Genomic DNA, 229,934 nt, shown 5'->3' on the forward strand with positions numbered 1-229,934 from the left:
GCGGACCAGCCACTGAACCCCGGCCTGGGCGTGCAGGGGCCCGAGGAGGAGCTCTACTCGGCCGTACAGGACGAGGTGGCCGCCATCGCCCGCCGGTCCCGACGCGTGCACCGCGACCAGGCGCGCGCCCTGCACCCAGACCTCGACCCCACGGCGCTGCCGGTCCTTCTGGTACTGGCCCGCCAAGAGCCGCTGCGCATGTCCGAGCTGGCCGAGGCGCTGTGGCTGGACAAGTCGACCGCCACCCGGCAGATCGACGCGGTAGCGCGGCTCGGCCTGGTCGAACGACTGCCCGACCCAGCCGACGCCCGCGCCCGGCTGGTACGCCTCACCGGCGAGGGCAGGAGCCGGGTGACGGCGGTCCTCGCCGAGCAGCGACAGATGTGGACGACCGCGCTGAGCGGGTGGAGCGCCTCCGACCTGCGCGAACTGACGCGGCTACTACGGCAGCTGCGCGAGAGCAACATCGTCTGACAGCACCGAACCCGACTCGACATCTCCGCGGCGTGCCTACCTCAGCGTGAAGGCCCGGGTGGTCAATCGCCACAACGGTTGCCGGTACAACGTCGGCCGCGCGATCATTAGGCGTCGGCACGGCCAGCTCGCCCGAGGTGGAGCATGGCGCGATACAAGGCGGTCGGCGTGGGTGCGGCCGGCAGGCCCGCGGGTTCGTGGACGGCGAAGGCTTGGAGCATGTACCCGACCAGGCGCCGCCAGGCGTCCGGGGCGGCCTGACCGGTGGCGGAGACGACGCCCGCATTGGCCATGAGCAGGATCACCACGTCCTGGGACGTGAAATCGGGACGCAGGCGTCCAGCCGCCTTGGCCCGGTCGACCAGCTGCATCAAGGCGTCATAGGCGCGGGCGCGCTTGGCCTCCAGGGCCTTGGCGGTGGGAAAGGTCATGGTGAGCAGGTCGGCGACACCGCGGTCGGCGGCCTGCATCGCGCAGATGGCTTCGATGTAGCCGGTGAAGCCATCCCAGGGGTCGGGATCGGCCAGGGCCGTGGTGACGGCAGCCAGATAGGCGTCCATACGGTCGGCGAAGACGGCGTCGATGAGGTCCTCGCGGGTGGGAAAACGGCGAAACAGGGTGGCGATGCCGACCCCGGCACGGCGGGCGACCTCGGCCATGGAGACCTCCAGACCGGCCTCGGCGTAGGCCTGGCGGGCCGCGGCGAGGATGCGCTCGCGGTTGCGCTCGGCGTCCTTGCGCAGCGGCGGGACAGTCTCGCCGCTCCGTCCAGAGGCGGTGCCGTTCGGGTGGAGGTGATCGGCGGAGGTCATCTCCTCATCGTAACCCTTAAGTGGAACGCCCTATCCGATTGTGGTGTTAGAGTCGGTGACGAAAACGGATAAACCTTTCCACTTCCATGAAGGAGAACGCCATGCGTGCTGTGACCTTGTCGTCCGTCCCGGCGACCCCGCAGCTGACCGAACTGGACACCCCGGCCCCGCAGGCCGGGGAGGTACTGGTGAAGGTATCCGCGTCCTCGATCAACGGATTCGACGCCGCCACCGCGGCCGGCTACCTGCAGGGCATGATGGAGCACCGCTACCCGCTGGTGATCGGCAAGGACTTCGCCGGCACCGTCGCCGCCCTCGGCGAGGGCGTCACCGGCTACGCCGTCGGCGACCAGGTATTCGGGGTGGTGACGAAGCCGTTCCTGGGCACCGGTTCGCTCGGCGAGTACGTGAGCGTCCCCACCGCCGTCGGTCTCGCCCCCATCCCTGAAGGGCTGCCGGTCGCCGAGGCGGGCGCCCTGGGCCTGGCGGGCACCGCCGCGCTCACCGCGATCGAGGCCGTGAACCCCGGCGAGGGCGAGACCGTACTGGTGGCGGGGGCGAGCGGCGGGGTCGGCGCGATCGCGATCCAGTACGCCACCGCCCGCGGCGCCCGCGTCATCGCCACCGCGCGTCCCGGCGCCGAGGCCGACCTGATCACCGAACTGACCGGCGGCAAAGCCGAGATCGTCGACTACAGCGGCGACCTGGCCGCCCAGGTCCGCGCCCTGGCCCCGAACGGCGTGGCCGCGGCCCTGCACCTGGCCGGCGACGGACAGCAAATCGCCGGCTTGGTCGCCGACGGCGGGCGCCTGGCCTCCACGCTCGGTCTGACCTCCGAGGCACTGCCCGGCCGTGACCTGACCGTGGTGGCGGTGATGGCCAACCCCGACGAGGCAACCCTGACACGGCTGGCCGCCGACGCCGTCTCCGGCGCAGTCCGCGTCCCGATCACCACCACCTACCCGATCGAGCAGACGCCTCAGGCCTTCGCCGACTTCGGCGCGGGAGCCCTCGGCAAGCTCGCCATCACCATCACCATCGGCTGAGGAGATTCACCGATCATGCCTGTGATCACCATCGTCGGCGCAGGACCAGGCCTGGGGCTGTCCATCGCCAAGGAGTTCGGTGGCCGCGGCTTCGAGGTCGCACTCGTCGCCCGTGACGCCGCCAAGCTCGCCACGCTCGTCACCCACCTAAAGGAACACGGGGTGAGCGCTGCGGCGTTCACCGCCGACGTCACCGACCAGCCCTCGCTGGCAGCCGCGTTCGACCAGGTCAAGCAACGCTTCGGCCACGTGGACGTACTGGAGTACTCCTCCGCCACCCGCGAGGTGGAGATGGCCGGGCCGCTGGAGACCACCCCGCCAATCTCCAGCCGCAGATCGAGTACTACCTGTACGGGGCGATCACCGCCGCCGCCCAGGTTCTACCCGCGATGCGTGAAGCGGGCGCCGGCACGCTGCTGTTCGCCACCGGCGGCGGCTCGATCACTCCACACCCGGCCATGGGCAACATCAACGCCGCCGCCGCGCTGCGCAACTGGGTGCTCAACCTCCACCAGGTCCTCGACGGCACCGGCGTCTACGCAGCACACGTGGCCATCAGCGCCTGGATCGGCTCCGGCCCGCCCGAGGCCGAGCCCGACGCCATCGCCACCACCTACTGGGACCTATACCGCAACCGCGACCGCGCCGAGATCAACTACGTCGCCTGACCCAGGCGACCACATCCCCCAACCCGTAAACAAAAAGAAAGACCCCAGACAATCAACGTGTTCCTATGGATCCTGCAGGCGGTCTTGGCCGCCATGTTCGCCATGGCCGGGATAATGAAGTCCACCCAGTCCAAGGACAAGCTCGAACCCAAGCTGCCGTGGACGGCCGACTTCTCGGCAGGAACCGTCCGCTTCATCGGGATCGTTGAGCTGGCGGGCGCGCTCGGGCTCATCCTGCCCGCCGCCACCGAAATCGGCCCGATCCTCACCCCCCTGGCCGCAACCGGCCTGGCCCTGGTCATGGTGGGGGCCGCGCTCACCCACGTCCGCCGCAAGGAGCCGTCAGCGATCGCGTTCAACACCGCGCTGTTCGTCGCGGCCGCCATCGTCGCCTGGGGCCGTTTCGGCCCGTACGCCCTGTAGCCCGCCGGGTTCGGCGCGACCAGGCGCCGAGCTGCGGACAAGAGCGCGGGCTCACCGTCGGCGGATGATCGCGGCCTCCCGCGTCCACCGGACCCGCTACGTGCGCACCATGCCCGCCATCAGCAACTGACCCAAGGAGAACCTCCGTGGAACTGGGCATCCTGTCGCTCAGCGACCTGCAGACCGACCCGGACACCGGCCGGCCGCACGATGCGGCCCGCCGTATCAGGCAGATCGTCTCCTACGGCATCGCCGCCGACCAAGCCGGTCTGGACGTCTTCGCCCTGGGCGAGCACCACAGCCTCGACTTCGCCGTCTCCTCCCCGGCTGTCGTACTGGCCGCCGTCGCCCAGGCAACCGAGCGCATCAGGCTGACCAGCGCCGTATCGGTGCTGTCAGTGCTCGATCCGGTCCGCCTGCACCAGGATTTCGCCACCCTCGACCTGATCAGCGACGGCCGCGCCGAGATCATCGCCGGCCGCAGCGCCTTCACCGAAGCCTTTGACCTGTTCGGCGTCGACCTGGCCGACTACGACGCCGTCTTCACCGACAAGCTCGACCTCCTGCTGGCCCTGCGCGAAAGCGAGCGCGTCACCTGGAACGGGCGCTTCCGTCCCGCCCTCAACGACGCACAGGTCCCCCCGAGGCCGGTGCAGCAACGACTGCCGCTGTGGCTGGGTGTGGGCGGCACCCCTGCCAGCGCCGAACGCGCCGGACGCCTCGGCCTGCCCATGGTGCTCGGCCTGATCGGCGGTGACATCCGTCGTGCCGCCGCCCTGGTCGAGCACTACCGCGCCACCGGACTTGCCGCAGGCCACCCCCGCGATACCCTCCAGCTCGGTGTGACCAGCCACTTCTTCGCCGCCGTAACCTCCCAGGGCGCCCGCGACACCCTCTATCCGTACTACCACGAGTACCTGCGCCCCAAAACCCCAGGTGGGCGCGGCTGGCTGGTCGGCCCCACCGAGCTCGAAGCCGCGGCAGGCCCGTTCGGCGCGCTGATGACCGGCAGCCCACAGCAGATCATCGACAAACTCCTCACCGAACGCGAACTGCTGGGCGCCGACCGCTTCATCGGCCAGATCGACCTAGGCGGCCTACCCCCGCATCTGGTCGAACGCTCCATCGAACTGCTGGCCACCGAGATCGCCCCGGTCATCCGCAAAGAGACCGCCGCAGCCTAAGACGACCAGCACCACGCCTGGCGCGCTCGGCGCACCTTCCGTCGCTTTGGGATCCTTCTCACCGAGGAATGGCGGGGAACGCCATTCCTCAAGACCCTCACCCCGAACGATTCCACCGGGCTGCCTGTTTGTGGTCGGTGAGTCTTTAGTCCATTGTGTAAATGATCTTGAAATCAATCGGATGCCTTTACAATGTAGATCAATAAATTGACCTTGTTCGGCCGCATCCAGATGGGCCCCATGACGCCCTTCCGCTCCGCAGCAAGAGCGCGGGGATCGTAGGCGATGCCGGCTCGGCCACGTGGATCCTCGCCGAAGGCTCCACCATCGCCAGACCAGCTCCACTCCTCTACCCCGGTCGTTGGCTGTACCTGCGGGAGGACAAGCATGGTGGCGGTCTGGCATCCTCCTTCAGTGCCCGCAAAAACAGCACCGTGAATGCGCTCCCCCAGCCGACCGGCATCTCACCGCCACCAACGGCTCTATCTTCGTCCTCTCGGGCCGACCCGCCTCTTGTCCTCGGCCACCACAACACCCCATCTCACCGGCCTTCAGGCGTTCGGCGTGGCGGTCGCGCCTCAGGTGATCAGGTCGAATCGGTTGTCAGGCATGGGGCTCCTTTTCGGCCTAGCCCCCAGCGGTGGGGCCAGACCGAAAAGGGTCAGCGGGGGATGAGGTCGAACATGACGGGCAGGATTCGCCGGCCGTCGGGGCTGGACCAGTTGTCGGCGAGCTCGGCCAGCACCTGGTTGGTGAAGGTGATGTCGGCTCCGGCGCGTTCCATGCGGCGCAGGGCGATGACGTCGGCGTCCTTGGTGATGGACGCGCCGGCGTCGGCGCGTCGACGAACTCGGTGACGGCGTCCGCGGTGTGAGCGTGGGCGATGCGGTGCTGGGCTTCGCCGACACCGGCTCCTACGCCGAGTACGCCCTGACCAGCACGTTCGCCGCCAAGCCCGATGCCCTGTCCTGGGAGCAGGCGGTCACCCTGCCCGTGGCCGTCGACACCGCCGACCGGGTGCTGCGCATGCTCGCGCTCACTGACGGCGAGACCCTGCTCGTGCATGGCGCTGCGGGCGGGGTCGGCACCCTCGCCGTGTAACTGGCCGCTTCCCTGGGTGCGCACGTCGTGGCCACGGCCGGCCCCGGCAATCAGGAGTATCTGGCCTCGCACGGCGCGATCCCGACCGTCTACGGCCCAGGCCTGGTCGAGCGGGTGCGGACCCTCACGCCCGATGGTGTGGACGCGGTCTTCGACGTCGCGGGCAAGAGCGCGCTTGCTGACTCGATCGAATTGCGCGGCGACACCGAGCGCATTGTCACGATCGCCGACTTCACCGCCCAGCAGTACGGCGTCGTCTTCGCGGCCGGCCCGCAGGAGTGTTCCGCCGGAAGGCTGTCGGAAGTGGCCGAACTGGCCGTCCAGGGCAAGCTCATCACCACGGTCGCCGCCACATACCCGCTGGCCGACGCCGCCACAGCCCAGCAGATCAGCGACGGCGGACATGTGCGCGGCAAGCTCGTCCTGACCGTTGCCTGAGCGATCGCGAAGGGGGCATCCTTGCACCCCGGCGAAGCCCCGACCACCTGCACGGCCGTCGCAGACCACCGCGCGGAACCAGCGTGATCAGGAAATGACCTGGCCTGGCCGCAGGAGCATGCGGGAGCGGCGGCCGTAGATGAACGGAGAATCGAATGACCTCCGTGTTCGTCCATGGAGTGCCGGAGACCGCGAAGGTGTGGGACCGCCTGCGCAGCCATCTGCCGGGTGAGTCGATCGCCTTGAAGTTGCCCGGTTTCGGCGCGCCGCGGCCCGATGGATTCGACTGCAGTACCGAGGAGTACGCCCAGTAGCTCGCCGAGGAGTTGCGCGCCCTTGCCGAGCCCGTCCACCTCGTCGGGCACGACTGGGGCGCGGCCCTGGTGCTGCGGGTGGTGACCGGATACGACGTGCCGGTGCTCAGCTGGGCCGCAGACACCGTGAACGGCTTCCACCCCCGCTATGCCTTCCACGACCTGGCCAGGCTCTGGCAGACGCCGGGCGCAGGGGAGGAGTGGATGGATGCCATGCTCGCCGCGCCCCTCGCTGCTCCAGACGGCCTGGCCGCCACCCTCACCTCACTGCGGGTCCCCATCGAGGACGCGCGGGCGATGGAAGCCCATTTCGAATATGAGATGAGCCGCGCGATCCTGGCCACCTACCGATCTGCGATGCCGAACCACCGCGCGCTGTGGCAGGCCGTAGACGCCGTTGGACGTGGACGCGGCGTGCACCTGCCGGATCACATCGGCCGACCAGGCGTGCCGGAGCACCCGGACCGAGGGTGGCCGGTTGCACCAGGCGTAGAAGCCCGACTCCAAGACGCCCAGGATGCGGCAGCAGACTCCGGGGGAGCCCTTCAGGCCATCACCGCGATGGCCTGAAGGCGCCTTTTGGGGGCACCGCCTCTCTCAACAGCTCGGCGGCGCGTTTGGTCACGGCCAGCCAGCATGACGAGCATGGCAGTCGCGGTCCGCGCCCGATCGTGGCCGGCACCGTGGTTCGGCTCACCGTCACCGCGCTACCCGTTCGTAGCCGCAGGCCCGCCACTTTGTGGTTGTGGTGGCGTTCCGAAGACGCGACCAGGCGGTCACCCCATAAACCATGACAGGAGAAACCCATGAATCACTCCCGTGGACGCAACGCCCGAGAAGTCGTCAGCATGGGACACTTCGGGGAGCATTTCTTCGTCAGGTCTGTGGGATCCAGACGCGCATGGCCCCTACTTCACGGTTCGCCCAAGCGTAATACGGCACTGCGGTCAGACGAATCCGACTGTCATCACTGCGTCGGCAGCCATCTGCGGTAACCAGCGTAACGCCACCGAAGAGATCGGCTTGATGAGCTTCCGCCAGATTGCCCGATGGCAGCACGACATCGTCCAGGCGCAGGCCCGGCATTTGATCGACGGTCTCCACACAATAGACGATCGGGCCTCGTTCGATCGCCACGCAGCCGCGTACCGCATCCATTTTGGGATCAGGACGAGTAAGGCGGACAGGCAGCTCGAGATCCAGGGTGAGCGTGTCCCCGGGCGCCCAACGGCGGGCGATCCGCACCCAGCCTGCCTCCGACCGGGCGTCGGCACCGGTCAGGGTGAAGGCGGTACACCAAGATGGGATGCGCAGCGACAAGGTCCAGTTCGGGTCGACGGAGGCCTCTTCGATGGTGATGGTGACGCGGCCGTCCCATGGATAGTCGGTGGTCACTCGAGCGGTTCCGCCCGCAGCGGCGTACACGCCGCTCGCATACTGGTGGAGTTGCAGACCGTGCGCGTCACTGCTGGCCAGATAGTGCGGAAGGGACGCCAGCAGTCGCATGACGTTGGGCGGGCAGCATGCGCAGCGGAACCATTGGGTACGGCGAGCCGTCTGGTCGCCGGGCCGGGGATCGTAGTCCTCGCGCACTTGTAGCGGGTTGACATAGAGCCAGCGGTCACCGTCGAGGCTGACTCCGGAGAGAAAACCGTTGTACAGGGTGCGCTCTACGAGATCGGAATACTTGGCCTCCCCTGTCAGCAGGGCCATCCGCCACGACCACTGCACCAAGGCGATCGCCGCACACGTCTCCGCATACGCCCGGTCCGGCGGAAGCTCGTAGGGGTCACCGAATGCCTCTCCCTCGTAGCGAGATCCCAGCCCGCCGGTGATGTAGGTCTTGCTCTCCACCATGGCGTCCCACATCCGCTCCAGCGCCGCCCGAAGCTCGAGATCGCCGGTCTCCATCGCCAGGTCCGTCGCTCCGGCCAGCAGGTACAGCTGCCGTACCGCGTGTCCGGCCACCGTGGTCGCCTCTCGTACCGGCACATGATCCTGCCAGTATGCCGCCCCGGGATCGCGGTCATGGCCGCGGTCGATTCCGGCGTGCAGGCTGCCGTGGCCGCGCCGGTCCACGAAGTAGCGGGCGAGTTCCAGCCACCGCCGCTCCCCTGTTTCGCGGTACAGCTCCACCAGCGCCGTCTCGATCTCCGGATGTCCGCAGACGCCGTCGACCTGCTTGCCTGGGCCGAAGGTCGACTCGATATGGGTTGCGAAGCGCACCGCCACGTCCAGCAGCGTGCGCCGACCCGTTGCGCGGTGATGTGCCACGGCCGCCTGGATGAGATGACCGGCACAGTACAGCTCGTGCCCCCAGCCCAGTTGGCGCCAGCGCAGCTCCGGATGGGCGACCTGGTAGTAGGTCTGCAAGTATCCGTCGTCGGCCTGAGCGGCGGCAAGCAACTCGATCAGCTTTTCGGCCGCGGCGTTCAGCTCAGACTCGCCGGGATGCTCGGCGAGCTGCCAGGACGCCGCCTCAAGCCATTTGTACACATCCGAGTCCTGGAACTGGAAGTCGCCGGCGAAGTCGCCTTTCCCGTCGGCCGCGGCTCGCAGGTTCGCGAGGTTTCCCGCGGCTTCGAGAAGTGCGGGGCCCTGCGGAATGCTCACCTGCGCGTTCGTGCGCCGGCGGACTGCCCAGAACCCACCGGTGATACGTGCGGAGGAAACCGGTCGCAGCGCGCTGTACGCGGAGCCGGTGAGGCGGATCGGTCCTGGAGGTATCGACATCTGGGCATCAACCTTTCGCTCTGGTCGAGTTAGTCGCTTCGAGGCCGAGATCGCACGATGAGCAGTGCACAGCACCGCCGGAGGTGATGGGCCGTGCGGGTGATCCGGAAGCTAGGCCGCCGTCACCGCCGAGGCTCCGGCCAGGCAGGAGCGGTTGCCGGCGGATTGTTCCGGTGCCGGACGACCAAGGACTCGCTCCATAGGCGGTGAAGTCGCCGAGCTTGCATCTCGCCCGAAACGGTCATTCTTCAGAGATAATAGACAACGTTTACTGCTCCGATCATACAGGTCAAAGGTATCCTATGCTATCTAATCTAGTCATTCCTTAGAAATCGGTTTCTATTCCTTGTTTCTGTGGTGAAAGACAAAACGACCTGCGAGGTCAACTCAGGAATGTCGCCGATTATCAGGTCCTGATAAGCAGATCACCGCCGACGGCCGGCCACTCCGGCGTCTGCGTCGCCGGCTGCACCCGAAGACCCGTGCGGGCGTGTACTCGGCCGGGTGGCAGCCGGTCACGGCGAGCGATGCGCAGCTGCCGCAGTTTTCAGCCCTCCACGAACGACGACTCCCGATACACCGTGGGGACCATACGTGGCGGCGCCCCGGTGTCCTGGTCGGGTTGGCCGCCGCCATGAGCGGCGCGAGCCTGATCAAGGTGTTCTTCGGACCGCCGATTTGTACCGGCGCAAACCAGATCTTCATCGGGGCTCGACCCGCGACGGGGCGGAGAAGCGCTTGAGATGCCAGCTCGCCTCGTGCGTGCCGAGGTGAGGCAGCGCCTCGTCGATGAAATTCCGCTCGCCTTTGACCTGTGCGGGGCTGATCGCGGGAGCATCACCGAGGACGTAGTGATGCGGACCGTACACGTTGTACGAGCTGGGGACGAGGTCGAGGCGGAGGGCGTACGAGCCGGGGGTCAGTTCGGCCGGGACCGCAAGGTTCTGGCCCCGGACGGCCGGCCAGTGCCATCCATGGTCGGCGCCGGCGATTCGCACGTGAACGGCGTCGGCGTGGAAAGGGCTCAGAGCGAGAATCTTGGTGTGCCCGGTCACCTGGATCTCGGTGTGGAGGGTGATGGGCTCGCGGGTGAACGGGTAGCCGCCCGCGACGAGATCGACTTCTTGCCACGTGGACCCGGCTTCTGCGGAAACGGGCGGGACGTCTGTGATGATGAACGGGCCGTCGGTGAGGACTTCGGTCGCGTCCGGCGCGCCCCTGTAGCCAGTATCGCTGCGCACCAGCATGCTACCGCGCACCCAGGCGAAGGGGCGTTCGATCCGCGTCTCAGGCACGAACCTCACCACCGCCTCCCGCCCTCCCGCACCGAGCCTGAGCCGCGCGACCGCTCCTTCTGCCCCGCGCAGGATCGGCGCGTCCGCCTCCTTTGCCCCGCATGTGATCGGCGTCCGCGCCGTCCAGCGGGTGACGGTGCCGCCGATCGACAGCGCCCGTAGCGGGTCGGCGAAGACGAGCAAAAGGTCGGCGGGCGCGGCAAGATCGGACCGTATGACCGCGCGGAAGGCACCTCCGCCCACCGGTTCGGGTTCGAGCACGAGGTCGTTCGCACGGGGCGGGCTGATCCTCCATGGCACAAGAGGGCCGGCCGCGTCCGGCTCGGGATGAATGGCCTTCTCCCCCAGTGATCCCGCGATGTTATGCGCGCCTCCCGACTCGGCGAAGGACTGAGCGGAGGCGAGGAACGGGGTGATGGCCTCGCGGGTGGCCGGGGCGATGGCCGCGGACGGGGAAAGCACGACCGATGCGTAGTGCGCCTGCGCCACCCGGAGTGTGCCGTCCTCGACGCGTCCGAACTCCTCCAGCGTGCGCTCGTCGACCGCGTCGTAGGTGACGCCCGCCGCGTGCAGCCGTTCGATCAGGGACAGGAAGGCGCGGTTGATCCGGCCGGCCGGGGTGTCGGGATAGGTGGTGGCGTTGTGCACGTTCGTCCGGGGCAGCTCCCACGGCCGGTAAGCGGCCATGATGGCCCGGTGAGGCGAAACCACGAGCGTGTCCGCGACCGGACGCCCCGATAGCGCTTTGCGTACTCGGTCGAGCACGGTCCCGTAGGAGTCCGCCCATGTCATGTGCAGTGGGTGCGACGGCGGCCAATCGTGCAGGGCCGCGCTGTCGAGCCGGAGTTGGCTCAGGTGCAGCACGAAGTCCGTCACTCCATGACCGCCCAGCCACAGCAGATATCGCTCCAGGTCGGCCGGCGAGGCGCCCCATCCTGCCCCGCCGAACGCCTCCGCCATCGTCCGGCCCGTGGAGAACTGCCGCGCCGCCGAGGACGCCTGCCGCGGGTAGTAGTCGTTGCCCGTGTCCCGCTCCAGCGCGTCGATGCCCGGCATCGTCATGGCCTGGAACGCCCGTTCGGACGACCCCGTGGTCGGCACCTGGAAGTAGGGGTGCTCCTCCCCCTTGAGATGGGCAGTGAAGATCTTGCCGCGTGCGGCGCACCACTCATCGAGCGGTCGAATGAAACGCTCGGCGAACAGGTCGGAGAGCAGTTCCCAGAAGTGCCACCGGGCGCGACCGGCTTCCGGTAGGTCGAAGAAGATCGGCGCCGGGTCGAAGGGCACGCCATGGCGGGCGAGGTGATCGGCCGGCAGCGACGGCGTCCACGGGATGGCCCCGCCCTCGGGCAGCAGGTCATAAGCATGCGCGATCCCGAACTCGGGCTCGTCGTCGAAGAACGCCTCCACATACGCAAACGCCTCCGGCGCCAGCCCTTCCTCGTAGCAGCGGTACGCCAGGTCGAGGAACCTTGCCCCCAGCGTGGGGCTCAGGTAGTCCACGCCGGGCCCGGCGCGCTCCTCCAGGTGCCACAACCTTCCGCTTTCGTCCCGGATCGCCCACGCGCCGGGGTCGGACGTCTCGGGGACGAGGGCGAGCCAGCGCTGGATCTCCTCGGGATGGTCGGCGAGCATCCGGCCACCGGCCGTGCCGCTCGGCCAGCCGTCCTCGTCGTAGATCCAGAACGCCAGCCCCAGCTCCTTGGCCCGCAGGATCACGCGTGAGACGACGTCGAAGTACGGGCCGCTCAGATAGGCGGGTGGTCCAGGGTAGTGGCGCGGGTGGAAGACGACGCCGTCGAGCCCATGCGCTGCGAAGGCCTGGAGCTGCGCGAACAGCTCCTCCTCGGCGAGCGGGGCGTTGATGGACCACAACGTGAGGAAGCGGGCCGGATGTTGTGCGTTCATGATCCTCACTTAGCATCGGCATCGATAGTCAACGGTTTCCATGGGCATCGGGAGGGATCGATGGCGGTCACGGAGCTGCCGGGCGTCGAGCTGCACTACACGGACGAAGGCCCGCGGGATGCCCCCGCGCTCCTGCTGGTCCACGGCTGGGGCGGCGAGGCGCGGGCATGGGCCCCGGTGACCGCCGTGCTGCCCCCGCGTTTTCGCGTCATCGGCCCTGACCTGCGCGGCCACGGCCGCTCCTCGGCCCCTCCGTCGGGATACCGGCCCGCCGAACTCGCCGGCGACCTGGTGGCACTCATGGACCGGCTCGGCGTCGACAAGGCCGTGCCGGTCGGCCACTCGATGGGCGCGCAGGTCGCCACCGCCCTTGCCGTGCAGCACCCCGCCCGGGTACGGGCGCTGGCGGTGATCGATCCCGCCTACGGCGCGGACCCCGACGAGGAGCGACTCTTCGCCGACCGGCTGGCGGCGCTGCGGGCCGGGGGCGCGGCGGCGGCCGTGCGCCAACTCGGCGCCCTGCCCTCCGCCGTGCGCGCCCAACTGCTCGCCACTCCCGGCCACGTGCTGGCCAAGTGCTACGAAGGCATGTACGTCACCGCCGACGCGTTCGGCACCCGCCGGACTGCCGAGAAGTTCCTGGCGAGGCGGGTCTGCCCGGCATTGTCCCTGCATTCGCTGCCCGAGCCCGCCGCCTGGGAGTCGGCCGTCCCCGCGCCACCCGGCACCAGGGTCGTCACCTGGCCCGGCACCGGCCACTTCCTGCACCTTGAGCGCCCGGCGGCCTTCGCCGCGCTCCTCACACAATGGCTCATGGAATCTCTTTCATGACGGCGCCGGGACGTTGCCTTCCGCTGAAGGTCATAGAAATCGGTCCCACAAAGGCTAGATGCAGTTAGTTCGGACGGACAACAGTCCTGCGGCTCCCGGGTCTACGAAAACTTTCGCGCTCCGCGTCGGCGCCATGCGACCATCGCCTTCCGATGGCCCAAATATCCGTCTGAGCAGGGATTACGTTCTGCTGGACCGGATCGCGCGCATGCATGCGATGACGTTTCATCGGCTCTTGTCGATCACGGTGCGACGCCGTACGGTCCTGGTACCGATTTCTAGCGCGAAAGGAACGATCATGTCTGTGATCCCGAGCCGTCGCGACTTGCTGAAATCCGCTCTCATCGTCGGAGCCGGAACGGTCGTTCTCGGCGGCCAGGTACCTGCCGCAGCCACCCGCCTCGCCTTCGCCCACCCGGGCATGCTGCACACCCAGGCCGACTTCACCCGCATGGCCGCCCGGGTAGCGGCCGGCGTCCAGCCGTACAAGGCCGGGTGGGACCGGCTGATCGCCAACTCCTACGCGCAGAGCGGCTGGACACCGCGTCCGGTGGCCACCGTGGTGCGGGGCGGCACCGGAGAGAACTACCCCCAGCTCTACCGCGACGTCGCGGCCGCCTACCAGAACGCGCTGCGCTGGAAGATCAGCGGCAGCACCGCCCACGGCGACACCGCCCGCGACATCCTGAACGCCTGGTCGGGAACGCTCACCACGATCACCGGCACGTCCGACAAGTATCTGGCCGCCGGCCTGTACGGCTACCAGCTCGCCAACGTCGCCGAGATCATGCGCGGCTACTCCGGATTGGACTTCAACCGGCTGCGCAACATGATGCTCGGCGTGTTCTACCCGATGAACAACGACTTCCTGATCAGGCACAACGGCGCCTGCATCACCCACTACTGGGCCAACTGGGACCTGTGCAACATGGCCTCCGTGCTGGCCATCGGGATCCTCTGCGACGACCAGGCCAAGTTCGACCAGGCGGTCACGTACTTCAAGAACGGCGCGGGCAACGGCGCCATCACCAAGGCGGTGCCGTTCCTGCACCCGGGCGACCTCGCGCAGTTCCAGGAGAGCGGCCGCGACCAGGGGCACGCGATGCTCGGCATCGGCCTGATGGGCACCTTCTGCGAGATGGCCTGGAACCAGGGGCAGGACCTGTACGGATACAGCGGCAACCGCTTCATGCGCGCCGCCGAATACGTCGCCCGCTACAACCTCGGACAGGACGTGCCCTTCACCACCTACAACTGGGGCAGCGGCACCACCTGCGCACCCAACTCCCACACCGCGATCTCCGCGACCGGACGCGGTGGTGACCGGCCGATCTGGGAGGCCCTGCACAACCACTACGCCGTCCGGCGCGGCCTGCCGGTGCCGAACATCACCGCCTACGCCACCAGGGTGCGCCCCGAGGGCGGCGGCGGCCACTACGGCCCGAACAGCGGCGGCTTCGACCACCTCGGCTTCGGCACCCTCACCTGCACCCGCAGCTGATCCTCACTCTTTTCGCATCCCACCCGGGAAAGCGCTTCCCCACGAGAAAGGCGAAAGACCCCTGATGAAGCACATCGGGCTCGGCTCACACCGGCCCAGACGATCGCGGCTGCGCCGGCCAGGCGCGGCCCTCCTGGTCGCCGCACTGGCCGGAGCGCTGTTGGCGGTCCCGGCCCAAGTACCGGCGGCCTCGGCCAGCCAAGCCCGGGCGCAGGTGGCCCGGGCCGCAGACCGGCTGGACGAGATCACGTTCGGGGACACGACCTCGGAGCAGACGCACGCCTTCAGCGGCGAGTCGACCGCGGCGGTGGACGGCTCGAACGGCCAGAAGGCCAGGGTCTCCCGCCCGCTCACCCCGCCCGGATACAACCTGGGCGACCTCACCTTCACCGTGCAGGTCGACCCGAAGCTGCAGAACTACCTGTCGGTCAAGTTCTGGGGCGGCGACGACTCGACGTATAAGTCCGTGGTCATGATCAACGGCGAGTACGTGAGCTACCGCGCCAACGGCGACCATGAGCCGATCAATGTCGGCACCCGGGGCAACGCCCTGCCGGGCCGGTTCTTCTTCAGCACGGCGATGCTGCCCCTGGCCTCGACCAAGGGCAGGACCGAGGCGCGGATCACGCTGCGCACCTATCACCCCACCCTGACCACCAAGTCCACCGAGGAGTCCCGCCGCTTCTACCAGGCGTTCACGCACACCACTGCGAAGGTGACGTCGGTGGACGACACCGGCTACCGGCCCTCCACGCAGGCCGCCGCGAAACTCACCGCGGCGGAGGAGCAGGCGAAGGTGGCGGCGTACCGGGCCAGGCAGATCGCCGACGTCCTGGCGCTGGAGGCACGCGTGGACGCCAACCCGGCTGCCACCATGTCGATCGTCCGCTACCAGGACGAACTGCGCTTCTACGCCGAGTCCCTGCTCATGGACTGGTCGCCGACCACGGACAAGCGCAAGGGCCTGGAGCGGATCTTCGCCTCGATCGACAATTTCACCAGGCAGTACTACGGCGATGTGAAGAGCCTGGGCAACGGCGGCCACCAGTCCGACTGGGGCGGCTACTACGGTGCGCTCGGTGAGGCGCTCTACATCGTCGAGAACCTCATCACCCCGATCTACGGGCGCACGGACTTCGAGCGGTTCCTGCACGAACCGTTTCAGACCGGCACTCAGGACGGCCCGAACAGCATCGCGGGCGCCGACTGGAGCGGCGGCGAGCTGACCCGCGGTGAGGCGTGGGAGCGCGTGCTCAAGGCCAACTTCGACTTCGCCAGGAGCCGCCTGTCCTACATCTACAACCAGATGATGTACACCTACGAGGGTGCGTGGAAGGCGCATGAGGGCCTGCGGGTGATCGGCTCGAAGTTCTACGAGGGCAAGGACCGCAGCAACAAGATCGTCGGTGAGTCGCTCGGCTGGGAGCCCTTCCTGGGCGAGGAAGTGCTGGTCGGCCCCGGCGGCAAGGACCTCGACCTGTACCACTCGCTGTTCCACCACGACCAGACGGCCCAGTACACCGACGACTATCTGCAGATCGTCATGAAGGGTCTGGCCCGGAGCAAGCTCGACCGCAAGGGCAAGGTCGTCAGGCGCACCCCGTACGGGGAGCACTACACCGGCATCACCAAGGACGGTCTGACGCGCGAGAACGGCTACGTCGGCAACTACGGCGAGTCCACCAACTATCTGCCGACCTGGTTCTACCGCACTCTCGGCCACAAGGGCGACGAGAGGCTCAACGACGAGATCCTCAAGCTGTCGTTGCACAACGTCTATGCCCGGGGCCAGACCCGCTACCAGGGCACCGACACGGGCGGAAACCGGATCATGACCATGCAGCAGGTGGTCGACTGGCGCAACAGCGCCTTTCCCGGCAAGACGGCCTACTCAACCGAGGTCGGCACCCCGCAGGCGTTCGCCTACACGGGGCTGGAGAAGTACATGGCCGACAACCCCGACCGCTACCGGGGCAAGCAGTGGGAGCCGTACTGGGAGTACGCGCGCGCGGCCGTCGGCTTCATGCAGCAGCAACTCGCCGACAACCAGTTCTTCCCGTACTTCGACACGGTGGTCTCCAAGCACAAGTACGACCTGCGCCTGACCGAGGAGTACGCCTACGTGACGGCGGCCCGCGCCGGCTACGAGCGCTTCGGCAAGGCGGCGGCCGGCGTGCTGCTGCCGCACACCGACCTGGCCCGATACACCGATGCCGAGTTGGCCGCGCTGGGCGTGGACCGGGCGGCGTTCGACACCGAGTCGGCGTGGACGGACATCGACAACCTGCTGGTCACCGTCAGGGACGGCGACACGCACCTGTACGCGGCGCTCAACGAGCGCAACATCGGCTACACCGGCGCGGGCCGGGTGCACGTGCAGGCTCCGGGCTACGAGCACCTGGCCGAGGTGCAGACGCAGGGCCGGCTGGACAGCCGGGGCTACTACCTGCGCGGCTCGAACTCGGCGCAGCAGATCCTGGCCCATGATTGGACGGCCCCGGCGGGCACGCCGCCGCTGGCCTGGACCGGCGACCTCATGCCGGTCGCGTACCAGCCGGGTGTGGGCACGGTGGTCAGGGACAATTACGCCGAGGACACCCCCTACAGCGGCTACCCGAACCTGATCACCTCCCGTTACGGCCGGTACTTCATGGCGGTCAACACCACCCGCGGCGAGTTCGGCAACAAGCAGTCATTCACCGTGCCGCTTCCCGCCGGGAACTGGGGTGGTGAGGTGGTCGACCTGGTGTCGGGCAAGCCGGTGAAGATCAAGAAGAACGCGGTGTCGGTCGGCCCGGAGAGCGCGGTGGTGCTCAGGCTGGGCGGCGACGCAACCGGCCAGGAGGTTCCCGCCGCCGTGGACGTGGCGGTGGCCACGCCGGGCACCCGCGAGGTCGGCCTGAGCTGGCGGCCCGCGGCGGGCGCGGAGTCGTACACGATCAGCCGCTCCACGCGGGAGGACGGCCCTTACGTCAAGGTCGCCGAGGTGACGGCCACCTCGCACGTGGACGAGGCGCCAGGCGAGGGCACCTACTACTACAAGGTCGCGGCCGGGGCGGGACAACCGTCCAACCCGGTCAGGGCCCGCGTCACCGCGCCGCACACGCGCGAGTTGGCGCGGACCGGCTGGCGCGACGACCTTGTCGGTGCCTCCGCCGGCAAGGCCGCGGTGCACGGCACCGAGATCACACTTTCCGGCGTGAACGGCAAGGGCTTCGGCACCGGTGACGACTCCGTCATCTACCGGCGCTTCGCCGCCGACTCCTACGCCATGGTGAGCAAGCTGGTAGCGGGCAGCGCCGAGGTGCGCGCCGAGGTGCGCGCCGGCGTGGGCGGCGTCATCCTGCGCGACAGCGCCGACCCGGTCGGCCGGTACGTGTGGCTCGGCCTCGACGCCGACGGCAAGCTCGCCATGCGCACCCGCACACTGGACACCCGGGCTGATGCGGGCATGGGTCTGGCGGGCAACAGCAACTCGGGCGGTGTGACCCGCAGCCCCTTCACGGTCGCGCGGTCGGAGCCGCTCAGGCACCTCAAGCTGGTCCGCGCGGCCGGTTCGCAGCAGGTCACCGGCTACGCCTCCGCCGACGGCCGGACGTGGGCGAGCGTCGGCACGCTGGTCGTGCCGATGACGGAGGTGATCCACGCCGGGGTGTCCGCCGCCACGGACGCCACGTTCGCGGGCGTGGCCGTCGAGCGGCGCGACCGCGACGTGGTCACGGCCACGGCGGCGCGCGGCGAGCGCGGGAGCGTGCGCGTGGAGTGGAGCAAGCCGGACGACGCGGTGGCGTTCGACGTCTACCGGACCGCCGACGCCGCGGTGGCCGCGACCGACCCGCTGACGGCGCCGGGCTGGACGAAGGTGGTGCAGGGCTCCCCCGCCTTGGTCTACGACGACCAGATCCTGGCCGGTGAGCTGTTCTACAAGGTCGCGGCCCTCGGATCCGCGTCGGATGCCGTGCGGGTGACGGCGGAGGGCATCACGGCGGCGCTGGAGCGGGCACGGGCGGTCAAGGCCGAGGATTACAGCCAGGCCAGTTTCGCGGCGTTCGACGCCGAGCTCGACGCGGTCGAGGCCGACCCGGACGGCGACGAGGCCGCCCGGATCAAGCGGGTGTACGACGCGTACTCGTTGCTGGTGCCGGTGTTCAAGCACGGGTTCGAGGCGGATGAGCCCGACATCTGGGCGACCGGCGGCTCGGCGCCCGGCGGTTACCAGCGGGTGATCAGCCAGGAGGGAGCGCACAACGGCGCGCGGGGCCTGTTCTTCGCCAGCACGGACACCACCGGCAACGGCGCCTACAACCTCTGGTTCAACAGCCGGAAGGCGGGCGGGATCTCCCCGATCGCGGCCAGGCCGAACACCCGTTACAAGGTGTCGTTCGACTACCGGTTGACGGACTACGTGCCGGGCACGACGGTGGGGGCCTACGCCTTCGTCCGTTCCTTCAAAGGCGGGACCGGCGTGGGCACCGATCAGCGCAACTGGCTACCGGCCGGCGACACACCCGTCGGCACGTGGGCGCGGTTCGAGCGCGAATACACCTCGGTCGACGGTGACATCGACAACCTGGAGCTGACCTTCGGCCTGCGTGGTTCATCGGGCTCGTTCCAGGTGGACGACGTCCGGGTGGAACCGGTCGGATGATACGGATCAGGCCCGGGGGTTTTGCCCTCGGGCCTGATCGGGCTGGCAGATGAGCTAGTGCTGCGTTCCTCAAAGGGTGTTGTGTTGCCCCTGGTCCGGACAGCTGACTAGGGGCATCGTGGATGACAGGAGGTGGTGCTGTCATGCCGAAACTGCTGCACGCCCGCCCGCCCGCCGCGAGATGGCGAGGAGGAACACCAGATCCGCAAACTCTCCGGTGCCCGACACGCTCCTGGCGACTGGATCCAACGCGCTCAGATCGTCGTGCTGAGCTGGGAAGGGATGCGCGGCCCGGTGATCGCCGCCCGGCTGGGCTGCCATCCGGAGACGGTGCGCCGCCGGCTGCGCCGTTTCAACGCCGAGAGCCTCGATGGGCTGGGCGATCGTCGCGGCTCCGGCCGCAGGCCGCGGATCACCCAGGCCGAGCGATCGCAGATCATCGCGCTAGTCAAGACGATGCCTCCAGGGCGGCTGTGCTGGCGGCCCTGGGGAGAGCTGGAGACCGATGACGAGGCCGGGCCCGCGGTGTGGACCCTCGATGCCCTGACCGCCGCCGCCCGTGAGCAGGGGATCGACGTTGCTCGCTCCCAAATCCGCCGGATCCTGCGAGCGGAGGGGGTGAGATGGCGACGCACTCGATCCTGGACCATGAGCACCGACCCCGACTTCGCCGCAAAAGAACGCAGGTCGTCGGCCTGTACACCGACCCGCCGCCCGGCGCGATCGTCGTCTGCGCCGACGAGCTGGGGCTGGTAACCCCACGCACCTTCCCGCCCGCGCCCGCCTGGTCACCCGGTGGCCACCGAATCAAAGCACCGCTGAAATACTTCCGCGGTCCCGACAAACCTGGGTGTACGGCGCGCTGCGCGTCGCCGACGGCACTGCGCTCACCATGACGGCCCGCAACCGCAACAGCGACTGCTACCAGCAGTTCCTGCAACAACTCCAGGACGCCAACCCCGGCAACGGTGACATCTGGGTGATCGCCGACAACCTGTCCAGTCACAACAGCGCCACCACTCGTGCCTGGCTGGCCGAGCATCTGCGGATCCGGCACGCGTTCATCCCCATCGGCGCGTGCTGGATCAACCTGCAAGAGGCGTGGTGGCGCATCTTCCGCCATCACGCCCTGGCCGGGGTGTCCTTCGCCTGCCGCGCTGACATCGACCATGCCACTCGCCTCGCCACCGCCCAACTCAACGCCCGCGCCCGGCCCTGGATCTGGGGACGTTCGCCCCCGGTTCCCAGACGGCTACGTCGACAGTTTTCCTACAGCTTTTGAGGAACGCAGCACTAGAACTCCGGTCCCAGGCAGGGCACCAGAGCGGGGTTTCGGACGGGCGCCCGCTCGACGAGGGAGGCGACGGCGGCCGTACACAGCTCGCCCAGCGGCCGGCGGGAAACATCGATGGTCACCACCGGCAGGTGGTGGTCGGCCAGCCAGGCCTCCTGCATCGGCGTGAGCCGGGCGCCCGCCAGCAGCACACCCGCGCTTCCCCGCCCGGCCACCCGGCCGAGCCAGGCCGGTCCCGGCGTGCACACCACCAGGTCGGCGCGGGCGGCCCGTTCTGCGGCGGCGATGACCTGCCCGGCGTACGGCGCGGTCAGGTCGTCGATGAGCAGGTCGAGCAGCCAATGATTGGGCGGGGTGCGCCGTTGGTAGCCGCGGCGGCGCAGCACGTCCATGACGCGGGCCCTGGTGGGCGTCGAGACGTCCATCCTGCCGTTGATTACCTTGGACACGGTGGACAGCGACACGCCGGCTTCACGGGCGATGACCGTCAACTTCGGCGGGTTCACGGCGCTCCCCCTAAGATCATTTGATGCTGCCCAAGGTGACCCCCGACTGCCAGTAGCGGCGCATCGCGATCATGAAGACCGCGAGTGGGACGGCGGCGAGCAGGGAGCCGGTGAGAACGAGGGCGGTCAGGTCGGTCTCGGCTTCGGTGCGCTGCAGGTTCCAGGCGTACAGGCCGAGGCTGAGGGGCCATTTGTCCTCGCCGCGAAGCATGGTCAGCGGCAGGTAGAAGCTGTTCCAGTTGCTGACGAAGGCGAGCAGGAACACGGTGGCCGCGCCGGTGGTCATCAGCCGGATGACGATCTGGAAGAAGATCCGCAGCTCGCCGGCGCCGTCCATGCGGGCCGCCTCCAGCAGTGCGGGCGGCACGGCGCCGTCGACGTACACCTTCGACAGGTAGACCGAGAAGGGGCTGATGAAGGCGGGCAGCAGCACGGCCCAGACGGTGTCGACCAGGCCGAGCTTGGCGAACAGCAGGTAGAGCGGCAAGGTGAGCATGGCGCCCGGGATGAGGAACGAGCCGATCACCAGGGCCAGGCCGGTGCCTCGGCCGCGGAAGGTGAAGCGGGATAGCGAATAGCCGGCGGCCAGCGAGATCAGTGTGCACACGGCTGCGCCGACACCCGCGTACAGGAAGGAGTTGAGGACCCAGCGCAGGAAGATGCCGTCGTCGTAGGTGAAGACCTGTTCCAGGTTGCGGCCTAGGTTGAACTCGCCGAACCACAGGCCGTTGGTGTAGAGCATGTCGGTCTGGGACTTGGTGGCGGAGACGACCAGCCACCAGATCGGGGCGACGGAGTAGAGCGCGAACAGTCCCAGGCCGAACAGGATGAGCACCTGTGAGGTGCGTGACTGCGTAGCGTCGACGGGCAGCCCGTCGGCCGCCCGCTCCGTTTTTCTCACCGTTACGAGTGCGGTCATGGTTGCTGGGCCCTGTTCGTGACGCGGTAGAAGAGCATGGAGATGACGCCGACGAAGACGGCCAGGATGATCGACAGCGCGGCGGCGTAGTTGTAGTCGTTGCTGTCGAACGCCTCGTAGTAGATCATCATGATCGGGGTGAAGTCCTTGGTGACGACCTCGGGCACCACGTTGCGAAACAGCAGCGGCTCGTTGAAGATCTGCAACATGTGGATGATCGACAACATGCCGGTCAGCACGAGCGCCCCGCGCACGTATGGGATCTTGATGGACAGCGCGACGCGCAGTTCGGAGGCGCCGTCCACCCGGGCTGCGTCGAAGATCTCGCGCGGCACCGACTGCAGCGCGCCGTAGACGATGAGCATGTTGAACCCAGCGCCCACCCAGGTGAGCAGGTTACCCAGGGAGACCCAGATCAGCTCGGAGGCGAAGAAGTTGATCCCGGTCAGGTCGAGGAGCGGGCCCAGGCGGGGGCTGTAGATGTACATCCACATGAGCGCCGCCACGATGCCGGGGATCATGTACGGCACCAGGAACGCCAGCCGGTAGCGATGCGCCACCCGCTTGGTCACCGCGTCCAGGAGCAGCGCCATTGTCAGCGAGAGCGCCAGCATGACCGGGATCTGCACCGCGGCGAACAGAGTCACCCGCAGGACCGCGGCCCAGAACGTCGTGTCGCCCAGGCCGCGGGCGAAGTTGCCGAAACCGGTGAACACCTCCTGGCGTGGGCCGATGCCGAGCCCGGAGGTACGCACGGTGAACAGGCTCTGATAGGCGGCATACAGCAGCGGGATGACGAACAGGCAGGCGAAGCCGATGAAGAACGGTGCGGAAAAGGCCGCACCTTTACGCTGAGTAACAGACATGAATAATTCCCTTGAGGACATGTGGGGAGCCGGGCCCGGCTCCCCACACGGCGATCATCCGACGACCTTGACGCCCTTCTGCTTCAGGTCGTCGACCGTCCACTGCTGCATGTGGGTCAGTACGTCCGCGACCTTCATCTCGCCGTTCATGGCCTTGCCCCACTTGTCGGCCAGTTCCTCGTACATGGCGGTGGAGTTGGGCCCGTACACCCAGTCGGAGGCGAAGTTGTCGGAATCGGCGATGACCTGCTTGCCGGCCTCGGCGTGCTCGCCCCAGAGCTGCTTCGGCAGTACCGCGTCCAAGTAGGGGGCGGGGTCGGTGACGGCCGGGTACCATCCGGAGCCGCCCACCGGGTCGGCCATCGCCGCGACCGGCTTGCTCTCGGTGGCCAGCCAGAGCGCCGCCTCGGCCGCCTTGGCGGTGTCCTTGCACAGTGACGGCACCACCAGCGCGCCCGTGTCGGCGGCCGATACCGGCTCACTCTGGCCCTTGACCAGCAGGTTCGGCCCGGCTTCCCACTTGCCCAGGGAGTCCTTCATGTTGCGCTGGTGGCCGGCCAGCTGCCAGGTCGATACCTGCCTCATCGCGATCTTGCCCTGGTCGTACTCCTGCATCATGGCCGCGTACTCGGCGTAGGAGATCTTCTCGACCAGGTCGTTGTCGAGGAGTTGCTGCATGATGTCCGCCGACCACTTGGACGCCTCGTCGGTGAAGTTGATCTTCCAGGCGTCGCCCTGAATCGTGTACCAGCGGGCGCCCGCCTGCCAGGCCAGCCCCATCATGGTCGAGGGGTCCTCCCCCGCCAGGTTGAAGACGGCGACGCCGTCCTTCTTCAGATGTTTCTTGCCGATGTCGATGAGCTCCTCCCAGGTCGTGGGGTACTTCAGCCCGCGCTCCTCGAAGATCGGCTTGTAGTACATGCTGAACAGCGGGTCGCGCTTGTTCGGCACGCCGTACGCGATCTTGGCCAGGGTCACCGCCTCGACGCCACCGGGGGAGAACTTGGCCGCGTTGCGGCCCACCTCCTGGGTGATGTCCTTGATGACGCCTTCGGACAGCAGCTGGCCGCCGTTGCGGTTGTCGGTCTGGGCGATGCACGGCATCGTCGCCTTGTCGCCGGCCTTGTGGGCATTGCGCAGGTTCTTGACCAGGTCGGCGGCGGGCACCTTGACGTACTTGAGCTGTACGTCCTTGTGCGCGGCGTTGAAGGCGGCGACCGCGGCCTCCGAGCCCTGCTTGTCGGTCCAGTAGTCCAGCGTCACCGTGCCGCCTGCGCCGCCTTGGCCGACCGGCTGGGACGACGTCCCGGTGTCGCTCCCGCATGCGGCCGCGCTGAGACAGGTGGTCAGGGCCGCGGCCACGGCGAGCCATCGTGTGCTTGTCATGAGATCTCCTCGGGGGGTTGTGAGCGTGAACATCACGGGGCCTGGTAAGTCGTGTCGTGGAAGGTGGCCTGGCAGCCCTCGCCCGCGAGGTCCTGCACCCACAGGCCGACGAATGCGCCGGTGAAGCCGAAGGAGCGCACCTGGCCGTCGATGATCTCGTCGGCGTTCTCGTCGGACAGGATCGTGGCGTCCAGCTCCACGGGGACGGCCCGGCCGTCATAGGTGAAGCGCAGGACGGGGCCGTCGAACTCGACGCCGAGCCGGCTCGCCGGCTCCGCGGTGAAGTGCACGGTGCGCACGCCCCGGTCGCTGCCGGTCAGCACCAGCCCGCCGGAGGTGAGCGCGAGGTGGTACCAGTTGCGCGAGTTGTAGTAGGCGCCGATCCCGGCGGACTGGTGCACGCTGTCCGGCTCGAACGTGACGCTCGCCTCGAACCTGCACTTCCTGCTGGTCACGGGGCGGCCGACCAGGCTGGGCGCGCGCAGCCCGTACGGCGACTGCCCGCCCTGGATCGTCAGCCGGCCGCCCTCCTCCGTCAGCCAGTCGGGCGAGGCCGGGCGGCGCAGGGTGCTCCAGTCGCTATCCACGGGTTGCCACCGGTGCGGCGACAGGGCGGGCATGGGCACCTCGACGGCGGGTACGCCCCCGGCCACCCGCGGCCACTCGTCCACCCACTCGACGCTCTGGATCGCGGTCTCCCTGCCCAGCACGCACCGTCCCCTCGTGGTGTAAGGGCGGGCGGCCAGGTGCGCGAGGTACCAGTTGCCGTCCCGGGTTTGGACCAGGCAGCCGTGCCCGGCCTTCTGCAGTTCGAGGTTCGGGTCGTGGCGGGCGGTGAGCATCGGCCCGGCCGGATCGGCCTCGTACGGTCCCTCCAGCGACCGGGACCGCAGCACCGTGACACCGTGGTCGTAGCCGGTGCCGCCCTCGGCCACCATCAGGTAGTACCAGCCGCCGATCCGGTACAGATGCGGGCCCTCGGTGACGTGCCGGTTCTCCAGGATGAGTCGTGGCTTCCCGCCGGCGAGCGGCTGGATCTCGATTCCGGCGAACCCGTGTCCGGGGCGGGAGTCGAAGACCATGTTGAGCAGGTACGTGCTGCCGTCCTCATCGTGAAAGAGCGCGGCGTCGAACCCGCGTCCCGGCAGCCTGACCGGATCGGACCAGGGTCCGTCGATGGAGGGCGCGGTGATCAGGTAGTTCGTGATGTCCTTGAAACCGTGGGCGTAGTTGTCCATCACCCCGTACACCAGGTGGAACAGCCCGTTCGCGTGGGTGAGGTCAGGCGCCCAGACCCCGCCGGAATCGGGCACACCCGTCAGGTCGAGCAGCCGGCGGTCGGTCAGGATGCCGCCCAAGGACCGCCAGTTGACCAGATCACGCGAGTGGTGCACGCGCACGCCTGGATACCACTCGAACGTCGAGGTGGCCAGGTAGTAGTCGTCGCCGGCCCGCAGGATCGACGGATCGGGGTGGAAGCCGGGAAGGATGGGATTGCGGATCATGACCTCGGTCCTGTGAGAAAACGGCCGTCAGCGGAGGGAGCCCATGAGGATCCCGCTGCGCCAGTACTTCTGCAGCGAGAACATGAACAGCGCCAGCGGGATGATTGACAGCAACGACCCGGTGATGACCAGCGAGGTCATGTCGCGGGCCGACAGCACCTGCGCGTTCCAGGCGTACAGGCCCAGCGTCACCGGGAAGGTGTCCTCACCGGTGAGCATGAACAGCGGCAGGAAGAAGTTGTTCCAGATGCCGATGAAGTCCAGCATGAAGATCGTGACCGCGCCTGTGGTCATCAGCCGCAGACCGATCCGGGTGAAGATGCGCAGCTCGCCGGCCCCGTCGATGCGGGCGGCCTCCAGCAGCGCTGTTGGCACGGCGCTGTCGGCGTAGACGCGGCCGAGGTAGACCCCGAACGGGTTGACGAAGTAGGGGATCAGTACCGACCACACCGACCCCACCAGGCCGATCTTGGAGAACAGCAGGTAGAGCGGGAGCGCCAGCAGCGCGCCCGGCAGCAGCGAGGCCCCGATGGTGGCGGCGAAGAGCGCGCCCCTGCCCCGGAAGTCGAACTTGGCCAGTCCGTACCCGGCCGCGACCGAGATGATCGTCGCGCCCGCCGCGCCGACGCCCGAGTAGACGATCGAGTTCCAGGTCCAGCGCAGGAACAGCCCGTCCTTATAGGTGAGCACCTCGCGCAGGTTGTCCCATAGATGGAAGTCGGCGAACCACAACCCGAACGTGCCGTACATGTCGCCGGTGCTCTTGGTGGCTGACACCAGCAGGAACCAGGCGGGCGCGATGGAGTACAGCAGGAACAGCACCAACAGCAGGGTGGTCAGCGTGACCGATCGCCTGGTCATGCGAACCTCCTGTTCGTGATGCGGTAGAAGACGAAGGCCAGCAGCCCGGTGACGACGGCCAGGATGATCGACAGGGCGGCGGCGTAGCCGTAATCGTTCTGGCTGAACGCGGTCCGGAAGATCATCAGCATCGGGGCGAAGTCGGTGGAGATGGCCTGCGGCCCGACCTGGCGCAAAATCAGCGGCTCGCCGAACAGCTGCAGCCGGCCGATGAGCGAGAACATGCCGGTCAGCACGAGGATGCCGCGCAGGTTGGGCACCTTGATCGACCAGGCGATGCGCCACTCGGAGGCGCCGTCGATGCGCGCGGCCTCGTACTGCTCCGGCGGGATCGCCTGGAGCGCCGCGTAGATGAGGATCATGTTGAGGCCGAGGCCCTGCCAAGTGAGCAGGTTTCCGATCGTCCAGAACGCGTCGATCGGCCGGTCGAAGGTGAAGTCCCACACGACGTTGAGCGGGCTGGTGGTCGGGCTGTAGAGGTAGAGCCAGATCAGCGTTCCGACCACGCCCGGGATCACGTACGGGATCAGGAACCCGACCCGGAACAGTCGCGTCGCCCGCGCCGCCACGCTGTCCAGCAGCAGCGCCATGCCCAGCGAAAGCGCCAGCATGACGGGGATCTGCACGGCGCCGAAGACGATCACCCGGCCCAGGCCGGCCCAGAACGCCGCGTCCGCCAGCCCCTTGATCAGGTTGGCCGCCCCGGCGAAGACGTTCTGAGCCCCGCCGAAGCCCAGCCCGGACCGTTTGATCTGGAACATGCTCTGGAAGATCGCGTATCCCACCGGCACGACGTAGACGGCCAGGAATCCGGCCACGAACGGCGCCGTGAACAGAAATCCCTTGTAGGCTCCGCGCGGCCGGTGGGCAGCCACGGTAGTCGGCGAGCGCCTCAGCATCGGGCTCAGGCACCTGCCGTCGCGTTGATGCCCTTGGCCTTGAGGTCGTCGAGGGTGAACTGCTGCAGCCGGTTCACCATCTCGGTAACCTTCATCTTCTTGCCGAGCACCTCGGGCCAGAGCTTCTGCATTTCGGCGTACATGGTGGCGTAGTTGGGACCGTGCTGCCAGGTCGGGTTGACCGTCTGTGCAGCCTGCGCGATCACTCGGGTGCTGTCCACGTCGCCGAACATCTTCTTCGGCGCCAGGTCGGCCAGGTACGGATTGACGTCCTTGAGCGCGGGGAAGAACCCAGCGCCCGAGTTCGGGTCCGACAGCGCCTTGACCGGCGCGGGATCGGTGGCCAGCCAAGCGGCGAACCGCACGGCCTGCTCGGGGTGCTCGCAGCCCTTGAGCACGACCGCGTTGGTGAACCCGCCGTCGGTGGACGGGCTCGCCCCGGTGTACTGCGGGAGCTGCGCGAGCGCCCACTTGCCCGCTGTCTTCGGGAAGTTCTGCGCGTAGATCGGGAGCTGCCAGGTCGAGGTGCCCATCGAGATGGTGGTGCCGTCGTCCCAGGTCTTCCACACGCCGGGGTCGGCGTAGGAGGCCGAGGAGAACAGATCGTGGTCGATCAGCCGTTGCAGCACGTCGGCGGCCTTGAGCGTCGCCGGCGAGGTGAAGTTGATCTCCCAGTGGTCGCCCGCCGCCTTGTACCAGGTGGCGCCGGCCTGCCAGGACAGGCCCACGAACGTGCTGGGGTCCTCGCCGGCCATGTTCCAGATCTTGGTGCCCTTTCTGGCGGCGGCCGCCTTCTCCCCCGTCGCGATCAACTCGTCCCAGGTTTTGGGTACCTGCAGGCCGTACTCATCGAACAGGTCGGTCCGGTAGGCGTAGAAGTTCGGGGCCGAGGCCTGTGGCAGGCCCACGGTGATGCCGCCGGGGCTGACCTGGTTCCAGGCGGCCTGGGTGAAGGTGTCCTTGAGCGGGGCCGTGTAGGCGCCGACGTCCTCCAGCAGCCCGTCGGCGGCGAACGTGACGGTGTTCATTGCGTCCATCCGGGCCAGGCAGGGCGCGTTGCCCGCCTTGGTCGCCGCGCGCATCTTGTCGTAGGCCAGGTCGCCCGCCACGTTCGTGTACGTCACGTGCACGTCGGGGTGGGCCGCGTTCCATGCGGCGACCTGCTTGTCGACGCCCGCGGTCCAGCTCCAATAGTCGATCTGCACTGGACCCGTCGGCTTCTGCGCCGTGGCCGGGCTCTGGTCCTGGCCGGAGCAGCCGGTCAGAGCGGCCGCCAGGATCGCGGCCACTGTCGCAGCCGTCCGTTTCATTTCCCGCCTCCCATATAGAAACCGATCGCTGCGAACGCTACGACTGTGCGGCGTCTACCACAAGAACGCGTTACATATACGTTACAGAGGAGGCGCAGACACGCCTGCTCACTGCCGATATGCGTTTCGCTAGTTCGCCGTTGACCAGAGTCCTGTGTACTCCTACGGTAGACACCGGTTTCTAAAAATCCCTCGAATGGAGGCCCCAGCCCGTGCTTCACCGCCCGAAGGCGTTGTTCGCCATGCGCGCGGAACACCTCGCGATGCTCTTTCCCGCACCCGCCCTGGAGCGGCTGCGGGCTATCGCCGACATCGACGTGTCGCTGGTCGCCGAGCACTTCGACGACCCGCGCCTGGCCGAGGTGCTCCCCCGCGTGGACGTCCTGATCACCAGTTGGGGCTGCCCACCGCTCGACGAGGGATTGCTCACCGCCGCGCCCCGGCTGCGCGCCGCGCTCCACGCCGCCGGTTCGGTCAAGAGCCTGGTCACCCCCGCCTGCTGGGAGCGTGAGCTGCTCATCTCCTCCGCCGCCGACGCCAACGCCGTCCCCGTGGCCGAGTACACCGTCGCGGCCGTACTGCTGGCGGGCAAGGACGTGTTCACGCTGCGCGAGGGCTACCGGCGACGGCGGTCCTTCACGCTCGGCGAGATCCAGCCATCGGCCGGCAACTACGGCCGGCGGGTCGGCATCGTCGGGGCCTCCCGCATCGGCCGTCGGGTAATCGAGCTCCTCGCTCCGCACGACCTGAAGCTCTGCCTGTACGACCCCTACACCCAGGTCGACGGCATACAGCAGGTCGAACTGGAGGAACTGCTGAGCTCCTGCGACATCGTCAGCCTGCACGCCCCCGCCAATGACGAGACCTTCCACATGATTGACAGGGACCGCCTCGCGCGGATGCCGGACGGCGCGGTTCTGATCAACACGGCCCGGGGATCCCTCGTGGACACCGGCGCACTCATCGCGGAGCTGTCGGCGGGACGGCTGTCGGCGGTGCTGGACGTGACCGAACCGGAGCCGCTGCCGCCCGACTCACCGCTGTTCGACCTGCCCAACGCCTTCCTCACCCCGCACATCGCCGGCTCTCACGGCAACGAACTCGCCCGCATGGGAACCACCGTTCTCGACGAGTTGGAGCGGCTGGTCTCCGGCTTTCCTCTCGCCCACCAGGTGACACACGACGATCTCGACAAGGTGGCCTGAATGACACCGCACACCGTTCTCGTGGAGCAGCCGTGAGCACCATGAACTGGCACGGACTGCGCTTCGACCTTGCCGAGGACGGACCGCCACGGCTGCTGGCGATCGGCGGCCTCGCCGGCGCCGGCCGGGCGGCACTGCCCGTGGTCGAAATCGAGATCACCGGCACCGGCAGGAGCGGCACCGCGGGCAAACGGCACGTGGACGGTGTCGCATCCCTCCTCCTGTGCTATACCTCCCATGAGGTGGACAACGACCGGCTCGTGATCAGATCACAGGGCGGTGGCCTGCGCGTCGCCACGTGGTACGAGGCCTACGGCGCGGTCGTGCGCTGCTGGACGGAGGTGACCGCCGAGCGGGACATCCTTGTCGAGCATGTCTCCTCCTTCGCCTTCGCGGGCCTGTCCCACCACTGCGAGACCTGGACCGCGAGCAACCCGTGGAGCGGCGAGTTCCGCTGGTCCGGCGGCACACTCCAAAACCATGGCCTGCCGGACGTCGGCATGACGAGATACGGCCAGACAGGCACCAAGAATCGCATCGCGCTCACCAGCACAGGTTCCTGGCCGTCGTCGGAGCACCTGCCGATGGGCTGGATCAACGGCCCGCACGGCACACTGGCCTGGCAGATTGAACACAACGGCCCCTGGCACGCCGAGCTCGCCGACCGCTTCGGCGAGATCTACCTCCTGCTGTCGGGCCCCTCCCAGCGCGAGCACAACTGGTCAGCGCGGCTGGCGCCAGGCGAATCCTTCACCACCGTCCCCGCGGCCTTCACCCTCGCAGGCGACTACGAGATGGCCATCGCGGCGCTGACCGGCTATCGCCGCGCTCTGCGCCAGCCCCACCAGGACAACACGGACCTGCCGATCGTCTTCAACGACTTCATGAACTGCCTGATGGGCGATCCGACCACGGAACGCCTCCTACCCTTGATCGCCGCGGCATCCCGAGCGGGCGCCGAATACTTCTGCATCGACGCCGGCTGGTACGACGACGAGCTCGCCGGGCCAGGCGCCGGCGGCGTACCCGGCTGGTGGGACACCGTCGGCCACTGGGAACCCTCCACCGAGCGCTTCCCCAACGGCCTGGCCGAGGTCACCGACGCCATCAAAGCCGCAGGCATGATCCCGGGCCTGTGGCTGGAGCCCGAGATCATCGGTGTCCGCGCAGAGGTAGGCCTCCCCGATGAGGCATACCTGCGGCGGGATGGGCTGCGCCTCACCGAATGGGGACGTCACCAGCTCGATCTCAGCCATCCCGCCGCCGCCGGGCACTTGGACGCGGTCGTGGATCGGCTGGTCGCGGAGTTCGGCGTCGGATACTTCAAGTTCGACTACAACATCGACATCGGACCTGCCGACCGCCTGCTCGAGCACAATCGCGCCTACCTGGCATGGGCCGGGCGCGCCATGGACCGCCACCGCGGTCTGGTGATCGAGGCATGCGCGGCCGGCGGGATGCGGCTCGACGGCGCCACCTTGCGGACCTTCCCCGTGCAGTCGCTCACCGACCAGCAGGACGACCTGCTGCTTGCGGCCATCGCCGCCGCCGCGCCCACGGCCGTGCCGCCGGAGCAAGGCGCGGTCTGGGCCTACCCGCACGGCGATCCAGCGATGATCACGTTCGGGCTGGTCAACGCCATGCTCGGCCGGATTCACCTCAGCGGCCGGCTCGATCTCCTGGACCCCGCACGACTGGCCCTCGTGGCCGAGGCCATCGCCGTCTACAAGGGCTACAGGAAGGACCTGGCGAAGGGCGCCCCCCGCTGGCCGCTGGGTCTCCCCCGCTGGGATGCCGATCAGATCGCGCTGGCCATAGACTGCGGTGAGGTGGCATACCTCGCAGTGTGGCGCAGACACTCCCCCTCAGACGTGATCGACGTGCCCTGGCCGGCGGGTTATGATCTCACCCCGCTGCTGCCTGGGACGGCGGAGGTCCGCTGGGAGGCCGATGCCTTGCGCGTCACCCTACGCGAGCCCTGCTCAGCCGCACTGCTCCGCCTGTCGAAAACCGTGGAAGGCAAGCCTTGTCGCGAAAACTAACCTCCAAAGGTGTGAGCGGCGACGAAGATCGTGTCACCGTCCGCGACGTGGCTGCCCGGGCAGGCGTTTCGGCCACCACCGTCTCCCGGGTGATCCAGGGCGACTACCCGGTCGCCCAGTCCACCAGGACGCGGGTGTTGCGGGCGATGCGCGAGCTCGACTACGTGCTCAACGTGCACGCCCGTGCCCTGTCAGGGGCCAGCACGAAAATGGTGGCGTTCGTTCTCGACGACGTCACCGGCCCGTCCTTCGCCTATGTCGCCAAGGGCGTCGAGCAGCAGGCTACCGCCGAGGGGCGGCTGTGCATGGTGTGCACCACCCATGGGGACCCGGCGCGCGAACTGGCCGTCGTGGAGGCCATGCGCGAGCAGCGGGCCGACGCCGTCATCTTGGTCGGAGGCGGCTCCCTCGACGACTCCTACATCGAACGCATGACGCACTTCGCTCACGCCCTGGACAAGGCGGGCTCCAGATTGGTGCTGTGCGGCCGCCCCCCGCTGGGCCGTGACGTGCCCACCACGGTGGTCGAGTACGACAACGAGGGCGGCGCGTACGCCATGACCAGCCACCTGCTGTCGCAAGGGCACCGGCACATCGTCCTGCTCGGCGCCGACCACCCCGACAACACCAGCACGACCAAGCGCGATCGGGTCCGGGGATTCGTCCGAGCCCACGAGTCCTTCGGCGTGCCGCACGATCCCGATCTGATCATCCCCGCCGGCTTCGGCCGGGCCGACGGCTACGAGCAGGCGCGGCGACTGATCGCACTGGGGGCGACGTTCACCGCCGTGTTCGCGGCCACCGACATGGTCGCCATCGGCGTTCTCGCCGCCCTGCGCGAGGCCGGCCTCCGGGTGCCGGAGGACGTCTCGCTCGCAGGCTACGACGACATCCCGTTCGCCGCCGACCTGGAGCCCGGCCTCACCACCGTGCACATCCCGACAGAAGAGCTCGGGCGGACAGCGGTCCGGCTCGCACTGAACCGCGAGGAACGCCAGCACGTGGTCCTCGGCACCCACATCGTCGTCCGCGACTCCGTCCGCCCGCCCAGCCGCAACCCGGTCGGCTGACACAGTGGCAGGCGTGGGCTCTGGTGAGCGACGAACGGGGCCGATCTCGGATCTACGGCGGCAGTTCAGATGTGAGGCCAGGCCGACGGGACGAGATCGTCACGCACGGCGGGGCAGACCGGGGCGGCGTCGGTGACGACCTCGGCGGGTGTCACCTTCAGCGTCCGCAGGATCCGGTTGAAGAACCGACGAGCCGCGGCGGCGTCCCGGCGGGCGGAGACGAGTACGTCGATGACCTGTCCGTGCTGATCAATCGCCCGGTAGACGCAGCGCCCCACACCGTTGACTTTCACGTAGGTTTCGTCCACGAATCACCGGTTGCCCGGTGAGTGCCGGGTGAATCGGGTGGCGTCGGCCAGCAGGGGGGTGAACCGCTATACTCACCCGCCGCTGGGTCGTGGAACAGACCATCGTCCTGCTGCACTGGTTCCGGCGCCTGCACATCCGCTGGGAGATCCGCGACGACATCCGCGAAGCGTTCCTTACTCTGGCCTGCGCCATCAGAGTCCGTACCTCATTGAGGTAGGATTTCTTAGAACCCCACAGGATGATATGTCAGTGACGTGTCACCCCCTTCGGTTAGGCTTGATGCCATGGCTGATCCCGAGTGGCTGACGGAGCGCGAGCAACGAGCATGGCAAGGCTTCCTCACCATGCGAGAGGAAGTAACGCGCCGGCTGAACCGCCGACTACTCCTCGACTCCGGTCTCTCGGAACCGGACTACGCCATCCTGGCCACGCTTTCCGAGGCTTCGGAGGGCCACCTCCGCATCCTCGAACTGCGGGAGCGCCTCATGTGGGAGAAGACCCGTCTCACCCACCAGCTCTCACGCATGATCAAGCGTGGGCTGGTCGAACGCCGACCCCCCGATCCCCGCGGGACGTACGTCGCCCTCACGGCCAAAGGCCGCGAAACCATCCTGGCGGCCGCCCCGCTTCATATCGCCTATGTGCGCCGCTCGTTCATCGAGGCGCTCAGCCCGGTTCAGCTCGACGCCTTGGCCGCCATCTCCGAAACGGTACTGAAGCACCAGCGAGGCAACCCCGAGGAATGAGCGAGGCGTGAGCGCGGCGCGAGCGCGGCGCTGCCGACCTCTCGGACATCCGGGGACGTAGCGCCGCTGATACCGCCCACCTCATCCTGGTCGAGCGGCAGCAGTTTAGGGTGATTCGTCACTCTTGCGCACTCCATGAATAGGCCATGAGCCGCCCCCGGCAGGGGCAGTGGTCGAGCCCTCGGTATGCCGCCCCAATACACCGATACCGCGAAGCGAACGCAGGTAGGCGCAATAGGCGCAGGTGGCAGCCCATCGGGATATGGACACGACGGCGGAGGGATCGCCGGACCCAGCACATCCCGACGCCACCCCGGTGACTCCTGGCCACCCGCGGCGTCGGTTGTGTTCCACGCCACACGTTCTCAATGGGTGATACATCACCCAACAATAGGTTGATGTATCACCCTCTGGGGGGTTAGCTTTAGAACAGACGCCCGCACCTTGCGGGGAACACAACCCCACCGCTGCGCGCTGTCCGCACGCAACAGCGGTCACTAAACGAAGGACCCCTGATGCACGATCCCGTCAAGCTCGCCATCGTCTACTACTCGTCGACCGGAACCGGCACCGAAATCGCGAAGGCGGTCGCTGCCGGCGCCGAAAAAGCGGGCGCCGAGGTGCGCATCCTCAAGGCCGCCGAACTGGCCCCGCAGACAGCCATCGACAGCAACCCGGCCTGGGCTGCCCACCATGTCGACACCGCCCACCTGCCGGCCCCCACGCTCGACGACATGGAGTGGGCGGACGCGGTGATCTTCGGATCTCCGACCCGGTTCGGCAACGTCGCGGCACAGCTGAAGCAATTCATCGACACCCTCTCCCCCTTGTGGGGTGCGGGCAAGCTGTCCAACAAGGTCTACAGCGGCTTCACCTCCACCGCCACCCTGCACGGCGGACAGGAGTCCACGCTGCTGGCTCTCTACAACACCATCCACCACTTCGGCGGCGTCATCGTCCCGCCCGGATACACCGATGCGGTCAAGTTCGCCGACGGCAACCCCTACGGCACCTCGCACTTCGACGCTCAGGGCACCATCCCGGTCGGCGAAGAGACCCGCGCCTCCGCCCGCTACCAGGGCGAGCGTGTGGTTCGGTTCGCGAAGGCGCTCAAGCTGGGCCTCGACGCCTGACCTCCCCCGAGCGCCGCCGGTCCCGGACAGCCGGCGGCGCGAAGGACCAACCGGCGCACCGCCGGACGGTCCGGAGTCCCCGCGGAGATCCGGCGGGTCGTCTGCACGACGAACGCCATCGATTCCTCATGAGCCTCGCCCCACCGGCCAGGACGCAGACGCTGGACCATGCAATGGAAACCCCCACTCCAGGCCTTCGACATCGCCTTCGACGGCCGGCTCTCCATCGGCCGCCGCTAACTCACACCACACGAGATACACGGTCACATGCCCGACTATTTGCACTCCCTCAGCTTCGGCACCTCCATCACCCCGGCGAACGGCAAGCCCGGCGGTGCCCCGGCACTCGCCCGGCTCAGCGAGCAACTCGGCTACAACTTGGTGACGTTCCAGGACCACCCGTACCAGCCGGCCTTCCACGACACCTGGACGCTGCTCACCTGGGTTGCGGCCGTGACCGAGCGGATCCATGTCGCGCCCAACGTCCTCAGCATCCCCATGCGGCCGCCGGCCGTGACCGCCCGCGCGGCCGCGAGCCTGGATCTGCTGTCCGGCGGGCGCTTCGACCTCGCCCTCGGCGCAGGGGCCTTCTGGGACGCCATCGAGGCGATGGGCGCCCGGCGCCTGACCCCTGGTCAGGCCGTCGACGCGCTCGGCGAGGCGATCGACGTAATGCGTGGTATCTGGGCGGCCGGGGAGCGGGCCCCCCTGCGGGTGCCAGGCACGTACCACCACGTCGACGGCGCCAAGCGCGGCCCCGCGCCGGCCCACGACATCCCCGTCTGGATCGGTGCCTACAAGCCGAAGATGCAACGGCTCATCGGCCGCAAGGGGGACGGCTGGCTGCCGTCCACCTTCTACCTGAAGCCCGGCGAACTCCGCACCGGCATGCGGATCATCGACGAGGCCGCTGCGGAGGTGGGCCGGGACCCGCGGGAGATCCGGCGACTGCTGAACGTCTCGGGCACCTTCACACGCGACGGGCGCGGCTTTCTCGACGGTCCCGGCACGCAGTGGGTCGAGGACCTGCTGCCCTATGCCCTCGAAGACGGCGTGAGCACGTTCATCCTCGCCTCCGACGATCCCGCCTCCCTCCAGCGGTTCGCCGAGGAGGTCGCGCCCGCCCTGCGCGAGGCCGTGGCCCGCGAGCGCGGCGGCGACGGCGACGGCGGAGGCGGAGGCGGAGGCCCTACGCTGCGCAGCACGGCCATCCGAGCCGCGCGGCGCCCCGGCATCGCGTACGACAACGTGCCCGCCACGCTCGCCTCGGCGGCGGTCGAGCCGGGTGACGCCCAGTACAACCGGGTGAGATCCACGTACATACGCGGCGGCTCACCCGGCCTCGTGCTGCGGGTACGGGACGCGGCCGAGGTCGCGGACGCGCTGGCGTTCGCGCGCGAGCACCCAGACCTACCCCTCGGCGTACGCAGCGGCGGACACGGCATCAGCGGCCGGTCCACCAACGACGGCGGCATCGTCATCGACGTCTCCGCGCTGAACACGATCGAGGTGATGGACGAGCGGACCCGGAGGGTCCGCATCGGCCCCGGTGCCCGGTGGGCTGACGTCGCTCAGGCCCTGGCCCCGCACGGCTGGGCGCTGAGCTCGGGCGACTACGGCGGGGTCGGCGTGGGCGGGCTCGCCACTGCGGGCGGTGTCGGATGGCTGGCGCGCGAACACGGTCTGACCATCGACCACCTCAGGGCGGCGGACATCGTGCTCGCCGACGGACGCACGGTCCACGCGAGCGCCGAAGAGAATCCGGACCTGTTCTGGGCGGTGCGCGGCGCCGGCGCGAACTTCGGCATCGTGGTGTCCTTCGAGTTCGAGGTCGACGTCGTCGGCGACGTCGCCTGGGCGCAGCTGGTGTTCGACGCGAGCGACACCGCCCAGTTCCTTGAGTCTTGGAGCGCGGCGGTCGAAGCGGCCCCCCGCGACCTCACCAGCAACCTGGTCATCGGCGGCCGGCGCCGCGGGCGGCCGGTGTACGCGCAGGTCCTCGCGGTGGTCGATTCCGACGACCCGGACACCGTGCTGGACCGACTGAAGCCCCTTGCCGGGATCGCCCCGCTGCTGGACCAGTCGATCCAGATCGTGCCGTACGCGGCAGTCATGGCGAACGTCAGGGACGGGGATCACCACGGTCAGGGCGAACCACATGCGCACTCGGGGCTCGTTGAGCACATTACCCCGGAGTTCGCGGCGGAGGCGGCCGAGCTCATAGACACCGGCGCGGCGTACTTCTTCCAGATCCGCTCTGTCGGCGGCGCGGTGTCCGACGTGCCGCCGGACGCCACTGCGTACGCGAACCGGTCGGCCAACTTCTCCGTGGTGGCCTTCGGTACGAACGCCTCCGGGCTCGACCAGCGGTGGGAGCGGCTGCGCCGCCACTTCACCGGGATGTATCTCAGCTTCGAGACGGGCCTCGACCCGGAGCGCATCGACATCGCCTTCCCGGGCGACACCCTGACGCGGCTGCGCGCGCTGAAGGAGCGGTACGACCCCGAGAACGTCTTCCGCGACAACTTCAACGTGCTCGGCGCGACTCCGTGACCGACCGCCGCGGGCCGACACGCGCCGCCGGGGCTCAATCGAATCCATCGCTGATGCTGAGACCGTGCGGGTCGAGCACATCCCGTACGAACTGTGTGTGCTGATCGCCCTGCGGGAGGCGCTGCGTCGGAGGGAGATTTACGTCGAGGGCGCTGGCCAGTGGCGGAATCCGGACGAGGACCTGCCCGGTGACTTTGAGGACAACCGCGACGTTCACTACGCCGCCCTGGCCAAGCCGGTCGATGCCGCGGCATTTATCGCCGACCTGAAGAAGCGGACGGCGGCAGGGCTGGACCGGCTGGACGACGCCCTGATCGCTGGCGCTACCGGCGGGGTGCGGATCGTCACCCTGCAAGGGACACCTGCAGTAATCCGATCAAGTCGACCTTCGCCACCGTCCGGCACCGGACCAAGGCCACCAAGGGGCCCGGCTCACGCGGCCGGGCTGGCGATGGCCTTCAAATTGATTGAAGCGGCTCAGGCCCGCTGGCGGGCGGTCAACGCACCTCACCTCGTCGCCCTGGTCCGTGCTGGCGCCACCTTTATCGATTGCTCCATCCGAAGCTGGCGCGCCAGAAGTGCCCTCGACTTCTCACACAGCGTCACAGCTCGTTGCTGTCAACGGCTCGCTGATGAAAAATCGCCCAACGCTGCGATACCGTGCCGCCGCAAGAACTGTGCCGCCGACGCGTCCGCGAAGAGGTTCCGGTGACGATCGTTGGCAGCCGCTAACGTTTCACTGATTGCGGGTACTGATCACGTCTGGCGTGGCGGTTGTTTGTCTCTCCTTTCATCCAGTCCTGTTACTACCTCGGCTCCGTCGCATCGTCAGAAAGCACCTCATGAGCCTCCATGACGTCCACTCTCGCCCCGCCGGCGACGAATCCGCCGCGCAGCCGCCCCGGCCGACGGTGTCGAGCGCGCTCGCGCCGCTGGCGATCTCCGGCGTCATCGTGCTGGACCGGCCCCGCGACCTCGACGCCGACGCCGAAGAAGCCGCCGAAGCGCAGCTGTACGCGCTGCTGGGACAGCACACCTCACCCCTCGCGCTGCCGGCCAAGGGCAGCCCACCGCCCGCCGGTAACGCCTACGAGTTGGCCGCGCTGCTGCGCACCGTGCAAGCACCCGAGCAGGCCCTGGCGGCCACCGCGGGCTGGCTGTCCTCGGAACGGCGCTCCTCGCCGGCCACCCAGCGCAACTACATCCGCGACGTCTCCTGGTGGCTGTGGTGGGTCCAAGCCCGCGGCCTGCACATCAGCGACGTGCCCTCCATGGAGACCGACCTGTACGCCGCGGCGATGCGCGCCGCCGGACTGTCGGCCAACACCCGCCGGGCCCGCATCTCGGCTGCGAAATCCTGGTACACCTACCTGCGCCGCGCCGACCTGGCGACCGCCAACCCGTTCGACGGGATGGAACCTCCCCGACGGGGCGCCTCCACCACCCGGTTCATCAGCGGCGAGCAACTGGACGACATGCTCGTGCACGCCGTACTCCACGAAAGCGCCCGCGTCCAAGCGATCTTGGCCGTGCTGATCGGCACCGCCTGCCGCATCAGCTCCCTGCTCAACGTCGAGGTCGGCCACCTCACCTACCAGGGCCGCCTCAGGGTCGTGAACCTGCCGGTCAAGGGCAGCCGCACCCACTCGGTCGACGTGCGCCCCTTCATCGGCGAAATCCTCGACGGTTATCTGGCCGAGCGCGGAAGCTCACCCGGCCCGCTCTTCCAATCACGTAACGGGCGGCCACTGCAGCGCACCTACATTCGCGACCTCATCCAGCGCATCGCCAAGGCCATCGGAGTCGCCGACCACAGCAAACTCTCCATCCACGGCATCCGCCACAGCGTGGCCACCGCCCTGCTGGAGGCAGGCGAAGAGCTGTCGGCGGTACAAGCCCTGCTCGGCCACGCCTCCCCCGACACCACACAGATCTACGCCCACCCCAAGTCGCTCAACCTCTCCCCTACCCAGCGCATCGATCAACGCCTGGCCGCAGCCGTCGAACGCCACACCCGGCACCATCCCGAGGGGCCGTTTGCCGGGGCACGATGAGCGCCGCGGTCCGCTGCAGCGTTTCGCGACTTTCGTGACGCCCCCACGCGCAGGCACGCGAGGCCGAAACGATCTCGCCGCTGTCGCCGCCGCCCTTAACAGCCGTCCCCGCAAGACGCTCGGCTGGCGTACTCCCGCCGAGGCGTTCAACGAGCATCTATGCTCGTTGACAGGCAGTGTTGCAATGACTCTTTGAACCCGAGCAGTTCACCTTTGGCTTCAGCATTGGCTTGTCGGCTGCCGAACTCACCGAGATGAGCGCTACCTATGTTGAGCACCACCGCGACGTGCGGACGCACCAGCGAGATCAGGTAAGCGAGGTCACCGATGTGCCGGGCCTCGAATATCGTCAACTGGGGCCATCAAACTCGTTCGCAGCCACCTGAACTCAGTTGCTCGGGTCTCGGCCGGAGAGCACCTTGAGCGAGATGCCAGGAGAAAGGTCCGCCCATAGGTGCGGGGTGGCGCTCAGAATGGGCCACTCCCCGGCGAGCGCCAGGATCAGGGTGTGCGCCTGTCCGAGATCGGCGTCCTTGGCATCACGCATCACATCGGCGAGGTAGAAGGCGAGCTGCGAGGTGAGATCGCCAGCCGGCGACGGGACCGTTATGCCCGTCTCCGTCAGGTGCCCGATGGTCTCCACCTCATGCAAGGTCTCGGTCGCGGCCAGCGCGTGCGTCAGCTCGCCGGTGGCGATCAGCAACGGACGAGAAGCGTCTTCGGCGCGCATCATCCAGGCCACCATGTACTGGTCCAGGCGCGCCCAGGAGGCGATCGCGCTGCGATCCAGCACCGCGCCGATCACGCGGCGCCCTGCGCGGTGCCGTCTTGTTCGGCGAGCTGGGCGTACAGGCCATCAGCCCACGCCTGTGCCTGCTGCCAGCCTTCGCCGTCGCGTTCGCGGGTCTGCTCCACTGCCCGGTGCAGGAACAGCGACGCGCGATGCTGACGCTCCATCCGATCTTGGACGGCTTGAGTGACATAGGCCGACACCGACTCGATACTGCCTTCTTCCGACAAGGACCGAAGGCGGACTGTCAGGTTCTTCGGCAGGCTAACGGTGATCTTCCCCACATTCGCCATACCAAAATCATGCCGCCAGAGGTAGCCTCTGCCTCTGCGACACGACAGCCTTCCCCCGATCCGCGAACCGCCGTCCGATACGTACCGCAGCACAGCTTGTGCCGCCTGTTTCCGATCTGTTGTAGTCCTATGGTGGCGAATGGGCGTCTAGGTAACCGTTGAGATTTGATATTCAGCGGCTGCAGCAGGTCTGGCGGATCGCGAGCACATGGACCGGGCTTGCTCGTCTCGACAGGTCGACTGTATGCACCTGTAGCGGGGCATGGTCATTGGAGGGGATCTACCGCGACTACGGCCGAGACATCTCCGTGGAGGAGACGATGGTCATCAGGCGCCGCCTCCGCAGGGGACGGCGCCCGATGGCGTCACCGGAGGGGACGGGTCACGGCACGGTGTGGCCTGCGGCGCGAAACAGCTCGTACCACTCGGGGCGGGTGAGCGGAATGTCCGACCCGAGGGCGGCGGCGGCCACGCGCCCGGGTGTGGTGGTGCCGAGGACGACCTGCATCTGCGCAGGGTGACGCGTGATCCAAGCAACGGCGATCGCCTCGCCCGGCACACCGTACTTCTCCGACAGGCGGTCGATCACGGCGTTCAGCTCGGGGTAGCGCTCGGAGCCGAGGAACGGACCGTCGAAGAATCCGGCCTGGAACGGCGACCACGCCTGCACCGTGATGTCATTCAGGCGGCAGTAGTCGACGATCCCTCCATCGCGGACGATCGACTGGTCCAGACCCTGCATGTTCGCCGCGACGCCCTGGGCGATGATCGTCGAGTGCGTGATCGACAGCTGCAGCTGGTTCGCGACGATCGGCTGCGTCACGTACCGGCGCAGCAGCTCGATCTGGTGCGGCGTCTGGTTCGAGACCCCGAACGCGCGGACCTTGCCCGCGGCCGACAACTCGTCGAACGCGCGGGCGACCTCCTCGGGCTCGACGAGCGCGTCGGGGCGGTGCAGCAGCAGGATGTCGAGGTAGTCGGTGCCGAGCGCTTCGAGCGAGCCGTTCACCGACTCGACGATGTGCTCATAGGAGAAGTCGAAGTACGGCCCGTCCTTGACGATGCCGGCCTTCGACTGGATGACGAACTGCTCACGCTCGGACGAGGTCAGCCTGAGCGCTTGGGCGAAACGGCGCTCGCAGCCGTGCACGCCGGTGCCGTAGATGTCGGCGTGGTCGAGGAAGGTGATTCCGGCGTCGCGCGCCGTGCCGACGAGCGTGCGCACCTCCTCGTCGGTCTTGTCCTGGATCCGCATCAGGCCGAGGACGACGTTCGGCACCACCATGTCGGTGCCGGGCAGGGTGAAGGTCTTCATGGATATCTCTTTCGATCGGATCAGGCGAACAGCAACGCGGAGCCGGCCGACGCACAGGCACGCACTGGGCACCGGCACGAGGTGGAGGGGGCGGCCGCAGCGAGGGGACTCACTGTGGAATCGACCAAATCGGTCACACTTCGCGCGATATGCTACATCGGCCGACATATCCCATTCCGATCCCGTCCCCTCAACGGTGACGTCGCGCTTGAGCCCGGCTGGCCGATGGGGTCGCGGGCAAGGATGCGGCCGATCTGCTGCAGGTGGCTTTCCTGCCGCCGCTGCTTTGGTACAGCTGCCCGGCATCCCGAGAGATTCGGATCGTCTCTGACCCACGACCGTTGATACTGCTGTGACCGCGAATTCACCTTCGCTGTCACAGCAAGACGCGTGCCGTCGGGCCATCATCGTGGCGATTTCTATCAGGCAGCGGGGCAGGTGGGCCGGTACGGCGCCTCGGGGATGTACTGCTGCCACTGCTGATCGGCGAAACCCTGGCCCGCGATGCCACAGACCGCTCGCAGGAGATTGTGCGGCAACGCCACATCCCAGACCCGCACCGTCCTGTCCCCTCCGGCGGAGGCCAGCCGGGTACCGTCCGGACTGAACACCACCGAGTACACCGGCTCAGTGTGACCAGTCAGCGGAGCACCGACTTGCTTACCGGTGGCCACATCCCAGACCCGTACCGTTGCGTCGTATCCGGCGGAGGCTAGCCGGGTACTGTCCGGGCTGAACACCACCGAGGACAGCGGACCGGTGTCGCCTGGCGCGACGTTCCCGCCGAGACCGTGGGCTGCTCCGGGGTGACGGCGTGGCGCCGACTGCGGGACTGGACCGAGGCCGACGTCTGGCCTCGCCTGCACGCCGCCCTGCTGACCGAACTACGCCGAGCGAACCTTCTGGACCTGGACGACTGTGCCGTGGACGGGTCCCACGTTCGGGCCCTCAGAGGGGGGACCACGTGGGCCCCTCACCCGTGGACCGTGCCCGTCCCGGCTCCAAGCACCATCTGATCGTCGACCGTTACGGAACCCCGCTCGCTGTCATGCTCACCGGCGGCAACCGTCACGACATCACCCAACTCCTGCCGCTACTGGACGCAATCCCACCAATCCGGGGCCTGCGGGGACGACCCCGCAGCAAGCCCCGACGCCTGTATGCCGACCGAGGCTACGACTTCGACAAGTACCGCCGGCTGCTGTGGAAGCGCGGCGTCAAGCCGGTGATCGCCCGACGCGGCGTCCCCCACGGCTCCGGACTAGGCAAAGTACGCTGGGTTATCGAGCGCGCCTTCGCCTGGCTGCACCAGTTCAAGCGGCTCCGCATCCGCTACGAGCGGCGCGCCGACCTCCATCAGGGCCTGCTCGACCTGGCCTGCAGCCTCATCTGCCTCCGGCGTCTGAGAACACACGCTGGATGATCAATAGATCACGTTCTGGGCGGTAGCGTCGCGGCTGGGAGATCCGGGAGCGTCAGACGCAGGCGGTGTGGCAGGTCGAAAACTGTGTCCAGCCGATGATGGAGCGGGACAGATGTCTTGCCCTGGGGATCGATCAGAAGCGCCTCCATGCCCATGCGGCGCGGGCCGACGTAGTCGGCTTCGTAGGAGTCGCCGATGAACCATACGTCCTGGGCTGAGACCGCGAGCTGGTGGAGTGCCGCCTGATAGATGTCCGCGTGGGGCTTGCGCCTGCTTACGTCCACGGAGAGCACGACTGCGTCCATGGAGTCGAATACCCCCATCGCCGCGAGCTGCTCAGGCACCATGGTCGGGCTGTGGGTGTTGGACACCACCGCCAGGCGAAACTCCGAGCTCAACCCTTTGAGCAGGACGTCGATACCAGCAGGGTGGCGCACTGCGGCACTCCACTCGGCGAGATAGGTCTTCACGAAAGCGCCCACCTGACCAGGCGTCGGCTCCAAAGGAAGCACCGCGCGCAGGAAGGCGGTCGTGACATCGGCCATGGAGAATTCACGGTCATCGAGCGCGCTGTCCTGGTCGAACCGAGCGGAGGTCGCGGACCAGACTTCCAGGAATCGCTCGTAACCCAGCTGTCCGCCGAACTCGTGCAGCAAGGCGTGGGAGCGCTGATAGCCCTGCTCGGCTCGGCGAGTAGTCGACGAGCGTGCCGAAGAAGTCGAATAGAAGATGCGTGGGACGACGCTGGATCATCTAAGGATCTTGCCAGGCCCGCGTGGCAGCTTAATAAGTAGCCCACAATTGGGGCCAACCTGCAGTCCGCCGTCCCAGGAACTCATTCTGAAACGATCAGTTAGTGGCCTGGTCGATACCACGCAGGCGTCGGTCCCGCCCGCATCACCGGCAACGACCCCGTCCTCTCCCCCGCTAGCCTGGCCCGATACTCCCGAAGCGATGCGCTCGTCACTGGCCGTCCCGTTGTTGCTCAAGCCCCACTGCCGCGCGCAGCAGTGGGCTACCGCAGGAGTTCGCCGACCGCTGCACGATGGACAGCAGGCAGAATGTCGTCGCGCAGCGCCTCGACGACAATCGGCTCGTGGGCCATGACGTGGTGCAGCGCCGCAGCCAGAGCCTTCGCCCCTTGCTCATCTACTAGGGCGGCCATGATGGTATACAGATCTTTCTCATCCGGACGCGTACCGTGTTGACTGATCCAACGGATCGCGGTGACAGCACTCATCACCGTGCCGAGCGCGTTCTCGGACAAGGGTTGGGTCGCTATTTCGTCGTCGAAGTCCACCCAGCCGTCAGACGGCGCAGGTGGCGTGCTGTCGCCTGGCCGTTTGAGAACCCCGGCCAGCCACCGGGTATCCGGTCGCGAACGGATCTCCTTGGCCACGGAGTGCACCATTTCTTGAAGGTTCTCCGCAGTACTTCGTGCGGTCTGCGATCCGCCGAGCGCGTCCCGTATCCCTTCTGCGACCGTCTGACGTTGCTGGTCGCCGCTATCAGCGAAGCGCAGCAGTATGCGGGCAATTGCGAGGAGATCGGGGGGTGTCGGTTCCTGTAGTGCTCGCAATCCGCGGGCGATGAGCCGGTCTCGCCACTTGGGCAAAGAGCGTGCCATCCCATCGTCGATGAGATCGAGTGCCAGCCTCGGCCCGATGGGAACGATGTTGCCCAGTCGAGTGTAGGCGTCGTCATCGATCGATTCCACGAGCTCGACCAGAGCCTTGTGCTCGTGGTCTTGGGGGGTGGAGAACAGCCGGCCGGCGGCGAAGATCCACGTGTTACGCCAGTGAGGGCTGGGAGCAGCTGTCCGCAGGCGCTCGATCACGACGTGCAGTGGTCCCGTGGTGAGGTGCATCGCGGCCATGAGTTCTTGCAGGGACCGCACGTCGAATCCGTAGCCTTCGTCTCCGCGGGGTGCGATAAGCACCAGGCGCCGGGTGGCAGCTGCGACGATCTTGGAATGCAGGTCCGCGTCGACGCCTGCGGGCTTGAAGCCGGCTTCGTGCAGTACCTTCCAGGTGAAGTCCTCCAGCTCCTGGTGGGTGAGGGTAGCGTTGGAGCGGTCGCCGGCTTCGCTGCGGGCCTGGAGCTCGAACCCGATGCGCTCGTGCAGCTGCTGAATCTGCTGCCCATGCTCTTGAAGAATCCGGGTGAAGCCGGTCTGCTTGTCCCGCTCTCGCTTGAAGACGATGTCGTAATAGCCCCAGAACAGGCTGAACCGGTCAGGCGCGAGGAGACCGGCCGCACCGGCGATGATCGTCATGATGAGCACCTGCAGCGGCGTACGCAGCAAGTTCCGTAGCGCCTCATCGTCGGCGGCTTTGTCCAACTGCCGGACAACCTTATCGATCCGGTCGAGATCGTTGCGGTACCGCACCCTGGTCACCAAGGTGCCGTAGCGCACAGCTTGGTGGGGTTCGAGGTAGTCCAGGTCGATACGCTCGAACTGCGTAGGAGCGATGTTCTCGGTGTAGCCGATCGGCCGGGTGGTGAGCACGACGAACAGGTCGCAATCGTCGGCTTCGGCGTTGGTGACCAGCTCGGTGACCCGCGCGATGAGCCGCTTGCGCACGGTGGGCTCGGTGACTTCGTCAAGTCCGTCCAGCATCAAAAACCAGGGCCAGTGTTTCATCCACGAGACAAGCGCACTGGGCATGACGTCGCCGAGATCTGAGCGCCTGGAGACGCGTTCGGCGATATAGCGGATCAGCGTGGAGTCTTCCTCGACCCCATGATCGTGGGCGTATTCGGCAAGATCGATGCGCATGGCCCAGCGCCGATGCTGGGGCAGTGCTCTGCCGAACCGCTGGAGCGCGTCCTTCATACCGGAGATCACTTGCCGGTGTTCCCCATTCAGGTCACTCGCACCGTCGAGCATGGCGGCCCGGTAGGCCTGGATGAGGAACTTGGAGATGGTGGTCTTCCCGTTACCAGGGGCGCCGGCAACGATGAGATGACGTGGGCCGCGGTGCGTGGTCAGTTTCGGCCGCAGCATGCGCTCACCGCGGTCGAGCACGTACTGGGTCACGCTCCCGCGCTCGACTCCGTTATTGAGTGTGACCGGTAGGTCGATGACGACGTCGTGAACGGGGAGACCTCTCCCGTCGCCGCTCCCGGCCTCGTCGAAGTAGATGGTGCCTTCGCCGATCAACGTGGTGCGGGCGTGAGCGCGCAGTCCTGTTTTGAGTTCCCTGACGGGAAGGGAACCGGTGAACTCGGCAAGGTCGGCGAACACGTCGGCTGCGGTGAGGAAGCCGGGGAAAGCCTGCCGCACGCCCGGATACAGATTCAGCAGGGTCTGGATCTGGTTGCCGTCCCACACACGCCACTTGCGCAATCGCGAGATACGGGCGAGCTTGGCCTTCCGCTCGGCACCCGTGCCGACATCGCGCCTGTCATCTGCCAGGCTGTTGATGTAGCGCTGGATGTTCTCGTTCAGGGAATCATGGCCGCCAGAGCCTGGTACCGGAGTCAGCGAGACGTTGGTGACGATCACGAGATGGTTAGGGACGGGGTTCCTGCCCGAGGAGGGATCAGCCCAGGTCTCGAGCTCTTTCCGGACCTGCCCCCACAGCCAGCTCGCATCATCGTCCGGTCGCGCGGCCAGTTGCTTCTTGTGCTTGACCTGGAAAACCGTGTATCCATCCCAGGCATCACCGGCCCGTTCATCGGTCTTCTGCCAGACGAGCAGACCCTTGTAGTACAGGTCTCGCCCCCCGTCGCGGCCCGCCCCCATCACCTGAACGCCCGCACCGAAGGTCTGCACGGCGAGCGCCGCCGCGAGATCTTGAAACCCAATAGGGCCCAGCTGCTCCAGGTTGTACGCCATTACGCGCCTTTCTCCCACCTGCGGGAGCCCGTATCGAGGGGAAATCCAGAACGACCAACCTACTGTCTTGGAGTTGCCCCGGTTTGGTAGACACATCAGGGCTTTCGGCTACGCGGCCGCATAGTCGTCTTCGTGAATGAGCTTAAGGGCTTGGCGTCGCTCGTATTCGACGGGACTGAGCTGTCCGTTGGCAAAATGGCGGCGGCGTGGGTTGTAGAACCCCTCGATGTAGGCGAAGATCGCGCGCTCGGCCTCTGACCTGGTACGGAAGATGCGCCGGTCGATCAGCTCGCACTCCAGCGAGGCGAAGAAGCTCTCGGTGATGGCATTGTCGAAGCAGGTGCCGGTGTGGCCGGTCGAGGGACGCACACCGGCCTGCTCACAGCGTCGGCCGAACGCCATCGAGGTATATTGACCGCCCTTATCGCTGTGATGGATCACCCCGACCTCAGGGCGGCGCTGATGGATCGCCATCGCCAACGCGTCGGTGACCAGTTCGGTGCGCATGTGATCGGCCATCGCCCAGCCGACGATCCGCCGCGAGAACACATCGAGAACCACCGCCAGGTAGAGGAAACCCTGCCAGGTCGGCACGTACGTGATATCGGCGGTCCAGATCCGGTTCGGCTCGGCCGCGCGAAACTCTCGCCGCACCAGATCCGTCGCGGCGGCCCTGCCGTCACGGTTCGTCGTCGGCGTGCCCTTGCGGCGGCTCACCCTGGCCAGCCCGGCCGCCCGCATCAGCTGGGCCACCTGCTTGCGGCCGACTCCGATACCGTCGATCTCACGCAGGTCAGCGTGGATACGCGGCGCCCCGTAAATCTCATCGGAGGCCGCATGATGCGTGCGGATTTTCTCGGTCAGCACCTGGTCCTGGCGGGCATGCGTCGACGGACCGCGCTTGGTCCAGGCGTAGTAGCCCTGGCGCGACACACCGAGCACCCGGGCCAGCAGGGAGACATCATGGTGGTCTTTCTCCGCATGGATCAGCCGGAACTTCATCTCGGCAGATCCGTCTCCCGCGCGAAGAAAGCCGCGGCCTTACGCAAGACGTCCTTCTCCTCGCGGAGAATCTTGTTCTCGCGGCGCAGCCTGGCCAGCTCATCCCTCTCGGCGCTGGTCAGGCCATCGGCACGGCGGCCGTCATCGAGGTCGGCTTGGCGGACCCAGACACGGATCGATTGGGCGGAGGGCTGGAACTCCTTGGCGAGTTCCTCCGGCGATCGTCCCGCGCGCACCAGCTCGACCATCTGCCGGCGAAACTCCGGCGGATAGTTGGTCGGCACAGTGAACTCCTTCTTTGGGGAACCAGGGTTCCCCAGAAATCAGGTGTCCACCAAACCGGGTCAACTCCATCCCGATATATGGGAGTTTGCCGGAAGCGGTCGAACGTCATGAAGTCGCTGGTGCGGTACGGGAGCGAGTCGCCGGTGGCGAGAAGGTGCCCGATGTACGGGTCGTCAGCGTGCAGGGCCATCCACCGGTTGATCTCGCCCGCGGATAGGGCGTTGGGTTCTCCGGCCATTGTCACCAATGGCGTCTGTGTCCGCCAAGCAGGGCATATGTCGATACACACACAGTCTGCCCCAACGACATGGAGTAGCCCTTCGGCTAGGTCGGACACAAACGGCTCGTTGTTGACGATGGCGCGGGCGGCGTGCAGCGCGTGCCGTAATAGATTTGCCTCGTTCACGGTGGATTCCCCCGATCGCCTTCCTGCGGCAAGTATGAGCGGAGGGTAATTTCGTGTAAAGCACGTTTGGGCGGTAGTCAAGGTGGCGAAACAGGCACTGTTGTCCGCGGTGCCGCTTCCTTCACCATGGGATAAATGCTAATACCTTCGGCTGGCACATCGCTGGGAAACTGCGTTTAATTCGATCTTCCTTCCCCGTCTCCTAGTTCAGTTTTGCCGATCATTAGAGCGCTACTGATTAACGGCCTCGAAATGTTTAAGGAGCATGCATGCCAACGACCTCTCTGTATCTGTACCCGAATCGCTAAGGAGACATCATGTCGAGGCGACGAGCCTTAAATCTCGGGCTGTTATCCATCTTTGCGCTGTTGCTGACGGTGGCGATGCCCCAGTCGGCCAACGCGTACACCGCAAACACCTGGGGCAGCGTGGCTGCGAACTCGAGCTACTGCATCAGGGGTACCGCGGGCATCGACCATGTCGTCCCCGGCGTCTGGTCCAGCAATCAGGCGTGGGTCTATTCGTACGTGTACATGGGGGATTGCCAGACCCCGCTAATGAGCAACCAGATCAGGGTGAAGCTGCAGGTGCAGAAAACGGTCGGCAGCAGTTGGGTGACCTTGTCCAGTACTAACTGGATGTATGGGTATATGAACAAAAACGGTGACCTCGGCTTTAACGGACCCTCGGCGTACGCGGAATATGGCGGGGCTCAATGGGGGGCAGGCTGGTACCGAACACTAGGGTCCATCGAGGTCTATCGGATGGACGTCGTGTGTCTCCCGGGAACCTCTTGCAAGTGGTGGGGGGGCACGATCTCGTCAGGCAATGAGTGGGTGGAGTAGCCGCATCCGAACGGCCCGCGGCGACGGAATACAGCTTCCGCAGCAGGACAGGAAGTCGCCGGCGTGCTCACCGCCTCTGGGTTCGGCGCCGGACACCTCCTAGCCGCCCACCTGAATGCCCTGAAGCAAACCAGCGATCCCGGAGAGTACAAGCTCAACGGGCGATACCCGCAGACAAGGAATGGATCATGAAACGTGTCGGATTGCTGATCCTCATGCTCGCGTTAGCGGCCTTGGGACAGAACCTCTGGGGCCCTGCCGCCGCAGCCACCACCGGTACGGCCCTGACGTCCAGCCAGTCTTATGGTCCCTACACGTGCATGCGAGGATACGTCTGGCGAGAGGCTTTCCCCAACGATTTCGTGTGCGTCCTGCCGGATTGGCGGATGGTAACAGCCGCTGAGAACAAGGCTCGCGTCGCGAACAGATTCCCCACATACCCGCATCCCGATAAATGCAGGCCAGGATTTGTGTGGCGCCAGGCCGGACTGGCCGACTACGTCTGCGTCAGCCCCGCTAGCCGCAACTTCAACCAAGCGTATAACCGTTCGGCGGTGAACAAATATAACTACCCGCCGGGTCTTCCTGCTAGAGGGGCGTATAACTACGATGACTACGGAATCTCCGAGAAAATAGTTGGGGGTTCCAATTTTACCCCTAATGGAAAGGTCTCTCTTTCCGTCTACTACGAAGGAGTATACGCAGGTGATGGTAGGTACTTACCTCGCTACGGTGAGACTCTCTGGCATTCATGGAATGCCAACTCTCAGGGCAAACTTGGCGAAGCGTGGTCGCCGACGAAAGCGTGCTTAAACCCCCTCAAAGTGCACCTCATTTTGCTCGATGAGCGTACAGGTAAGGTCAGCAATGCCGGACCGACGAAACTCTGCTCGTCCTTGTAATGGTGAGGCACTTCTTCAACGGAGATCGCCAACGCCACTTATGGGCTTAGATTGACCACGGGTGCGACGGCCAGCAGGAAGGCAGCTGGAAGTCTTAAGACCAGGCCCGCATCGCCCCGCGCAGCACGAGCCCTGCGCGGGGCCTCCGGTCAGCCGACCACCAACTCGACCACCGAGTCGGCCTAACCCAGTTCAGCCAGCAGCTCCGGAGGTCTCACCCCGCAGAGGTCAGGCGAAGCGGTCGGCCACGGTTGGGGCCAGCTCCAGGTAAGCCAGCCGGGTCGGGGCGGCCAAGTCCGCCAGCTGCACTGCTCGGTGTGGCCATGCTTGCCAATCCAGCTCACGGGGACAGCGCATATTGCCACGAACCGTCCCACCTCGCCATGACCGCATCTTGAAGGCTCCGACCGGAGCAGTTGTGACCAACCCGCATCCGCCGGGGGCATAGACGAATACGACACAGCCGAATACGTCACTCCACCAGTCTCTGCCTCGGGTCGGGAGATTTGGCGGCCGCATCAGTCGCTGGTCCAGGCTTTGAACTCTGGAGCGGCAACCACCACCACCTTGGGGTCGCTCGCCTTTTCCACGTCACGGCTCGGCACACCGGGAACGAGCACGACGCTAAAGCCGGCGGCGTACAGGACGTCCGCCATCGCCCGGTCCATGGCGAGACTGGTGGCACGCTCAACGCGCACCAGCGGGTGATCGGGGTGATCCACGCCGCGATCGCCGGACTGGTGATCAAAGCTCGCCTCTGCTCACCACATCACTCGGACCTGGGTGCCGTTCTCCATCAACTGATACCCGCCGGCGCTCGTGTCGCCCTTCTTCGGGATCCCGACACGGGCGAACAACTGGCGGATGTCGTGGGCGATCGACGGGGCAGTGCGTGAGGAGTCGGCCATGTGCGCACGGTACAACCGCTCAGCCTTGTTGACCCGCGTTTCCCCACGGGCGAAGGCTCCGTGCTCGACGGGGACCTCCGAGGCGATGGGGTCGGCTTTCCTCTTCCCTCGCCGGTCCCCGGCTCGCCCCCGAAGGCCTCTCCAGCCGGCGCGCGGCCGACTGTCCAGTCCGCCGACCGAGCGCCAGCGAAGGAGCGGATTTGACCGGCGGCAAGCGTCGGCCACACTCCAGGCCGGGGGCGAGGCTGGTTACTTCTGATCAGGAATCCGCAGGACTCTCCCCGTTCTTGTGCGCCTCCCGGCGCTGCTTGCGAGCTTCACGCATCGCTGCCTTCTTCGCCGGTTCGATGTAGAGCGTCTGTGTCATCTCCACGATCAGCTCGGCGACGTTGGCGACTTCCTCCGGGGAGTAGGTCAGCCCGTCGTGCACGCTGTCGTTGCCCAGCATGCGCGTCTCGTGAAGATCAAAGATCAGGTCGCCATCAAGCTGCCCCCGCAGCTCCTCGATCTTGTCGTACAGCTTGTAATTGGTGGCGCCGCGTTCCTTGCACAGTTCCTCCACTGCCGCCCGATACATCGCGGCCGCGCCTCGATACGCGGCCGCTCCCTCACACCGCGAGCCTTCCTGGAACCGGTCGCGGATCGGCTCGGGTACCTCCGACGGGAGCTCCCTGATGGTGCGCGCGGGCCAGATCTGCACGATCTCCTTGACCCGTCTGGGGGACCCGGGGCCGGAAGCCGAGGGTCTGTCAATTAAACGGCTCTGTCTCTCTTTCGGTGGTGACGGAGCGTCAGCCCAAGAGGATGCGATGACGGAGCAGCGCGAAACCGGCCCGGCCGTGCATCTGACGCATGATCCGCTTGGTCTTCGTGTTCACGCCTTCGGTGCCGCCGTTGTGGTAGGGCAAGGTGACGACCGCGCGGATGGCATCGCGGTCCTGGTCGAGACCGCGAGTGAAAGCGTGCAGGTGCGGGAGGTCGGCGGCACGCGCGGTGGTGATCCACCCGTCGAGGCGGTCGGCGTTGCCGTCATGTGGCCGAAGTAGATCGGTAAAACCGCGGACGAGCCCGGTCAGGCCGATCATCTCGGGGCAGGCGGTGGTGAGGTCGTCCAACAGGCGCCGGTGCTCATCTGTGAGGCTGTCGGGCCGCGTCAGCAGGAGCCGGGCGAGACGGCGTGGGGCAATGGGCAGGCGGTCGGCTTCAACTCGTCCTTGGGTGATGTAGCGGTAGAGCAGGTTGAAGCTGCCCGGGTAGCCGAGGGCTTTGATCTCGTTGAACAGGTGCAGAACGGGGACGGCGGGGTCGTCGGCGCGGCGGCGTTTGAGGTGGTCGCGGTAGGGGTCGACGAGGATGGGCCGGTATTGCGGGGCGCGATGCAGGCGCTGCGGTTCGGGCACACGTGCGTAGCGCTTGACGGTGCCCAGGGACAAGTTCAGCCGACGGGCGCACTCCAGCAGGCCGACGCCCTTGCCGAGCAGGTCATGGACCTGCTGCCAACGCTCGCAGGTGCTCTGCGCGCGCTTGCCGTCCTGCGGGGGCACTCCTGCTTTGGCCCAGCAAGCGCTGTGCGCGGCGACCTCTTTCAAGACGGCCTCACCGAAGTTGTGCCACAGGTGCCAGCGGTCACCAACCTGAATGGCGTCCGGCAGCGCGCGGCGGATCGCCTCGGCGTAGGCGCCTGAGCCGTCCCGGCATACCACCTGCACCCCGGGATGAGCACGAAGCCAGGCCTGCAGGACATCGGCGGTGCGGCCGGGCAGAACGTCGATACGCTCGCGGGTCTCGGCGTCAATCGGCACGGTGGCGCCGGCGCAGAGCGAAGTCATCCACCCCCAGCACCCGGGGTACGCGCGGTGGCAAGGGCAGGCGCAGCAGGAGGCGCAGGGCGGTATGCCGCGACAGGCGAACGGTCAGCGCGGATAAGACCCGCTCGCCGGCGCGTCCGGCCAGTTCACGGACCACCGCGCCGATCTGGCAGGCCAGGCGGGGTGTGCGGCGTTGGTAGCGCTCCAGTACGCCGGGTAGTTGTTCGCGGAAGGTCTGGCGGCAGCCGCGTGTCGGGCAGACCAGGCGACGAATCCGCACCACCAGCAGCACGCGACGTGCATCAACCGGGACATCGGCAACGGTCCGATCGTGATAGCCGTGTACTCGTGCTGTCTCGGTGCCGCACTCCGAGCAGGCGATAGGTCCGTCCGGGGTACGTGCCCGTACTTGGATCCGCTCGCCCTCATCCGCCACGTCCTCCACGATCAGCGGTGATAACCCCGAAAACACCACATTCACGAGTTCCTCGACACTATGCATGACCCAGCGTGATGCAATGAGACGTTCCGTCACCACCGAATCTGCGACAGAGCCGTTTTTTATACAGTCCCGAAGCCGACGCGCAGGTGAGCAGCTCGATGGTCACCCGGTCGCAGTAGTCGCAGCTTCACGCCTTCTCGAAGATGCCCCCAGAGGCGTCGTTCAGGCTGTCGTCGTATTTCGGCGCGATTCTATGGACGTTGCGGCTCGTCTGGGAGGTGGGTTGGGTGGCGGAGGCGATCGCCTTGTTCGAGGCGACGCTGGCCGAGCGGGAGCGGGTGCTGGGCGCCGACCATCCAACCACACAAACCGTGCATCGAAATCTTGACGGAGCTCGTGCTGCCACGCGGTCGAAGCGTTCGTGGTGGCGGTGCCTAATCAACCGGGTGCGGGGGCATCAGTCCTTTTGATCCCCGATGTCGAGTCGGCGGGTGCTGTGGCCGGTGCGTAGCTCGCGGAGGTCGGGGATGTGGTTGTACAGCGTGCCCCCGCTCACTCCGAGCAGCTTGGCGATCGAGGTGACGGAGTACTCGGGGTTGGGCAGCAAATCCCGGGCCGCGCGCAGGATCTCAGGGGTGGATTCAATCGGTGCTCGCAACACTTTGTCGTTGGAGGTGTTGGTGAATGGGCCTGGGCAAAAAGCAGCAGGCTGTCCGGTTGTATCGCGGCCAGATCCCCTCGCCGGGACGGCCGACCGTCGCCTGGCATGAAGATCGCGTGCGATTCTGGCAAGCGATCGCTCGGGGAGCGACCTCAGAAGACGCCGCGGCACAGATCGGCGTGTCGCCGGTGGTGGGAACGCACTGGTTTCGCCAGGCTGGCGGGGTGAGACCATGCCTTGCTTCGACGGTGTCGGGCCGTTATCTATCGTTCGCAGAGCGGGAAGAAATCGCGCTGCGCCGCGCCCAGGAGGTCGGCGTGCGCGAGATCGCGCGGCGTCTGGGGCGGTCGCCCTCGACGATCTCCCGCGAGATCCGGCGCAACGCCTCAACGCGGACCTATGACGTGGAATATCGCGCGACGGTCGCGCAATGGCACGCCGAACGTCGAGCCCGGCGGCCGAAGACCGCCAAACTGGCGGCCGACCAGCGGCTGCGCGCATATGTGCAGGAGCGGCTGGCCGGACAGGTCCGCCACCCGGACGGCACGCCGGTGGCGGGGCCGCAGACGGCGCTGTGGAAGGGGTGCAACAAACCCCGGCGTCAGGACCGCCGCTGGGCAAGGTCGTGGAGCCCAGAACAGATCGCTCGTCGGCTGAAGGTCGATTTCCCCGAGGATGACACCATGCGGATCTCGCACGAGGCGATCTACCAGGCCCTGTTCATCCAGGGGCGAGGAGCGCTCAAGCGGGAGCTGGTCGCCGTCTGCACACCGGGCGTGCACTGCGGGTGCCGCGCGCACGCGCACGGCAGAAGGCCGGCGGGCACGTGACCCCCGAGGTGCTGATCAGCGCCCGCCCGCCGAGGCCGAAGACCGTGCGGTCCCGGGCCACTGGGAAGGTGATCTCATCATCGGCACCGGCCGGTCGGCGATCGGCACTCTCGTGGAGAGTACGACACGGTTCACTCTGCTGTTGCACCTGCCCCGGATGGATGGCTACGGCACTTTGGAGCGCGTGAAGAACGGCCCGGCGTTGGCCGGCCGCGGCGCCCAAGCCGTGCGGGACGCGATCACCAAAGAGATCACCGGGCTGCCGGAGCAACTACGCCGCTCGCTGACCTGGGACCGTGGAACGGAGCTGGCCCAGCACACTCAACTGCGCATCGACACCGGGCTGCCGGTCTATTTCGCCGATCCCCATAACCTCTGGCAGCGTGGCACCAATGAGAACACCAACGGCCTGCTGCGCCAGTACTTTCCTAAGGGCACCGATCTGTCACGATGGGGTGCTGACGAGTTAGCGGCCGCAGCATTCGCAATACCAGGCCCCGAAAGACCCTCGAATGGAAGACGCTGGCAGAAGCCTTCAGCGATCATCTAAACTTGCTGCTGAGCAGCAGTGTTGCGACGACAGTTTGAACCCGAGCAATATACCTCGATTGCCTTCGGCCGGTGGTGTGAGCAGGCCGGCGTGCGCCCCTCGACGGGCAGAACCGGCACCTGCTTCGACAATGCCATCACCGAGAGCTTTTTCGCCTCGCTGGAATGCGAGCTGATCGACCGGCGGACCTTCCGCACCAGGTCCGAGGCCGAGCGTGCGGTCTTCGCCTACATCGAGGGGTTCTACAACCCACGACGCCGCCATTCCGCGAACGGCCAACTCAGCCCCGCCGCATACGAGCGGCGCCAAGCCCTTAAGCCCATTCACGAAGACGACTATGCTGCCGCGTAGCCGAGAGCCCTGATGTGTCTACCAAACCGGGGCAACTCCAATCCGAACCGAAACGTGCGCCTGCACTCTCCGTCACTTATGTCACAGAGAGTGCTACCGCTAAAATCCGGTCCGATCCTCCCCGGAGGCCAGACGCCGGCTGGCGTGGCCGGTGGGTGCTTGAGTTCTTCCAGGGGGTTGACGGATCCACCAGGCGACAGCGGCAGCGCGGCTGTGGACGTTGGCTTTGCCGAAGACGCCTTCGAGGTGTTTGCGGATGGTTCGCGAGCTGATACCGAGTTGGCGGGCGGCTTGGTCATTGGTGTGGCCGGTGGCGATGAGTGCGAGCACCTGGTTTTCGCGTTCGGTGAGGGTTAATCGGCGTAGTGAGGCGGCGGGCAGGCTGGCGCTGATCTTGGCTTGAATTGCGCTGATCTGGGCCTGGTAGTCCAGTGCCGTGGCGATGAGGTCACGAATGGGATGAAGAGCTCGAGTCTCACGGTCGGAGAAGTCGTGGAGTCTGCGGGTCAAGCCAATGATCACCATGTCCTCGTCGGTGATGCGTGGTGTCATCATCAGCAGATGGCGCATGCCGTACTGGGCGAACACTTCCCGATAGATGGGAGTCTGTCGGAAGCGGTCGAACGTCATGAAGTCGCTGGTGCGGTACGGGAGCGGGTCGCCGGTGGCGAGAAGGTGCCCGATGTACGGGTCGTCAGCGTGCAGGGCCATCCACTGGTCAATCTCGCCCGCGGATAGGGCGTTGGGTTCTCCGGCCATTGTCACCAATGGCGTCTGTGTCCGCCAAGCAGGGCATATGTCGATACACACACAGTCTGCCCCAACGACATGGAGTAGCCCTTCGGCTAGGTCGGACACGAACGGCTCGTTGTTGACGATGGCGCGGGCGGCGTGCAGCGCGTGCCGTAATAGATTTGCCTCGTTCACGGTGGATTCCCCCGATCGCCTTCCTGCGGCAAGTATGAGCGGAGGGCAATTTCGTGTAAAGCACGTTGGGCGGCAGTCAAGGTGGCTAAACAGGCACTGTTGTCCGCGGTGCCGCTTCCTTCACCATGGGATAAATGCTAATACCTGCGGCTGGCACATCGCTGGGGAACTGCGTTTAATTCGATCTTCCTTCCCCGTCTCCTAGTTTAACTATACCGATCATTAGAGCGCCGCTGATTAACGGCCTTGAAAGGTTCAAGGAGCATGCATGCCAACGACCTCTCTACCGATGCCTGTCACGCCGCACCGCCAGCATCGCGGCCGCCGCCGCCATCGTGCTGGCGCCGACCGGGGCCGGGGCCACGCCCGCTCAGGCGGCTGGCACCGTGTGTCCACCATGGACCGTGCTCCAGTACGCAGTTTTCAGGGCATGGCCTGCGTCAGCAGCACCGACGCCGAAGCCCCCAAAATCTGGGGCAACATGTACAACGGCAGCGCCAATGCGGCGATCGCCGATATGTTCGGTTACATCAAAATGACGGCATCGTGCGGTTTAGCTGCGGACAGATAGCGCGACCGGGTTTCTGCCTGGCCAATACATGAACTGCCCGTCGCCGGGCTCATTCTGGACCACGTCCCCTCGGTACGGCCGCGTCGATTTCTATCTCAAATGCGGCCATACTGGGACGTTTTACACCCCGTGGCTGAGCTGACATTGCCCTTTTTCTCGTAACGGCCCTGCGCGGGAGCGCTTGTGGATGAACCGGGCGACCGAATCGCGATGCCGAGTCAACAGCGACTGCTCCTAATTCTCCGGCAGATGTCAAGGCCCGATTCCTCATTGGAACGAGGCAAACAGCCCTCCGTCGACGGACGTAGAACTGAGATACCGGCACGACATTGATCCAGACGCACCTGGACAACAGAGAGCGAACCACCGAACCCGGTGAGCACGGGCTTAACGAGGGACACCCACACCAAGGAGTAGCTCATGAAACGCGTCGCGTTATTGATCGCCGCGCTCGCGCTCGCGGCCCCTGGACTCATCTTCTGGGGCCCGGCCACCGCCACCGCCGCCACTGGGTCCGTTCTGTGGGCCGGCGAGCCTTACGGCCCCTACACGTGCATACGTGGGAGAGTCTGGCGCGAGGCCTTCCTTGGCGACTACGTTTGCGTCGACCATCGGGCCGGAATGGATTGGCGGACGGTAACATTAGCCGAAAACAGGGCTGCCAAGGCAAATAGAAGCCCCAACGGAGGCCCATTCGGTCCCCTGACATGCAAGAAAGGGTTTGTATGGCGAGAGGCCAGACCGTCAGATAGTGTCTGCGTCAGCCCCGCTAGCCGCACCCAAAACCAAATCTATAACCGCAAGGCGGCGTTCGGATATAACTATCCGCCGGGTCTTCTCGGGTGGGGCGCGCGCAACGGAACTTCTGACCTCCTTCCGGAAAAATGGGTCGCAGGCAGCGGCTTCACCCCTGGTGGGCAGGTTTCTCTCTACTTCTACTCCGAGGGTAGATATTTGACGTCCATGCCTGAGTCCTCATGGAAAGCCGACTCTCAGGGCTACCTTCATGCAGTATGGAATAGGGGATATTGTCCACGTAGCACCTACATAGACGTGCGCCTCATCTTAGTCGACGAGAAAACAGGTAAAGTCAAGAATGCTGGCCGAGCAAAGAATAGGGTCGGCGGGTGCATATAAATGCACTTAAATGGCGGGTCAACCCTTTAGTTTGCCTTTTTGTATCAAGGTATCCAGATTTCCTGGTCCCGGCCGATTCTCCTTCGGTGGCCGACCGGGACCGGGGTTGAGGAACAGCGGGACAGCCATTGGCGGTAAACCGCTGCGTCGCAGGTCGCGGAAGACTGTGCAGGTCTTCGGGGCGGTGTCTTCCGGGGCCGCGCCCTCATTTCAGCGGGCTCTGACCGCCTGGCCCTTTCTCATTCGGCGAGTGCGCGGCCCGGCGGGGCGGAGGCCTCACGCACAAAGTGGTGGAATACAAGTTCGGAGTGGATCTGGGCGAGGCCGCTGTCCTCTGCACGGCAGGAATCGACCCGCAGATCAAACCGTTGGTTCGGCCCGAGACCGTGGGCTCTACTTTCCTCGCCAGCCGACCGGGAATCCTGATGGAATACCCGTCTCCGGCGGAGGTCTGGGCATTGCCTGGGGTCGAGCACGTGCGGCTCGAGCTTCCCTACGGAGCCCGCATGGCGGATGCGGCGGACACGATCGCGGGTGTGGGACAGGTCGTCGTGAGCGGAAGCACGCGCGAGGAGTTCCACAGCCGGTGCGACTTCCTCACCCAGTGGTTCGACGAGCGTCTGGTGGTCGCGCCGGCCGAAGCGACGAATCAGGACTTGCGGGCGTGGCAGAAGACGCACTGGCCGGAATCTGCTTCATTCTTTCCCACCTACTCGAATGATTGAAAGGTCAGATCCTCAGCACGGAATGGGGGGTGCCGCGCATGATCCTTACCGGCCCTGAAATCATCGCATCCACAAGAAACGGAAAGATTTCCATATCGCCGTTCAATTCCGATCAGATGAACCCGAATAGTTACAATGTATGCCTTGGGGAAACGCTGATCACCTACGCGGGCGATATGATCGATGCCTACCACCCAAATCCCACGGACGTTACCAAGATAGACTCTCGTGGTTTCGTTCTGCAGCCTAATGAGCTCTATCTCGGGCACACGGTCGAGGAAGTCGGCTCCGATTTCTACGTGCCCTTGCTCTTCGGGCGCTCCTCGGTGGGGCGGCTCGGGCTCTTCGTCGAGATCACCGCCCCGATTGGGGACATCGGATTTCACGGCCAGTGGACGCTAATGCTCTCTCCCATCAGGCCTCTGCGTGTTTATCCCGGCATGAAGATCGGACAGATTATGTTCTTCGACACACTGGGTAAGATCGACCTCTACTCCGGAAAGTATCAGGGGGCCGTCGGCCCTCAGGAGTCACGCTACTGGCGAGACAAGCTGGGACAGCTGTGATTCTCACGGGGCCGGAGATCGCCAGAGCAATCGAGGCCGGCGACATCACCATCGACCCTTTCGACGCTTCTCAGCTCTCGCCTAACGCCTACGACTGGCAGCTCGGCAACACCATCCGCGTCTGTGAGACCGATCTCGATGCCGCATACCCCTCGGAATTCATCGAGCAACCCATCCCGGTGGAGGGCATGGTCCTGCGGCCGGACAGGCTCTATCTCAGCGTCACTCACGAGCGCACCCATTCCGAGCGCTACGCGCAAATGATTAACGGGGACCGCACGGTAGGGGCGCTTGGGGTGTGGGTGCATGTTTCGGCACCCCTGGGGCACGTGGGCCACGCCATTAGATGGACTCTCGAGATGCAGGTTGTCCGCCCCGTGCGGATCTACCCGAGAATGACATTTGGGAAGATCATATTTCTGCAAACCCGCGGAGAGGTGGCCAGCTACCAGCGCATGGGCCGGAAATACACCCGCAGCAACGGCATCGATATCTCGCGCCTACACGAGGAGCTCGGGTGAACCTCCTCACCGGAATCGATCTCACATACCCCAGTCCAGGGGGCAGTGTAGAACTCCTGCAGGATCTTTATCTCGCGCCTGACTCCCGTATCCCGGCCGACGTTTTCATGTTGGCTCCAGCGGACGGAACAGCCTCCGGGCCGGGCCGTGGTCCTGCCCTGCTCTCGGTTGACGGCAAAGCGCTGTCAGGTGTCAGTTTCTGGTCCTATGTTGAGAGGCTCGTCGCCGCTGTCAAGAAAAGGTTCGGCACTACCGACTATGAAGTCCTTCATCTTCAACATCTAACCTTCGGTGCGACACCTGCCCTGCAGCGAGCATTCCCGGAACAGGCGAAGATCGCGCTCGTACACGGCACCGATCTCTTGTTTGCCATGGAAAATCCAACTCAGGCGGAAGTGCTGCGGGAAACCACGGGCTCAGTCGACGCGATCGTCGTGCCTACCAAGGCGATGGCGGACCGATTGCGGCAGATCACTCCTGTCTCGCCGAATCGGATCGTCCATATTCCCTGGGGTGTACCCGATCAGCTTCTCGCGCGACCACCGATCCGATCTGTGCGCCCACAGGGTGTTCTTCGAATCCTCTACGCGGGTCGACTGACGGCCCAGAAGGCCACGCCCTACATCATCGCAGCAGCGGCCGAGTTCGACGGAATCGAACTCGGGGTCGCGGCACCGGCAGCGGAGTACGCAATGTTCGCTGAGCAGGCCGATCTCTCACGGGTGCGCTATCTCGGATGGCTGTCCCGTGAACAGCTCTGGCGCGAGTTCGCCCGGCACGATGTGCTGATGGTCCCTTCGCCCAAGCTGGAAGCATTCGGACTCGTCGCCGTCGAAGCGCAGGCGTGCGGCCTGCCGGTCATCTACCAGCCCATGTCCGCCTTGGTCGAGGTGCTGGGCGACTCCGCGCTCGCGGTCGATTTCGGAGATATCGGAAAGCTTGCGACTACCTTCAAAAATCTGAACGGTTCGCAGGCGCTCCTTGACGAAACGGGCTCTGCCGGATTGGTCAACAGCGCACGATTCCCCTTATCGAGAACCGCCCGGGAGCTCAGTGAGCTATCCCTGGAGGTCCTGCGATGACGAACCGGGGCTGTGTCTTCTGTGCCATCGTTCAGGGACGACAACCCGCCGCCATCGTGTTCGAAGACGACCTGACCTTAGCATTTCTCGACATCACGGCGGTCATGGACGGGCACACTCTAGTAATTCCGAAGCGTCATGCGACAGACCTCTGGCAAATCACTCCGGAGGATGCCGCTGCCGTGATAAACACCGTCCACGGTATGGCGCGGCGCATTCGCGAAGTGCTGAAGCCCGAAGGCCTGACGCTCTTTCAGGCCAACGGGGAAGCAGGCTGGCAGGACGTGTTTCACCTCCACGTTCACCTCGTGCCCCGCCTGGCTGGGGACCACCTCTGTCGGCCATGGAAAGCCGAACCGGTCGCCTTGAGTGAGCTCGCGGCGACTCGCGCTCGTCTTTCCTGAAACACCGAAGACCTACGGCTTTCCCGAGTATGAGGACGACGATCCGATCCTCCCCAGCCCGTTCATCGACCTTAACGTGCTCTCGGTGAGTCCTAAAACCGTTGTGGTCAATGAGGCGTGTCCCAAGCTTAGGGCCCCGGCATATTGAGGATTTGATCTATTGAGGGTCGGTTGTTCATAGGGAGAACAGGGTCAGTAGACGGCGTGGGGCGTAGCCATAGTGGCGGCGGGCGTGGGCGATGTTGGTGTGCCTTGTTGCCGGAACGCGCCGATCGCGAGGTTGCGGATCGCGGCCATGACGTGCGGGAGCTGCCCGGTGCGGACCTGTCTGGCGTCCTCACCAAAGGTGACATAGTGGACGTAATGCTCACAATTTTCCACTACCCAGTGCGAGCGGGCGTAATGGTTGAGATGGGCGGGTCCGGCCAGGTCCACGGGCAGGCTGGCGATCCCGAACACGACCTCCTTGCTGGTGCGGACCCCGTCCAGGCCGCCGCGATAACGTAGGATCCGGAAGAATTGGGCGGCGCTGGGGAAGTCGACGCCCGCGGCGGGCGCGGTCCGGATCGCACGCATCTCGGTCCGGCCGTGGCCGCGGTCGGTCATCGTGTGACCGCGGGTGGCGAACTCCTGCCCGGTCCCGGTCAGCGCCTTGATCGCGGCGGCCAGCAGGGTGGGCTGGTTGTCTTTGAGAATGAGAACATAGTGGGCGCGGCGATCCTCGGTTAGATGCCGGGCGCTGGCGCGGACCATGTGCAGCGCGTCGCCGGTCAAGACCATCCTCGCGACGTCAAGTCCGGCCAGCAGCGGCGCCAGTTTGGGCACTTCGGTGTTCTTCATCCCAATCTGCCGCTGCGCCGAAACGGTGCCGGAGGCGGTGTCGAACAGCGACAGCAAACGGACCTGCCCGTCGCCGGATAGCCAAGCGCCGTGCAAGGCCTTGCCCTCGAACGCGGCTGACGGCAACATCCCCTCGGGCGTGGGCCGTTGCTGTTGCCGCCGGCAGGCGCGGCGGGCCTCGCGCTCGCGCGGCGCCGGCCCATCGGGCTCCTTGCCGTCGGATTCTTCTGGCCGGTGGTGTGGTTCGGCTAGGTAAGCAGCGGTTTGCCGGTCCACGTCGTTGCCGTCGACGTCGGCTAGTGCTCTGTTCCTCAAAGCAGGTAGATAAACCGACGCCGACGGCGGCGAGGATCGCTTAGCCAGGGATTCCTGACGCAATGTGGGCGCATCTCCTCGCCACGGCAGCCAGAGCGTGCGCCGCCCTCACCTGATCATCGTGATCTCCCAGCTCATAGGTGAGGTGGCGATGGAGGCAGTGTTCGAGGTGATCGACGACTGCGGACTGCACCCGCGCGAGGAACTGGGTGCACTAAGTTCTGTGCATGTCGCCGTTCCTGCTCTCCTTGGATGAGATGATCGAGCTGCGGGCCGGGTAGGCCCATGAGCTTCCTGACGATCTCCGCTCCTACCAGGAACACCTCACTCACGACACACCGATTGCCCTGGCCCCCAGCTCAGGCTCTATCGCCCGAGACGGCCTGAGGCCCGACGCGTACCGCATCACGACCACCGACTGGGGTGGCGAGGTTCGGACCCCGGTCTACACCCGCCAGCAGGCTCACCACCGGCGCCGCCCGCACTGGACAGAGACCGACATGCTGGCCACCGAGACCGCGAATCGCCTACGCGAAGAACTCCGCGATGACGCCTCCATCGCGTTCCTGGCCGGCCGGACCGCTGAATGCTGCGGCCGGATCAGTGAACTCGCCATCTTCGACAGCGCCGGTGAGCCGATCTTCGATCAAGCCTTGGCGCCACACAACGGCGAACGCTACGACGCCCGCGGGGTGGAGGAGTTCTGGCCGTGCGCACGCGAGCACCAGCCCCCGGAAAACTCCTCGCCGCCATCCTCACCCAGGGTCGTGGTCACGACCTTGACGATTGGATCAACGCCGTACGCGCCGATGACCTGCCCGCCCTGCACCGCTTCGCCCTCGGCATGGAGAAGGACAAACAAGTCGTCATCGCCGGGCTGACTCTGCCCTACAGCAATGGCCCCATGGAAGACACCAACGCTAAGGTCAAGCTGCTGAAACCCCAGATGTACGGCCGAGCCGGCTTTGCCCTGTTACGGCAGCGGATCCTCCTTTTTTAACCACGCACTGTCACCACCGCATTCGTGCCAGAGCCGAAAACCGTACAGTCCCCCTCGCCAAATCGAGACGACAGAAACCGGCCGTGGCAGTGACCGCCGTATGACTCCAGCTGGACCGGTTTCTCCCGTACCGATCATGTCCATTCGGTGACGGCGCACGTCGGATCAACACGGTTATGTGAGCAGGAAACTCCTGTTGCCGCCGTGGTCCTGTCAGGCTTGTGTTCGACGCCGATCCCCGTGAAAGCACCCCATGCCCCCTCGCTACAACCCCCCACCCACTTGGCCGGCTCCCCCCGCGGGCTGGAGCCCGCCACCCGGCTGGCACCCCAACTCCTCCTGGCCTCTCCCTCCCCCCGGCTGGCAGCTATGGGTAGACGAGCGCCCGCAACCGGGCTGGTTGCGGGTGACCAGACGGATCTATCTCGGCCCGGCGCACACCCCGCCGGGGCGCAAGATCATCCGGGCCGGACTGCTGGGCCTGCTGACGCTCGGCGTGCTGAGCGCACCGCTCCAGCGCCTCGACCCTGCCCCGATGGCCACCGAACGCGTCACCCTGCACCGCTCCCCCACACCCAGCGGTGCGACCGGCACCGCGCAGACGCCACTCCCACCCGCACCGCCGACAACACCTCCGCCCTCCCCACCCACCATGCCCTCTCCGGCCGTCACGGTGACGGTCACTGTGTTCCACATGCTGAATCTCAGCGATCAGGACGCGGCCAGCGCCCAACGGCGGCTACATGAGCTGGGCGTGCGCATCGTCGCCATGAGATCGACAGACGGCAAGACGGTGACAGCCCTCTCAGGGTGGACCGTGATCGGTCAATCCCATCTGCCCGGCGAAGAGATCACCGAAGACACCACGGTGACCCTGACTCTGGACCGGAATCCACCGCGCCTGAGAACCGTGCCAACAAAACCACCCGAGCCACCGGCGAGAGAAACAACCAAGCCCAACCCCCTGGCCACCTCGCAGCCGCCTGAACGGGCGACGTCCTCATCCGTTCCGGCCCCGGGGGCCGACCCTCGTTTCAGCACCTGCCGGGAGGCGAACGCACACGGTTATGAGGACTACCGCCAGGGCGTGGACGTCGAATACGACTGGTATGAGGACCGCGATGGCGACGGCCAGGTCTGCGAACGCAGGTAGAAAGACCGCTGCGGGGCCGCGTCCTAGGACGTCATCGCGGAGAGCGATCCGCTCTCTTCGGTGACGCACACGCCACCATTCCCCGGGTCGGTAGTTGCCCACGTAACGCTGGTAGCTACCGGTCGTGGCGTCTACCTCAGGGACAGAAAAGCGGTCAAGACAGGCACGAACGGCGCGCATGCTCTGCAGCGCGCTCTTCTCCGCCTCGCTGCGGGAACGGTCCTCAAGCTTGAAAAAGCCCAATGGAACGGCGTTTACTGACATCCGATGACGAACCACTGCGATAAAGGACCGTCTCATAGGTCTTGACCTGCAGGTTCGCCACTTGATGTCAGCAGAAATCGTCACCATATGTCAGGCAGAGGTCAACGAAGCCTTTGATCATTCCTCGAAACGATCTTCTTTGGAAGATAAATCGGCCTCTGACCTGGGCATTGACATGTAGTGACGATTTTGTACTGACAGTTTTGTGACGACTCCCAGAGGTGTCAGTGCGCAGGTCAGAGGCACTTTTCGGCCGCAGGTGATCACCTGAGATGACCTGCGCTGAGGCCGTGCCACATCGGAGAGGGCGTCTACGGCTACAGGTAAGCGCGGCTCAGGGCGTTGTCGCGCAGGTGGTCGACGGCGCGGACACAGCGCAGGACACCACTGTGCCCAGGCGGTCTGTGCTTGGCGATGACGAAAACGCCTGTGGCGTAGGCAACGCTGGTGGAATCCGTCGCTACGCCGACGCAGAGATCCTTCGCATTGACAGCGTGAAAGCCGCTCACCCCCGCGTCCCTTTCACGGCGGTATCGACCCTTGCCCTGCCGGCGGCGTCTCCACGCAGCACTGGGTCTTATGCGTCCCAGCCAGCAGGCCGGTGCAGGATGGCCGGCTCCACTGACATCACGTGACGCTTCGGGAAGATCCAGCGACTAGAAAAACCCCTCCGACCTGCTAATCCGTCACTTGCTGTCAGTGAAAATCGGCATCAGGATGTCAGTGGCGTCCCCTGTCGATGCCAGGTGGCCCCCGGCTCGGGCGCTGATCTCTTTCCCTGGTCAGGCTCGATACCCGCACTTCTGAGCCGGGGCAGGGGATGGCGTCAGGAGAGGCGTTTTCCGGCGCCGATGGCCGCTGTGGCGCACGGGCGCGGGCGTCTCAGGGGCGCAGGGTCTCGCGGTTCATCCCGAGCTCCCGCGCCACATCGGCACAGGTCCGGCCCGTTGTACGGACCAGCCTCACCGCATCTCGCTTGAACTCATCGCCGAACTTCGACGGTCGTGCCACCCGAAGGCTCCCCTCTATGGAACAAGATCCATTGTCAAGGGTGTCCTCACCTCGGGGGAAGCTCCGCTCGCTGCAGATTTGCATGAGTCAACAGTGTCCTTGGATTCCACGCCCAACAGTTGCGAGAGGACCGCATCTTCGACGAGATCCGCGCGAGCGCTGGCGACATCCGCCGAGTCTGTGACATGTTCGGCCTGACCGTGAACGGTGCGCTTCGTTACGCCAACGCTGTCGAACGCCCCGACTTGCGCGAAGAGGCATCGGCCTGGCCGTGAACGGATGTTCCAAACTGCAGGCGAATAGGCGAGCTGTGAGAGCGCCATCGTTGGGTAGGTGATGACAGTGGTACTGCCACACGTTCACAACGCCGCTAGGCTCTCGCCCGGGTACGGCGAGCCGCCACCAGCGACGCTGCAACGAGCACGATGAGCACCCCCCAGTAGGCGAATCCGCGCCTGCTCTGGTCGGCCAGGTTCTCTCCGAGATAGACCAAGCCGGGTACAAGGTAGACGGCGGCAGCAAGCGCCCACCGGCTATCCCTGGCCGCCACTGTGGCGCAGAGCACAAGCGCCAGGATCGGTATCTCCAGGATCGCCCGGAACAGCACCCAGTTGGAAAGATCACGGAAGCTGAACTCCATCAACCGCAGGGACCAGCAGAACACGGGCACGAGCAGCCACAAAAATGACCGTGCGGGCAGCGTAGGGCCCCACCACCGAACGCCGGTGTCCTTTTCGGACCTCGCGCGCATCGTCGTTCCCGGCCGCACGGCGAGTACGGCCAATCCCACCACGACCAGCCAATAGGGTACGACCGGCGAGATATCGCCGTAAGCTGGCCCGAAGAACGGGATCCAATCCGCGCCGGCGGATCCAAGAATCATGGGTCGGCTGACCTGCATCGCAGCGACCAAGGCCAGGAGCAGCGCCACGCGTGTCCAGCCACGAATGATCGCCAGCATCAGCACGATCGCCAGCGCAGCCCACACTGGGTGGATGAAGTGCAGCACGACAGGAATTCTCGTAGCGAAGGTGGTTGTCACCACAGCGACCACGCCCAGATGCAGCCCATCTGCCCACCAGGGCACACCTCCCGGCCTGGCATTGCGTACGCGAACAGCGAAACCACCGACGAGGAGGGAGAACATCTCCCGAAACGCCGGTCGGCGCGCCTGCGGATCGGCCGCCTCCATCAGCGTGCTGATCAGTTCTTCACCGTGCTGCTCACGGTAGGCCCTGGGGTAGGCACGCAGGAGACGGCGGTAGCGCTGTTCGAGAGAAGCGGAATGGTTCATGCGCCCATCACCGCGATCTGCCGGATGACGAGGAAGGCAGCCCGCTGGAGTCGTACCGCCTCTGCGCGGACTGCGGTCACGCCCTCATCGGTGATCCGATAGTAGCGTCGTGGACGTCCGTTGACGATCTCTTCGCGTTCCACCTTCACCCATCCTGTCTCCGAAAGTCGGTCGAGGGCGCTGTACAGCGTGCCGACGGGCAACCGCACCTCACCGGAGGACTGCTCATGCGCACGTTTGATGATCCCGTAGCCATGCAGCGGCTCTTGTAGCAACGCGACGAGGATGAAGTAGGTCGCCTCTGTCATCTTGACCATGAGCCGCACTATATATCGACCGTCGAAGTATGGGGAACTTGCTACGTTGCGTTGCAACGCGCTCAGCAACGGCCGGTGTACATCACCTGGGCGGAGTTCGAGATGCTCCACAACCAGCATGATTCCCTCAACGGCGCTGACCTGAAGATCGATTCCACCCGGCTATCGGTCGAGACCTCAGCAGAACGAGTGCTGAACGCCTGGACCACGGCACGGAGTGTCAAAAGGCAACGACGGTGACCCGCAATCACCACAGGACCCGTTCACTGGGCCGTTTGACCCGTGATAAACGCTACTTATCACGGGTCAGAACGTCGGATCCGAAGGGCCCCTGGCCAGGCTCAAAACCGCTTACCGCTATGGGCTACTCCATTGTTTCCCAGGGCCGGATTCGAGCCATAGAAAGCGATCTCAAGACTGGCCGAGGTCATGTCCAACGTCGTGCGTGCGGTCAGCGAGACGTGCCTGCAGATCATTGTCAGCCGAGGTCTGGCATTGCCGCCCGTTCGATGATCACGATCGGGATCTGCCTTGACATCTTTCGCTGGTAGCCGAGGTAGCGCGGCCAGATCCCGGTCATCGTCTCCCACAGGCGGAGCCGCTCGTCCTCGGCCGCCGGGCGGGCCACCGCGCCGAACACCTCGGCCCCGACCTGCACCTTGACCTGTGGCTGAGCGAGCAGGTTGTGGAACCAGAGCGGATGGGCGGCGGCGCCGCCGTTGGAGGCGGCCACGAGGTAGCGGTCATCGTCGCGGCCGTAGATGAGGGCGGTGCGCCGGGGAAGTCCTGAGCGGCGGCCGATTGTCGTGATCAGCAGCGTGGGGGCGCCATGGAAGAGGTGACCGCGAGTGCCGCCGGACTCGGCGTAGCTCTTGACGTGCCTGGCCACCCATCCGGTCGGGTTGTCGATCGGCTCTTGGCTCATCGAGCCGTTCCGCCCACGCGGCGGTCGGCCCACTCGCGTGCCTGCGCGAACCAGCGGGGCGCGGTGCGGTGGCCATTGAGCACGTGCCCGGTGCCGGGGACCAGGATGGTCTCCAGCTTGGCGCGGGAGCTGTAGAAGGGACCCTCCTGGGCGTGCAGCGCTGCTGAGGAAGAGCGGGCTCCGGCCAGCAGCTTGTCGTGCTCACCGTTGACGATCAATACCGGGGCCTGGATGTGCTTGTTGATCGAGGGCGGGGTGTAGGAGTCGCCGGGAGGGAAGACGTCCGTCGTCTTGGCGGCCTCGTCTGCGGCGATGACCCTGAAGTCGGCATTGGGCCGATGGTAGAACCAGGTGGCCCGCAGGCCGGGCCGGGTGGTGAGGTAGCCGTCGTCGAGCCCGCGCCCGGCGAAGCGGGGGTCGTCGGCGGCGCGGTAGATTCCCGTGCCCATCTGCTCAAAAGCGGCCTCGTTCGGCACGCTCGACTCGCCGGTCAGGATGACACCGTCCACCTCCGCTGGATGTGCGGCGGCCACAGTGCGGGCAAGGGTCGAGCCCAGCGAGTGGCCGACCAGAACGACCTTGGCGAACCGGCCGCCGCCTAGACGGCCCTCGCGCAACTGCCGGATGAGCTGGCGGATGACGATCTGATGGGTGTCCTGCCCGAAGCGGGCGCTCGGCGGGTAGGAACTCGCCCCGGTACCGAGACGGTCAATGGCCAGCGTGGCGTACCCGGCGGTGGTCATCGTCTCCACGTAGGAGGGGCGCTGCCGGTCGCCGCGCATCCGCCAGTAGGCCTGGCCATAGAAGCCGCCGGGAATGAGCAGCTGAGCGGTGGCGGCATGGCCGCGCGGCAGGCACAGGGTGCCTGCGACGCGCTGGTCGGCGGGGCCGCTGGCGGTCATCGCCACCTTGGCGCTGACTGTCCGGCAGGCGGAGGCGGCGTTTGCCGCTACCGGGATCGAGGCTGCGGGGATCGGGGCGAGCGCCAGAAGTACCGCTGTCGTGATGCGCATAGAACTCCTTAGGGGTACCCAAATTTGGTTAACCAAATTTGGGTACCGAACTATGGCTGATCAACCCTCTCGCCGTCAAACCGGTCTGGGGCCGATCAGGCCGGCTCCTCGCCCCGTTCCAGCCGCCCGATCAAGTCACGGACCCACGCCGCCTCACCTGTCGCCTGCACCGCGCGCAGGGCGAACAGCTCTGCCACGTTCCTTGGACGCCTTCCCTCCTTGGCCGTGACCGTGATCTGCGCCCGCTCGCCCTCCAGCGCGCGCACTCGCTCCCTGAGCAGCGCGATCACCTCCTCCTCCGGCAGCGCGGGTAGCAGCACAAGGGCTGCGTTGAGCAGTTCCGGACGCCGGTCGGGAACCCTCAGGGCGCTTCTAAGCAGCCCGAGGAACTCGGCCTCGCCCTTCTCGTTGATGGCGTAATCGACGCGGCCCGGCCATTCGTGCACCTCGCTGGTGTCCAGAAGACCTTCCTTGGCCAGCTGACGCAGCGCGTGATAAATCGAGCCCGATCTGAGCCCTGCCCATTGCCCAGCCTCCCACGACTCCAGTTCGGAGCTCACCAGATAGCCGTGTGCCTGACCGTGCAATTGCACCACGCCAAGGACCAGCAGTCGCGTCGCCGACATCGTCTCCCTCACTCACCGGGGCCCGGCATCCGCCAAGCAACCGCTCTGCCGAACAGGCTAGCTGTCGTGCCGGTGGAGGCTGGAAGGCGACGGGCGAGGCAGCCCATGCCGCTCCCAGGGTGACCATGACTACGCCAAACCCAGCGCGGAGGCCATCGCGGCCGTCACCACCCACCTCGCCCCGCCGTACCCACTGACCGGCTCTTTTCCGTGGGGAGAAGCGGCGACGGCCCCTTTCAGGCGTAGTTGGTCTCCCCCTGGAGCAGCCAATAGCGATTATCGATATGGCAGATTGATACGTATCGACATTTGACGTCCCTGATCGTTTCTGACCTTCTCCTCGGCAGGGCACGACATCTCCGACTGCGACTAGCGGTCGTGACATTGACGGCTTCTGCGTTGCTGGGCGGCCTTGCCTGTGAGGCGGGTGCCGTCACCGGCGAGACGCGTACCTCCGGCAGCGCCGCCCGAACGGGGAGCAACGCCTCCTCCGGCTCCGATCTGAACAAGACGCTGCAGGAACTCGAGAGGTCCTACGACGAGCGTATCGGCGCGGTGGGCATCGATCTGGGGACCGGTAAAACGGTCGGCTATCGGGCCGACGAGCGCTTCCCGTTCAACTCCATATCAAGTACGGCCTTGGTACTGGTGGGCTCGTCTATTCAACTGTCGCGAGTTGTCATTCCCGTGAGGGGCGATGGTGACGTTCCGTGATCTCCTGCGGCGTAGCGGCTCCAGGCTCCGCCGCCTTCCCGGAGGAGACGGGCGGTGGTTTTGTCGTGGTAGCCAAGAGCGTCGGCGACGACGGGGCGGGCATCTCCAGGAGTTGCTGCCAGACGGCGGCGCTGCGGCCGGCCGCTGCTGGGATGCCGATCTCTCTGAGGAGCGCGGACAAATGCTCGGGGCGGCAGGGCGGGCCCGCTCGGTGGCCGGGAAACAGCCAGCGAGCGGCGCGGTTGGTAGTGGTGTTCATGTTGTCGCGAATCACGATGTAGTCCAGGAGCAGTGATGCGACCGGCTCGGGGACGGGCGAGGACGGATTTCCGAGTCGCAGGAACACTGCTCTCCGTTGCGGATCAGGTCGTCGACGGTGAGCTGGACGACCCGGGTGAGGGGTTGCGCGTAGAGAAGCACGATGATGCCGGAACGACCAGCCCAGCAGGTAAACCACTCCACGCGGCGTATAGCGGATATGGAACCGCTCGACGATCAGCGCGGCGGTGCGCGAGACCACCCACCGCGATCTCGACCCGTACCTGATGGCCACCGCCGCGCGCACCTGTCTACCGGTTGGGAAGTCCCCCCGTCCTGCGGCTCGGACAGAGACGGGAAAGCAGCAGGTCAGCTTGGGACACCGCTTGGCGCAGGCAAAGCTCCTGGGAGTTCCGGAAAAAACCTCGCCGCGCGGTGCAACACTTCGGCCCCTTAAGCCGTCTGGGTCATGGAGATCGAGAAGGGACCCCCATTGGACGACGAACCCGGCTTCGACAGATTCGTGGCCGAGCACGCGGACGCGCTGCTCCGCTACGGATACGTCCTGACCGGCAACCCTCACGACGCCGCCGACCTTGTCCAGGAGACCCTCCTACGGATGCGCGGTGCCTGGTCGAAAGTGCGGCGTAAGGACAATCCGAACAGCTACGCGCGGATCACGATGGCGCGGCTGCACATCAGCATCTGGCGGCGGCACAGGCGGGAACACCTCACCGAAGACCCGCCGGATCGGGCCGTCCACGAGGTTTTCCCCTTCGAGAAGCAGCAGGGGCTCTGGGAGGAGCTGTCCGCGCTGCCTCGCAGGCAGCGCGCCGTGCTGGTGTTGCGCTACTACGAGCAGCTCACCGACGCAGAGATCGCCAAGGTGCTCGGCATCTCTGCGGGAACCGTACGCAGCCAGGCCTCGCGGGGCCTGGACAAGCTGCGGTCCTCCCTCTCCCCCTCGCCCGCGACCCACGGGAGCCCGCGATGAACGATCTCGAAAACGAGTTGAGCCGCCTTCTCGCCGATGCGGCGGACCGGGCACCACGCGCGTCGGCCGGGCTGTCAGCGATGGTCAAGGCACGTCATCGCCGGCGGCGGGCGCGGTCCGCCGCCCTGCTCGCGGCCGTGGCCGTGGTCGTGGTGATCGGCGGAGCCGGCGCGGCGGTGAAGGCCGTCCACACGTCGGTTGCGCCGCAACCCGCGGTGAACCCGACGGGCAAACCGACGGGCAGGGCGACGCCACCGGTGGATGTGATCCCTCCGTCCATCGAGAAGGTGTGGCCGCAGGCCGTACGCAAGATCCCCGCCACGCTGCCCGACGGGCGCGACTACCACCCGCAGCTGCTCCTGGACGATCGCACGCTGCTGGTCATGACGGGGACCAAGGGCGGGAAGCGTCGGTTCCTGTGGAGCTATGACCTGAACAGCGGCAGGCCCACGCGGATCGCCGAGATTCCTCCGACGAAGGGCTCGCAGAGCTTCGCCGACGGCGTCGCGGCGGGAGACGGGAACATCGTCTGGTGGGCGTTCAAGGAGGCGGGCAAGAACCAGGTCGCCCAGATCTGGACGGTGCCGGTCCGCGGCGGTACGCCACGGCCGGTGAGCGACGTTCCCCTGGGAAACGCCACGAAGCAGCTGGGCCAGATCACCGACCTGACCGTCGTGGGCAAAAACGTGATCTTCGCCTACGAGAAGGGGGGCGTCTACCGGGTGCCGCTGAGCGGGGGCCAGATGCAATCAGTGAAGGGCACCGAGCAGCAGCGCATCCTGCAATGGCCATGGGTGGGCACCCGTCGAGGACCGAACACCTTCCCCACGCTGTTCAACGCCGAGACCGGCGAACGGCGCGACGCCGTAGTCGCAGCCGACGAGCAGGTCAGATGCGGTGTCATCCGGTGCACGGGCATGAAGATGCGCTACGAGAAGGCCCAAGCCACATGCACCGTCAAGCCGTGCACGGACAAGGCGAGGCAAAAGCAGGTCGCCCTGCGCAGCTTCGTCCGCAAGCGCGACGGTTCCGGGGAAAGACCACTGCCGGCCGCCGCCCTGTATGACCTCGCCCATGAGCGGTTCATCAAGCAGATTCTCCACGGACCGCGAGGGGAAAGTGTCCTGGCCCTCTACGACATAGAAACCGGAAAGGTGGCCACCCTTGGCATAATAACGGGTGCGAAAGAGCACATGTCCATTCCCCAAAACCGGCCCGATGCGCTGATGACCTATTCGATCGGGAACAAGATGTACGTCCTGGACCTATCCACGATCGAGTAAACCGGAAGCGTCTGCCGGGTGACGGGCTCCATCCCTCCTCAGCCCGCAGCGCTCGCCGTCGTCCGGCGATGCGGGCCGGTGGGAGAAGCTCCTCCGCGATCTTCATCGAAGCCTCAGTTGGCGGGGAACGGCAGAGGTGAAATCACCGACGAGGCGGCCGATGTCCTCGTGTAGTGCCGGGCGATCCACGGCGCGGCCCGCGACGGTACTCAATCCCTCACCGGTTCTCCGCTTGGGAGGCTCCCTCTCACCACCCGCCGGACACGCCTTCGGGCAGAAGTGTCGGGACATGCCTTCTCGCGTTCTCTGCGAGAGCAGCAGAGCAGGCTCGAGCCACCTTCACGCCGGACACCATCTGGCCAATAAGCGAGCACCCGCCAAACTCATCCCGAGGTCGAACCAGACCCAGGTTTCGATGCCATTTATTCCATTACGACGCTTCAACGGCAAACCCCGAAGGGCTTTTCAGTGCCACGCCTTCCCGACCCCCACCCAACGCCTCGTTGGACGCCTTTCCCTCATCACCCAGAACGGCAGTCTTTAGCTAACACGCTAAAGGACGGTTTAGCGCCTCAATCTAGGCTCATGTCAGAACGGAGTGAAGATCAATCAGGGATTGCATCCAAGATCATGCGGCTCGTCGCCATTGGGGCGGCGGTGGGTGTGCTGGTCGCGGGGGTCGCGTTGCCGGTCGTGGGAGGCGCGGGCCTGGGAATCATGTCGGCGACCAACGAGGTGAACCTCAAACCGGAAGACCTCACCGAGCCGCCGCCGGCCGAGGTCACGGTCGTGCAGGACGCCAAAGGCAACGAGATCGGGCGGTTCTACGAGGAATACCGCGAGGTCGTCAAGCTCGATGAGATGGCCGAGGTCATGAAGACCGCGATCATCTCGATCGAGGACTACCGGTTCTATGAGCACGGCGCGATCGACATCGAGGGCACGATCCGCGCGCTGGCCAAGAACCTGCAGGCCGGCGGGGTGAGCCAGGGCGGCTCCAGCATCACCCAGCAGTACGTCAAGCAGGTGCTGCTCAACTCCGCCGACACCGAAAAAGAGAAGAACGCCGCGCTGGAGTCCAGCTACGCGCGCAAGCTGAATGAGCTGCGGTATGCGATGGCGGTGGAGAAGAAGTACTCCAAGGATGAGATCTTGGAGAAGTATCTGAACATCGCCTACTTCGGGGCGGGGGCCTACGGGGTGGAGGCGGCGGCCAAGCGGTTCTTCGGGGTGACCGCGGCCGATCTGAGCCTGCCGCAGGCCGCGACGCTGGCCGGCGCGGTGCAAGATCCCAACTCCACCGACCCCAATCTGGGTAAGAAGAGCCGTGCGCTGTTGTTGAACCGGCGCAACGTGGTGCTGAACCGGATGGCGGAGCTGAAAAAGATCACTCCGGCCGAGCTGGCGGAGGCCAAGGCCACCAAGCTCGGCTACAAGGGCACGAAGCTGCCCGGTGGGTGTGAGTCCAGCAAGTATCCGTACTTCTGCATCTACGTCCGTAACGAGATCTTGAAGAACCCCGAGTTCGGCAAGACGGCCAAGGCACGTCTGGAGTTCCTCAACCGCGGTGGTCTGACGATCAAGACCACGATCGATCCGGCCATGCAGGCGGCGGCGGACAAGGCGATCAAGAAGTGGGTCCATCCCTCGGACAACCCGGCGGCGGCCGAGGCCTTGGTCCAGCCGGGCACCGGGGCGATCAAGGCCATGGCGACCAGCCGGACCTACGGCCGGAGCAAGGCCAAGAACGAGATCTCCTACAACCTCGTCGCCGACGCCGCGCACGGCGGCGGCCTCGGTTTCCAGGCGGGCTCCACCTTCAAGGCCTTCACGTTGATCACCGCGTTGAAGGAAGGCATGAAGATCGACGACGGCTTCACCGCCGGTGCCGGATATCTCGCTCCGGGGTATTCGGCGTTCAAGAACTGCAAGGGTGAGAACATCGGTGACCCGACGCACACCATCACCAACGATGAGGGCAGTCCGGGCTGGAAGACCTTGCAGACCGGCACCTGGGACTCAGTGAACACGTTCTTTTTGATGCTGGAGCAGAGGGTCGGCCTCTGCGACACGATCAATACAGCCAAGTCGCTGGGCATCCACCGCTCCGACGGAGACAGGCTCCGGGAGTTCGAGACGTTCACGCTCGGCACCAACGAGATGGACCCGGTGACGGTGGCCGGCGCCTACGCCGCGATCGGCGCCCGGGGCAGGTACTGCGCGCCGATGGCGATCAGCCGGATCACCGACCGCGACGGCGAGACCACCGCCTACAAGCCCAAGTGCCGTCAGGCGCTCGACCCCGGGGTCGCCGACGCGGCGGCCGACGTGCTGTCGGGTGTGTTCGACAAGGGCACGATGAAGGCCGTCGGCGGCATCGGCCGCGACGCGGCGGGCAAGACCGGCACCACCGACCTGAGCGCCGCCGCGTGGTTCGCCGGGTTCACCCCGGACCTGGCCGGCGCGGTCAGCATCGGCGACCCGCGCGGCTCGCAGGACCACAAGCTGAACGGCGTCACGATCGGCGGCCAGTACTACCCCTCGGTGTTCGGCGCCAGCATCCCGGGTCCGATCTGGAAGGACACGATGCTGGCGGCGCTGAAGAACGTCCCGGCGACGTCGTTCACCCCGATCGACGCGGAGCGGTTCGGCGGCTGCGGCGAGAGCTGCCGGCCCGCGCCGCCCCCCTCGGACAGCGGCGACGCCACCGGCGACGAAGGGCCCGGCGGCCTCACCGGCGCCAACGGCCCTGGCAACGCGGGCACCAACGACAACAACGGCCCGGCAGGCAACAACCGCGGCAATGGCCGTGGCGGCCCGAGACCCCCCGTCGGCTAGTACTCCAGTGACATGGGATCAGGGCGGGGTTCTGCGCTGGTAGTGGCATCGCTAGGCAATGGCTTGATGGCGGCGTCGGGCAAGAAGGGGACACCCCTGGTGGTACGGGAGTTCGACATCGGCTCGCTCAGGACCGACTTGCTCTCCGGCGACGTCCGGCAGAGCGACCGATACAGCATCACCGATCATCGGCACGATGATTACGCGGGAGGGAAGTGACCGCCATGAGAACCAGGATCGTCGCGGCCCTCACGGCGCCGACCGGACCATCGCCGTTCGGGGTCCCGGTAGCAATCGCGAAAAATCCAACGAACCCGCCTCTGACTTGCACTGCTGTGTCAAAAACAATGTCCATGACACGGTCCGGCACATCTACGCGATCGCTCATCAGCAAGGGCCGATCGTTGTCGAACCGCGTCCTTGTCTGGCGGGTCTATACGGTTACCTGGACATACTCCGAGGCGTCGCCCAGGGCGCGGTGGCCGCCACCGAACCGGGCCTCCGTCAGACAGTCCCACCGGCCAGCGGCGGGAGCCGGGCGGGGTCCAGGCCCGCGTGCCGGTACGTCACCCGGACGCCCGAAACGACAACAACGGCGAAGAGGAGTAGAGGCGGCCTTGGGCCATGAGTCCAGCGTTGGACTCTCCCACCGTGGGAGAGTCCACCATGATGGTGTGCACGACGAACTTCTCACCATCGGGCGCTTCGCCCGCCTGTGCCGGCTCAGCGTCAAGCAGCTACGGCACTACGACGAGATGGGGCTATTGGCTCCGATCCGCGTGGACGCCAGCTCCGGCTACCGCTATTACGCACCTGAACAGGCACGCGATGCCCTGACCATCGCCCTGCTGCGCGAGATGGATCTTCCTCTGGCGGTGATCGCCCAAGCCATGGCTGCCGAGCCTGAGTCCAGGGCACAGATCCTGCGCGCTGAGAGGCACCGGCTGGCCGAGCGGATCAGCAGGGACCAGGCCCGGCTGGCGATGCTCGAGCGGCTGGTGGATGGCGGCCTGCCCGGCTATGAGGTGACGATGGGCAAAGAGCCGGAGCGACGGCTGGCAGTGGTGCGAGCGGTCTGCACTCCTGCGGAGATCAGGGAGAAGGTCGAGGAGTGTGTAGGTCGGCTGCTGCCCGTGCTCGGCAAGGCGGGAATCGCATGGGAGCCGCCGCTGTGGGCGCTGTACCCGCTGGATCTGCAAGAGCGGATGAAGATCGCCATCGGAACGCAGACGCCGCAGGGGGAAGGGATGTCCGGCCTGGAGTTTGAGGTGCTGCCCGGCGGACCCGTGGCCGAGACCGTGCACATCGGGCCATACGCCCAGCTGCCCTTGGCCTACAACGCGCTCTTCGCCGCCATCCACGAGCGCGGCCTGCGCCCGCAAGCGCCCGTACGTGAGGCCTATCTCGTCGGGCCGGCAGAGGCACCGCAAGAAGAACCGATGACCCGATTGATCATCCCCATCCAGGAGAGCATGGCATGACCACGGCAATAGACATCGACGCCCGCGGTACGCAGCATTGTGAGACGACAGCTCTGGGGGTTCTGCTGCGGCACCAAGGACTCGATCTGTCCGAGCCCATGCTCTTCGGCCTAGGCTCCGGCCTGTCCTTCATCTACTGGGACAGCAAGAACATGGACTTTCCCTTCCTCGGGGGACGGATCAGGCCTTTCGAGCTCACCAGAAATCTGGCCACCAGACTCGGGCTGGAGCTCCTGGTCCAGGAGACCACCTCCCCTCGCAGGGCGTGGGAGAACGTGGCGGTCCCCATCGACGCCGGCCGCCCCGTTGGACTGCAGCTCGACAGCTACTACCTGGACTACTTCGGGTCGAAAGTGCACTTCGGCGGCCATGTCGTCGCCATGTACGGCTACGACGACCACGACGCCTACCTGGTGGACACCGACCAGCAGGGCGGAGCGGTCTCCACCAGCCTGACCAACCTCGCCCAGGCCAGGGCCGCGCGCGGCCCGATGACCGCCAAGCACCGGTCCTTCACCCTCACCGCTCCGAGGAACCTACCCTCCCCATGGGACCAGATCATTCCTGCCATCACCGCCTGCGCCGACGCCTTCCTCAACCCGCCCATCGCCAACGTGGGGCACCGAGGCATCGAAAAGGCCGGCAAGCTGGTAGGCACCTGGCTCCAGCGGATCGACGACCCGCAGCAGGACCTACGGCAGGCCGCCCTCTTGATGGAGAAGGCCGGCACCGGCGGCGCCCTATTTCGTAACCTCTACCGCGATTTTCTCGCCGAATGCACCCACCTGCTCGACAGCAAGCACCTGCGCACCGGCCACGGGCTGTACATCGAGGCGGCCACCCTGTGGACGGAAGCCGCAGCACTGATCACAAAAGCCGGTGAATCAGGCGATGCGCAGTGCCTCGTACAGGCAGGCGCCGTCCTCTGCGATCTTTCACGCATAGAGCGCGAGGCCATGCAGGCTCTGAGCTGCCTGGGGAGTGAGACCCTAAGCGCGATCCAGCCCTGACAGTCTTCAAAACCTTCGTTATCTCGCCGGGGCAGCTCTGTCATGCCCCTGTTTGAGCCTACAGCGGGCTCTCTTAAGGTAAAGGACGCCGGACCATGGACGCATCTCACGGCGGTGACGCCGAGTGCAAAGGCCACGACAGTCCCATCCTGGAACTGGATCTTGATAAAGTCCGGACGGCTATCTTAGATCTTCAGCGGACATTTCGGCTGAGACGTCTTTCCTACGCGGTGAAGGCGAACCCGCATCCGGGAGTACTACTGACGGTACGTGACTGCGGCGGATGGTTCGACATCGCCTCGGTCGGCGAACTCCGCCAGATGCTGTCCCTCAACATCCCCGCCGAACGGCTGGTTGTCGGTATGCCCGTACAGTCCATGGCCGACATCACGACGGCTCTGTCAGCTGGCGTGAAGTCATTTGTGGCGGACTCGGCCGAACAGCTCGAACGGCTCGCCACAGCTGGTGCGTCCAAGGTTGCGTTGCGCCTGTCGGTCCCGTCCCAGGGCAGCCGGTGGCCGCTGTCGGAGAAGTTCGGAGCTACTCCCGAAGTGATCAGCGAGCTGGCCCGACAGGCTCGTGATCTCAATCTGACAGTGGAGGCGATAACTTTCCACGTCGGTTCCCAAGCCGAATCTATACAGGTCTGGCGATCCGCCCTGCGATCGGTCGGACATGTGTTGCAAGAGCTTGACCAGGATGGGATCCGGGTTCCGCTCATTAACTTGGGAGGAGGCTTCCCCGTTCCCTACGAGGGATCATCTCCCCCGACCATTGAGGAGATCGGTGCCGAGGTCGATGCCGCCGTTGCAGAGGAACTGCCCTATCCAGTGGCTCTGGCCGCTGAACCCGGCCGATTCATCGTGGCGGCAGCTGGCACGATACATGCGCGGATTATCGGTACTGCCGTACGCAGTGACCGGCGCTGGCTGTACCTCAATGTCGGTTGCTACAACGGCCTTTTTGAGGCGGGCAGAACCGGAGGTGCCGTCAAGTTGCCAGTTCGAGCAGTCGATCATGGCACCGATTCCTGCGAATCGATGGTGCTGGCTGGGCCGAGTTGTGACGGCGACGATGTTATGGAAGAGCGAATGCTGCCAGCCGCAGTAACCACCGGCGATCGCATCCGGTTCGAATATGCTGGCGCCTACAGCCTGAGCTACGCCACCCCGCTGTGCGGCCTTAGCTCGCCCATCGTCCAGACGCGCACGACCCGCCACCGCGCCTCATGGCGGCAGCAGGTCAGCGTGGTCCGGCTGGCTTACGGTCAGACGGGCTATGAGGCGGCGTGCGAACTCGAGTTCAGTGTGTTCCGCCAAGCCGGGTTTCTGGATGACGACGGAACTCTAGACGACTTCAGGGATTATGGTCATCAGTCGGTGTTCACAGTTGTCGAAGAGAACGGCGAGCTCGTCGGCGCCCTGAGAGAAATCCTCTCAGGTAGCCGCCCCTTCAAGACACTCATTGACCTTCCCCTCGCCCCAGCCGGTGCGGCGCTCGTTGGTTCGATCACCCCAATACACCTGAGCGAGATCGGCACGCTAGCCGTCCGCCGGGATGTGCGAGGCAGGTCTGTCGCGGAGATTCTCTACGCCGCGTCGTGGGCCGCGACCATAGCCAGAGGTGGCACCCACTGGCTGGCAAGTATCGACGCCGGACTGCTTGAAGCGATCCGCACCGCATATGGAGTGTCTTTCGTCGAGCTCGGATCCGCGCAGGACTATTATGGCTCCCCCACTGTGCCGGTGCTTCTCGATTTGCGTGAACTGGTGATGCGGCTGTCCCCCATGCACCAGACGATGCTCGAAGCCTTCGCTACCACGCCCGTACTCGGCACACCTAGCCCCGATGATTCACACGGCTGGGTGGCTTCGCCCAGCCGTGACGGCTGCGTGATTTGTTGATCTTTGATTTGGTCTCTGGGCACGGCAGGGTGTTGAGCTGGCAGTCACGCCGGTGGTGCCGAGCAGTAGGCCCGGCACAGCGAAGATAGTCACGGTGCGCTACTGACAGTCTTGCCGCGAAGCAATGCCCAGCGATCTGTCGCTCAACATTAGTGGCGTGGCTGCAGCCGGTCGATGCCTCCGGGGTAGGCGTTGCCGAGCGCGACGATGACGTCCAGGAGCGCGCCGTACAACCGGCCGTGCTGCCAGTGCTGATGGGCGAACTGCCCGCCGGGCTCCAGTTCGCGGATGAGCTGGGCGAGCTGCTTCTTCCACTCGTCCACGGTCGACGGCAGACGCGGGGCGGCGACCGCCGCGGCCTGTTGTTGTGCAACCGGCGCGGGCCGGTAGCGGCTGGTCAACCGGAGCGCGCGTTGTCCCCGGGCCAATGGGCTGGGAGAGGATGTGGGCGCGCTCCAGTGGCCGTCGGCGCAGCCCTCCTCGCTCGCCGCGGCGGTCTCACCAGCGGTTAGAGGGCATGACGAGCATCGGAACGAAAGTCCCGTTGGCGGATGCCCTGGCTAACTATTTGCAAATCTCACCAATTGAGATCAGCTTTTGCCAGGCTCGCTGGCCAGCTGTTCAGGCCTTCAAGATGCGGCGCATCCAAGACGTACGGGCCGCCTTGGCCGCCTGGGACACGGCCGCCTGCGGTACGAATAGGTCGAAGCCATGAAACCCCCCGGACCAGACGTGCAACTCCGCCTGCCCACCGGCCCGCCAGATGGCCGATGCGTAGGCCACGTCCTCGTCGCGGAACGTCTCGACGGAACCAACGTAGATGAACGCCGGCGGCAGGCCAGACAGGTCCGTCGCCCTGGCGGGTGCGGCGTACGGCGAGACGTCCGGCCCTCCGCGCGCGTCGCCGAGGAAGGCCGTCCAACCGGTCTCACTGAACGTGTGGATCCACATGCCCTGGCTGGCCGTCTGCAGGGCCGACGAGGTGTTGTTGCGGTCGTCGAGCATCGGAGCCAGCAGCATCTGGCCCGCCAGCGCCGGGCCGCCGCGGTCCCGTGCGAGGAGTGCCACCGCCGCCGCGAGGCCGCCACCGCTACTCGCGCCGGCGACGACGATACGATCCAGGTCGATGTTCAATTCCGTCGCGTTCGCCGCGACCCACAGCAGACCGGCGTAGCAGTCCTCGACCGGCGCGGGGTGCGGATGCTCCGGCGCGAGACGATACTCGACAGAGATGACCGCGGCGCCCACCGAGGCGGCGAGATCGAGCATGTCAGGCAAGTTGGTGCGCCGATCACCCGTGATCATCCCACCGCCGTGCATACTGTAGATCGCCGGGGTCGGCGTCAGCGCACCCGTCGGGCGGGATACCAGCAGGGTGATGTCAGGGTCGCCGGCCGCTCCGGGCACCGTCCGTTCGAAGATCTGGAACTCGCCGCCCCGGCTGAGCTCATCGTCTGATATTGGCGCCATACCCGCGGGGCTTGAACGGAATACCGAGATCAGGTCGGGTGTGGTCGGCGACGGCATCATCTCAGCGAACATGGCAGCCGTCTCGGCGAGTTCTGAGTCGTCCGGAGGCGGAGGGCCGACGTGGTTGGTGGACGCGGTGGTGATGCTCACGGATGTTCTCCTATTCCGTGGCCGCAGCAGGCGCTGCGGTGCGGGTGGGTTGCGGGTGTCGTGCCGAGTCGGCTGATTTCGAGGACGAGACGCGGCTAGATCCTCGTCGGCTTCCGGACGCTCCGTGCGGTGCTCGCCGCGTGGACGCAGTCCGAGCCGGATGGAGACCACGCTGATGAGCCTCACGGCCCTCGTTCGGGCTGAGCGCGTGGTCGATACCCGCTCGGACCCTTCCGAGGCGTTGCGATCAGCGTGTCGTGCTCGAACAGTCTTCGTTCATCGGAAGGTTCTCTCACTGGCGCCATCCGATGCAACTACAGAGTTGCATGTCTTGCCCTCGAAGCGCAACTCTAGGGTTGCATGTTCGGTCGGCCCGACGCCGTCACAGCCTCGATCACCCAGCAGTTGGGCGCCCAGATCTCCACTGGTGTCCGTCATCTTGAATTCGCGGGTCACGGCGCTGGTGTGCCTGGGTTGGCAGGTGCTCGCGCTGGTCGAGAAGGAGGACGAAGCTCGATGTACAGGCACCGGGAACATACCGGCCTGGTCAATAGGGGATCGGCCCTGGGGTTCGCAGATGGCAGAAGCGGTCGTCGCCCGCCGGAGGCCGTAAGCCGGCGTCACCGAACGCGAAGCGGCCAGCCCCCCGATAGGCGTCGACATTGCCGACGGCGCGGCTACGGCGGTGTGCCCCCAGTCAAAGTGGCACCGCAGGGATGCAACTCTAGGGTTGCGCATTAAGGCCAGACGTGCAACTCTGTAGTTGCATAATGGTCCCGGACGGTGAAGGAGTCTTTCCGATGAACGAAGACCATATCGAACGCGACACGCTGATCGCGGCATCGCTGGAGCGGGTCTGGTCGCTGGTGGCCGAACCCGGGTTCTGGGTGTCGGAGGAGGCGAGCATCTGGGGAGGTGATGAGGCGGGCCTGGCCGGCGTGGTGGCCGGGGAGGGCGCGTCGATGGTGGCGAAGAACGCCAATCTCGGTGAGGTCGCGGTGCGGGTGGAGAAGGTCGAGCCGCCGACGTATGTGGCCTACCGCTGGTCCAGCGCGTTTCCTGGAGCAGAGTTGCGTGAGGACAACAGCACTCTCGTGGAGTTCACATTGAGCGAGGAAGGCGACAAGACGCGGTTGCGCGTCGTCGAGAGCGGCTTCGCGTCACTGAGCACTTCCGCAGAACTGCGCGACAAGGCGATCCGGTTCAATACCGAAGGCTGGCCTCAGGTGTTCGAGGCGGTCAGGAACCGCGCCGAACAGGCCAGGTGAGCACTCAGGAACGTCTCGGCGCCATCGAGGCGGTCGACAGCGTCCTGGTCGCCCTGGCCGACCCGACGCGACGTAACCTGCTCGACCTCCTCGCCGCGCAGGGCGAAGCCACCGCGACGACGCTCGCCGAAGGGCTGCCTGTTTCGCGGCAGGCGATCGTCAAGCACCTCGCTGTCCTGGACGCTGCCGGGCTGGTGTCCGGTAGCCGGGCAGGGCGGGAGGTTCGGTACGTGGTGCGGCCCACCGCGCTGGATGCGACAGCGCGGTGGATGTCCGCGGTCGCGGCCGGGTGGGACCGGCGGCTGGCGATGATCAAGCGGATCGCCGAGTCCACCGAACCGGATCAGGACAAGCCCTAGCTGTACCCACCACCAGTACATGTTCGACCCCGGCCGGGACACGGGACGATCGCCGTCACGCGTGGACCCGGCCGGTCCGGAATAAAACTCACGGCACCCCGTACCGGTGGGGTGGGCCCTAGCCTGCCACGAAACCGAGCGAAGCGGGACGCGGTGCGGGCTGCCCGGCCCGCCGACCGCACTGTGGATGGACCACTGCGGCCCTTGCGGCCCTTGTGGCACAACGCTGGCACGCTTCGTCCGTCGCGCCGCAAAGGTTCAGCAGCCAATCCGGCGGTCGGCAGGGCAACGCCCCAGGGACGCGTCTTCGACTGGCCAGATGTGACCGACGACCCGCCCGGGGACTAGTTCCATTTTGTTCACACCAGGTTCTTGAGAATGAGAAAGGGAACCGTCTCTTGACTACCGACACGGCTTCACCGGCCGGTTTCACCGGCCGGCAGCGGCTGATCCTGCTGATCCTGCTCGGCGCCGGATTCATGCTGTCCGTCGACTTCTCTATCCTGAACGTCGCGCTGCCGGAGGTGGGCCAGGGCATCGGGCTGGATCTGACGATGCTGCCCTGGATCGCCTCCGCCTTCGCCCTGCCCGCGGCGGGCTTCACCCTTCTCTTCGGCCGGTTGGCCGACCTGTTCGGCCGCCGCCGGCTGTTCCTCGCTGGCATGGCCCTGCTGGTAGCCGCCTCGCTGCTCGGCGGTTTCGCCACCAACCCCGAGATGCTGCTGGCCGCCCGCGCGTTCCAGGGCCTGTCCACCGCCATGTCCATCCCGGCCTCGCTGTCCCTGCTCACCACCACGTTCGAGGAGGGCGCGACTCGTGACCGCGTCCTGGGCCTCAACGGCGCGCTGCTGTCCGGCGGCTTCACCATCGGCGCGCTCGTCGGGGGCGCCTTGGTCAGTCTGCTGAGCTGGCGCTCGGCCTTCTTCATCAATGCACCCGTAAGTGTGATCATCCTCGCGCTCACACCGTTCCTGATCACCGAGAGCAAGGTGCCCGACCGGATCAAGCTCGACATGGCCGGCGCGATCACCGTGACCGGCGGTCTGCTGGCCGCCGTCTACGCGATCATCGAGCAGAGCGTCCTCGCGGGTGTCATCGGCATCGTGCTGTTGGCCGCGTTCTGGGTGATCGAGGTACGCGCGGCCGCGCCGCTCGCCCCGGTCCGCATCCTCAAACGCCCGACCGTCAAGTGGGGCAACTACGCCGGTCTCGTGGTGTTCAGCATGGAGACGGCGATGATCTTCATGATGACGCTGTACCTCCAGAACGTCCTCAGGTTCAACCCGCTCGTCACCGGCCTGATCTTCGGTGTACCAGGTCTGGCGGCGGTGCTCGCGGGTCCGGTCGCCGGTCGCCTCATCGGCCGCTACGGCTACCGCAAGGTGCTGCCGACGGGCCTGGCCATACAGAGCCTCGCCACGGTCCCGCTGATCTTCATCGGCTCCGACCGCCTGGGGCTGGCCGTCCTGATACCGGCGCTGCTCATCAGCTTTTTCGGGCACGTCACATCCATCGTGGCGTACACGGTCACCGGCACGTCCGGCCTGCCGAACGCGGAGCAGGGCCTGGCCACCGGCCTGACGTCGATGACCCAGAACGTCGCCATCACGATCGGCATCCCGATCCTGAGCACGATAGCCGCCACCCAGGCGTCGGAACTGAACGGTATCCACCTAGCGCTGACCGTGGACGTGATCGTCACACTCGTCAGCGTCGCACTTATCTGGATCGGCCTCCGGCCGCGCACCGAGCAGAGCGCAGGCGCCTCGGCCCTGGCCGCAGCGAGCAAGGTCTAGGGCGCAAAGACCGACCGCGTTTCGTTGAACCGCAGCGCTCCGGCTCGATACCGGAAAGGTGCCCCCGACCGACCGGCCGACCAGGCCCAGCCGTGCCCGCGGGCCGACCAGCACGCACGATTTCGGAGACGTCGTAATGAGCCCGTCTTCCTCGGGGCGGAACCTAACGAGATCGACGCGGGGTCGGTCGCCTTCACCGAACGCATCCGGCTCGCCCGCGAGCTGATGGGAGAGCTCACCGACGAGCAGCGCAGGGTCGCGACCACCTATGAGAGCCTGGTCGACCCGGCGATGCCTGAAGGGCGGGTGCACCCTGGCGACGAGCGGTACCTGGCCGGGGCCTTTCAGGACAACAGAGTCATTCCCTATGAGGGCGTCCGGGTGGCCGGGCTCTCGCAGCGGGCCCAAGAGCTGATCTGGCAACTCATCGCCCAGTACCAGTATGTGGGTATCCTGCCCGAGGGGCCGGCCAGAGCACGGATGCGTGAGATCCGGGCGCACCTGGCCGACACCTGGTTCTCCTGGATCGGCGGCCACGGGCCGGAGGATCCCTTCTGCTTCCGCGTCCAGAGCCCAGTGATCATCGCCGAGCTCGACCACCACTGCGGCGTCTTCCTCACCAACGACACTCCTCAGCCGTTCCACATCCACACCGTCATGCGCACGCCCAACGGTAACGACTACGGCCGGGCGCTGGTGCACCAGTGGCAATGCACGAAGGGAAAGACGCCACGCTCGCGTCCCTGACCGCCGCGCGCGGCGGCCGCCATCGCCAATGAGCTCGCCGTGCCGCAGAAGGAGCCGGTCGTGTTCGGAGCCGCACGCAGCGGCCCCGGGCGGCACCGTGCCGGCCCCCCGTCGAGCTGCATCCCGCCCTCGGCGTGCGGAGCCTGCCGGTCCTGAAACCGGCAGGTGCACCCGGAGAACGCGTCGTCGGATTGCTGATGGGCATCGGCGCCATCGCGCCCATCGCGGGAGCCCTGCGATGACAACAGCGGCACAGGACACACGCTGGTTTCGGCGATTATGGCCGACCGGTTGCGAGGTGAGCCGCAGCGCAGACCGAGAGCTCGTGTACTCGTGCCACCCGGACAGCAGAGGCCGCGCCGGTCAGGGTCAGCCGGAAATTTCCTCGAGGGTGCGCAGGCGGGTCTCCGGGCCCCATTTGGCCATGGTCAGGAGGCCGAGGAAGGCGACGACGGCGAGGATGGCGAAGACCGCGCCCGCTCCGCCATGGCCGCCCAGCAGGAAGCCGAACACCAGCGGGGAGACGATGCTCGCGATCCGGCTGAAGCTGCTGGTGGTCGCACTGGCGAAGCCGCGCATCCGGGTCGGGTAGAGCTCCGTGGTGTAGAGGTAGAGGCTCACGGTGGGCAGCATGATCCCGATGGTGAGGATGACGCCGGTGGCGAAGAGCACAGGCCAGGAGGTGTGGTGGAACACCAGCAGGTTCACGGCGCCGAACCCGGCTCCCAGGATCGCGACCACGAATCCGATGAGGAAGGTCCGCCGTCGGCCGATCTTGTCGACGAAGCTCGCCACGACGTATGACATCGCCAGCTGGATGGCGCCGAGCAGGACGGTCAGCAGCAGGGAGCGCGACGGAGGCAGACCGCCGACCGATATATACATGCTCGGCAGCCAGACGGTGAACCCGTACGTCACGAAGAAGGTGCAGAACCAGATGCAGGAGAGCATCGCGGTACGGCCGCCGTACCTGCCTTGGAAGAGTTCGCTCAGGCGCGTCTTCTGCGGCGACAGCGATCCAGGAGAGACGACAGGAGGCTCCAGCGTGTGCCCGGCGTCGGCCGCCTCCTGCTCCATGCGCCGGACGTAGACCTCCGCCTCCGCGAAGCGGCCCTTCTCGGCGAGCCAACGCGCCGACTCGGGGAGTGCGAACCAGGCCACGACCGCCACGACCAAGGGGAGGGCGCCGATACCGAGGAGGATACGCCAGGTGTTTTCCGGGCTTGTCGTCGAGGTGAGGATCAACGCGATGAGCGGGGCGAAGAACAGGCCCCACGTGAACAGCGCCTGGTACAGGACCGAGACCCTGCCACGGCTGTGGCGGCCGAGATATTCATTGACCAGCGTGGCGGCGATCGGCACTTCGGCTCCGAGTCCTATCCCCTGCAGGAGCCGGAAGACCATGAGGCTGTCCGCGCTCCAGGCGAGCGCGCACAGTACTGCCAACACGCCGAACACGGCGATGCTGACGATGAATGCCTTGCTCCGTCCGATGCGGTCGCTGAGAACGCCGATCAGGAGTGCGCCTACGAACTGCCCTGCGTAGCCGGCGCTGATGATCAGCCCCGCTTCGCTGAAGCCGATGCCGAAGGTGGTGACGACCAGGGGAAGAACGACGGCCAGGCTGATGGCGTCGAACCCGTCGAAGAAGGTGCCGGCGCCCACGATCGACGCGAGCTTGACGTGGAACCTGCCGGCGGGGATCCGATCGATGCGCGCGGCGATGGCGGATGGGTCGGCGCCGGCGGAGGGCTGGGCGGAGGAGGACCCGGTGGGAGGTGCGGGTTGGGATGTTGCCATGGGGATCTCCTGAGTCTGCGGAGCAGCAGTCCGGCTTCGGAGGGGACCTGGAGAGGTGCCGGAGCTGTGGGGCGGCCCGCCACGCAAAGTGAGGGCCGAGCGGAGGTGATCGGATGATCATCGGTTGCAGACGTGTTCACCCAGGTCTACCTCGGCCTGTGAAGACAATGAACGGCAGAATAGTATCTGTCAAGTATTTTAGAAACTTTTGAAGTCGAGTTCTGTATCAAGCTCGAAGCGCGGCTGAGACCATCGCGCCCGTGGCTCCGCCGGTGCCTGTGATCAAGCCGTCGCACGCCTGTAATGCGGCCGGCGCGAGGTGTCGAAGGTCAGGCCGAGGGCCCGATCCCGTCGCCGGACAGAGCGGTGTCGAGGGGAAGTTTCCCGGCGGCGGCCAGTCTGAGCAGGCGGTCCGCCGGTGCGGCGATGTGCGCGGCCAGCTGTTCGACCGCCGAAGCGCCGTCTCGGGCGATGGCCGCATCGGCCAGTTGCTTGTGTTCGCCCGCGGGGTCTCGCTCGGAATCGTCGCCCAAGGAGTCCGACAAGTGGCGATAGAGCTTGAACTCCTGGCGCAGCCGTGTCGCCAGGTCCAGCAGCCGCTTGTTCGTGCAGCCGAGCAGCAGGGCCCGGTGGAAGGCCGAGTGGGCCTCGTCCCAGGCTTCGTTGGTCCGTGCGGGATCGTCCGGATCTTTTTCGGGGGTTCTGGCGAGCATGTGGTGGGTGGCGACGATATTGGTCTCCCATCGCAGGTCGCCGTGCTCGATCGCGCGCCGGAACACCTCTGTCTCGACGTGCACGCGCACCTCGACGAGCTCGCGCAGGTCCACCGCCGACAACGGTGTGACCTGGAAACCTTGGTGCGGCTGCATCCGGACCAGCCCTTGGTCCGCCAGGCGGTTCAGCGCCTCCCGGATCACGCTGGGGCTGAGGCCGAATCGTTTGGACAGCGGTGGGAACTTCAGCCGCTCTCCAGGGCGGAGGCGGCCTGCGAGGATGTCGGACTGCAGACTCAACCACACCGCGTCCACCCGGGTTCCACCGGCTTCAGTCTTGGCCACGGGGACAGTGTAGGGATTCCCGGCCAACTTTAGAAAGTTGGCTCCGCTCATTTTCTTCGCCTGCGCAGGTCGCGGGCATGAAGCTGCCCGTCTCGACCGCAAACGCACTGCACGAGCGGCTTCGCATTGGCGGCACGCGAGGCCAGCCAGTCAATTTCAAGGTGAACTTTAGAATACTTATTGACAATCCGAAAGCTTGGGATCCACGATGGCTACCGCGAGACACCAGGCCCCGGTCCCGCCCATGCGATCAGTGACGATCCCGACACCGGTCCCGACATCGAGGAGAACCATGCGAGCCGCCCACGACGTCGTGGAAACCTGCGACGTGGTCTACCGGCAGGCAGGCGACGCCGACCTGCGGCTGGACCTGTACGTGCCGGAGGGGGGGACGTCGCGCCCCTCCGTGGTGTACGTGCACGGCGGAGCCTGGCTCATGGGGGGCCGCCGGGAGTTCTCGGAACGATTCGTCGCCCTGGCCCGGGCGGGCGTGGCCGTGGCCAGCATCGATTACCGGACAATCGACCGCGGTCCCTATCCGCGGCAGCGTGACGACATCCTCGGCGCGATCGACTGGGTGACGGAGCACGGCGCCGCCTACGGGCTCTCTACGGACCGGGCGGTCTTGATGGGCGCCTCGGCGGGCGCGCACCTGTCCGCGCTGGCCGCATTCGCCGCCCCGGATCGCGTCGCCGGCTTCGTTGGGCTGTTCGGGCGCTACGACCTGACATCGGCTGGTTCGGCCGTCGTGCCCGCGAGTCACTTGCAGGTCCCGGAGGTGATCCGCAAGAGCGTCCCACCGCCGGGCTTCGAGGGCTTGGACCACCGGGCGAGACTCGCTCTGCTCGCGGGGGTGGAGCCGGGGGATCTGTCCGAGGCCGTCCTGGGTGGGCTCAGCCCTCTCGCGCAGGTCCATGCCGGGGCGCCGGCGGTACTGCTCGCCCACGGCACGGGCGACGCGGTCGTGCACCACTCCCACAGCGTGCGACTGGCAGAGGCACTGGTCTCCGCGGGAACGCGCGAAGAGGTGAGCGTGATGCTGCTTCCGGGGGCCAACCACGAGGACCCGGTGTTCGCCGGCGCACGCTTCCTTGACGGCGTAGCCGAGTTCGTCCACCGCTGCACCGCCCAGGCCGGCGCGCGACTCCACTCCTGAGAGGCACCCCGTTGTTTGAAGATCAAAAAGACGCGGACGTCATCGTCGTCGGCGGAGGACCGTCGGGTTTGACCGTCGCCGGTGAGCTTGCGCGGGCCGGGGTACGCGTCTGCGTGCTGGAGCGCCGCCTCACAGGAGTCCAGTCACGGGCCGGCACGATCCTGCCACGGGTGCTCGAACTGCTCGACGCGCGCGGCCTCGCTGAACGGTTCATCGAGCGCGCCCGGCTCATCCGTGAAAATCCCTTCGTGCCCGTGCACATCTGGGGCGGAATGCAGCCCGTGCACTGGCGCCACCTCGACACCAGATTCCCGCACCGGCTGATCCTGCCGCAGAGCACGACCGAGGAACTGCTCACCGAGAACTGTCTCGAACTGGGCGTGCGGTTTGTCCGCGGGGCGACCGTGAACGGCGTCGAACAGGACTCTGAGGGCGCGCGCGTGACCGCGGAGATGGACGACGGCACCCTGAGCACGATGACCGCCCGCTACGTGGTGGGGGCCGACGGCGGACGCAGCGCCGTCCGCAAGCTGATGGGCATCGACTTCGTCGGCCACGACGCCACGTTCACCGGCATCGTCGCGGACGTGGCGATGGCCGCGCCCTGGCCCGAGGTCCGCAAGATGACCGACAACGCGCGAGGCTGGGTCAACGCGTTCCCCTTCGGCGGCGCTGAGGACCCTGTCCTGCGTTTCAACATCGTGCACGCCGACTCCCGGCGCGCCGACAAGTCCGAGCCGGTCCCCGACGACGAGGTGCGGCGGGTCCTGCGCGAGATCCTCGAGATGGACCTGGAGTTCGGCGAGGTCCGCTGGGCGTCACGCTACACCGACGCCATGCGGCTGGCCTCCCGGTTCTCGCAGGGGCGCGTGTTCCTGGTCGGCGAGAGCACCCGCATCCACTACCCGGCCAGCGGCGTGGGCATGAACTTCTGCATCCAGGACGCGTTCAACCTCGGCTGGAAGCTCGCAGCGGTGGTCAACGGGCACGCCTCCCCCGCGCTGCTGGACACCTACGAGAGCGAGCGCCGCCCGGTCACGGAGGCACTGCTGCGCAGCGTGGAGGCCCAGTGCGCCATCCAGTTCGACTTCAGTCCGGGTGGCATCACCTACCGGCGGATGTTCGAGCGCGACCTGATGCCGATACCCGAGGTCAACCGCCGGCTCGGCCTGGAGCTCAACGGACTCACCACCACCTACGCCACACCCGGAGCCGGCCACCCGCTGGCGGGTGCCCCGGTCCCCGACGCGGAGCTGCACACCCGAGAAGGACTCGTACGCATCGGTGAACTGCTGCGCGGCATGGAGTTCCTCCTCATCGACTGCACCGGTGACGACCGTTTCGCCGGCATCAAGTACCCCGCGGCGCCGATACGCGCGATCAGCGGCGTGCCGACACTCTGCCCGCCGGCACTCAAGGACGTCGGCGCTCTGCTTGTGCGCCCCGACGGTTATGTCGCGTGGGCCCAGAACGGATCAGGAGATACCATGCAGGCCCATCGGGCGATCGAGCACTACCTGGACCTGGCCCGATGAGCGCCCGCACGCTGATCCGCGACGCACGGGTGATTTCCATGGACCCGGCGATCGGGGACCTCGACCGCGGCGCCATCCTCATCGAAGGCACCCGCATCGTCGAGGTGGCCCCCTCGCTCAGCGCCGACGACGCCGAACAGATCGACGGCTCGGGCTGGATCGTCACGCCCGGGTTCGTCGACACCCATCGCCACACCTGGCAGAGCGCGATGCGGCACACCTACGCCGACCTCGACCCGATGCAGTACTTCGCCGAGGTGCTCGGCCGGATCGGGCCCTCCTACGAGGCCGACGACGTCCGCATCGGCAACCTGCTCGGCGCGGTGTGCGCCCTGAGCGCCGGCACGACCACGATGGTGGACTGGTCACATATCCAGAACACTCCCGAGCACTCTGATGCGGCCATCGAGGGGTTGCGCGCGGCGGGGATCCGGGGCGTGTTCGCTCACGGCTGGCCACTGGTGGTCGACGACAGCTGGCGCGTCGAGAGCCGGCTCGGCCACCCCCAGGACATCCGCCGGGTGCGCGACCAGTATTTCTCCTCCGACGATCAGCTGCTGACCCTTGCGATGGCGGCCCGCGGCCCCGAGGAAGCCGCGCCCGATGTCGCCTTCGATGACCTCAGGCTGGCGCGCGAGCTCGGCATCCGCACGACGGTGCACGTCGGCGCCTATGCCCGCAACGCCGACCACCACGCGGTGGCCCAGTATCACGCGGCCGGCCTTCTCGGCGACGACATGACGTTCGTCCACTGCAACCGTCTCCACCTGGAAGAGCTGCAGATGATCGCCGACGCCGGAGCCACCGTGTCGCTCGGCGCGCACTGCGAGATGAACTCGGCCGGGATCGGCGACATCCCGCTGGACAAGGTGCTGTCCCTCGGCATCCGGCCGAGCCTGAGCGGCGACACCGAGACCAAGTGCACCGGCGACATGTTCACCCAGATGAAGATGATCTTCGCCCACTACCGCTCCTGGATAGGCGGCGGACATTCCCAGGTGGCGGACCCCGTACCGCTGAAGATGCGCGACGTCCTCGAATTCGCCACCGTCCAGGGCGCCCGGGCGGTGGGGATGGAGTCCCACATCGGCTCGCTCACCCCTGGCAAGCAGGCTGACCTGGTCTGTATCCGCGCCACCGACCCGAACCTCGGGCCGGTCCTGAACCCGGTCGCCGCCGTGGTCCTCGCGGCCCACGAAGGCAACGTCGACTCCGTCATGGTCGCCGGCGAGTTCGTCAAGCGAGACGGCCGCATGACCCGGATCGACACCCGCAAGGTCGTTGACGAGGCACATGGCTCTCAGGAGCGCATCTCGGCCAGGGCGAGAGCCCGCGCGTGACACAGCCGTGCCGGCGCACGCCAGAGGAACCCGGATACGCCGAAGACCACCACGGATGACATCGTCGACGAAATTCGTCGTCACAGGCATGATCAGCGACTACCACCACGCTGCTTGACCGCAGCTCAGGCTACGTACTCACAGTCGAGCGAAACAGCGCCGGGATGCCGCGACGAATGGAGGATCGTGGACGTCTCGGCGATTTCACCATCGGCTCCCGGGCGCTGGTCGATGAACTGGCCGCCCGGCTCCACCCAACGGACGAAAGGCAATCCGCGTGACCCCCGTGCACATCCAGTCCGACAAGGACGAGTTCCTGCTCAGCCACCTGGGAGGTGTCGCATGACCCCCTTGCTGCGTCAGGTGCTCGGTCAGGTCAACAGCCCGGACCCGCGTCTGAACGAGATCGTTTCCGCTCTGGTCACGCACTTGCACGCCTTCGTGGAAGAGGTGCGCCCGACCGAGCGGGAGTGGATCGCCGGGCTCGACTTCCTCATCGAGACCGGCAGGATGTGCACGCCCGAGCGCAACGAGTTCATCCTGCTCTCCGACATGCTCGGCTTGACCAGCGCCGTCGACGACGTCAACCACGCCGGCCCCAAGAACATGACGCCGTCCTCGGTCGAGGGCCCCTTCCACTCCCCGGCGCCCGAGCGCGACCTCGGCGCCTGGATCAGCTTCGGACCGGAACGCGAACGCGGCATGCCGACCGTCGTCCACGGCCGGGTCCTCGACTGCGACGGCACCCCGTTGGCCGACGCACAGGTCGACCTGTGGCAGGCCAACGACACCGGCCTGTACGACACCCAGGACGAGACTCAGGACAAGGGCAACCTGCGCGGCCTGTTCACCACCGACGCCGACGGCCGCTACTGGTTCCGCACGATCCGGCCCAGCAGCTACCCGGTGCCCACCGACGGCACCGGCGGCAAACTGCTGCACGCCATCGGCCGCCATCCGATGCGCCCGGCCCACCTGCACTACCGGGTCACCGCCGCCGGTCACCGAACCCTCACCACACACGTGTTCCTGGCCGGCGACCCCTACCTCGACTCCGACGCCGCCTTCGCGGTCAAGGACGAACTGATCTGCCATCCCGTCGCTCATGACGACGGCGGCGAACAGTGGGACATCGATGCCCCCTACGAGGAGATCGGCTTCGACCTGAAGCTGGTCCCCGACGACTGGACAGAGGAGAAGGCGTGAAGCTCGCCGGAGTACAGCTCACCAGGGACGACACGGTCCACGTCGCACGGCTGGACGGCGACATCGTCCACATCGTGACCGACGTCGCCCGCTTCTGGACCGATGCCCGCGGCTGGACGGCCAAGGCCGCCCGGCTCAGCGGCGAAGGGCTGCCCGCCGAGTCGGTACGGTTCACGCCGCCGGTACCCCCGTCGGCGCGGGTGATATGCGTCGGGCTCAACTACCGTGCCCATGCCGCCGAGGGATCATTCGAAGTCCCCGAGTACCCGACCCTGTTCGGTCGCTGGACGGCCTCGCTCAGCGTCGGCGACGTGCCCGTGCCGGTCCCCACCGGAGAGGCAGGCCTGGACTGGGAGGGCGAGGTCGCCGCGTACATCGCCGAACCCCTGATCGACGCCGACTCCGCCACCGCGCAAGCGGCCGTGCTCGGCTACTCCACGTTCAACGACCTGACCGCCCGCCGAGCCCAGAAGCTCACCACGCAGTGGACGCTCGGCAAGAACGCTGACCACAGCGGCCCCATGGGCCCGATCGTGACCGCCGACGAGGTCGGCGACCTGCGCGACGGGCTGCGCCTCCAGACACGCGTCAACGGCACCGTCGTCCAAGACGGCAACACCCGCGACATGATCTTCAGCGTCGGCGATGTGCTCTCCCTGATCAGCCGCACCTTCCAGCTGAACCCCGGCGACGTCATCGCCACCGGCACACCTGACGGCGTCGGCTACGTCCGCACGCCGCCGTGGCTCCTGCAGCCCGGCGATGTCGTGGAGATCGAGATCGACCGGCTCGGTACGCTGCGCACGCCCATCGCCAGCCGCAACCGGCAGGGAAAACCTCGATGACCATCCCGTACTGGATCGACTTCCCGGAGAACACGTGAGCCGCGGACCGCTCACCGGGATTGTGGTGGCCGACCTCACACGCGCCCTGGCGGGACCGCACGCCACCATGATGCTCGGTGACCTCGGCGCCACCGTCATCAAGGTGGAGACTCCTGGCACCGGAGACGACACCCGCGGATGGGGGCCACCCTTCCTGGGCGGCGAATCCACATACTTCCTATCCGCCAACCGCAACAAGCGCTCCATCGAGTTGGACCTCAAGTCCGATGACGGCAAGCAGACCCTCGAAGCGCTCATCGGCAAGGCCGACGTGCTCGTGGAGAACTTCCGCACCGGCGTACTGGAACGACTCGGCTTCGGACCCGATCGGCTGGCCGAGCTGAACCCGCGGCTCGTGGTGCTCAGCATCAGCGGCTTCGGCCACGACGGCCCCGACGGAGGCCGGCCTGGTTACGACCAGATCGCCCAGGGCGAGGCGGGGCTGATGTCGCTGACCGGCTCACGACCGGACGATCCGCAGCGCGTGGGAGTGCCGATCGCGGACTTGCTGGCCGGCATGTACGGCGCCTACGGCGTGCTCGCCGCCCTCCTCGAACGCCGGCACACCGGGGTCGGCCAGGTCGTGCGCACCTCCCTGCTGGCCGCCGTCGTGGGCGTACACGCCTTCCAAGGCACGAAATGGACCGTGGCCGGCGAGGTCGGTCACGCCCAAGGCAATCATCATCCGTCCATCTGCCCGTACGGGTTGTTCCGCACCCGGGACGGCGCCGTGCAGATCGCCATCGGCAGCGAGGGACTGTGGCGGCGGTTCTGCACCACATTCGGGCTCGACGCGGACCGGCCCGGCATGGCCACCAACCCCGAGCGCGTCGCCAACCGCCCCGTAGTCATCGAACTGGTCGAGGAGCTGTTCGCGGCGCACGACACCGCCTCGCTCCTGGACCTGCTCGCCGAGGCGGGCGTGCCCGCCGGACAGGTACGCGACGTGCGCGAGGTCTACGCCTGGGACCAGACCCGCAGCCAAGGGCTTGTCCTCGACGTCCGGCACCCCACCCTGGGGCCGATCACGCTGCCGGGACCGCCGCTGCGTTTCTTCACCCCCGACGGTGCCGAGCAAACCTTCACGGACCACCTCGCGCCGCCCCTGCTCGGCGATGACTCCGTGGCGATCCAAGCCTGGCTCGCCGGCGAAGCCCCGCTCGCGGAGGGCGCATGAAGGCCCGCGAATTCCTCGCGACCCTGCTCGACGCCGGAACCTACTGTTCCTGGGACGCCCCGCCAGTGAACGTGCGCCCCGACCGCACCTACGCCGCCGAACTGGCCGCCGCACGTGAGAAGACAGGCCTCGACGAATCGGTGATCACCGGCTCCGGCTTGCTGCGCGGGCGCCGCGTCGCAGTCGTCGCAGGGGAGTTCGACTTCCTAGGCGGGTCCATCGGAGTGTCCGCGGCCGAACGCTTGGCGTCGGCCGTGGAACGTGCCACGGAAGAACGGCTTCCGCTCATCGTGGCCCCGGCGTCGGGCGGGACACGCATGCAGGAAGGCACCGTGGCCTTCCTGCAAATGATCAAGATCGCCACGGCGGTGGCCGCGCACAAGGACGCCGCCCTGCCCTACCTCGTCTACCTGCGTCATCCCACCACCGGCGGCGTGCTCGCCTCCTGGGGCTCGCTCGGCCACCTCACCCTGGCCGAGCCCGGCGCGCTGATCGGCTTCCTCGGGCCGCGGGTGTATGAGGCCCTGTACGGCGCCCCGTTCCCCGAGGGGGTTCAGACGGCCGAGAACCTGCATGCTCACGGGCTCGTGGACCTGGTGGTCGATCCCACGGCGCTGGCCGATATCCTCGACCGCGCCCTCGGCGTCATCACTGCTCGCGGCGGCGTCCCCGCAGGCGTGTGGCGGAATACGAATGAGGTGGCCTGCGGGCCCGACACCTCCGCCTGGGACTCCGTGCTCGCCACCCGCAAGCCGGACCGCCCCGACGCGCAGCGTTTTCTGCAGAGCGCGGCACCGGGCGCGCTCCAGTTCGGCCTCCCCGGCTGTGGGATCATCCTCGCCCTGGCCCGCATCGGCGAGACGCCTTGCGTATTCGTTGGCCAAGACCGTATGCAGAACGCTCTTGGACCGGCCGCCATCCAGGTGGCCCGCCGAGGCATCCGGCTCGCCGCGGAGCTACGGCTGCCGCGGAGCTACGGCTGCCGCTGATCACCTTGATCGACACGCCGGGGGCGGAACTGTCTCGGGCAGCCGAGGAAGGGGGTCTAGCCCGGGAGATCGCCCACTGCCTAACCGAGCTGGCCACGCTGCCGTCGCCCACGGTGTCCCTGCTGCTGGGCCAGGGCGCCGGTGGTGCAGCGCTGGCTGTCCTGCCCGCAGACCGCGTTCTCGCCGCTCAGCACGGTTGGCTGGCGCCGTTGCCGCTCGAAGGGGCGAGTGCCATCGTGCACCGCACGCCGAGCCGGGCCGCCGACCTCGCCGACGCCCAGCGCATACGAGCCAAGGACCTGGTCAAGGCAAAACTCGTGGACATGATCATCCCCGAGTACGACGATGTCACGGCCGAGCCCGACGAGTTGTGTCACAGAGCGGCGCAGGCCTTGCGACACGAACTCACGCAGCTCGTGGCCATGGACCCGGCCACACGGCTGGAGGAGCGGCGGCGCCGCTACCGCAGGCTGACCTAAGGGAAGCGCCCCATGTCCAAGCCGATCTCAGAGATGATCGCACGGGCTGCGGTCGGACCGACTCCCGGGATCTCATCGAGCCGATCGGCCACGTCGGCGAACGGGGCGATTTCTTGCACGATCGCGTCGTCGAGAACCGCGATGTCTCTGTCCCAGGAGGGCTGATGCTGCCCACGCCGTGATCACTGGCTCGATCAGCGCCCATCGCTCGTCGGATAGACAGCTGGGATAAGGCTTGTACTCGCCCATGCCGCCAGTTCATCACAGCCGCATCGGATGTCAACTCTCCGTCACACGATCCCCCCTCCACGGCACCAGCCCGGTCGACGCTTCGACCGGACACTGGGATGCCATGCTCTGAGCATCGAGTCCACGGACCGCGTCGGATCTCGTGCGTGTTGACCGCTTAGCGTTCGGCGTCGCTCAGGCCGGGCTGGGTGAGCACATCCCTGTTGTACGGTACCGCCCGTAAGCGGTTGTAGGGACACCAGAGGCAGTAGCTCCGGCTCGACGGCGTGCCACCACAACCACTAGGTGAACACTCGGCCTGCAGCCGGGGAAGCGGGTCAGGATTGGGCGCCGAGTCAGCGTCCAGCACACGCGCGACAATGAGGTCGTTCGTCGCGAGCATCCCCGATCAAACGCGCACCGGCACGGAAGCCGCGGCGATGTCCGGGTCGTACTCGTAGATCCATCCGTTGGCGACCAGCGGGTCCGCGCCTGCGAAGTCGCGGTCGCGCACCTCCTGCTCCAGGCCGTCAGGCAGGTGGTTGACGTGCGACCTCGCGTGGCTGATCTCCTGGATCCGGGTCGTGCGCGGAATGCGCACCGCGTCGTACCGCTGGAGTGCCCGGACGGGATCGCTGACGTCGTCGGCGATGCAGCGGGCGAGGACGGCGGCGTCCTCCATGGCCTGCGCCGCGCCCTGTCCGAAGAACGGGAACATCGGATGCGCGGCGTCGCCCAGCAGTGTGACCGGCCCGCTGCTCCAGCGGTCCAACGGCGCACGGTCGAGCAGCGCCCAGCGTCCCGGCGTGTCCGCCGCGCGGATCAGATCGACCAGCCTCGGGTCCCAGCCGTCGAACTCCGTGAGGAACTCCTCGACCGTCGCGGTCGCGCTCCACGACTCGACGGTGATATCGCCGGCCGGGGCGAAGGCCACCAGATTCACGTACTCACCCGCCGATACGGGATAGTGCACCAGATGGTGCTCGGGCCCGATCCACAGGGACTGAGCGTGCCTGCGCGCGAAGGCGGGCGCGCGGTCAGCCGGCACCAGCGCGCGGAAGGCGCAGATTCCCGAGTACGTCGGCTGTGTGGGCCTGGCGATCGCGTTCCGTACGATCGAGTGGATGCCGTCCGCCCCGATGACGATGTCGGCCTCCACCACCTCGCCGTCGTCGAATCGCAGGACCGGGCACTCGGCGCGGAAGGTCAGCTCGACGCAGCGCTTGCCGAGGCGGAACGCGGTCTCGGGCACCGCGTTTTTGATGGCGTCCAGCAGATCCGCCCTGTGGGCGGTGTAGGTCTGCTCGCCGTACAGCCGCTCGCACGACGCGGCGAGGTCCTCGGCGGACAGTACGGTTCCGTCCTGCCAGCGCCGGAACTCCCATCCGACGTCCAGCTGAACGGCCCGTTTCACGAACGTCTCCAGCACGCCGAGCTGACGCAGCAGACGGGCCGCGTTGGGTGCGACCACCAGCCCGGCGCCGACCTCCCTCAGCTTCGGTGCCTGCTCGTACACCGTGCTGGGCAGTCCCGCTCGATGGAGGAACGCGGCTGCGACGAGCCCGCCGATTCCGCCGCCGAGGATCGCGATCCGCGGTGTCCGGGTTGTCGATCCGACCATCGTTGTCGTACCCCACTTCGTCATGGCTCGTCTGGCGAACCCATCAAGTTGTCATGGTGACGGACACAGATCCCGCTCCGGGGTCTGTAGTCGTTCAATGAACATTGAATGTGCGCGTAGCATCGGATTGATCATCAGAGAGGGGTGCGGTATGCCGCGAACCAACGAGCCCGGCCGGAGTGTGAGCTCGCGCCTCCTGGAGATCCTCTTCGTGTTCCGACCCGACCAGCGTGTGCTCAGCCTCGCCGACCTGGTACGGGTGCCACCGGAATACGGCGGAAACGGGCCGCGCTCTTGATCGCCGGTCGTTAAACTCCTGACTTCACGCTGGATGAGATGACCAAGAAGATCCGCACCGAGGTGAACCACGGATTCTTCACGCTGGTGTCCGCCCGGGTCAACGCCGGAGCCCAGGTGAGGCTGGCCCGGCTGCTGCTGGTCGACCCCATCACCCGGCGCAGCGCGTACGACGGTTTGAAGGACGCGGCGCAGGCGGTGTCGCTCAACAAGTTCAAGGGCCGCCTGGCGTTCCTGCGGGAACTGGACGCCCTCGGGCCGACCGAGGCGTGGCTGGAGGGGATCCCGCCGGGGAAGATCGCGCATTTCGCCGGAGAGGCGAGGGTCACCGATGTCGCGGACCTACGGAAGGTGCTGGATGAGGACAAGCGCCTCACATTGATCGTGAGCCTGCTGCACACGGTGCGGACCGGGGTGCGGGACGACGTGGTCACCATGTTCTGCAAGCGGATCGCGACGATCCACAAGAAGGGGCGCGACCAGCTGGAAGCCCTGCGGGAGGCGCACCGAGCCGAGTCCGAACGCCTGCTGGGCGTGTTCGGCGATGTTTTGGACGGCGTCCGCGAGGCGGTCACACCCGCCGAACTCGATGCGGTCGGCCCGCTGCCGGGCGGCGCGAGCACCGATCCCACCGCGAGCGCGGGCTCCGGATCCGGGGATGTGGCCGAGCGAGCGGGCCGCCTGGTGTTGAAGGCGCTGGAGGAGGCCGGCGGCCTGGACGCTTTGGCGGCCGCGCACGAGGCGGTGTCGGCCTATCACGGCAACAACTACCTGCCGCTGCTCGACCAGCACTACCGGTCCCACCGCTCGGCGCTGTTCACCCTGGTTGACTCGATCAACCTGGAGTCGACCAACGCCGAGCGCAGCGTGCTGGACGCGGTGGAGTACCTGCAAGCCCAGCGCAACGCGCGGGCGGTGTTCGTTCCCGACCGGATCAGCGTGCAGCGCGCGGGCCCGGACGGCGCCCCGGTCGCGGTGGAGCTGGTGGTGGACGTGGACGCGTTCGCTTCGAGGATGTGGCGGAAGATCCTCAAGGATCCGGACCGGCCGGTTCATCCCATGTGGCGTATGGGAGGCGGTCTACATCATCGAAGGGCTGTTGAAGAACGCCTCGGAGATCCAGCCCGACACCATCCATGCGGACACTCAAGGCCAGTCGCTGCCGGTTTTCGGGCTCGCCGCGCTCATGGGCTTCGACCTACTGCCCCGTATCCGCAACTGGCACGACCTGATCTTCTACCGGCCCACCCCGGGCACCCGGTACCAGCACATCGATTCGCTGTTCGGCGATGAGGTGATCGATTGGACTCTCATCGAGACCCACTGGACGGACCTACTCCGTACCGCGATCTCGATCCGGGAGAACCGGCTGTCCTCAGTGACTCTGCTGCGCCGCCTGGGCAACCACTCTCGCAAGAACCGGCTCTACCGAGCCTTCCGCGAGCTCGGCCGCGCGGTCAGGACGATCACGCTCTTGCGGTATTTGTCGGATCCAGACCTTCGCGAGCAGATCACCCAGGTCACCAATCACAACGAGTCCTTCCACAACTTCGCCGACTGGCTGATGTTCGGCGGCAAGCTCATCGGCCACAACGATCCCGACTACCAAGAGAAGATCATCAAGTTCAACGAGTTGCTGGCCAACTGCGTCATTTACTCGACCGCTCAGGACATCACGGACGCGGCCAACGCCATCGCCGCCGACGGCCACCCCGTCGACCTCGATGACCTGGCCACCATCTCGCCCTACATCACCCACGTCATCCGCCGGTTCGGCAACTGGATCCTCAACCTGACCCCGCCGGCCGCCAACCCCACCACCCGACTCGACCTCGAGTCCCAAGTCCTCTTCGCCCCATAACCGGCGGCTCGCTCGCCGCTGCGGGTGTTCTTCGGCACCGAAGGGCTGCGGATGACCCAGCAGGCCTACGCCAAGCGGCTCAAGACGTGGGCCGACTGGGAGGAGCTGTCAGCGGCCGCTCACTGACTGCTTGGCCTCCTGACTGTTCGGCCCGGACGCCCCTCGGTGTCCGGGCCGCGGTCAGCCACAGGCCGGTGAACACGGCGCAGGCCAGCGTCACGGCACCCGCCGCGAGGAAAGCGCTGTTGAGGCCGGACTCGAAGGAGGCTCCGCCGGACTCCCGCGTGTGAACGATCGCCCCGAGCACCGCCACGCCGAGCACCGCGCCGATCTGCCGGGTGGTGCTGCTGACGCCCGAGGCGAGGCCGCCCTCCTGCGGGCTGACCGCCTGGATGGCGGCCCCGGTCAGCGGCGACAGGGTGAGAGCGAACCCGATGCCGACGACCGCCAGCCGCCACCACACGTTCCCGTAGCCGGTATCGGCGTGGACGAAGCCCAGCGCCAGCAGCCCCAGCCCGGCCAGCGCCAGGCCGATGCTGACGACGACACGGAAGCCGTACCTGGCCGCGAACCGGCCCGCGTACGGGCTGACGATCACCATGGCCAGCGTGGCGGGCAGGGTCTGCAGCCCGGCGACCAGGATCGAAGTGCCCTGGACGTAGACGAAGAACTGGGAGAAGAAGAACGACGACCCCATCAGCGCGAACCCGACCACGACCATCGCCGTGTTGGACACCGTGAACAGCCGCTGACGAAACAGCCGCAGCGGCAGCATCGGCGTCGACACACGAGCCTCGACCACGACGAACGCGGCCAGGAGCACCAGCCCGGCGCCGAAACTGCCCAGGATCACCGGCGAGGTCCAGCCTCGGGAACCGCCCTCGATCAGGCCGTAGGTCACAGCGCCCACGCCCACGGCGGACAGGACCGTGCCGGGGACGTCGATCGGCGGCGCGCTCGGGTTGCGGGACTCCCCCAGCACGCGCAGCCCGGCCAGCAGCAGGACCGCCCCGATGGGCACGTTGACCAGGAAGATGGCGGGCCAGCCGAAGGCCTCCACCAGGATCCCGCCCGCCAGCGGTCCGGCAGCAAGGCCGATGCCGCTGAACCCGGCCCACAACCCGATCGCTCTGACGCGCTCTCTCGGGGCGGGATACGCGGCGGCGAGCAGCGCTAGTGAGGCGGGGCTCAGCGCCGCGGCCCCGACGCCCTGCAGTACCCGCCCGGCGATCAGCCAGCCGATCGAGGGCGCGAGCGAACACACCACCGACGCGGCCGTGAACACCACCACCCCGGCCAGGAACACCCGCCTGCGGCCGAACCGGTCGGCGAAGACGCCGCCCGACAGCAGCAGCATGGCCACCAGCAGCACGTAGGCGTCGACGATCCACTGCAGGCCGGTCAGCCCGGTGTGGAGCCGCTGCTGCATGTCGGGCAGGGCGGCGCCGACGATCGTGTTGTCGAGCAGCACCATGAACTGACCTGCGCAGGTCAGGGTGAGCAACGCTTTCACGTACACCTCTCCTAAAAGCAGTCAATGACTGCGTTAACATAGACCCTCGTAGGATCTAACGCAAGTCTCGACTGCGTTAGGGTGGGGGCATGGATGAGCAGGGGCGGGCCAGGCGGCCCGGCGGGCGCAGCGCCCGGGTCCGCGCGGCAGTGCACCAGGCCGTTACCGAGCTGGCCAGGGAGCGCGGCTACGGAAACTTCACAGTCGGCGACATCGCGGCCCGCGCGGGCGTGGCCGACACCAGCCTCTACCGCCGGTGGGGCAACCTCCAAGCCCTGCTCAGCGATGTGCTGCTGACCCGGCTCAACGCGCAGTCGCCGATGCCTGACACCGGCAGCCTGGCCGGCGACCTGCGGACCCACGCCGCCAACGTGGCCCGCGAGGTCACCGGACCCGACGGCCTGGCGCTGGTGCGGCTGACCATCGCGCTGTCAGGCGAGGGTCAGCAGGGCCTTCAGGCGCGCGACGAGCTCCTGGCCGACCGCACCAGGCAGTTGCAGGCCATGTTCGACCGCGCCCGCGACCGCGGCGAGGACCCGCCTGACGTACTGGAGGTGCTGGACCATCTCCTGGCGCCGATCTACATGCGCGTCCTGTTCGGCGCGGGCCCGCTCACCCCTGACTACCTCGACGGATTGGTCGACCGGTTGCTCGCCTGATCCAGTCCGTCGCGCTATGGAACAGCCGGTACCTGTCGACCGCCGTCGACGAGCTACGCCCCCATCACTACTTGTGGCTGGGGGTCAGTTTCGGGAATGGGATGCCGAGTTGGTTGCGGGATAACGTTCGTTATCTGGCAAGACCAAGATCGAATGGCCATAGTGAGCAGGGAATCATCCCTCCATGATGGGCCGTTCGATTCCCAGTTATCTGGCAACTCGGCGCACGGGAGGGTAAAGACGTGGATCCGGTGATCGTCGAACACCTCGGCAAGGACCATCCGCTCGCCCGCCACCTCGATGACTTCCTCACCGACCGCAAGAACGCGGGCGCCTCCCCGCACACCCTGCGCGCCTACCGCGGCGATCTCCTCCAGTTCACCCCGCACTGCGACGGCGAGATCGCCGAACTGGCCGCGCCGCCCATCCGGGAGTTCCTCGACGACTTCGACCTCCGTCAAGACGACGAGCACGTCCGCATCCACGGCAAGGGCGGCACCGTCCGCACTGTCCTGCTCGACGACCGCGGCTACGTCGCCCTCCTCAAGCTCTACCTGAGTCGCGCCGGCTACCGGTTCGGCCCCGTCTTCCGCGCCAGCATCAACAGGACCGGCGGACCGCTGTCCTACGACGCCGCCCACCACCGGTGGCAGGGCTACTGCGAGGCGGCCGGAGTCGACATCGAGATCCACCAGCTACGGCACGCCCACGCCACCGAACTCATCAACGCCGGTGTCTCCATCGAGGCCGTGCGTCGCCGTCTCGGCCACGCTTCTGCCGAGACCACCCAGCTGTACGCGCTGCTGGACGACAAGGTCACCGACGCCGAGATCCGCGCAGCCCGACGACGCCGAACCGCCGGGCGATGAACCGACGGATCACCAATACCCACGACCAAGATCATTCTCGGCGATAACCGCTGTCCGCAGGTTCCCCAGCCCTGTGGAAGTCGCCGACGGCGAGTCGGTCGCTGAGGCCGCCCGCACGCTCAAGATCGGTTGCTCCACTGCGTACGAAGCGCCGGCTCAACGCTGACCTGCGGTTATGTCGTCCCGCGGCCCGTTTCCGCCGTATTCCGGTGGCACCCGTGGTACGCAGGACAGGGATGCCGCACGCCACCGCCCGCCGACTCGTCAACGAGCTCGTGGACGGCGGCGCACTCGACCGGAGCGAGGACGGCCGGCTCACTGTGGGACTGCGCCTCTGGCAGCTCGGCACCCTCGCGCCCCGGACGGAATCCCTCCGAACGTTCGCTCAGCCGTTCATGGAGGATCTCTACTCGGCGCTCCATCAGCATGTCCAGCTGGCGATCCGGGAGGGCACCGATGCCGTCGTGATCGAGCGGCTCTCCGCGCCCGAAGCGCTCGGGCTCGTGTCGCACGTCGGCGGGCTCCTGCCGCTCAACTGCTCAGGGGTCGGCAAGGTTCTGCTCAGCCATGCCGGCCCCGGGTTCGTCGACACCTTTCTCGCCGACGGCCTGCGGGGGTACACACCGCGAACGATCGTCGATCCCGCCGTCCTGAGGAGGGAGCTTGCCGCCTGCCGGCGGACCGGCACCGCCGTCGTCCGGGGGGAGCTGACGGCGGACGCCGACTCCGTGGCCACCCGAATCGTCGACGGAGACGGCTGGGTCGTCGCGGCGATGTCGGTCGTGGTACGCGCCGGCTCCTTGAAACCACAGGCGGCGCTTCCCACACTCGTCGCGAGCGGCCTCGGGCTCTCACGGACGCTGGGATGGCATCCTGAAGTCAGGGTTCAGGGCGGCTGACAGCTTCCGCTGCAACGTCTCGCCGTCCATTCTGCTTTCGTCCACAATCTGGCCTGGCGCGACGTGCTCCTCGCACTACTGACCGAGCAGGTCAGCCCTCACACAACCGAGCCACTACTCACCGCAGCCCTCGACACGGGTAGTCACCGATGGGCCGACATTGATGGATACGAACTGCTCGCCGAGGCTCTCGCCGCAGGCGTGAAGCTCACCCCGAGATCTCAGAGCGCGTACTCCAACCGCCTCGTCGAACGTGTCGAGACCCACTCGTCGCTACGTCATCGGGCGAACTTCATCACCGCGCTCGTCGGCACGCTTGCGAGCCACTCCGCCCGCAGGAACCTATTTCCGATCATGAAAAGGTGGCTCACCGCGCCTCGCCCTCGGTAACGGCTGGGACCACCCGCTTGATCGACTGGGCCCGCCGTCAGCCGTTCACACCGCTCCGGCTCTTGTTTTTAGAGGTCTTTAGACCATTATATTGTTAATGATCTTGAAGTCGACCCAGCGCCTTTACAATGTAGATTAATAAGGGGACTTTGTTCAACCCCACCACGGGAAACCCGATGGCGCTTTTCTGCTCCGAACCAAGAGCCTGCGGATCGCAGGCGACGCCAACTCGGTCACAGGCATCCTCGCCGAAGGCTCCCCCGCCAGATCACCTTTCACTCCCCTGCTCCAGTTATCAGCGGTGCCCGCTGCAGGACAAGCAAGCTGACGGCCTGGCGCACTCCTCCAGCGCCCGCAGGAATCAGCATCGTGAAAGCTCTCCCCCAACCGGCCGGCACTCGCGATCGGGCGGCGCAGCAGACAGAACTCGCAGACGAGGCAGAGCATGTTCCAGGCACCGTTCCACCGAGTCCTCATCGATGCGGACAGGGTGTTCGCTGAGGGGACCACCGCTCGCCACGAAGGTCCAGGGCCGGGCGCCTTTGAGCATGCGCTCCCCGTCGGCCTTAAGGATCGCCATCACACCCTGCTCGGCAAGCGCGCCCAAGATCATGACGATGTCCACGTCGATATCTCCGCCCCGGGGATGGTGATTTATCGCAGCCCGACCGAAAAGCTACACGGCAGCGTCGACGTTACGAGACAGCCTTTAGACGGGAGCCTGTGTCAGTAGCACTCTCGGACAGGAAGCCGTCTTCATGAAGTAAGGGTCGTATGGGACACCCGGGCTTCTACCGTCGAGCTGGCGATCTCGATACTGCGCTCGGGCTCCTACGCATACGCGGATATCGAGGACTTCGGCGACAAACTCGTGGAGGACTCGCAAACGTGGGAGTTCTTTGACCGGCTGCCCCGCATCACCCAGAACCAGGACCAGGAGTGGCGACGCCAGTTCGCCCGCGCCTGCCACGACCTCTCCGACGACCTCGCCCATGGCAACTGGCCCCTCCCCCGCTGCCCCGCCGAGGAGATGGCCCTGCACTTGGCGCTCCAAGACGCCCCCGTTCACCGCAAGATGGGCGTAGTTGGCGACAATCACGACACGCTCCCCGAACGGCGGGACGACTACGACTGGGACGGATGCTCCGATGTGCTCTTCCAAGATCACGACATCCTGTGGCTGTTCGACGCCAGCTACGACGGAAGCGAAGATCCCGACACTGACCTCAACCGGCATTTTCGGGTAGGTGACCTACGTCCGTGTGCATGGTTCACAACCTTCGGAAATCATAAGCCTCGCGATCCCGCTCGCGGATTCCAGCGGTAGCCGGACTGCCAAACGCGCCGCAGCAGCAGCCCACCTGGAGAAGGCCGACGGCTACAGCGCGCACGGGCTACGCGCCGCGGGGCGACGTCTGCGGCCAAGGCCGGAGCCCCGATGTCGGCGATCACCGCACACGGCCGCTGGGCCGAGGGCTCCCCCGTGGTGGCCGGCTACATCCGCCAGGTCGACAAATGGAACGACAACCTCATGCGCGGAGTCGGCCTCTAGGCGAACCGGTAGGGCCTCAGCCGCCGTGGCGAAACCCCGGTGATCTTGGCGGCAAAGTGACAGATCTGCCGTCGCACTGCAACTCAATGAGTCTTTTTCATCCGGTTTTACGGGTCAAAGGCCCCGGACCATGATGAATCGATCATTGCGGCAGAGAAGCAGCGGAGTTTATGTAGGATGCGCTGGGTTTCAGCTGAGCATTGACTTGTTCGCCGGGCAAGCGGAGTTGAATGATCAATCTCGGCGGCCACGTGGGCATGCATGGGCAGCACGGCTCAAATTCCGTGGTTCGCGTCGAAGCCGGTATGCGATCATCGCTTATCGTGAAGACGATGCTGAGCCCGATCCCCCACCAGATGGCGCTGACCGCGTTCACCGAGGCCTTCACCGCGCTGGATGAACTGGCGACCTCCCTCGATGACACCCTGTTGATGCGGTCGAGCCGATGCCAGGGCTGGGCGGTATGCGATGTGCTGTATCACCTGCACCTCGGCGCCCAGGACGTGTTGGTCGCTCTGGCCCTGCCGACGGAGGCGGAGCCGGACAGCGATTTCGTGTCCGTGTGGCGCGGCAACGACGCCAACGAAGACACCGCGTTGGCGCACGTCCACTTCGTCCGCCTGGTCGCTTCGGCGTATCGAAAGCCGACCGCGCTGGTGGCGCACCTGTCGGCGACTGTGCGCGCTGTGGTCCGCCGAGCCGGGGCAGTGCCGAAGGATACGCGCGTTGAGCAGGGCGGCCAGGTCTTGTCGGTCGGAGACTTCCTCGCCCAATGGGCGGTGGAGGCCGCGATCCATCACCTCGACATCGTTGACCTCGGTGACGTCGTGGCGCCTGCGGCCTCGGCGCTTGCCGTCGTCCGGCGGACCTTTGATGGTCTCGCCGGGTCGGCCGTCGACCTCGGGTGGGACGATGTCACCTATGCCCTTAAGGGCAGCGGGCGCCTGCCGCTGGCCGAAAGTGAACGCAAAGAACTTGGGCCGTTGGCGAACCGGTTTCCCCTCATTGGATGACGCCTGCGCCAATGCCGCTCACGCCAAGCTCCGCGGACCTGGCGAACGCGCCAACGCGCAGTTGAAGACCTGGCGCATCCTCCGCGAACTCCGCTGCTGCCCTTCCCTGGCAGGCCAACTCGTCAAAGCGGTCCTCGTCCTTCAGCTCCGGCAATCGAGATGAAAGCGCTCACTGGATCTACGCCGCCACCAATCCGCCGTAGCAGGGGACGCCGCCACTCGTTCAGGGCGGCCCATGGCTTGCATCCCCTCAGCGCGTCGGGTCTTCTGCCCCGCGCAATCGGGGAGGGCTATATCCAACGGCGAATGGCGTCGATCGTCGTTTCCGGTGAGGTGTTGAAGCAGAACCGGATTCCGGGTGTCGTCGTCACCAGTACGTTGATCAGTCGTTCGAACAGGAGTGTGTGCTCGGGTGCCATTCGCACACCACCTCCGATCATGGCCACGTCGAAGGGGCCCTCGGACAACCGTTCACGGATGGTCTTTTCTACTTCGTCCGGGTCGGCACCGATCAGGCATGACACCGCGTCGAAGCCCGCCGCCCGCAGAGCCGTATGGCCCTGCTCGATCCGTGCGGTGAGCGTCGCCTCGTCGAGGTCCGGATGTTTGGTGTAGTCGATCGCGTTCGGATGCAGCCCGATGGTCAGAATCGTTGTCATCTTCGCTCCTACCAGGGGACGGGACCGTTACGGTCGAAGAAGCCTCCGGTGGGCCCGTCAGGGTCCAAGGTAGCCAACCTGATGATCGCATCGGCTCCCTCGGCGACGGTGTGGACACCCGTGTGATGGTTCATGTCGGTGGCGGGGTTGCCCGGGTCCGCGGCGTTGACCTTGAATCCGGGCAGCGCTCGGGAGTACTGGGACATGATCATGTTGAGCGCCGTCTTCGACGAGGCGTAGTCCAGGGCCAGGAAGCCGGACTCGGGGCGGGCGGGGTCGCCGGCGTGTGTCAGTGAGGCGAGAGCGCTGGACACCATGACGATGCGGGGCTGTTCCGACTTCCGGAGCAACGGCAGGAACGCGTGTGTAACCCGCACCTGACCGAACACGTTGACCTCGTACAGCTCCCGTAGCGCGTCGACGCCCATGTCGGCCGGATCCAGCAACGGGCCACCGACTCCGGCGTTGTTGACCAGCACATCCAGATGACCCACACGCTCGACGACGGCCTTCACGGCCGCCGACACGGACTCGTCCGAGGTCACGTCGAGCTCGACGAACTCGACGTCGAGCCCCTCACCCGCCAGCGTGTCCGCGGCGTGCATGCCGCGTCCCCGGTCCCGAGCGGCCAGGAAGACCAGCCATCCACTCCCGGCCAGGCGGCGTACGGTCTCCAGGCCCAGCCCTTTATTCGCTCCGGTGACCAGCGCCACCGTCTTCACGTCTGTCATGGGGTCGATCATCGGTGCGCACGCCCGGGCACGCCAGGACCACTGAGGCATAGGACCTGCGGTACCACCCGGCCGGCGCGGTCTGTGCGGCATGATCGAGGAGTGAACCGCGCCGAACTCGCCGAAGTACTCCGCACAGCCCGGGCTCGTGTGCGACCGCAGGACGTCGGGCTGCCATCGGGAACGCGCCGCCAGGTGCCGGGCCTGCGCCGGGAGGAAGTGGCCATGCTCGCGGGGTTGAGCGTCGACTACGTGGTCCGGCTCGAGCAGGGGCGCGGGCCGCGGCCCTCGAGTCAGGTCATCGCCGCGTTGACCCAGGCCCTGCGGCTCGACGACGATGACCGCGACCTGGTGTTCCGGCTCGCCGACCACGAGCCGCCTCAGACCGGACGCGTCGCGATGGTCGTACGGCCGAGCGTGTTCCGGCTGTTGGACCGCATGGCGGATCTACCCGTGCTGGTGCTGTCGGCCAAGGGCGACGTGCTGGCCTGGAATCCCCTCGGGGCGGCGCTTCAAGGCGACATGTCCGCGTGGCCGCAGCGGCAACGTAACCTCATCTGGCAACGTTTTCTCGGTAGCAGCCGCTGTCAGGTTGCCGCAGGCCCGGGCGAAGACGACGCGGCCGCTCGCGCCTCGGTCGGCACGCTGCGTGCCGCCCAGGCCCGTTACCCCAACGACCCCGACTTGGCACGAATGATCGCGGAGCTACGGCGTGGCAGCCCGCGGTTCGACGAGTTGTGGCGGGAGGGGCGATCCTCCCTGTGGCGTACCGCGACCAAGAGCATCAGCCATCCCGGGCTGGGTACGATCACGCTCGACTGCGACACCCTCCTGCTCCCCGACGGGGACCAGACCGTACTCGTGTACTCGGCCGAGCCGGGATCCCCCGAAGCCATGGCGCTGTACATGCTACGGGTGACCGGGCTGCAGCATTTCTGAGGCGCCGCCGACGCGTCTATGGAAGACCGAGGTCGGTGGTCGCGCACCTGCCTCCAGGCAGTCTGGAGACGGCGGGGCCTTCTCTGTCTTTGCGCGGACGCCCCTGTAACCGGGCGGTGGGCGTGGGTGAGCATGGCCAAGGTGATGTGCCGGCGCCAGACATGGTGGCGGACCCGATAGTGGTCCAGCCCGATCTCGTTGACCAACGCAGGATGAGCAGGCCGAGCGCGCGGTCTTCACCTATATCGAGGGGTTCTACAACCCACGCCGCCGCCATTCTGCCAACAGACAGCTCAGCCCCGCCGAATACGAGCGACGCCAAGCCCTCAAGCACATTCACGAAGACGACTATGCTGCCGCGTAGCCGAAAGCCCTGATGCGTCTACCAAACCGGGGCAACTCCAGGGGTCAATCCGTAGGGCCGGTACCAGCGGCGCAGCGGGAGCTCCATGTAATGATGCTGCTCCCCGTGCGAAGACAGAATTGCGAGAACCGCGGCCAGGTACTTCCAAGCCTTCATCGACAGGTCTACGAACTGCTGCACCCATGGTCTGAGGAAGAGTAATGCGCGCCGGATTAGTTTCGCGACTGCGATTCGAGCCTTACCGCGGCGTCTTGATAGACCAATGCAGCTGCTGCCGAAGCTTGACTCACGCAGGCGCCACGGCCATCTACCTTGCTCGTACGCACAGGTAGTGATTGAAAAGCAAGGCAACGGCCCAGTGGTGTAGGAGCAGGTTTTGCTGTTAGCGGATATAAATGATCTTGAGTCCAACTCGACGCCTTTACAGTGAACCTTTTTCACCCTCTGGGGACGGGCCTACTGGTCACAGCATGATCGCGACTCTGACGTTCACCTGATGGCGTAGAGAAGCTCCTGGTAGACGGATTGATCACCACAACCAGACCCGTTACAACCAGGAGCTTCAGGTGCTGTTTTTACCGCGCCGCGGTCGATGTGTCGCGTTCGACGCTGAACTACGTGGCCGGGCTGATCCGCCGGCGGCGCAAGGCGATCGGATCGATCTGGCGGCGGCTGAACCCTGGGAAACAAGCCTTGCTCGTCCTGGTCTACCTGCGCAAAGGCGAGACGTTCAGCGAACTGGCCGCCAGGCTCGGAGTGTCGACGGCAACCGCACCCTCCACCGCGGCACCGCGATACGCACGCCGCTGTTTCTGGGCGGCTTACGTCAGCGGGGCAGCACTGACCGCGGACGGCACTCAGACCTTGCGCCGAGCGCCCCGCGACGCCCTCGAAACCACAGGCGCCGCGCGCCCGGCCGGCGCTCGGATGGGCCATCCGATGCTTGCCGCCCTGGCCGATTCGTTCGCGAGTTCATCATCGTCGGCACCCACGAGGGTCTGCTCGCCGCCCGCCCTTGTGCAAGAAGCAGTGGGATGGATCAGAGGGGCAGGGGCCGGTTCTCCACGACGCTCTTCATGACGAGGGTGGAGCTGAGGCGCTGAACGCCGGGAAGGGTGGCAAGACGGTCGTCGTAGAGCCGCTGGAAGGCCGGCAGGTCGCGGGTGATGACGCGCAGGAGGTAGTCGGGGTCGCCGAAGAGCCTCTGGGCCTGCAGGACGTGGGGCACAGCGGCGACGGCCTGTTCGAAGGCGTCGACGGTGTTGCGGTCCGCGGCGTGCATGGTGACGAAGATGAGGGCCTCGAAGGTCAGGCCGAGGGCGTGGGCGTCGAGGTCCGCACGGTAGCCGGCGATCGCGCCGGAGTGCTCCAAGGCCCGCAGCCGGCGGTGGCAGGGCGAGACGCTGAGGCCGACGCGCTCAGCGAGTTCGGTGATGGTGAGGCGCCCGTCCTGCTGGAGCTCGGCAAGAATTTTCCGGTCTACATCGTTCACTGGGCAGATTCTTCCTCATATGCCTGGTCTTGTGGGAAAGGTTGGAAGCATATTTCGGGCATTTTCGCCTAATCTTCCCTACGAGCCCTCAGGCGGGTTCCACTGAGTGGGAGGAGATGAGAGGTCATGTCGGTCGGTGCCGTCGTCGCGTTCTGGGCGGTCTCGTTGATGTTCGTGGTGACACCGGGGGCGGACTGGGCGTACGCGATCGCGGCGGGACTGCGGCATCGCACGGTGCTGCCTGCGGTGGGCGGCCTGCTGATCGGGCATCTGGCGGCCACGGCGGTGGTGGCGGCCGGGGTGGGGGCGCTACTGGCCCGCTTGCCGGTGGTGATGTCCGCGCTGACGGTGGCGGGTGCGGCGTATCTGGTGTGGCTGGGGGTCGGTACGCTCGCTCGCCCGTCGGCCCCGCAGGCCGCTGCGGAACCGGCCGCTGGCTTGTGGGTGCGCCAGGCAGTGAAAGGCGCGGGGATCAGTGGCCTCAACCCGAAGGTGTTCCTGCTGTTCTTGGCGCTACTGCCGCAGTTCACGGACCCGCAGGCGGCGTGGCCAGCCCCGGCGCAGATCGTGGTGCTGGGCCTGGTTCACGTGGCCAACTGCGCCGTGGTCTACACGGGGGTAGGCGCGGGGGCACGGTGGGTACTGCAGGCTCGGCCCGTGGCGGCACGGGCGCTAACCCGCTTCTCCGGCACCGCCATGGTCGTGATCGGTGTACTGCTGCTGGTGGAGCAACTGGCCGGCTGACCGCGCACCCCACCAGGACGCCGCGAGATGTCACCGAAGACAGCTGAGCGTACGGGGACCGGCAGCGGGCGGTCATAGAGCTGCCGACGGCCTTTCGGCCTTATCGCTTGAGATAGCACACCCAGGTAAACGGAAAAGCCTTCTCGCTTAGAGTCGGCAAGGGCCACCGCCACTACCTGTCGGCGTGCAGCAACGCCCAGCGGGTCCTGTTCCACCTGGACATCCTCGATGCGTTACCGCGCTCGGGCGGGCCGGTGCCGTTCGAGCAGCGGCTGGCCGGCGTGGCAGAGCCGATTCGGTCCCGGCGCGTGGTCGCATTGATCGACTTCTTGACCGACATCACCAAATGGGGCTGGGCCGAGGCACCCGCTCGAGACGCCGAAAATCGAGGCTGGATCGCCGAAGCCGAACGACACCGCGCCCTCCCCACCCGACTCGACACCCTGATCAGCGAGGCTCAAGCCGGATGACCAGCAGACATGCCCTCAACCGCGTCGAAAGAGCCTGCGCCCAACTCCATCACGACGGTCGGCCCATCCCCTTCATCGACATCGCCGCACTCACCGGACACGGGAGCGGTCCAGGATTTCAGTGGGTGTCCGATCTGCTGCCAGAAGTGTTTCGGGTCGTCGAAACTTGCGCGGTAGGTGTCGTGATAGTTGCTCATCGTCGTGTCTCCGTCGTATTAAACCCGCATGTGCTGAGGTTGGTCGGCCAATGCGATCACGGGCCGAGGGGTGATGCGGTGGCCGAGCAAGACCGGCCGGTTGGCGTGGCCGAGCAGCAGTGGCAGCAAGTCATCGGCGGGCACCGTTCCGTACCACCCGCGCCTGGCGGGAGTCTCGCCGAAGGTGGTGACCTCGTCACGCCGCACCGTAGGGCCGACGACCGTGAGCGGAGTGGGCTCACCAGCGTGCAGCAGGCCATGGGTGGAGGGCGTTGAGTGGTCGCCAGTGACGGCGACGATCGTGTGCTCAGCGATGTCTCCGAGACGGGCCAGTCCGCGGTCGATCGCCTCCAGGACGACCCGCTTGGCGTGCGGGGCTTTGGTATGGCCGGCTTCGTCAGTGACCTTGGTATGTACATGGACGAAGCGCGCGCCGGCGCCGATGAGTTCCTCGGCCGCGGCGAGCCGGGCGTTCAGGTCCTTCTCCAGGTCTGCGCGGGGCCTGAGGTGCATGTGCCGCATACCGAGCGCGGTGGCCAGGCCCCGGTAGAGCCGGGTGCTGGTGACGGCCGCTCCGGCGACGCCGATCTGGTCGATGAAGGCGGGTACGGGCTCGTGCACCCCGGCCCACTTAGTGGTCAGTACGTCCAGTGCGGATAGACCGCAGGCGATCCGGCGGCCGTTGATCGGGCTGTTGACCAGATACTTCCGGGCTGTGTACAGGGCGTTCGTCAGCGTCAGGGCAAACGGCTTGCCCGCGTCGCTGGTGGGCTGGGGTCGCAGCCACGGGTGGAAGGTTTCGAAGAAGGGGTCGGAGTCGGTGACAGCCGCGACCGTGTGCGCGGGGGCGGTGAGCAGAGCCTCGCCCCGTCCGCCGAGCAACTGGATGCGGATCCCGTTTGAGGCGAGTACGGGCCCCAGCGCCGTGAGGAGCTCGTCCGCGTCGTCGTTGTCGGCATGCGAGGCCCGGCCGGTGATCCACAATCGGTCACCGTCTTGTTGGGAGGTGCGCAGGGCGGCGTGGACAGTCGCGGCGTGCGGGGTGACGTCCACGCCGGCGCCGAGGGCTTCGAGGACGCCGCGGCCTGGGAAGGGCACCGTGGAGTAGCCGAACATAGCCCAGTGAGCGAGTTCGGAGGTGGGGGCGCGGCCCCAGCCGAAGGGCAGGTGCCAGCCGTTGGAGCCTCGGCGGGCCAGCGCGTCCAGGTGCGGGGTGTGAGCGGCCTCGGACGGCGTGCGGTCGCCTAGTTCGGGGACGGGACGGTCCCCCAGCCCATCCAGGATGACGAGGATGATGGGCAGCCGGTCGTCGTCCGGGCGCTGACGGTTTTCGCCGTAGCCGGGTGGTTTCACATGCACTGCTCCTTGGGCGTCGAGGTGATAAGGGAGCACAGGTGAGGGACGATGGCATCGGGTACCAACTCCTGCCAGTCGGAGTGCTCCGCCAGGCGGCCCCGGATGTCTGACGCGGATAGGCGGTGGCCGGGATCGCCGGTCAGTATGCGGACCTGATAGCCCGCCTCCGCCAGCGTTTGGGCCTTGTGCCGTTCCCAGTCACCGTAGGCACGCACCCAGTGGACGGCGTCGCGGGGAACGTAGTCGCTCCAATGCTCCGGACGCGTCAGGTCGAAGGGAACGATCGTCGTGCGCGGACCCAGGCCGCGGGCGGCGCATGCGGCCTGAAGCATACGGACCCGCTGGTAGTACGTGAAGGGATTGGCCGACGGCAGGTGCCGGTGGACGGAGGTGGTCTCCTCCTGGCGGGCACCGGCGTCGGGATTGGTGACCGCGATGATGAGGTGCTCGCCCTCGTGCAGCGCGAGCTCGAAAAGCTCCAGGTGTTGGTGGTGCACCGGCTGGAATCGGCCGGTGACGCATACCAGAGCGCTCACTGGTGTCCTCCCTTAACGCTCACGGTTCCAGGGGCCCCAGCCACAAGATCACCGACGATCACGGCGGCTTCGTCACCGCGATCGCGCAGGTGAGTCACCACAGTGTCGGCGTGTTCGGGCTTCACCGCGAGCAGCAGTCCGCCGGAGGTTTGCGCGTCGGCGATGAGCAGCCGGCCTGAATGCGGTAGTGGTCCCGGATCGAACCAGTCCTCCTTGAGGGCACCCGCAAGGGTGCGGCGCGTCCCGTCGGGTACGCACCCCCGTTCGATCAGGTCGGCCACCCCGGGCAGCAGCGGTACTTCGCCGGCCTGGACCCGCGCGGCGATACCGGCGGCCAAGGCCATCTCGTGCAGATGCCCGATCAACCCGTATCCGGTCACATCTGTGCCGCCGCTCAGCCCGGCCGCGCGGGCCACGGCTGCGGCGTCGGCGTTGAGCCGGGTCATCGCCTGCACGGCGGCACGGACGCTGGTGGGCTCGGCTTCGCCGCGTTTCACCGCGGTTCCCACGATTCCCGTTCCCAAGGGTTTGGTGAGCACCAGTACGTCACCGGCGCGGCCACCGCCCTTGAGCAGGATTGTGTCCCGGTCGACGTCGCCGACCACGGCGAGCCCGTACTTGGGTGCCGGGTCCGTGATGCTGTGCCCACCGGCCAGCAGCGCCCCGGCCTCGCTGACCGCCGTCGCGCCCCCGCGCATCACCTCGGCGAGCAGTTCTCGGTCGAGGTCGGCAGGCCAGGCAAGGATGTTGAGCGCCACGAGTGGGCGGCCGCCCATCGCGTACACGTCGGACAGGGCGTTCACGGCGGCGATTCGTCCCCAGTCGTAGGGGTCGTCCACGACGGGGGTGAGGAAGTCGCAGGTAAATACCATTGACCGGCCGTTCAGGTCGTAGACGGCGGCGTCGTCGGCCGGATCCATCCCCACCCGCAACGGTCCCGAGACAGCGGCCAGTAAGCCGTCGCCGCGCATCGTAGACAGCACATCACCCAGCAGGTGCTGGGGCATCTTGCAAGCGCATCCGCCGCCCGGCGAGTACTGCGTCAGCGATACAGCCTCCTGGATGGTCATACCGCATGCTCCCGGAGCAGCCCGCGAGCGATGGCGTTGCGCTGGACCTCGGCCGTTCCCGCCGGGATGCGCAGGTTGCGGGCCACACGGAACAACTTCTCCTCGGGCGAGCCGAGGAGAAGTCCCCTGGCGCCATGGATCTGCACCGCGTTGTCCGTCACGCGGGCGAACGCCTCGTCGTTGATGACCTTGACCAGGCTGATCAGGCGCGGTGCCTCGCGGTGCAGAGGGATGGCGAACGGGCCGAGGGCGTCGAGTTCCGCCTGGGCCACCAGTGAGGTCGCACGCGCCTGGTAGATATCGGCGTCCATGTCGGCTAGCAAATGCTGCACGGCCTGGAGATTCGCGATCGGCCATCCACCCGACCGCCTGTCCTGGGCGTAGTCGAGGGCGCGGTGAAGCAGCCACTGGCCCCAGCCCGCGCACATCCCGCCCCGGCACAGGCGCCGCCAGTTGATCCACGACATGGCCAAGGCGAAGCCGTCGCCGATCTCGCCGACGACATTTTCGGCGGGGACACGGACATCGGTGAACTCCAACTCGCCGGTGAGCCCGTCGGTCATCATCGTCGGCAGGTCGGCCCCACGGCGGAATCCGGGCATGTTCGCGTCGACGAGAAACATCGACAGTGATCGGGTACCCGCACCTGGCTCGGTGACGGCCACGACCTGCACGACATCCGCGAAGTGCGCGTTGGTGATCCACGCCTTTTTCCCATTGAGGATCCAGTCGCCGCCGTCCCGCTTAGCCCAGGTCGACATGCCCAGCACATCGGTGCCGACGTCCGGCTCGGTGTTGGCGAACGCCGCGGTGATCTCGCCGGTGATCAGGGGCGAAAGGTACTGCTCGCGCGCCAGCGGAGAGCAGTGCTCGATCGCCGGGTTGGGCCCTTCGGTCCACGCCAGGGCTGCCAACCCCAGGCCCAGCCCGGCTTCGCGGTAGACGAACTCCTCGACGTGATGCATCTCCACCCGCGAGAAACCCCCGCCGCCCACGTGAGCGCTGTTGTGCGGGGCGTACAGTCCGGCATCGCCCGCCTGGCGCTGCACCTCCCGCCGAGCCTCCCACACCATCGGATGCATACGGCCGGCCTCGTCCAAACCCGGCTGCCCTGCGGTCCCCACCTCCTGGCCGGCCAGCTCTTCCTCGATGGTGGCCACCTTGTCCTGCAGGAATGACTCGAAGCGCGCGGTGTAGTCCGCGACCCGCACGCTGACAGCCCTGCCCGTGCTCTGCACCATCGTTGAACGATACCATCAAGAAATGAACGATGACCAAATCATTGAACACTGTTCATTCTAACATTGGGACAGAGCGGGGAATAAGGTGCACTTCGCCGGAAGTCACAGTGGGTGGACGTGCGCCGGCGGCGCACCGGACAGATGCCGTGCAGGACGAAATGGGAGAAGTCGGGCAGTCGCACGTCCATCACGGCCTCGAAGCCTGTTCAATAATGAACACTCGGATGCTTGCGGTAGTGTTACCGCTCTTTGAGGGCAAGGTGGTTCACATGGCCAGGGGCGCGTCAGAGCAACGCCGCAGCGTCGTGGCCGCAATGAAGCGAGGGATCATCCTCGAAGCCGCGCTGCGCGTGTTCTCCACCGAGGGCTTGCACGGTGCCAGCGTCCGGGCCATCGCCAAGGAAGCGGGCTACGCCCCAGGCGCGATCTACAGCTACTTCCCAAGCAAGGAGCACATCTACGCCGCGGCACTCGGCGAATCCCTGACCCGCTTGAGGCAAGTTACGGAGACCGCCGCCGCCTCGGCGGACAGCGCCGCGGATCGCCTCATTAGCGCGGGCGTCGCCTTTTTCGACTTCTATGACGCCAATCCCCGCGATCTCGATCTCGGATTTTACCTGTTCGGCGGCGGAATCGAGCCCCGCGGGCTGTCCGAGGAACTCAACCGAGAACTCAACACCGCCCTCCTGACCGCGCTGGAGCCCGTGCGGCTGGCCGCGCAGGCTCTGGGAGCCGACACCGATCAGGCCGCGATGATCACTGCGGACGCCTTCGCGCACGCCACCGGCCTGCTCCTGCTGTCGCACACCCGGCGCCTGAACTTATTCCGCCTTCAGGCCCGAGAGCTGATGCAGCAGCACCTGCAACGTCTCGTCGAAAGCGCTACCTACCCAGGAAGCGTCGCACCGTCGCGCCACTGAAGGCCACCGGCCGCGCGAATACCTGCCGGATCCGCGGATGCTCAGTGAGCCATTGACGGGTGGAGACGCTGTTGTGGCTGGACAGATTGTCGGTGATCACTGCGATCGTGCCGGTCGGGTTGGCCTGCTCCAGCAGCGCCAAAAGTGCTGCCAGCCGACGCTGTTGCGCGAGGCGGCGCGCATGGTGACCGCGTGGCCGTGTGCGATGCGCAGGCCGCCGTAGACCCAGGTTTTCTCCGGTCTGCGGCTGTATTCCAAAGGTGCTTTGACGCGTCGGCCGTCCGATGTCCACCCGGGCGCGGGCTCGAAGGTCCGCGGAACGATCGGGCCGAGCTCATCGGCGGCTACCACGGTCACTCCTGGAGGCGGGCAGGTGTAGAGAGCAACAACGCGGGTTCTTTTGGGGCGAAGTCCGGGTCGTGGCTGGTGGTCCAGGGTCGCAGCAGCGGTCGGCGCTGTCGCGGCCGCGCTGGTGACACCCGGCCGCCCTGAGCGACAGGGCCAAGGCCCCTCCTGGCCACACCGGGGGGACTCGCGCCCCTACGACGTATGCCGAGCGGCCCGCTCCCTTCTGTGACGGGCCGCGCCGTCGGCGTCTGAGCGGGCGGCATCTCCGCCGGCACCGCCCTCGGCCCGGTGCTCGGCGAGGCGCCGCTGGAGGCATTCTCCTGGCGCGGCCTTCCTGGTCGCGGTGCCGGCCATGGCAGTAGTGCTGATCGGCGCCCCACGGCGGGTGCCGGAGAACCGCAACCCGGCGGCGGCCGCCTGGACCTGTTAAGCGTGGCACTGTCACTGGCGACCCTGCTGCCGATTGTCTACGGCGTTAAGGAACTGGCCAAGGACGAGGCGCTCTCGTCGGCGCTGGTGAGTATCGCGATCGGGCTGGCGTTCGGCACCTGGTTCGTCGTCGGCCAACTGCGGTTGCTAGAACCGTTGCTGGACGTGCGACTGTTCGCCGTGACCGCGCTCGGCGGCGTGTATCTGCTGTTATGGATCAGAGCCTGCCGAGGATCTTCTGCATCTGAGAGATCCCCGCCTGCTGAGTGGTCTTGATGGTCGCGGCGAGTTCCTTGACCTCCGGAGCCTGGGCGCGTGGTGTTGCTGACCCGGCTCAAGGAACAGCGGGCCGAACAGGAGCCGCCCGGCGAGAGCCGGCCGCCGTCGTAGGTACCCCCACGCTACGAGAGCGATCACGTCGAAGTCCAGCCAGCAGACCTGACCGCCACTCAGCTGTAGTGGGTCGACACTCCGATGCTGGAGGGCACCCTGACCCGCGATCACAGGTCCGGCAACGCGTGGGGCGACTTCAACACCCTGGGCCTGCGCCGGGTATCCCTGCCGGCGATCGTGCAGCACTGGGACGACATGGTGCGGGTGGCCGGCTAGCTGGCCACCAATCAGGTTCGCGCCTACGACCTGATCCGGGACGGTGATCACCGCGTCCAGCAACACACGTTTGATCTCGAACGGCAACAAGGCTGGGCTGGTGTGGGTGAGCCCGTCGGCGATGGTGACCGGGGTCGGGATGCTCACCGATCGTTATCTAGTGCGGTGACCACAAACGTTCACCGGCTTGAGTATCAGGCTGCTCGGGCGAGCGGTCGGCCCCAGCGTCGCTGTTTCTCGCTGCGGACGCGGGCGCGTTCACGACGTTGGGCGGACAGGACGTCGGGATGGCGGGCGTTGGCGTTGCGCCAGCGCAGGTAGGCATGCAGAGCCCGGGTTTGGACGGTGTGGTTGGGATGGTCGGAGCCTGCGATCGTGAACTGGCGTAGCGGCCCGAAGTGCGCCTCGATCGGGTTGGCCCAGGAGGCGTAGGTCGGGGTGAAACACAACTCGACCTTGTTGCGCCTGGCCCAGGTGAGGATGCGCCAGTTCTTGTGTGCCGACAGGTTGTCCAGGATCACGTAGATGGGGGCGCCGTCCGGGCGGGCCGCGCGGATGGACCGCAACGCGGTCCAGGTGTGGTCGATGCCCTTGCGGCGCCGGTTGACGCCCCAGAGCAGGTCATCGCCAATGGAGTAGCAGCCGTGGAAGTAGGTGATTCCGTGGGTGCGGTGGTAGGTGGCCGGCAGCCGGTCCGGCCGGCCCTGCCTGGCCCACCCCGATCCGGCGGTGGGGCGGATGCCCAATGGTCCGAACTCGTCGAAGGCGAAGGTCCGTTCCGGGCGCTGGGTCAGGGCGTACTCGATCCGGTCCAGCTTGGCGTCGAAGTCGGGGTCAGGGGATTCCTTCCAGGTCTTGGTGCGCTGGAAGGTGACCCCCCGGCGGGTGAGCAAGGTACGTAAGGCCTCCCGTCCGATGACGAGCGGCCGGCCGGGCAGGCGTTGCAGATAGACGGCCAGTTTGCGGATCGACCAGCGGGTGAAGGGCTGCCCGAGCTTGGCCGGGCGGGTGGTGACCATCTGGATGACGAAGGCTTCCTCTCGGCGTCCATCAGCCGTCGTACTGTGACCGGTTCTCCCACGGCGTCTCCTCACGCCAGCTGGACGTGTGCGACACATCCAACCGACGCCAGCGGCTACACGCCAGACCGGCAAAGGTTTCCGGTCACAGCACTAGGGTGTCAAGCGAACTGGCTGGTCAGCCGCTTGGCGGTCTGTCAGGCACGTAACCTGCCCGCGGCTGCCGCGCCGGTCGGATAGTCGAGAGCTTGACCAGTGGGAGAAGACCGCCGTCAAGTCGCTGTTGGTGGAGGAACCGGCCGTTGATCCGACCAGGTCAGTGACGGACGAGCAGTTGATGTGCTCGTGTACTCGGCCGAGCGGGGATGTACCGAAGCGACGGTGCTCGACATGCTGCGAGTGATCGGTCTGCAGCAGGTGTGAGGCGCTGCGCTTGGCTCCTCCGGCAGTTCAGAGCGGCCGTCGGGGAAGCGGCCGTGCTGGACGGGCAGCCGCTGGCATCTGTGCGCGGAAAGTGCCGAGGACACGCGGAGACGGCACTTCCCTTCCTCGAACGGCTTCGGCGACGTCGACTCATCCACCTCCGACCAGATCCACGCCCAGTTGGCGATCATCGATGAGTTCGCCGGTATCGCTGATCGGAGGGGCCGGGTTTCCTCATTCGCTTGCCGGGCTGTCCCAGCCGGAGACGAACCATCGGACTGCTCCGGTGGCTGGATCGTACAATCGCCGGTTAATGGTGCCGATGTTGCCGCCGTAGACGTGGATCCCGACGGTGGGCTCGTCGCCGATGGCTGCGACGGCGTGGACGTCATCGTCGGTCGTGCAGCACACGGTGACCTGCCCGCGTTCCCACACCTGCTCACCGGCTGGCGTCAGGGCTCTGCCCGGCTCGGACGCCGCGGGCTTGAGGTAGCGGAGCTCACGTTCGGCCCCCGCGTAGATTCCAACGACACCCCATGTCTCGTGTCCGTGCACAGGTGTGCGTTGACCTATGTTCCAGACCACCGACGCCAGTGACCAGCTGTCGTCGGGGGCGATGTAGAGCGGGTACGTGACATGGTGCTCGTCCGACGGCCGGGTGACTTCCGGGGGAAGCCGGTAGTCGCTGGCTAGCAGACCGGACAACCGGGCCGCGACCTGCTTCGTGATCTCGTACTCGTCGTCGATGCTGCTGACCAACGCCGCCACGTCCTTGATGAAGGTGTCCAAGGTCTGCCTCCTATGACTCGGTCGCGTTCGCGCTCACCGGCTCTTGGCGGTGAACGTCAGATGGGTGACGCCAGAGGGCGTCGAGACCGCCTCGATGTCGTATGCCTCTTCCAGCGACTCCAGGCCGTCCCAGAGCCGGACACCGCGGCCGAGCAGGATCGGAACCTGGACGACGTGCATTCGATCGACCAGCCCCTCGGCGAGGAAGTCGCGTACCACGGAGGGCCCGCCGCCGAGACGCACGTCCTGGCCACCGGCCGCCTCGCGGGCCTTCTTGAGCGCCTCGGCGGGCGAGGCGTCCAGGAAGTGGAACGTGGTGCCGCCCTCCATCTCGATCGATGGCCGCGGCCGGTGGGTGAGCACGAAGACCGGCGTGTGGAACGGCGGGTTGGCGCCCCACGCGCCCTTGTAGGCGGGGTCGTCCTGCCAGTCAGGAGGGCCGAACTTGCCGGCGCCCATGATCTCGGCGCCGATGCCGACACCGTGCAGCGCGGCGAAGGCGTGGTCGGCGCCGCTGCTGCCGCCCCGGCCACCACCCATCTCATGCCAGTACCGGGTGGCGAACATCCACTCGTGCAGGCGTTCGCCGGCATGGCCGAACGGGGCGTCGGCGGCCTGACCGGCACCGGTGGCAAAGCCGTCCAGCGAGATCGTGAAGTTGTGAACGCGTACGTCAGACATCAGAGTGCTCCTTCGAGGGTCAGCTTCCCGTTGGACATCAGCATGGATCAATCAATTCATGACGTCTAATGTCAATATTGCGGCACTATCATCGATATCCTCGATGAATGCTCAACCTGATTCAACTCAAGGTTCTGGCCGCGGTGGCGCGACATGAGTCCGTGACCGAAGCGGCCAAGGAGCTGCACTACTCGCAATCGTCGGTGAGCCACCACTTGACCCGCTTGGAAGCGGCCACTGGCGTCAAACTCATTCAGCACGTCGGGCGCGGGATCCGCTTGACCTCGGAAGGGCGACTGCTGGCCATCCGGGCCGGCGAGATCGTGGGACGGGTCGACGCGGCATTCAGCGAGCTGGCAGCACAGGCCGGTTTGCAGGCGGGACGGGTTCGCCTGGCCGCCAATGCGTCGGCGCTGAGCACGATCGTGCCCAAGGCGGCCGCTACGCTGGCCCAGGCGCACCCGGGACTCGAGCTGATCCTGATCGACCGTCACCCGGTCGAAGCATTACAGATGCTGCGACACGGCGAAATCGACGTCGCACTCATCTTCCAGCACGCCGACGCCCCCCTCGAAGAAGAAGAGGGATTCCGCCTCGTCCACATCACCGACGACCCGATCTACCTCATCAGCCAGCGACCCGACGACAGCATCGCCAACCATCGCCACTCCGCCTGGATCGGCGGTTGCGAACGGTGCCAAAACGAGCTGATCACCGTGTGCCGGCAACACGGCTTCACCCCACGCATCGCATCACTCAGCGACGACATGGTCGTCGTGCAAGCCCTCGTCGCCGCCGGCAAAGGCGTCACCACCCTGCCCGGCCTGGCACTCCAAGCCCACCGGCGTCCCGACATCCACACCACCGAACTAACCGGCTTCCCCCGCCAGATCCACGCCGTCACCTACGGCGATCCACCCGACCCGCCCGCCATCGCCGCCGTGCTGGCGGCCCTAACGGCAGCCACCTCCGCGACATCGTCCGCGATCTCTTCCTCCCTCACCAGCAAGTCATCGACCGGCTCGCCGTCAACCAAATCGCGTCGAACGCGCTGATCTCACCCGAACATGACGATTCAGCTGGGCGGCTGTCGTGTACAGGCCGAAGCGGGCGCTGTGTCGGCGCGCAGGCAACCATGACAGTCCGCAGCTGGATCACTGCGTGCCCGGGTGCGCCAACATCGTCCGCACCGATGAGCACGCGGGGGCCTTGCGCGCCCGCGCCGTCTTTTTGGAGACCCAGGCCGCGCATGCACCGGGGCCGATCGGCGATCGCCTGCGCTCCAGCGCTGCCAAGCTGCGCGGCTACGCCGCCTCTCACGAGCGCACCAATCGTCGCACCGGGCTGCTGCGGCCGGGTGCCGTTGGCGAAGCTGACGCCGGTCGCGTCGAGGCATCTGCCGAACTGTGGGTTGACGATCCGGCCGGTACCGGAGTCGAAGGTCCAGCGCTGCGCGCCGGTGCCGTTACGCTCGTAGAGCTGCACCTGGGCGCCGCGAGGCCGTCGACAAGGCCTCCGAGTAGGACAGGAACGGCCCCCATTCACACCGCAGGGGTTGCGTATGGATCTGGATCTCGGTTTGGTCGCCGACTTCTTGGTGCTGGTGCTGGTGTAGGAGCGGCACTACGGGCGGCCGGCGGCTGCACTTGACCTCACCGGCGTTGACCAAGCGCATCCAGCGTCTGGAAGGACAACTCGGGGTCGCCCTCGTCGCTCGCCGTGACCTCCGCAGGCTTACGGTTCGCGATCGCCGCCGAACCCTTGATCGCTCAGGCCGGCGCCGCTCGCGACAGTGCCCGGGCCACCTCCGCCCGCTCCACGCTGAGGATCGGTGTCTCCGCCGGCCTCGGCGCGGTCCTGAGACACACCGACATGACCGGCATCGCCCGAGAGGTCCGTCTCAGCTTCCCCGAGACCCGGCTGGTGCGCCAGGACGTTCCTTTTCCCGCGCTCACCCGCTGCCTGCCTGAGCATCAAGTGGACGTCCTGTGGACCCCCGCGCCCGTGCGATATTCCGCCGTGGATTCCTTCCCCTTGGCCATGACCAGCGCGCGCATTGGTGTGGTCGCCACCCGGCATACTCTCGCCGACGCCGACACGATGAACGTCGAAGACTTCAGCGAGCACCCCATCCTGTACAACCCGGCCGCCGCCGACGAGTGGATGACCCGGTTCTGGCTCGGAGACGTACGGCCACGCCGCGAGGCGCGCCCGGTCGAGACCGACGCCGGGAACCTCACCTGCGTCCTGCGCCACACCGCCGAGAGCGCAGCCGTGATAGCCACCCTCGCGGAGATCGCTCCGTTCCTGGACTCTCGCTTGCGGATGGTGACGCTGACCGGCGTCGCCCCCTATGGTCTTCCATGCTGCATACCGGCGCACGGACCGGCGTGGCGCTGTTCGTGCCCTCGTGAAAGCCTTCCAGGCTCTCGGCCCCCGCCTGCTATAGGGGCACGATGCGATGCCCGGTTTCTCCGGCTCGGTACACGTAGCCGGCTCAGGGCAGTCGGTGACGCTGCGGCGGCGCGAACCCTACCGGGCAACGCCGCGGCCCTGTTGTCGGTCGAGGCAGTGGCGGTCTGGCAGGCGCACTTGGCTGCCCGGGAGACCGAGCGCGAGCGAAACGCGCAAGTGAGCGCATTGAGTGAGTGGTTGTCGGTGGGATCACCTGTCGCGGCGTGCCCGTCATGCCGGTCGTCGTTCATGCACCTGGTCTTCACTGGCCAGGTCGTCATCGCTCTGGTCAACACCGCCGATCCGGCCGTCGGAGCCCAAGCGGTGGTCGCCGACAGCGACGTCACCGCCGCCGAGTAGAAGAGGTGGCTGAATCACGCCGGGTCGATGTACCCCGAGTTCGGTGAAGTCGGCTTGGTTGACTTTCATAACGTGCGGTCATTCAAAGAGGGCATTCCATGCGTTGCTTGCAGCAGCGCCGCGTCTAAACCCGGGTCGCCTCTCCCGATAGGTGGATATCAAGATCACAAGCGTGAGTTACTCTCACTGACAGCATATGCAGATCTACTGACACCTCATGCAGAATGTGCAGGTGAGGGGCGCTGACATCTCAATGCAAATTTGCACTCGCCTCATGATCGAACAACTCGGCGTATATCGTCGGGCAGTGCAGTGACGCATGATGGAGTGATGAGAGAAAGGCTCCCCGGATCCGGCGTGATCAGGGTGGACCTACCCGATGGCACAGCGAAAGACTCGCGGGTATGGTGACTCTGCGGGTTCTCACGACAAACGACTGGCCGTTGTGGCGAGCACTCCGCCTTGCCGCGCTGACCGATGCGCCGAACGCGTTCAAAGTCCGGCTCGCCGACTGGAACAGAGGCGAAGAAGAACGCTGGCGTGCCCGCCTGAAGCTTCCCGGCGCCTACCACGTTGCCGCGCTGCTGGATGGACACCCCGTTGGCATGGCCAGCGGGCTTCCCGGTGCCGGTGATATCAGGGAGTTGAGGTCCGTCTGGGTCAGCTCTGAGGCGCGAGGCCAGGGAATCGGCAACCGGCTGATTACGGCAATTGAGACCTGGGCTCTGGGATCGGGCGGAGCAGCCTTGAAGCTCGCGGTGCTCCTGGACAATGAACCCGCCATCGCCCTCTACCGGCGCAACGGGTTCATGGCCACGGAGCCTGGCAACGTACTGCCCGATGGGATGACCAAGGAACAGGTCATGGTGAAAGCACTTCGCCGGGCCTGATCGGCAAGCTTGATCCACACCAGGGAAACCCTCCGGGGCCGACCAACGCCGTCCCGGTTAACTTTCCTGGTCAAAGCACTAGATGCCGCCCAGGCCGGGGTTGGGGAACAGCGGAACAGTCATTGGCTGTATACCGCTGCGTCGCAGGTTGCGGAAGTCTATGTAGGGTGCCGGGTCGGTGTTCGCCAGAGCCGCGCTCTCGCGTCAGCGCGCTCTGGCCACCTGCTCCATTCGCATTCGGCCAGTTCACCACCACAACGAGCAGCCAGATCTTTCTCAGTGTCAATGGCTGTTCCGCTGTTCCTCAACCCCGGCCTGGGCGGCTGGCCGAACGCCCGTTGATGGCACCCCATGAAGGCGGGAAGCCGCTCAACGAGACGGGCGTGAGCGGTGTTCGATCCCTTGCTGCCGATGCCCTGGCCACCCGCCTCGTCGACCCCCCTGCTGCACGGTTTCAACGAGCGCTAATTACTTGTCACACAGCCTTGGCCGGATAACGGATTCAGCTTCGGATAGGTGAACTGGCGGCGAAGCTGGTCTTGGGATGGGCGCGTTTGCTGCGCCGTCGGTTCGGGTCGCCGTGTCCGTGACACCTGCCGACCGACCAGGCGAAGCCGAGCCTGGGAGTAATACAGCCACCGTATCATCTAGATTTCGACATAACGTGACGAAATGGACAGCGACAAGCTTCTGGGTGAGTTCCTGCGTGCTCGGCGCGAGGTCACGACCCCAGCGCAGGTGGGGCTGCCGCACGTCGGTTTCCGCCGGACACCGGGACTACGCCGGGAGGAGGTGGCGACGCTGGCCGGTGTCAGCACCGACTACTACATCCGCCTGGAACAGGGGCGTGAGCGACATCCCTCCGATCAGGTGCTCGTGGCTCTGACGCGAGTGCTGGATCTCGGGTCCGAAGCCGCGGCGCACCTGTACGAGCTCGCCCGCCCGCGACCCCGGCGGGGTGGGACGACCGGCCTGAGGGAGCGGGTCAGCCCGGACCTGCTACGGCTGATGCGCAGCTGGACGGACACCCCGGCGCTCGTGTGCGACCGCTGGATGAACGTGCTGGCCGCCAACCCACTGGCCGCGGCACTCTACGGCGGACTGGAGCACGCGGACAACCTGATCAGGCTGATCTTCCTGGATCCCGCCGCGCGTGAGTTCTACCCGAACTGGGAACAGGCAGCCAGGGCCCGGGCGGCTCACCTGCGCGCCGTCGTGGGAGCGGACCTCGGCAATCCGTACCTGACCGAGCTGGTCGACGAACTCTCGTTCAAGAGCGTGGACTTCTGCCGGATGTGGGCCCGCCACGACGTGTCCGGTATGACGAGTGAGACCAAGCACTTTTACCACCGCGAGGTCGGCGCCCTGACCCTTACCTGCGAGCTGTTCAACGTCAACAGCACCCCCGGCCAGCAACTGATCACCATTCAGGCCAAGCCCGCCAGCCCCTCCGAGCGCGCCCTGGCCCTGCTGGGCAACCGCGTCGCCATGACCCACAAAACCGTCGAACGGCCCGAGACGCTCATGGAGCGAACCCGGGACGGGGGTTAAAGAACACGCTCAGTGCCTGTGAAAAAAAACCGCCCGGGGCGACAGTGGGGATCTCGACCCCTTGACCTCAAGTTTGGTTGAGGTGCCATTTTGGTGGTCATGGAAACGACTGACATTGATGAGCGGACACGCGAGGCTGAGATCGAGGCGATCAAGCAGGTGGTCGCCGTGGTCGAGCATTCCCAGAACAACGAGCTTCCCGACGAGTTCGTCGGATTGTTCCGGTCGGATGCGATCTGGACGACGGGCCACGGCAGGCGTCTTATCGGTCGCGACGAGATCTCGGCCTTCACCCACCAGGTGTTGCCCGGGGCGATGAAGGATCTGACGGCCACCTACGAGGTGGTCCACGTGGTGTTCATCCGGCCCGACGTCGCCGCGGTGAAGGTGCGTCAGCGGTATCTGACGCCGGATGGCCGGCCGATCGAGGGCGAGAGCGAGGGCAGCCCGCTGTACGTCATGGCCAAAGAGGATGAGCGGTGGCGCCTGGTCGCCTGCCAGAACACGGCGGTGGTCGACTCCTGACCGTCACGTGCTGGGGCCATCGACCGATGGACGCCGTGAGCCAACGTCGCATGAAGCCGTAGGTAGGCGAGGGTCGCAGGTGAGTCGTCGTGGTCGAGCGGAAGCGACCGATCCTTCAAGTTCATGGGCATCCAGGAGATGTACCACCATGCAGGACGACTAAAAACGCGATCCGGATGGCAGCTGGCGGCCCGTGACCTGCCGAACGCGGAGATCAGGCGAAAGCTCAAACTGGCAGAGGCAACGGTGAAGGCGCACGTCAGCCGACTGCTCGCCTATACCGGGCCTGGCCGACAGGGTGCGGGCGGCGATCCTGGCGCACGACGCGGACCTCGGCCGACCGGGTACCTCTCATCCGCCCGACGACCACCTCGTCATCAAGCCGAGGCCGCGTCGTACGGTGCCCCTGACCAATCTGAACGTTCGATACGGTTTCTTGGTCATTATTTGCCGCAATAAATCGAAGGAATTCGGCATCGTGCGAAAAGCGCTGCTCATCGTCATCCTGGTAACGAGCCTCGCCGCCTGCGGTTTCGTACCCGACCCCTTCGCCTACCTGGCCGCCCCATCGGACACGCCCTCCCCATCCGGGACGGTCCCCTCATCCGCTGCGGCGCCCACCCCCACCCCCACGCCTTCGGCCGAGAGCATCCGGCTCACCATCGCCGACGCCAAGAAGGAAGCAGCGTCCTGGTTCGCCAGGAACAACAGAACGATCAAGGATCGCGACTGGTGGGACGATCCCTCCACGCGGGACGAATTGTTCACCGAGGGCACCAGGCACGAGGTGGTCATCGACCAGGGCCATGTGGAGGACGGGGACAAGAGCAAGATCCGCAAGCCGATCCTGCTGACCGGCAGGCAGACGTACTACGTGCCCCGCGAGCAGCCGTCCGACGGAGAGTGGTTCATCCTCCAGGCGACCTACAGAGGGCAGGACCGCTCGCACGTCCTGGCCTTCTGGCGGCGAACGGGCGAGTCCTTCAAGCTGGCCGCGAAGACCCCGCTGCACTACGGCCAGCGGGTGCCGGCGCCGCGCCTGGATGCCGAGGGGTACGTCACCGCCGCATTGGACGGCAAGGGCGCGGGCAAGGAGTATCTGGCCTTCTGGGACTACCCCAACAACAAGGCGGGAAAGAACGGCTACCGGCTGGCCAAGGACAACTTCAGCCGCCTCGCCTACGCCAAGGTCTCCAAGGGCCTTTACATGGGGTACGAATCCCACACCTACCCCTACGGCTTCCGCGTCAGAGGCGGCGGCTCTTTCTACCTCTTCAGCCTGCTCAACAACCCGAAGACGATCACGCAGGTCTACACCGTGGGCTTGTCCGTGAGCCCGGAGCGCAGGGGGATCAAGGAGATCCAGGAGATCGCCGGCGACTGGTACGCCTAGGGATCCTTGGTCGCTGAATTCTGGACGTTTGTGTCAAGTTTTCACGCGGCTTGCGGCGGTCTGGCGCGAGCCGCGTAGTCGTTGACGTGGTCGATGAGGGTCTTGAGCGCGGCTCTGAGCTCGGGTGGGGCTTGTGGTTGATCGGCCGCCGGGAGCAGGTCGCAGCGCCCTATTGCGGACCTTGGTGGAGAAGATCGCGGCGCGGACCGACGGCTCCGGCCCGAATCTGAGTCGGGCAGGCTGGAGCCCTGCGACACGGCATCGAGGAGATGCCCGGGCCTCGCGGCAAGGACTTTTGCGTGGAATCGGAGTGATGAGATGGTCGATACCGGGCGTGATACGGCATTGGCTCAAGCAGTAAGGCTGCGCGAGGAGAGCAAGCGCGACGAAGCACGCGAGAAACTCCTGGCCCTGGCAGAGCGCTACCCAGACGATGCGGAGATCGCTTACCAGACCGCATGGGTCCACGACACGCTAGGCCTGGAGGCCGAGGCGGCGCGGTTTTATGAGCGGGCTCTGGCCACTGACGGGCTCTCCGCCGAGGAGAGGCTCGGCGTGTTTCTCGGTCTGGGCAGCACCTATCGCGTCCTGGGCAGATACCAGGAAGCGCTGAAGACGTTCGAGCAGGGGCTGGAAGAGTATCCGGGTGACCGGGGCCTGCGGACGTTCCAGTCGATGGCGCTCTACAACGTGGGCGACGCTCGCGAGGCCGTGTCCAAACTACTGAAGCTGGTAGTTGAGGGGCAGGTTGTGCCGGAGTACGGCCGGGCGATCTCTTACTACGCCGACAATCTCGACGAGATCGTCTAGATAACGAGCCCAAGGATTGTGGAGAACGTCCGCGGTGATGTGGCGGATCGACTCCAGGTCGCCGACGAGCACCGAGCCGGCCAACACGCCGCGGAAGAGCCGGTCGTGGTTGTCCTGGAGGGCCGGCCGGCCGTGCGCGTGGGTGCCGTCATAGGAGACGTGGTCGGCATCAGCGGTGAGGCAGGCGCCGAAGGCGACGGCGTCGTTGGCGGTCCACGCCTGCATGAAGAGGACCGAGGCTCATCGGCTCCCTTTCCCGGTCCTGCCCTGGAGAGGAGCCCGGTCAGTGAAACTCTTCGCGATGCCGCTCCTACTAGGGCGTGTATCGAAAGTGCTGCCATGCGCCTGAGCTGTGTGCGCGAAGGCTAAGCGCAACTCGGTGGCGTCTGGAGTGGAAGTCAGGAAGGCTTACGCGCATGGTTTCGGTATTGCAGAACGTGGCGATTGACTGTGCGGATGCCTACGAGCTGGCCCGGTTCTGGAGCAGGGTGACTGGCCGTCCACTGCATCCGGAGGACAAACCGGGTGACCGGGAGACTCAGGTGCTGCTGGCGGAGGGTCCAGTGCTGTACTTCAACCAGGTGCCCGAGTCTAAGAAGATCAAGAACCGGATCCATCTGTGTTTGTGCCCTGAGACTTCGCGTGAGCAGGAGGTGGAACGGCTGCTGGGCCTCGGTGCCACCTTTGTCACCGATCACCGGAATCCTGATGGCTCTGGCTGGGTAGTCCTTGCTGATCCTGAAGGCAACGAATTCTGTGTTCTTCGCAGCGAGTCCGATCGAGCCGCGATGAGTTCCTGAAGCTCACGCGCCATCCTGGCCGGTTTCGCATGGCTGCTGGTCACAGCCACTCGTCGATGGCCGCGATGCGAACGGTCGCCTCGTAGCGGACCGCGAGTTTGTCGTACCTCGTGGCCACGGCTCGGTGCTTCTTGAGGCGGTTGATGCCGCACTTGACTGCGTGACGCTGGCGGTAGTCGGTCTTGTCGAATTTCGGCGGACGGCCGCCTCGGGAGCCGAGCCTCTTGCGGTTTCGGACGTGATCGGCCTTGTCAGGGATGGTGCAGCGGATCCCGCGTTTGCGCAGGTAGGCCCGGTTCTTCCGCGAGGCGTACGCCTTGTCGGCGCGCACGCGGTCGGGCCGGACGCGGGGCCTTCCCGGTCCGATGCGGGGCACACAGATCGCCTTCAGGACGGGTTCGAACTGCGGAGAGTCGCCACGCTGCCCGGCCGTGATCACGATCGACATGGGCTTCTGTCCCTGCTCGACCGCCAGGTGCAGCTTGGTGGTCAGGCCGCCTCGTGAGCGTCCGAGGCCATGGTCGTCCGGTTCGGTCGCGCCGCCGCCGGGCGGTTCCTTCTGCAGGTCTCCCTTTTACGCGCCCCGGCGGCGTGTTGGTGGGCTCGACAGACGGTGGAGTCGACGTTGATGTCCCAGGTGATCAGGCCCTTTGCATCAGCCTGGGCCTGGAGTTGCGTGAGGATGCGGGCCCAGGTCCCGTCCCGCTGCCAGCGGCGGAACAGGTCGTACACCCGGTCCCAGGGCCCGTAGCGCCCTGGGACATCCCGCCACGGCGCCCCGGTCCGGGTTCGCCACCGTATGCCATCGATCAGTTGCCGCCGGATCCATATCGGAGGCCGGCCCGGCTTCTTGCCCCTAGGCAACAGCGGCTCGAGCCGGGCCCACTGTGCGTCCGTCAGGTCTCCACGTGCCACAAACCAAGATCACTGCAGTCCAAGATCTACTTCCGATACACGCCCTAGTGCCGTGACCGGAAACCTTCACCGGGGTGGGTTGTCCCGTGCGACCGAGGGCTGAGCGGCGTCGTCATGCACGTCGTGACATCGTGGTCGCATGACCTTCGAAGTTCGCCCTGCGTCGGTGTTCGAGGACGTCCGGGCCCTGGTCGGCCCGAAGTCTCCTGGTGCCAACGTCTGCTGGTGCCTGAGCTACCGGATCCCGTCCAAGCTCAACAACGAACTCCATGGGGCGGCCCGTGGTGAGTACGTCGGCGAGCTGTGCCGTCGGCAGCCCCCGCCGGGGGTGCTCGCCTATGACGGCGGCGAGGCGGTCGGCTGGGCTGCCGTGGCACCGCGCTCGGACACGTCCTTTGCCCGTAGCCGCACAATCCCGCGCATTGACGACCTGCCGGTCTGGTCGCTGTGGTGCATCCGCGTCCGCCCCGGTCATCGCAAGCGGGGGATCTCGCACGCCTTGATCGCCGGGGCCGTCGAGTTCGCTCACTCCCACGGTGCACCGGTGATTGAGGCGTATCCCCTGGACAACGGTGACGCCCAGGTGGACACCACGATGGCGTATGCCGGGATCCGGAGAAACTTCGAGCGCGCTGGATTCAGCCACGCGGCCGACACCACTTCGGTGCTGGCCGGTCATCCCCGGATCCTCATGCGGCTCGACCTACGCTGACAGATCCGTCCAGAGCCCTGGCGTGTCGCACTATCGGATTCGCCCAGGACGCGTTGGTCGGCGTGAACATGAATACCAATCAACCCTGCGAACCTACGCGGTCACGGCACTGGGGATCCTTGGTCGCTGAATTCTGGACGTTTGTGTCAAGTTTTCACGCGGCTTGCGGCGGTCTGGCGCGAGCCGCGTAGTCGTTGACGTGGTCGATGAGGGTCTTGAGCGCGGCTCTGAGCTCGGAGTGGGGCTTGTGGTTGATCGGCCGCCGGGAGCAGGTCGCAGCGCCCTGTTGCGGACCTTGGTGGAGAAGATCGCGGCGCGGACCGACGGCTCCGGCCCGAATCTGAGTCGGGCAGGCTGGAGCCCTGCGACACGGCATCGAGGAGATGTCCGGGCCTCGCGGCAAGGACTTTTGCGTGGAATCGGAGTGATGAGATGGTCGATACCGGGCGTGATACGGCATTGGCTCAAGCAGTAAGGCTGCGCGAAGATCGGCGATAAGCACCAGAACGAGAAGACACGGTAAGTCACTCTGTCCTGGTCCGCTGACGGGACTTTTGTTCGGATGCTCGAACCGTCTCCCATCGCTTCCTTTTCACACCATGCCGCCGGCCTGGGGCGCCGTCCAGTTGCTGAGAAGCTGCAGGGCCTCGGCGGTCGCCGAGCCGGGCTCCACGTTGTAGACGCACAAGGTCTGGTCGGTGTCGCCGGGAGGTTGCAGGGACTCGTAGGAGAAGTGAAGATCGCCGACGAGAGGGTGATGGTAGGTCTTGGAGCCGTGCGTACGGCGTAGCACGCGATGATCGTTCCACCACGGGCTGAACTCAGGCGAACGCAGGGTGAGCTCGCCGACCAGATCGGCGAGCCGCCGATCCGCCGGATAACGGCCGGCCTCGAGGCGGAGCATGGCGACGGTTTCAGCGGCGACCCGCTCCCAGTCGCCGGTACGGTTGCGGGCTTCGGGATCCAGCAGGTAGTAGCGAGCGAGATTGCGATGCGGGACGGGAAGGGCGTCGAAGTCGGTCAGGACCTCGCGGGCCAGGCGATTGACGGCCAAGACGTCCGTACGGCGGCCGAGGATGAACGCGGGCACGTGGTCGAGCGTCCGCAGCATCAGATGGAGCCCGGGCCGGACCCGCTGCGGGCTGGCCGGGGCACGGCGGGCGGGGCGGGTCAGCAGGTCGACGAGGTGTTCACGTTCGGCGAGGTCGAGCTGGAGCGCGCGCGCGAGGGCCTCGGTGACCTCCGGGGAGGGATTGCCGGCGCGGCCCTGTTCGAGGCGGGTGTAGTACTCGGTACTGACTCCGGCCAGCCGGGCGGCCTCATCGCGGCGCAGTCCCGGCACGCGGCGGGCCCTGCCGCCGGCGGGTAGACCCGCCTGGTCGGGAGCGATCCGAGCGCGACGTGAGCGCAGGAAATCGGCGAGCTCGCGACTACGGTCCATGCCTCCAGTGTGCTCCAGTCCGGCGCGCCACACCTGGCGGCAGGGTGGCCCTGGCAGTACCTGCCTGGTCAGGGCATGCTCGGGCACCCCAGGAGGGGGTCGCCGGCTGGTGTGCTTGGTAACGGAACACGGCGATCTGCCCGTACTCCGATAAGTCACCCGAAAGGTGTGCAGTATGATCGCGCAAACCTCTGCCCGTCCCCTCACCGGCCGCGTGGCGGTCGTCACCGGCGCCTCCAGCGGAATCGGCGAGGCCACGGCCGAGCACCTGGCCGAGTTGGGCGCCCGTGTCGTTGTCCTGGCGCGGCGCGCGGCGCGGCTGGACGGCTTGGTCGCCCGGATCCAGCGCAACGACGGCGAGGCCCTGGCCTTGGCCGTCGATGTGACCGACGCGGCGGCGGTGCGCTCGGCCGCCGACCGCGTGGCTGCAGAGCTGGGCGGCGCCGGCCTGCTCTTCAACAACGCGGGCATCATGCTTCCCGCCCCGGTGGAAAAGCTGGCCGCCGACCAGTGGCAGCACCAGATCGACCTCAACATCACGGGCCTGATGAACGTCATCGCCGCGTTCACACCTCAACTGGTCAAGGCAGCGGGTGAGCGCGGCGTGGCCGACCTGATCAACACCTCGTCGATCGCGGCCCAGAACATCATCCCGAACTTCGCCGTCTACTCCGCGACGAAGGCATACGTCACCCACCTGTCCCGCCACCTGCGGGCCGAACTGGGCGCGAAGAACGTGCGGGTCTCGGCGATCGAGCCCGGCATCGTCGGCACCGAGTTGCAGGGCCACGTCACCGACGAGGGAGTGCGGGCATGGCTGGAAGGCACCAAGCAGACGATGGAGTGGCTCACGCCGCAGGACGTGGCACGGACGGTCGGGTTCATAGCGAGCCTTCCAGCGCGGGCGAACCTTCAGCAGGTCACCATCATGCCCACCGGTCAGCTCACCTGAGGCATCAGCCGGGGCTGGATCGACCGCGCCACCACTGGCCCATGAACGCGATGTCATCGTCAGGAGAAACTGACAATCCACGAGCAGAGCTTTCCGCCACCGGCTGCGGTCCCGTTGGGTTTCTTGGCCGTCAGCAAGAGCACCGGTCCCGTGCGGTCTTGGCGGCGTTCGGGCCGTCCATGCTCGCCAAGAACGGGTGACGGTCCAGCTCCGTCACTCACTTCAGCCGCTCGGCACGGACCGAGGTCGGCTCCTTCCGCTGCTTGCCTGCCGCGCTACGGAGGAGGTCGCACTGGAGTGTGCCGAACAGCGGAGCCGTCTCACCCCGGTTTCGGATGTTGCGTTGGCCGGCCACGGGCGATGCCACCCCTGAGATCTCCGGGGCGGCCGCCTTGAGGTTACCGACGGTCTCTTGCGCAAGCGGTCATCGCAGAGAATCGGAAAGGCTCTTGAAACCACCATCCGAAAGGGGAACAAGCGCCAATCGCATGTTCTCTTCCACATCGGTGACGGGAAAAACTCTTCACCACTGGAGCCAAGCCGTTCATCGACGGCGCTGTTGCTCAGGTCCGACGGCCGCTGCCCCTCCCCGCGCCGTTCCCTTTCCAAGGAGGTCCTGAAGACCATGACAAATTTCAACGAACAAGTCATTGCCGAATTCCGTGCCAATAACGGCGTGGTAGGCGGCTATTTCGAGGGCATGAACCTGGTGCTGCTGCATCACACGGGAAAGGTCACCGGCCAGGAGCGGGTGACCCCGATGGGATACACCGCCGACGGGACCGACGTGGTCGTGGTCGGGTCCAACGGGGGCGGGGAGAAGGATCCTGCGTGGGTCACCAACATCGCCGTCATGTCAGAGACGACGATCGAGGTAGGCGACCGCACGCTGAAGGTGAAGCCTTCCATCATTACGGACCCGGTGGAGCGGGCGAGACTCTATGCCGAAGTCAAGAAGGCCTGGCCCGGCGTCCTGGAAGGATACGAGAAGCTGACCACCCGCGAGTTCAAGGTCGTACGCCTGTCACCGATCGGCTGACCTGTCGGCTCGGTCATCGCGTCGGCCTGTTCGGTGATGGGTGGCCTCAGCGGGCGTCTGACGGTGTAACGCCGTCCCGCGCGGCAGCGAGGCTGTACTTGCCAAGGGGGGGAAGCCGATGCCCGGAGGCCCTACCGGGTGTGGCGGGCCTCGACCTCGTCGGGCAAAGTCGGCGGGGCCCGTAGGGGAATTCCAGATGGTCATGAAGGAACGCGCGCAGGGGGGCGAGGTCGCCGTCGCGGACGGCGCTGCGGACCGCGAGCACCGCGACGTGACAGCCGTCGGCGAAGCGGGAGAGCTTCACCAGGATGTCCGGCACGCCCCAGGTGCGAAACTACCAAGTCCCGATCTGGCGCATCGAGGACCTCACCCGGCTATCCTTCGACACCCTCGCCGACGCCGACACCCTGGCCGGATGGAAGCGGCGGCCACCACAACCCGGGAGATCACCCACCCCCGCCGACTCACCCTCTGACGCCCAGCGAATCGCCGGGGCCTGGCGCCGGCCCTCGCGACGGGGCCGGGTGCGGGTGCGGGTTCTTCGCTCATGGGAGTCGTCTTCCGTCGAGCCTGACAGCGGACTCGCCGAACACCGCCGGGTCGGCCTGGGCCAGGAAATCGCCGGGGAAGCCGAGGGTGAAGTCGGTGGCCGCCTCCAGGCGTCGCACGGCATGGTCGGGCAGGGTGAGACCCAGGGCGCCGAGCGTGTCCTTGAGTTGCTCTGCGGTCCTGGCGCCCAAGATCGGGTGCACGGCCCGGGAGCGCGCCCGGGTCCAGGCGATGGCCACCTGCGCGGGGGTTGCCCCGATCTCGTCGGCGACTTCCCGCACCGCCTGGGCGACGGCGTGCTCGCGGGCTCCGAGCGAGCGTGCGCTGATCCGCGTGCTCTCTCGTGGCTCCGCCGCAGGGTCGAACTTGCCGGACAGGACGCCGTGGGCGAGCGGACCCCAGGCGGCGACCGTCAGTCCGAACGCCTGGGCCATGGGTAGCAGTTCGCGTTCGATGTCGCGGTTGAGCAGGCTGTAGGGGGCCTGGATGGCCGCGAACGGGGTCCAGCCGCGCCACTCGGCCAGTGTGTTGGCGTGAGAGATGACCCAAGCCGGGGCGTCGGACATGCCGACGTAGAGGATCTTCCCGGCACGCACGGCGTCGTCCAGCGCTCGCATGGTCTCCTCGATCGGGGTGTGCCGGTCCCACAGGTTGACCCAGTACAGGTCGAGGTAGTCGGTGCCTAGTCGCCGCAGGCTGGACTCCAGGGACAGGGTGAGGTTCTTGCGGTGGCTGCCGGCGGCGTTGGGGTCGCCGCCGTTGCGCGAGACGGTGTACTTGCTGGCCACAACGAACCGGTCGCGGCAGCCGGTCAGCAGCTCGCCCAGGATGGTCTCGCTCCGCCCGCCGGAGTAGAAGTTCGCGGTGTCGATGAGGTTTCCGCCGGCCTCGCCGTACAGATCGAGGATGCGGCGGGCCTCCTGAGGCGAGGCGCCGATCTGCTCCTCGCCGAAGGTCATCGCGCCGAGGAAAACCTCGGAGACTCGCAGCCCGGTACGGCCCAGCAGCCGGTAGCGCATGCTCACGCGGCCACCGTCTGACCGGCTGCCTCACGCAGCGGCTTGAGCGCTCGGGACCAGGCGATGACCTCGTCGAGTAACTCGTTCAGGGTCGGCTCCTGGTGCGGTCCGGGGGCGATGGTACCGGGCTCGGCCGGATCGGTGATCTCGAAGTCGGTGAAGGCCGACAGCGCGACCTGGGTGCGCACGTTGGCCACCTGGAGTTCGGTCATGACCTGCCGCAGGTGCTCCACGGCACGCACGCCGCCGTGCACGCCGTGGCTGACGAAGCCGGCGGCCTTGTTGTTCCACTCGGCGAACAGGAAGTCGATGGCGTTCTTCAGTGCGGCCGGGGCCGAGTGGTTGTACTCGGGGGTGACGAAGACGAAACCGTCAAAGGAGGCGATGATCTGGGCCCACTGGTTGGTGTGCGCGTGGTGGTAGTCGCCGAACAGGGCGGGCAGGGGCTCATCCAGTACCGACAGGTCGTATTCGGCCAGGTCGACGACCTCGAAGGTCGCCTCTCCCGCGGTGACAGCGGGGTGGTGGGCGGCGACCTCGGCGACCCAGCGGGCCGCGACCGCGCTCCGGCGACGGAGGCGGGTACTGCCGATGACGATGGCGATCCTGATCATGCGTGTTTCTCCTCACGGTGTGCCGCAGTGCTGCGGCATGAGGTAAAGTACAACGTGCATGGTAAAAAGTAAAACGATTGATGCAATTACGCTGGAGGACCCGAGATGACCAGGGAAAACACCACGACGTCCCGCCCTCGCAGGGGGATGGCCGGCAAGCGGCAGGCGATCCTGGACGGCGCCCTGACGGTGTTCGCCCGCGACGGCTACACCCGCGCCAGCATCGACGCGATCTCGACCGAGGCCGGTGTGTCCACCCGGACCATCTACAACCACTTCACCGACAAGGCCGAGTTGTTCCTGACCGTGATTCAGGAGAGCGCCACCCGGGCGGCCGACGTCCAAATCGCCATCATCGACCGCCACCTGCGCAAGGTCATCGACGTGGAGACCGATCTCATCGAGTTCGGGTTGGACTGGGCGACGCCAATGCCCGAAAGCGCCGCCCACTTCCTCCTGGTCGGACAGATCAACGCCGAAGCGGGCCACATCCCTCAAGAAGCGATCGACGCCTGGCAGGAGACCGGGCCGCGGCGAGTCCGCCGCGAACTCGCCCGACACCTGCGGCAGTTGGCGAAACAAGGGGTGCTGCGCATCGACGACCCCGACCGCGCGGCGCTGCACCTGCTGCTACTGGTCTCAGCCGGGCTGCCGACGCATCACGCCACCCTGTCCACCGAAGAGATCACCGAGACGGTCACCGCGGGCGTCCACACGTTCCTGCACGGTCACCTGAGCCGAACCAGTGCACCCGAACATGGGTGACGCCTGCGCCGGTTCCGCGCGGATGCAGGTTTCGATCATGATGCACCCCGTTCGCCGAAGTCGAAGGAATCTTCAAGAAACGATGGCACCCTCAAAGGATCAATGCACCACCCGTAGGTGATCATGTTGTCGCTGAGGTGTGTGTGCGTGACTACGGGTTTTCGCCCGCTCAGCAAGAGGAAATCTGGCGGCGCTGGCGCGACGGGAGTCCTTCAACTCGATGGGCCGGGCGCTGAGTGCCCCGAGCATCACGTACGGAGTTTTCTCTACCAGAGCGGCGGCGTGCGCCAGGTGCCGCAGCGACGGTCCGCGCGCCATCTAACGGCTGCCGAGCGCGAAGAGATCTTTCGGGGCATCGCCGCGGGACAGTCCACGCGGGTGCTGGCCAGGCGGCTGGGCAGGGCCTCGTCGACGATCTCCCGGGAGATCGCTCGCAGCGGCGGCCGCGAGCACTACCGGGCCACGCCTGCCGATGGTGAGGCCTCCCGGCGGGCGCGCCGGCCCAAACCGGCCAAGCTGGCCCGCCAACCCGCGCTGCGGGCGATGGTCGAGGCGGAACTCGCATTGTGCTGGTCGCCGGAGCAGATCTCCGGCTGGCTGCGCCGATGCCTCCTCCCCCGAAGCAGCCGCCTACAGCCAATCCCTGCCCGATGACCCGGCGACATCGGCGCGCCTCGCCGCAGCCCAGGCCATCGCCCAGACCAGCGAGGCCCGGGCGGCCATGGCCGTGCTGCTCAGCCAATCCGCACGCGCCGTCCTGACCGGCCACACCAACTCGGTGTCCTCGGTGGTGTTCAGCCCGGATGGCAGCCGGCTGGCCTCCGCTGAGGGAGGGGTCGATCGCCCTGCTCGCATGACCTCGACGATGGAGAACAGAGCGGGAAGGTTCACCCGCGGGTTGAGGGTTGCCCGTCCGTTCGCCCTGGTCCATCGCCCATAGGCACCGAAAAGTTTCCGGCATCGGTTCAACGAAATGCTGGAAAACATGAATCCCGGCGACAACAAGCGGCCAGGGGCAGAGCCTGTCATCCAGCCCCGAATCCCGCGCATGCGATACGGCTCGACCGAGGTGCCGAACGGAGCGAACCCGCGCGTCTGCTGGGGCGAGGTACTGGCCCCGTTCGGCCCCAACGGCGCGGACGCGACCACCCTCCTCAAGATCCTGAAGTGCTTCCGCGAGCGTTCCGCCGGCGAGGTCGGGGTCCTCGACACCGAGTCCGCCCATGGCGGCCGAGGCCTGGCGGGTACGCCTCGGCGTCGTCCTGCAGTCCTGACGCGACCCCGGAAAGTGGCGCGTCCGCGAGTTGCTTGACCACTTCGGTCACTGCCACGCCCCGTACGGCACTCCAGAACACCCCAACCCCACACCCGCTCCCCCGATGAACCGCCCCTTGGCCACAGTCCCCCAAGACCCGGCAGGACTTTCATGACCTGGCCTCACCGGCTGTCCAGGCCGGAGCACCGCGACTCTGCGCACCACTCACGACCGGGACGAAGCCGACAAACTCGCCGACCGCATCCTCATCTCGGCAGGCGAAGTGATCGTCGCACCCGTTCTCAATGACCGATTGAGCCCGAAAGGGCTGAGGGAAAGGCTTTCCGTTGACTGCTGTCGATAGTGTTCATGAGCGCCGCCGCTGGTACGGGTTGATTCTGCTGTGCGCGGCGCAGTTCATCGTCGTGCTGGACGGCTCAGTGATCAACGTGGCGATGCCGGCGATCGGACAGACGTTCGGCGCCGACCAGCAGGCTCTCACCTGGGTGGTCAGCGCCTACGCGCTGGCCTTCGGTGGCTTCCTGCTGCTTGGCGGCCGGCTGGCCGACCTCCTCGGCCGGCGTCGCATGTTCATCGCCGGGCTGGCTCTGTTCGGCGTCGCCTCGCTGGCGGGCGGCTTCGCCGACTCCGTCGAAGTACTGATCGCCACTCGGGTCGTGCAGGGCCTCGGGGCGGCGATCCTCTCACCGTCGGCGATGTCGATCATCTCCGTCACCTTCCACGACGGGGTAGAGCGCAACAAGGCATACGGGGCCTGGGGGGCTGTCGGCGGCGCCGGCGGCGCGGCAGGCGTTGTCCTCGGTGGGGTCCTGACCCAGTACGCCGGCTGGCAGTGGGTTCTCTGGATCAACGTTCCGATCGTTGTCGTCTGCGTGCTATTCGTGGTTCCGCTGCTTGCCGAAACGCGGGCGGGTGCATCAGACCGGATCTTCGACTTCGCCGGGGCGACCACCGTCACCGCCGGGCTCACGTTGCTGGTCTACGCACTGCTTGAGGCCCCCCACGTGGGGTGGGGCTCGATCCGGACGATCGGCTCATTCGTCGGCGTGATCGTGCTGCTCACCGGGTTTGTCATCGTCGAGCGGCGCTCGCGCGGGCCTCTGGTCGACCTGACGATCTTCCGAATTCGCACGCTGACCGGAGCCAACCTGGCCGGTATCGTCGCCGGGGGCATCGTGGTGCCGATGTTCTTCTTCCTCTCGCTCTATCTGCAGAACGTGCTGCACTACGACGCGATCACCACAGGCTTGTGCCTGGTACCGATGTGTCTGGTGACCTTCGTCACCTCGCTCTCGCTCGGCTCCACCTTGGTGACAAATTGGGGGTACAAGCCCGTACCGGCTACCGGCATGGCCCTGCTCGCCGTGGGTCTTGCCTGGTTCGGCCAGGCCCCGCCCCATGGCAGCTTCGTGAGCGACCTCCTCGCTCCGGGATTGGTTGCCGGGGCCGGTCTCGGACTGGTGTTCACGCCATTGTTCGTCGCCGCGGCGACCGGGGTCAGCTGGCAACAGGCCGGCCTCGCCAGCGGATTGATCAACACCAGCCAGCAGCTCGGCGGAGCCCTCGGTCTCGCTGTCCTGTCCAGCATCGCCTTCGCCCAGCTCGAGCAGGACAGCGCCCCGACTCTGGAGGCTCTCACCGACGGCTACACCGCCGCCTTCATCGGCGCCGCTGTGATCGCGGCCCTCGGCCTTCTCGTGACCGCCACCGTGATCCGAACCCGCGACAGCCGGGCTCACGTGGAGATGACCCGCCGTTCCAAAGCCGCCACCACCACGCCGAGCCCAGCCACGCAGCCCACGGTGACAACGCCGGAGTCTGCTGGCTGACCCCTCTCAACCGACCGTTCCCGCAGCAGGCGGCAACTCTCAGGATGACGCCCCGTAGCGGGTGGCGATCGCGGCGGCGCGGTCGCGCAGGGAGGTGCGCAGCCACTGCGGGGCCAGGGCTTCCGCGTCCGTGGCGAGCTGCCACAGCGCCCATTCGGCGTGTCTCGGATCTTGGAAGGTCACCTCCAGCTGAGCGTCAGATAGAAGGCAGGACCGCGACAGGAAGCGAGCCCATCGGCGCCAAGTAGCTGGCCACTTGCCCCCAGTTCGGGGGTTTTCTGCTTTCTTGTGGGCAGCGGGATCGGTGTAAACCCCGGGGATCGTGGCGTCGCACGGCGCCACGATCCCCGGGGGGTGAGTCTCGGTGCTGACTCAGTACACCGTTCCGTTGGCTCGCTGGCCAGGCGACCGCGTCAGCGAGCTGATCGTGTTGTGCTTGACCCACGCGCCGGTCGCCGAGCCGTCAGGGCTCCGGTTGATCGAGACGCCGTCGGAGCTCGCCTGGCTTGAGGTGTAGGTCATCGACTGGATCGTCGCACCGGCCGCATCCCGGAGGATCACCTGGTCACCGCCGTTGGCCAGGTTGAGGTCACCGGTGCTCGCCGCCACGGCCACGATGCCACCGGGGATGCTGGAGGCTCCCCCGAACACGGTGATCGCCTTGCCGGGCTGCAGCGCCGTGCCGGCCGCGAAGGTGTGTCGCACGGCCGTGCCGTCCCGGACCGTCCAGCCCGCGATGGAGATCGCGGTGCCACCGATGTTCACGATCTCGACGGCCTCGCCGGCGGTGCTGCTCCCCGACTCGTTGGCGAGGACCTCGTTGATGATGACGTTGGCCGGACCGCCGCCGCCCGCGGTGACCGTGACGTTCTGGGTCGTGGTGTGCGTGGCGCCGCCGTTGTCGGTCACGGTAAGGCGCACCGGGTAGGTGCCCGCCGCGGCGTAGGTGACCGAGGGGTTCGTAGCCGTCGAGGTCCGGCCGTCGCCGAAGGTCCAGCTGCGGCCCGCGATCGTACCGTCAGCGTCGGTGCTGCCGTCGGTGAAGGTGCACGTGAGGTTGGTGCACGAGCGCGTGAACGCGGCCGTGGGCGGCTGGTTGGTGCCGCCTCCGCCGCCGAGGGTGAAGTTGTACCGGGCCAGCACCGGGTAGTGATCGCTGGTCGTGCTCGCGTAGTTCGCAACGTAGGCCTGGGGCTGGAACGCGGTCGCCGAGCCCGCGACGTACTTCGCGTTGACCTCGTTGGTGTTGAGCTGGTGGTCGATGAAGTCCGGGAAGCCTGTGGTCGACGCGACTCCGGCCAAGGACAGCGCCCGCGTCGGGAAGCCGTAACGCGCCGTGTTGTTCACGAAGTTGGCGTACGGCGACGCGTTCCCGGTCGTGATGGACGTGTCGACGTCGTCGTTCCAGTCGCCGATCACGAAGACGTCCTGCGTCGGGTACGTGGAGTCGAGGTAGGACTTGAGGGCCTGGGACGCGGGGTTGCGCAGGTTCAACGCGTCCTGGGTGGAACCGGCCTTCGCGTGCAGGACGATGAAGACGAGGTCACGGGTCGCGCCGTCGAAGGTGCCGCGCAGTGTGAACTCGACCGGCGGGCGACCGGCGAAGTTGCTGTTCTGGCTCGTCAGGATGACCTTCGCGCTCACCAGGCTGGCCATGCTGCTGCGCCAGACGAGCGCGACCTTCTGCTCGGCGTTGCTGAAGTCGGAGTAGTACTGCGGTCCGTTCGTCACGATCGGGTTGTTGGCCAGGACCCCGGTGAAGCCGGGCATACCAGAGACAAGGGTGTTGAACGCGGACGTGCTGACGACCTCGGACAGGCCCCAGACATCCATGTTGGCACCGGCCATGACGTCGCGAACGTTGGCCTGCTGCAGCGCCTCGTTGGTCGGGCCGGTGCCCGTGTCGCCGAACCACTCGACGTTCCAGTTGCCGACGTCGAGCTGAGTGGCGGAACCCTGCGATGGCACGGTGGCGGCGTGCGCCGCCGGGGCGAAACTGATCGGCAACGCTACGAAGACGAGGATCGCCCCTATGAACGCGCGGAGACTGGTCTTGATCAACAGGCAACCCTTCGAGTGGGCGTGCTCCGCTTTCCTTCCGGAGAGCGGGCTCGGATCGAGTGTCCGTCCCCGGTCCATAGGCGCCCGAGAACGGCTGCCGAATTCGAAGAGACACTTGTGTGAACTGCGCGAGCGCCAGGCTCCGGAGGCCGGCGCCTGGGCGAGGATCCCGCTGATGGCGACCCAACTGCTCCGGGGCGTCGACTCTTCACGTTCCTTCTTAAGCGCCTGACGGGTGGCGTGGTCGTAGAAGGTCGCGCCGGCGAACCAGCCGAGAGGCTGTCCACCGTGCGCCGCGTAGAGCCAGTCAACCTGACGCCAGGCCCACCAGATGCCGCTGCCCTGCCGCCAGAAGTCCCGCCCGTTGTCGGTCAGGCGAATGCTCGTCCGCTGTTGTGCTCGTACAACCACTCGGCTGCCACGGCGGGAGCGTAGGGGCGATCACCGACAAGAACGCGTTGTCGGTAAATCGATGGCTTCCTGCCCATTGCGTGACCCGCTACTAATATGTTGTGGAACTTCGGCGACGGGCCGGGCCGGTGATCGCGGTGAGGTGGGTGAGGGTCTCGGCGTAGCCGGTGCGGGTGGTGGCCGCGGTGCGGGACTCCAGGAAGCGCTCGACCGCTGCGGCGGTGGTCGAGCCGGTGGGGTCGGGTGGGCTGGGGAACGCCACGACGGGCACGGCCCGTCCTCCTGCACGCGGATGTGACACATAATGTTGCCGAGTCGCCCACCGCGCGGCGGAGGCCGAACTGGGCGGACAGGATCCGGCGGCCGCCAGTGCGACAGATAATTCACATTCTGTGTCACATGTATCACTCCGCTGTTCCTCCTGCGGGGGATGCGTCCTCGGATCCCGCGAAAACCACGACGAGCTCCAGCCCGCCACCCGGATTGGGGTTCGCTCGCACGTCGGCCCCGTGAGCCTTCGCGATCGCCGCAACGATCGACAATCCGAGCCCGGCGCCCTGTCCAGGGGTCGTATGCAGCCGCCGGAAGGGCTCGAAGAGATCGCCGAAACGTTCCTGGGGCACGTGCGGGCCGGTGTTACGGACCGTCAACACTCCACGGGAGAGCGTTACCTCAACGGTTCCGCCGGGATGGTTGTAGCGGACCGCGTTGTCGAGGAGATTGATGACGAGCCGGTTCAGCAGGACAGGGTCCCCATCGACGACGAACGGCTCTGCCCGCCCTGTCACGGTGACGCCGTCCGAACCTGTTTCCGCCAGGACGAGCCATACCGCCTGGTCCAGGGCCACCGGGCTCCTGTTGTCCAGACCGTGTTCCGCCTGGGCCAGGACCAGCAGGGCGTCGATGAGGTTCTCCGCCCGGCGGTTGTGGCGCAGGAGCGTGTCGCGGATCTCGCCGCCGTCCTCGGGGAGCCCGATTTCGATCGCCGCCCGCTGGACGGCCAGCGGGGTCCGCAACTCGTGGGAGGCGTTGGCGATGAACCGCCGTTGTCCCTCGACGGAGCGTTCGAGCCGATCGAGCATCGCGTCGAAGGTGTCGGCCAGTTCCTTCAGCTCGCCCTTCGGCCCGGTGAGCGCGATCCGCTCGTGCAGGGTCGATAGGGAAAGTCGCTGCGCGGTGGCGGTGATCCGGTGGATGGGCCGCAGGATCCGCCCGGCGATCAGCCATCCGACGGCCAACGAGACCAGCGTCAAGATCCCCACCGTGAAGGTGGTCATCTCCCATTGGTAGTTGATCACGTCGTTCACCAGCTCGGGCAGGTGTGGCACCTGCGGCTGCCGTGCCATCGCCCCCCTGGGTAGCCGGGCGACCCGCGTCTTCAGCGCCTGGCGCAGCAGGAGGTTGACCGTGACCAGCAACACGACCGAGGTCAGCAGGAACAGCCCGGAGTAGATCAGGGTGAGCCGAACCCGGATCGTCGTCACAGCAGGTATCCCGCACCGGGAACGGTCTGAATGCACGGCGGGTCGCCCAGCTTGGCCCGTAAGCGGCTGACCAGGACCCGCACCACCGTCGTAAACGGATCGGCGTTCTCGTCCCATGCCTCTTCAAGCAGCCGTTCGGAGCTCACGACCGCGCCGTCCGCCCTCATCAGCACCTCAAGGACGGCGAACTCCTTGAGGGACAGATGCAGGTGCCGCCCGTCCCGCGAGGCTTGCAGCCGGTGCCTGTCGAGCACGATCCCGTGCCGCGTAAGCACCGGCGGCACCGCCGACTGGCTACGCCGCCCCAGCGCCTGCACCCGCGCAACCAACTCGGCATAGTCGAACGGTTTGGGCAGGTAGTCGTCGGCCCCCATCCCGAGACCCGCCACTCGCTCCGGCACCGACGCTGCCGCCGTCATCATCAAGATCCGCGTACGGCTCCCGCGCGCCACCAGCTCACGGCACACGAGGTCACCGTGCATCTCGGGCAGGTCCCGATCCAGCACGAGAACGTCGTAGTCGTGTACCGCCAACCGCTCCACCGCGGCGGCCCCGTCGTACACCACGTCGACGGCCATGGCATGACGGCGCAATCCCACCGCCACGAGATCGGCCAGGTCGCGTTCGTCTTCGGCCACCAGAATCCGCACCCGACATTCATATCCGAACCGGGGTTTCAATGGCGTTAACGGATCCGTTCACGACCGTGCAACCCGCTTCAGGCCACGCTAGCGGCCATGATCAGAGCCCTCTGCGCCGCCGTCCTGGTGGCGGCCTGTTCATGTCCGCACCCGCGTCAGCATCGGTCACGACGTCTCAGCCGACGTCCCCGGCTCAAGACCTGTAAGCAGAACTGGATCTATCGAAGGAGTGGATCGTGAGCAATGCCGCCGACACGCCCGTACTGAGCGCCCGCGGGCTACGGAAGGAGCACGGCAAAGGGGAAGGATTGGTGCGCGCCGTCGACGGCGTCGATCTCGACGTCAGCGCGGGAGAGACGGTGGCGATCATGGGGCCGAGCGGCTGCGGAAAGTCGACGTTGCTGCATCTGCTCGGCGGGCTGGATCGGCCCTCGGCTGGAGAGGTGTCGCTGAACAGCCGGCGCATCGACAACATCAGCGAGAAGGCCCTGGCCCGGATGCGGCGGACCGACGTCAGCTACGTCTTCCAGTCCTTCCACCTGATGGAGGAGCTCACCGCCGTCGAGAACGTCGAGCTGGCGGCGCTGCTCGCCGGACGCTCGCCGCAGGTCGCACGGCGGCGCGCGGAGGAGCTACTGGATCAGCTCGGGCTCGCCGGCCGGGCGCGGTTCCTGCCCTCCGCGCTGTCGGGCGGCCAGCGGCAGCGGGTCGCGGTCGCCCGGGCGCTGAGCAACGAGCCGCTGGTCGTCCTCGCCGACGAACCGACCGGAAACCTGGACAGCGCTGCCACCCTGGACGTCCTCCAGCTCTTCAAGGACCTGCACGAGTCCGGGCAGACGCTGGTCATCGTTACCCACGACGCGCGGATCGCGGCCACCGCGGACCGGAAGTTCTCGATGCGCGACGGCGTGCTCGTGGACGAGGCCAGGTTGACCGGCGGCACCACCGGGCAGCTCGGCGCGCTCGTCGGGCTGGAGGACTGACCGGAATGGGTCGCATCCTTCTCGTGATCCGCCTCGCCCTGCGAGATCTCCGGCGGCGCCGCACCGAGGCCGCGCTTCTGCTGCTCGCCATCCTGGCCGCCACCACGACGCTGACGCTCGGGCTCGTCCTGCGCGACGCGGCCGGCGCCCCGTACCAGAGCACCCGGGCGGCGACCAGGGGACCTGACGTGGTCGCCAACGTCGGCCGGGCCGCCGACCTCGCTGAGCTCGGGAAACTGGCCACCGTCTCCGGCGTCACCGAGCACAGCGGACCGTACCCCGTCCTCGCGGGGAAGCTCGAGGCGTCCGGCCGGACGTCGGATGTGCAGGTCGAAGGGCGCGACGCCACTATCGCGGCGGTCGATCAGCCCAAGGTGACGCAGGGCAGCTGGGTCAGCGACGGCGGCGTGGCGCTCGAGGCCGCCTTCGCCGACTCGCTCGATGTGGGCGTCGGTGACTCGGTCACCCTGGACAGCAGGTCGTTCAAGGTCGTCGGCGTCGCGGTCACCGCCGCCATGCCGCCCTATCCCGGAGCGTCCTGCATCGTCTCCGCCGGCTGCATCAACGGCGCCATTCCCGACGACCGGAATCTGCCGGCGGGGTTGCTGCACAATCCCGGGCTGGTCTGGCTCACCCAGGCGGACGCGCTGAGCCTCGCCTCGGACCGAAGCTCCCTGTCCTATGTGATGAACCTGAGGCTGGCCGCCCCGGACGAAGCCCAGGCATTCGTCGACCGGAACGGCGGCGACCACGGAGGCGCCATACCCATGCAGACCTGGGAGAGCATTCTCGCTGACGCCACCGACCTGGCCCGGGACTCCCAGATCCTGCTGCTGATCGGCGCCTGGCTGCTCGGCCTGCTCGCTGTGGCCAGTCTTTCGGTGCTGGTCGGCGGGCGGATGGCCGATCAGACCAAACGTATCGGGTTGCTGAAAGCAGCCGGCGGCACACCGGGTCTGGTCGCTGCCGTGCTCCTCGCGGAGTACCTCCTGGTGGCCGTCGTCGCGGCCGCGGCCGGGCTGACGATCGGAGCGCTGACCGCTCCGTTACTCACCGAGTCGAGCGCGGGCCTCGTCGGCGGCGCGGGGACGGCGTCGTTGACCTGGTCCACGATCGGTCTGGTGACTGCCGTGGCACTCGGCGTCGCCGTGGTGGCGACCACTGTTCCGGCCGTGCGCGCGGCCCGCTCCAGCACCGTCAGCGCGCTGGCCGACGCGGCACGCCCACCTCGCCGCACCGGTTGGCTGATCACTCTCTCGACGCGACTGCCCGTCCCGCTGCTGCTCGCTCTGCGGGTCGCCGCCCGCCAGCCGCGACGGGTGATGCTGGCCGTGGTCAGCATCGCGGTCACGGTCAGCGGCATCTACGTCCTGCTGGTGCTCAACGCCTTCCTCGGCGACCAGCCAAGCACCGGCGGCGCATACACCGAAGCCCAGGTGGCGGTGCTGCGGCACGTGCTCCTCGTCTGGACGGTCATTCTGCTCTCCCTGGCGGCGGTCAACGCCATCGTCATCACCTGGGCGACGGTGCTCGACAACCGGCATGCGTCGGCGCTGGCACGCGCCCTCGGCGCAACCCCCCAGGAAGTGACCATCGCCCTGGCGACCGCGCAGGTGCTGCCCGCGCTCCTCGGCGCCGTCATGGGTGTCTTCCCGGGAGGCTTCCTGCTGTTCGCCGCCATCAACGCGATCACCGGCGGCGACAGCGACAAGGCCACGCTTCCCGCACCCTGGCAGCTGATCGCCCTGGTGATGGCAACCGTGCTCGTGGTGGCGGGGCTCACCTCTGTTCCCGCCCACCTTGGCGGGCGCCGTCCCGTGACCGCGACCCTCTGAGCCGAGCACCACGGCAAGCCGGGTGATGCCGCGTAGATCCGTTCCTTGAGCCGCTCACCTCGGCGTACTGACCACGGACGTTGGGGACGCAAGGACGGGATTCGCGGCTTGCCGTCGAGGATCCCCGAAAAGAGGTGAGGACCTCCTGGCGTGGTGTGTAGCGACCAAGAAGCGCACCACCCGCTGGAGGTCCTCGTCCCCACCGGTCGCTTCCGGCATCTCATGAGGGAGATCAGGCCAGGGCGGCGGCGAACGACTCACACTCCTGCCAGGACATCGGCTGCTCGTGCAGGTTGGCGTAGGACTCCGACCTCGCCACCGCGATATCCCCCGACCGCAGCTCCGCCGCCAGGTACGAGAACACGCACATCTCAAGGTGACGGCGCACCAGCATCCCCGGCTTGTTCTTGTCCCGCAGGACCTTCTTCCACATCGCCGAAGCGAAGCCGTCGATGTCGATCGACAGCGTCAGCATGACCGGTTGCCCGTCCGCGCCCACCCGCTCGACCGTCAGCGGTGGGCGGCCAGGCAGCCGGTGCTGTTGGCGTTGGCGACGTCCTCGTCGACACCGATCGCCGGCGCGAACATCCGCGCCGCAACCGAACGCGTCCCGGAGCGTACCGTCCTGCCTCAGCCGGTGCCGTCCTGCACCGGATAGTGGATGATGACCGCACCGCCGGTGGCGTAGCTGGCGACATCGGCGGCCACCCGCTGGCCTTGCGGCGACGCCCGCGCCGCGGCCATCGCGGCGGCGTCAGCGAAGTCGCCTTCGAAGACCGCGAAATACGGTGCTTCTCCCTTGGTCGCCGCCACGTCGAAGCTGCGCCACGCAAGCAGGCCGGGCCAATTCATGACCAGTGGAAGATGGTTGGTCACGTAGTAGTCGCGGAAGTGGTCAGGGTCGGCGAGCTTGGCGGCGGGAACGGGCCAGAGCAAGCCCGCTGAGGACCATAGCGATCAGCCCCACTGCCAGGGCCAGATAGCCCCCGACTATGCCGTAGCCGGTGCCGGGGCCGCCGTCGGCGGCGACTACGACCAGCCCGCCGATGACCGCGCCGGCCAGCCCCGCCGCCAAGGCCGCGATGACTCCCCTTCGCCCGTTGCCAGTGCCGATACGACCGGTGGAGCGGGCCAGAGCGAGCCCGCCGATGACCGCGCCGGCCAGCCCCAGCAGTGCGGCCACCACGGACCAGAGACGCCCGGCGGTCAGGGCGTAGGCACTGACGGGGCCCGGCTGGGCCAAAACGTGCGCGGCCGCCGGTATGGCTGCAGCGAGCAAACGACGGATGGACATGAGGTCCTCCTTCTCCTACGACTGGATCCCGCCTGATCATGTCCGCTGGACCCGCCGCCGGTCGTCCAGCGGAGGCAGGCAATTCACGCTGCCGCCGATGCCGCAGCGGGCTGCCGCGGACGCCGCAGGAGCCGCGAAAGTACCGCGTATGCGGTAGCCGGTCGATCATCCGCGCGCAGGATTCGCCCGCGCGAACATCCGGCTAGGGTGCGCGCATGAGCACAGGACGGTTCGGTGTCCGGGCCGGTGTCACAGACTGGGCGATCGCCGTCGGCGTGGCGGCGACGCTGCTGGTCACCGGGCTGTCCGGGCAACGCTCCGCCGCCTACCTCGACCTGCTCGGCTACGCGCTGCTGGCGGCCGGCGGCCTGGGGCTGGTCGCGCGCCGCCGGGCTCCGGTTCTCGTGCTGGCCGTCACCGGGCTGTGCGCGGTGGGTTACCAGGCGGCCGGTTTCGACGTGCCCGCCGTCGCGTACCTGTTCGCGGTGTACGCGGCCGTCCGGGCGGGACACCGCACCGTCACGGTGGCGGCGAGCGCGATCATGCTGGCCGCTCTTCCCCTTGCCGCCCTAGCCTCGGGTCTGCACGACACGGGCGAGGCGTTCGCGCAGGCCCGGGGCGCCCTAGAGCTGGCCTGGCTGATCGCGGCCGGCGCCGCGGGCGAAGCGCTGCGGCAGGCCGAGCGGCGGGCCGACGAAGCCGAGCGCACCCGGGAGGAGACCGCGCGGCACCGCGCCGCCGAGGAGCGGCTGCACATCGCGCGGGAGTTGCACGATTCGCTCACCCACCAGATCTCCGTCATCAAGGTGCAGGCCGAAGTCGCCGTCCACGTGGCCCGCAAGCGGGGCGAACCGGTGCCGCAGGCCCTGCTGGCGATCCGGGAGGCCGGACGTGAGGCGACCCGGGAACTGCGAGCGACCCTGGAGGCGCTGCGCGACGACAACACAACTCCGCCGTATGGGCTCGACCATGTCCCGGAACTGGTGGAACGGGCTCGGACGACCGGCTTGGACGCGACGTTGACGATCGAGGGACAACGACATGACGTGCCGGCCGCGGTGGACCGGACCGTCTACCGGATCATTCAGGAGTCGCTGACCAACATCGCCCGTCACTCCGCCGCCGCGACGGCGTCGGTCCGGATCGACTACCGTCCCGACGCCCTCGCGATACGCATCGACGACGACGGCAGGGCCACGCCCGACGCCGCGCCGGTGCCCGGCGTCGGGCTGCTCGGGATGAACGAACGAGTCACCGCCCTCGGCGGTCGCCTGCGGGCGGAACCACGCGATGAGGGAGGCTTCACCGTCCAGGCTGAACTTCCCGTGGACCGAACATCATGATCCGTGTCCTGCTGGTCGACGACCAGCCGCTCCTGCGCAGCGGATTTCGCGCGCTCCTGGACCTCGAGGACGACATCGAGGTGGTGGCCGAGGCCGGCGACGGGGAAGAGGGCCTGGCTCTGGCGAAGGAACACCTGCCCGACGTCGCGCTCATCGATATCCAGATGCCGGTCGTCGACGGCATCGAGGCGACCCGGCGCATCGCCGCGGACCCGGCCCTGGCCGGGGTGCACGTCGTCATCCTGACCAACTACGGCTTCGACGAACACGTCTTCGACGCGCTGCGCGCCGGCGCAGCCGGGTTCCTCGTCAAAGACATCGTGCCGGATGACTTCCTGCACGCCGTACGCGTCGCCGCGCGCGGCGACGCGCTGCTCGCACCGTCGATCACCCGCATGCTGATCGACCGGTACGTCACCCAGCCGTTTCACACCGGCGCCGGCAGGGGGCTGAAGGAGCTGACCAACCGTGAACGCGAGGCCGTCGCCCTGGTCGCGCAGGGCCTGTCCAACGACCAGATCGCCGACCGCATGGTGATCAGCTCACTGACCGCGAAAACCCACATCAACCGAGCCATGGCCAAGCTCCATGCCCGTGACCGCGCCCAACTCGTGGTCCTCGCCTACGAATCCGGTCTGGTGGTCCCGCGTAACTCCTGACGTCCACGGTCCGGGTGCGGGCCCGCCCGCCGATGATCCTCTTGGGGTCCCCGTAGTACTCGCCGAAAATCGGGCGGATACGGCTGGTTAGGTTTCTGAGCTGGGAACCTGTGGGTCTGGCGGGAGGTCGTTCTTGGCGACGCAGGTGTTCGCGGACGAGGAGCTGGAGCGCCTGCGGGGATTCCCGGAGATTGGCAGGGACGAGCTAGCGAGGTTCTTCACCCTGACTCCGGCGGATGTCGCGTTCGTCGATCCCGGTCGGGGCCGTGGTCCGGCGGACCGGCTCGGCTTGGCCGTGGCGTCATGCATGTTGCCGTGGCCGGGGTTCGTGCCGGACAAGGTGCTTTCGGCCCCGCCGGTGGCGGTGGCCAGGCTGGCCGAGCAGCTCGGCGTGGACCCGGCCGGGCTGCGCTCGTACGGGCGGCGGGCGAAGATCGCGCACCGATTAGGTTTCCGCGCCGTGCCCGTCTGTACATGTGAGATCGACACACGAAAGGCTGGCACGATGCGGAAACTGATCTTCGGCATGAACCTGAGCCTGGACGGCTACATCGCCGCGCCCGGCGACGACCTCGGCTGGGGCGTACCGAGCGACGAGCTGTTCCAGTGGTGGTCCGACCGGGTGGGGGCGACCGGCCTGGCGCTGTACGGGCGCAAACTGTGGGAGACGATGAGCTCCCACTGGCCGACCGCCGACCAGCAGCCCGGCGCCACACCGGCGGAGATCGAGTACGCCCGCCGCTGGCGGGACATGCCGAAGGTGGTGTTCTCCTCGACGACCAGCACGGTCGACTGGAACACCCGCCTGGTCACCGGCGACGCGGTCACCGAGATCACCCGGCTCAAGGCCGAAGACGGCGACCCCATGGACATCGGCGGCGCCACACTTGCCGCAGCGGCCATGCGGGCCGGGCTGATCGACGAGTACGTGCTGGTCACCGCACCGGCCTTGCTGGGCGGCGGCACGCCGTTCTTCACGGCCCTGGACAGCTGGGTGAACCTGAACCTGGTGGAGACGCGGACGTTTCCCGGCGGCGTGATACTGACCCGATACGAGACGAGGCGATGAGCACGAGCCAGATGCTCGGCTCGTGAGACCAGGTCCAAATCCTTCCTGGCGTGCTCACCGTGACCCTCGGCTATAAGAGAACCTTCTCCGGGCCCTTCCTTGCGTTCCGAGTGAGCTGTTGACCGACTTGCTGGAGATGAGGGCGACGGCGTCGTTGATCGTGACGATGTTCTTCGGGCATGAGGACGCCCCGCCGGCAACGCCGGCGGGGCGGTGGGGTTCGCGTTGCCACGTTGGTGTTCAGCTGGTCGGGGTGCTCATCCCGCGGTGACTTCGGTGACGGCGGCCCGTGCGCTGGACTCGTCGACGATGGGGATTTTGTCTGATGACAGTGTCGGGGGCAGGCCCAGCCATGGTTTGTCGGTGGCGTCGAATCCGGTGAGCTCGGCGATCTTCCCGTCGACGATGTGCAGGACCGCGATGTTGAACAGCCGGTACTCCGGGTCGTCGGGGGTGCGGAGGTACAGCACGGCGGCAGGCATGAGGTTGACCGTCGTGGTGATACAGCGCCAGTCGTCGTGGCCGCGCTGGAAGAGCCCACCGGAGACCCAGCCGTCCACCGCGTCCTTGGCCGTGATGACCGAGGTGCCCGGCTCGGGCATCATCGCGAAGCGCAGGTCGTCGCGCAGCAGGGACATCAGCCCGTCGAGGTCGTTGCGCTCATGGGCGTCGATATACGACTTCACCACGCCGCGCTCGTCATTCGACAACTCGTGGGTGGCGGGGCTCCTCCAGTCGAGGCGGCGGTCGGGCAGCTGCTCGCGCATCGTCACACGGGCCCGCTGCAGTGCGCTGGTCACCGATGCGACGGTCAGCTCGAGGGCGTCGGCGGCCTTCGACGCCGGCCAGCCGAGGACGTCGCGCAGGATGAACACCGCCCGCTGCCGCGGCGGCAGGTGCTGGACGGCGACGATGAACGCCAGCTCGATCGTCTCCCGCGCCACCACCGATTCCTGCGGGTCCTCGGGGAGCATCCGGTCGGGGTAGGGCTGCAGGTACAGCACCTCGGAGCCGGGGTCCGGCAGCTCGGACGGTACGGGTGTGCGGTCGTTGCGCTTCTCCAGGAAGTCGAGGCAGGCGTTCGTCGCGATCCGGTACAGCCAGGTCCGCAGGGCCGCGTGGCCCTTGAACGACTCCCGCTTGTTCCACGCTCGCAGGAACGTCTCCTGCGTCAGGTCCTGGGCATCCTCGTAGTTCGCGAGCATCCGGTAGCAGTGCACCTGCAGCTCACGCCGGTGGCGCTCCGTGATGAGTGCGAACCGCGCCGTGTCGCCTGAGCGGACCGCCGCGAGGAACGTGTCCTCGTCGGCGCCCGGCGGTCTGGTGTCGGTCATGGTCATCAATCCTTCCACCGGTGCGAGGGCTGACAGAACTGACGACGTGGCGGAGGATTTCTGATCGGTGAAGCCGCTGACACCGGGCCGTTCGCCAGGCCGGATGGGTCGGGGTCGATCCAGGGGACGTGCTCCGGGTCGGGCACACCCTCGATGTCGAGGTGGGGCCGGCACGGCTAAGCGTTGTTTCTCGGCGCCTGCTACTTAGGGGCCGCATCGGCGCGCCCCCAACTGAGACGATCTCCACCGACAGGGCCTCCAGCCGGGTATCGGCCACCGCGGTCGCGGTCCGTGCCTCATCGCGGTGGGCTCGGGTCTGCCGCAGGTCCTCGCGTTCGGCGGTGAGCTCCTCCCCCAGCCGGGTGATGTGTGCGGTGAGTTCCTCGCGTACCCAGGCGGACTCGGCTTGCCGGTGTGCCTTCTCGCGGGCGGTTTCGGCGCGCTCGGCCCGGCTACCAGCGACTTTCAGGTCCGTGCGCGCCTGATCGAGAGCGACGATGCGGTCGGCCGGGGCGGTTTTCAGCGTGGTGATCTGCCGCCCCTGTTCGGCGGCCGTGGTAGCGGCTTGGCGGCGTTCAGCGTCCAGGACGCCCTACAGAGGGTCGCGCTCGGAGGTGATGCGCCGGGTAGCGCGCTCAGTGAGCCCCAGATCGGTGCCCTTCGGCTCCTTAACCACCGAGACGGCGACTAGGGAGACGACACAGAGCACCATGATGTAGGCGCCGACGGAGAAGGCTGAGCCCGTGCCCTCGACTAAGGCCTGGGCGATCGTGGGGGCGAAGGCGCCGCCCAGGATGGCGCCGAGCGCGTAGCCGATGGAGACGCCGGAGTAGCGGACCGAGACGGGGAACATCTCGGCGTACATGGCCGACATGGGCCCGTAGGACAGGCCCAGGCCGACGGTCAGAACGATGATCGCCGTGGCGAAGAGCCAGATGTTGCGGGTCTCCATCAGGAAGAAGAGAGGGATCATCCAGACGAACACGAGGGCGTAGCCGATCTGGAAGGTGCGGACCCGGCCGATCCGGTCCGACAGCACCCCGCCGTACAGGGTGAAGATGAGCCAGCCGACCGAGCCGACGACGGTGGCGAGCAGGACCGACTGCCGGGACAAGCCCAGGGCGGTGGTGCCGTAGCTGATGAAGTAGGCGATCAGCAGGTAGCCGGCGGCGTTGTTGGCCACGAAGATGAGCGCGGTGAGGACGACGTTCTTGCTGTTGTGGCGGAACAGGTCGCGCAGCGGGGCGGAGGAGGTCTTGGTGCGCTGCTGCAGTTCCTTGAACACGGGGCTCTCCTCGACGGCCCTCCGGACGAGATAGCCAATGATGATCAGGGTCAGGGAGAGCAGGAACGGCACCCGCCAGCCCCACGCCAGGAATTGCTCCGGTGTAGTGATCGTGCTCATGATCCACAGGACGCCGGTGGCCAGGATGAGGCCGATCGGCACGCCGATCTGAGGATAGGAGCCCCACAGTCCGCGGCGGTCACGTGGCGCGTGCTCCACCGACAGCAGGGCGGCGCCGCCCCATTCGCCGCCCGCGGAGAAGCCTTGCAGGATGCGCAGGAGGATGAGGGCGATGGGTGCCGCCACACCGATCGTCTCGTAGGTGGGCAGCAGGCCGATGAGCATGGTGGCCGCGCCCATCAGGAGCAGGGTCAGCACGAGCATGCGCTTGCGGCCCAGCCGGTCGCCGTACCGGCCGGCGATGATCGCGCCGAGCGGCCGGAACAGGAAGCTGATGCCGATCGTGGCCAGCGAGATGAGCGTGGCCAGGCCGGGGGCCTGCTCGTTGACCGGGGCCAGGAAGAGCGGGCCGAAGACCAGGCCGGCGGCTTGGGCGTAGATGAAGAAGTCGTACCACTCGATGGTGGTGCCGGCCAGGGTGCCGGCGAGGACCTTGCGGTCGTCGCGCGTCATGGATCGAGACTCACTCGTCACGATGGACTCCGTTCCTATCTATGGGGGGCTGGTGGGGCGGGCCTCGCGGATCGTGCTGGCCCACGACCTGGCCCGTGGGAAGCTACACCGGGTAACCTGCGGGAACAGGCATCTGACCACCGACTAGACTCGTGGTGTGTTCGATTCGCTTGACTTCGATACATCGTCTTATGCCGATTTCGACACACCGGCGTATGTGCGGCACACGTACAACAGCTGGGACAACGCCGGTTGGCGGTCGCTGCTGGTACAGAGTTTTGACCACGCGTCCGAAGCCGAGCATCTTCCGCTGCCTGCGGTGTCCGACCTGCATATCGTGCTGTGCGTAGCGGGAAACGCGGACGTTCGGCTGTACGCCGGCGGCAGGCCCGTTGAACGGCGGTGGGTGCCGGGCCACCTAGAGCTCATGGTTCCCGGACGCGCCACCTCCTTCACCTATCGGGCGACGTCCAGGTTGCGGACCGTCCAGGTGCACATTCCCTCGTCGGCCGTCCGGGAGGTTACGGGGACGCTGGGCGGTCGTGAACCTGACTTCGAGGGGCTGTCCGCCGCCCTTCGGGCGGGAGATCCGGTCGTCGAGCAGCTTCTTCGTGCGCTGCCGGGCACCGGCGCCGCCGGCGACCTGTACGCGGAGTCCGCTGCGGCGTTTCTCTCGACGCACGTGCTGACTCTCGGCAGGGACGTGCACCTGCCCGGTCCCGAGCATGCCGCCGTCCGGGCGAGCGTCGCCATCATGCGAGATCGCCTGGCGGAATCTCTGACCCTGGCCACGATCGCCGCCGAGGTCCATTTGAGCGTGTACCACTTTGTCCGTGTTTTCCGGCAGGCTACCGGCGAGACACCGCACCGGTATCTCACCCGGCTACGGATCGAGCAGGCGCGGCGGCTACTGTCCACCAGCTCCCTCAGCATCGAGCAGATCGCCCCGCGGTGCGGGTTCGCCACTCCGGGCACGTTGTCGTCGGCCTTCCTGCGCCATACGGGTGTCCGCCCCTCGACGTACCGCAAGAACTGATCGATCAACCGCAATCGCCCGCATGTCCAGTGAAGTCGGCAGCTTCTACGGTTAGGCGCATGCCGTACTCCTATGGCGTGACTGCACGCTCGCAGGCTGCTCCTGACGCCGTCTTCGCGGCGCTCGCCCATGCGGCCACCTGGCCCCGGTGGTCACCGATCGACTCCGCCGATGTCGAGAGCGGCGATCCTGAGAACCGGCAAGAGGTCGGCGACACCAGGATCTTCCGCAGCGGCCGCAGCGTCTCCCGGGAGCGGATCGTCGAACTGATCGACAACCGGCGGTTCGTCTACGACAACGTGAGCGGGCCCTTCCGTTCATATCGCGGAACCATCGATCTCGCCCCGATGCCCGGCGGGGGCACACACATCACGTGGTCCGCCACCTTCAACCCTAAGATGCCGCTCTCGGGTGGTTTCTGGCAGTGGTACCTGACCCGCTTCATGCAACGCATGGCTGACGGTCTCGCCGCATACGCGGACGCCACCGACGGGTGATCAGCACCTCCCCACGGTGGTGGCGAAGTCCGGGGCGCAACGCATCCCCCGCCGCGGTCGGCAGTCCTTCCTCGACCACCCGAGACAGTGAAAGGACACACGATGTCCACGACGACAGCACGCTCCATCCGCAGCCGAAAGTGGTGGGCGATGTGGGGGCTGATGGCAGTGTCCGCAGTCGGCTTCGCCGTCGGGTCGATACCGCCGTACCTGACCGGAGACGCGGCCGACGCCCCATTACCGCTCAACCCGGATGTGGCGCTGCACTACCTGTCCCTGATGGTGCACGCCGTCCCCGGTGGCCTCGCCCTGGCCCTCGGGCCGATGCAGTTCGTCAACCGCCTCCGCGTCCGCCGGCCCACGCTGCACCGCGTCGTCGGCCGGGTATACATGATCTCCGTCGTGATCGCGTCCATCGCGGCCGCGGTCAACGCCGCAATCACGATCAGCGGCTTCGCGGTCCAGGTCGCGTTCTTCATCCTCGTGATGGCGTGGCTGCACACCCTGGCCATGGCTTACCGGAGCATCCGCCGCGGCGAGGTGCAACTGCACCGGATCTGGATGATCCGTAACTACGCTCTGACGTTCGCCGCGGTCACCCTGCGCGTCTACCTGCTCCTCGGCCTGCAACTGTCGCCCTCGGCGGGGTTCGAGGCGATCTACACCGCCGCCGTATGGGCGTCCATCCTGGGTAACGTCCTCGTAGCCGAGTACTTCATCGTTCAGCGCATGCTGGCCCCCTTGGCCCGTCGTCAGCAGCGCCGGGACGCCCCACCGGTCTCCACACCGGTATGACATGGCTGTGAACAGGAACCTCGGCCCCAGCTGAACGGCATCTCTGGCCCTACGTGATGGACTGGGTGGGTCTGTGTTCACGAGAAGTAGCCCCAGGGACTGTCTTGCGGTGAGAGCATCGGTGTGCTCTGGAGGGTCGGGTTGCACGCGTGTCCGAAGTCCCGAGCCTGCGCTCTGGCTCTGTGCGGAGCCACCCGGGAGCCCGGCGATCAGGCCAGCCGGGACATGCGCAGCACCAGACACGTTCCTTGGCCCGGGTCCTCGACCGTCAGGGTTCCTTGGTGGGCGTGGGCGATCTCCCGGCTGATGGCCAGGCCGAGGCCGGTGCCTTTCGGATCGCGGGCGCGTGATTCCGGCAGCCGGGCGAAGCGTTCGAAGATGAGCTCGCGGTGGTCGGGAGCGATACCGGCGCCGTCGTCCAAGACCATCAAAACTGCGGTGTCGTCCTCGGCCCGGACGACAACGGTGACGCCGGTGGCGGCATGGCGCTGGGCGTTGTTCAGAAGGTTGGTCAAGAGCCTGGACAGCAGCAGCCGGTCGCCGGAGACGAACACACCCGGCGCCAGGTCAGTGCGGATCGGGACGCGGCCCGGTGTGCGGCGCTGCAGCTCGGCGCGGACGAGCTCAGCCAGATCGGTGCGCTGGCGCTGCGCCGGTCGGTCGGCGTCCAGACGGGCCAGGATGAGGATGTCCTCGGCGATCGCCTGCTGGCGTTCGACGTCATTGAGCAGGTCTTTGGCCATGCGCGGCCAGTCGACCGCGTCCGGGTCCATCAGCGCTTCCTCCAGGCGCAGGCGGGCGCCCGTGATCGGGGTGCGCAGGTCGTGCGAGGCATCGGAGGTGAAGCGCCGCTCGCGCTGCACGGCCGCCTCCAGCAGCTCCAGATTGTGGTTCACGATCGTGTACTGGCGTGCGTTGTCCAGACTCAGCGCGGCCCGCGTGACCAGTTCCTCGGCCAGCAGCAGGTCGTCCCTGGTGAATGGCGCCGGGTTGGAGGTGCGCGCGAACGTCGCGACGCCGAGCACGTCGTCGCGCGCCTGCAGCGGAATGACAATCAGCGAGTGCATGCCGGTGGCATGGATGATCCGCGCCCGATCGGGGTCCAGGTCCAGCCAGGCACCGGGCGAGGTGTCCAGCACGGGCTCGAAGTGCGGTCGGCGCGAGTGCAGGACCTCCGTAAACGGGGATCGCGGTGGCACGAACACGGTCTCCTTGCGCTCCCAGAGCGACTCTGGCGCCCCCTCGTGCACCGAGGCGGCGCCGGCCAGCCGGAAGACAGGGCTGCTAGTCGCGGCCCGCCGCTGCAGCGGCTCCGTGCCGGGCAGCATCGCCTCCGGCAAATCGACGGTCACGTAGTCGGCGACGACCGGAATGGCCAGCTCGGCCAGCTCCTGGGCGGTTTTCATGACGTCCAGCGTGCTGCCGAGCCGGACGCTGGCCTCGCGCAGCAGGTCGAGGTGATCCCGCGCCTTGCTGTTGCTGAAATCCAGGGCCACCGAGCACACGCCCAGCGGCCGGCCGTCCGCGCCCTCCAAAGGCAACAGCGAGATGGACAGCGCGCGCTCCTGACTCCCGTGGAACCAGCGGGCCTCACGGTCGATCGTGGGCCGGCTGTCGGCGAGCACCTCGCGCATCGCGTCCTGCACCGCTTCCGTGTCGATCCCCGCGATAACCTCGGTCAGGGAGCGGCCGATCCGGTAGTACGGGTAGCCGTCGCTGAGCTGCTCGGCCGCCTCGTTGAACCAGACGCAGCGCAGGTCCTTGTCCCAGATGGCCATGGCGACGGGGAAACTGCTGATGAGCGACTCCAGCAGGGCGCCGGTGCCGGTGGACAGGTCGATGGCGGCCGGGATCGCCGACACCAGCCAGGATTCCTGCCGACTCCCGACGTCGTCGCCCAGAGTGAGCGGGACGGCCTCGGCGCGCACGATGACCACCTCGCCGTCCCGCCGCCGCACCTCCATCAATCCCGTCCGGGGCAGGTGCGCGCCGGACCGTTCACCGTCACGGTCGTGGCCATCGGGCGGGAGGAGCGAACCGATGGGGCGGCCGAGGATGTCGGCGGCGGGGTAGCCGGTGAGCTCCTCGGCCGCCTGGGTCCAGCCGATCACCGTGCCGGCGCCGTCGACGACGGCGACCGCTGGGGTCACCCCTCCACGGACGCTGTCGGCTGCTTCCATGCCATCACCCATCTCTGGCGGGGGACGAGTTCACTTCCAGAATTTGCCAGAATAGCCGCGCCTACCTGCAGTTATTTAAACCTTAACCAAGCTTTGTCGTGACATTACGGCTATACGGTGCGAAGACGTAAGAGTTTCGCCACAGCCCGCCCAGGGCCGGGAGCCCGCTCAGCGCCGGGGATCTAGGGGGTGCTGCCAAGAAACGTGTCACCAGCCGCCAACTGCAACGTCTCTGCAGGTCAGGAAGGTATGCCCCCACAGAGGCATCGACCCGTCGGCCCTATCGCAGCTCCCCAATGCAAGCCGCTGACCTTCGCGTTCCCCCTTGTTTGCGGCCGGTGACACGTTTCTTAACGACACCCCTCCAAGGTTGAGGAAAAGGGGGAATCAGCCCTTGGCCAGGCTGATCGGCCTCGAGTACGACCGCACCATCTGAACGATCACGCAACATCATGATCCGTTACTGACAAAGACTCACTGCTCCGATAGAGCCCCCTGTTTGTGGGTGAAGGTCTTTAGTCCATTTTTTAAAGATGATCTTTGATCATGCTCCAGCGTCTTTACAATGTAGATCAATAAGCTGGGGTTGTTCGGCCGCACCCACAGGAAACCTGACGGCGGTCTCCCGCTCCAGACCACAGAGCCCGCGAATCGCATGTGACGCCCACTCAGCCACCTGCATCCTCACCGAAGACCCCCCTCGCCAGATCACCTTCCACTCCCCTGCCCCGGTCATCAGCCGTACCCACCGCAGGACAAGCAAGGCGACAGCCTGGCACGCCCCTCCAGCGCCCGCAGCGATCGGATGAGCAGGCGGCTGGGTTCGCCTCGTTTCAGGGGGCGCCCACACGCACGGAACTGGAGAAGTACTTCTTCCTCTCTTCCACGGCAAACGCGGCCACCTTTACCAGCGTTATCAGGAAGGTATGGAGGACCAGCTCGGCGCGCTCGGCCTGGTCCTCAACGCCGTGGTGCTGTTCAACACCCGCTACATGGACGCCGCCCTGACCAAGCTGCGCGTCCAGGGCTTCACCGTGCGCGATGAAGACGTTGCCCGCCTTTCGCCCTTCATCCACGCCCACGTGAACATGCTGGGCCGCTACTCCTTCGCCCTGCCCGAACTACCCGGTGGTCTGCGGCCCTTGGGTGAGTCCGCCGACACCCATCCTGACCAGGGTGTCGGCGGTTGAGGTACCGGGGCCCATCAGTAGGCCCCACACCACGTCAGAACCGCGTCTCGGCGGCGGCGATACTCCTCCCGATCATGGAGGTTGGCGGGGCCCGGACCGGCACCTCTCTGCCAGCGGCTGCGGGAGCGGCCCCGGCTCTCGTTCAGACGAGGAGGCCGGGGCCGGGGTGGCGATTGGTCAGGAGTGGTCCGCCGGCACCTTCGGCGATTCGTCGGTCCAGCCCGACTCCAGAACGGCGCTCCAACCGGCCGGTCGAAGATCTGCGCAACCCTGCTCGCCTACCGACCCACCGACCGACAGCAGGCGCCCGGTGTCCTTGTCGAACAGGACCTGCGACTCAGTGCCGTAGCTGGGCTCGCAGCTTCGCAACGCGACCCCTACCGCGTCACGGCCCAGCGGGTCCTGTACGCCGCCGAGGGAACGGACCTCGGGCAGATCGGCCATCAGCCGAAACAGCGCCGCCCTAACTCCAGAAGGGGCAGGCAGTTCGAGCAGCAGTTCGGCCGCCTGCTCAAACAGGATCTCATCTCGTCTCTTGTCGCTCATCCCAGGAACCTGCCACCGGATCAGGACCTCTTTCAGCACCTCCGGTTCGGTGGGCAGGCTCTGGATATCGGCGACGGAGACCGCTTTGCCGTTGACGTTGGGCCAGCTTGACCCCGGCTCGGCAAAATTGTTCAGCCGACTGGCGTAAGGCGTCTTGCCTGTCTCATCGTCCACCGCCCGGTTGCCGCGGGCGCAGGTGAAATGAGCTTGATCCGAGCTGAACTCGCCCTCCTTGGGTGGTTTCGCGCCCTTGACGGCGTCCAGTCGGGTCCAGGAGTGGACTATCCACCAACTCGGATCCTTGGGCGACTTCGCCACCCACGTCTCGTCTCGGCAAACGCCGTGGGATGACCTTCCGCTGAACAAACCGCCCGAGTTCGCACCCCGGGTATGCCAGTACCGGCCGGCGGCGGTCGGCACTTTCACGGTCTGCTCCGCTGCGGCGAGCAGCAGACCGCGCGCGGCGGGCTCGGCGGACCGATCGCCGGCACCGCCAGGTACCAGGGTCACGGCCACCGCGAGCCCCGCCGCCACCACTCCCGCCGTTCCCAATCCCCAGCCCAGCCTGATGCGGCCACGAGGGGGGACGACCGAGACCGTGGATGGCCGTGTGGTCGCAGCGGCGATGATTCGGTCGAGCCGTTCAGGATCGTCCACCGGCTTGAGCGAAGCGGGACGAGTGCCAGAGAGCGACTTCATCACATCGATCTTCTTCACCGGGTTGACTCCTTGATGAATGCCAGCGATTCGGAGGGGAACACGGCGGCGCCGGTGATCGCGTCGGGCTCAGCGGCCATCGCACGCTCCAGCCTGCGCCGGGCACGGTGCAACCGGACAAAAAATGTGGCGGTGGAGCAGCCAACGACCTTCGCCGCATCCACGGCCCGCAGCCCATGCCAGGCGACCAGCGTGAGCACTTCACGATCACCATCGGAGAGCGCAGCGAGCCCTCGCAAAACGGCTGTCCTCTCGGTCACCGACTCGGCGACGTCGCGCGCTGTCAGCTCCGTGACCGAGCCCCACGTCGACAGCTCGTTCTCCAGCGACTGACGCCGAGCCTCCGCACGGTAGGACTCGCGCAGCACGTTGCGGGCAACGCCGAGCAGCCATGGGAGCGCCTCATCCGGCACGTCGTCGATCCGCCGCCACGCGACGCAGAATGTCTCACTCGCCACCTCCTCCGCGAGCTGCCGTCCCGCACGGCTGACCGCGTACGCGTACACGCTCGAATAGCAGGAGCTGTACAAGACGGTGAACCGGTCCCGAGGACCAGGTTCGATCATGTGTCCTCCCTTCCCTTAAGTGCGCCAGTACCAGGGAAGTGAGCGAACCGCGCCATTTCTTACAGCCTGAGGGGAATATGTGCGCCGCACCGCCGGTGATCTTCCACCCCTTCACTCGATCCGAGGAGAACACGAGGGGATGAACGCTCCCTGGCCGCCATCGTTTTCTGCGCCGTTCCTCAGCGCCTGCGGGCGGCGGGATCACGTCCCGATTGCCAGCGTGCGAGTGCTTCGCCGGAGGCCCGGGCGTAGCGGGCCAGTGAGGCGACCGAGGTGTGCCCGGAGTAGGCCAGCAGGGTGGAAGTGTTGGCGCCGTCCTCGGCCGCGTGGGTCAGCGCCGAGTGCCGGAGTTGGTGCAGTGTCCAGCCGCCGGTAGCGGCCTCGAACAGCTCGGCCGCTCGCCGGTAGGACAGCCGCGCCTTTCCACTGTCCGCGTCGATGTCGGCCGGCGGCAGTTCCACCCGGGCCCGCCGGTCGGTGGTGAACACCGGCCCGCTCCGGCGCCCGTCCAGCAGACGGGGTAGCAGCCGGGCGGTGCGGGTGCGCCAGACGATGACGTCAACCGCGCCACCCTTTCGCCGTACCCGGGCCCGCCGGTTGCGCAGGTCCAGCTCATCGACATCCAGGCCCAGAACTTCCGAAGACCGCGCTGCGGACTCATACAGCAGCCGCCACAACGTTCGCTCGCGCAGCGCGATCCCCTCCCGGCCGAGCAACTCGGCGACCTCGCCGCGATCCAGAGAACGGGTGCGGTCGGCCTCGACCGGCCGACGCTTGAGCCGTCGCAACGGATCCTCGACGATCCAACCCTGATCCCGCCACCAGCCGACGGCCGAGGACAGCGCGTTGAGCCGGGCGTTGACCGTGGCGGCCGAGGCCGAACCCCACCGCTCGATGAACCAGGCGGCGACGCGATCAGCCGCGGCTTCCCCCTCGAACACGGTCATGGGGGTGTAGGGACCGAACTTCTCGGTCAGAGCGCGCAACGCCGTAGCGTAGGCCCGCGCCGTGTGGGGATTGGCCACCCCGGCGAGAAACCCCTCGATCGCGTCCTTGAGCGCCGGGACCGACCGCTCGACACCGATCTTGTGGACTGCTCCCACGACGCCTCCGCGCTCTATCGCAGATAACCATGAGGTCTAGCCTCCGCCCAGCGGGGGCATTTCCCCAGGCCGGAACTGACATTACCGCAGATAATCATGGAGTATCTGCGGCTAGCCGCTCTCAAAGGGGTCCGGGGAGAAGCTGTACGGCGCTGACCTGCTCTGAGAGGGCGCTTAGCGCACGATCCGGTTCCGTTGTTCCTCAGACCCCTCCTCACGCAGCTCTTCTCCGGGAAACGCGCTGGCCCAGCGATACGCCACGTACGTCAGTGGATCGACCTTCCCCACACGCACCGAGACCTCACCGAAATGGGCGTTCTTCACGACCATCGACTCGCCTTCCCGGGCCACGGTGCCCGCCAGACTCGCCTCATCGCCCCACCAGAACCCGGGTTCGGCCACCAACGACCAGACCTGCTCCAGGGGTGCCGCGATCAAAGTGCCGCGTTCGATCCGGTCCTCGCTCATCAGGGAACTCCTTCACTGTCGCGTTTGAGTGCAACTTTATAGTTGCACGTCGCTTTTCCGGGAGCAACCCGAGAGTTGCACTACGATCGAGCCGCGGTCGGGGAGGATCCCGACCACGTCGATGCGGCGGCGGATCTTCTTGATCAGCCGTTCTTGTGTATCTGGAATCTTCGGAAGGCTGCTGTTTACGGTTCTCTATGACAGCGGGATGCGGATCGGCGAAGCGCTCGGGCTACGGCACGAGGACATCGCCGTCACCGAACGCGAGGTCCCGTGGTTTTCCGGATCAACGTCAACGGTGCCCGCACCAAGTCCGCGACCACCCGAACGATCCCGGTGCCGGCAGAGCCGGTCCGGCTCCATGCCGACTACCTGCACGAAGAGCATGGCGATCTCGACAGCGACGACGTGTTCGTCAATCTGTGGGCCGGCCCACAGGCATCCGCCGGTCTGAAGGATTGAGCATGTCCAACGCAGCTTTGTTTCCTGCACAAGATCCTCGGCATCTTGCAGGGAACCAAGCATGCGATGGCAATGCGCCGACAACTCGGATCGGTACGGTGCAGTCCGAGTTGCGAGATCGGTGCTGATGGTCATGCGGTCATGGCCTACTGGACGGACACCTGCTGGGCGGCGGGCACAGCCACGGTGTGGCCAGTGGTTCGCGCCGCCCCCCGGGGCAGGAGAAGTCCGATGACCGCTCCGACCAAGGCCAGTGCCGCCGCTGTTGCGATGGCGGAGCCGAAGCCGTCGCTGAAGGTCTTCGCGGAGCCGAGTCCGCCCTGGGTCGTGAAAACCGCCGTAGTGATCGCGATCCCGAAGACGCCGCCGAGCTGGCGGACCGTGTTGAACGTACCCGAGGCAGCACCGATCGCCGCCATCGGTACCGCCCCGATGACGGCGCTCTGCGCCGACGGGATCGCCATCGCGATGCCGACTCCGGAGATCATGAACGGGAGGATCAGCGGCGGATAGGCCAACCCGGGCCCGGCGATCAGCGCGATCCACCCGAATCCGACCGCCTGCAACAGTAGTCCGGCCACCACCAGCGGCCGCGCGCCGATTCTGTTTACCTGCTTACCCGCGACCGACGCGACCACGAAGAGTGGCACTGTCCACGGTGCCAGCAACAATCCTGTGGCCATCGGACCGTGCCGCAGTACGACCTGCAGGAATTGGGCAAAGAAGAACGCACCGCTGAAGGTGGATGCGAACAAGAGAAACCCGGCAGTATTGCCGGCGGAGAAGGCGCGCGTTGCGAAGAAACGCATCGGTATCAGCGGGGCGTCGGCACGCAACTCCCAGCCGACGAATACGACGAGCGCGATCGCGCCGCCGGCCAGCGCCGCGACGACCTCGGCGCTGGCCCAACCGGATTCGTTTCCCCTGATCACACCCCAAACAAGTCCGAACGCTGCCGCGCTCACCAACCCGATCCCGACATAGTCCAGACCGCGCGGGAAACCTACGTTCTCCTCGAGCCGCACCAGAACCAAGGGGATCAGCACCGCGGCGATAGGTACGTTGATCCAGAAGATCCACTGCCACGTCAGGTTCTGCACGATCACTCCGCCGACGAGCGGCCCCCCGAGCGTGGCCAGTCCGGTGATCGATGCGAACAATCCCAATGCTCGCGGCCGCTGTTCGGGTCCGAACGACGCCGACAGCACGGACAAAGCCGCCGGTGCCACCGCGGCGGCACCGGCGCCCTGGATCGCGCGGGTCGCGATGAGCCAGGGCAGGCTCGGTGCCAGCGCGCAACCCGCGGAGGCGATCGCGAACAGGGCCAGTCCACCCATCAGGACTCGCTTGCGGCCGTATCGTTCGCCCAGGGCCGCGCCGGCCATGAGCAGCACGGCAAACGGCAGGGTATATGCGTTCACGGTCCATTCCAGATCGGCAATGGAGGCATGCAGATCCAGCGCGATCGCGTGTAAAGCAGTGGTGACGACCAGCGCATCCAGCAATATCATCAGCGATGCCGTCGCTGTCAGCGCGAGCACCCAGCGCTGCCTTTTTGTCATGGTCATTGGCGATGCCCTCTCAAGGGGGCAGTGATATCGGCGTGTGTCCGCATGAGTTGCATGATTTTCCAATCGCTTTGCCGCTGGTCGGCCAGGCCGCCCATGGGCAGGCTGTCCAAGCCTGAAAGGCCTGCCGTCGGGTCAAGCGCCTTCACCCTGCGCGCAGGGTGAAGGCGCTTGACCCCAAGGAGACACTCGCCGACCGAGCCACGCAGCGGTGGCTAGGCGTCCCGGATGGACTGGTAGGTGAGGAGGACGAGGCCGTCACCGACGGTGCGGGTGCCGAGCAGACGCATGGGTTTCTGGTCGCTGGTCTCGCCGAAGAGGCGTTCCCCGGCCCCGACCACGACCGGGTAGACGACCAGCCGCAGCTCGTCGACGAGGTCGTGCTCCATGAGTGTGGGCACGAGCCGGCCGCTTGCATAGACGACGATGTCCCCGTTCACCTTTTGCTTCAGCTTCGAGACCTCGTCCATCACCTCGCCCTTCAGGACCCTTGAGTTGTTCCAGACGAGATCTTCGAGGGTCGAGGACACGACGTACTTGGGCAGGCTTCTCAACCTGTCCGCCCACTCGCCACTCCGGGAAACCCATCCCCGCGCAACGAAGTACTCGTAGGTCCGTCGACCCAGCAGCAGCGCCTCGGCGCCCAATGCCTCGTCGGTCAGGACCTTGGCCCATGCTTCACGGTCCGCCGTGGCTGGGTCGAACCAGCCGCCGAACCTGAAGCCCTCCTCACCGGTCGGGTCCTGGATGACTCCGTCGAGCGAGATGTTCTCACTGATGACGATCTTTCCCATGTCGGTTCTCCTTTGTTGTCGTTATCGGCTACCACTGATCTAGACGCCGCGACGTCGGGAAAGGAGGCGCTCATCAACCGCCCCGTTCGCCCCTCGCCCGGCGTCCATACAGGATGGAAGCGCGACAAGGTGTACAAGAGAGGTGGCGAGAGCGGAGTTGATGAGAGCCGACCTGATCAGCAGGGCGCAGGCTGGGGACGGCGAGGCGTTCCGAGCACTGACCGAACCGCACCGCCGCGAGCTACAGGTGCACTGCTACCGGATGCTCGGATCGTCCCAGGACGCCGAGGATGCCCTCCAGGACACCTTGTTAGCCGCATGGCGGGGTCTCGGAGGGTTTGACGGTCGTGCCTCACTGCGCACCTGGCTCTACCGGATCGCCACCAACCGGTGCCTCGACACACTTCGCGCGGCCAGCCGTCGCCCGGCCAAGGAGTGGGACGTCCCCGGGATCGAACCGCCCGAGCCGACCCGGCTCGGCGAGATCGTATGGCTCGAGCCCTATCCCGACGCCCTCCTCGAAGGTGCGATCAATCTGCCGCTCGGCCCGGAGGCCCGCTACGAGCAGACCGAATCGGTCTCTCTGGCCTTCGTGACCGCTCTTCAGGTCCTGCCGCCTCGCCAGATCGCCGTTCTCATCTTGCGCGACGTCCTCGGGTTCCACGCCAACGAGGTGGCCGACATGCTGGACACGACCGTAGAGTCGGTCAAGAGCGCCCTGAAGCGGGCGCGTATCGGCCTGCAGCGCCGACGGCCGATGGCCGCCGGCTCCGAACCGCCGCCCGCCGCCGACTCACCCGCTGAGGCGGCGGTGGTGGCTAAGTTCGTCAGCGCGTTCAAGTCCGCCGACATCGACGCGCTGGTGGCCTTGCTGACCGACGACGTCTTCATGTCGATGCCACCGCTGCCCCTCGAATACCAGGGCCGAGACGTCGTGGCCCGCTTCTGCGCCGACTTGTTCGGCACAGGCCGGAGGTTCGACCTCGTGCCGACCCGCGCCAACGGTCAGCCGGCGTTCGGAACCTACCTGCGCGCCTCTACCGGCATCCGCCACGGCACCGGCCTGTTCGTCCTCACCCTCTCCGGCGATCGGATCTGCGCCATGACCCGCTTCGAGAACAGCGTGCTTCCGTCGTTCGGGCTACCGCGATCGCTCCCTCACCTCCGGAAGCTGGGATAAGTCTCCACGATTCTTGCAGGTCAACACATAGGTTCTTGTCGTGCCCGCTGCCCGCGGCGTCTATCCAGAGTGCGGTCGGCGGGCCGGGCAGCCCGTGTCGCACGCAGGCTCAGGACACCCCGCGGTACAGGGGTGTGCCGTGAGCCTTACTCCAGAGCTGTCTTTGGGCCCACTCGCGACGGCAGTCGTCTGTGTCCCGGTTGGATCGAACATGTTCTACTAGTGGGCTAGCCCTGTTCCGGTCCGGCTGCCTCGGCGACACGCCCTCGACGTCGCCATGACGCTCCTCTGCGGTCACCCAGCCTGTTCGATGCGGTTCTTGACCGCGTCGAACACCTGAGACCAGCCGTCCGTGTTGGACCGTATCGCCTTGTCGCGGAGTTCCGCGGAAGTGCCCAGTGCCGTGAATCCGCTCTCGACGACACGAAGACGCGTCTTGTCGCCTTCCACGCTCAATGTGAACTCCACAAGGGTGCTGTTGTCCTCACGCAACTCCTCCCCAGGGAACGCGCTGGCCCAGCGATACGCCACGTACGTCGGCGGCTCGACCTTCTCCACGCGCACCGAGAACTCACCGAAATCGGCGTTCTTCGCAACCAGAGACGCGCCCTCCTTGGCCACGGCATCGGGCACGATCACCTCATCGGCCACCCAGAAGCCCGGCGTGGCAACGAGCGCCCAAACCCGCTCCAGTGGTGCCGCGATCAGCGTGTCGCGCTCAATCCGGTCTTCGCTCATGGGGAACTCCTCGCTGACGACATTTTCTGCAACCAATGGTTGCATATTTTTCCAATTAGGAGCAACCTACGAGTTGCGGGTGATCTGGTCGTCACTCAGGCCGTCCTGCTCTGGGGGCGAGACCGGCGTCCCCGGATCCTGTCGATGCCTGCTCGTAGGAAACGGCACGCGGCCGGTACCCGTCGTAGACGGAGGTAGGTCGCCGACAGGTCCGTGAGCGCCCAGACGTCTGCGTAGCGGTGCAGCACCGGTCTCCGAGGCCGCGTGCCTGTGTCGCAAGTCACTCTCGCGGTCATCGCGTCCAGCGACGGATTTCCCTCTCGCCGCTGGTCTTGATGTTGACCGAATTCGACCACCCTATGGAGGGTTCCAATGTCCAATTCCTTCAGGGCCGCCGTCGTTACCGGTGCCGGCCGAGGCTTCGGGCGCGCAATCGCCGCCGCGCTCGTCGCCGCCGGCACCAACGTCGTCGGCATCGCCCGTGACAAGGGAGAACTGCGTGCCGTACACGACGACCTCGGCGCGGGCTTCATGCCCCTCGCCGCGGACGCCACCGATGAGGCGCTCGCGCAGGACGTGATCCGCCAGCACCGTCCAAGCCTGCTCGTCCTCAACGCCGGGGCAACCCCGCACATGGCACCGATACACGAGCAGACCTGGGAAAGCTTCAGCCGCAACTGGCACGCCGACACCCGGCACGTCTTCACCTGGGTCCGGGCGGGACTGCGCGAGCCGCTATCGCCCGGCAGCGTGATCGTCGCGATGTCCAGCGGAGCCGCCGTGAACGGCTCCCCGCTCAGCGGGGGATACGCCGGCGCCAAGTCCGCCGTCCGGTTCATCGCCGGGTATGCGGCTGAGGAGTCGAGGCGGGCCGCGCTGGACATCAGGCTCATCACACTGATCCCGCAGCTGACCCCGGCCACCGGTCTCGGCTCGGCCGCGGTCGCCGCGTACGCCGCCCGGCAGGGCATCGACCAGGACGCCTTCGCCGCGGGGCTGCAGCCGATCCTCACTCCGGAACAGGTCGCGAAGGCCGTCGTGGAGCTCGCCCGAGATCCCGGGAGCGCTCCAGAATACCTGGTCAGCGGCACCGGCCTGCGTCCGGTCGGCTGAGCGCCGCCTACCGTGAACCTCACCGCAATCGCACAAGAAGCCGAGCTGCGATCGGACGCGCAGTTCACCACTCAGACCGAGCCGTTCCGGTCAGAGCTGCTGGCCCACTGCTACCGGATCCTCGGCTCCATCCATGACGCTGAGGATCTCGTACAGGAGACCTACCTGCGGGCATGGCGCTCTTTCGGCCGCTTCGAGGGGCGGTCCTCGGTGCGGCGGTGGCTGTACGCCATCGCTACCAGGGCCTGCTTGACGGCGTTGGAGACCCGCTCCCGGCGGCCGCTTCCCTCAGGACTGGGCGCGCCCTCCGACGATCACCAAGTGGCGGTGGCCGTCGGGGAGTCGTCGGTCTCCTGGCTCCAGCCGGCACCCGACGCGCTGCTGGGCATCGGCGACCCGGCGGCGATCGTGGCCGGACGGGCCGGGGTGCGGCTGGCCTTCATCGCCGCGCTCCAGTTCCTGCCGGCCCGGCAGCGGGCCGTACTGACGCTACGCGACGTGCTGGCCTTCTCCACGGCTGAGGTCGCCGAGATGCTGCAGACCTCGACCGCCGCCGTCGACAGTGCGCTGCGCCGCGCCCGGGCCCACATGGCCGAGGCAGGACCGGTCGAGGAGGACCTGGCCGAGCCGCGGGAAGAAGCTCGGCAAACCCTCCTGGACGGCTACGTCGAGGCATTCAACCGAGCCGACCCCGAGGCGCTGGTCAAACTGCTGCGTGCCGACGTCGAGCTGGAGATGCCGCCGATCCCGACCTGGTTCAGCGGACGGTCGGCCGTCCTCGGGTTCCTGACCGGCCAAGTCCTGAGCCAAGGCCAGTGGCGCCTGACGTCCACCCGCGCCAACAGCCAGCCCGCCTTCCTCATCCACCAGCGCGCCGACGACGGCAGGTACCAGCCCTACGGCATCCAGGTGCTGACCCTGATCGGGAACCGCATCGCCCGCATCACGTCCTTCAACGACCCAACTCTGGTGGCGACGTTCCAGGCTCGCCCCGCGTTCGCCACCTGAACGGCGCGCAGACCTAAACGCAGGCCCGCGCACACGAACCCACGAGAAACGAGAGATCACTTATCATGGCAACAATCACTGACAAGACAGTCCTGATCACCGGCGGCAACCGGGGCATCGGGCGCGCTCTGGTGCAGGAGGCCCTGAACCGGGGCGCCAAGCGGGTCTACGCCGGTACGCGCCAGCCCCTGACCCACCCCGACGAGCGCGTCACACCGCTGACCCTGGAGGTCACCGACGAGACCCAGATCCAGCAAGCCGTCCACGACATCGGGTCTTTGGACATCCTCATCAACAACGCCGGCATGGCGACCTACGACGACCTGAGCGACCCTTCCGTCATCGAACAGCACCTCGCTGTCAATCTTTTCGGCCCGTACCGTCTGATCCAGGCGTTCCTGCCGTCGCTGACGCAGTCCGGTGGAGCCATCGTCAACAATCTGTCGATCAACGCCTTCGCTCCACTGCCACTCATCCCGGCCTACTCGATCTCCAAGGCGGCCGCGTTCTCGCTGACCCAGTCGCTGCGCGCCCTACTGGCCGCACGGGGCGTGCGGGTGCACGCCATCATGACCGGTGTCGTGGATACCGACATGACCGAAGGGCTGGACATTCCGAAGGCCGCGCCGGAGTCCGTCGCGCGCGCCGTCTTCGACGGGATGGAGAAGGACGAGGACGAGATCTTCCCCGACGCCATGGCGGAGGACATGGCCGAGAGCTGGCACAACGGCGCGGCCAAGGCACTCGAACGCCAGTACGCGGCCCTCGCCGCACAGGTATGGCAATCCAAAGCGTGAGGACGGCTGACGCCACATCAGGAAGCATGAACATGGTCACCTGAGCACAAGGACGCGGTCATCTACGGCGCTGCCGGCGGCGCGGTGGCCAGAGCGTTCGCCCGCGACGGCGCACACGTGTTCCTGACCGGACGAGACCTCGACGCGCTCCCAAGGACATCTCGGCCGTCAACTTTTTCGGCTTCATCGAGGTCGAAGGCGAGCTGTCCAAGCTAGACGACGGGTGGCGACCACTGCGCCCCACTCTGGTCACCGGGGCCGGCACCGGCTTCCTCCTCGACCCGTAAGCCGCCTGGTCTGTACGGTGGCCGGCCCTGGGGCTCTTTGGTGTTCTGGAGGCTCTACGTGTCGTGACCGAGAACGAGAGACATTTCCAGTTCGGCCATCCGGTGGAGTACGTCCAAACCGCGGTGTGCGGATCAGGCGAGATGGGTGGCGAGCAGCCGGTGGAGGTTGCCACCGAGGATCTTGCGGATGTCGGGCTCGGGCCGGCCGCGGGCGAGGAGTTCGCCGGTGGGATCGTCGTGCCCGAGCCGTGTTGAAAAATGATCTTGAATCCAATCCCTACGCCTTTACAATGTAGATTAATAAGAGGACTTCGTTCAACCGCACCCTCCCGCCCCGAATCAACAGCCTGCGGATCGCAGGCGACGCCAACTCGGCCACCTGCATCTCGCCCAGGACTCCCCCATCAGCAGATCACCTCCCACTCCCCTGCCCGCTCATTGGCCGACCCGCCAAAGGACAGCACGGTGACGGCCGGCCGCACTCCTCCGGCGCCCATAGAAATCAGCACCATGAAAGCCCTCCCCCAACCGGCCGGCATTCGCGATCGGGCGGCGCAGCAGACGACGTAGGAGCGGCTGGTCGCGACCGGCGGCAAAAAGCCCGCCACTTTGAGGGAGCTCGCAAAGTAACGAGTTGCGCCGGACTCCTCTAGTGCGGTGACCACATAGGTTCACCGGGCCGCGGACACCCTCGACGGCTTGCGCAATCTTCGCCGGATTCTGCTTCGGTGCCGTATCGACATGCACGATGACGGCAGGAGGATCCGTATCCGCTGTGAACGCCAACAGCGCTGGGGCCGCCCTCGCCACCAAGCCGCATGATTAACCCCGGCGAATGATTCTTCTTGGTCACCGCATTGGTCTAGAGATCGACTGAATCACCCACCGGGATGCGGGCGTAGTCGGTCTCCTCCTCAAGCCACGCGTCGAAGTATTCCAGACCGATCTTGCTGAGCTGGATGTCGTGGATCGGGAACGCGCGGGCCGGCCGGACGGCTCGGACGAAGGTGATGGCCTCGCCGATCTTCACCCAGGGGCCGGCCGCCGGGACCAGCAGGGTGTCGACCTCTTCGGTGGGGACAAACAGGGAGTCTCCCGGGTGGTAGAGGCCGTTCACGATGAACCCGAGGTTCGGGCAGCCGGGCAGCCCGTCGATGACCTCAGCGTGCACGCCGCCCACGGCCTTCACGGTGAAGCCGGCGGCGGTGAAGGTCTCGCCTGCGGCGACCGCGACCGCTCCCTCGCCGAGCTCGCCGGCCAGCGCCGCATGGGTGTGCACGGTCAGCGCGGGATTGCCCGCCTGGGCGGCCTTGAGCGCCTCGACGTCGATGTGGTCGGGGTGCTCGTGGGAGACGAGCACGGCCGTGGCTCCGGACAGCGCCGCCTCCGCGTCGGAGAAGGTGCCCGGATCGATCACCAGCACCCGATCGCCGTCCTGGACGCGCACACAGGCGTGCCCGAAATGCGTCAGTCTCACCGGATCACCCTATCGGCCAACCTCGGCGTCGACGCCACAGTGCCTTGAAGCGGTCCTTGACCTTACGGACCTGACTGGCGCCTTCATCATCACGCCGAGTGAGGCGGAGTATCGGCCGGCTTAGGCACCCGTAAGAAGCCCATCGATCTGATCTGCGACCTCTCCGACGACCTTCCGGTGACGACCACGTCATAGTCGGTGATGGACGTACAGAGGAAGAAACCGCCCGTTCGTCGATCTGGCCATGACCGTGCCTGAGCATCGGCGCGTCGGGCCGTCAGTAGCTCAGGCCGATGAGCTCGCGCACCGGGGCGAGCCCTTGCTGTTGCGCCTTGCTGTAGGGACGTCCGCAGTAGGGGAACTGCGCGCGGATCCGGCCGGTGTCCGGAGCCACGCCATCGGTGATCGCCAGCCCGGCGCCCACGGTCAGCATCACGTCGAAGGCGTCGACGCCCAATGGCCGGCCGTTGAAGACCTGCGGGTCGAACCTGGCCTGCGTGCCGATCTCGTAGGGCAGCATGACGGGGCAGAGCCGGTAGGCGACCTGCTGACCGTAGGCGTCCGGATCCGGTACGGCCCCGGCACGGCGGGCCAGCTTCGCGGTGAACGCCGCGACCGCCGCACCGAAGTCGGCCACATCGTCGGCGGGGGCGCTCACGTGGAAGCGATCGGCCAGCTCGCCGATGGCGGGGTCGGACAAGAACAGGTGGGTGAACAGGGGCAGGCCCCACCGGTAGACCTGGGTCCGCGGCGCGTGCCCATGCAGCGAGGCCGTGGCCCAGGCATGCACCCTGCCCTTGCCGATCATGGAGTTGGGTACTTCCAGCACCGTGGCCAGCACGTTGCGGTTCTTGAACAGGTTGTTGCGGTTCTCGAACGCCTCGGTCGCGAAGCGATCTTCCTGATGCAGGGCGTTCACCAGCGTGAAGAAGCCGAATGCGTCCGCCGCCCACAGCTCGGCCGCCACCCCGACGAAGGCCTGCACGCCATGGGCGAAGACCGGCTCGCCGACCTGTCCTTCGAGGAGGAGATTCCCACTGCCGGTCTGGCCGGCCTCGACCCGGAGCACCTGATAGCGGTCGCTCTCGCCGCTGGGCCGTACTTCGAAGACGACGTCTTCCTGGGCGTCATCGTCCACGTCGAACCGGAACGCGTAGATCGCTTCCGGATGCGGGGTGCTGGGGGCGAACACACCCGCGTCGGGGTTGGTCGTGAGGACCATGGCCGTGGTGTCTGCCCGAGCGCCCGGGAACAGGTACATGTCGCAGACGTTCAGCCGTGCGTCCTCGCGGGCGCGGGTGGTGTCGAAGTGGTGCGACATCGGGATGCTCCTCTCCGCGCGCCTGCCCCATGACGGCGACGCAGTCGACTTCGATGTCGAAAAGGGCCGGGCCGGGCCAACGCGGATCGGGCTCTTGGCAGGTCACCTGCCCATACAGCCAGGATAGAACGCCGTGACTTCGATGCTCGTCAAAGTGTCACGCGGCGAGCGCCGCACGGCCCTCACCGAGGGTCGTCGGCTCGGTTCGGCCCAGTGTCTCGAAGCGGTGTTGGCGGTGAAGGCCTCCAGGTCGGAAACGCTACCGACCCCGCCTGGGGAGCGTGGCTTGAATTGTATCTACGGATGCCTTCCCGACAGGGAAAACGGAACCCCAGACAAGTCCCATTTTTCCTGGTCAGAAAGGTATTCTCACTTCAAATCACCGATACTCTCCTGCTCGTGCTCGCGCTGACCGTCGCCTGAGTGCGACCTGCGCAGCCCGTCCAGCACGAGGGTGATGACACCGTCGGTCTCGGCCCGCCAACCGGGGCGTCATGGGCCGCGCCGATGCCATGCAGTGCCATACGCCGGCCGGCGTCGAACTGCTCGACGCGGCCGGCGAGGGCGGGTTGACGCCCAAGGAGTCGACCGAGGACTTCCAGCAGCCCGGGCGATCTGCACTCTAGGTCGGCGCGGGAGTGCCGTCGCGGCCGGATGCGCTCGCCACGGCCGGGGCACCTCAGGGTTGGGCCGGGCGGCACTGGCCGTCGGAGCGCCCGGCCGCCCGCGAGCCTTTGACCGGCATCGCGCCGGGGTTCACCGGCGTGGTGGCTCAGGACTGCTCCTGGGGGCCGTTGTTGAAGAAGTCGATGAATCCGAACGGCGTGCGGTCGCCCAGGACCAGGTCCAGGATTTCGTGCGCGTCGGCGTAGAAGGCCTCGCTACGGGGGAACAGTGCCTCTTCGTAGGCTGCGAGTGCCGCTTCGGTGTCGCCGGGGTGGGCGGTGATCGCTTTGGCGAGTTCGGCGCCATCGAACATCGCCAGGTTGGCGCCGTCGCCGGACGGCGGCATCAGGTGCGCGGCGTCGCCCAGGAGCGTCACACCGGGCACGCGGTCCCAGCGGTGTCCGTCCGGAAGCGTGTAGATCATGCGCGCGACCGGAGCGGTCTCGCCGTCGGTGATCAGCGCGGTGAGGTGGGGGGCCCAGCCGTCGAACTCGGCCGCGACCCGGGCGCTCGCGGCGGCGGCGGTGAAGTCGATGTCGGCGACCCACTCGGCGGAGCGGTTCAGCTCGACGTAGGTGTGCAGGACGTTGCCCGCCTCGCGGTGCGCGACGATCCCCTTGCCCGGGGCCAGCGCATACATCGCGCCGGCGCCGACCGCCTCGGCCGTCGCGGAGTGCCGCTCGTCGACGTCGTGCAGATACGTCTCGACGAAGGTCGTGCCGACGTACTCGGGCCTGGCGTCGGACAGCAGCGGCCTGACCCTGGACCAGGCGCCGTCGGCGCCGACCAGGAGGCCGGTGGTCACGGTCGAGCCGTCGGCGAGGGCCAGCTCATGCCGTCCCTCGCCAAGGGCCCGGACATCGGAGACCTTGCTCCCCCACCGGACCGTGCCCTCGGGCAGGGAGTCGAGCAGGATCCGGCGCAGGTCCCCGCGCAGCACCTCGGGGCGCGTCATCGAGCCGCCGGGGAGGTCGAGCAGCAGTTTGCCGTTCTCGTCCAGTACGCGCGACGCGTCGGCGCCCTCGTGGATGATCGCGTGGAACTCGTCGGTGAGGCCGGCGTCCGCGAGCGCGCGTTGGCCGTCGTCCTCGTGGATGTCGAGTTGGCCGCCCTGCGTACGGGTCGCGGCCGAGGCGTCGGCCTCGTAGATCGTCGCGGGGATGCCGTGGACGTGCAGGACGCGGGCGAGGGTGAGGCCGCCGAGGCCGGCGCCGACGATCGTGACGGGTGTCGTCATCGTGATTCCCTTCCGAACATGATTGGAACTCCGTTCCATTCTTTCAGGTTGGAACAGAGTTCCATTTGTGTCAAACTGGTTGGCATGCCGACCAGGACACAACGAGCCGATCGACGGACCGACGCGCTCTCGAAGGAGCGCATCGTCGAGGCCGCGATCGAACTCCTGGACGCCGGCGGCGAGAGCGCCCTGACCTTCCGCGCCCTCGCGGCGCACCTGGCCACCGGGAGCGGGGCGATCTACCACCATGTCGCCAACAAGGACGACCTGCTCGCCGCGGCCACCAACGACGTCATCGCCCGCGTCTTGACAGAGGCAGCCGATGACGCGGACCCGCGGGAGGCGATCCGGACCGTCGCCCTGGGTGTGTTCGACGCGATCGACGCGCACGCGTGGATGGGCGCCCTGCTCTCCCGCACGCCGTCGCTGGTCGCGATGCCGCAGATGTTCGAAGGCTTCGGCGGACAGCTCCAAGCACTCGGCGTCCCCGAACGGGCGCAGTTCGACTCCGCCTCCGCGCTCGTGAGCTACACCCTCGGCGTCGCCGGCCAGAACGCCGCGAACGCCCACCTTTTCCCGCACGACGTCACCGACCGAACGGCCTTCCTCGAACAGGCCGCCGCACGCTGGGCACAGCTCGACCCCGCCCGGTACCCGTTCGTGCACAAGATCGCGGCACAGCTACCCGAACACGACGACCGCGAACAGTTCCTCGCCGGCATCGACCTCATCCTGACCGGCATCGAAGCCCTGACACCGTGACCCCACCAGACCGCGACCGGCAGTCAGTGGCTCGTCGCACCCGCCGAGTAGCCACTGCTTCCGTTCTTTAGGTGTGGCGGTCGAACAAGCGACCTCACCAGTACCAAGGCCGTCGCCGCCTTCTGGGCGGCCTGACGCGCGAGCGGCCCCCGTCCTTGGACGGAGGCCGCTCACCGGCTGACGAACTCGCCTCTCGGGGCGGCCGTCACCCCTGCCCGGCGGCGGGCGCTACTCGCCGCCGGCTTCCACGATCATGAACTTGGCCGTGCCCACCGACATGTTCCCGGCCTTGTCGGTGGCCCGGTACGACAGGGTGTGCGCGCCGGGCTGGTTGACCGACAGCGGCTGCGTGTACGCCGCGAACGGCTGGCCGTCGAGCGAGTACTCCACGGTGTCCAGCCCGGAGCCGACGTCGCTCGCCGTCAGCTTCACCGTCGCCGAGCCGACGTAGTTCCAGGCCCAGTCCTGGGTGCCGGTGAGCGCGGCCGACACCTGCGGCAGCGTGGTGTCGTCCTCCGGAGCCACCACGGTGAACCTCAGCGTCGCCACCGGCGAGGTGTTCCCGGCCTTGTCGGTGGCCCGGTACGACAGGGTGTGCGCGCCCGCCCGGTTGACCGACACGGGGGACGGATACTCGGTGTAGGACCCGCCGTCGAGCGAGTACTCCACCGTGGCGACCCCCGACTCGGTGTCACTCACCGAGATCATCACGGTCGCCGAGCCGACGTAGTTGCCCGCCGAGTCCTGCTGCCCCGACAGCTGCGCCGAGACCTGCGGGGGGGTGGTGTCCCCCTCCTGCGAGGCCGCCACCGTGAACTCCACCGAGCCCACGGGCGAGGTGTTGCCCGCCTTGTCGGTGGCCCGGAAGGTCACCGTGTGCGCGCCGGGCTGGTTGACCGACAGCGGCTGCGTGTACGCCGCGAACGGCTGGCCGTCGAGCGAGTACTCCACGGTGTCGACCCCGGAGCCGGTGTCGCTCGCCGTGACCGTGACCGTCGCCGCGTCCACGTAGTCGCCGTCCGCGTCCTGGTCACCGGTCACCTTCCCGGTGACCTCGGGCGGAGTGGTGTCCTCCTCCTGCGGAGCCGCCACCGTGAACTTCACCGAGCCCACCGGCGAGGTGTTGCCCGCCTTGTCGGTGGCCCGGAAGGTCACCGTGTGCGCCCCCGCCTGGTTGACCGACAGCGGGGCCGAGTAGGCCGCGAACTCCCCGCCGTCGAGCGAGTACTCCACGGTGTTCACCCCGGACTCGGTGTCGCTCGCCGAGACCGTGACCGTCGCCGCGCCCACGTAGTTCCCGTCCGCGTCCTGGTCGCCCGCCACCTGCGCGGAGACCTGCGGTGCGGTCGTGTCCTCGCCCCCGCCTTCGGTGACGACGAGTTCGCCGACCATCTGGCCGTGACCGGGGATCACGCAGTGGTAGCGGTACTTGCCGGGGGTGAGGTTCACCTGGACGGTGTGCCGGCCGCCGTCGGCGTCGAAGGGGCTGGCGATGATGTTGACGCTGACGTCGTGGTTGTAGCCGGGGGTGGAGGTGTCGAACGTCAGCGTGTGCGTCATGCCGGTGGTGTTGCCGGTGGCCGCGCTGTTCTCGAAGACGATGGTGGCGGGACCCGCCGTCGCCGATTCCGGCGTCGACCTGTACGCGGTCATGCTGTCGCCGGCGGTCCAGGTGAGCACCTGGTCCGCCGCCTGCGCGGCGGTGAGCTGCGTACGGGGCTGCGCGGCGGCCTGGACCGACGACAGGAAGAGCGCGGGAAGCGCCACGGCGAGCAGCGCCACGGCCAGGCGCGGCGCCGTCACCGCTCCGGACGCCCGCCGTAAGGCTTTGATCACGAGGGAGGGGAGAGATCGGACATGCATGTGTCGATGCACCTTTCCGAGCTGGGGTGGAGTGCCGGGCACGGGGAACGCTCCCCGGCCCGGCACCCGGCCGGCGTACCGTCCTAGAGTTCGCGCACGCGGATGTTGCGGAAGTCGATCACGTCGTTGTTGCTGTGGTTCTGCAGCCCGATGAACCCGCTGATGAACTGGCGCAGGTCCGTGGGCGGGTCACCGGCGCGGGACGACGCCTTGCCCGGCGTGTTGTCGAACTCGCTGATCACCGTGCCGTTGCGGATGATCGTGTAGTGCTGACCGACCGCCCGGACCTCGTAGTCGTTCCACTGGCCCTTCGGGGTCACCCCGGCCCGGCTCAGGCCGTTGGACGAGAAGTTGTAGACGGAGCCCGTCTTCTGCGGCTCGCCCGTGTCGCCGTCGTAGATCTGGATCTCGTGGCCACAGAAGATCGCGACCCACGCGGGTGACGTGCGCGCCGAGCCGACCGTGCCGCAGCTTCCGGCGGGACGCTGCTCCAGCGGGGTCCTCGGGTCCGGGAACCGGACGAAGACACCGCTGTTGGCGCGATACGGGTCGGGTGAGCTGTCACGGAACTGCAGCCGGACCGAGAAGTCCGCGTACGCCTTGTCGGAGTACCACAGCATGCCCAGACCGCCGGAGCTGCGGATCGTGCCGTCCGGCTGGAGGGCGAACCGCCCGGACGGGGCCTGGCTCCAGCCCAGCAGCGACGACGCCGTGCCGTCGAAGATGGGCCGGTACCCGTTCACCCTCCCGACCTCCGACTTGGCGCCGGCGGTGCGCAGCGCCTCCGCCTCCTGAGCGGTGATGACGCCGTCCTTGAGGAGCTGCTTCACGACGGTGTCGAGGTGCTGGACGAACTGGTTGCGGTTCTTCCAGTCGCCCTCGTCGTCGATCAGGTCGTTGATCGTGCAGCCGCCGCCGGCCGCCTTGTTGCGCACGCCGGTGAAGGCGTCGAGCAGCTGCACCGTCGGCCGGGCGTCGGGCGCGGCGCATCCGACCGTGACAGCGATCTTCCCGGTGGCCTGCTCGCCGTCGGCGTAGGTGACCTTCAGCGTCGCCTCGAAGGTGCCGAAGCCGGCGTAGGTGTGCGTCGGGGCGGCCTCCTTCGACGGCGCGCTGCCGTCGCCGAAGTCCCACTCCCATGCCACGCCGCCGGCCTTGGCGCTGGAGAACGCCATCGTCCTGGGCTCGGCGTCCTGCCGGGCGGGACGCGCCACGGCGGCGTCCGGGTTCGGCGTCGCCGGGCCGCCCTTGTAGGTGACGCGGACCAGCTTCTGGTTCGCGTGCAGACTGAAGAAGCCGCTGCCGTAGTCGAGCATGTAGAGCGCGCCGTCGGGACCGAACTTCGCGTCCATCCACGACTGGAGCTGGTTGGCGCCGCCGCCGCCCGGGATGATGTTCCGCAGGTCCTCGGCGAACGCCGGCCGGCCCGCGTCCCGGGCGGTCTCCGGGTTCACGGTCACGGCGATGCGGTTGTTGCCGTTGGACTGGTCACCGATGAACCACTTGTCGTCCCAGTACTCCGGCCACGCGACCCCGCTGCCGGTGTCGGTCTGGGAGCGGTGGTAGGTCGGGCCCGACATGACCGCCTGGCCGCCGCCCTTGAGGTAGGGCATGGTGAAGGTCTCCTCGCCCTGCTTGTACGTCGGGAGACCGCTGCCGTCCTGCCGCTTCGGGTAGACCGGGCCGCCACCCTGCGGCGAGTACCAGATCATGTTGGCGCGCGCCGGCGGGATGTCGACGAGGCCGGTGTTGCGCGGCGAGGTGTTCTTCAGGTTGTCACAGTCGTACCACTCGGCGGGCTGGGTGGCGTCGCTGTTGCTGCGGTCGCGGTAGGGCTGCTTGTTGCCCATGCAGTACGGCCAGCCCTGGTTGCCGGCGGAGGTGAGAACCGTCAGGGTCTCGTACTTCGCCGGTCCCCATATCTCGCTCGGGCCGCCGGCGTCCGGACCGACCCAGCCGGCCGTGAGCCAGTCGTTCTCCTTGTCCCACTGCAGCCGCGCGATGTTGCGGACGCCCATCACCCAGATCTCCGCGCGGGTCTTGCCGCCGCCCTCCTCCTCGCCGGTGAACAGGTTGCCCTTGGGGATCGTGTAGGTGCCGTCGGGCTCCGGGTGGATACGGAGGATCTTGCCGTTGAGGTCGTTGGTGTTGCCGGCGGTACGGCGGGCGTCCTGGAACGAGGTGCCCTTGTAGTCCTGGGTCCAGTTGTTCCCGGAGTAACCGCCGGCCCCGCCGGAGGAGTTGCTGTCACCGGAGCCGACGTAGAGGTTGCCGTCCTCGTCGAAGGTCATGCCTCCGCCCGCGTGGCAGCAGCTGTGGATCTGGGTGTCCCACTGCAGGAGGTCCTTACGGCTGCTCTGGTCGATCGTCTGGGTCCGCGAGTCGTAGTCGAACCGGGAGACCGTCCGCTTGCCGATGCGCCGGTCCCGGTCGATCGACGCGTGCGGCATCCAGTACGCGTAGATCCAGCCGTTCTCCGCGAAGTCCGGGTCGAGGGTGATGCCGACCAGGCCCTCCTCGTTCTTGACCAGCTCGTCGCCGCTGCCGCGGTTGCCCATGACGGGCAGCGTGGTCAGCAGCTTGACCTGCTTGGTCCTCGGGTCCCACTGGTGGATGGTGCCGCAGCCGAGGCCCACCTTCGGGTCGGTCCAGGCGGCGATCGGGCCGGTGGCGCATGCCGCCTTGCCGATGTAGAACACCTTGCCGTTCGGCGCGATGGTCAGGCCGTGCGGCTCGCCGATCTGGTCGAGCTGGCCCTGCGCGTTCGGCGCGGTCAGCCGTTCCGTGGCGTAGTTGGCCGCGATGGTCGCCTGGCAGTCGCCCCGGACGATGCCGGTCGCCCACCGGATGGCGCCGGCGAGGTGCGTGCGGAACTGCTTGTCGTCGGTGTAGCTCGCCGCGGTGCCGCCCATGCCGGTGTAGAAGGACCGGCCGCCGTCGTAGTCACGGCACCAGGAGACCGGATGGAACGGGCCGTTGCCGTTCATGCTCGGGTTGTAGGTCCACTCCTCGACCTGCGCGATCGTGTGGACCTTGCCCACCGGATTGGGGTTCCAGCTCAGCCACTTGTCGGTCCGCGACAGGGTGAGCGGAAGTCCCTCGTTCGCCGGATGCCGGCGGTCGAGGATGTCCACGACGGCCTTCTGCTCCTTCGCCACGGGGGGAGGCGCGGAGTCGGGCCCGAACAGCCGCAGCTCGGCGAGCTGGGTCAGGGGCTCACCGCCGTTCGCGGTGACGTTGAGCCGGTAGTACTGGTACGCCGTGGTGTTCTCGAACTTGTATTCCTTGCTCTGGGCACGCTGGGCGAAGGTCTCCCCGCTGCGCTTGTCGAGATCCGTCCAGGTCGTCCCGTTCTGCGAGCCCTGGAGGGTCCAGTCCTTCGGGTCCCGGCCGGCGAAGTCGCCGGCCGACGTCAGCGCGTAGTGCGCCACCGCGACGGACTTCTCCAGCTTGCCCTGCACCCACCCGGTCCGCGCCCGGGCCAGCCACTTGGTGTCGTTGTCCCCGTCGAAAACCTTGTCCTTGGTCTCGTTCGGCGGGTTCTCCGCGCTCGCCGCGGTCTCCGTCACCTTCTCCGCGATGGGGAGGGCGCCGACGGGACGGGTGCCGATCAGTTCGGTGAACCAGGTCGAGTCCACCTGCGCGCGGGCGGCGTCGCGGATGCCGACGAACCCGCCGCCGCCCCTGATGTACGCCTGGAAGGCGGCGAGCTGCGACTCGTCCAGGTTCACGCCGTTGGCGGACAGGAACACCACGCCGCGGAACCGCGTCAGGTTGCCGGCGGTGAAGACCGCCGGGTCCTGGGCCTCCTCGACGGAGAACCCGTTCTTCTTGCTCAGTTCCCTGATCGCCGTCGCGGCCGCCCGCACCGGGTCGTCCTGCTGCGCGGCCTGACCGCTGAAGACCAGCACGTTGACGGCGGGCTTCTTGGCGGCCGGGGCGGGGGCCGGTGCCTGTAGGGCCTGTGCCTGGGCCGGCACGGCGGCCGGGGCCGCCAGTCCGAGTACCAGGACGGCACTCGACATCGTGATCAGTACGCGTCGCCAGGCGGGTGGTCTGGGGGGTGAGCCTGTTCGACCCATCATTGCTCCTTGGGATCGAGGATGGTTCGGGACCATGTGCGGACGAGCTCGGGGGTCGGCCGCGGTCCGGGGTGTCGACGTCTGCGTGGGGCCGTGCTCGTACGGCATGAGGCGACCGGATCCGGTCTCGGGGGGTGCCCGGGGCCGGGCCGGCCGTGCGCGGCCGTCAGTGGCCCGCGTGGTCACCACCCGCGTGGTCACCGCCCGAGTGACCGCCGCCCGGTTGACCCGGCACGTTCCCGTCCGCGTCCGTCACCGTGAAGATGCCGGCCATCCCCATGTCGGAGTGGCTCTGGACGTGGCAGTGGTACATCCACGCCCCCGGGCCGACGCGCTCCCCCGCGATCAGCTGGAAGCCGAACGACTCGGCGGGCCCGGTGATCTTGGTGTCGATGATCCGGCTCGGGTCCTCGAGGCTCTCCAGCATGCCGGTGCGGTTGTCGGCCCAGCGGTGCCCGTGGATGTGGAACGTGTGGTAGAGCTCGCCGTGGGTGATCACGATCCACTCCACCCGCTCGCCGACCTTGGCGACGAACTCCGGCGCGTGGTGCGCGGGGTGATTGTTGATCGTCATGTCGTTGAAGACGACGGTGAACGTCTTGTCCGGTCTGATGTCCTTTTTCCGCCGGACCACCAGCGGGCCGTACAGCCCCTGCCGGATGCCGCCCGTGCCGTGATCGGTCCCCACCACGTGGTCGTGGTAGTGCCAGTAGCCCGCGCTGCCGGGCTCGATGCCAGCGCCGCTCCCGCGCCTGCCCTGCGCGTGGGTGCGCCAGATGTAGGTGCGCCGGCCCCCGGGCTCGACCACGCTGTCGTTCAGTCTCGTACCGTCGCTGGCCACGTCGTAGTCCACCCCGTGGACGTGCAGGCTCGCCGTCACGTCCAGGTTGTTGACCATCTCGATCTCAAGCGTGTCGCCCTCGACCATCTCGATGAGCGGCCCGGGAATCGTGGCCTTTCCGGGCTCCAGGCCGTAGCCCAGCCGGCCGTCCTCCAGTCGCTCGGCGTACAGGATGATGCGGCGGACCGCGCCCATGGTCGTGCCGGCCGTACCGGCCTGGGTCGATGCCGCGGTCTGACTCGCTGTGACCAATGGTGCCAACGCGGCAGCCGCCGCGGTCGTGGTGAAGGCACGCCGGGAGAGCAGGCTTTTCGCCATGCCTCTGCCTACCTCGGTCATGGTTCCCCAATCGGTGACGCTTGCGTGAGGGTGACTTACGGGTGCTCGGGACATTGCTTCGCGCGCGACGTCGGTCTAGGCCGGACCGGTCGCGTCGTGATCGGTGATGCTGTAGGGGGTAGTGAGATCGACTTTCGATGGAAGTACGCGTCATTTTCGGCGAAATGTCAAGAAGTAGCGTTGGAAGAGTCAGAACTTCTGTTCATATCTGGTCAAAGGTGGATGCGGCTGTTACGGTAACTCCAAGATCGAACTTCCCCGCATCCGCCACCTCCGCGCCCCGCCCCATAACCCCTGTCGCCCCTCCCGGCGATCCACATGGTGAACCCACATGGTGAATCCGCCCATGCCCGCACCGACTCGGCCACACGCCGCCATGCTGCTGACGGCCCGTCACTGCCTGTACCGACCATCGACTCGCCCCCCGGCCACCTGGCGCGCTTACCGGCTGCGACCCATGCGCCCTGGGGCGGATAGCGTGGGGATGCCGAGGATCCGCAGGAGCCGAACGCAGCGCCCAGCCGCCCCGATCCCGTTGTGCGGCGATTCAAGGCTTATGTCGAAGATCATGCAAAAGATGCCGGGGATCGCGCCGGAAGTGGCCTCGGGCGGATCCCCGGAGATCGGGTGCAGGCTGCAGCACCTGGAGGAACAAGCACGCCGCCGACGAGGGCAAACGTTGCCTGCTGCGGCACTGACTGGACCAGCCGGTCGCGGCCGTGACGAGCTGATCGGCGAGGCGATCGGCTTCGGCCGGATCGAGCTCGTGAGCGATGAGCCGACGGACCGCCATCGCCTTCAGCTCATCCAGTGGCAGGGTCGGGTCGGCCTTCCCGGCATGCTCGGCGCGGATCTGCAGGTCTGCCGGCCGGACTTCGACGTGATCGCTCTCGTAGCGCGGGACGGTACCTACGACGGCGGCCGGCGCGGGCGATGAGATGTATGCGAATCGCGCACCTTGCGATCCAAGGGATGGGCCCGGGCATGAAACATGAAGGTTGCTAAGACAGGTGATGACCTTGGAGGCTCTCCTCAACGACGCGTACGACCTTCCAGGAGTGCCCTGTGATCATCGAGGATCTGTCCGAGCCGGAACTCGCCCTCTGGGAGGCGTTTCCCACAGCGCGTCCTGTGGATCTTCCCGGCACCCCCGTTCGGGCTGCGATCATCGCAAGGATGTTGCTCGGCGCCCGGGAACGCCTCGCAGGGCAGACGCCCGGCATGCACCTGTCCGGCGCCCGGATCGAGGGCCGATTGGACCTGTCGTACGCCGAGGTACAACACCCTCTGATCTTGACCAAGTGCGAGTTCGAGGAAACGCCGGTCCTCACCGGAGCCCGCACCGGCCTGGTGGACCTCGCGGCCTCCCGGGCACCCGGACTGCAGGCCGTGGACGCTGTGATCGGCGGGGCACTGCGCCTGGAAGGCTGCGAGATGGCCGGCCCGATCCAGCTCGCCGGGGCCCACGTGTCCGGGACGCTGAATCTCAGCGGCGCAGCGATCCACGCACTTCAGGCCGTCCATGCCGACGGCCTGATTGTCGACCGTGATCTTCTGTGCGCGAACGCCGTCATCGACGGTGAGTTACGCGTTGTTGGCGCCAGGATCGGCGGGACGATGACCCTCGATGGCGCACGGGTCGGGCGGTCAGGCGGCTTCAGCCTCACCGCCGAGGGGGTCGTCATCGACGGCGGGTTGTCGTGTGCCCGCGGTTTCCGCTCCTGGGGGGAGCTGAGCGTGCAGGACGCCCGGATAGGGCGCCGGTGCGTCTTCAGCGGAGCCCAGCTGTCCAACCCGGACGGCATCGCCCTGAACGCGGAGAGACTCGGTGTCGAGGGCGGGCTGCGCATCGATGACGGCTTCTCGGCCGAAGGTGAGGTCCTTCTGCGCGGAGCCCGCGTGGCTGGTTCGCTCCGTTTCGCGCAGGCGAGTCTCGCCAATCCGGGAAGACGCGCGCTGAACGCGCCGCTGATGGAGATCGGCAGCGGACTGCGGCTCACACCAGGTTTTGTGGCGAACGGAGAGGTCTTTCTGGACTCCACCCAGGTCCGCGGATCGGTCAACCTCGACGGCGGGACGTTGTCCAACCCGGGTGCGACGGCGCTTTCCCTGCGTCGACTGGGGGTCACCGGCAGGCTCAGCTGCAGCGAAGGCTTCCGTGCCGACGGGGAGATCGTGCTCATCAACGCCCGAATCGAGGGCAGCTTGGAGTTTCACGGTGCCGCCCTCAGTAACCCCGGCGGGCGGGCTCTGTCCCTGTGGGAGGTGATCGCGGGCGGGGGCATCGACTGCTGCGAAGGCTTCGCGGCCACGGGAGACGTCTCGATCAGGAACTCCCGGATCGCCGCCACACTGTGCCTTGCGGAGACCACCATCGACGGTGACCTTCACCTTCGTGGTGTAGAAGCGGCTTCGCTGAAGATCGGGCCCCAGACGGAACTGCTGCGGGCCGTCGACCTTCGCCACAGTCGGGTCGGCGTACTCGATGACGCTCCCAGCCGGTGGCCTGCTCACGTCCTGATGAACGGCTTCACCTATGACAGCCTGGAGGCTCCCCTGCCTGTCCAGGAGCGACTTGACTGGCTGGCCAGGGAGGACTACCAACCTCAACCCTATGAGCAATTGGCCGCCGTCTACCGCCGGCAGGGCCACGATGAGGCTGCTCGGGACGTGCTGCTGGCCAAACAGCGTCGCCGCCGCTCGGGGCGGCGGCTCGGGGCACGACTGTGGGGATATGTGCAGGACTGGACCGTCGGGTACGGCTACCGACCCTTCCGCGCTGCACTCTGGCTCGCAGCCCTTCTCCTTATCGGCACGGTCGTTTTCACCGCTCACCAGCCACCGCCCTTCAAGCCAGGCGAGGCTCCCCCCTTCAACGCCTTCCTCTACACCCTGGACCTGCTCCTCCCGATCATCAGCTTCGGACAGGAGAGCGCCTTCGGCCCGCGCGGCGCACAACAGTGGCTCGCCGCGGCGATGATCACAGCAGGGTGGACCCTCGCAACGACCATCCTGGCAGGCCTCACTCGCGCACTATCCCGCCAATAACGCGACCAGAAGCGGCCACCTTGACGCCCTCTCAGCAGCCACTGACAGGGTGATCTATCTGGGAGCTGGGGCCACGGTCAGCAGAGCACCCCCGTCTCTGTCGTCACCCAGAGTCACTTTGCCCCGGGTGACGCGGACCCGAGTGGGAGGCCCTGAAGGCCCAGAGTTCACGCGAACCGAAGGTTCTTCAGCGGGAACTCACGTGGGTTCGGCATCTCAAGGCCTGTTTGCCTCGTGGGTTCAGCGCATTGAACGTCGCTAAGAGGGTGTCTGCGTCAGTACTGGCTTTGATCCTTTCGTGCATGGGCCGGAGCTGGGATACCAAGATCAGTCCTTGATCTTGCCGGGATAGCCTGGCTTCCGGCGTCGGCCCGCCCCCCGGGGGGCGGTCGAACCTCGTCGGTGACCATCCGGCTGGCCGGTCGTCGGACAACGTGTCGGCTATGTCAATCGGTCGTGCTGGCGTGCACGGCGATGATTCGCCAGCCGTGCGTCTCGCCGTATAGCCAAGTACGGGTGTAGCGCATCCTGGCCGCGAACGGCGCACCGGAGACGGTCCCTTCGACGGTGCCGAGAAACCACGTCACCCCGGTGCGCCCATCGGCGAGCACGGTCAACTCCTCCTCGGCCACTCTCGTCACCACCTGCGTCCGAGTGCGGTGCAGCTCCAGATCGTCCGCCTTGGTCGCAACGTTCGCACCGAAGGTAAAGATCAGCCGATCATCCAGCAGCCGATCCAGCGCCTCGACATCTCCAGCGAGCTGCGCGGCCTGGAGTCGGCGCTCGGCGTCCCGCAAGTCCTCCATCATGAGATCCACCCTCCCAGCCAGCGCCGTATCCGCGCCAGGACGTTCACGCTCGGCTGATCTTTGCAGTCCGATCCAGGGACTCCGATCGTCGGTGAGTGGGTGTCGGGTTTAGAAGGCTTCCCGACAGGCCGTTGAAGTGGTGCGCCGGTGGTTCGGGCGTTTCCGCGGCGGTCTGCAGGAGGCGGCGGGCGGCGTTGGCGTAGCGGAGGGCGGCCTTGTCGTTGATGCCGGACACGGCAACCAGATGCAGGGGGTCGGGGCCGCGGGTCAGAGCCTCTTCGAGTTGGCGGTCGATGCGAAGGCGCTCCAGGCCGGCGGTCAGGCCCCGGACGGCGTTGGTGACCCAGAGCTTGCCGACTGGGGAGGTCTCCATCGCGGTGTGCTGAGTGAGCTGATTCAGGTGGGCACCAACGAGATCCTGCTGGACGACTCCACGCGCCTTGCCGCGCATGCGAGGTCGGTCGGAGTGGACGTCATCCCGGACATCACCGCCGACGTGCCGCACGTGTTCCAGGCGTTCGCCGGCATCCTGGACGAGGCAGACGAGGCACTGGACCGCGCGGCCCTCTTCCTCACCCAGCGCATTGACGCTGGGTGCACGGCGAACACGTCGGCGTAGTAGGACCCGCCTCGGCCCCCACGCCGGCTGCTGCCTTCGCCTCGGGCCTTGCTCGCCATCGCCTTCCAGGTTGTCGACCCGAGGCGCCTTCCTCGAAACGCCTGCCGACCCCGAGGCCCCTGGCGCAGGCCAACACCTGCCACAGCCGCGACGTAGTCCCTAGGGGTCCAGCCGGTGGCTGCTTCCGGACCACCCCCGATACGGCCGCATGACCTGCGGCACGGCGCCGCGCTCTCAGCGCTCGCCGCGCAAAGTATTTTCAAGAGAAAGGATCGTCGTTACGCTCGCCCCCATGAAGATCATGCACCCCCCACGATGGCTGGCGGCCGTGGTACTCACCGCAGGCTTATCCATCCCCGCTCCGGCCTACGCTCATGACAAGGCACCACGCCCCTCCGACACCTTCCTGCGCGACCTCAACCTCGACCGCGCCACCGTCCTCGACATGCAGAGCGCCATGGATCGCAGGCGCTTCGACTCGGTGTCGCTCACCCGGTTCTACCTCGACCGCATCCGCACGGTGGACCCGATGCTGCACGCGGTCATCCAGACCAACCCCACGGCGCTGAAGGAGGCCGAGCGCAGCGACCAGCGCAGGCGGCACGGCGCGCGCAGCGCTCTGGAGGGCATCCCGGTCCTGCTGAAGGACAACATCGACACCACCGGGCCACTCCGTACGACCGCCGGCTCGGAGGCGTTGCTCGGCTCCCGGCCCGCCCGCGACGCGTTCCTGGTCCAGCGGCTGCGCGACGCGGGTGCGGTAATCCTCGGCAAGGCCAATCTCTCCGAATGGGCGAACTTCCGCTCCGGTCCCTCCTCCAGCGGATGGAGCGCGGTCGGCGGCCAGACCAACAACCCCTACGTCCTGGACCGCAACCCCTGCGGTTCGAGCAGCGGCTCGGCCGTCGCCGCCGCCGCGAGCCTGGCTGCGGTGACCATCGGCACCGAGACCGACGGCTCCATCGTCTGCCCCGCCGGCGCCAACGGCGTCGTCGGCATCAAGCCCACCCTCGGCCTGGTCAGCCGCTCCGGAGTGGTCCCGATCTCGGCGCAGCAGGACACCGCCGGCCCGATCACCAGGAACGTCACCGACGCCGCCGCCGTACTCTCGGCCATCCAGGGCGTGGACCCGCGCGACCCCGCGACCGTGCCCGGCGGCAACCGCGACTACCTCAAGGCGCTGAAGCCGGGCGCGCTGGCCGGCAAACGCATCGGCGTGTGGCGCTCGGTCGCGGGAGACAACCAGGACGTGCTGGCCACCCTGGACGCCACCGTCGCCACGCTGCGGGCCAAAGGCGCGACCGTGGTCGACAACCTCGAATTGGAGGGGATGGACCAGGCCGGCGAACCCGAGTTCACGGCCCTGCTGACCGAGTTCAAGCACGACCTGAACGCCTACCTGGCCGCCACTCCGGGACGGCACCCGCGCGACCTGGCCGGGCTGATCGAGTTCAACCGGCGGCACGCCTCGACCGAGCTGCGCTACTTCGGTCAGGAGCTGTTCGAGCAGGCGCAGGCGACCACCGGCGACCTCAACGACCCCGAATACCGCGCGCTCAGGAAGAAGGCGACCACACTCGCCCGGCAGGCGATCGACTCCGCGGTGTCCGCGAACCGGCTCGACGCGGTGCTCGCCCCGACCAACAACGGCGCCTGGGTTACCGATCTGGTCAAGGGCGACGACTTCACCGGATTCGTGTCCTCATCCGCGGCCTCGGCCATCTCCGGCTACCCGGCGATCACCGTCCCCGCCGGCTATGCCAGGAACGTCCTGCCGCTCGGCGTCACCTTCTTCGGTACCCGCTTCTCCGAACCGACCCTGATCGCCCTCGGATACGCGTTCGAGCAGGCAGCCAAGGTACGCAAGCCGCCGACGTACCTGCCGACGCTGCCCTGACCCGAGGGCCTCGCCTGCTGTGAGGCCCCTCGTCCTCTGTGAATGTGCGAGCGAGCCCTCCAACGGCACGCTCGTCTGGGCGTTCCGGCGGGCGCCGCGGCATCGTGCCGCCCGCCGGGACGTAGTCACTTCACCCATTCGCGGTGGGTGACGACAATTGCTCGCCGTCCTCACCCATCAAGCCGGGAGGGCTCGGCTCTCGACATCTCCGACGCCCTCACACGGGCCCTGGACGCCCATGCGGACATCTGCACCGACGTCAACGTGCGAGATCCGCAAACCGTTCGAGGTGACGAAGACCTCCCACGCCCGCCAGACCGCAGGCCAGGAGCGAAATGGCCGTCTGGAGCAGGTGCGACCGTGGTTCGGCTGGCCGCTGTGGGACATGGAACCCGCCGACGCCGACGTGTACTTCGGGAAGGTGCTGCGCATCACCGCGAAGGGCACCCGTTTGTCGCGGGCGCAGGCGCTGAAGACGTTGTTCCTGTTCCTGGACCTTTTCTGCACTTGTCAAGATCGCGTCGGATGCAGATGAGCTGCTCTTGGCGTAGCTGACGCCAGCGACCGCTCAGCCGGAACAAACATACGGTTGGATATCGGGATGGAATTGACGAAGGTTTTCACTCTGGAACAGTTCGAGCAGGGTCTGGAGTCCTGGCGTTGGATCGGGCTTGCGGGCAAGGTTCCCGTGCTCGCATCCCTGTTCGGGGATGTGATCTTCCGGGCGGAGGACGGCTTCTGGTGGCTTGACGCGGTGGAAGGCAGCCTCACTCAGCCGTGGGAAGACGCCGATGCGGTGCGGGCCGAATTGAATACCGTGGATGGTCGGGAGAGATATCTGCTGGCGAGTCTGGCGGAGGCAGCCGGGCAGCGGGGCCTGGGCTTGGCAGCCGAACAGGTATACGACTTCAAACATTCACCTGTTCTTGGAGGAGAGGTGAGCCTGAACAACCTGGGCGTGATTGACTTCGTGGTCGGACTGAACATCGCCGGCCAAATCCACGAGCAAGTGCGTGATCTGCCTCCCGGCACCCCCATTTCCGGGATCACGATTAGCTGAGATCGCCGCTGTGGTGATCACGGCTCGAGGGTAGGGTCGTGCCGTGACTGGGCGGAAGGGCCGATGGCCGAAGATTGACCAGGACACCGGCATCGAGGACACCGCACTCCTCATCTTGGAATGGCTGGCTGAGCGGGGCGTGAACGCCATGATCAGAGTTGACGCCGAGAGAGTGGCCGAAAGCAGCCCTGTGTGGACCTTTGCCGCCAGCGGCGGACCACTGGAAAAGGGGATGCGGGCCGACGGAGCCAGCGCCGCGGTGTGCCTATCTCTGGCGGTGGCCAAGCTGCGAGAGATAGGCGTGGACGTGCCGTATTGACCTGATCGCGGTCACATGCCTTCGCGTCTGTGCGCGGCCGGATCCACGTCGCTGTCCGCACTGCGGCCGAGCGCCGCCGCACCGCCTACCAGACCACTGAGGCGACCATCACGATCGGCATCAGCGGGCTCGATGCCGCCGCCCGCATCGGTCGGCTGCGCGCCGTGCTCGGCCCTCTCGCGGCCAAGCACTGCTGGGACTTCTCCGAGGGGCTCCAACGTCACTTAGGCCAGGGCGGGACTCTCTGATCAAGAAGGGACTCGTCGCGTACACAGTGCCGCGCTTGGCCGGCGGGCTTCAGCAGCCGCCGACCAAGCGATCGACGAGGGGTTTCAGTCGAGGGACAGCCCTTCGGCCGGAATCACCCGGGCGGCTCGGCGTGCCGGGAGAACTGCGGCGAGGAGTCCGGCCAAGGCGGCGATGAGGACGACGACGCCGAGTGATAGCCAGGGGACTCGCATGGTGGCGTCGCGGAGAGCCCGTGTCACGAACGTCTCGTAGCCGACCCAGGCGAACCCGACGCCGATCACAGTGCCGAGCACGGTGGCCACCACGGACAGCAGCACAGCCTCGGTCGCCAGCATCCGCCGTAGCTGCCTGCGGGTAAGCCCGAGCGCGCGCAGCATCGCGTGTTCGCGGGCGCGTTCGAGTACGGAGAGCCCCAGGGTGTTCGCGATCCCGATCAGGGCGATCACCACGGCGACGCCGATGAGACCGAGCGCCGACCAGGTGAGGATTCCCAGCTGTTGGTCCAGCGACTCCCAGGTCCGCAGCCCGTTGTCGATCGTCGCGCCAACCGGATCCGCCAGAACGTCCAGGTCACCGCCGAGTTGAGCCGGGTCGGCACCGGGAGATGCGCGGATCCAGATGGCATGCGGCTCCAGATGACGACGAACCTTGTGCACAACGCCATCGTGCACAACCTGCCTGATCAGGGCACCGTGTGGGTCAAGACCAGCATCCGCCCCGAGACCGTGGTGCTCACTGTCGAAAATACCGGCGAGAAGCTGTCCCCACGGTCTCGACACTCACTGAGCCGTTTCAGCGCGGCACCGGAAGAATACGCAACGACCACGCAGGCGTCGGCCTCGGCCTGGCAATCGTCAAGAGCATCACCCAAGTACACGACGGATCTCTCACTGTCGTCCCGCGCTCTGCGGGTGGACTCCGTATCGTCGTTCAACTGCCCACCCCACCATCGCATGCAGCCGAATAGGGGCGTCGGTAAGACTCGTGCAGCCAGGTACACGCGATTGAGTTCGCCCCGTTCAGCGACGCCCTATTGGTCGGTGGGGAGAGCTGGCTGACGGCGTCTTCGCGGTCGGCGTGAGTGGGCAGGGTGTAGCGGCGGGTGGTGTCGAGTCGGGTATGGCCGAGGAGTTCGACGACGATGTCGACGCCCGCGTGCAACCCGGGAGGATCTTGTGTCACCGTTCGCAGTGCACTTCCTCGCGTACCCGCTCAGATCGGTCAACGGCGCACTCGATAGCGCAGGTGAAGCACCCGGTTGCCCTGAATCACCACGTCAGGATCCTCCAGCAGATGCTGCGCGTGGACCGACCCGAAGTAGCGCTTGCCGGACCCGAACACGACGGGTACGACGTCCATGCGCACCTCGTCGACCAGGCCCGCGGCAAGCGCCTGGCCACCGACGTCGCCGGCGGCGACCTCGACCAGGCGGTCACCCGCAAGCTCCTGCGCCTTGGCCACGGCCGCCTTGACGCCGTCGACGAAGTGAAACGGCGCCTCGGGGTCCCAGCCCTCGGGCATCGGCCGGTGTGTCACGACGACCACGTGGTCGATCCCGCTCGGAGGCTTCCCGTCCCAGCCGTCCGTGATGTCGAAGACGTGGCGGCCGGCGATTGTCACCCCGATCTGGTCCCAGTACGGCCGGGTGTAGTCGTAGGAGGTCTGCGACACCTTCAGCGCGCCGCTCTCGTCCAACGGGACGTCACCGCTGGTCAACCAGTCGAACAGCGGTCCGGGCTGGTCGTTCTCATCCGCGATGAAGCCGTCCACCGACACCGTGCTGTACATGACGACCTTGCCCACGGGGCTCTCCTCTGCTTTGGGGTGTCCCCAAATTAGCGTGTCGTGAGCTGTCGCTCTTGTAAGAAATCAATCGGCCGGCAGCGGCCAGCCATCAAACACGTGACCGGGATGTTCGCGCAGGAACCGCCGCCGGACTTCGACGTACCGGGTCGGCGTGAGCCCGGTGAACGCCCGGAACTCGTGGCCGAAGTGGGCTTGGTCGAAGTAGCCCGCGCCACCGGCGAGCTCGCCCCAGTCGATCGGCCCGGCGGGGTCGATCGCGAACACGGTGGCGGTGAAGCGGTAGGTGCGGGCCAGCCGCTTCGGTGTGACGCCGATGAGCTCCTTGAACCGCTGTGCCAGATGGGTGCTGCTGACACCGGCTGCCACGCTCAGGTCGCCGATCGCCACCGCCCCGCCGGTCGCCGCGATGACGCTGCTCGTATGGCGGACCAGCCCCAGGCCGGCGGTCTCGCCCAGCCGTCGCATCAGCTCCTCCTCAAGGAGCGTCAGCATCTCGTGCGGTCCGGCCGCGGTGGCCAGTCGGTCTCGCAGCTCCGCAATGGCGGGCCGGCCCCAAACCTGCTCCACCGTCACCGGCCGGTCACACAGCTCGGCCGCGGGCATCGGCAGGAACGGCGCCAGCCCCCACGGCTTGACGTGCGCGCCGACGGACCGGGTCCCCGGCGGATAGCCGAACTCGAAGGCGCGGGTGGGCATGGTGACCACGCAGCCGTCGGCGTACTCGGCCGTCTCGATGTCGGTGCCGGCGCGGATGCGGAACGGCGCCCCGAGGTTGACGATGAGCAACGCCGACGGACTCGGCGGGAGCGTCAGCCGGGCGTACGGCGGCGCACCCTCCAGGTAGTAAAGGTCGTCGATCAGCCCGTCCAGCGGCGGTCGCGGCACTCTGGACACATACTCCATGCCCACAGCATCGCCGATGCCCCGCCGGCATCGCGCGCCGGGATGGTCCAGCCGCACTGCCGCCGGAACGGGCGAGCGTCCGGCGTTACGCAGTCGGCAGGTCGGTGAGGTCCAGGCGCCGGTCGGTGCGCGGTTGGACCTCACCGTAGAGGGTCATGTTGGTGTGGAACAGCGGAGTGAGCCCGCGCCGGTCGATGTCGGTGAGGACGTTCTCCCATATCGCCGGATCACCTCCGCTCCCCCGCCCCGGTCATCAGGTGTACTTGCCGGAGGACAAGCAAGAAGCCGGCGCGCTTCTTCAACAGCCGCAGAATCAGCGCCGTGGAACCCTCCCCCAACCAGCCGGCATTGCCCCTGTCGGTCTCCGGTTCGGCTACCGAGCCATGGGCGCGGCGGCGCCGCCATGGACCACCAGGCTCGGGGTGACGGAGAAGCTCGTACGGCTTTCGATACGTTCCGGCGGAGGGGCCGTCTCGCGCGGCAGTGCTTGCGAAGCCATCAGGGCGATGGGTAACGATACCCATCGTTACCCAAACCAATGGCTTTGGACATGCGATAAGAGCGGGAACCGGTACCCATTTCAGCCCTTGACGGTGGGCCGAGTGACGTTTACGTTAACGACAGCAACAAGTCGATTAAATCGTTTTAACAACCAAGAGGCGGCTATGTGCGAGCCTTTCGCCACCTGCGTGGACGATGCCTCGCACGTTCGCGTGACAGCGGCCTCCGCGACGAACCCCCGCCCACCTTCCAGAAACCCGCCAGAGGCAGACCCGGCCGATCCCCGGCAACCGGCTGTGTCCTGGTCTCAGCGTGGTCGTAAGCCCTACCAGACAAAGGAGACATGCCAGTCGCTGGAAGCGCGCAACGTGATCGGCCGGGCACCGATTCGCTCCCACGAGCGACACCCTCGTAACAACCCCACTGCCTCGACGAGAGCCGTCCCAGCACGCATCGCCCGGATAAGTGCCTTCTCCAGGAAAAGCTTCATCCCCCCCATGGCAGGACTCGGCTCATCCGCTGTGCACAGCCGCATCTCGGCTCCTTCGGCCGGCCGGCATCCGGGAGGTCGACGGCTCGACCGCCTACCGAAAGCTCATCATCACCCCAAACCGGTGAACGACCTCACCTTCGCCAACAGCAGCTACACCACGCCGCAGAGTGTGGCGCGGTCCGAGTAGAGCCGCGGGCAGCGAACGTTCAAGCTGACGGTCGGGGTCCCGGCAGACATCACTGCTGAGGTGTGGGTACCGGCCAAGGACCGGCGCCCCACGACCAGCTCCCAGCGAGTCGGCTTCCTACGCGTGGAAAGCAACTACGCCGTCTACGGCGTCCTTTCCGGTTCGTTCACCTTCGTGGCGGCAACGACCGGCTGAAGCGGCTGAACCCCGGTCATCGCACGTCCCCCGTGCGAAGAGCGGACGACAGCACGGTTAAACCCCCCTGACCTTGTGCGCCGCCGTCCCTGGACATACTTCGCCCGTATGACGGCTGGGCACGTTTCGATGAGGAGATCCCTGTGCAGGAGATTCGTGGATCCAGCGCACCTGCGGTGCGCCACCAGCATCGGCATGTGATCTTAGGCGGGCTGATGTCTCTCGTCATGGCCCTGACCATGGCCATGCTGCCGACAGGCGACTCGCTCGCGGCGGCGCTGCCGACATGGCCGGCGAACCCCAACTGGCAGAGCCTCGTACCAGGACCGTCCAGCGACGACGTAAGGCCCGTACGCATTGTCCGGACGCAGGGATCCGTCACCAACGCGGGGGTCCTGGCGGGCCAGGGCACCGGCTCGGCAGTGCTGACCGTCGCGCCCGGGGGCCAGCCTGCGGCTGTCGTGCTCGACTTCGGCAAGGAAGTCGGCGGCACGCCCTACGTCACCGTCTCCTCCTCGACGCCGAGAACCCCGGCGACGTCGCACACGGTGCGCATCTCGACCAGTGAGGCCCTCGGCTTTCTCACCAACAGCAGCAGCGCGTTCGTCAACGACAACGGCTCGCAGATCAACCTGACCGTCACCAGCGCCCAAAAGTACACCGGCGGCCTTCGCGGTGGCTTCCGGTTCGCCGCGATCGAACTGAGGACCGCCGGCACCATCAGCCTCACGGCCGCCGGACTGAACTTCAAGGCCTACCGCGCAGGGCCGGCGCAGTATCAGGGCTGGTTCATGTCCAGCGATGACCAGCTGAACAGGATGTGGTACGCCGGTGCCTACACCACCCAGATGAACATGGTGCCCGCCGGTGTCGCCTCCTGCTTCACCCAGCCGGTCATCTTCGACGGCGCCAAGCGCGACCGCGCGATCTGGTCAGGCGATCTCATGATCACCAATCCGGTGGCGCAGCTGTCGCTGGGCACCAACAGCGTGCCGTACGTCAAAGGCTCCATCAACGCGATCACGAACCTGCAGGCCGGCAACGGCCGCCTGACGAGCGCCGTCGGCTTCCGGGGATGCGGTGCCTTCGACTACGCCGTCACGTACTCGGCGTACTCAGCGATCATCGCGGTCCAGTACTACCGCTACACGAACGACACCGTCTACATCACCTCGCTCCGGCCCAAGCTCGAGGCCGCCACGGCCTACCACGCGACCAGGCTCGACGCCAACGGCCTGGTGGTCACCAACGATCCCGACTACTGGCAGACGACCCAGAGCGGAGAAGTCACCGAATACAGCCTCGCCTACTACGAACTGCTGCAGAACATGATCTGGCTCGAAGGCAAGGTCGGCACCGCAGCCAAGGTCACCGAATACACCAACAAGGCCGCCGCGCTCAAGACCGCGATCAACGCCCGGCTCTGGAACGCCGGCGCGGGCCTCTACCAACACACCAACACCCGGCCCAACGTGTTCCCGCTCGACGCGAACATGAACGCCATCCGGCTCGGCGTCGCCCCGGCCGACAGCGTCCAGAGCATCCTGACCTACTTCAGAACCCGCTGGCAGACCCACGGCAGCCAGATCTCGCAACCTGCCCCGAGCCTGGCCGACCCCTACGGCCACACCATCGAACCGCTCAACAACACGTGGGAGCTGATGGCCCGCATGCTCGCCGACGACAGCGCCGGCGCCCTCGATCTCCTACGCCGCCTGTGGGGCCTGCAGGTCGATCCGAACGGCAGCTTCTACACCGGCACGTTCTGGGAATTCGTCATGAGCAACGGCCTGCCCGACCGGGGGTTCGACAGCCTGGCCCACGCGTGGGGAGCGGGCCCGACCCAGGTTCTCACCGAGTCTCTCCTCGGCGTGACACCGGTCAACCCGGGCTACTCGACGTGGCAGGTCAAGCCCCATCCGGCCAACGTCACGTGGGCCCAGGGACAGGCGCCCACGGCGCGCGGCTCCCTGTCCGTCCGGTGGGCCCAGGACACCGCCCGTCAGTTCCACCTCCAGATCACCTCCCCGTCCGGCACCAGCGGTGAGGTCTGGGTTCCCCTGGCCACGACGGCAGGTACCAGCTCCGCGCTGACGCCCGGCGCGACCTTCCTGCGCCGCAGCGGCCTGTACGACGTCTACACCGTAGGGAGTGGAACCTTCTCCTTCAGCTCTGCGGGTTAACGTGACGGTCTGAACGAAGTCGCTGAGCTCCCGAAGAAGGGTGCGGGCCGTCAATGTCGGCACCGCTCTTCGGGACAGACTGCCGGGCTACCTCGTCGCCGACGAGGTAGCCCAGCAGCGTCGGCAACGTCGGCGGCGGTAGCTCTGTGCGAGTGCGGGTCTCCTCCGCAGAGGTGCAGGAGACCCGCAGATACGCACCAGGTCCCCAATCCTCGCTTCAGTTGCCGTTGCGGCTACCGACGGCTGGGAAACCTACGCCGGTGTTGTTGCCAACCTGACCGGTAAGCCCTTTGGGACGGCGAAATCAAGCGCCGATCGTCCATGTCGATCTTTCTGGGATCGCCTCAGCGAGCCGGGCGGAAGGTCATCGCCAAGCGAGGAGTCAGCTCGGTTCCGGCCCGTGTGTGCCCCATCCAGAGACGATGAGGTCACCGTCGAAAATCAGCACTTCGTTGGACATCTGTCCCGTCTGGTTCCGGTAGTTGATGACGACGGAGTCGATACCGGCGTAGACCCCAAGGACGTGGAAATGCAGATCCGGGTTATGTCGTAGGCCCTGGGCCCAGTACGCTCGCAGCGCTTCCTTGCCGCGCACCGTCCCGTCCGAACCGTCAAGCAGCCGAGCCGCGAGCGGAGAGCGAAACACCACGTCGTCGGCGTAGTGCTTCATGATGCGATCGACGTCCCGGGAGTTCCAGCCGGCCACCCACTCATCGGCGAACGCCTGCGCGCGATCAAGCTCCATGGCCTCATTCAAACATGGATGGCGCGTCTTTGTGAGGCTCCGACATCGAACCCCACCGCGGACTCATGTGAAAGTCACTGAGATCACCTCGGTGAATTCCCTCTTTCGGAAACCGGGGTTTCCCACAAATCAGGTGTCCGTCAAACCGGGTCAACTCCACGCCCTCCGGAGTCACGTCGCCCGGTCATACGGCAGCATGGGTGCCACCGGAAGTGACACCCATGCCGTGCCCGTCAGGGCAGATCGTCAGGCGCTTTGATCAGCGCGCTGGCTCTACTTCGTGACGAAGACGAAGTCGTTGCCGGAGGGAACCGAATAGACGGAGTAGCCTCCTTCGACGCGTTCGAAGGTCGCCCTCGGCGGAGCGATCACTGTCTGCTGGTCGGTGGTGGGGACCCGGACTTCCGCCGTGGTGTTCGGGGGGACCGTGATCTTCAGTTTGAAGCGGTCATCGGATTTGGTCCAGGAGCTCTTGGCGATGCCGCGAGGCGTCGTGTAGCTGCCTTCGGCGTTCTTCAGATCACCCACGGGCTTGGGCTGGAAGATCAGCTTGTTGTAAGCCGTGGAGCCGGGAGCCGGGCGGATTCCGGCGATTCCGGACTGGAACCACTCCTCGATCTGGGCGAGGATCATGTGGTTCTTCGAGTCGCCCCGGTTCCAGCGCTCGCCCATGGTCGTCATTCCGCCGGGGTTGGCCGGCGTGGACTCCATGAAGTATCCGTAGCTGGGCTGGTCGTTCTCCTGAATGATGTCCCAGAGAACCTCGTCGCGGTTGCCGTCCATCAGGGCCCTGACGGTCGGGGCCATCCCGATGGTGCCGCCGCTGAAGTGCGGGCCGTCACCGTTGGGGTGGAAGGCGTAGACGAGTTCGACCAGCGCGTCCAGGACCCCCTGGCGCTTGTCGTCGGGGACCAGACCCGCGTCGAGGGCGAGTGCCTGGGCCGTTTGCGTGGCGCCCGCCGTGCCGGCGTTGCCGGTGGCGGTGTAGCGTCCCAGCGACTCGTTGAAGAACGCCCTGTTGAACGAATCCTTGATCTGCGTGGCGAGGAGCCCGTACCTCTCGGCGTCCGCGGTGTGGCCCGTGAGCTGAGCCATGCGCGCCATCTTGGTGATCATGACGTAGTAGCCCCAGGTGCCGGTGATGCGGCCGGACGTCTGGTCGGCGGCGACCCAGTCTGCCAACGCGGCGTTGACGATGTTCGCGTTCTCGCCGGTCCCGACCTTCTGGCGCTGGATGTAGTCGACGAACTTCACCATCTGGTCGTAGTACGTCGTCATGGTCTGGGTGTCGCCGTACAGCTCGTACAGGAAGCTCGGCACGAGGACGATCGCGTTGCCCCAGTTGATCTCATCGCCGAACTGGCCTGTGTACCCCCAGTCGTAGACGGGGGTTTTCAGCGCCACGTTGCCGGCCATGGAGGTGTTGGCGGTGGACTGGCCTTCGACGAGGTGCCGCATCGTCGTCCGCATGTAGGCGGCGAGTTCGAAGTTCCGGTGGATGGATCCCATCGGCATGGTGTAGTCGGCGGGGTAGGAGAGCTTCTCGCGTCCGGGGCAGTCGGTGAAGACCGACATGATGTTGCTGGCGAAGGAGTAACGCGCCATCTTGTGGATGCGGTTGACGCGTGCGTCGGAGCTGTCGAACTCACTCGCGACGGGGGTGTTCGCCTGCAGGCGGATGCCCGTGATGAGGTCCTTGGTCGGCGTGTATCCGGTCGGCAGGCCGGTGACCTGGACCCACTGCATTCCGAAGTAGTTGAAGTTCGGGTGCCAGGTCTCCTTTCCCGAGGCTCCATAGGCCGTGTACGTGTTGAAGAGGTTCGTTCCGCGCGAGCCACCGCCGCCCATGAGGGAGGCCTGGTTCACGGTCCCGTCGGGGTTCAGGGACTCGGCCGGCGCCATCTTGACCGTTGTTCCGGCCGGGACCTGGTCCAGGTCGAGCTTGGGCCAGCCGACGAAGTTCTGCCCGAAGTCGAACACCCAGGTGCCGGGGACAGGATTGGTCAGCGAGACCGGCTTCAACTTCTCCTGTTCCATGACCGGGTCCGCGGTCCTTGCCACGAGCTTGGTCGCGAGGTTGGGCGGCGGGGCGATGCCGGCGCTGATCCATCCCGTGGGTGAGCCGTCCCGGCGCTTGGCGGTCGCGCTCAGGTTCGAATCGGGCTTGTCCCAGCCTGGCTGCTCGCGCCGGGCGTCATAGTCCGCTCCGGAATACCAGGCGTCGGTGACGAGGGGCCCGAGGGCGGTTCGCCATGACCTGTCGGTGACGATGGTGTCGGTGCTGCCGTCTTCGTAGCTGATCTCGATGCGGCCGATGAGCCGCGGCGTCACGGCCGCTCCGGCAGAGGCGTCGCTGGCGGCGATGTTGTTGCCCGAGCCGGTGACCTTGACTCCGGTGGAATGCGCGGCCGCCAGGGGCGGGCTGAAGGTGATGCCGGTTCCATCGGCTCCAGCCGTGCCGATCTGGGTGATCGTGCGGGATTCGAGCCGGTCGCCGCCTTCTCCGGTGTCGATGTTGATCGTGCCGCCGACGTGGTATCCGGTCACGGAGCTGAGCTTGACCGCGGCCGATCCTGCCGGAACGTCGGCCGCCAGAACTCCGTTCCCCTTGAGCTGGCTCTCCCACCAGGAGTACGGAGAGGTCCGGCCGACGGCCGGGTTCCGCACGCTCCGGCGGACGTAGGCCGGCCCGTTGCCGAGTTCCACACCGATGGTGTTGTCACCGGCCCGCAAGGCGTCGGTGAGATCGTAGGTCCGGTACTCACTGGACAGCTGGTAGTTGGAGTTACCCGGGGCGAGTACCTCGTCGGTCAGTTCTTCTCTGTTGAGCGTGGTGTGGTGAAGGCCGACACCCGACAGGTAGAGACGCGCGTTGGCGACCTTCTTGTTGCCCGGCACCTGGAACTGCCGGGCGAAGATGGGGAGCGGCTGGCTCTCGACCCGGTCCGGGTAGTCGATCCACCGGGCGTTGTCCCAGTCGCTCTGCTCGAGCAGACCCACCGACCACGTAGCGGGAGCCGACCAGTCGGATTCCTGCTCGTCGGCGTCCCAGACCCGAACGCGCCAGACGAGCGTTTCCCGAGACCGGAGCGTTCCTCCGAAAGCCACCTGCTGCTCGGCACCGGTCACGCGACCTGTCGTCCAGATCAGGTCACCGGCCTGCAGCTTCTGCTCGGACTCCGCCACCTCCACCTCGTAGGCGGTCTGCTTGTCGGCCGGGCAGGCGACTGTCGCACCAGGGCGGTAGCACGGGTGCGACTTGGCTCGGCTGGTCTCGACAGCCTGCCAGCTCAGGACGGGATGCGGATTACCGAGGCCCAGGGGTGAGTCGTAGCGCCCGTCCACGCCGAGGTGCGTGACCTCGACACTTCCCGGCTGTCCTTGGGACGGGGCGGCGGCGTAGGCCCCGGTTGTGGACAATGGCACGACCACGGCGAGAACCAGACCCATGGCAATCATGGAACGTCGTGAACGTTTGTTTACTGGCATCGTCTACTCCTTTCATTGTCAGTAAGGAAGCACCGGCCCCGGCTGCTCAACGCCGACGCATTGGTGTTCCATTGCTGAGATCGATATCGATGAAGTCGAGCCGAATGGCTCACCTCGGGTGGGGTCGACTCCCGACTCGTCGGGGCAGGGTTCCCGGTAGCCACCCTGAGCGTCCAACCACGTCACCGGCCTTGAACGTTCTTGCCGTACGCGGAAGGCGCATTCATTGGGCGAGCCGGCCCGGGAACGCCCACTGCGACGACGGTCTTAACCGGGGGTGCCCCTTGGCCGGTCAGAGAAATCCCAGCTCGGGGGCGGCGATGCTGCGGTCGGGGAACTTCGGGGAGCCGTGGCCACCGTGGCCCGGACGGTCAGAGCTGCTCGAAGCTCACAGCGAGAGGCCCCCATGGTTCCTTCCACGTCAATTAAATCCTTTTAAGAACTTCATTAATTAACCTAAATGTTTCACGGGGAGGTCGTCAATACCGAATTTGGCAACAGTGATTTCAGGTTTTTGGCATGCGAAAGCGCCCATTCGACCACGGGTTTCGCGGTCGAATAGGTGGCGAATTAATCGTCTTTGGTCAGTGCGTCATTCAGGGTGAACGCAGCATTTACGGAGGTGGATCGACGACAAGGGGGGACCAATCTGGTTATTGAGGATCGGCGTACAGCAATAGCAGCAAGGGTCGGGCCGTCGGTGAGCGGCTTCAGGCAGAGGCGGAAGCCAGGGCAGGGGCTTTGAGGCGCGTCGCGGCGGCTGTCCAGACGGTGGGGTGTCCTGTGGGTTCATAGCGATGCAGGGGCTGGGTCTCGGCGATGAGGGATCGCAGCGAGGTGAGGCTGGGGATGAGACCGAGGGAGCGGGCTTGGACACCGATGTTGCCCAGGGCCGTGGCTTCGACGGGTCCTGCGATGACGGGAAGTCCGGTGGCGTCGGCGGTGAGCTGGCAGAGGAGGGAATTCTGTGCGCCGCCGCCGACGACATGAACAACGTCGGCTCTGCGGCCGGACAGCTCAAGAGCCTGCTGGATGGTGATCCGGTGGCCGAGGGCGAGGCTGTCCATGATGCAGCGGACGACTTCGGGCTTGGTTCTGGGCACGGGCTGGCCTGTGGCCACGCAGTAGTGGGCGATGCGTGAGGGAATGTCGCCAGGGGACATGAAGGCCGGGTCGTTGGGGTCGATGACGCTGCGCAATGCGGGACTCTCAGCGGCGCGATCGAGCAGGGGCGGAAGGTCGGCCGAGGCGATGTTCCAGGTGCGCAGGGACTCGGAGAGCAGCCAGAGGCCCATGATGTTGCGCAGGTAGCGGATGGTCCCGTCGACGCCGGCCTCGTTGGTGAAGTTCGCGGCACGCCCCTCTTCGGTGAGGATCGGAGCCGTGGCCTCGATGCCGGCGAGCGACCACGTGCCGCAGGAGATGTAGGCGACGTGTTGGTCGGCGGCGGGGATCGCGGCAATGGCGGAAGCGGTGTCGTGAGAGGCGACGGCGGTGACGGGGGTCCCGGGGAAGGCTCCTGCCTCGGAGAGAATCCGGCCCGCGGGTGCGCCGGGCGAGCGGAGACCGGGGAAGATGCCGGGGGGCAGCGACATCGCGTCGATGAGCTCGTTCGACCAGGTGCCGCGACGAACATCGTAGAGGCCGGTCGTCGAGGCGTTGGTCTGTTCCGCACCGCGTTGTCCGGTCAACCAGTAGGAGATCAGATCGGGGATGAGTAAGAGGGTGTCGGCTTGGTCGAGGAACGGCTCGGCGGCCAGTTGGTAAAGGGTGTTGAAGGGGAGGAATTGCAGCCCGTTGATCTCGTAGAGGCGTTGCGGGGCAACGCGGCCGTGCACCCGATCGATGACCGCGGTCGTGCGGTCGTTGCGGTAGTGAATCGGATTGCCGAGCAGCCTGCCCTCCTTGTCGAGCAGCCCGTAGTCGACGGCCCAGGAGTCGATGCCCACCGAGTCGAGGGTGGGTGAATCGATCCGATGCAGTCCGTCGAGGACGTCTCGATAGAGGCCGAGGATGTCCCAGTGCAGGGTGCCGTTCATTCGGACGGGCCGGTTGGAAAAGCGGTGGACCTCGGTGATGTCCAGCTGCCCCTCCCCCACCCGGGCGGTGATGACGCGGCCGCTGGAGGCGCCGAGGTCGATCGCGGCGATCGTCGCGGTCATGTGAGGAAAACCTCCGGGGGGAACAGGACGTCGTTCAGGCGCCTCACGAACAAGGCGATCTTCATGGGCTTGTGGACTCCCTGATGACCAGCTCGGGCTGGAACATGATCTGCTTGTGGGCGTGGGTCTCGGGGTGGTCGCACTCGTCGAGGAGGAGTTCGGCGGCGATCCTGCCGAGCTGGTAGGTGGGTTGGCGGATGGAGGACAGCGGGACCGCCGAGGCCAGCGTGTACTCGACGTCGTCGTAACCGATGAGCAGCACCCGGTCGGGGACGCGGATGTCCTGTTGGAGCAGGACCCGTAGCACCCCCATTGCCAGCAGGTCGTTGGCGCAGAAGATCGCGTCGGGGAGTTCGGCGAGGAGTTGTTCGGCGGCCTTGTGGCCCGCGCGGGACGTCATCTCCCCGACGATCACCTCGCGCAGGGTGCCGCGTCCGGCGGACTGCAGGGCATTGAGCGCGCCGGTCCGGCGGTCGGCGTTCTGCCGGGTGGTGAGCGGGCCGCCGACGAAGGCGATGTTGCGGGCTCCACGCTCCAGAAGATGGCTGACCGCGAGCCGGCCGCCGGTCACGTCGTCGACGGTGACCGAGCACTGGTCGGTGCGGGTGGCGGCGTGGTCGAGCATGACGGTGGGAATGTTGCGTTCGCGCAGCAGGGCGAGGCTCTCGCGGTCGTCTGTCACCGGGGTCACCAGGACGCCGCGGACCTGTTGCGCGGCGAGCATGCGCATGTTGCGCTCCTCGCGCTGCTCCTGACTGGCCGAGCCGCAGAGAATCACCGCGTACTCGCGCTCGCTCATGACGTCCTCGACGCCGCGTGCCATCTCGGTGAAGAACGGGTTGCCCAGGTCGAGCATCATCAAGCCGATGGCCCGGCCGTGGCCGACGCGCAGACTGGACGCCGAACCGTTGCGGACGAAGCCCAGCTCCTTGATCGCCTGGTGCACGCGGGCGCGGGTATCGGGAGCGACCCGCTCGGGTTTGTTCAGCGCGTTCGACACGGTCCCTGGGGAGACCCCGGCGAGCTGGGCGACCTGCTTGATGCCGACCGCCCTGTCCCGCGGACCGAGCTCCGATCTTGGCATGGGCGTCCTCGCAGACTGGGGGTATGGCGGGGCAATGCTCGCCATACTCTGGTGGGATTATTAAAACGTGTCAAGTATCAAAATCTCTGCTGGCAAGGGGCTTGACGAGCAAGACGAGTCACATTTACCGTCCTTTTCACACAGAAATTTTAAAACGTTTTTTGCGCGACGTGTCGCGCCGTCCGCTCCGTGCGGACGGCGGTGACGAGGAGAGGAGGGGACGGAACATGGGTAGCGGCGAGCACCCCCAGGGCACTTCTGCGCTGCTCGAGGTGGACGGCCTCACCGTCGAGTTCCCGGGCATACGCGCACTGGATTCGGTGCATTTCGACATCCTGCCGGGTGAAGTGCACGCTCTCGTAGGAGAGAACGGCGCAGGCAAGTCCACGCTGCTAAAGGTCCTGGGCGGTGTGCATCGCCCCAGCTCCGGCGAGGTGCGGCTGTCCGGGGAGACCTATCGCCCCCGCCGGCCCGCCGACGCCCTCACGGCCGGCATCGCGGTGATCTATCAGGAGTTCAACCTCTACCCCGATCTGACGGTGGCGGAGAACGTGTTCTCCGGCCGTGAGCCGTTCGGCAGGGCCTCGCGCGGGATCCGCTACGCCGAGATCAACCGCCGCACCCGCGAACTGTTCGCCGTGCTCGGGGTCGACATCGACCCGACCGCCACCGTCGGCAGCCTGACCGTCTCCGAGCAGCAGCTCGTGGAGATCTGCAAGGCGTTGTCGGTCGACGGCCGGATCATCGTCATGGACGAGCCGACCGCTGCCCTGTCCGCGGACGAGGTCGCCCAGCTGCTGGACGTCGTCAAGCGGCTGCGCGCCGAGGGCCGCAGCATCATCTACGTCAGCCACCGCCTGGACGAGGTCTTCGCCCTGGCCGACCGGGTGACGGTGCTGCGGGACGGCAAGCACATCCGTACCTGCGACATCGCCGACACCGACCCCGACGGGCTGGTCCGGCTGATGGTCGGCCGCGATGTGGAGGCGGTGTTCCACCGCGACGAGGTCAGTGAGGGCGCGGTCGTCCTGGAGCTTTCGGGTGTGAACGCCGGGCGTCAGCTGCGGGACATCTCGCTCACCGTACGCGCGGGAGAGATCGTCGGCATCGGGGGTATCGCGGGCGCGGGTCAGCCCGAGCTGTCGCAGGTGATCTTCGGCGCGCTCAATGTCGACTCCGGGTCGATGGCGTTGAACGGGCAGGCCTATCGGCCGCGCAATCCCGGTGACGCCATGGCGCGCGGCATCGGCTTCCTGCACGAGGACCGCAAGGCGGCGGGGAATCTGCCGGACCTGTCGATCCGGCACAACCTCACGGTCTCCGTGCTGGACAAGGTCCGCACCGGTTTCGGGCGGCTGCTCGCGATGGCCAAGGAGAACGACGTCTACGCCACCTACCACCGGCGGCTCAACATCAAGGCGACGGGCCCCGACCAGCTCATCGGTCAGCTGTCGGGCGGTAACCAGCAGAAGGTCCTGCTGGGCCGCGCCCTGGCGCCGGGCGGCAGGCTACTCCTGCTGAACGAGCCGACCCGGGGGGTGGACATCGGTGCGAAGGCCGAGATCCATCACCTCATCAACGACCTGACCGCCGATGGCGCGGCCGTGCTGATGGTCTCCAGCGACCTGCCCGAACTGCTGGGGGTCAGCGACCGGGTCTACGTGATGGCCGGCGGCGAGATCGTCGGGCACCTCACCGGACCTGACCGGACCGAGGAGAACGTCGTGGCCTGTGCGACGACCGGACGCCGTATCTTCTCCGAGGAGCTGAGCCAGCGATGACCGACGCCACCAAGATCACCAACGCGGTCAGGAAGGTGCCGCTGCTGGTGCCCCTGGTCCTGGTGATGGTGATCCTCGCGATCTCCACCGACACGTTCCTGTCCGGCGGGAACATCGAGAACGTCCTGGTCGCCGCGGCCATTCTCGCGATCCCCGGCGTGGCGATGACGTTCTGCCTGGCCATGGGCGAGTTCGACCTGTCCATCGGCTCCACGGTCTCCCTCACCGGCGTCGTGTGCTGCAGCGCGATCATCGACGGCCGTTCCCTGCCCGTCGCGCTGCTCCTGGCGCTGGGCGTCGGAGCGGTCATCGGGCTGGCCAACGGCATCGTGATCACCAAGCTGGGGGTCACGCCGTTCATCGCCACTCTGGCGACCATGGTGATCGTCCGCGGTGCGTCGCTGGCCTACACCGACGGCCACGACCAGATCATCTCCTCCGAGGGGCTGAAGTACCTGGCCGCCGGGCGCCCGCTCGGCATCCCGATGCCGATCGTCCTGGCGGTCGTGGCGGCGGCGCTGGGCTGGTGGACGATCAATCGGACGCGTTTCGGCCGGTGGGTCTGCGCGATCGGGTCCAACCGGGACGCCGCGGCGATGTCCGGGCTGCCGGTCGACCGCATCCGCATCGCGGTCTACGTGCTGGTCGGTCTGGCGGGCGGGCTGTGGGGTCTGCTGATCTCCAGCCAGCTCCAGAAGGGCAACGGCCAGCTCGGCCTCGGCTTCGAACTCGACGCGATCACCGTCGTGGTCCTCGGCGGCACGGCCCTGCTGGGCGGCCGGGCCTCGGTCGTCGGCACCGTGCTGGGCGCGGTGATGATCGAGACGATCCGCAACGGCCTCAACCTTCTCAACACCCCACCGGCCTACCAGCGCATCAGCGTCGGGCTGCTCCTGATCGCCGCCCTGGCGCTGCTGGCCCTCCGCCGCGAGAACCGCGGCGTCACACCGAACCGGGCTCCCGCGAAGGTTCAGGAGAGTACGGCATGACCACTGAAACGATCACCAGCACGACCGAGGACAAGCCGGACGCCGCCAAGGTCTCCTTCGGCAAACTGTGGGACACCTGGGGTGTCACGGGGATCTTCCTGATCCTTCTGGTCTTCACCCCTTTCATCGCACCCGGTTTCCTGGAGGTGGAGAACCTTCAGTCCGTCCTGCGAGAGAGCGCCTATGTCGGCATCGTCGCGCTCGGCATGACGTTCGCCATCGCCAGCGGCGCGTTCGACCTGTCGGTCGGCGGCCAGCTCGCCCTCACCAGCGTCGTCAGCCTCATGGCCTTCAGCGGCGGAGGCACCGCGGCCGCCATCGCCGCGGCGATCGCCACCGGGATCGCCTGCGGCCTGGTCAACGCGGGACTGATCACCCAGCTGCGGGTGCCACCCTTCGTCGCCACCCTCGGCACCCTGTTCGTCTTCCGCGGCATCGCCTACCTGCTCACCCAGGACGGCCCGAAGATCCTTCCCTACGACCAGATCGACTCCCCCTTCGCCAAATTGGGCAGCCTCAACATCGCCGGACTGCCGCTGCCCTTCATCATCATGGTGGCCGTGTTCGCCGCCGGCTGGGTCCTGCTGCGCCGGACCGCGATCGGCCGCCGCACCCTGGCCTACGGATCCTCGCCGTCGGCCGCCCGGTTCTGCGGGATCTCCGACACCACGATCAGGATGTTCGTGTTCGGCCTGGTCGGCCTCACCGTCGGGATCGCCGCCCTGACCTACATCACCCGGGTCTGGACCGCCGACGGGTCGGCCCAGGACGGCTTCGAACTCAAGGTGATCGCCGCGGTCGTCCTCGGTGGCACCAGCCTCAAGGGCGGCAAGGGCACCCTCATCGGCACTTTCTCCGCCGTGTTCCTCGTCAGCGTCCTCAACGAGGTGCTGGTCAGCCGCGGCGTCGAATCCGCCTACCAGCGCATCGTCTTGGGCTGCGTCCTCATCGTCGCCCTCACCATCGACGGCCTGCGCACCCGCTTCGCCGCCCCCGGCTCCTTCCGCAGGGCCCTCACCGGCCTGCTGCCCGGCAAGGCAACGCCGACCGCGTCCTGACCCAACCTCACAGCTCTCCGATCGGCCGAAGGGCCGACCGGCTGACGGACCATGCTCGCGCACGGTCCCACCCCCCTGAAAACCCCTCCATCCCCAGGAAGAAGCGTTCGGATGCTCAACAAGAAGGTCCTCTCGCTCGCCCTTGTCGGCTCCCTCGCCCTCGCGGGCTGCTCGGACTCCAGCGACACCAGTGCTTCCAGCACGGATGCCGCTCCCTCCGCCGCCAAGAAGATCGTCGTCGGCTTCTCCGTGTACGACATGCAGTTCGAGTTCTTCCAGAAAATGGCCAAGGGCACCCAGGACGCCGCCGCGGCCAAGGGCTGGGAGATCAAGGTCCACGATGAGAAGAGCGACGAGAACGAGATGGTCACCGGCGCCTCCGCGCTGATCGACCAGGGCGTCGACCTGCTGATCATCAGCCCGTTCAAGCCGACCGCGCTCGGCCCGATCATCGCCAAGGCCAAGGCCAAGAACGTGCCCGTCATCGTCGACGACATCGGTGGCGGCGGCACCCCCTACGACGCGATCGTCATCTCCGACAACGCCGGCGGCGGCAAGCTCGCCGCCGAGTTCATGGACAAGCAGATCCAGGCCAACGGCGGCAAGAGCAAGAACGTCGCCTCGATCACCTGCGAGCCGTCGGCCGTCTACGCCGCCCGCCGGAACGCCGGCTTCAAGACCGAGATCGAGACCCGCGGCTACAAGGTCGTCGCGGAGCTGTCCGGCAACTCCAAGGCCGAAGAGGGCTACAAGGTCATGAAGGACATCCTGGCCAAGAACCCCGACGTGGCCGGCGTGTTCTCCTGCAACGACCCAATGGGCGTGGCCGCCGCCAACGCCATCAAGGACGCCGGCAAGAACCCGCTCAAGGACATCGTCACCGTCGGCTTCAACGCCGACCCCGAAGCCCTCACCGCGATCAAGGGCGACATGCTCTCGGCGACCATCGCCCAGGACCCCACCGCGATGGGCGCCCTCACCGTGAAGCTGGGTGAGCAGGCTCTGAACAAGCAGCCGATCGAGTTCTCCAACGCCCCCGAGCGCGAGGTGTTCAACCCCGTCACGCTCGTCAGCAAGGAGAACGTCGACTCCATCAAGTGAAACGTGGGGGTGGGGCGGTGACGGTGCGCTCGCCCCACCCCCGCGACCAGCGGCCCACAGAAGATCGAGAACTTTGGGATTCGGGGATTTGAGACCATGACTGACTTCACCACCGGCCTGGACAGGCTGGCCATCGAGACGCCCTCCTGGGCCTACGGCAACTCCGGAACCCGCTTCAAGGTGTTCGCGCAGCACGGGGTGCCTCGCGACCCGTTCGAGAAGGTCGCCGACGCCGCGCAGGTGAACGCCTTCACCGGCGCCGCCCCCACCGTCGCGCTGCACATCCCCTGGGACCGGGTCGAGGACTACGGCAAGCTCGCGGCCCACGCCCGTGACCTCGGTGTCACGCTCGGCGCGATCAACGCGAACGTGTTCCAGGACGACGACTACATGCTCGGCTCGGTCACCAACCCCGACCCCCGGGTGCGCCGCAAGGCCACCGATCACCTGCTCGAATGCGTCGACATCATGGACGCCACCGGCTCGCGGGATCTGAAGCTGTGGTTCTCCGACGGCACCAACTACCCCGGCCAGGACGACATCCGCACCCGGCAGGACCGGCTCGCCGAAGCGCTGTCGGAGGTGTACGCCAGGCTCGGTGACGACCAGCGGATCCTGCTGGAGTACAAGCTGTTCGAGCCCGCCTTCTACACGATGGACGTCCCGGACTGGGGCACCTCGTTCCTGCACTGCGTCGCGCTCGGCCCCAAGGCGACCGTGTGCGTCGACACCGGTCACCACGCCCCCGGAACCAACATCGAGTTCATCGTCGCGATGCTGCTGCGCGCCGGACGGCTCGGCGCGTTCGACTTCAACTCCCGCTTCTACGCCGACGACGACCTGATGGTCGGCGCCGCCGACCCGTTCCAGCTGTTCCGCATCATGTACGAGGTCATCCGCGGAGGCGGCCTGGAACCGGCGACCGGAGTGGCGTTCATGCTCGACCAGTGCCACAACATCGAGCCCAAGATCCAGGGCCAGATCCGCTCGGTCATGAACGCCCAGGAGGCCACCGCGAAGGCCCTGCTCGTCGACGCCGACGCCCTGGCCGCCGCACAGAGCACGGGCGACGTCCTGGCCGCGAACGCCGCCCTGATGGACGCCTACAACACCGACGTCCGGCCCATGATCGCCGACTGGCGCACCGCCAAGGGCCTGGACGGCGACCCGATCGCCGCGTACAAGGCGTCGGGATACTTCGAGAAGATCGTCGCCGAACGCGTCGGCGGCACCCAGGCCGGTTGGGGGGCCTGAACCATCATGAGTTCTGAAGGCATGAGCACCGTGGACGAACTGCTGACCCGCTGCCACACCCTCGGCGCGGACCCGCGCAACACCAACTACGCCGGCGGCAACACCTCCGCCAAGGGCGCCCAGATCGACCCGGTCACCGGCGAGCCCGTCGACCTGATGTGGGTCAAGGGCTCCGGCGGAGACCTCGGCACTCTGACCGCCTCCGGGCTGGCCGTCCTGCGCCTCGATCGGCTGCGCGCCCTCGTCGACGTCTACCCCGGCGTGGAGCGCGAGGACGAGATGGTCGCCGCGTTCGACTTCTGCGCCCACGGCAAGGGCGGGGCGGCGCCGTCGATCGACACGGCCATGCACGGGCTGGTCGAGGCGGCACACGTGGACCACCTCCATCCCGACAGCGGCATCGCGATCGCGACGGCCGCCGACGGGCAGGAACTGACCCTGAAGATCTTCGGGGATCGGGTGGCGTGGGTGCCGTGGCGGCGTCCGGGCTTCCAGCTGGGGCTGGACATCGCGGCGATCAAGGCGGAGAACCCGCAGGCCATCGGCGTGATCCTGGGCGGCCACGGCATCACCGCCTGGGGTGAGACCTCGGCCGAATGCCAGGCCAACTCCCTGGAGATCATCCGCCTCGCCGAGTCGTACCTGGCCACCCACGGCAAGGCCGAGCCGTTCGGCCCCGTCCTGCCCGGCTACGAGGCCCTGCCCGCGGCCGAGCGGCACGCCCGCGCGGCCGAGCTGTTCCCGCTGGTGCGCGGGCTGGCCTCGACCGACCGCCCGCAGGTCGGCCACTACACCGACAGCGACGTCGTCCTGGACTTCGTCTCCCGCGCCGAGCACCCGCGTCTGGCCGCGCTCGGCACGTCCTGTCCGGACCACTTCCTGCGCACCAAGGTCTCCCCGCTCGTCCTCGACCTCCCGGCCGATGCGCCCCTGGAGGAGGTCAAGGCCCGTCTCGCGGAACTGCACACCGCCTACCGTGCGGACTACGCCGCCTACTACGAGCGCAACGCCACCCCGGACTCCCCTGCGATCCGCGGCGCGGACCCGGCGATCGTCCTGGTGCCCGGGGTCGGGATGTTCTCCTTCGGGGCGAACAAGCAGACCGCCCGGGTCGCGGGCGAGTTCTACGTCAACGCGATCAACGTGATGCGCGGCGCGGAGTCGGTGTCGGCGTACGCGCCGATCGACGAGGCCGAGAAGTTCCGCATCGAGTACTGGTCTCTGGAAGAGGCCAAGCTCCAGCGGATGCCCAAGCCCAAACCCCTGGCCACCCGGGTGGCGTTCGTGACCGGCGGCGGCTCCGGCATCGGCGCCGCGACCGCCCGCCGGCTGGCCGCCGAGGGCGCCTGCGTCGTCGTCGCCGACCGGGACCTGGGAGCGGCGGAGAAGGTCGCCGCCGAGCTGAACGCCGGGGCGCTGCGCGCCTCGGACGTGGCGATCGCGGTCGCGGCCGACGTGACCAGCGAGGACGACATCCGCGCCGGGCTGGCCGCGGCGGTCCTGGCCTTCGGCGGCGTCGACCTGATCGTCAACAACGCCGGCCTTTCCCTGTCCAAGCCGCTGCTGGAGACCACGGTCGCCGACTGGGACCTCCAGCACGACGTCATGGCGCGCGGCTCTTTCCTCGTCTCCCGCGAAGCGGCCCGCATCATGATCGAGCAGAACATGGGCGGCGACGTCGTCTACATCTCCTCCAAGAACTCCCTGTTCGCCGGGCCGAACAACATCGCCTACAGCGCGGCCAAAGCCGACCAGGCCCACCAGGTCCGGTTGCTCGCCGCCGAACTCGGCGGGCACGGGATCCGGGTCAACGGCATCAACCCCGACGGGGTCGTGCGCGGTTCGGGGATCTTCGCCTCCGGGTGGGGCGCCAACCGCGCCGCCGTCTACGGGGTCGAGGAGAACAAGCTGGGCGAGTTCTACGCCCAGCGCACCCTGCTCAAGCGCGAGGTGCTGCCCGAGCACGTCGCAAACGCCGTCTTCGCCCTGACCGGCGGGGACCTCACCCACACCACCGGCCTGCACATCCCGGTCGACGCCGGGGTCGCGGCGGCGTTCCTGCGCTAGAAGGCACCGGCGTGGTCGCCGTCAAGAAGGCCAAAGCCGGGCTCGTCGCCGGCGGGCTCGGGGCGTAGCGGCCCCAGCTCCCCGAGCTGGGGCCGAAGCTCCAGCGGTCGGCGGACCGCGTCGCCGGGTGGATGCGTGTATTCGACCCAAGGAACGCATCGACGATCGGATAGCCGAGCGGTCGCGCCGGCAGTGGGATGGCCGAAGAACCTTCCACGCCTGTCCCGGTGGCGCGGCCGCCGATGTCCTGGGCTGGTGTACGCGCGGCACCGCCCTCGACGCCCAGGCCGTCGAAAGGTCACATGGGAGGCGGGGCCGTCGAGCGGCGGGTGACGAGTTTGGGCGTCACGGAGAAGCGCACCGCCGACATGCGTCCCTCGATTCGTTCCAGCAGCAGTCGTCCCGCCGTGCGTCCCATGACGGCCCCGTCTTGGTCAACGCTCGTCAGGGCGATGTTGGGCAGGGCCGCAAGGAGCGTGTTGTCGTAACCGGCGATCGAAACGTCGGCGGGAACGGACAGGCCGGCCTCGTGGACCGCGGCCAGTGCGCCGATCGCCGCCTGGTCGGCTCCGGCGAAGATCGCCGTTGGGCGTGGGGAGCGGCTCAGCAGCTCGCGTGCCCCGTCGTATCCGCCCTTCTCGTTATAGAAGGCGGTCGCGATGGCGATCTCGTCGCCCAGCCCGTGCTCGCGCATGACGCGCTTGTAGGCCTCGGCCCTGATGACGTGCAGCAGTTCGCCCGGCTGCGCGATGCTGTTGTCCTGATGGGTGATGTGGGCGATCCGGCGATGCCCGAGTTCGATCAGGTGGTTGACGACCGCTTCGGCGCCCGTGTCGTCGTCGTCGAAAACCGAGTCGTAGACCGTCGATTTCTCATGCCGCGCCAGCACCACGATCGGTGTCTCCTGCGCCACTTCCTCCATTCGCGTCTTGGAGGCGAGTGGGGCGACCATGATGATGCCGTCCACCTGCCGGTCCACCAGCGCGTCGACCGCCTGTCTCTCGGCTTTCCGGGTGACGCCGCCCTGAACCATGATCGGCTGATAGCCGGTGTCTGCGAGTTGCTCGCAGAGGCCGTCGAGGATGTCGGCGAAGAACGGGTTCCTGATGTGCGGGAGCACCATGCCGATCGTGAAGGTGCGCCCACGCATCCCCCGGGCGGTGGCCTGCGGCCGGTAGCCCAGTTCCTCGATGGCGGTCTGGATCCGGTGTTTCGCGGCCGGGCCGACCCCGCTGGCGTTGCGGATCACCTTCGAAACCGCCGTGGTGGAGACCTGAGCGTGACTGGCCACATCGGCGATCGTCACTCGGCGGCGTCCATTACGCGCGACCATCGAACTCCTTCCGGGAGGTACTCCCCGATTATACGAGGTCAGAGCGACGCTCAGATGGGTAACGTTACCCGCTGACCTTTGCCCTCATACCGTCTGACATGCTCAGGAGCCCGGGGATCGTTGCCGCAATTAATCTTGACATCCTGTCTGGTGACGCCTGAGTCAACGATGTTGAGCCTGCGTTGAAGCATTTCAAACCCGAAGCGGGTCATGCGATCCACACCGTCCCCTCGGGGACTGCTTCACCTCAACCTCAACCAGGTGATGGGCAAACGAGTGTGGGCCCCGGCCAACCGGCCGGGGCCCACACTCGTTGACGCAGAGCTCTACCCGATCACGAGCCGGGTGTCGTTCAAGGAGTGCGACACCTCGATCACATGGTCGCCGGGGACCCGGCGCCGGCCCTGGTCGGTCCAGCTCTCGTAGACTCGCCCGGGAATCTCGATCACCGCCTCGGTCGTCGCGCCGGGAGCCGCCTCGGCCACCGCGAACCGTGGTGGAGGTCGTGGTAGCCGATCATCGCGCCGGCCCCTCGTAGGGGCTGTGGAACACGTGCCGCCCCGAGCCGATCTCGACGATGGCGTGGTCCGGATCGCCGGGCAGGTGGATGGTGGCCGTGGTGTTCGCGGGCACGACGACCACCAGGGTGAGCCGGTCGTCCGTTCGTTCCCAGCTCACCTCGGCTCGGCCGTAAGGGGTGTCGTGGTGGGCGCGGGCGTGGGTGAGGTCTCCGCCGGGGCGGGGACGCACCAGCAGCCGGCGGTAACCGGGTTCGGCGGGGGCCAGGCCCGCGATCGTGCGGTGCATCCAGTCGGCGACCGCGCCCAGGGCGTAGTGGTTGAACGAGGTCATCTCGCCCGGGTTGACGGAGCCGTCGGCCAGCATGCTGTCCCACCGTTCCCAGATCGTGGTGGCGCCCATCGTCACCGCGTACAGCCAGGAGGGACATTCGGTCTGCAGCAGCAGCCGGTAGGCGTCGTCGACTGCTTCGGCGTCGGTGAGCGCGTCGCAGATGAGCGGGGTGCCGACGAAACCCGTGCCGATGCGATGGCCGCCTGCCCGGACGAGCTCGGCCAGGCGTTCCCCGGCGTATGCGCGGCGTTTCGTACCGTTGAGCAACCCGAACTGCAGGGCGAGGGCGTAGGCGGTCTGTGAGTCGCCGGTCAGCTTGCCTTCGAGGGTCGCGTACGCGGTGTCGAAGGCGGCCCTGACCCGCTCGGCCAGCTCTCGGTAGCGGGTGGCGTCGTCGGCGCCGCCCAGCAGGTCGGCGGTCTCGGCGACCAGGTGCGCGGAGTGGGCCAGGTAGGCGGTCGCGACCAGGCCCGGATCGGTCTGCGCCTCGAAGGGCCGCTCAGGCGGCGCGGTCGGGTCGAGCCAGTCGCCGAACTGGAAACCCTCGTCCCACAGGGACCTCTCCCCCGCCAGCTTCGCGACCTGGTCCACCCAGGCGGTCATGCTCGGATACTGCGCGCGCAGCAGGCCGAGGTCGCCGGTGCGCTGGTAGATCGTCCACGGCACCACGACCGCCGCGTCGCCCCAGGCGGCCGTCGGCAGTGCCTCGGTGAACGGTTCGAGCGCGATCCAGGGCACGAAGACGGGGACCGTGCCGTACTGGTCGTGCTCGGCGCTCAGGTCGGCCAGCCAGGAGGTCAGCGGACCGGCGCAGTCGTACAGGAAGGCGGCGGTGGGGCCGAAGACCTGGATGTCACCGGTCCAGCCGAGGCGCTCGTCGCGCTGCGGGCAGTCGGTGGGCAGGTCCACGAAGTTGCCGCGCATGCTCCACACCACGTTCTCGTGCAGGCGGTTCAGCTGCGGGTCGGAGCAGGTGAAGTCACCGGTGCGGCGCATGTCGGTGTGGCAGACGACCGCCAGGACATCGCCGGGACTCAGCTCGCCGGGCCAGTTGTCGACCTGGGCGTAACGGAAGCCGTGGACGGTGAAGCGCGGCTCCCATTCCTCCGGTTCGCCGCCGCGCAGGGTGTAGCGGTCGTGCGCGGCGGCGCTGCGCAGCGGTCGCAGCGCCAGGGCGCCGTCGTCGAGGACTTCGGCGTGGCGCAGTGAGACGGTGTGCCCGGCCGGGCCTTGGACGCGGATGCGCAGGCGGCCGGCGATGTTCTGGCCGAAGTCGAGGATGGTCTCCCCGCTCGGGCCGGTGAGCGTGGCCACCGGCGCCAGGACCTCCGTCCGGCGCACGGGTGGTCCCGTCGGCGCCACCAGCAGGACCGGCTCGTGGTCGAGCACGTCGGCGGGCAGCCATCCGGAGTCGTCGAAGCCCGGCTGTGACCACCCGTCCGGCAGCAGGCGCGCGTCGTGGAACTCACCGTCGTAGAGTCCGGCCGCGGTGACCGGGCCGGGCGCGCAGCGCCAGTCTCCGTCGGTGACCACCATGTCGGTGCTGCCGTCCTGGTAGGTGATCTCCAGTTGGGCGATCAAGGCGGTGCGGTCGCCGTAGAGGGTGGACTTGCCGCCGGCGAAGCCGATCCTGCCCCGGAACCAGCCGTCGGCCACGGTCGCGCCGATGGCGTTGCCACCCTCACGCAGCAGGTCGGTCACGTCGTGGGTGCGATAGCGCAGACGGTGGTGATAGCTGGTCCATCCGGGGGCCAGTACGTCGTCGCCGACGGGTGCGCCGTTGATCTCGATGTCGTACAGGCCGTGGGCGCTGACGTACAGACGGGCCGAGTCGACGGGCGCGCGCAGCGCGAAGCCACGGCGCAGCAGCGGCGCCGGACCGTCAGGATCACCCAGCAGTTCACGGGGCGGCGCCGCCGCGAGTGCCTGCCATTCGGCCGGATCGAGCAGCCCGGCCTCCGCCCACGACCACGGGCTCCAGTCGCTGGCCGAACCGTCGCGGCCGTGCACGCGCACCCGCGCGGCACGCCGTTCGCGAGACCTCAATGCCACTCCCGGCCACGGCAGGAGCACCGATTCTCCCGACTCGACGCGACCGGTGGCGGTGCCGTCGCTGACCTCGATCTCGTACGCGCGCTGCGCCCAGCCGGTGATGTCGGTCTGGATGATCCATGACAGCCGCGGAGCGGGTTCCCCGATGCCGAGGGGCTCGCGGTGGTGTTCGAAGGTGATCGGTTCGACGTTCAGGAAGGTCATGTCATCCCTTGAGGGCGCCGGCGGTCATGCCGGCCACGATCTTGCGGTTGAAGAAGACGAAGGCCAGCAGCGGGGGAATCGTGATCAGCACGATGTCCATGAACAGCAGGTTCCACTGGGTGCTGTACTGGCTCTGGAAGTTGTAGAGGGTGACCTGCACGGTGGCGTTGTCGTCGCCGGGCAGGAAGTACAGCGGGTTGACGAAGTCGTTGAAGATGGCCACCGAGCTGGTCAGGATCACGGTGATGGTGACCGGCCGCAGCAGCGGGAAGATCACTTTGAAGAACAGCGTGAAGCCGCCGCAACCGTCGATCATGGCGGCTTGGTCCAGTTCCCGGGGAATGGCCGCGATGAACGCGCGGAACAACAGCACCGCGAACGACAGACCGAAGGCCACCTCGACCAGCACCAGGCCGGGCAGCGTCTTGAACAGGCCGATCGCCTGCAGCAGCCAGATGGTCGGCACGATCGCGGGTGGGATGATCAGCCCGGACAGCACCAGGAAGTTGGCCAGCGCGCCGATCCTCCCGGCCCGGCGTTGCAGGACGAACGCGGCCATCGCGGCGGCGATCACGATGAGCGCGACCGACACGACGGTGACGATCGTGCTGTTGACGTAGGCGCGCAGCAGCACGTAGTCGCGTGCCTGGATGACCTCGATGAAGTTGGCCACGATCGGCCAGTTCGTCGGCCAGGCGAAGTCCAGGTCGGCGGACTGCACGTCGTCCTTGAACGCGGTCAGCAGCATGAACGAGAACGGCACCAGGAAGATCACTGTTGCCAGGATCAGAGCGAGGCCCTCCGCCCCCGCCCGCTTGAACGCTCTCATAGGGCGACCTGTCTTTTGCCGAGGTAGTGGTTGAGCGGGACGATGATGACGGCGACGACGACGAACAGCAGCACGTTGCCGGCCGTGGACAGGCCGAAGAAGCCCGCCTGGTACTGCTTGTAGATGATTGACGCGATGACGTCGCTGGTGAAGCCGGGGCCGCCGCGGGTCATCGTCCAGATCAGGTCGAAGGAGCGCAGGCCGCCGATGAACGACAGGATGATCACCGAGGAGGTGGCGGGCCAGCTCAGCGGCAGGGTGACATGCCGGAACCGGTGCCAGCCGGTGCCCCCGTCGACGGCGACCGCCTGGTAGTAGTCCTGCGGGATGGACAGGATGCCGGCGATGTAGATGACGGTGGCCAGCCCGACGCCCTTCCAGACGTCGACCAGCGCGACCGACAACAACGCCGTCGTCGCGTCGCCGAGCCAGTCGGGCCCGGAGATGCCGACCACGCCGAGGACTTTGTTGACCAGGCCGGTGTCCGGCCGAAGCAGCGCGCTGAAGGTGATTCCGACCGCGACGGTGGAGACCAGCACCGGGAAGAACACGACCGAGCGCAGGAAACCCCGCAGGCGCAGCTTGCTGGTGAGCAGCACGCCGAGCGCCATCCCGAGCACGACCTTCAGCCCGCTGGTGAGCACCGCGTAGATGAACGTGTTCTGGAAGCCGATGCGCAGATTCTGCTCGGCCAGGAAGTCACGGAAGTTGTCCAGCCCGACGAAGGTGCTGTCGAACAGCGTCCAGCGGGTCAGCGCGAAGTAGAACGCCATCACCGTCGGCACCAGGAAGATCACCACATACACGACGGCCGCCGGGACGTACAGCGCGTACGGATAGGCCGCCTGCCTCTTGCGGTTGGTGCGGGCATGCCGTTGCCGAGGGGCCGGGCCGGGCCCCTCGCGGGGCCCGGCGTCATGCGTGGTCACCACCCTGCGAGCCCCAACTGCTTGGCCTGCTTCTCCACGTCCTTGTCGTACTGGGCCGCGCCCTCGGCGGGCGGGGTCAGCCCCGAGCCGACGGCGACGGTGATCTGCTCCAGCGACGGGCCCTTGATGGGCGAGAGGAACTCCAGCGCGGGCGCGGTGGCGCCCTTGTCGATGTAGACCTGCAGGTCCTTGGCCACCTGAAGGGCATCATCGGGAAGCTTGGCACCCTTGACGCGGTACGGACCGGACGGCTTGACGGCCGCGGTCACCGCATCCGCGCCGGCCGGTGAGGCGACGAAGGCCAGGAACTTCTTGGCCGCGTCCAGGTGCTCGGTGGTCTTGGCGATGTAGATCGCGGCGGGCTCCCACACCGTCGCGCCGTTCTTTGCCGGGTCATCCCCCGGGACGCCGAAGAAACCGATGTCGGTGGCCGTCTGCGGGTAGTCGGCCAGCAGCGGCGGCAGCAACGTGCTGAGCATCGCGTAATGCGCGCCCTTGCCCTCCACCAGCATCTTCAGGCCCTGGTCGGAGGTGGCCGAGCCGAAGCCCTTGTTGGCGTAGCCCTTGGCGTTGACGTCCGCGAGGTGCTGGAAGCCTCCCAGGGCGGCCGGAGTGCCGGCGAACTTGACCTTGCCCGCGGTGTAGTCCTGGGCGAAGTTCGGCACCGCCGCCTGGATGTTGTAGAAGTCGGCCAGTACGAAGATCTGCGACGTCCAGGTGTCCTTGAACGTAGTGATCACCGGGGTGATCCCGGCCGCCTTGATCTTCTCGTTGTTGGCCATGAACTCGGCCCAGGTCTGGGGCACCTGCAGGCCGAGATCGGCGTAGACCTTGCGGTTGTACAGGATGCCGCCGGCCGCGAGCGTGGTCGCCGGCACGCCGTACACCTTGCTCTGCTGCGTCACGACCGGGAGGTAGTCCGGCTGGACGTTGGCCAGGACGGGATCGCCGGTGAGGTCGACGAGGGTCTGGGCCGGGTTGAGCGCCTGCAGCAGCGAACCGGAGTTGTACCAGAAGACGTCGGTCATCTCGCCGGTGGACAGCCGGGTTTTGACGACGTTGTCGCCCTCGCCCCCTCCCGGCTGCTGTTCCATATCGATCTTGATGGTGGGGTTGGCCTTCATGAACGCGTTGACCAGCGCCTTGGAGGTGTCCACGGTCGACTGGTCGCTGCCCGTCATGAAGGACAGGGTGACGGTGCCGTCGGCGGCCGGCTCAGAGCCTGAGCCGCAGGAGGCGAGAGCCGCCATCGCGAGAACGGCCACGGCCGTTCCGAGCATGCGGTGCGAGGTCTTCATAATGCCCCTCTAAATTATTGAATCGTTTTAAGCGACTCCCCGATGCGGTTAACGTAGGCGTTACACGAAAGAGCGTCAAGAGACATTTGGGTAACGGTACCCCTGCTAAACCGCAGCTCAGAAGATCGCAACCATGATCTTTTAGATACCGTTATTCGTCTGACCAGCGCGAAGGGCTCGGGAAGGGAATCGGCAAGCCGTTCCTCAGGGCAATGAAGTGCCCTAATCAGACGGACCATCGATTGGCGCAACCTTGCGAGCCGTCGGCGTCCGTCGCGGCGTACATGCCCATCTCGACGACGCCCACCTCCCGTAGCCCCACCCGGGTCGCCGTTACCAGGGGCGAAGCAACTCCGTAGTCGCTGTTCGGGTAGGTGATAGGTGGACGGCCGACCCCAAGGCAGCCGGTGGATCATGTCCGCGGGTCGACCGAGGCCAGGGGCATCACGCCAGGACAGGTTGCCCTGGCGTGACTGCCGGCACAGCAGCCGTGGATCGTACCGATCCCCGGAACTCGCCGCCCGTCTCGCCTGCGGGAGAACACAGAGGCGACCGCGGTGGGGGCTGTCCGCGGATGAGCGGGCCGGCCTGGATGCCCTGGCCGCCAGGGTAGGGGTGTCCGGTGAGCGGCCTGGCCCCTGGCGGTGAAGGACCGTCAGAAATAGGTAGGCATACGCGGCACGTAGGGCTCCTCCAGCGAGCGGATCTCCTCGTCGGTGAGCTGGATGTCGAGCGCGGCGGCGGCGTCGGCCAGGTGGTGGGGCTTGGTGGGGCCCACGATCGGCGCCGAGACCACGGGATTCTTGAGGACCCAGGCCATCGCGACCTGCGCCATCGGCACGTCGCGCGCCTCCGCGATCCGTTGCACGGCATCGACGATGGCCTGGTCGCTGTCGAGGAACAGCGGCCGGCCGTGGAAGTCGACGACGGGATCACTCTGCGAACGGCGCGTCGACCGCTCCCCCCAAGGGCGCGCGACCCGCCCCGCCGCCAGAGGACTCCAGGGGATGCTTCCCACGCCCTGGGCGGCGAGCAGGCCGAACATCTCCCGCTCCTCCTCGCGGTGAATCAGGCTGTACTGGTCCTGCATGGAGATGAACCGGGTCCACCCGCCCGCCTGCGCGGTGTGCTGCATCGTGGCGAACTGCCACGCCCACATCGACGAGGCCCCGATGTAGCGGGCCTTGCCGGCCTTGACCACATCGTGCAGGGCCTCCATCGTCTCCTCCACCGGCGTCTCGGGGTCGAAGCGGTGGATCTGGTAAAGATCGATGTAGTCGGTGTCCAGGCGCCTCAGGGAGGCGTCGACCTGTTCCATGACAGCCTTGCGGGACAGGCCCGACCCTCCCGGGCCCCGGTGCATCGGCTGGAACAGCTTGGTGGCCAGCACGATGTCGTCACGCTGGGTGTACTTCCTCACAGCTCGCCCGACGATCTCCTCCGAAGTGCCCAAACCGTAGATGTTCGCGGTGTCCCAGAACGTGATGCCCAGGTCGACGGCCTGCCGGAAGATCGGCTCGGCCGCCTGGTCGTCAAGCACCCACGGCATTCGCTTGGCCGGGTCGCCGAAGCTCATGCAGCCCAGCGCGATGCGGCTGACCTTCAGCCCTGACGTTCCCAAACGGGTGTATTCCATGATGTGTGTCCTTTCTCAGCGTGCGGGCCCTTGGGAGCCCTTCGTACGGTTGGATCGGGGTGCCGGTCAGCGTTCGAGGAGGCCCAATTCGAACTCCCCGTGGGTTTCGCCACTTGCAGGGGTAAGGTTGTTCAGCTGCTCGATCTGGCCGGGGGTCAGGGTCACGGCGTCGGCGGCGGTGTTCTCCTCGACGCGTGCGACGCGCTTGGTTCCGGGAATCGGAGCGAAGTCGTCGCCCTGGGCGAGCAGCCAGGCCAAGGCGACCTGGGCGGGAGTGGCACCGGCCTGGTCGGCGACGGCTTGGACCTCGTCGGCGATACGCAGGTTGCGCTGGAAGTTCTCACCCGTGAAGCGCGGGTTGTTCTTTCGCCAGTCGGTGTCGCCGAAGGCGTCGGTGGAGCGGACCTTCCCGGTGAGGAATCCGTGACCCAGCGGCGAGTAGGGCACGAAGCCGATGTTCAGCTCCCGCAGCACCGGCAGCACCCGCGCCTCCGGATTCCTGGTCCACAGGGAGTACTCCGTCTGGACCGCGGCGATCGGGTGGATGGCGTGGGCCCGGCGGATCGTCTCCGGACCGGCCTCGGACAGGCCGATATGGCGGATCTTGCCCTCGGTGATCAGCTCGGCCAGTGTCCCGACCGTGTCCTCGATCGGCACCTGCGGGTCGACGCGATGCTGGTAGTACAGGTCGATGTGGTCGGTGCCCAGCCGCTTCAGGGAGCCCTCGACGGCGGTGCGGACGCTGGCCGGGCTGCTGTCGAGCTGCCCGGACGGCCGGCCGGTGTGGGAGAGAAAGCCGAACTTCGTCGCCAGAACCACCTCCTCCCGGCGGCCCTTCAGGGCCCGGCCGAGAAGTTCCTCGTTGGTATACGGGCCGTAGATCTCAGCGGTGTCGAGAAAGGTGACCCCCAGCTCCAGGGCCCGGTGGATGGTGCGGATCGACTCCTCCTCGTCGGTGCCGGAATCGGTGTAGGCGTAGGACATGCCCATCGTGCCCAGGCCGATACGGGAAACATCCAGGTCACCGAGCTTTACGTGCTGCATAGCGCTA

207 protein-coding genes and 16 pseudogenes (2 of these 223 only partly in view) are annotated in these 229,934 nt (G+C 67.0%); 118 read left to right on the forward strand and 105 right to left on the reverse strand.

Annotated elements, in window-relative coordinates:
• Nucleotides 1-16, forward strand: partial view of a cytochrome P450 gene (locus DKM19_RS21630; RefSeq protein ID WP_110697839.1) — the 3' end only. It extends 1,217 nt beyond the left edge of the window; only the last 16 of its 1,233 coding nucleotides appear in the window; its start codon lies off the left edge, out of view; it ends in the stop codon at nt 14-16.
• Nucleotides 1-474: the 3' portion of a MarR family winged helix-turn-helix transcriptional regulator gene (locus tag DKM19_RS21635; protein WP_110697841.1), read on the forward strand. 6 nt of this gene lie to the left of the window's left edge; only the last 474 of its 480 coding nucleotides appear in the window; its start codon lies beyond the left edge, outside the window; it ends in the stop codon at nt 472-474. Before DKM19_RS21630 ends, DKM19_RS21635 begins: the two co-directional genes overlap by 22 nt.
• 107 nt (nt 475-581) lie before the next feature.
• On the opposite strand, the gene DKM19_RS21640 is transcribed toward DKM19_RS21635, so the two are convergent.
• A complete protein-coding gene (locus DKM19_RS21640; protein ID WP_110697843.1) occupies nt 582-1,286 on the reverse strand; it encodes a TetR/AcrR family transcriptional regulator in 705 nt (234 codons plus the stop codon).
• A gap of 101 nt (nt 1,287-1,387) precedes the next feature.
• Here DKM19_RS21640 and DKM19_RS21645 point away from each other — a divergent pair, with 101 nt between their 5' ends.
• The 5 genes and pseudogenes from DKM19_RS21645 (at nt 1,388) to DKM19_RS21660 (ending at nt 4,607) form a co-directional block, all read left to right on the forward strand.
• On the forward strand, nt 1,388-2,332 hold the full coding sequence (locus DKM19_RS21645; RefSeq protein WP_110705874.1) for an NADP-dependent oxidoreductase: 945 nt from the start codon (nt 1,388-1,390) through the stop codon (nt 2,330-2,332).
• Nucleotides 2,333-2,347: 15 nt separating this feature from the next.
• Nucleotides 2,348-2,629, forward strand: a pseudogene (locus tag DKM19_RS52990) (SDR family NAD(P)-dependent oxidoreductase); the annotation flags it as partial.
• Between the two features lie 92 nt (nt 2,630-2,721).
• Complete coding sequence (locus DKM19_RS51850; RefSeq protein ID WP_239514369.1) at nt 2,722-3,000, forward strand: hypothetical protein; 279 nt, start codon at nt 2,722-2,724, stop codon at nt 2,998-3,000.
• 57 nt (nt 3,001-3,057) lie between these two features.
• On the forward strand, nt 3,058-3,423 hold the full coding sequence (locus DKM19_RS21655; protein ID WP_239514370.1) for a DoxX family protein: 366 nt from the start codon (nt 3,058-3,060) through the stop codon (nt 3,421-3,423).
• A 146-nt stretch (nt 3,424-3,569) separates the two neighbouring features.
• Entirely contained in the window at nt 3,570-4,607 is a 1,038-nt protein-coding gene (locus tag DKM19_RS21660; RefSeq protein ID WP_110697847.1) for an LLM class flavin-dependent oxidoreductase, read from the forward strand.
• A gap of 661 nt (nt 4,608-5,268) precedes the next feature.
• Here DKM19_RS21660 and DKM19_RS52555 read toward each other — a convergent pair.
• A complete protein-coding gene (locus tag DKM19_RS52555) occupies nt 5,269-5,391 on the reverse strand; it encodes a hypothetical protein (RefSeq protein ID WP_255415539.1) in 123 nt (40 codons plus the stop codon).
• 86 nt (nt 5,392-5,477) lie between these two features.
• Here DKM19_RS52555 and DKM19_RS50770 point away from each other — a divergent pair, with 86 nt between their 5' ends.
• The 4 genes from DKM19_RS50770 (at nt 5,478) to DKM19_RS21670 (ending at nt 7,030) form a co-directional block, all read left to right on the forward strand.
• Nucleotides 5,478-5,708, forward strand: coding sequence for a hypothetical protein (locus tag DKM19_RS50770; RefSeq protein ID WP_204358922.1), 231 nt, complete (start codon nt 5,478-5,480; stop codon nt 5,706-5,708).
• A gap of 12 nt (nt 5,709-5,720) precedes the next feature.
• Nucleotides 5,721-6,146 carry a zinc-binding dehydrogenase gene (locus tag DKM19_RS50775; protein WP_369990597.1) on the forward strand — a complete coding sequence of 142 codons (426 nt, stop codon included), beginning with the start codon at nt 5,721-5,723 and terminating at the stop codon, nt 6,144-6,146.
• 155 nt (nt 6,147-6,301) lie between these two features.
• Complete coding sequence (locus tag DKM19_RS49605) at nt 6,302-6,460, forward strand: hypothetical protein (RefSeq protein ID WP_162641660.1); 159 nt, start codon at nt 6,302-6,304, stop codon at nt 6,458-6,460.
• Nucleotides 6,461-6,472: 12 nt separating this feature from the next.
• Entirely contained in the window at nt 6,473-7,030 is a 558-nt protein-coding gene (locus tag DKM19_RS21670; protein ID WP_110697849.1) for a hypothetical protein, read from the forward strand.
• A gap of 306 nt (nt 7,031-7,336) precedes the next feature.
• Here DKM19_RS21670 and DKM19_RS21675 read toward each other — a convergent pair whose 3' ends face one another.
• Both DKM19_RS21675 and DKM19_RS21680 read right to left on the reverse strand, forming a co-directional pair.
• Nucleotides 7,337-9,193, reverse strand: coding sequence for a glycoside hydrolase family 127 protein (locus DKM19_RS21675; protein WP_110697851.1), 1,857 nt, complete (start codon nt 9,191-9,193; stop codon nt 7,337-7,339).
• A 701-nt stretch (nt 9,194-9,894) separates the two neighbouring features.
• The gene (locus DKM19_RS21680; RefSeq protein ID WP_162641661.1) at nt 9,895-12,396 is read right to left on the reverse strand and encodes a hypothetical protein; all 2,502 of its coding nucleotides are present in this window, start codon (nt 12,394-12,396) and stop codon (nt 9,895-9,897) included.
• Nucleotides 12,397-12,456: 60 nt separating this feature from the next.
• Between DKM19_RS21680 and DKM19_RS21685 the strand changes: the two genes are divergently transcribed.
• From DKM19_RS21685 to DKM19_RS21705, 5 genes are all read left to right on the forward strand, one after another.
• Nucleotides 12,457-13,227, forward strand: a complete 771-nt coding sequence (locus DKM19_RS21685) for an alpha/beta fold hydrolase (RefSeq protein WP_162641662.1) — start codon at nt 12,457-12,459, stop codon at nt 13,225-13,227.
• Nucleotides 13,228-13,525: 298 nt separating this feature from the next.
• Nucleotides 13,526-14,728 carry an alginate lyase family protein gene (locus DKM19_RS21690; protein ID WP_110697857.1) on the forward strand — a complete coding sequence of 401 codons (1,203 nt, stop codon included), beginning with the start codon at nt 13,526-13,528 and terminating at the stop codon, nt 14,726-14,728.
• 64 nt (nt 14,729-14,792) lie between these two features.
• Nucleotides 14,793-19,376 carry a Tat pathway signal protein gene (locus DKM19_RS21695; RefSeq protein ID WP_110697859.1) on the forward strand — a complete coding sequence of 1,528 codons (4,584 nt, stop codon included), beginning with the start codon at nt 14,793-14,795 and terminating at the stop codon, nt 19,374-19,376.
• Nucleotides 19,377-19,640: 264 nt separating this feature from the next.
• Entirely contained in the window at nt 19,641-20,132 is a 492-nt protein-coding gene (locus DKM19_RS21700; RefSeq protein ID WP_239514371.1) for a helix-turn-helix domain-containing protein, read from the forward strand.
• A 94-nt stretch (nt 20,133-20,226) separates the two neighbouring features.
• The gene (locus DKM19_RS21705) at nt 20,227-20,658 is read left to right on the forward strand and encodes a transposase (protein WP_239514372.1); all 432 of its coding nucleotides are present in this window, start codon (nt 20,227-20,229) and stop codon (nt 20,656-20,658) included.
• Between the two features lie 11 nt (nt 20,659-20,669).
• Here DKM19_RS21705 and DKM19_RS21710 read toward each other — a convergent pair whose 3' ends face one another.
• From DKM19_RS21710 to DKM19_RS21745, 8 genes are read right to left on the reverse strand one after another with little or no spacing between them, the layout of a single operon-like run.
• Nucleotides 20,670-21,176 (reverse strand): helix-turn-helix domain-containing protein, encoded by a 507-nt coding sequence (locus DKM19_RS21710; protein WP_110697860.1) that lies wholly within the window; start codon nt 21,174-21,176, stop codon nt 20,670-20,672.
• A gap of 16 nt (nt 21,177-21,192) precedes the next feature.
• Nucleotides 21,193-22,095, reverse strand: a complete 903-nt coding sequence (locus DKM19_RS21715) for a carbohydrate ABC transporter permease (RefSeq protein ID WP_110697862.1) — start codon at nt 22,093-22,095, stop codon at nt 21,193-21,195.
• A complete protein-coding gene (locus DKM19_RS21720; protein ID WP_110697864.1) occupies nt 22,092-22,961 on the reverse strand; it encodes a carbohydrate ABC transporter permease in 870 nt (289 codons plus the stop codon). The genes DKM19_RS21715 and DKM19_RS21720 overlap by 4 nt, the downstream gene beginning before the upstream one ends.
• Nucleotides 22,962-23,015: 54 nt before the next feature.
• The gene (locus DKM19_RS21725; protein ID WP_162641663.1) at nt 23,016-24,347 is read right to left on the reverse strand and encodes an ABC transporter substrate-binding protein; all 1,332 of its coding nucleotides are present in this window, start codon (nt 24,345-24,347) and stop codon (nt 23,016-23,018) included.
• Between the two features lie 32 nt (nt 24,348-24,379).
• On the reverse strand, nt 24,380-25,852 hold the full coding sequence (locus DKM19_RS21730; RefSeq protein ID WP_110697867.1) for a glycoside hydrolase family 43 protein: 1,473 nt from the start codon (nt 25,850-25,852) through the stop codon (nt 24,380-24,382).
• Between the two features lie 27 nt (nt 25,853-25,879).
• Nucleotides 25,880-26,713 carry a carbohydrate ABC transporter permease gene (locus DKM19_RS21735; RefSeq protein ID WP_110697869.1) on the reverse strand — a complete coding sequence of 278 codons (834 nt, stop codon included), beginning with the start codon at nt 26,711-26,713 and terminating at the stop codon, nt 25,880-25,882.
• The gene (locus DKM19_RS21740; protein WP_204358924.1) at nt 26,710-27,588 is read right to left on the reverse strand and encodes a carbohydrate ABC transporter permease; all 879 of its coding nucleotides are present in this window, start codon (nt 27,586-27,588) and stop codon (nt 26,710-26,712) included. Before DKM19_RS21740 ends, DKM19_RS21735 begins: the two co-directional genes overlap by 4 nt.
• Before the next feature lie 29 nt (nt 27,589-27,617).
• Nucleotides 27,618-28,922 (reverse strand): ABC transporter substrate-binding protein, encoded by a 1,305-nt coding sequence (locus tag DKM19_RS21745; RefSeq protein WP_110697873.1) that lies wholly within the window; start codon nt 28,920-28,922, stop codon nt 27,618-27,620.
• A gap of 212 nt (nt 28,923-29,134) precedes the next feature.
• Between DKM19_RS21745 and DKM19_RS21750 the strand changes: the two genes are divergently transcribed.
• The 3 genes from DKM19_RS21750 to DKM19_RS21760 are packed head-to-tail and all read left to right on the forward strand — an operon-like array spanning nt 29,135 to nt 33,239.
• Nucleotides 29,135-30,127, forward strand: coding sequence for a hydroxyacid dehydrogenase (locus DKM19_RS21750; protein WP_110697875.1), 993 nt, complete (start codon nt 29,135-29,137; stop codon nt 30,125-30,127).
• 41 nt (nt 30,128-30,168) lie between these two features.
• Nucleotides 30,169-32,169, forward strand: coding sequence for a glycoside hydrolase family 36 protein (locus tag DKM19_RS21755; protein WP_110705876.1), 2,001 nt, complete (start codon nt 30,169-30,171; stop codon nt 32,167-32,169).
• 11 nt (nt 32,170-32,180) lie between these two features.
• Nucleotides 32,181-33,239: a LacI family DNA-binding transcriptional regulator gene (locus tag DKM19_RS21760; RefSeq protein ID WP_110697877.1), complete on the forward strand. Its 1,059-nt coding sequence runs from the start codon at nt 32,181-32,183 to the stop codon at nt 33,237-33,239.
• A gap of 80 nt (nt 33,240-33,319) precedes the next feature.
• On the opposite strand, the pseudogene DKM19_RS21765 reads toward DKM19_RS21760, so the two are convergent.
• Nucleotides 33,320-33,613 (reverse strand): annotated as a pseudogene (locus DKM19_RS21765) (DDE-type integrase/transposase/recombinase); the annotation flags it as partial.
• A gap of 219 nt (nt 33,614-33,832) precedes the next feature.
• Between DKM19_RS21765 and DKM19_RS21770 the strand changes: the two are divergent.
• The 3 genes from DKM19_RS21770 to DKM19_RS21780 all read left to right on the forward strand — a co-directional run bounded on the left by DKM19_RS21770 (nt 33,833) and on the right by DKM19_RS21780 (nt 37,980).
• Entirely contained in the window at nt 33,833-34,294 is a 462-nt protein-coding gene (locus DKM19_RS21770) for a MarR family winged helix-turn-helix transcriptional regulator (RefSeq protein WP_110697881.1), read from the forward strand.
• 515 nt (nt 34,295-34,809) lie between these two features.
• The gene (gene wrbA, locus DKM19_RS21775) at nt 34,810-35,427 is read left to right on the forward strand and encodes an NAD(P)H:quinone oxidoreductase (protein ID WP_110697883.1); all 618 of its coding nucleotides are present in this window, start codon (nt 34,810-34,812) and stop codon (nt 35,425-35,427) included.
• A 267-nt stretch (nt 35,428-35,694) separates the two neighbouring features.
• A complete protein-coding gene (locus tag DKM19_RS21780) occupies nt 35,695-37,980 on the forward strand; it encodes an LLM class flavin-dependent oxidoreductase (RefSeq protein ID WP_110697885.1) in 2,286 nt (761 codons plus the stop codon).
• Between the two features lie 34 nt (nt 37,981-38,014).
• Here DKM19_RS21780 and DKM19_RS51860 read toward each other — a convergent pair whose 3' ends face one another.
• The gene (locus DKM19_RS51860) at nt 38,015-38,335 is read right to left on the reverse strand and encodes a hypothetical protein (RefSeq protein WP_239514373.1); all 321 of its coding nucleotides are present in this window, start codon (nt 38,333-38,335) and stop codon (nt 38,015-38,017) included.
• Nucleotides 38,336-38,346: 11 nt separating this feature from the next.
• On the opposite strand from DKM19_RS51860, the pseudogene DKM19_RS21790 reads away from it, so the two are divergent.
• The 3 genes and pseudogenes from DKM19_RS21790 to DKM19_RS52995 all read left to right on the forward strand — a co-directional run.
• Nucleotides 38,347-38,524, forward strand: a pseudogene (locus DKM19_RS21790) (IS256 family transposase); the annotation flags it as partial.
• Nucleotides 38,525-38,822: 298 nt separating this feature from the next.
• A complete protein-coding gene (locus tag DKM19_RS21795; protein ID WP_110697887.1) occupies nt 38,823-40,034 on the forward strand; it encodes a tyrosine-type recombinase/integrase in 1,212 nt (403 codons plus the stop codon).
• Nucleotides 40,035-40,104: 70 nt separating this feature from the next.
• Nucleotides 40,105-40,230 (forward strand): annotated as a pseudogene (locus DKM19_RS52995) (IS30 family transposase); the annotation flags it as partial.
• Here the strand turns inward: DKM19_RS52995 and DKM19_RS21805 are convergent.
• The 5 genes from DKM19_RS21805 to DKM19_RS53000 all read right to left on the reverse strand — a co-directional run bounded on the left by DKM19_RS21805 (nt 40,181) and on the right by DKM19_RS53000 (nt 43,298).
• Nucleotides 40,181-40,387 carry a Mur ligase family protein gene (locus DKM19_RS21805; protein ID WP_110697889.1) on the reverse strand — a complete coding sequence of 69 codons (207 nt, stop codon included), beginning with the start codon at nt 40,385-40,387 and terminating at the stop codon, nt 40,181-40,183. The pseudogene DKM19_RS52995 and the gene DKM19_RS21805 sit on opposite strands and share 50 nt — an antisense overlap.
• Before the next feature lie 35 nt (nt 40,388-40,422).
• Complete coding sequence (locus DKM19_RS21810; protein WP_110697891.1) at nt 40,423-40,839, reverse strand: hypothetical protein; 417 nt, start codon at nt 40,837-40,839, stop codon at nt 40,423-40,425.
• Nucleotides 40,836-41,117 carry a hypothetical protein gene (locus DKM19_RS21815; RefSeq protein ID WP_110697893.1) on the reverse strand — a complete coding sequence of 94 codons (282 nt, stop codon included), beginning with the start codon at nt 41,115-41,117 and terminating at the stop codon, nt 40,836-40,838. The genes DKM19_RS21810 and DKM19_RS21815 overlap by 4 nt, the downstream gene beginning before the upstream one ends.
• 382 nt (nt 41,118-41,499) lie before the next feature.
• Nucleotides 41,500-42,432 (reverse strand): aldo/keto reductase family oxidoreductase, encoded by a 933-nt coding sequence (locus tag DKM19_RS21820; protein ID WP_110697895.1) that lies wholly within the window; start codon nt 42,430-42,432, stop codon nt 41,500-41,502.
• A 422-nt stretch (nt 42,433-42,854) separates the two neighbouring features.
• Complete coding sequence (locus DKM19_RS53000) at nt 42,855-43,298, reverse strand: WD40 repeat domain-containing protein (protein WP_110705877.1); 444 nt, start codon at nt 43,296-43,298, stop codon at nt 42,855-42,857.
• Between DKM19_RS53000 and DKM19_RS21830 the strand changes: the two are divergent.
• Nucleotides 43,218-43,855, forward strand: a pseudogene (locus tag DKM19_RS21830) (IS5 family transposase); the annotation flags it as partial. The gene DKM19_RS53000 and the pseudogene DKM19_RS21830 sit on opposite strands and share 81 nt — an antisense overlap.
• Before the next feature lie 8 nt (nt 43,856-43,863).
• On the opposite strand, the gene DKM19_RS21835 reads toward DKM19_RS21830, so the two are convergent.
• The 3 genes from DKM19_RS21835 to DKM19_RS21845 form a co-directional block, all read right to left on the reverse strand.
• The gene (locus DKM19_RS21835; protein ID WP_110697897.1) at nt 43,864-44,511 is read right to left on the reverse strand and encodes an HAD family hydrolase; all 648 of its coding nucleotides are present in this window, start codon (nt 44,509-44,511) and stop codon (nt 43,864-43,866) included.
• Between the two features lie 359 nt (nt 44,512-44,870).
• Nucleotides 44,871-47,696, reverse strand: coding sequence for an NACHT domain-containing NTPase (locus tag DKM19_RS21840; protein ID WP_110697899.1), 2,826 nt, complete (start codon nt 47,694-47,696; stop codon nt 44,871-44,873).
• Nucleotides 47,697-47,804: 108 nt separating this feature from the next.
• Nucleotides 47,805-48,946 (reverse strand): IS3 family transposase gene (locus DKM19_RS21845; RefSeq protein WP_110705878.1). Its coding sequence is split into 2 segments (ribosomal slippage): nt 47,805-48,733 and nt 48,733-48,946, totalling 1,143 coding nucleotides; the frame shifts between segments, so codons are not numbered across the junction.
• A 760-nt stretch (nt 48,947-49,706) separates the two neighbouring features.
• Here DKM19_RS21845 and DKM19_RS21850 point away from each other — a divergent pair.
• Nucleotides 49,707-50,234: a hypothetical protein gene (locus tag DKM19_RS21850; protein ID WP_110697901.1), complete on the forward strand. Its 528-nt coding sequence runs from the start codon at nt 49,707-49,709 to the stop codon at nt 50,232-50,234.
• A gap of 188 nt (nt 50,235-50,422) precedes the next feature.
• Entirely contained in the window at nt 50,423-51,136 is a 714-nt protein-coding gene (locus DKM19_RS49610) for a hypothetical protein (RefSeq protein ID WP_162641665.1), read from the forward strand.
• A 518-nt stretch (nt 51,137-51,654) separates the two neighbouring features.
• On the opposite strand, the gene DKM19_RS21855 is transcribed toward DKM19_RS49610, so the two are convergent.
• The 5 genes and pseudogenes from DKM19_RS21855 to DKM19_RS21870 form a co-directional block, all read right to left on the reverse strand.
• Nucleotides 51,655-51,858, reverse strand: coding sequence for a hypothetical protein (locus DKM19_RS21855; RefSeq protein WP_110697903.1), 204 nt, complete (start codon nt 51,856-51,858; stop codon nt 51,655-51,657).
• A 39-nt stretch (nt 51,859-51,897) separates the two neighbouring features.
• Nucleotides 51,898-52,044: a hypothetical protein gene (locus tag DKM19_RS49615; protein ID WP_162641666.1), complete on the reverse strand. Its 147-nt coding sequence runs from the start codon at nt 52,042-52,044 to the stop codon at nt 51,898-51,900.
• 259 nt (nt 52,045-52,303) lie between these two features.
• Entirely contained in the window at nt 52,304-52,744 is a 441-nt protein-coding gene (locus DKM19_RS21860) for a DUF4145 domain-containing protein (protein WP_110697905.1), read from the reverse strand.
• Between the two features lie 91 nt (nt 52,745-52,835).
• Nucleotides 52,836-54,354 (reverse strand): annotated as a pseudogene (locus tag DKM19_RS21865) (ISL3 family transposase).
• Between the two features lie 397 nt (nt 54,355-54,751).
• Complete coding sequence (locus DKM19_RS21870; RefSeq protein ID WP_239514375.1) at nt 54,752-54,952, reverse strand: hypothetical protein; 201 nt, start codon at nt 54,950-54,952, stop codon at nt 54,752-54,754.
• A 26-nt stretch (nt 54,953-54,978) separates the two neighbouring features.
• Between DKM19_RS21870 and DKM19_RS53005 the strand changes: the two genes are divergently transcribed.
• The 3 genes and pseudogenes from DKM19_RS53005 to DKM19_RS21880 all read left to right on the forward strand — a co-directional run bounded on the left by DKM19_RS53005 (nt 54,979) and on the right by DKM19_RS21880 (nt 56,686).
• Nucleotides 54,979-55,785, forward strand: a complete 807-nt coding sequence (locus tag DKM19_RS53005; protein ID WP_369989569.1) for a transposase — start codon at nt 54,979-54,981, stop codon at nt 55,783-55,785.
• Nucleotides 55,786-55,813: 28 nt separating this feature from the next.
• Nucleotides 55,814-56,335, forward strand: a pseudogene (locus tag DKM19_RS51875) (IS30 family transposase); the annotation flags it as partial.
• A gap of 18 nt (nt 56,336-56,353) precedes the next feature.
• Nucleotides 56,354-56,686: an IS3 family transposase gene (locus DKM19_RS21880; protein ID WP_110697906.1), complete on the forward strand. Its 333-nt coding sequence runs from the start codon at nt 56,354-56,356 to the stop codon at nt 56,684-56,686.
• A gap of 99 nt (nt 56,687-56,785) precedes the next feature.
• Here DKM19_RS21880 and DKM19_RS21885 read toward each other — a convergent pair whose 3' ends face one another.
• Nucleotides 56,786-57,613 (reverse strand): response regulator transcription factor, encoded by an 828-nt coding sequence (locus DKM19_RS21885; protein ID WP_162641667.1) that lies wholly within the window; start codon nt 57,611-57,613, stop codon nt 56,786-56,788.
• A gap of 268 nt (nt 57,614-57,881) precedes the next feature.
• Here DKM19_RS21885 and DKM19_RS49620 point away from each other — a divergent pair, with 268 nt between their 5' ends.
• The 6 genes from DKM19_RS49620 (at nt 57,882) to DKM19_RS21905 (ending at nt 62,619) form a co-directional block, all read left to right on the forward strand.
• Nucleotides 57,882-58,184 carry a hypothetical protein gene (locus DKM19_RS49620; protein ID WP_162641668.1) on the forward strand — a complete coding sequence of 101 codons (303 nt, stop codon included), beginning with the start codon at nt 57,882-57,884 and terminating at the stop codon, nt 58,182-58,184.
• Between the two features lie 1,427 nt (nt 58,185-59,611).
• A complete protein-coding gene (locus tag DKM19_RS21890; protein ID WP_110697910.1) occupies nt 59,612-60,046 on the forward strand; it encodes a hypothetical protein in 435 nt (144 codons plus the stop codon).
• 38 nt (nt 60,047-60,084) lie between these two features.
• Complete coding sequence (gene dcd, locus DKM19_RS21895) at nt 60,085-60,612, forward strand: dCTP deaminase (RefSeq protein WP_110705879.1); 528 nt, start codon at nt 60,085-60,087, stop codon at nt 60,610-60,612.
• Nucleotides 60,609-61,133 (forward strand): hypothetical protein, encoded by a 525-nt coding sequence (locus DKM19_RS50780; protein ID WP_204358927.1) that lies wholly within the window; start codon nt 60,609-60,611, stop codon nt 61,131-61,133. The genes dcd and DKM19_RS50780 overlap by 4 nt, the downstream gene beginning before the upstream one ends.
• Entirely contained in the window at nt 61,130-62,215 is a 1,086-nt protein-coding gene (locus tag DKM19_RS21900; protein WP_204358928.1) for a glycosyltransferase family 4 protein, read from the forward strand. The genes DKM19_RS50780 and DKM19_RS21900 overlap by 4 nt, the downstream gene beginning before the upstream one ends.
• A complete protein-coding gene (locus DKM19_RS21905; RefSeq protein ID WP_110697914.1) occupies nt 62,212-62,619 on the forward strand; it encodes an HIT family protein in 408 nt (135 codons plus the stop codon). The genes DKM19_RS21900 and DKM19_RS21905 overlap by 4 nt, the downstream gene beginning before the upstream one ends.
• Before the next feature lie 192 nt (nt 62,620-62,811).
• Here the strand turns inward: DKM19_RS21905 and DKM19_RS21915 are convergent, their stop codons facing one another.
• On the reverse strand, nt 62,812-63,837 hold the full coding sequence (locus DKM19_RS21915) for an ISAs1 family transposase (protein WP_162641669.1): 1,026 nt from the start codon (nt 63,835-63,837) through the stop codon (nt 62,812-62,814).
• A gap of 715 nt (nt 63,838-64,552) precedes the next feature.
• Here DKM19_RS21915 and DKM19_RS21920 point away from each other — a divergent pair.
• Nucleotides 64,553-64,774 (forward strand): annotated as a pseudogene (locus tag DKM19_RS21920) (transposase); the annotation flags it as partial.
• A 406-nt stretch (nt 64,775-65,180) separates the two neighbouring features.
• Complete coding sequence (locus DKM19_RS21925) at nt 65,181-65,927, forward strand: excalibur calcium-binding domain-containing protein (RefSeq protein ID WP_110697920.1); 747 nt, start codon at nt 65,181-65,183, stop codon at nt 65,925-65,927.
• A gap of 1,146 nt (nt 65,928-67,073) precedes the next feature.
• Here the strand turns inward: DKM19_RS21925 and DKM19_RS53010 are convergent.
• The 6 genes from DKM19_RS53010 to DKM19_RS21955 form a co-directional block, all read right to left on the reverse strand.
• Entirely contained in the window at nt 67,074-67,286 is a 213-nt protein-coding gene (locus DKM19_RS53010) for a transposase (protein WP_110697922.1), read from the reverse strand.
• 286 nt (nt 67,287-67,572) lie between these two features.
• Nucleotides 67,573-68,496 (reverse strand): hypothetical protein, encoded by a 924-nt coding sequence (locus DKM19_RS21935; protein WP_110697924.1) that lies wholly within the window; start codon nt 68,494-68,496, stop codon nt 67,573-67,575.
• Nucleotides 68,493-68,933, reverse strand: a complete 441-nt coding sequence (locus DKM19_RS21940; RefSeq protein ID WP_239514377.1) for a PadR family transcriptional regulator — start codon at nt 68,931-68,933, stop codon at nt 68,493-68,495. The genes DKM19_RS21935 and DKM19_RS21940 overlap by 4 nt, the downstream gene beginning before the upstream one ends.
• A 358-nt stretch (nt 68,934-69,291) precedes the next feature.
• Nucleotides 69,292-69,738, reverse strand: a complete 447-nt coding sequence (locus DKM19_RS21945; protein ID WP_110697926.1) for a nitroreductase family deazaflavin-dependent oxidoreductase — start codon at nt 69,736-69,738, stop codon at nt 69,292-69,294.
• On the reverse strand, nt 69,735-70,751 hold the full coding sequence (locus DKM19_RS21950) for an alpha/beta hydrolase (RefSeq protein WP_239514378.1): 1,017 nt from the start codon (nt 70,749-70,751) through the stop codon (nt 69,735-69,737). Before DKM19_RS21950 ends, DKM19_RS21945 begins: the two co-directional genes overlap by 4 nt.
• Before the next feature lie 95 nt (nt 70,752-70,846).
• Complete coding sequence (locus DKM19_RS21955; protein ID WP_110697928.1) at nt 70,847-71,377, reverse strand: PadR family transcriptional regulator; 531 nt, start codon at nt 71,375-71,377, stop codon at nt 70,847-70,849.
• 378 nt (nt 71,378-71,755) lie between these two features.
• Between DKM19_RS21955 and DKM19_RS50785 the strand changes: the two genes are divergently transcribed.
• The 7 genes from DKM19_RS50785 to DKM19_RS21995 all read left to right on the forward strand — a co-directional run bounded on the left by DKM19_RS50785 (nt 71,756) and on the right by DKM19_RS21995 (nt 81,859).
• Nucleotides 71,756-72,091, forward strand: a complete 336-nt coding sequence (locus DKM19_RS50785; RefSeq protein WP_204358929.1) for a hypothetical protein — start codon at nt 71,756-71,758, stop codon at nt 72,089-72,091.
• Between the two features lie 751 nt (nt 72,092-72,842).
• Complete coding sequence (locus tag DKM19_RS21970; RefSeq protein WP_204358930.1) at nt 72,843-73,343, forward strand: SigE family RNA polymerase sigma factor; 501 nt, start codon at nt 72,843-72,845, stop codon at nt 73,341-73,343.
• On the forward strand, nt 73,340-74,626 hold the full coding sequence (locus DKM19_RS21975) for a hypothetical protein (protein ID WP_110697932.1): 1,287 nt from the start codon (nt 73,340-73,342) through the stop codon (nt 74,624-74,626). Before DKM19_RS21970 ends, DKM19_RS21975 begins: the two co-directional genes overlap by 4 nt.
• A 630-nt stretch (nt 74,627-75,256) precedes the next feature.
• Nucleotides 75,257-77,464 carry a transglycosylase domain-containing protein gene (locus tag DKM19_RS21980; protein ID WP_239514379.1) on the forward strand — a complete coding sequence of 736 codons (2,208 nt, stop codon included), beginning with the start codon at nt 75,257-75,259 and terminating at the stop codon, nt 77,462-77,464.
• A 674-nt stretch (nt 77,465-78,138) separates the two neighbouring features.
• Nucleotides 78,139-78,945, forward strand: coding sequence for a MerR family transcriptional regulator (locus DKM19_RS21985; protein ID WP_110697936.1), 807 nt, complete (start codon nt 78,139-78,141; stop codon nt 78,943-78,945).
• Nucleotides 78,942-79,955 (forward strand): BtrH N-terminal domain-containing protein, encoded by a 1,014-nt coding sequence (locus tag DKM19_RS21990; protein WP_110697938.1) that lies wholly within the window; start codon nt 78,942-78,944, stop codon nt 79,953-79,955. Before DKM19_RS21985 ends, DKM19_RS21990 begins: the two co-directional genes overlap by 4 nt.
• Nucleotides 79,956-80,050: 95 nt before the next feature.
• Nucleotides 80,051-81,859: an alanine racemase gene (locus DKM19_RS21995; RefSeq protein ID WP_110697940.1), complete on the forward strand. Its 1,809-nt coding sequence runs from the start codon at nt 80,051-80,053 to the stop codon at nt 81,857-81,859.
• 149 nt (nt 81,860-82,008) lie between these two features.
• Here DKM19_RS21995 and DKM19_RS22000 read toward each other — a convergent pair whose 3' ends face one another.
• Together DKM19_RS22000 and DKM19_RS22005 are read right to left on the reverse strand one after the other, a co-directional pair.
• The gene (locus DKM19_RS22000; protein ID WP_110697942.1) at nt 82,009-82,260 is read right to left on the reverse strand and encodes a hypothetical protein; all 252 of its coding nucleotides are present in this window, start codon (nt 82,258-82,260) and stop codon (nt 82,009-82,011) included.
• 220 nt (nt 82,261-82,480) lie between these two features.
• Complete coding sequence (locus DKM19_RS22005; RefSeq protein WP_239514380.1) at nt 82,481-83,479, reverse strand: alpha/beta hydrolase; 999 nt, start codon at nt 83,477-83,479, stop codon at nt 82,481-82,483.
• Between the two features lie 800 nt (nt 83,480-84,279).
• On the opposite strand from DKM19_RS22005, the gene DKM19_RS22010 reads away from it, so the two are divergent.
• The 4 genes from DKM19_RS22010 to DKM19_RS22025 all read left to right on the forward strand — a co-directional run bounded on the left by DKM19_RS22010 (nt 84,280) and on the right by DKM19_RS22025 (nt 87,649).
• Nucleotides 84,280-84,747, forward strand: coding sequence for an SRPBCC domain-containing protein (locus tag DKM19_RS22010; protein ID WP_110697944.1), 468 nt, complete (start codon nt 84,280-84,282; stop codon nt 84,745-84,747).
• Nucleotides 84,744-85,106 carry a helix-turn-helix transcriptional regulator gene (locus DKM19_RS22015; protein ID WP_110697946.1) on the forward strand — a complete coding sequence of 121 codons (363 nt, stop codon included), beginning with the start codon at nt 84,744-84,746 and terminating at the stop codon, nt 85,104-85,106. The genes DKM19_RS22010 and DKM19_RS22015 overlap by 4 nt, the downstream gene beginning before the upstream one ends.
• Nucleotides 85,107-85,504: 398 nt before the next feature.
• On the forward strand, nt 85,505-86,902 hold the full coding sequence (locus DKM19_RS22020; protein WP_204358931.1) for an MFS transporter: 1,398 nt from the start codon (nt 85,505-85,507) through the stop codon (nt 86,900-86,902).
• 24 nt (nt 86,903-86,926) lie between these two features.
• The gene (locus DKM19_RS22025) at nt 86,927-87,649 is read left to right on the forward strand and encodes a DUF3500 domain-containing protein (protein WP_110697948.1); all 723 of its coding nucleotides are present in this window, start codon (nt 86,927-86,929) and stop codon (nt 87,647-87,649) included.
• 369 nt (nt 87,650-88,018) lie between these two features.
• Here DKM19_RS22025 and DKM19_RS22030 read toward each other — a convergent pair whose 3' ends face one another.
• Nucleotides 88,019-89,449 (reverse strand): MFS transporter, encoded by a 1,431-nt coding sequence (locus tag DKM19_RS22030; protein ID WP_110697950.1) that lies wholly within the window; start codon nt 89,447-89,449, stop codon nt 88,019-88,021.
• 329 nt (nt 89,450-89,778) lie between these two features.
• Nucleotides 89,779-90,507: a GntR family transcriptional regulator gene (locus DKM19_RS22035; protein ID WP_110697952.1), complete on the reverse strand. Its 729-nt coding sequence runs from the start codon at nt 90,505-90,507 to the stop codon at nt 89,779-89,781.
• Between the two features lie 292 nt (nt 90,508-90,799).
• Here DKM19_RS22035 and DKM19_RS22040 point away from each other — a divergent pair, with 292 nt between their 5' ends.
• From DKM19_RS22040 to DKM19_RS53015, 8 genes are all read left to right on the forward strand, one after another.
• The gene (locus DKM19_RS22040) at nt 90,800-91,663 is read left to right on the forward strand and encodes an alpha/beta hydrolase (RefSeq protein ID WP_162641672.1); all 864 of its coding nucleotides are present in this window, start codon (nt 90,800-90,802) and stop codon (nt 91,661-91,663) included.
• Nucleotides 91,664-91,674: 11 nt separating this feature from the next.
• Nucleotides 91,675-93,198, forward strand: a complete 1,524-nt coding sequence (locus DKM19_RS22045; protein WP_110697956.1) for an FAD-dependent oxidoreductase — start codon at nt 91,675-91,677, stop codon at nt 93,196-93,198.
• Nucleotides 93,195-94,538 carry an amidohydrolase family protein gene (locus DKM19_RS22050; protein ID WP_110697958.1) on the forward strand — a complete coding sequence of 448 codons (1,344 nt, stop codon included), beginning with the start codon at nt 93,195-93,197 and terminating at the stop codon, nt 94,536-94,538. The genes DKM19_RS22045 and DKM19_RS22050 overlap by 4 nt, the downstream gene beginning before the upstream one ends.
• Before the next feature lie 342 nt (nt 94,539-94,880).
• Complete coding sequence (locus DKM19_RS22055; RefSeq protein ID WP_110697960.1) at nt 94,881-95,744, forward strand: dioxygenase; 864 nt, start codon at nt 94,881-94,883, stop codon at nt 95,742-95,744.
• Nucleotides 95,741-96,589: a fumarylacetoacetate hydrolase family protein gene (locus DKM19_RS22060; RefSeq protein WP_110697962.1), complete on the forward strand. Its 849-nt coding sequence runs from the start codon at nt 95,741-95,743 to the stop codon at nt 96,587-96,589. Before DKM19_RS22055 ends, DKM19_RS22060 begins: the two co-directional genes overlap by 4 nt.
• A gap of 34 nt (nt 96,590-96,623) precedes the next feature.
• A complete protein-coding gene (locus DKM19_RS22065) occupies nt 96,624-97,805 on the forward strand; it encodes a CaiB/BaiF CoA-transferase family protein (RefSeq protein WP_239514381.1) in 1,182 nt (393 codons plus the stop codon).
• Complete coding sequence (locus tag DKM19_RS22070) at nt 97,802-98,794, forward strand: carboxyl transferase domain-containing protein (protein WP_369989589.1); 993 nt, start codon at nt 97,802-97,804, stop codon at nt 98,792-98,794. The genes DKM19_RS22065 and DKM19_RS22070 overlap by 4 nt, the downstream gene beginning before the upstream one ends.
• 5 nt (nt 98,795-98,799) lie before the next feature.
• On the forward strand, nt 98,800-99,273 hold the full coding sequence (locus DKM19_RS53015; protein ID WP_369989591.1) for a carboxyl transferase domain-containing protein: 474 nt from the start codon (nt 98,800-98,802) through the stop codon (nt 99,271-99,273).
• A gap of 637 nt (nt 99,274-99,910) precedes the next feature.
• Here the strand turns inward: DKM19_RS53015 and DKM19_RS22080 are convergent.
• On the reverse strand, nt 99,911-101,122 hold the full coding sequence (locus DKM19_RS22080; RefSeq protein WP_110697966.1) for an FAD-dependent monooxygenase: 1,212 nt from the start codon (nt 101,120-101,122) through the stop codon (nt 99,911-99,913).
• A gap of 1,396 nt (nt 101,123-102,518) precedes the next feature.
• Between DKM19_RS22080 and DKM19_RS50800 the strand changes: the two genes are divergently transcribed.
• The gene (locus tag DKM19_RS50800) at nt 102,519-103,280 is read left to right on the forward strand and encodes a transposase (protein ID WP_239514382.1); all 762 of its coding nucleotides are present in this window, start codon (nt 102,519-102,521) and stop codon (nt 103,278-103,280) included.
• Between the two features lie 79 nt (nt 103,281-103,359).
• On the opposite strand, the gene DKM19_RS22095 is transcribed toward DKM19_RS50800, so the two are convergent.
• Nucleotides 103,360-104,793 carry an MFS transporter gene (locus DKM19_RS22095; RefSeq protein WP_204358936.1) on the reverse strand — a complete coding sequence of 478 codons (1,434 nt, stop codon included), beginning with the start codon at nt 104,791-104,793 and terminating at the stop codon, nt 103,360-103,362.
• An 89-nt stretch (nt 104,794-104,882) separates the two neighbouring features.
• Here DKM19_RS22095 and DKM19_RS22100 point away from each other — a divergent pair, with 89 nt between their 5' ends.
• The 3 genes from DKM19_RS22100 to DKM19_RS22110 all read left to right on the forward strand — a co-directional run bounded on the left by DKM19_RS22100 (nt 104,883) and on the right by DKM19_RS22110 (nt 107,220).
• Nucleotides 104,883-105,452: a TetR/AcrR family transcriptional regulator gene (locus DKM19_RS22100; RefSeq protein WP_110697968.1), complete on the forward strand. Its 570-nt coding sequence runs from the start codon at nt 104,883-104,885 to the stop codon at nt 105,450-105,452.
• A gap of 242 nt (nt 105,453-105,694) precedes the next feature.
• On the forward strand, nt 105,695-106,321 hold the full coding sequence (locus DKM19_RS22105; protein WP_110697970.1) for a tyrosine-type recombinase/integrase: 627 nt from the start codon (nt 105,695-105,697) through the stop codon (nt 106,319-106,321).
• A 275-nt stretch (nt 106,322-106,596) separates the two neighbouring features.
• A complete protein-coding gene (locus DKM19_RS22110; protein WP_204358937.1) occupies nt 106,597-107,220 on the forward strand; it encodes an IclR family transcriptional regulator in 624 nt (207 codons plus the stop codon).
• A 751-nt stretch (nt 107,221-107,971) separates the two neighbouring features.
• On the opposite strand, the gene DKM19_RS22115 is transcribed toward DKM19_RS22110, so the two are convergent.
• Together DKM19_RS22115 and DKM19_RS49630 are read right to left on the reverse strand one after the other, a co-directional pair.
• Nucleotides 107,972-108,235 (reverse strand): hypothetical protein, encoded by a 264-nt coding sequence (locus DKM19_RS22115; protein ID WP_110697974.1) that lies wholly within the window; start codon nt 108,233-108,235, stop codon nt 107,972-107,974.
• An 84-nt stretch (nt 108,236-108,319) separates the two neighbouring features.
• Nucleotides 108,320-108,847, reverse strand: a complete 528-nt coding sequence (locus tag DKM19_RS49630; RefSeq protein WP_162641673.1) for a hypothetical protein — start codon at nt 108,845-108,847, stop codon at nt 108,320-108,322.
• Between the two features lie 545 nt (nt 108,848-109,392).
• On the opposite strand from DKM19_RS49630, the gene DKM19_RS22125 reads away from it, so the two are divergent.
• Together DKM19_RS22125 and DKM19_RS22130 are read left to right on the forward strand one after the other, a co-directional pair.
• On the forward strand, nt 109,393-110,175 hold the full coding sequence (locus DKM19_RS22125) for a maleylpyruvate isomerase N-terminal domain-containing protein (protein WP_110697978.1): 783 nt from the start codon (nt 109,393-109,395) through the stop codon (nt 110,173-110,175).
• A 7-nt stretch (nt 110,176-110,182) separates the two neighbouring features.
• Nucleotides 110,183-110,338, forward strand: a pseudogene (locus tag DKM19_RS22130) (IS5/IS1182 family transposase); the annotation flags it as partial.
• Nucleotides 110,339-110,465: 127 nt separating this feature from the next.
• Here the strand turns inward: DKM19_RS22130 and DKM19_RS22135 are convergent.
• Entirely contained in the window at nt 110,466-110,834 is a 369-nt protein-coding gene (locus DKM19_RS22135; protein WP_110697980.1) for a hypothetical protein, read from the reverse strand.
• An 8-nt stretch (nt 110,835-110,842) separates the two neighbouring features.
• Complete coding sequence (locus tag DKM19_RS22140) at nt 110,843-111,565, reverse strand: SDR family oxidoreductase (RefSeq protein ID WP_110697982.1); 723 nt, start codon at nt 111,563-111,565, stop codon at nt 110,843-110,845.
• Between the two features lie 102 nt (nt 111,566-111,667).
• Here DKM19_RS22140 and DKM19_RS22145 point away from each other — a divergent pair, with 102 nt between their 5' ends.
• The 3 genes and pseudogenes from DKM19_RS22145 to DKM19_RS51880 form a co-directional block, all read left to right on the forward strand.
• Nucleotides 111,668-112,504, forward strand: a complete 837-nt coding sequence (locus tag DKM19_RS22145) for a helix-turn-helix transcriptional regulator (RefSeq protein WP_110697984.1) — start codon at nt 111,668-111,670, stop codon at nt 112,502-112,504.
• 217 nt (nt 112,505-112,721) lie between these two features.
• A pseudogene (locus tag DKM19_RS22150) lies at nt 112,722-112,868 on the forward strand (IS3 family transposase); the annotation flags it as partial.
• Nucleotides 112,869-113,396: 528 nt separating this feature from the next.
• Nucleotides 113,397-113,639, forward strand: a pseudogene (locus tag DKM19_RS51880) (transposase family protein); the annotation flags it as partial.
• A 268-nt stretch (nt 113,640-113,907) separates the two neighbouring features.
• On the opposite strand, the gene DKM19_RS22160 reads toward DKM19_RS51880, so the two are convergent.
• Nucleotides 113,908-114,360, reverse strand: a complete 453-nt coding sequence (locus DKM19_RS22160; RefSeq protein ID WP_110697988.1) for an Lrp/AsnC family transcriptional regulator — start codon at nt 114,358-114,360, stop codon at nt 113,908-113,910.
• A 126-nt stretch (nt 114,361-114,486) separates the two neighbouring features.
• On the opposite strand from DKM19_RS22160, the gene DKM19_RS22165 reads away from it, so the two are divergent.
• Entirely contained in the window at nt 114,487-115,104 is a 618-nt protein-coding gene (locus DKM19_RS22165) for a LysE family translocator (RefSeq protein WP_110697990.1), read from the forward strand.
• Nucleotides 115,105-115,358: 254 nt separating this feature from the next.
• Nucleotides 115,359-115,574, forward strand: coding sequence for a hypothetical protein (locus DKM19_RS22170; protein WP_110697992.1), 216 nt, complete (start codon nt 115,359-115,361; stop codon nt 115,572-115,574).
• Here DKM19_RS22170 and DKM19_RS49635 read toward each other — a convergent pair.
• The 5 genes from DKM19_RS49635 to DKM19_RS22190 are packed head-to-tail and all read right to left on the reverse strand — an operon-like array spanning nt 115,562 to nt 119,974.
• Nucleotides 115,562-115,771, reverse strand: coding sequence for a hypothetical protein (locus tag DKM19_RS49635; RefSeq protein WP_162641675.1), 210 nt, complete (start codon nt 115,769-115,771; stop codon nt 115,562-115,564). The two genes, DKM19_RS22170 and DKM19_RS49635, sit on opposite strands and share 13 nt — an antisense overlap.
• Nucleotides 115,772-115,789: 18 nt before the next feature.
• Nucleotides 115,790-117,124, reverse strand: coding sequence for a phosphoglycerate mutase (locus DKM19_RS22175; protein WP_110697994.1), 1,335 nt, complete (start codon nt 117,122-117,124; stop codon nt 115,790-115,792).
• Nucleotides 117,121-117,663, reverse strand: a complete 543-nt coding sequence (locus DKM19_RS22180; RefSeq protein WP_110697996.1) for an adenylyltransferase/cytidyltransferase family protein — start codon at nt 117,661-117,663, stop codon at nt 117,121-117,123. The genes DKM19_RS22175 and DKM19_RS22180 overlap by 4 nt, the downstream gene beginning before the upstream one ends.
• Nucleotides 117,660-118,733 (reverse strand): selenide, water dikinase SelD, encoded by a 1,074-nt coding sequence (selD, locus tag DKM19_RS22185; protein ID WP_110697998.1) that lies wholly within the window; start codon nt 118,731-118,733, stop codon nt 117,660-117,662. Before selD ends, DKM19_RS22180 begins: the two co-directional genes overlap by 4 nt.
• A complete protein-coding gene (locus DKM19_RS22190; protein ID WP_110698000.1) occupies nt 118,730-119,974 on the reverse strand; it encodes an acyl-CoA dehydrogenase family protein in 1,245 nt (414 codons plus the stop codon). The genes selD and DKM19_RS22190 overlap by 4 nt, the downstream gene beginning before the upstream one ends.
• Before the next feature lie 269 nt (nt 119,975-120,243).
• Here DKM19_RS22190 and DKM19_RS22195 point away from each other — a divergent pair, with 269 nt between their 5' ends.
• Nucleotides 120,244-120,894 carry a TetR/AcrR family transcriptional regulator gene (locus tag DKM19_RS22195; protein WP_110705886.1) on the forward strand — a complete coding sequence of 217 codons (651 nt, stop codon included), beginning with the start codon at nt 120,244-120,246 and terminating at the stop codon, nt 120,892-120,894.
• 994 nt (nt 120,895-121,888) lie between these two features.
• Here DKM19_RS22195 and DKM19_RS53020 read toward each other — a convergent pair.
• Nucleotides 121,889-121,951: pseudogene (locus DKM19_RS53020) on the reverse strand (hypothetical protein); the annotation flags it as partial.
• Between the two features lie 194 nt (nt 121,952-122,145).
• Here DKM19_RS53020 and DKM19_RS51890 point away from each other — a divergent pair.
• Entirely contained in the window at nt 122,146-122,280 is a 135-nt protein-coding gene (locus DKM19_RS51890; RefSeq protein WP_162641676.1) for a transposase, read from the forward strand.
• Nucleotides 122,281-122,474: 194 nt separating this feature from the next.
• Here the strand turns inward: DKM19_RS51890 and DKM19_RS22210 are convergent, their stop codons facing one another.
• The 3 genes from DKM19_RS22210 to DKM19_RS22220 form a co-directional block, all read right to left on the reverse strand.
• Complete coding sequence (locus DKM19_RS22210) at nt 122,475-123,398, reverse strand: IS630 family transposase (protein ID WP_110698002.1); 924 nt, start codon at nt 123,396-123,398, stop codon at nt 122,475-122,477.
• 558 nt (nt 123,399-123,956) lie between these two features.
• Nucleotides 123,957-124,511, reverse strand: coding sequence for a hypothetical protein (locus DKM19_RS22215; RefSeq protein ID WP_110698004.1), 555 nt, complete (start codon nt 124,509-124,511; stop codon nt 123,957-123,959).
• Nucleotides 124,512-124,544: 33 nt separating this feature from the next.
• Nucleotides 124,545-125,192, reverse strand: a complete 648-nt coding sequence (locus DKM19_RS22220; RefSeq protein ID WP_110698006.1) for a dihydrofolate reductase family protein — start codon at nt 125,190-125,192, stop codon at nt 124,545-124,547.
• A 107-nt stretch (nt 125,193-125,299) separates the two neighbouring features.
• Here DKM19_RS22220 and DKM19_RS22225 point away from each other — a divergent pair, with 107 nt between their 5' ends.
• Nucleotides 125,300-126,247 carry a LysR family transcriptional regulator gene (locus tag DKM19_RS22225; RefSeq protein ID WP_110698008.1) on the forward strand — a complete coding sequence of 316 codons (948 nt, stop codon included), beginning with the start codon at nt 125,300-125,302 and terminating at the stop codon, nt 126,245-126,247.
• Here DKM19_RS22225 and DKM19_RS50805 read toward each other — a convergent pair.
• The gene (locus tag DKM19_RS50805; RefSeq protein ID WP_369989605.1) at nt 126,192-126,737 is read right to left on the reverse strand and encodes an RICIN domain-containing protein; all 546 of its coding nucleotides are present in this window, start codon (nt 126,735-126,737) and stop codon (nt 126,192-126,194) included. The two genes, DKM19_RS22225 and DKM19_RS50805, sit on opposite strands and share 56 nt — an antisense overlap.
• A 26-nt stretch (nt 126,738-126,763) precedes the next feature.
• On the opposite strand from DKM19_RS50805, the gene DKM19_RS53025 reads away from it, so the two are divergent.
• The 7 genes from DKM19_RS53025 to DKM19_RS22260 all read left to right on the forward strand — a co-directional run bounded on the left by DKM19_RS53025 (nt 126,764) and on the right by DKM19_RS22260 (nt 133,175).
• The gene (locus tag DKM19_RS53025) at nt 126,764-127,162 is read left to right on the forward strand and encodes a LysR family transcriptional regulator (protein ID WP_369990605.1); all 399 of its coding nucleotides are present in this window, start codon (nt 126,764-126,766) and stop codon (nt 127,160-127,162) included.
• Complete coding sequence (locus DKM19_RS22235) at nt 127,065-128,006, forward strand: hypothetical protein (RefSeq protein ID WP_204359282.1); 942 nt, start codon at nt 127,065-127,067, stop codon at nt 128,004-128,006. Before DKM19_RS53025 ends, DKM19_RS22235 begins: the two co-directional genes overlap by 98 nt.
• A 404-nt stretch (nt 128,007-128,410) precedes the next feature.
• Nucleotides 128,411-128,896 (forward strand): GNAT family N-acetyltransferase, encoded by a 486-nt coding sequence (locus DKM19_RS22240; RefSeq protein WP_110698010.1) that lies wholly within the window; start codon nt 128,411-128,413, stop codon nt 128,894-128,896.
• Between the two features lie 672 nt (nt 128,897-129,568).
• Nucleotides 129,569-130,447 (forward strand): helix-turn-helix transcriptional regulator, encoded by an 879-nt coding sequence (locus DKM19_RS22245; RefSeq protein ID WP_110698012.1) that lies wholly within the window; start codon nt 129,569-129,571, stop codon nt 130,445-130,447.
• Between the two features lie 99 nt (nt 130,448-130,546).
• Complete coding sequence (locus tag DKM19_RS22250) at nt 130,547-130,972, forward strand: SgcJ/EcaC family oxidoreductase (RefSeq protein WP_110698014.1); 426 nt, start codon at nt 130,547-130,549, stop codon at nt 130,970-130,972.
• A 478-nt stretch (nt 130,973-131,450) separates the two neighbouring features.
• The gene (locus tag DKM19_RS49645; RefSeq protein WP_162641677.1) at nt 131,451-132,365 is read left to right on the forward strand and encodes a hypothetical protein; all 915 of its coding nucleotides are present in this window, start codon (nt 131,451-131,453) and stop codon (nt 132,363-132,365) included.
• Between the two features lie 345 nt (nt 132,366-132,710).
• Complete coding sequence (locus DKM19_RS22260) at nt 132,711-133,175, forward strand: tetratricopeptide repeat protein (protein WP_204358940.1); 465 nt, start codon at nt 132,711-132,713, stop codon at nt 133,173-133,175.
• Here DKM19_RS22260 and DKM19_RS22265 read toward each other — a convergent pair.
• Complete coding sequence (locus tag DKM19_RS22265) at nt 133,086-133,400, reverse strand: hypothetical protein (protein ID WP_110698018.1); 315 nt, start codon at nt 133,398-133,400, stop codon at nt 133,086-133,088. The two genes, DKM19_RS22260 and DKM19_RS22265, sit on opposite strands and share 90 nt — an antisense overlap.
• Nucleotides 133,401-133,591: 191 nt before the next feature.
• Here DKM19_RS22265 and DKM19_RS22270 point away from each other — a divergent pair, with 191 nt between their 5' ends.
• On the forward strand, nt 133,592-133,975 hold the full coding sequence (locus DKM19_RS22270; protein WP_110698020.1) for a VOC family protein: 384 nt from the start codon (nt 133,592-133,594) through the stop codon (nt 133,973-133,975).
• Nucleotides 133,976-134,015: 40 nt separating this feature from the next.
• Here the strand turns inward: DKM19_RS22270 and DKM19_RS22275 are convergent.
• A protein-coding gene (locus DKM19_RS22275; RefSeq protein ID WP_369989610.1) for an IS5 family transposase occupies nt 134,016-134,890 on the reverse strand; the annotation gives its coding sequence in 2 pieces (ribosomal slippage) (nt 134,016-134,537 and nt 134,540-134,890; 873 coding nt in all).
• 139 nt (nt 134,891-135,029) lie between these two features.
• Between DKM19_RS22275 and DKM19_RS22280 the strand changes: the two genes are divergently transcribed.
• Nucleotides 135,030-135,602 (forward strand): GNAT family N-acetyltransferase, encoded by a 573-nt coding sequence (locus DKM19_RS22280; protein WP_110698022.1) that lies wholly within the window; start codon nt 135,030-135,032, stop codon nt 135,600-135,602.
• A 592-nt stretch (nt 135,603-136,194) separates the two neighbouring features.
• Here DKM19_RS22280 and DKM19_RS22285 read toward each other — a convergent pair.
• Nucleotides 136,195-137,043 (reverse strand): helix-turn-helix transcriptional regulator, encoded by an 849-nt coding sequence (locus DKM19_RS22285; RefSeq protein ID WP_110698025.1) that lies wholly within the window; start codon nt 137,041-137,043, stop codon nt 136,195-136,197.
• Between the two features lie 175 nt (nt 137,044-137,218).
• On the opposite strand from DKM19_RS22285, the gene DKM19_RS22290 reads away from it, so the two are divergent.
• Both DKM19_RS22290 and DKM19_RS22295 read left to right on the forward strand, forming a co-directional pair.
• A complete protein-coding gene (locus DKM19_RS22290; RefSeq protein ID WP_110698027.1) occupies nt 137,219-137,995 on the forward strand; it encodes an SDR family oxidoreductase in 777 nt (258 codons plus the stop codon).
• 625 nt (nt 137,996-138,620) lie between these two features.
• Entirely contained in the window at nt 138,621-139,034 is a 414-nt protein-coding gene (locus DKM19_RS22295; protein WP_162641678.1) for a nitroreductase/quinone reductase family protein, read from the forward strand.
• A gap of 545 nt (nt 139,035-139,579) precedes the next feature.
• On the opposite strand, the gene DKM19_RS22300 is transcribed toward DKM19_RS22295, so the two are convergent.
• Both DKM19_RS22300 and DKM19_RS22305 read right to left on the reverse strand, forming a co-directional pair.
• The gene (locus DKM19_RS22300; RefSeq protein WP_110698032.1) at nt 139,580-140,602 is read right to left on the reverse strand and encodes an aldo/keto reductase; all 1,023 of its coding nucleotides are present in this window, start codon (nt 140,600-140,602) and stop codon (nt 139,580-139,582) included.
• Nucleotides 140,603-140,604: 2 nt separating this feature from the next.
• Nucleotides 140,605-141,216, reverse strand: a complete 612-nt coding sequence (locus DKM19_RS22305; RefSeq protein WP_110698034.1) for an NADPH-dependent FMN reductase — start codon at nt 141,214-141,216, stop codon at nt 140,605-140,607.
• 147 nt (nt 141,217-141,363) lie between these two features.
• On the opposite strand from DKM19_RS22305, the gene DKM19_RS22310 reads away from it, so the two are divergent.
• Together DKM19_RS22310 and DKM19_RS51895 are read left to right on the forward strand one after the other, a co-directional pair.
• On the forward strand, nt 141,364-141,981 hold the full coding sequence (locus tag DKM19_RS22310; protein ID WP_204358941.1) for a TetR/AcrR family transcriptional regulator: 618 nt from the start codon (nt 141,364-141,366) through the stop codon (nt 141,979-141,981).
• 306 nt (nt 141,982-142,287) lie between these two features.
• Nucleotides 142,288-142,545, forward strand: a pseudogene (locus DKM19_RS51895) (transposase); the annotation flags it as partial.
• 66 nt (nt 142,546-142,611) lie between these two features.
• On the opposite strand, the gene DKM19_RS49650 reads toward DKM19_RS51895, so the two are convergent.
• Nucleotides 142,612-142,872, reverse strand: a complete 261-nt coding sequence (locus DKM19_RS49650) for a hypothetical protein (protein ID WP_162641149.1) — start codon at nt 142,870-142,872, stop codon at nt 142,612-142,614.
• 756 nt (nt 142,873-143,628) lie between these two features.
• Between DKM19_RS49650 and DKM19_RS22320 the strand changes: the two genes are divergently transcribed.
• The gene (locus DKM19_RS22320; RefSeq protein ID WP_369990607.1) at nt 143,629-145,086 is read left to right on the forward strand and encodes an MFS transporter; all 1,458 of its coding nucleotides are present in this window, start codon (nt 143,629-143,631) and stop codon (nt 145,084-145,086) included.
• Nucleotides 145,087-145,125: 39 nt separating this feature from the next.
• Here the strand turns inward: DKM19_RS22320 and DKM19_RS22325 are convergent, their stop codons facing one another.
• The 5 genes from DKM19_RS22325 to DKM19_RS22345 all read right to left on the reverse strand — a co-directional run bounded on the left by DKM19_RS22325 (nt 145,126) and on the right by DKM19_RS22345 (nt 149,692).
• Entirely contained in the window at nt 145,126-145,269 is a 144-nt protein-coding gene (locus tag DKM19_RS22325; RefSeq protein ID WP_369989613.1) for a hypothetical protein, read from the reverse strand.
• 189 nt (nt 145,270-145,458) lie between these two features.
• A complete protein-coding gene (locus tag DKM19_RS22330) occupies nt 145,459-147,147 on the reverse strand; it encodes a lamin tail domain-containing protein (protein ID WP_239514385.1) in 1,689 nt (562 codons plus the stop codon).
• Nucleotides 147,148-147,649: 502 nt separating this feature from the next.
• Nucleotides 147,650-147,829: a hypothetical protein gene (locus tag DKM19_RS22335; protein ID WP_110698040.1), complete on the reverse strand. Its 180-nt coding sequence runs from the start codon at nt 147,827-147,829 to the stop codon at nt 147,650-147,652.
• A gap of 133 nt (nt 147,830-147,962) precedes the next feature.
• Complete coding sequence (locus DKM19_RS52760) at nt 147,963-149,042, reverse strand: ATP-binding protein (RefSeq protein ID WP_110698042.1); 1,080 nt, start codon at nt 149,040-149,042, stop codon at nt 147,963-147,965.
• The gene (locus DKM19_RS22345) at nt 149,039-149,692 is read right to left on the reverse strand and encodes a response regulator transcription factor (RefSeq protein WP_110698044.1); all 654 of its coding nucleotides are present in this window, start codon (nt 149,690-149,692) and stop codon (nt 149,039-149,041) included. The genes DKM19_RS52760 and DKM19_RS22345 overlap by 4 nt, the downstream gene beginning before the upstream one ends.
• A gap of 227 nt (nt 149,693-149,919) precedes the next feature.
• On the opposite strand from DKM19_RS22345, the gene DKM19_RS22350 reads away from it, so the two are divergent.
• Nucleotides 149,920-150,666, forward strand: a complete 747-nt coding sequence (locus DKM19_RS22350; protein WP_204358945.1) for an ABC transporter ATP-binding protein — start codon at nt 149,920-149,922, stop codon at nt 150,664-150,666.
• 5 nt (nt 150,667-150,671) lie between these two features.
• Nucleotides 150,672-152,501 (forward strand): FtsX-like permease family protein, encoded by a 1,830-nt coding sequence (locus DKM19_RS22355; RefSeq protein WP_110698048.1) that lies wholly within the window; start codon nt 150,672-150,674, stop codon nt 152,499-152,501.
• Between the two features lie 232 nt (nt 152,502-152,733).
• On the opposite strand, the gene DKM19_RS22360 is transcribed toward DKM19_RS22355, so the two are convergent.
• The 3 genes from DKM19_RS22360 to DKM19_RS22375 all read right to left on the reverse strand — a co-directional run bounded on the left by DKM19_RS22360 (nt 152,734) and on the right by DKM19_RS22375 (nt 153,795).
• Nucleotides 152,734-152,976 carry a hypothetical protein gene (locus tag DKM19_RS22360; RefSeq protein ID WP_162641679.1) on the reverse strand — a complete coding sequence of 81 codons (243 nt, stop codon included), beginning with the start codon at nt 152,974-152,976 and terminating at the stop codon, nt 152,734-152,736.
• Between the two features lie 155 nt (nt 152,977-153,131).
• A complete protein-coding gene (locus DKM19_RS22370; RefSeq protein WP_110698052.1) occupies nt 153,132-153,437 on the reverse strand; it encodes an EthD family reductase in 306 nt (101 codons plus the stop codon).
• Nucleotides 153,397-153,795 carry a DUF6223 family protein gene (locus DKM19_RS22375; protein ID WP_110698054.1) on the reverse strand — a complete coding sequence of 133 codons (399 nt, stop codon included), beginning with the start codon at nt 153,793-153,795 and terminating at the stop codon, nt 153,397-153,399. Before DKM19_RS22375 ends, DKM19_RS22370 begins: the two co-directional genes overlap by 41 nt.
• A gap of 215 nt (nt 153,796-154,010) precedes the next feature.
• On the opposite strand from DKM19_RS22375, the gene DKM19_RS22380 reads away from it, so the two are divergent.
• From DKM19_RS22380 to DKM19_RS53035, 4 genes and pseudogenes are all read left to right on the forward strand, one after another.
• Entirely contained in the window at nt 154,011-155,138 is a 1,128-nt protein-coding gene (locus DKM19_RS22380) for a sensor histidine kinase (RefSeq protein WP_110698056.1), read from the forward strand.
• Nucleotides 155,135-155,797 (forward strand): response regulator transcription factor, encoded by a 663-nt coding sequence (locus DKM19_RS22385; RefSeq protein WP_110698058.1) that lies wholly within the window; start codon nt 155,135-155,137, stop codon nt 155,795-155,797. Before DKM19_RS22380 ends, DKM19_RS22385 begins: the two co-directional genes overlap by 4 nt.
• 145 nt (nt 155,798-155,942) lie before the next feature.
• Nucleotides 155,943-156,227, forward strand: a pseudogene (locus DKM19_RS53030) (DUF4158 domain-containing protein); the annotation flags it as partial.
• Between the two features lie 75 nt (nt 156,228-156,302).
• A complete protein-coding gene (locus DKM19_RS53035; protein WP_204359131.1) occupies nt 156,303-156,866 on the forward strand; it encodes a dihydrofolate reductase family protein in 564 nt (187 codons plus the stop codon).
• A gap of 257 nt (nt 156,867-157,123) precedes the next feature.
• Here DKM19_RS53035 and DKM19_RS22395 read toward each other — a convergent pair whose 3' ends face one another.
• Complete coding sequence (locus DKM19_RS22395; protein WP_204358946.1) at nt 157,124-158,200, reverse strand: RNA polymerase subunit sigma-70; 1,077 nt, start codon at nt 158,198-158,200, stop codon at nt 157,124-157,126.
• Between the two features lie 592 nt (nt 158,201-158,792).
• On the reverse strand, nt 158,793-160,118 hold the full coding sequence (locus tag DKM19_RS22400; protein WP_110698060.1) for an MFS transporter: 1,326 nt from the start codon (nt 160,116-160,118) through the stop codon (nt 158,793-158,795).
• A gap of 319 nt (nt 160,119-160,437) precedes the next feature.
• Between DKM19_RS22400 and DKM19_RS22410 the strand changes: the two genes are divergently transcribed.
• The 3 genes from DKM19_RS22410 to DKM19_RS22420 all read left to right on the forward strand — a co-directional run bounded on the left by DKM19_RS22410 (nt 160,438) and on the right by DKM19_RS22420 (nt 162,446).
• Nucleotides 160,438-161,154, forward strand: coding sequence for a helix-turn-helix domain-containing protein (locus tag DKM19_RS22410; protein ID WP_239514387.1), 717 nt, complete (start codon nt 160,438-160,440; stop codon nt 161,152-161,154).
• A 59-nt stretch (nt 161,155-161,213) separates the two neighbouring features.
• Nucleotides 161,214-161,651 (forward strand): SRPBCC family protein, encoded by a 438-nt coding sequence (locus DKM19_RS22415; protein WP_110698066.1) that lies wholly within the window; start codon nt 161,214-161,216, stop codon nt 161,649-161,651.
• A 102-nt stretch (nt 161,652-161,753) separates the two neighbouring features.
• Nucleotides 161,754-162,446 carry a DUF2306 domain-containing protein gene (locus DKM19_RS22420; RefSeq protein ID WP_110698068.1) on the forward strand — a complete coding sequence of 231 codons (693 nt, stop codon included), beginning with the start codon at nt 161,754-161,756 and terminating at the stop codon, nt 162,444-162,446.
• 209 nt (nt 162,447-162,655) lie between these two features.
• Here the strand turns inward: DKM19_RS22420 and DKM19_RS22425 are convergent, their stop codons facing one another.
• The gene (locus DKM19_RS22425) at nt 162,656-164,626 is read right to left on the reverse strand and encodes a PAS domain-containing sensor histidine kinase (RefSeq protein ID WP_162641680.1); all 1,971 of its coding nucleotides are present in this window, start codon (nt 164,624-164,626) and stop codon (nt 162,656-162,658) included.
• A gap of 878 nt (nt 164,627-165,504) precedes the next feature.
• On the opposite strand from DKM19_RS22425, the pseudogene DKM19_RS22430 reads away from it, so the two are divergent.
• Nucleotides 165,505-165,816, forward strand: a pseudogene (locus DKM19_RS22430) (Tn3 family transposase); the annotation flags it as partial.
• A gap of 177 nt (nt 165,817-165,993) precedes the next feature.
• Here the strand turns inward: DKM19_RS22430 and DKM19_RS22435 are convergent.
• The 4 genes from DKM19_RS22435 to DKM19_RS22450 form a co-directional block, all read right to left on the reverse strand.
• A complete protein-coding gene (locus DKM19_RS22435; protein WP_110698072.1) occupies nt 165,994-167,079 on the reverse strand; it encodes a CU044_5270 family protein in 1,086 nt (361 codons plus the stop codon).
• Nucleotides 167,076-167,645 (reverse strand): RNA polymerase sigma factor, encoded by a 570-nt coding sequence (locus DKM19_RS22440; RefSeq protein WP_110698074.1) that lies wholly within the window; start codon nt 167,643-167,645, stop codon nt 167,076-167,078. The genes DKM19_RS22435 and DKM19_RS22440 overlap by 4 nt, the downstream gene beginning before the upstream one ends.
• Nucleotides 167,646-167,824: 179 nt before the next feature.
• Nucleotides 167,825-168,748, reverse strand: a complete 924-nt coding sequence (locus DKM19_RS22445) for a site-specific integrase (protein WP_110698076.1) — start codon at nt 168,746-168,748, stop codon at nt 167,825-167,827.
• A gap of 174 nt (nt 168,749-168,922) precedes the next feature.
• The gene (locus DKM19_RS22450; RefSeq protein WP_204358947.1) at nt 168,923-169,216 is read right to left on the reverse strand and encodes a hypothetical protein; all 294 of its coding nucleotides are present in this window, start codon (nt 169,214-169,216) and stop codon (nt 168,923-168,925) included.
• Nucleotides 169,217-169,489: 273 nt separating this feature from the next.
• On the opposite strand from DKM19_RS22450, the gene DKM19_RS50825 reads away from it, so the two are divergent.
• Nucleotides 169,490-169,678 (forward strand): hypothetical protein, encoded by a 189-nt coding sequence (locus tag DKM19_RS50825; protein ID WP_204359283.1) that lies wholly within the window; start codon nt 169,490-169,492, stop codon nt 169,676-169,678.
• Nucleotides 169,679-169,687: 9 nt separating this feature from the next.
• On the opposite strand, the pseudogene DKM19_RS22460 reads toward DKM19_RS50825, so the two are convergent.
• From DKM19_RS22460 to DKM19_RS22470, 3 genes and pseudogenes are all read right to left on the reverse strand, one after another.
• Nucleotides 169,688-169,813, reverse strand: a pseudogene (locus tag DKM19_RS22460) (sigma factor); the annotation flags it as partial.
• Between the two features lie 11 nt (nt 169,814-169,824).
• Nucleotides 169,825-171,246: an MFS transporter gene (locus DKM19_RS22465; RefSeq protein WP_204358948.1), complete on the reverse strand. Its 1,422-nt coding sequence runs from the start codon at nt 171,244-171,246 to the stop codon at nt 169,825-169,827.
• 215 nt (nt 171,247-171,461) lie between these two features.
• On the reverse strand, nt 171,462-172,040 hold the full coding sequence (locus DKM19_RS22470; RefSeq protein WP_110698078.1) for a dihydrofolate reductase family protein: 579 nt from the start codon (nt 172,038-172,040) through the stop codon (nt 171,462-171,464).
• 160 nt (nt 172,041-172,200) lie between these two features.
• On the opposite strand from DKM19_RS22470, the gene DKM19_RS22475 reads away from it, so the two are divergent.
• Nucleotides 172,201-173,220: a sigma-70 family RNA polymerase sigma factor gene (locus DKM19_RS22475; RefSeq protein ID WP_204358949.1), complete on the forward strand. Its 1,020-nt coding sequence runs from the start codon at nt 172,201-172,203 to the stop codon at nt 173,218-173,220.
• A gap of 294 nt (nt 173,221-173,514) precedes the next feature.
• Here DKM19_RS22475 and DKM19_RS22480 read toward each other — a convergent pair whose 3' ends face one another.
• Complete coding sequence (locus DKM19_RS22480; protein ID WP_110698080.1) at nt 173,515-173,958, reverse strand: SRPBCC domain-containing protein; 444 nt, start codon at nt 173,956-173,958, stop codon at nt 173,515-173,517.
• A gap of 372 nt (nt 173,959-174,330) precedes the next feature.
• On the opposite strand from DKM19_RS22480, the gene DKM19_RS22485 reads away from it, so the two are divergent.
• The 4 genes from DKM19_RS22485 (at nt 174,331) to DKM19_RS22500 (ending at nt 177,418) form a co-directional block, all read left to right on the forward strand.
• Nucleotides 174,331-175,071 (forward strand): SDR family oxidoreductase, encoded by a 741-nt coding sequence (locus DKM19_RS22485; RefSeq protein WP_110698082.1) that lies wholly within the window; start codon nt 174,331-174,333, stop codon nt 175,069-175,071.
• Between the two features lie 12 nt (nt 175,072-175,083).
• Nucleotides 175,084-176,079, forward strand: coding sequence for a sigma-70 family RNA polymerase sigma factor (locus tag DKM19_RS22490; protein ID WP_239514388.1), 996 nt, complete (start codon nt 175,084-175,086; stop codon nt 176,077-176,079).
• A 65-nt stretch (nt 176,080-176,144) separates the two neighbouring features.
• Nucleotides 176,145-176,876, forward strand: coding sequence for an SDR family NAD(P)-dependent oxidoreductase (locus DKM19_RS22495; protein ID WP_110698084.1), 732 nt, complete (start codon nt 176,145-176,147; stop codon nt 176,874-176,876).
• 350 nt (nt 176,877-177,226) lie between these two features.
• On the forward strand, nt 177,227-177,418 hold the full coding sequence (locus DKM19_RS22500) for a hypothetical protein (protein ID WP_110698086.1): 192 nt from the start codon (nt 177,227-177,229) through the stop codon (nt 177,416-177,418).
• Nucleotides 177,419-178,025: 607 nt separating this feature from the next.
• On the opposite strand, the gene DKM19_RS22510 is transcribed toward DKM19_RS22500, so the two are convergent.
• The 3 genes from DKM19_RS22510 to DKM19_RS22520 form a co-directional block, all read right to left on the reverse strand.
• Complete coding sequence (locus tag DKM19_RS22510) at nt 178,026-178,640, reverse strand: MBL fold metallo-hydrolase (protein ID WP_110698090.1); 615 nt, start codon at nt 178,638-178,640, stop codon at nt 178,026-178,028.
• Nucleotides 178,641-178,917: 277 nt separating this feature from the next.
• Entirely contained in the window at nt 178,918-179,961 is a 1,044-nt protein-coding gene (locus DKM19_RS22515; protein WP_110698092.1) for a DUF4331 family protein, read from the reverse strand.
• A 772-nt stretch (nt 179,962-180,733) separates the two neighbouring features.
• A complete protein-coding gene (locus DKM19_RS22520) occupies nt 180,734-181,864 on the reverse strand; it encodes an NAD(P)/FAD-dependent oxidoreductase (RefSeq protein ID WP_110698094.1) in 1,131 nt (376 codons plus the stop codon).
• Nucleotides 181,865-181,948: 84 nt separating this feature from the next.
• On the opposite strand from DKM19_RS22520, the gene DKM19_RS22525 reads away from it, so the two are divergent.
• On the forward strand, nt 181,949-182,626 hold the full coding sequence (locus DKM19_RS22525) for a TetR/AcrR family transcriptional regulator (RefSeq protein WP_204358950.1): 678 nt from the start codon (nt 181,949-181,951) through the stop codon (nt 182,624-182,626).
• A 228-nt stretch (nt 182,627-182,854) separates the two neighbouring features.
• Here DKM19_RS22525 and DKM19_RS22530 read toward each other — a convergent pair whose 3' ends face one another.
• From DKM19_RS22530 to DKM19_RS22540, 3 genes are all read right to left on the reverse strand, one after another.
• Complete coding sequence (locus tag DKM19_RS22530) at nt 182,855-184,489, reverse strand: chitobiase/beta-hexosaminidase C-terminal domain-containing protein (protein ID WP_110705893.1); 1,635 nt, start codon at nt 184,487-184,489, stop codon at nt 182,855-182,857.
• Nucleotides 184,490-184,572: 83 nt separating this feature from the next.
• Nucleotides 184,573-188,514, reverse strand: a complete 3,942-nt coding sequence (locus tag DKM19_RS22535; RefSeq protein ID WP_204358951.1) for a ThuA domain-containing protein — start codon at nt 188,512-188,514, stop codon at nt 184,573-184,575.
• A 223-nt stretch (nt 188,515-188,737) separates the two neighbouring features.
• Nucleotides 188,738-189,751, reverse strand: a complete 1,014-nt coding sequence (locus DKM19_RS22540) for a multicopper oxidase domain-containing protein (protein ID WP_110698098.1) — start codon at nt 189,749-189,751, stop codon at nt 188,738-188,740.
• Nucleotides 189,752-190,307: 556 nt separating this feature from the next.
• Here DKM19_RS22540 and DKM19_RS22545 point away from each other — a divergent pair.
• A complete protein-coding gene (locus DKM19_RS22545; protein ID WP_110698100.1) occupies nt 190,308-190,688 on the forward strand; it encodes a hypothetical protein in 381 nt (126 codons plus the stop codon).
• A gap of 128 nt (nt 190,689-190,816) precedes the next feature.
• Nucleotides 190,817-192,799: a hypothetical protein gene (locus DKM19_RS22550; RefSeq protein WP_110698102.1), complete on the forward strand. Its 1,983-nt coding sequence runs from the start codon at nt 190,817-190,819 to the stop codon at nt 192,797-192,799.
• A 446-nt stretch (nt 192,800-193,245) separates the two neighbouring features.
• Here the strand turns inward: DKM19_RS22550 and DKM19_RS22555 are convergent, their stop codons facing one another.
• Together DKM19_RS22555 and DKM19_RS22560 are read right to left on the reverse strand one after the other, a co-directional pair.
• Nucleotides 193,246-193,608 (reverse strand): nuclear transport factor 2 family protein, encoded by a 363-nt coding sequence (locus DKM19_RS22555; RefSeq protein WP_066367953.1) that lies wholly within the window; start codon nt 193,606-193,608, stop codon nt 193,246-193,248.
• 43 nt (nt 193,609-193,651) lie between these two features.
• Entirely contained in the window at nt 193,652-193,981 is a 330-nt protein-coding gene (locus DKM19_RS22560; RefSeq protein WP_110698105.1) for a hypothetical protein, read from the reverse strand.
• 6 nt (nt 193,982-193,987) lie between these two features.
• Here DKM19_RS22560 and DKM19_RS22565 point away from each other — a divergent pair, with 6 nt between their 5' ends.
• From DKM19_RS22565 to DKM19_RS22590, 5 genes are all read left to right on the forward strand, one after another.
• Nucleotides 193,988-194,227, forward strand: coding sequence for an alpha/beta hydrolase (locus DKM19_RS22565; RefSeq protein WP_204358952.1), 240 nt, complete (start codon nt 193,988-193,990; stop codon nt 194,225-194,227).
• Nucleotides 194,228-194,528: 301 nt separating this feature from the next.
• Nucleotides 194,529-196,124, forward strand: coding sequence for an amidase (locus tag DKM19_RS22575; protein WP_110698107.1), 1,596 nt, complete (start codon nt 194,529-194,531; stop codon nt 196,122-196,124).
• Nucleotides 196,125-196,413: 289 nt separating this feature from the next.
• Complete coding sequence (locus tag DKM19_RS22580) at nt 196,414-196,659, forward strand: hypothetical protein (RefSeq protein ID WP_204358953.1); 246 nt, start codon at nt 196,414-196,416, stop codon at nt 196,657-196,659.
• Nucleotides 196,660-196,725: 66 nt separating this feature from the next.
• Complete coding sequence (locus tag DKM19_RS22585; RefSeq protein WP_110698110.1) at nt 196,726-197,184, forward strand: T6SS immunity protein Tdi1 domain-containing protein; 459 nt, start codon at nt 196,726-196,728, stop codon at nt 197,182-197,184.
• A gap of 43 nt (nt 197,185-197,227) precedes the next feature.
• Nucleotides 197,228-197,503 (forward strand): hypothetical protein, encoded by a 276-nt coding sequence (locus DKM19_RS22590; protein ID WP_110698111.1) that lies wholly within the window; start codon nt 197,228-197,230, stop codon nt 197,501-197,503.
• Between the two features lie 11 nt (nt 197,504-197,514).
• Here the strand turns inward: DKM19_RS22590 and DKM19_RS49655 are convergent, their stop codons facing one another.
• Both DKM19_RS49655 and DKM19_RS52765 read right to left on the reverse strand, forming a co-directional pair.
• Nucleotides 197,515-197,694, reverse strand: coding sequence for a hypothetical protein (locus DKM19_RS49655; RefSeq protein ID WP_162641681.1), 180 nt, complete (start codon nt 197,692-197,694; stop codon nt 197,515-197,517).
• A 141-nt stretch (nt 197,695-197,835) separates the two neighbouring features.
• The gene (locus DKM19_RS52765; protein WP_305000319.1) at nt 197,836-198,408 is read right to left on the reverse strand and encodes an ABC transporter permease; all 573 of its coding nucleotides are present in this window, start codon (nt 198,406-198,408) and stop codon (nt 197,836-197,838) included.
• 38 nt (nt 198,409-198,446) lie between these two features.
• On the opposite strand from DKM19_RS52765, the gene DKM19_RS22605 reads away from it, so the two are divergent.
• Nucleotides 198,447-198,719, forward strand: coding sequence for an ATP-binding protein (locus DKM19_RS22605; protein WP_305000320.1), 273 nt, complete (start codon nt 198,447-198,449; stop codon nt 198,717-198,719).
• 254 nt (nt 198,720-198,973) lie between these two features.
• Here DKM19_RS22605 and DKM19_RS22615 read toward each other — a convergent pair whose 3' ends face one another.
• Entirely contained in the window at nt 198,974-199,555 is a 582-nt protein-coding gene (locus tag DKM19_RS22615) for a dihydrofolate reductase family protein (RefSeq protein WP_110698115.1), read from the reverse strand.
• A 66-nt stretch (nt 199,556-199,621) separates the two neighbouring features.
• Nucleotides 199,622-200,452: a helix-turn-helix domain-containing protein gene (locus DKM19_RS22620; protein ID WP_204358954.1), complete on the reverse strand. Its 831-nt coding sequence runs from the start codon at nt 200,450-200,452 to the stop codon at nt 199,622-199,624.
• 1,600 nt (nt 200,453-202,052) lie between these two features.
• Here DKM19_RS22620 and DKM19_RS22625 point away from each other — a divergent pair.
• Nucleotides 202,053-204,020: an alpha-L-rhamnosidase C-terminal domain-containing protein gene (locus DKM19_RS22625; RefSeq protein WP_110698119.1), complete on the forward strand. Its 1,968-nt coding sequence runs from the start codon at nt 202,053-202,055 to the stop codon at nt 204,018-204,020.
• A 382-nt stretch (nt 204,021-204,402) separates the two neighbouring features.
• Here DKM19_RS22625 and DKM19_RS22630 read toward each other — a convergent pair whose 3' ends face one another.
• The 4 genes from DKM19_RS22630 to DKM19_RS22645 form a co-directional block, all read right to left on the reverse strand.
• Nucleotides 204,403-204,765: a nuclear transport factor 2 family protein gene (locus tag DKM19_RS22630; protein WP_110698121.1), complete on the reverse strand. Its 363-nt coding sequence runs from the start codon at nt 204,763-204,765 to the stop codon at nt 204,403-204,405.
• Between the two features lie 273 nt (nt 204,766-205,038).
• Nucleotides 205,039-208,215 (reverse strand): alpha-L-rhamnosidase, encoded by a 3,177-nt coding sequence (locus DKM19_RS22635; protein ID WP_204358955.1) that lies wholly within the window; start codon nt 208,213-208,215, stop codon nt 205,039-205,041.
• 749 nt (nt 208,216-208,964) lie between these two features.
• Entirely contained in the window at nt 208,965-210,416 is a 1,452-nt protein-coding gene (locus DKM19_RS22640) for a rhamnulokinase family protein (RefSeq protein ID WP_110698125.1), read from the reverse strand.
• A gap of 61 nt (nt 210,417-210,477) precedes the next feature.
• Entirely contained in the window at nt 210,478-211,500 is a 1,023-nt protein-coding gene (locus DKM19_RS22645) for a LacI family DNA-binding transcriptional regulator (protein ID WP_110698127.1), read from the reverse strand.
• 227 nt (nt 211,501-211,727) lie between these two features.
• Here DKM19_RS22645 and DKM19_RS22650 point away from each other — a divergent pair, with 227 nt between their 5' ends.
• The 6 genes from DKM19_RS22650 (at nt 211,728) to DKM19_RS22675 (ending at nt 219,750) form a co-directional block, all read left to right on the forward strand.
• Nucleotides 211,728-213,281 (forward strand): sugar ABC transporter ATP-binding protein, encoded by a 1,554-nt coding sequence (locus DKM19_RS22650; RefSeq protein WP_162641682.1) that lies wholly within the window; start codon nt 211,728-211,730, stop codon nt 213,279-213,281.
• On the forward strand, nt 213,278-214,270 hold the full coding sequence (locus DKM19_RS22655) for an ABC transporter permease (protein WP_110698131.1): 993 nt from the start codon (nt 213,278-213,280) through the stop codon (nt 214,268-214,270). The genes DKM19_RS22650 and DKM19_RS22655 overlap by 4 nt, the downstream gene beginning before the upstream one ends.
• Nucleotides 214,267-215,328 (forward strand): ABC transporter permease, encoded by a 1,062-nt coding sequence (locus DKM19_RS22660; RefSeq protein ID WP_110698133.1) that lies wholly within the window; start codon nt 214,267-214,269, stop codon nt 215,326-215,328. The genes DKM19_RS22655 and DKM19_RS22660 overlap by 4 nt, the downstream gene beginning before the upstream one ends.
• Nucleotides 215,329-215,439: 111 nt before the next feature.
• Entirely contained in the window at nt 215,440-216,429 is a 990-nt protein-coding gene (locus tag DKM19_RS22665) for a substrate-binding domain-containing protein (RefSeq protein WP_162641683.1), read from the forward strand.
• A gap of 96 nt (nt 216,430-216,525) precedes the next feature.
• Complete coding sequence (gene rhaI / locus DKM19_RS22670; RefSeq protein WP_110698137.1) at nt 216,526-217,683, forward strand: L-rhamnose isomerase; 1,158 nt, start codon at nt 216,526-216,528, stop codon at nt 217,681-217,683.
• 21 nt (nt 217,684-217,704) lie between these two features.
• Nucleotides 217,705-219,750 (forward strand): bifunctional aldolase/short-chain dehydrogenase, encoded by a 2,046-nt coding sequence (locus tag DKM19_RS22675; protein WP_110698139.1) that lies wholly within the window; start codon nt 217,705-217,707, stop codon nt 219,748-219,750.
• Nucleotides 219,751-220,048: 298 nt separating this feature from the next.
• Here DKM19_RS22675 and DKM19_RS22680 read toward each other — a convergent pair whose 3' ends face one another.
• From DKM19_RS22680 to DKM19_RS22715, 8 genes are all read right to left on the reverse strand, one after another.
• A complete protein-coding gene (locus DKM19_RS22680; RefSeq protein ID WP_110698141.1) occupies nt 220,049-221,083 on the reverse strand; it encodes a LacI family DNA-binding transcriptional regulator in 1,035 nt (344 codons plus the stop codon).
• A gap of 326 nt (nt 221,084-221,409) precedes the next feature.
• Nucleotides 221,410-221,568 carry a hypothetical protein gene (locus DKM19_RS49660; RefSeq protein ID WP_162641684.1) on the reverse strand — a complete coding sequence of 53 codons (159 nt, stop codon included), beginning with the start codon at nt 221,566-221,568 and terminating at the stop codon, nt 221,410-221,412.
• Between the two features lie 31 nt (nt 221,569-221,599).
• Nucleotides 221,600-224,191, reverse strand: coding sequence for a glycoside hydrolase family 78 protein (locus tag DKM19_RS22685; RefSeq protein ID WP_110698143.1), 2,592 nt, complete (start codon nt 224,189-224,191; stop codon nt 221,600-221,602).
• Nucleotide 224,192: 1 nt separating this feature from the next.
• Entirely contained in the window at nt 224,193-225,020 is an 828-nt protein-coding gene (locus DKM19_RS22690; RefSeq protein WP_110698145.1) for a carbohydrate ABC transporter permease, read from the reverse strand.
• Nucleotides 225,017-225,949, reverse strand: a complete 933-nt coding sequence (locus tag DKM19_RS22695; protein ID WP_204358956.1) for a carbohydrate ABC transporter permease — start codon at nt 225,947-225,949, stop codon at nt 225,017-225,019. The genes DKM19_RS22690 and DKM19_RS22695 overlap by 4 nt, the downstream gene beginning before the upstream one ends.
• Complete coding sequence (locus tag DKM19_RS22700) at nt 225,946-227,247, reverse strand: ABC transporter substrate-binding protein (protein ID WP_110698146.1); 1,302 nt, start codon at nt 227,245-227,247, stop codon at nt 225,946-225,948. Before DKM19_RS22700 ends, DKM19_RS22695 begins: the two co-directional genes overlap by 4 nt.
• 655 nt (nt 227,248-227,902) lie before the next feature.
• Nucleotides 227,903-228,883: an aldo/keto reductase gene (locus tag DKM19_RS22710; RefSeq protein WP_110698148.1), complete on the reverse strand. Its 981-nt coding sequence runs from the start codon at nt 228,881-228,883 to the stop codon at nt 227,903-227,905.
• Between the two features lie 66 nt (nt 228,884-228,949).
• On the reverse strand, nt 228,950-229,927 hold the full coding sequence (locus tag DKM19_RS22715; RefSeq protein WP_110698150.1) for an aldo/keto reductase: 978 nt from the start codon (nt 229,925-229,927) through the stop codon (nt 228,950-228,952).
• Nucleotides 229,928-229,934: the final 7 nt, after the last annotated feature.

This window comes from Streptosporangium sp. 'caverna' (genome assembly GCF_003203775.1).
Taxonomy (GTDB): Bacteria; Actinomycetota; Actinomycetes; order Streptosporangiales; family Streptosporangiaceae; genus Streptosporangium; species Streptosporangium subroseum.

Excerpts from the sequence above, each read along its gene's own strand:
- DKM19_RS21640 (WP_110697843.1), bottom strand. The coding sequence starts at position 1,286 with ATGACCTCCGCCGATCACCTCCACCCGAACGGCACCGCCTCTGGACGG.
- DKM19_RS21645 (WP_110705874.1), top strand. The coding sequence starts at position 1,388 with ATGCGTGCTGTGACCTTGTCGTCCGTCCCGGCGACCCCGCAGCTGACC.
- DKM19_RS51850 (WP_239514369.1), top strand. The coding sequence starts at position 2,722 with ATGCGTGAAGCGGGCGCCGGCACGCTGCTGTTCGCCACCGGCGGCGGC.
- DKM19_RS52555 (WP_255415539.1), bottom strand. The coding sequence starts at position 5,391 with ATGGAACGCGCCGGAGCCGACATCACCTTCACCAACCAGGTGCTGGCC.
- DKM19_RS49605 (WP_162641660.1), top strand. The coding sequence starts at position 6,302 with ATGACCTCCGTGTTCGTCCATGGAGTGCCGGAGACCGCGAAGGTGTGG.
- DKM19_RS21675 (WP_110697851.1), bottom strand. The coding sequence starts at position 9,193 with ATGTCGATACCTCCAGGACCGATCCGCCTCACCGGCTCCGCGTACAGC.
- DKM19_RS21680 (WP_162641661.1), bottom strand. The coding sequence starts at position 12,396 with ATGAACGCACAACATCCGGCCCGCTTCCTCACGTTGTGGTCCATCAAC.
- DKM19_RS21685 (WP_162641662.1), top strand. The coding sequence starts at position 12,457 with ATGGCGGTCACGGAGCTGCCGGGCGTCGAGCTGCACTACACGGACGAA.
- DKM19_RS21690 (WP_110697857.1), top strand. The coding sequence starts at position 13,526 with ATGTCTGTGATCCCGAGCCGTCGCGACTTGCTGAAATCCGCTCTCATC.
- DKM19_RS21695 (WP_110697859.1), top strand. The coding sequence starts at position 14,793 with ATGAAGCACATCGGGCTCGGCTCACACCGGCCCAGACGATCGCGGCTG.
- DKM19_RS21715 (WP_110697862.1), bottom strand. The coding sequence starts at position 22,095 with ATGACCGCACTCGTAACGGTGAGAAAAACGGAGCGGGCGGCCGACGGG.
- DKM19_RS21720 (WP_110697864.1), bottom strand. The coding sequence starts at position 22,961 with ATGTCTGTTACTCAGCGTAAAGGTGCGGCCTTTTCCGCACCGTTCTTC.
- DKM19_RS21725 (WP_162641663.1), bottom strand. The coding sequence starts at position 24,347 with ATGACAAGCACACGATGGCTCGCCGTGGCCGCGGCCCTGACCACCTGT.
- DKM19_RS21730 (WP_110697867.1), bottom strand. The coding sequence starts at position 25,852 with ATGATCCGCAATCCCATCCTTCCCGGCTTCCACCCCGATCCGTCGATC.
- DKM19_RS21735 (WP_110697869.1), bottom strand. The coding sequence starts at position 26,713 with ATGACCAGGCGATCGGTCACGCTGACCACCCTGCTGTTGGTGCTGTTC.
- DKM19_RS21745 (WP_110697873.1), bottom strand. The coding sequence starts at position 28,922 with ATGAAACGGACGGCTGCGACAGTGGCCGCGATCCTGGCGGCCGCTCTG.
- DKM19_RS21755 (WP_110705876.1), top strand. The coding sequence starts at position 30,169 with ATGAACTGGCACGGACTGCGCTTCGACCTTGCCGAGGACGGACCGCCA.
- DKM19_RS21770 (WP_110697881.1), top strand. The coding sequence starts at position 33,833 with ATGGCTGATCCCGAGTGGCTGACGGAGCGCGAGCAACGAGCATGGCAA.
- wrbA (WP_110697883.1), top strand. The coding sequence starts at position 34,810 with ATGCACGATCCCGTCAAGCTCGCCATCGTCTACTACTCGTCGACCGGA.
- DKM19_RS21780 (WP_110697885.1), top strand. The coding sequence starts at position 35,695 with ATGCCCGACTATTTGCACTCCCTCAGCTTCGGCACCTCCATCACCCCG.
- DKM19_RS21795 (WP_110697887.1), top strand. The coding sequence starts at position 38,823 with ATGAGCCTCCATGACGTCCACTCTCGCCCCGCCGGCGACGAATCCGCC.
- DKM19_RS21815 (WP_110697893.1), bottom strand. The coding sequence starts at position 41,117 with ATGGCGAATGTGGGGAAGATCACCGTTAGCCTGCCGAAGAACCTGACA.
- DKM19_RS21820 (WP_110697895.1), bottom strand. The coding sequence starts at position 42,432 with ATGAAGACCTTCACCCTGCCCGGCACCGACATGGTGGTGCCGAACGTC.
- DKM19_RS21840 (WP_110697899.1), bottom strand. The coding sequence starts at position 47,696 with ATGGCGTACAACCTGGAGCAGCTGGGCCCTATTGGGTTTCAAGATCTC.
- DKM19_RS21850 (WP_110697901.1), top strand. The coding sequence starts at position 49,707 with ATGTCGAGGCGACGAGCCTTAAATCTCGGGCTGTTATCCATCTTTGCG.
- DKM19_RS49610 (WP_162641665.1), top strand. The coding sequence starts at position 50,423 with ATGAAACGTGTCGGATTGCTGATCCTCATGCTCGCGTTAGCGGCCTTG.
- DKM19_RS49615 (WP_162641666.1), bottom strand. The coding sequence starts at position 52,044 with ATGGCCGACTCCTCACGCACTGCCCCGTCGATCGCCCACGACATCCGC.
- DKM19_RS53005 (WP_369989569.1), top strand. The coding sequence starts at position 54,979 with ATGGGCCTGGGCAAAAAGCAGCAGGCTGTCCGGTTGTATCGCGGCCAG.
- DKM19_RS49620 (WP_162641668.1), top strand. The coding sequence starts at position 57,882 with ATGCCAACGACCTCTCTACCGATGCCTGTCACGCCGCACCGCCAGCAT.
- dcd (WP_110705879.1), top strand. The coding sequence starts at position 60,085 with ATGATCCTTACCGGCCCTGAAATCATCGCATCCACAAGAAACGGAAAG.
- DKM19_RS21905 (WP_110697914.1), top strand. The coding sequence starts at position 62,212 with ATGACGAACCGGGGCTGTGTCTTCTGTGCCATCGTTCAGGGACGACAA.
- DKM19_RS53010 (WP_110697922.1), bottom strand. The coding sequence starts at position 67,286 with ATGCAAATCTGCAGCGAGCGGAGCTTCCCCCGAGGTGAGGACACCCTT.
- DKM19_RS21935 (WP_110697924.1), bottom strand. The coding sequence starts at position 68,496 with ATGAACCATTCCGCTTCTCTCGAACAGCGCTACCGCCGTCTCCTGCGT.
- DKM19_RS21940 (WP_239514377.1), bottom strand. The coding sequence starts at position 68,933 with ATGCTGGTTGTGGAGCATCTCGAACTCCGCCCAGGTGATGTACACCGG.
- DKM19_RS21945 (WP_110697926.1), bottom strand. The coding sequence starts at position 69,738 with ATGAGCCAAGAGCCGATCGACAACCCGACCGGATGGGTGGCCAGGCAC.
- DKM19_RS21950 (WP_239514378.1), bottom strand. The coding sequence starts at position 70,751 with ATGCGCATCACGACAGCGGTACTTCTGGCGCTCGCCCCGATCCCCGCA.
- DKM19_RS21955 (WP_110697928.1), bottom strand. The coding sequence starts at position 71,377 with ATGTCGGCGACGCGACTGCTGGTCCTTGGCGTGGTGCAATTGCACGGT.
- DKM19_RS21975 (WP_110697932.1), top strand. The coding sequence starts at position 73,340 with ATGAACGATCTCGAAAACGAGTTGAGCCGCCTTCTCGCCGATGCGGCG.
- DKM19_RS21980 (WP_239514379.1), top strand. The coding sequence starts at position 75,257 with ATGCGGCTCGTCGCCATTGGGGCGGCGGTGGGTGTGCTGGTCGCGGGG.
- DKM19_RS21990 (WP_110697938.1), top strand. The coding sequence starts at position 78,942 with ATGACCACGGCAATAGACATCGACGCCCGCGGTACGCAGCATTGTGAG.
- DKM19_RS21995 (WP_110697940.1), top strand. The coding sequence starts at position 80,051 with ATGGACGCATCTCACGGCGGTGACGCCGAGTGCAAAGGCCACGACAGT.
- DKM19_RS22010 (WP_110697944.1), top strand. The coding sequence starts at position 84,280 with ATGAACGAAGACCATATCGAACGCGACACGCTGATCGCGGCATCGCTG.
- DKM19_RS22030 (WP_110697950.1), bottom strand. The coding sequence starts at position 89,449 with ATGGCAACATCCCAACCCGCACCTCCCACCGGGTCCTCCTCCGCCCAG.
- DKM19_RS22040 (WP_162641672.1), top strand. The coding sequence starts at position 90,800 with ATGCGAGCCGCCCACGACGTCGTGGAAACCTGCGACGTGGTCTACCGG.
- DKM19_RS22050 (WP_110697958.1), top strand. The coding sequence starts at position 93,195 with ATGAGCGCCCGCACGCTGATCCGCGACGCACGGGTGATTTCCATGGAC.
- DKM19_RS22055 (WP_110697960.1), top strand. The coding sequence starts at position 94,881 with ATGACCCCCTTGCTGCGTCAGGTGCTCGGTCAGGTCAACAGCCCGGAC.
- DKM19_RS22070 (WP_369989589.1), top strand. The coding sequence starts at position 97,802 with ATGAAGGCCCGCGAATTCCTCGCGACCCTGCTCGACGCCGGAACCTAC.
- DKM19_RS22080 (WP_110697966.1), bottom strand. The coding sequence starts at position 101,122 with ATGGTCGGATCGACAACCCGGACACCGCGGATCGCGATCCTCGGCGGC.
- DKM19_RS22100 (WP_110697968.1), top strand. The coding sequence starts at position 104,883 with ATGGATGAGCAGGGGCGGGCCAGGCGGCCCGGCGGGCGCAGCGCCCGG.
- DKM19_RS49630 (WP_162641673.1), bottom strand. The coding sequence starts at position 108,847 with ATGCCGGTTGAGGTCAGTGTCGGGATCTTCGCTTCCGTCGTAGCTGGC.
- DKM19_RS22125 (WP_110697978.1), top strand. The coding sequence starts at position 109,393 with ATGATCAATCTCGGCGGCCACGTGGGCATGCATGGGCAGCACGGCTCA.
- DKM19_RS22135 (WP_110697980.1), bottom strand. The coding sequence starts at position 110,834 with ATGACAACGATTCTGACCATCGGGCTGCATCCGAACGCGATCGACTAC.
- DKM19_RS22140 (WP_110697982.1), bottom strand. The coding sequence starts at position 111,565 with ATGACAGACGTGAAGACGGTGGCGCTGGTCACCGGAGCGAATAAAGGG.
- DKM19_RS22165 (WP_110697990.1), top strand. The coding sequence starts at position 114,487 with ATGTCGGTCGGTGCCGTCGTCGCGTTCTGGGCGGTCTCGTTGATGTTC.
- DKM19_RS49635 (WP_162641675.1), bottom strand. The coding sequence starts at position 115,771 with ATGAGCAACTATCACGACACCTACCGCGCAAGTTTCGACGACCCGAAA.
- selD (WP_110697998.1), bottom strand. The coding sequence starts at position 118,733 with ATGACCATCCAGGAGGCTGTATCGCTGACGCAGTACTCGCCGGGCGGC.
- DKM19_RS22190 (WP_110698000.1), bottom strand. The coding sequence starts at position 119,974 with ATGGTGCAGAGCACGGGCAGGGCTGTCAGCGTGCGGGTCGCGGACTAC.
- DKM19_RS22195 (WP_110705886.1), top strand. The coding sequence starts at position 120,244 with ATGGCCAGGGGCGCGTCAGAGCAACGCCGCAGCGTCGTGGCCGCAATG.
- DKM19_RS51890 (WP_162641676.1), top strand. The coding sequence starts at position 122,146 with ATGCTGGAGGGCACCCTGACCCGCGATCACAGGTCCGGCAACGCGTGG.
- DKM19_RS22210 (WP_110698002.1), bottom strand. The coding sequence starts at position 123,398 with ATGTGTCGCACACGTCCAGCTGGCGTGAGGAGACGCCGTGGGAGAACC.
- DKM19_RS22220 (WP_110698006.1), bottom strand. The coding sequence starts at position 125,192 with ATGTCTGACGTACGCGTTCACAACTTCACGATCTCGCTGGACGGCTTT.
- DKM19_RS22225 (WP_110698008.1), top strand. The coding sequence starts at position 125,300 with ATGCTCAACCTGATTCAACTCAAGGTTCTGGCCGCGGTGGCGCGACAT.
- DKM19_RS22235 (WP_204359282.1), top strand. The coding sequence starts at position 127,065 with ATGACCGGCATCGCCCGAGAGGTCCGTCTCAGCTTCCCCGAGACCCGG.
- DKM19_RS22240 (WP_110698010.1), top strand. The coding sequence starts at position 128,411 with ATGGTGACTCTGCGGGTTCTCACGACAAACGACTGGCCGTTGTGGCGA.
- DKM19_RS22245 (WP_110698012.1), top strand. The coding sequence starts at position 129,569 with ATGGACAGCGACAAGCTTCTGGGTGAGTTCCTGCGTGCTCGGCGCGAG.
- DKM19_RS22250 (WP_110698014.1), top strand. The coding sequence starts at position 130,547 with ATGGAAACGACTGACATTGATGAGCGGACACGCGAGGCTGAGATCGAG.
- DKM19_RS22265 (WP_110698018.1), bottom strand. The coding sequence starts at position 133,400 with ATGCAGGCGTGGACCGCCAACGACGCCGTCGCCTTCGGCGCCTGCCTC.
- DKM19_RS22270 (WP_110698020.1), top strand. The coding sequence starts at position 133,592 with ATGGTTTCGGTATTGCAGAACGTGGCGATTGACTGTGCGGATGCCTAC.
- DKM19_RS22280 (WP_110698022.1), top strand. The coding sequence starts at position 135,030 with ATGACCTTCGAAGTTCGCCCTGCGTCGGTGTTCGAGGACGTCCGGGCC.
- DKM19_RS22285 (WP_110698025.1), bottom strand. The coding sequence starts at position 137,043 with ATGGACCGTAGTCGCGAGCTCGCCGATTTCCTGCGCTCACGTCGCGCT.
- DKM19_RS22290 (WP_110698027.1), top strand. The coding sequence starts at position 137,219 with ATGATCGCGCAAACCTCTGCCCGTCCCCTCACCGGCCGCGTGGCGGTC.
- DKM19_RS22295 (WP_162641678.1), top strand. The coding sequence starts at position 138,621 with ATGACAAATTTCAACGAACAAGTCATTGCCGAATTCCGTGCCAATAAC.
- DKM19_RS22300 (WP_110698032.1), bottom strand. The coding sequence starts at position 140,602 with ATGCGCTACCGGCTGCTGGGCCGTACCGGGCTGCGAGTCTCCGAGGTT.
- DKM19_RS22305 (WP_110698034.1), bottom strand. The coding sequence starts at position 141,216 with ATGATCAGGATCGCCATCGTCATCGGCAGTACCCGCCTCCGTCGCCGG.
- DKM19_RS22310 (WP_204358941.1), top strand. The coding sequence starts at position 141,364 with ATGGCCGGCAAGCGGCAGGCGATCCTGGACGGCGCCCTGACGGTGTTC.
- DKM19_RS22355 (WP_110698048.1), top strand. The coding sequence starts at position 150,672 with ATGGGTCGCATCCTTCTCGTGATCCGCCTCGCCCTGCGAGATCTCCGG.
- DKM19_RS22360 (WP_162641679.1), bottom strand. The coding sequence starts at position 152,976 with ATGCTGACGCTGTCGATCGACATCGACGGCTTCGCTTCGGCGATGTGG.
- DKM19_RS22375 (WP_110698054.1), bottom strand. The coding sequence starts at position 153,795 with ATGTCCATCCGTCGTTTGCTCGCTGCAGCCATACCGGCGGCCGCGCAC.
- DKM19_RS22380 (WP_110698056.1), top strand. The coding sequence starts at position 154,011 with ATGAGCACAGGACGGTTCGGTGTCCGGGCCGGTGTCACAGACTGGGCG.
- DKM19_RS22385 (WP_110698058.1), top strand. The coding sequence starts at position 155,135 with ATGATCCGTGTCCTGCTGGTCGACGACCAGCCGCTCCTGCGCAGCGGA.
- DKM19_RS53035 (WP_204359131.1), top strand. The coding sequence starts at position 156,303 with ATGCGGAAACTGATCTTCGGCATGAACCTGAGCCTGGACGGCTACATC.
- DKM19_RS22395 (WP_204358946.1), bottom strand. The coding sequence starts at position 158,200 with ATGACCGACACCAGACCGCCGGGCGCCGACGAGGACACGTTCCTCGCG.
- DKM19_RS22400 (WP_110698060.1), bottom strand. The coding sequence starts at position 160,118 with ATGACGCGCGACGACCGCAAGGTCCTCGCCGGCACCCTGGCCGGCACC.
- DKM19_RS22415 (WP_110698066.1), top strand. The coding sequence starts at position 161,214 with ATGCCGTACTCCTATGGCGTGACTGCACGCTCGCAGGCTGCTCCTGAC.
- DKM19_RS22420 (WP_110698068.1), top strand. The coding sequence starts at position 161,754 with ATGTCCACGACGACAGCACGCTCCATCCGCAGCCGAAAGTGGTGGGCG.
- DKM19_RS22425 (WP_162641680.1), bottom strand. The coding sequence starts at position 164,626 with ATGGAAGCAGCCGACAGCGTCCGTGGAGGGGTGACCCCAGCGGTCGCC.
- DKM19_RS22440 (WP_110698074.1), bottom strand. The coding sequence starts at position 167,645 with ATGATCGAACCTGGTCCTCGGGACCGGTTCACCGTCTTGTACAGCTCC.
- DKM19_RS22450 (WP_204358947.1), bottom strand. The coding sequence starts at position 169,216 with ATGAGCGAGGACCGGATCGAACGCGGCACTTTGATCGCGGCACCCCTG.
- DKM19_RS22465 (WP_204358948.1), bottom strand. The coding sequence starts at position 171,246 with ATGACCATGACAAAAAGGCAGCGCTGGGTGCTCGCGCTGACAGCGACG.
- DKM19_RS22470 (WP_110698078.1), bottom strand. The coding sequence starts at position 172,040 with ATGGGAAAGATCGTCATCAGTGAGAACATCTCGCTCGACGGAGTCATC.
- DKM19_RS22475 (WP_204358949.1), top strand. The coding sequence starts at position 172,201 with ATGAGAGCCGACCTGATCAGCAGGGCGCAGGCTGGGGACGGCGAGGCG.
- DKM19_RS22480 (WP_110698080.1), bottom strand. The coding sequence starts at position 173,958 with ATGAGCGAAGACCGGATTGAGCGCGACACGCTGATCGCGGCACCACTG.
- DKM19_RS22485 (WP_110698082.1), top strand. The coding sequence starts at position 174,331 with ATGTCCAATTCCTTCAGGGCCGCCGTCGTTACCGGTGCCGGCCGAGGC.
- DKM19_RS22495 (WP_110698084.1), top strand. The coding sequence starts at position 176,145 with ATGGCAACAATCACTGACAAGACAGTCCTGATCACCGGCGGCAACCGG.
- DKM19_RS22515 (WP_110698092.1), bottom strand. The coding sequence starts at position 179,961 with ATGTCGCACCACTTCGACACCACCCGCGCCCGCGAGGACGCACGGCTG.
- DKM19_RS22520 (WP_110698094.1), bottom strand. The coding sequence starts at position 181,864 with ATGACGACACCCGTCACGATCGTCGGCGCCGGCCTCGGCGGCCTCACC.
- DKM19_RS22525 (WP_204358950.1), top strand. The coding sequence starts at position 181,949 with ATGCCGACCAGGACACAACGAGCCGATCGACGGACCGACGCGCTCTCG.
- DKM19_RS22530 (WP_110705893.1), bottom strand. The coding sequence starts at position 184,489 with ATGCATGTCCGATCTCTCCCCTCCCTCGTGATCAAAGCCTTACGGCGG.
- DKM19_RS22535 (WP_204358951.1), bottom strand. The coding sequence starts at position 188,514 with ATGTCGAGTGCCGTCCTGGTACTCGGACTGGCGGCCCCGGCCGCCGTG.
- DKM19_RS22540 (WP_110698098.1), bottom strand. The coding sequence starts at position 189,751 with ATGACCGAGGTAGGCAGAGGCATGGCGAAAAGCCTGCTCTCCCGGCGT.
- DKM19_RS22545 (WP_110698100.1), top strand. The coding sequence starts at position 190,308 with ATGTCGAAGATCATGCAAAAGATGCCGGGGATCGCGCCGGAAGTGGCC.
- DKM19_RS22555 (WP_066367953.1), bottom strand. The coding sequence starts at position 193,608 with ATGATGGAGGACTTGCGGGACGCCGAGCGCCGACTCCAGGCCGCGCAG.
- DKM19_RS22560 (WP_110698105.1), bottom strand. The coding sequence starts at position 193,981 with ATGGAGACCTCCCCAGTCGGCAAGCTCTGGGTCACCAACGCCGTCCGG.
- DKM19_RS22575 (WP_110698107.1), top strand. The coding sequence starts at position 194,529 with ATGCACCCCCCACGATGGCTGGCGGCCGTGGTACTCACCGCAGGCTTA.
- DKM19_RS22585 (WP_110698110.1), top strand. The coding sequence starts at position 196,726 with ATGGAATTGACGAAGGTTTTCACTCTGGAACAGTTCGAGCAGGGTCTG.
- DKM19_RS22625 (WP_110698119.1), top strand. The coding sequence starts at position 202,053 with ATGTCTCTCGTCATGGCCCTGACCATGGCCATGCTGCCGACAGGCGAC.
- DKM19_RS22630 (WP_110698121.1), bottom strand. The coding sequence starts at position 204,765 with ATGGAGCTTGATCGCGCGCAGGCGTTCGCCGATGAGTGGGTGGCCGGC.
- DKM19_RS22635 (WP_204358955.1), bottom strand. The coding sequence starts at position 208,215 with ATGGGTCTGGTTCTCGCCGTGGTCGTGCCATTGTCCACAACCGGGGCC.
- DKM19_RS22640 (WP_110698125.1), bottom strand. The coding sequence starts at position 210,416 with ATGACCGCGACGATCGCCGCGATCGACCTCGGCGCCTCCAGCGGCCGC.
- DKM19_RS22645 (WP_110698127.1), bottom strand. The coding sequence starts at position 211,500 with ATGCCAAGATCGGAGCTCGGTCCGCGGGACAGGGCGGTCGGCATCAAG.
- DKM19_RS22650 (WP_162641682.1), top strand. The coding sequence starts at position 211,728 with ATGGGTAGCGGCGAGCACCCCCAGGGCACTTCTGCGCTGCTCGAGGTG.
- DKM19_RS22655 (WP_110698131.1), top strand. The coding sequence starts at position 213,278 with ATGACCGACGCCACCAAGATCACCAACGCGGTCAGGAAGGTGCCGCTG.
- DKM19_RS22660 (WP_110698133.1), top strand. The coding sequence starts at position 214,267 with ATGACCACTGAAACGATCACCAGCACGACCGAGGACAAGCCGGACGCC.
- DKM19_RS22665 (WP_162641683.1), top strand. The coding sequence starts at position 215,440 with ATGCTCAACAAGAAGGTCCTCTCGCTCGCCCTTGTCGGCTCCCTCGCC.
- rhaI (WP_110698137.1), top strand. The coding sequence starts at position 216,526 with ATGACTGACTTCACCACCGGCCTGGACAGGCTGGCCATCGAGACGCCC.
- DKM19_RS22675 (WP_110698139.1), top strand. The coding sequence starts at position 217,705 with ATGAGCACCGTGGACGAACTGCTGACCCGCTGCCACACCCTCGGCGCG.
- DKM19_RS22680 (WP_110698141.1), bottom strand. The coding sequence starts at position 221,083 with ATGGTCGCGCGTAATGGACGCCGCCGAGTGACGATCGCCGATGTGGCC.
- DKM19_RS22685 (WP_110698143.1), bottom strand. The coding sequence starts at position 224,191 with ATGACCTTCCTGAACGTCGAACCGATCACCTTCGAACACCACCGCGAG.
- DKM19_RS22690 (WP_110698145.1), bottom strand. The coding sequence starts at position 225,020 with ATGAGAGCGTTCAAGCGGGCGGGGGCGGAGGGCCTCGCTCTGATCCTG.
- DKM19_RS22700 (WP_110698146.1), bottom strand. The coding sequence starts at position 227,247 with ATGAAGACCTCGCACCGCATGCTCGGAACGGCCGTGGCCGTTCTCGCG.
- DKM19_RS22710 (WP_110698148.1), bottom strand. The coding sequence starts at position 228,883 with ATGGAATACACCCGTTTGGGAACGTCAGGGCTGAAGGTCAGCCGCATC.
- DKM19_RS22715 (WP_110698150.1), bottom strand. The coding sequence starts at position 229,927 with ATGCAGCACGTAAAGCTCGGTGACCTGGATGTTTCCCGTATCGGCCTG.